The following is a 230,686-nucleotide window of genomic DNA, read 5'->3' on the forward strand; positions in this document are numbered from 1 at the left end:
ACTTCGGGTTACCATGTCGGTATGTCGTTTTGTCTTCATCGGGGTCTCCTCCTTCTCTTCATCTATTTTACTACGGATTACTGATGTTTAGGTCGCCAACAATATAAGAAATGACAAATTTTGCTTTATGTTCACTGGATTCATATCCAGGCGTTCTCCATACTAATTTGTTCATCATGCCGCTATCTTGTTCTCCAAGAAGATTAATCCGGCCGAAAAGAACCGATGCTTCAATCTCCACACCATAATCTTCTGGTAGTGTAAGGCGAACATTACCCATAACTCCTTGCAGCAGCACAATTGTTTGTTTCTCCTCCGGAATCGAAAGAGATAGATCCGTGTTAACCTCACCTATGGCATGCCACAGACTCATACTACGTAACGTCCAGGATGATTGATCCCAGTAGTACCGAGCCATGAAATTCTGTTTCTTCATAACGCCTTCGTCCAGATGAATCTTTTTGTTTTTTGAATAAAAGTAAGCTAAAGAAGCAAGTACAATCAAAAATACAATCATTAAATTATCCAGCAATAACAGTGCCGCACCAATGCCAAGATACCGATGACCTTTGCGGGTATCCCCATTGCGGACTTGAAGCATTCCAACCGTTAACAGAATCAGTGCGGCAGCGGTCAGGAAGTTAATATTGTCATTCAATAACATCATTGTGCCAATAATCATAATGACAACTGCAAGCCATTTACTCTTTTGATTCATCCCGCCGCACCTCCTCTGTAAGTTAATCTCTCTTTATTCAACGGAAAAGCCATATCAGGCAATGAAGTCCTGTATGGCTTAACTTTTGTTCTACCAACCGTACATTATACACGATTTATAGAATATCATATTGTCCACTAAGCGAACAGTTATTCTTTTGAAGTTCCGTTCGCTTCATTCTTGGAACCATTGCCCATTTTATTTTTGAGGGCTTGTAATTGCTGATCCACTTTGAATTGTTTTTCCACATCTACAGGATTCGTATACGTGGATGATGTGTTGCGATAAGGTGCACGAGCTACGTCAGCTTCAGCTTCCAGCTGCATAATTTTCTCTTCCATGCGGTGGAATCCAAGTGATGCGCCGCCACTTTCGATCGAATGCAAGCTGTTGATAGAAGACATTTGTTTTTTGGCTTTTGCCATTTGTGCACGGGATACAAGTTCATTACGTTTGTTACGCATTTTGTAGAACTCATCTTTCATATCATGCAACTGTTGCAACAGATCTTTTGCTTGTGCTTCGGACTGTGCATGCAGTTCGCTGTACTCCGTAATTTTTTGATCAAAGTAGATTTTCTCTTCCAACAATTTGCGTGCCACTTCTTCCTGACCGTTAGACAGAGCAGCTTCTGCTTGGGACTCACGTTGTACCGAAGTACGCTCCGCTTCATCCAAACGTTGTTTCATGCGGCGCTCATTTGCCATTTGTTTAGCAACAGTTACCTCTGCCTCATGAATCTCAGCCTCCATATCACGCAAGTACTGGTTCAACATTACAATCGGGTCCTCTACTTTATCCAACATATCATTTACCGATGCTTTCGTCATATCCTTAATCCGTTTAAATACTCCCATTTTACTTTTCTCCCTTCTCGTAACGAGATAATTTTTGGCGAAGCTCTTCAACTTCTTTTTTCAGTGCTTTTTTCTCGATATCTTTCATCATGGAATCAAGTTCACTTTCTTGCGGTGCTCCTGCTCCGTAGGCGTTGTTGTCATAAGAACGGGGACCAGATTGAGGTCTGCCGTTGAATCCAGGGCCGGGACCGAAGTTACCAGGACCTTGTTGGTTGTGATTATTTTGAAAAGGACCTCTTGGTGGCTGATGATCATAGTTGTCGTATCCTCTGCCAGGACCAGGGCCTTGGCCCGGACCGTAGCCATATGGATCATAAGGCGGATACGGTTCTTTTGGTACCACCAGTGCTGCAATAAAGTATATTAACAACGACGTGCCGCCAGTTACGAAGATACTGATAACAAAGATGATACGCAGCAGGGTGGAATCCATTCCGATGGTTTCGGAAATTCCGCCGCACAAGCCGGTTAACATCCGGTCACGCGTTGAGCGGTATAATTTGCTCATGTGCTTGCTCCTTTCGTTTACTTGTATCCTCTTACGTTGGAATCATAAGCATATGGATCAACGTGATTGGATTCCTTTGGTACCACCAACGCAGCGATGAAGTAGATCAACAATGATGTACCTCCCGTAGCGAAAATACTGATGAAGAAAATGATACGTAGCAGCGTGGTACTCAATCCGAGATTTTCAGAAATGCCACCGATCAAACCTGTTAGCATTCGATTACGCGCCGAGCGGTATAATTTACTCATTGTGACTACTCCTTTCTGTCATTGTTCAATTTTTGTCTTAAGCGTTCCAGTTCCTTATCCAACGTAGAGGATGACATGCTGCCAGTCACTCCTGAACCATCTTGATTCATCCGCCGGATATCGCGGAGACTTTGTGCTTCATATTCGAGATCAGAGACTTGATCATCCAGTCGGTTAAACATACGGGGTACATTCTGACCGTTGTGATTGCCTCTCTGGTTCATACGTTGTTGTAACTGAATCGTCTGCATACGAGCGTAGTAATATTGGCGTTTGCTGTATACATTCTGATATTCAACCTTCAGCTGATCGATCTGTTCATCCAGCTCCTGTAATGCCGCATAACTTTGTGCATACAATTCATTGTACTGTTCCATTTTTTCCTCGTGGAGGATTTTCTCCTGCAAGGCCAGCTTAGCAAGATGTTCTTCCCCTGCTTTCAGAGCCATGGATGCCTGTTCTTCCCGTTTGTTCACCATACCTGCTGCCTGATCGGCTTGTTGTTTCATTTGTCTGGTATGGCTTGCATATTGATGACGAAGTTTCTCGGCTTCACCGATGTCTTGGCGGGTCGAGACCAGGAACTGATCAATCAGTTTGACTGGATCCTGACTTTGCTCCAAATGTTCGTTCAGATTGGCTACGGTAATATCCCGCATTCGACGAAATACACTCATTATGTTCTGTCCCTCCTTTTCATAATCGTGAAAGCTTAGTACCGACCACGACGACTGCGGTTATTGCTTAGCATTGAGATACCAAAGATGATTAACCCGATCGCGATGATCGGTCCGATCAACCATGCCAGTTTACCCATCAGTGAGATGATACCGATGATGAGAACAATCCAGCCAAGCATCACATTCCCTCGTTTAACTCCGTAGTATCCCAGTGCAATCATCAGGACCGGAATCAGATAACCCATTAAGTGTCCAAGAAGTGGAGTTAACTTTCCGAAGAGGAGTAGTGCACCCAGCGCAATCAATACAATCGCCCAGCCATTTCCCTTATTCAATCTCATAATTGTTGTTCACCGCCCTTCCATTCGTTCCTTTTAATGTGTTGAGTCATTTGTTCGTTTGTTCGTTTGTTTCTTGTTTCTGTGTTTCTTGTTTAACCTTATGTCCTTATTCTAGGGGATTCCGCGACTTTTCAAAACAGACCGTGGACGGTTTTTCATCCTAGACTCAGGTCGGGGATCTAGTTGGACCTTTGACTGTCCCTATATAAGACCAACGTTCCACCTAAGCTGAATAGCACTCCAGATACCTTCTATTACCCGTATTCAGGCTACACTTTAGCCGATATCGACCTGTAGAGAGAATGATGTCCATGTCTCTATTTACGTTCACACTGCAATTTCGTTTCTCATGATTCCGTATTGGATAGTCATTCCAAGCCGTTTCTCTAACCTTTTCTGCAAAATCATCTATCAGCAATCCCTTATCTCTACTTCTATACTCTCTTGTAAAATTACTTATTTATCCAAATAAACAAAATTTAGATTGTTCTATATGTAAGCGTTTACTAAAATAGAAAGTGTTACTATTTCTAATGTCAGGGGTGGAACTGAAACTGTGCGACCAATCAGCTATCTCCATAAAATGATCATCTTCGGAATCCTGTTAAGCACCCTGCCCATTTTGTTAACGGGAATTGCCGCATTTATCTATTCATCAAACCAAACAGAGCTGCATCGTATGCAGGCCAACAGACAGTTGCTGGAACAAATGCAATCCAACGTAGAGCACAAACTTGCTACAGTCAGTTATATGCTTGATCAGGCCGTTCGCTCTCCGGTAACCCTCCGTTCCCTGTCTGCTTCTTCTTCAATAGAAGGGAATGGACCATTACTTGCCGACAAACTACAGAGCGAATTTCAGAATATGAGGTCATGGGAACCTTTGCTGGATATCACGTTGGTGAACCAATCTCAGAATTGGCTTATTGACCATGCCGGATTATACCGTAATACGGATTTCCCACTGGCTCTTCCCATGAAGGAATTGATATCGGATACGCTAACCTCTGGATGGCAACTCTCCCCTTCATCGGTGTTCAGTAATGATGAGCGTTCACCAGGTACAGGCTGTATCTATCATATTGCCCTTGCGAGATCTATTCCGAATCTGAATACATCTTCCGATGCTGCCCTGATTGCCGGAATCCCTGCATGCTCTTTGCAAAATACACTAGGAGAAGCCTCCTTAGGCAATGCTACCTCAGGACTGATCATTTTGAATCGGGAACAACGTATCTTGGTCCATCCCGATCCTGTATACATTGGACAACCGTTGTCTGCCATTGGATTACAGGATCGGGATACGGAAGCCAACATAACCAAACTATCACCCATCACATTTTCAACAGGCTTTGAAAAACGGGAAGTTAAGATCGCCGATACACATTATTCCCTGACGTATAGCCCTTCTACCTTAAAGGGATGGACTTATGTGCTAATCTCACCTACCAATATTCTGACACAAGAATATATCGATATCGGATTACACACCTTGTATATCAGTATCTGCTTACTTTTACTTTCATTATTACTCGCCTGGCTCGGCTCCAAGCGAATGCATGTCCCGATTCGTAAACTTTTAACCCAACTTGGTGACAACCACCTGTCCAAAGAAGGAAACACGGTAGCTCAGCAATCACCACCATTTTCTGATGAGTTCGAACAGATCAGAGCAGGGGTCTCACAATTATCTGCCTCTCACTCCCAATTAGAGAACACACTTAATGTGCATCTATTGCAGATTCGCAATCATTTTATGATGAATCTGTTCCAGGGTAAGATCCCTGTTCATACTCTTCATGACGCCCTGAATGAATATGGCTACACGCATCAGGTTCGGGAATGGCAACAAATTGCTGTTATTACACTACAGGCCGATCTCGTTAATCATACAAAATATAGAGCTAGTGATCGTGATCTCTTATTATTCGCTATTCAAAATATATTGGAGGAAACGGTTGTGCATAACCAACAATTGCTTCCCATTGTGCTGGAACATACGGTAGTCACGGTGATTGGGACCGTTGAACAGGATCAGTTTATTTTTTCACAGCAGCTATATGTATTAACAGACCAGTTACAACAACAGATGGATAAGATTCTGGCTCTTCAAGTCAGTATAGGGTTCAGCCAGTCGCACAGCTCTCTACATCACATCCCTCAAGCTTACACAGAAGCCTTGGAAGCACTGAGGCATCGGATGAAGCTGGGAACAGGCATTATTTTTCAATATGAGAACATAGATCATCACACTCCCACTTGGTCCATGACCTACCCGGAATCATTGGAATATTCGTTGATCCAAGCTATTCAAAGTGCGGACGAAGTCCAGGCCTCTGCTCTTCTGAAACAACTGCTGGAAGTGATCTTTGGTATGGAGGTTACACCGGAGGAGTATGAGGTGGCTCTTACGAGGCTACTCACGCATATTTTGCAAATGACTCAGGAATCCGGCATACGACTCGGACAGATCTCCCAAGGTCGTGGTTCGATGTTTCATGAACTTCATAGTTTGCAGTACGCTGCTGAAGTTGAGGATTGGTTTAAATATCAAGTCATCTTGCCCGTCATTCAGGTTTTTAAAGCGAGACAATATGCCCAGTATCAGCATATATCTGAGAAAATGATTGCCATGATTCATCAAGATTATGATAAGGATCTGACGCTTGAGGAATGTGCCTTGAAGCTTCACTACAATGCCAACTACTTAAGTAGTGTTTTCCGCAAAGAGACAGGCTGTGCATTTAGTGAATATCTGACCAAGTACCGATTTAACATCGCTAAAAAATGGCTGGACGAAAGTGATCTAACCGTTAAAGATATCGCAGCACGACTTCGGTACAACAATCCGCAAAACTTTATCCGGTCATTCCGTAAATGGGAAGGAATCACCCCCGGCCAGTATCGGGAGCGTAAGCAGAAAGCAGAAGTATCGAACATCTCTAAATAAACGAGGGTTTGGTTCAAAGCGGTCGATGAATTAGTGGCTTCAAAAAAGAGGGAGCACATAAACTGCTCCCTTCACTTACACCTTCACTTCTGCAATCTTAACTTCATATGTTTCAACCGTTCATCTTTTGGCACAGCGTTGTGATGCTTCCTAGTGTTATCTTAGACGTTAGACTACATTGTCTCAGTCTCAATTCCTGATTATCAGTACACGTGCCACGCTTATGCGATTTATCGCTTATCCTTAGTGCGAACTGTTTTCATATTGGGCTGTTCAAGTTGAATTAGAATCTTACCAAATCTTCCTCCACGTGAGAAGGTCACCGTACTATCCTTGTACGTATCCAGAATGTACTCTTCAGCCAGTCTGAGAGAATCTTCATCCGATGGTAACTCATACGTATTAAGCCATTCTGGCAGCTTCTCGATAGTCTCTTCCACCGGTACTTCAAATGAGTTAACTTCTCTCGTAATGATCATCGTATAAGAATAGCCCTTCAAATACAGCAACTGTTGGATATACCCCATATCACCGACCTGGTGTGAAGAAGTTACACCCAGTACATCCTTAAGTTCATCCATTAGTGTGTGTTCCTTATGTCCCGCCATAGTACTTATATACACATACTTCCGGGCACAATTGATCGCCTGCTCAATCGTTTCCCAATCCGACATCGCCGGACACATGGATGCAAATGCAAAGTCATATTTCTTCTCCCAGCCTTTATCCTTAATGGAGATTTCTTCATATCGTTCGTTTACGATTTCGATTTTGGATTCCAGAGCTGGAGGTATCGTCTCTTTCATAAGGGAGACAAGCAACTCAGAAGGCTCAACTGCGGTCACACTTGCCCCCTTTTCCGCAAAAGGAATGGTAAATATGCCTGAGGCTGCTCCAATGTCCAAAATGGATAACCCTGCGAATTCCACACCCTGGTTTTCAATCCAGCCCATAATGCGTTCAGAACGCTGCTTTCCTTCTTCAGTGAACGACTGTGCATGATAATCCCTGGCCCATCGCTCAAAAGCTTCTTCTATATTAGAGGGGACGCTTTTCTTCTTATATTTTGAACTTCTCGGACGATTCTTCCATGCCTCTTCCCATACAGAAAGATCAAATAACAGATCGGTATCCGATACATTTTTTCCATTAGTCACTCTACTTCACTCCTCCATATTAAAGACTTTACTTATCTACAATATACTCAATATAATCATACGTCAATCTTTATTAACGTCCATCTTCTCTTACTCTAGATTTTCTTACTGCACATAAATCGTTTCATATAAAATAAAAATAGCCCTACACATTGCATAAGCAACATGTAGGGCTATTCAATATACCGGCGAGAGGACTCGAACCTCCACGGTTTCCCACTCGATTTTGAGTCGAGCGCGTCTGCCATTCCGCCACGCCGGCATATGCTGGAGGCGCCACCCAGATTCGAACTGGGGATAAAGCTTTTGCAGAGCTGTGCCTTACCACTTGGCTATGGCGCCATATTTTGGAGCGGACGACGGGAATCGAACCCGCGACCCTCGCCTTGGCAAGGCGATGCTCTACCGCTGAGCCACGTCCGCATAATGGCTGGGGATATAGGATTTGAACCTATGCATGACGGAGTCAAAGTCCGTTGCCTTACCGCTTGGCTAATCCCCAATAAAAAATGAAAAAACAAAGGGGCGATCGAGGGGAATTGAACCCCCGAATGCCGGATCCACAAACCGGTGCGTTAACCACTTCGCCACGACCGCCATAAAAGGTTAATTTCTAAAAAGTTAATTGGCAGGGGCAGCAGGAATTGAACCCACACCAACGGTTTTGGAGACCGTTGTTCTACCTTTAAACTATGCCCCTAAAAACTGGTGGAGGATGATGGATTCGAACCACCGAACCCGTACGGGAGCAGATTTACAGTCTGATGCGTTTGGCCACTTCGCTAATCCTCCAGGATTACATGGTGCCGGCGAGAGGACTTGAACCCCCAACCTACTGATTACAAGTCAGTTGCTCTACCAGTTGAGCTACACCGGCATATTAAATTATTTTAAAAATGGTGGCTCGGGACGGAATCGAACCGCCGACACGAGGATTTTCAGTCCTCTGCTCTACCGACTGAGCTACCGAGCCATAATAAAGTCTAATCTTAATTCCTTACACTTTATATAGGGCATCAGTGCCATACAGCAGATGTAGTGAACAGTTTGCCTCATGTAAAGATTAAATGGCGGAACCGACGGGATTCGAACCCGCGATCTCCTGCGTGACAGGCAGGCATGTTAGGCCAACTACACCACGGTTCCAGATCACTTTCTCAAAGGAAAGTATAATTGCGGGGGCAGGATTTGAACCTGCGGCCTTCGGGTTATGAGCCCGACGAGCTACCGGGCTGCTCCACCCCGCGTCATTATAAAGTTTATATGGTGGAGGCTGAGGGGATCGAACCCCCGACCCTCTGCTTGTAAGGCAGATGCTCTCCCAGCTGAGCTAAGCCTCCGAACAACACATTTATGATCATACCATAATCTTGTTGTAAAAATCAACTTCTTTTTTTGAAGTTATTATGACCCGTAGGGGATTCGAACCCCTGTTACCTCCGTGAAAGGGAGGTGTCTTAACCCCTTGACCAACGGGCCTTAATATTATGGCGGAGAGAGAGGGATTCGAACCCTCGAGACGCTTGTGACGCCTACACGATTTCCAATCGTGCTCCTTCGGCCAGCTCGGACACCTCTCCATATGGCTCCCCGAACAGGGCTCGAACCTGTGACAACTCGATTAACAGTCGAGTGCTCTACCAACTGAGCTATCAGGGAATATGCTTCAGAGATCGTTCTCTGAAAACTAGATTCGAAACGAAACACGCGAATTACAACTTGCTATTGGATAAGCCCTCGACCGATTAGTACTGGTCAGCTCCATGCATTGCTGCACTTCCACCCCCAGCCTATCTACCTCGTCGTCTTCAAGGGGTCTTACATACTGGGAAATCTCATCTTGAGGGGGGCTTCACGCTTAGATGCTTTCAGCGTTTATCCCGTCCGTACATAGCTACCCAGCGGTGCTCCTGGCGGAACAACTGGTACACCAGCGGTACGTCCATCCCGGTCCTCTCGTACTAAGGACAGCTCCTCTCAAATTTCCTACGCCCACGACAGATAGGGACCGAACTGTCTCACGACGTTCTGAACCCAGCTCGCGTACCGCTTTAATGGGCGAACAGCCCAACCCTTGGGACCTACTTCAGCCCCAGGATGCGATGAGCCGACATCGAGGTGCCAAACCTCCCCGTCGATGTGGACTCTTGGGGGAGATAAGCCTGTTATCCCCAGGGTAGCTTTTATCCGTTGAGCGATGGCCCTTCCATGCGGTACCACCGGATCACTAAGCCCGACTTTCGTCCCTGCTCGACTTGTAGGTCTCGCAGTCAAGCTCCCTTATGCCTTTGCACTCTTCGAATGATTTCCAACCATTCTGAGGGAACCTTTGGGCGCCTCCGTTACTCTTTAGGAGGCGACCGCCCCAGTCAAACTGCCCACCTGACACTGTCCCCGCACCGGATTACGGTACCAGGTTAGAACCTAGATACGATCAGGGTGGTATCCCAACGTTGCCTCCATGCAAGCTGGCGCTCACACTTCAAAGGCTCCCACCTATCCTGTACAGATCGTACCCAAATTCAATATCAAGCTGCAGTAAAGCTCCATGGGGTCTTTCCGTCTTGTCGCGGGTAACCTGCATCTTCACAGGTATTAAAATTTCACCGGATCTCTCGTTGAGACAGCGCCCAAGTCGTTACGCCATTCGTGCGGGTCAGAATTTACCTGACAAGGAATTTCGCTACCTTAGGACCGTTATAGTTACGGCCGCCGTTTACTGGGGCTTCGGTTCACAGCTTCGGGATTGCTCCCTAACCACTCCCCTTAACCTTCCAGCACCGGGCAGGCGTCAGCCCGTATACTTCGCCTTACGGCTTCGCACAGACCTGTGTTTTTGCTAAACAGTCGCTTGGGCCTTTTCACTGCGGCCCCCTCGTGCTATTCACACTACCGGGGCACCCCTTCTCCCGAAGTTACGGGGTCATTTTGCCGAGTTCCTTAACGAGAGTTCTTCCGCGCGCCTTAGAATACTCTTCTCGCCTACCTGTGTCGGTTTGCGGTACGGGCACCATCACCTGGCTAGAGGCTTTTCTTGGCAGTGTGAGATCATGACCTTCGCTACTATAATTTTCGCTCCCCATCACAGCTCAGCCTTAATGATGTGCGGATTTGCCTACACATCAGCCTCACTGCTTAGACGGACATCCATCAGTCCGCGTCACTACCCTACTGCGTCCCCCCATTGCTCATAACGGCTTACGGTGGTACAGGAATTTCGACCTGTTGTCCTTCGACTACGCCTTTCGGCCTCGCCTTAGGTCCCGACTTACCCTGAGCGGACGAGCCTTCCTCAGGAACCCTTAGGCTTTCGGCGGATCAGATTCTCACTGATCTTTTCGTTACTCATACCGGCATTCTCACTTGTATAATGTCCAGCGCTCCTTACGGTACACCTTCAACCCTTATACAACGCTCCCCTACCCCTGATGCAAAGCATCAAGCCATAGCTTCGGTGGTGTGTTTAGCCCCGTTACATTTTCGGCGCAGAGTCACTCGACCAGTGAGCTATTACGCACTCTTTCAATGATGGCTGCTTCTAAGCCAACATCCTGGTTGTCTGTGCAACTCCACATCCTTTCCCACTTAACACACACTTGGGGACCTTAGCTGATGGTCTGGGCTGTTTCCCTTTTGACAATGGATCTTAGCACTCACTGTCTGACTCCCGGAAGTAAGTCTATGGCATTCGGAGTTTGACTGAGCTTGGTAACCCTTGCGGGCCCCGCACCCAATCAGTGCTCTACCTCCACGACTCTGTTTTCCGAGGCTAGCCCTAAAGCTATTTCGGGGAGAACCAGCTATCTCCGAGTTCGATTGGAATTTCTCCGCTACCCCCACCTCATCCCCGCATTTTTCAACATGCGTGGGTTCGGGCCTCCAGTGCGTGTTACCGCACCTTCACCCTGGACAGGGGTAGATCACCCGGTTTCGGGTCTACGTCCACGTACTCAGTCGCCCTATTCAGACTCGCTTTCGCTGCGGCTCCGGCTCTTCACCTTAACCTTGCACGGGAACGTAACTCGCCGGTTCATTCTACAAAAGGCACGCCATCACCCCTAAAACGGGCTCTGACTTTTTGTAAGCACACGGTTTCAGGTTCTATTTCACTCCCCTTCCGGGGTGCTTTTCACCTTTCCCTCACGGTACTGCTTCACTATCGGTCGCTAGGAAGTATTTAGCCTTGGCAGATGGTCCTGCCGGATTCATACGGGGTTTCACGTGCCCCGCACTACTCGGGATCCGTCTCGGAGGGAACAGACTTTCAACTACAGGGCTTTTACCTTCTTTGGCGGGCCTTTCCAGACCTCTTCGCTTAACCGGTTCCTTTGTAACTCCATGTGAGACGTCCCACAACCCCAAAGAGCAAGCTCTTTGGTTTGGGCTTCTCCGCGTTCGCTCGCCGCTACTGACGGAATCACTATTGTTTTCTCTTCCTCAGGGTACTTAGATGTTTCAGTTCCCCTGGTATGCCTCTGCATAACCTATGTATTCAGTTATGAGTAACTGGAAATTACCCCAGCTGGGTTTCCCCATTCGGACACCCCCGGATCAAAGCTTGCTTACAGCTCCCCGAGGCAGTTTCGTTGTTCGCCACGTCCTTCATCGGCTCCTAGCGCCTAGGCATCCTCCGTGTGCTCTTAGTAGCTTAACCATTTTGTTCCGGTTTCGGTCGCTCGCTTCCCTTGTTTTGCTTGCGCAAAGCCAAAAGTCGCTCTCACCCGATACCCTCACAAAAGCAATTTAACTACCTTTATACACTTGACTTGTTTGCACAAGTTCAGCTTAAAGGAATGTTCTAATTCGCGTTTGTTTCGTTTCGATATCTAGTTTTCAAAGAACAAGCTCCATGCAAAAGCAAGCTGTTTGAGAGTTTGAGCTCTCAAAACCGAACAACGAGTGAGTGTTTTGTAGCTAAGCTGCATATTTGAATGTTTCCGTTGCAGGAAACGATTCTCCATAGAAAGGAGGTGATCCAGCCGCACCTTCCGATACGGCTACCTTGTTACGACTTCACCCCAATCATCTATCCCACCTTCGGCGGCTGGCTCCTTGCGGTTACCCCACCGACTTCGGGTGTTATAAACTCTCGTGGTGTGACGGGCGGTGTGTACAAGACCCGGGAACGTATTCACCGCGGCATGCTGATCCGCGATTACTAGCAATTCCGACTTCATGCAGGCGAGTTGCAGCCTGCAATCCGAACTGAGACCGGCTTTGTTGGGATTGGCTCCATCTCGCGATTTCGCAGCCCGTTGTACCGGCCATTGTAGTACGTGTGTAGCCCAGGTCATAAGGGGCATGATGATTTGACGTCATCCCCACCTTCCTCCGGTTTGTCACCGGCAGTCTATCTAGAGTGCCCACCCGAAGTGCTGGCAACTAAATATAAGGGTTGCGCTCGTTGCGGGACTTAACCCAACATCTCACGACACGAGCTGACGACAACCATGCACCACCTGTCTCCTCTGTCCCGAAGGAAAGATACATCTCTGCATCGATCAGAGGGATGTCAAGACCTGGTAAGGTTCTTCGCGTTGCTTCGAATTAAACCACATACTCCACTGCTTGTGCGGGTCCCCGTCAATTCCTTTGAGTTTCAGTCTTGCGACCGTACTCCCCAGGCGGAGTGCTTAATGTGTTAACTTCGGCACCAAGGGTATCGAAACCCCTAACACCTAGCACTCATCGTTTACGGCGTGGACTACCAGGGTATCTAATCCTGTTTGCTCCCCACGCTTTCGCGCCTCAGCGTCAGTTACAGCCCAGAGAGTCGCCTTCGCCACTGGTGTTCCTCCACATATCTACGCATTTCACCGCTACACGTGGAATTCCACTCTCCTCTTCTGCACTCAAGTCACCCAGTTTCCAGTGCGATCCGGGGTTGAGCCCCGGGATTAAACACCAGACTTAAATGACCGCCTGCGCGCGCTTTACGCCCAATAATTCCGGACAACGCTTGCCCCCTACGTATTACCGCGGCTGCTGGCACGTAGTTAGCCGGGGCTTTCTTCTCAGGTACCGTCACCTTGAGAGCAGTTACTCTCCCAAGCGTTCTTCCCTGGCAACAGAGCTTTACGATCCGAAAACCTTCATCACTCACGCGGCATTGCTCCGTCAGGCTTTCGCCCATTGCGGAAGATTCCCTACTGCTGCCTCCCGTAGGAGTCTGGGCCGTGTCTCAGTCCCAGTGTGGCCGATCACCCTCTCAGGTCGGCTACGCATCGTCGCCTTGGTGAGCCGTTACCTCACCAACTAGCTAATGCGCCGCAGGCCCATCCCCAAGTGACAGATTGCTCCGTCTTTCCAGTTCTCTTCAGGCGAAGAAAACAATTATTCGGTATTAGCTACCGTTTCCGGTAGTTGTCCCAAACTTGAGGGCAGGTTGCCTACGTGTTACTCACCCGTCCGCCGCTAACCATCAGAGAAGCAAGCTTCTCTTCAAGTCCGCTCGACTTGCATGTATTAGGCATGCCGCCAGCGTTCGTCCTGAGCCAGGATCAAACTCTCCAATAAAGTATTGAAAAGAGCGATAAGCTCATTTTGAATCTGACGAGATTAAAAATCTCATTTGTGCTCCAGCCGATTCAAGCCAAGGCTTGTCTCAAACTTTCGCGTTCATTCTGCAAGCAGAATGTTTACTCACTCGTTGTTCAGTTTTCAAAGATCAAACACGATTTGTTTTACTTTTTTTCGTCTCAACCAAGTTTCGGCGGCGACTTAAATAATGTAACACATTTCGTTTGTTTTCGTCAAGAACTTTTTTTAATTTCTTTTTTGAAGCTTTAGTTCTTCACTTTTCCTCTGAAGAATTTATCGTTTGTTGGCGATAATCTCGTTTGAGGAACGAAATATAATGTATCATATATCGTGAATGAGAGTCAACATCTTTTTATAAATTATTAGACAAACAAAAAAGGAAGGTTTCCCCTCCCTTATGTGATCAATATAATGTCAGGCCTCTGGAGAAGGTTATGCCTCAATCCAATACCGAATTTCCCGACCCTCTCCTCCGATTGATGGCCATCCTGCCGATTCTTTTACAATAGAACGAAAGACCAGCTTACGTATTACCAAAGGCAGATCTTCTCGAACAAATCTTAACTGTGGATGATGAACAAGTTCATTCATGCTCCACGGCTCCTTGCGACTTCTTAACACACGCAACAGCAGTTCTGAGCATTCACTCATTTTGGACATTACTGAAAACTCACAGGCAAGCAGGACAAGCTCTACTCGCTGCTCCAGCGTCTCCGAGCTTACGGTAAGCTCTTGATAAAGTTTCCATAAAGCGCGATCCAGATTCTGCACATGTGTCCAGACGGCATGATCCGGGTATATCCCCTGTTCAATCAATACAATTCTTGCCCAGTTCCCCAGAGCCTCTAATACATTGTAGTAGGCGTCTACAACATGACCTTCCTGAATATGACGTTTGGCCTCCACATACATTCTCAAGAAACTGGTGAATTCATGAAGCAGCTTCTGCTCACGCAATTCTGCCCCAAAGGTAGACAGTTCTTCTCGCAAATCACTTAAGGCGCTGTCCGCTTCCCAGATAATCTCACCTTCAATCAGACACTGGGTGAGATTATTATGATTCCCGGTTACTACACTACTCTTTAATTCATGACGGCTCGCATAGATCATCTGATAACGAAGATCACCATATCTGTAATGTCCGACCGTCGACTTCAATTGATCATCATTATGAACAACAAGTACTAATAATTCGAAATCTTGAATTAGGGAGCCGTGGAATCGCTCTCCCGGGTGGGAATAAGCGATAGCCCCAACTGCCCCTGTCTCTTCCGACTGTTCGGACAAAAAAGCAAGGTTCTTTAATTCCACGATTCCCTCCATACATTTCATGGCAGATAAGCGCCAAGTCAGTTATAATGTAATTCTACATCCAGACTGAAGTTTCCTTCTTTTCCAGGTCCAATACTACTCATACGATAGGAGCATTTTTCATGATTTTTAAATCAGCAAAAATTAATGCTTTTCGCACTTGGGGATTACTACTGACCATGCTAGGTATGGGCCTAATGATACTGGGAACAGCCGGGATTGTTTTTTGGGGACATGCAGGCAAGGTCTTCGCAGCTGTAGGACTCGTCATCGGCCTGATTGCCATGATGGCCAGTCTAGCCATTTATTTCTGGGCGGGTATGCTCTCCACCAGTGCAGTACAAGTCGACTGTCCGGAATGCGGGAAGTTAACCAAAATGCTTGGCAAAACGGATCGTTGTATGTTCTGTCATACCATCCTCACCCTGGACCCTAATAAAGCCAACATGACCAGTCAACAACTGAAAGCGCCTTCTACACAAGCTCCCCCCACCGATGGTTAGCACAAAATGGTCTCCAACCGTTAAATGTCTTTTACCTTAATTTCATTGAAGAACAAAAAAAAGGTCCGGTATGTTTACCGGACCTTTTTGGACTTGGCTTATAAGTGAGCCCTTATTGCTGTTATCGATAGCTAAAATATGAAGTTAAGTTATAAGTTCTACGACCAATAAAACGCTAGACTGTACGTATGATGGTATCCAATGAGAAAATTTGAACTTAGTGAAAATAAATTGGAGCAAGCAGACACTCTGAGTTCGAGTAAATTATTTCTGGTATCCGGCCTGCTTCAATGCCTCCCATGCAGAAGCATTAGCAAAACTTCGATTCCATGCTGCTACTCCGCCCAGCTTCAGCGAAGCAACCAAATCCACACGCGCCTGAAGGGACACGGCATCTTCGATCCATATTTTCTTGGTAGCTCCGTCTTCCTTATATTCCACATAGTTCTGTCCACTTGCCTGATCCAGTTCAGGTTTGAGTTTCTTCTCTTGAATCAGCTCCACAATGGCATTCATGCCCACCGCTTTGGAAGACACTTTAACCTCACCCTGATCATTCGTCTCTTCCGTCCATATCCGGGTATAGAGCGGAACCGCCATGATCAACTTGTTAGAAGGGACTTCATCCTCCTCAAGTATGCGTCTCATGGAAGCCTCGGTCCAAGGCAGAGATGCTACCGAACCTGCCTTGGGACTGGCCGCCCAATGTTCATCATAAGCCATCACAATAACATAGTCTGCAAAAGAACCTAATGCACGGCGATCCAGAAAGGCAGACCACATCTCACTGTTTGATTTTGGTGTTACATCAATTGATAACATCAATCCATGTATACGAGCCATCGCCTTGATCTCGCGCACAAACTGCGTAATATTCGGCCCGTCATCGGTATACACGTTCTCAAAATCGATGTTGATACCATCCAGTTGATACGTCTGTGCATACTCTAACATCTGCTCAATAATATGAGTGCGTGTCTCGTAAGAAGCTACAGCTTCTTTTGTAACGTCCGGATCAAAGCTGTTATCCATGAGTCCCCATACTTCCATACCCGAACGGTGAGCCCAGTTCACATAAGCTTGGTTTCCCTTGCTTTTCACAGTGCCCTGTCCATCCGTAATATGAAACCATGTGGGGCTGACCACATTCACACCTGGCATTTTACCGATAGAGCCCACATCAGGCTGACGATTGTACACGGCTTCCCAAACCAGATTTACCGGTTTATTCTGCCACTTCTTCTCTGCTGCAGTCAGCGTATACTTGGGCAAGTCCACCTTCTTTTTCTCGGTGAGGACAATATAATCATTATCTACATATCCGGCATATCCATTATCGAGTTGAACAAAACTCTGTTTATCACCCGTCTGCCATACACGTACCCGTGCATCCTTTTCCATGTCGGCAATGATTGGTGAGGATTCTCCACCACGTTTATATAACGGCACCGTTTTGTCGGCTTTGGATGATAACGTATCGATCTCTGCATACTGTATCATGTCTCCACCACGCATCAGCAGCACAGCACCTGTTACTGAATCTTCCTGTACGGTTATGCCATATACTTCTTTCAAAGGTTTGAGCGGAATATAGGCTTCTCCGCCCTTAACCTCAGGCTTAACTGTCATAGGATAATCTTTGTGATTAAGTTCTGCTTGTGTGCTTCCATCTTTCATATGAAGGACTCGCTGAGGAGAGGCAATAATGATATCTCCCGATTCTGATTCATAACGTATGCCTGCATCAATCGCTTCTTGCAGCACATCTACAGGCAACTTAAGTTGATCTCCTGTACCCAGAGCGTCTCCATCCATCAGTTGCCCATCTACAAAAATAGGCTGGCTTCTTCCTACCCAGTCGGGGTCTTCATGGGTCTGGTTCAACCATACATTTGTTATAAGCCAGTAAGCCCCCCCGGCGATCAGACAAGCCCCGAGAAAACCGGGCCAAAATGAACGTCGCTTCTGACGTGTATATCTGCTTTTTCTACCCAAACGTCTACCTCCGTTAATTATGCTGATCATAAGGATGTGCGCATAAGTTGTTATAAAGATGAGCATTTTGCATAAATGCTAAAAAAAAACGTGAAGAATCCATACTGAATTCTGCACGTTAATATTGTAATTCAACTCTCTTAATCCCTGCAACTTTTGCAAACGCCATATACTTCCAATCGGTGACCGTGTACTTCGAATCCTGTACTAGACTCCGCCTGAAGCTCTACACTTTTGAGTGAAGGATAGCTGAAGTCTTCAATCTTGCCGCATTGATCACAGATAACATGATAATGATCCGTCACATTGGCATCGAAGCGACTTGAATTATCTCCGTATGTCAATTCCCGGACCATGCCAGCTTCCAGAAACATCTTCAAATTATTATATACCGTTGCCACGCTCATACTGGGAAATTGGGGTTCAAGGGCTCGGTAAATTTCATCGGCTGTCGGATGCCCCATGGATTCCATCAGATAGTTCAATATGGCATGACGCTGGGGTGTAATACGGACACCGGTCGTTTTCAGATGCTCCAACGCATGTTGGACACGTGTTGCCATAAAACCCACCGCCTTACCTTTCATTCTCTGGTGAAGAGTAAGTTACCGTCTCCTCGCTCAGAGTTGATTCCCGGCCATTAAGAACGACAATCCATCTTTCATGCCGTGTAATCTTGCCAGTGTACATTTATTGTACGGCGATTACAAGTTTATTGTCAACGCGGCAGTCAAGGAATCTCTGTAGAATCCTCCTGGGAATTTGCTCCGTCTTCGGTTGTCTGTTCCAGATTCTCAGCCGTATCTTCAGAATCAGGTGTAACTGTTTCAGGCGTAGATACAGCCGGGTTACTCTGAATGGTGAGATCACTGTTGCCTTCAATTTTCACCCTGTACTCGCCCTCACCGAGCTGGCCTTCTATGGTTTTATTCTGTACTTTGAACGGCAGATCCGTACTTAGATCTCCATAACTGCTGGAACCCGCAAGACTGTAGTCTCCACGATCAGGAAGTAATACGTTAATGGCTCCCACCGCACTGTACACATCCCAGTCCCCTCCGACTTTGGTAGATACGATGTTAATACTGCCATTAAGCGATTGGGCTTTGATTCCCAGATTGGCTCCATCCAGCGTAATATTGCCGTTGCGTGTCTCTGCGATGAATTCACCAACGGAGTCCGCAATACTGATACTTCCCACTTGTGTAGCAAGATCTACATCGCCGGAAATACCGCGAGCCTTCATATCTCCACGGTTACTGTCCAGATCGACATTACCTATGGCGTTGGCTACAATGACATCTCCGTTCAACGTTTTCCCGGAGATATCTCCAACAGCATTGGTAATCCGGATACGTCCGTTACCCGTTTCGGCCAGTATGGTACTAATGGCTTCCGGACGATTTAATAATATGGCTCCATTGGAAGTTCGAATATCCAGATTAAAACGACGATCATCCGGGATCGTTATGGTAAGATTCATACGCGGCTGCGTTTTTTCATTGTCTCCATACGTCTTGCCTGTAGCTTTGATATAAATTACTTTTGTACCATCGGCCTCTACAAAAGAGGCTGCTGCAACGGCCTTTGCCTGTACTTCCGTCGTCTGATCTACCCAGATCACCGTCCGTACTTCAATCTCATCCGTATCTCCGCGTTGTACCGAGATATCTCCGTTGACACCTTCAACCACTAGGTCTGACGTATCCATGCGAACAGGTACACGAATCGTGCCCTTATCCTCCATATATCCTGCCGCTTGACTGTAGTCCATGGATGCCGCTCCGAGATTTAGACTCACTCTATTCCATAAGTGCATGTAATGATCCTGCTCGGTGACGATAAATACGGAAGCTGCCAAAATCAGTGAGGTTAGAATGCCTTTGGCATCGGGTCTAAAACGTACTTTGATTTGCTCATCAGGATTGCTCGGGTTATCCGATTGCACCTTGTTTCTTCTGCGTGTCCACAGGAACAGCACAATATATTCAACACCCAAAACAACGAGCAAAAATGGCCACCAGTCCACCATCTCATATACATAGTCCGTTCCCCACCGTTTATCCAAAATCAACAGCACACCGACCGCTATGATTAAGGCGGCAGCCGTATAGCGGCCAACCCGGACTTTACGGTTCATCACGTTCCCTCCTTGTATTGTTTCCACTACATTTTTTTCTTGTTCAACATCACCCAGAACTCACGACCAAACAGAAGCAAACCGCCTACGATCATGAGAACCGCAAATGAATATCCGCCGTACATGGCGAGAAGCTCTTGAAACCAACGTGGTTTGCGGAAAAAAAGTACCATCAAAGATCCGCCCACAATCAGAAGTAATCCAAACGATATGCCTCTCTCCCAGACCATCATTGCATCTCGTGTAGAACGTTCATTGGTTATCGGCTTGTCCGAAGTTGCCTGGGTTACTGCTCTACGTCTGCGCATCATGACCCAATCTGCAGATTGCAACACATCATATACATTGTAAAAGTAAATAACCGGAATACACAAAGCCAGCAAGATGAGCAATGGCACATTGATCTGTATACCAATAGATGAGAAGTACAACACTGCTGACAGATCAAGCAAAACAAGCAGCATAAAGGTCAAACCCCTCATGTACAATCTCAGATAAATATGACCCAGACCAGGAATAATGGCACTCAGTAATCCCGCAATAAACTTGTGAGTCCTATTTCTGACCGGTTTGGTCTGAACTGTACGAGTCTTTTGGTTCAATTGACGTCTCCGTTTCATAACATACTCCTCTCTTCTGATCTGACCTTCCGCTCTTCATGCATTTGGTTAGATAGTACCCTAAAGAGCAAGGAGAGTAACTGGAAGAAATATGGATATGACCAAAAACCCTCCGGCACTACTGGCCTGGGGAGGGTTGTAATTCATTATTCGATCGACACCTTGGTAACGTGTTCCCATTGTCTTAACTTGGATACCAAGCCTACCGTTTGGAAATCATGCGGTACCTGGACATGTAACACAATCTCAATTTTACGTTCAACCGACACCATCTCTGCGTAGGCCAAGTCTTGTTCATTCACGGTAATTTTACGAATTTTGATCTTCTCCTGCTCCATACATGAAGACAGTTGTTCGAGAAAACCGGGTTCTGACAAGGTATGAAGTGTAACAACATGCAGTTTGTTCCCTCGTAGATACCTTAGCTCTAATTTGTTAAATACCCAGAGATTAAGCAATACCAGAACGGTGGATACGATAGAGGCAAAAAAGAATCCCGCACCTGCTGCGAGCCCAATGGCTGCAACAACCCAGATTGAAGCAGCTGTAGTCAGTCCGGTAATGGATTTTCCCGTGAAGAGAATTGTCCCTGCTCCCAGGAATCCGACACCAGTAATTACAGCAGTAGCCAAACGCGCTGGATCAATCCTTACATTTAATTCATTAGCAAAATCTTTAAAGCCATAAACAGATAACATCATGATCAGTGCAGAGCCAAGACATACCAGGATATGGGTACGCAAACCGGCAGCATGATTGGACCGTTCCCGCTCCAGGCCTACGAGCCCTCCAAGCAGCATAGCCAGCAATAATCGTAATAAAATGTGCCACTCATCAATGAACCAGGGATCGCCCAAAGTCGGTATTCCTCCTCAAGTTGTTAATATTATTAAAGTTTATTCTTGTGAAAAGTCGTTAATTCCACTCCAGGTGCAATCTGTGTGACTTCCACAGGCGTAAAACCAAATTTGGTGTACAGATTCACTGCGGGTTGATTCAGCGTTCCTGTGGAGACGATATAACGCGGAAGATCCGCATGCTGTTCCAACACATACGTCATCAAAGATGCCGCAATTCCCTTGCGAAAGTGATCCGGGTGCACCATCATTCGTGTAATGGTCAGTGTGTTCTCCTCTTCCTCCGCTACAGCGACAGCCCCGATAAGATCTCCGTCATCATGGATACAACCATAAAAACTCTCTCCACAATCCCGAAGTGTCTCCATCGTATCCATCAAAGGAGGAATCTCCTGAAATCCGATGATTTCAGCTTCCAATCGATAAGCTACATGTTGTAGTCTCCATAACTGTCCCAACGTCTCCAGATCACTCAGTGACAATGGTTGAATGTTCATATCCGTTCCCCCGTCCGAAATACATTTGTATCTATCAATACCAAAAAGAGGCTGTCACAGGGACGAGCCTCTTTCTGTCCGGCCTCACCGGAAGGATTAGCGGTTCAGTACATCTGCAAGCAGTTGGTTGGCTAGAGCGGGATTCGCCTTGCCTTTACTTTCTTTCATAACCTGACCAACAAGGAAGCCAATGGCTTTTTGTTTACCAGCTTTATAGTCTTCCACGGATTGAGGATTATTCGCTACAACCTGCTCAACGATGGCAAGAATGGCGCCTTCATCACTAATCTGCACAAGACCCTTCTCTTCAACGATCTGCTGTGGAAGCTTGCCGCTCTCCAGCATTTCCTTGAATACCGTTTTGGCGATTTTGCTGTTAATAGTGCCCTTTTCCAGCAGTCCGATCATTTCACCCAAACCTTGACCTGTCAGTGGAACTTGAGTCACTTCAAGGTTGCTCGTATTCAAGTAACCCAGCAAGTCGCCCATGATCCAGTTGGATACGGACTTCGCATCCTGAGTGAATTTCAAGCTATCTTCGAAAAGATCAGCTATAGCCTTGGATGAAGTAATAACCTCTGCATCATAACTAGGTAATCCGTAATCAGCCGTGTAACGAGCCTTACGCTCGTCTGGAAGCTCAGGTATGGTAGCTCTGATCCGCTCTTTCCAGGCTTCATCGATATGCAGCTTCACCAGATCCGGGTCCGGGAAATAACGATAGTCATGCGCCTGTTCCTTACCACGCATCGACAGTGTTTTCCCTTGAGCTTCGTCCCAGCGACGCGTCTCCTGAACCACTTCACCGCCATCATCCAGAATCTCAGCCTGACGGTATTGTTCATATTCCAGACCACGCTGAACACCACGGAAGGAGTTCATGTTCTTCAGCTCGGCTCTTGTTCCCAGCTTCTCCTGTCCATGTGGACGCAAACTGATGTTGGCGTCACAACGCAGTGATCCTTCTTCCATCTTCACGTCCGACACATCACAGTACTGCATGATTGCACGCATTTTTTCAAGATACGCACGTGCCTCTTCCGGAGAAGAAATCTCAGGTTCGGATACAATCTCCACAAGTGGAGTACCGACACGGTTAAAGTCCACCAAAGAAGCGTATCCGCCATCAATATGTGTAAGCTTCCCTGCATCTTCCTCCAAGTGAAGACGCGTGATGCCGATTCGTTTCGTTTCACCATTTACTTCAATATCAATCCAGCCGTTCTCACCAATCGGTTGATCGAATTGCGAGATCTGGTAGGCCTTTGGTGAATCGGGGTAAAAGTAGTTTTTACGGTCAAACTTGCTGACATCAGCAATCGTACAATTCAGGGCCATCGCTGCCTTCATGGCGTAGTCTACCGCCTGACGATTCAATACAGGCAGTACACCCGGATGTCCGAGACAGACCGGGCAGGTATGCGTATTCGGCGGAGCTCCAAAAGCTGTGGAGCAGCCACAGAAAATTTTGGAGTTGGTATGCAACTCCACGTGGACTTCAAGTCCAACGACCGTTTCATATTTAGATGCGGACATTTCTATATTCCTCCGTTCCGGGCAGTCTACAGCTGCGGACGCTGCTTGTGGAATTCTGTATTTTGTTCAAACGCATGCGCTACACGCAATACGGTTGTTTCATCAAAGGCTTTACCGATAATCTGCAGGCCAACAGGCAATCCATCCGAGAATCCACATGGAATGCTAACAGCAGGTACACCAGCAAGGTTAACCGGAATAGTCAAAATATCGTTCAGATACATCGTAAGTGGATCATCCACCTGTGAACCCAGTTTGAACGCCGTAGTTGGCGCAGTTGGTCCGATAATCACATCATATTTGGCAAATACATTGTCGAAATCCTGTTTGATCAATGTACGTACCTTCTGTGCTTTCAGATAATAGGCATCATAGTAACCCGAGCTGAGTGCATACGTTCCGAGCATGATACGTCGTTTCACTTCCGGACCAAAACCTTGACTGCGGGACTGATGGTACAGATCCAGCAAGTTATCCGGATTGTCAGCACGCACGCCATAACGTACACCATCAAATCGAGCCAAGTTGGAAGAAGCCTCTGAAGATGCCAGCAGGTAATACGTAGCCACCGCATATTCGGTATGCGGAAGGGATACTTCTTCCCATGTTGCCCCGAGCCCTTCAAGAACTTTCAATGCAGACAAAACTGTCTCTTTCACTTGTGGATCTACGCCTTCACCGATGTATTCCTTCGGAACGGCAATGCGAAGCCCTTTGACATCACCTGTCAGTCCGCTCAAATAATCCGGGATTTCTACTTTTGCAGATGTCGAATCTTTGGCGTCATAACCAGCAATGGCTTGCAATACATAAGCAGAATCTTCAACATTTTTCGTCAAAGGACCAATCTGATCCAGGGATGATGCAAATGCAACCAATCCAAAGCGGGAAACAAGTCCGTACGTCGGCTTCAATCCAACAACACCGCAATACGAAGCAGGCTGTCTGATGGAGCCACCTGTATCTGATCCAAGTGTGAAGTACGCTTCTCCCGCAGCCACAGCTGCTGCAGAACCACCGCTGGAACCTCCTGGAACACGATCAAGTGCCCATGGATTACGTACAGGGGAGAAACTTGAATTCTCATTGGAGCCGCCCATGGCAAATTCGTCCATGTTGAGTTTACCAATAGTTACGGTGTCCGCAGCTTTCAATTTCTCGACAACTGTCGCGTCATACACCGGGTCGAAATTACGAAGGAATTGGCTACCACACGTCGTGCGCAGTCCGTTCGTAACGATGTTATCCTTAATGCCTACAGGCAGACCAAAAAGCAAACCTTTCTCCTCGCCACTAACCAGACGGTCATCCAGTTGACGTGCACGAGCGCGTGCTTGTTCTTCATCCAGTGCCAAATATGCCTTAACTTTATCGTCATGCGCGCCAATGTTCTGATACGCCTGATCCACCAAATCACTGACCGACAGCTCTTTGGCATGCAGCTTGTTATGTAACTCAGGCAACGATTGTTCAAATAAACTCACAGTTTTTGTCCTCCTTCCGGTTATCCGTTATTCCATTACTGCAGGCACTTTAAACTGCCCGTCTTCTTCTTCCGGTGCATTGCGCATCACCTGTTCAATCGACAGGCTTTCTTTGGTCTCATCTTCACGCATAACATTGCTTACGTGCAGAACGTGAGTGGTGGGCTCGATGTCTTCCGTATCCAGCTCATTCAGCTTTTCTGCATATTTTAAAATCGCGTTCAGCTGACCTGTCAGGGTCTGTTCTTCTTCAGCAGTCAAGTTGAGCCGGGCCAGCTTGGCCACATGCTGAACGTCATTATTCGAAATACTCATTAGCGGATGCCTCCTTCATTCGTTCTGATTCCCGAAACGATCTGAAACGAATCGCTCGTTTAACGGGCTAAAGTCTCAAGATAACTTTTTTCATTATAGGTGAGATAGTTCGACAATTCAATGCAAATGACCTGACAGGCTTCCGGGAAGCTAAAATCAAACTTATAAAATAAAAAAGAGCCGGCATCAGCCGACTCTTAAAATTCTAAATCCATGCACGCAGATTAACCTGCTTTATAAAATCCGCCTGTGACATAACATCGTTCGCGGTTTCCTCTTCCTCTTCCACAGCTTGAAAATCTCCGTTCATCAGATGATGAAACAGCTTCTCATTGTGTGTCGCAAGGGCGTAATCTATCAACGCTTCTCGCTCGACCCGCTCAGCTTCCTGCTTCAGCAGAACCTCTTCCAGATCGACGTCGCCGGATGGAACAAAAAAGTTCCGGTTTACCTGCGGCACTCGAAGCACGTAATCGAACGCATTGTCCGGATTCCGGTCATAAGCGATGATGAAACCATATTCCCCCACAGGAAGATTCTGCTCAAACGCATCCGCGACGATGACAACCTTCTCTCCTAATCGCAGCATCGTCTAACCTCCTGGTAGTCTATCATTAATATTTATTTGTATAGTCTACTAGAAAAGAATAACGATGTCTAGGAATACTAGAATTAAACAACATATTTGTGCAAAATCTTTTTTCCATTTTTAAAATGATGTTATTTCCGATTACGTGCACCTGGCTTGCGCTGTGATCGAATCACGACAAACCAATATATTATGAGCGGCGTGGGAAATCCTGTGATGCCCCATAATCCCCATAACCAAGGGAAACGTCCACGTCTGCGTGCGTCCTGAAAGATCCATGTGCCCTGAACCAGAAGGAAAATGCCAAGCAATGCCAGCCACAGTGGAGAAATCTCATCCAATGAATAATGTATTTTATTCATGATGAACCTCCTTCCGGCGCCGTCCGGCCCAAATCACAGCCAAAATCACCGCAACAGCTGTACCAAGAGCCTGGATTCCCAGATAAAGAGCTGGAGCAGATACAAAAAATAATGCCCCAAAGGTTATGGCAAGCAATCCAACCAACCAGAAACATATCATCTCGATCCAATTGGCTCGACGTCTAATCTGTCTCCGTTCCCTGACTTGGGCTTCAAGTGCACCCAAAGAAGGAATACTTGTCGGCTCAAATGCATCATCGAGCACTTTCATGTGTTGCTGCAATCGTTCTACAACTTCTTGTTCTTGTGCATCATCTGATCTGCTCATCCTTATTCCAGCTCCTTTCTTAACTGACGGAGACCATAAGCTGTGCGTGACTTCACCGTTCCCGCAGGAATACCCAGCATTTCCCCGATCTCGTCATATCCGTATCCATAATAATGCTTCAGTAACACTGCAACACGATGTTCGGGTGTCAGTCTTGTCATCGCATCCATGACATCTGTCCATTCTTCATTCCGAGTCTCAAGCTGCCAGCGGAATCGACGTACAGCCTGATCCCGAATGAGAGCAAGCCAGTTCTGTTCTCTCTTCTTACGTCTTGTCTTATCGATATAGATGCGGGTCGCAATGGTGATCATCCATGATGAAAAGGCAGACGTGCCATCATATCGATGGATATTTTCCATACAACGAATCATCGTATCTTGCACCGTCTCTTCTGCGAGGTTAGCGTCCATTGTCACTTTCACAAGATACTTATACACAAACGTGTAGTGACGTTGCAACAACGCTGCGAGTGCGCTATCGTCTCCCGATACTGCTCTGCGTACCTCTTCAAGCTCAGCTACCTTTATCATGAAATCACCTGCTTCCCGTTCAATCTGGAGTTAATACGACAGGCTCTGCAAAAACGTTCAATGAAATCAAAAAAAAATTTAAACCCGACAATTTCCCGGGCAATCAGACTTGATTCCGGTAATCTTGCAGCTTGTCGAACCACGGTTGGTTGCGGGCTCCGTTTCTTAAAACACGGCTTGCCCATATATTCTGCTGAGACTTAACCACTTCATTGGTCACGCTAGGGTTATGTATTAAAGCTCGCTCAGTACCTGTTTCTCTTTTCCCACTTTCCAATATGCGACGGTTTTCTTCAATGATCGGATACTCGACACGCTGATTCAACGGAATAACTCTTGTTTTCTCCACTTTGATATTCCCCACTCTCATGATCTATATAAGTTGAACTAAAGATTATTTACACTGACACTACGATGACGGAATAACCTTCCAATCGCTGTTATCCCCAGATTTTTTGATTCCCTTTTCTTAAAGGGGAAATCCGGTGATAGCTTATGCTTTCGAAGTTGCTTTCTTGCAGAAAGCTTGTAGCTTCGCTTTTACAGGTTTTTTCTGCCCTCTCCGTTATTGTGTAAATGATTAGTTCAACTTATATACTATTTTTCTTAAACTCATCATTTCTAAATCAATCTGTACTTGCTATTGGTCTAAAACTGGCTTGTGATGAAGCGCATCTTGCATCTCTATGTAGCGTAAAAAAGGCTAATTCTGTGATAAAAAGGGGCTGAAAACAAAAAAAGAACGCAAACCGGGTATAGACCACAGTCTGCGTGCTTCGCGAGGTTGGGTGTTTCTTGGTAATGCTTCAGTTAGATGATGCCTTAACGCTTGTAACAACTAATTGCTATTCTAATGAAAAAGTTGTCACTTGTCCAGACTTTCTTCACATATCATGTCGGATTATCTTGCGGACACGTAAGGATTGTTCTGTTTCTCATAACCAATGGTCGTTTTGGGACCATGACCTGGATATACTTTCACTTCATCAGCAAAGGTGTAAAGCTTGTTCTGGATTGAATCAATCAGATCCCGTTCACGCCCTCCTGTCAGGTCCGTTCTGCCCACACCCATGCGGAACAGCACATCACCGGCAAACAGGTCGTTATCACAAAGCAAACTTACACTGCCTGGTGAATGTCCAGGTGTATGGAACACTTTAAACGTATGACCAATCAGATTCAGCTTCTGCCCTTCGTCCATGGCATATTCAGCAGGATCTGTCGAAAGCGGTGGTGTCGCCTGTGGCCAATTCAAAGATCCATTTAATTTCGGGGTGGTCAGCCAGTCACTCTCCAAGTCATGAAGATAAACGGGACATCCCTTCAATTTACGGATCTCATCTACCCCACCCATATGATCAAAGTGAGCATGAGTGAGGAGAATGGCTTCGATCTCCAAGTCTTGGATCGCCTTAAGCAGCGGCCCTGGATTCATGCCTGGATCGATAATGACGGCTTTGCCCGGATCATCTCCTTGTAAAAGATACGCGTTGGTCTGAAGCGGGCCTAGTGTAAACGTACGAATGTTAAGCATATCGGCTTAGTAACCCGAAATCAGTTCACGCAGCTCACGGATAATGGCCGCATGTGACTCCGTTCCTTCCCCATAACGTTTACCAATCTCTTGACGCGCTACAGCCAAATTTTCTTGATAATCTGCTGCTTCACGATCCGGATTAAGGCGTTTGAATTCAATCATGACTTCCTGTACATGCTGCGGACGAGGTCCCCACTGACCTAACACATGACCACCTGTATCTGCAAAAATAACGACTGGCACGGAACGGCCACCCATCGTCAGGAACTCATCCATCACTTCCGGATGGTTCTCCATAATCAGAACTTCTGTTGGAATTCCTGAGATTTCAAGCGCCTGGAACACAACCGGAATATTACGGACAACATCCCCGCACCAGTCAGCAGCCAAAATTAACACACGCAGATCATCGCGATGGTTCAGGCTCTCAAAGAACTCACGATCCTCTTCGTTCGACCAAGTAAAGCTATCATAGTTGGCCTGGAATTCACTTTGGTTCTTGGTCATACTCTCGATAAAATCTTTCGGTGGAAGACCTTTACCGAATTTGTGAGACAAGTTGGGTTTACCCATGACTAGACACTTCCTTTCTTTTTACGAACATTCATCCATTTAATAAGTACATAAACGATCATAAGGGCGAGAGCGACAAGCAAAATAGGCATAACATATGGTGCCGCTTTCTCATCAATATGCTTCCATTGATCTCCAAGAATCATCCCTAAATATATAAACAATGCAGTCCAAGGTATAACAGCGAGTGTAGTAAGCAAGATGAATTTGCCTGTGTGCATTTTCGTGATGCCAGCCGGGATGGAGATTGCATGTCTTACCACCGGAACAAAACGCGCTGTGAAAATGACACCTGTACCATACTTGCGGAACCACTCCTCGGAATGGTCGATGTGTTTTTTCTGGATGAGTATGTATTTACCGTAGCGTTCAAGTACAGGTCTGCCGCCATAACGGCCAATCCAGTAAATAAATAACTGGGCAATCACACCGCCCACAGTACCAAAAATCATAGCACCGAAGAAGTTGATATTACCTTGTGAAACGAGAAAACCTCCATACGCCAGCACAATTTCGCTTGGGATAACTTCCAACATTAATCCAAGCATGATTCCAAAGTACCCAAGACTTTGAATCCAATCGAACAATTGGCCAACAAGGTTATGAATAAAGTCCATCTCAACCCTCTTTCTCCATCCTGATTGGCGGTGCCCCTCCGCACCATGGATGTTCGTCCCTATTTTATCACAGGGCTGTGGACGTTGCTACATCACGAGGTTAGGATAGTGTCCCGTTCGTAACAGTCCGCATATGGTATGGGGAGAGGAGCGTGAGAAGATGTCACACAAGTCAATACCCGGTTCTCCGCCGGTCAAACATAAGCAATCTGGTCAAAACCTTCCTTCCGCCAGAGGAATTCGCAGAGCATGCAGCAAGGAATTGTACCGGACAGCCAAAAGGCTAAAAGTATATGTCTCTCCCGAACGAATGAAACAGGCGGAAGAATATTATTACGGTAAGGTGATTACAAATCTGCTCTGGATTGGGGAGAATCGCGACAACCGCAAGAAATTATGTGAGTGGTGGAACACAGATGTCAGTGCAGAGATCGCCACGATGTGGGAAGTAGACGTTGAACCATTAAAAGATGCGTTTCAGCACGCATTTGGCGGTTATCGTCTGTAGATTATGGAGGAATGAGGCAGATAGCTGTGTCTTCAAACCTACTGAAAAACGGAGCAATGGTTGAAGCGAATCTGAACATGTTAGGAACATGTTAGGAATGGGTAAGGGCACGGGCACTGTGTCCTTAACGTGTGATGTTAATGCCTTCTTCACGTACGAGCAAGCGAATGAGACAACATAAATGGGAATTGCTCATTTATGATGTAAAGCTTCGCTCCAGGTGGAATGCAGGGCGTCCTCTGGCTTGCGGATCGAGCAGAGCATGAAGCCGACCACCATGGGGAGTATGAACATAAGCTGAGAGTATATTTTCATGCTCATGCTCATGCTCATAACTCATAACTCATACTCATACTCATACTCATACTCATACTCATACTCATACTCATGAGCGGTAACGAATCTGAGGCGTCTTATTCAAGGATTTGAAGCACTCTTAGAAATCTAAGGAATCTGAGACACGTTATATCGGAATTTTTGGCCTTTTATAGGGTTTTGTTAGGGAATTTCCGGAAATAACGTGTCTGATGTTCCTTACAATTTAAAAGGAGGAGCTAAAGGCCAAATAAGACGTCCTGTGTTCCTTAGAAAATCGCATACCCATCCGCGAGGAGCAACCGGCTTGGACTCCCAGAATTTTTAGACGTTGACATCCATCATCATATAGCTTGGGTAAACGTCAAGATCCAGCAGTGATTCAAGGGCTCCGCTTGGTCAACTCTGGAGTAAACGGATGAGAAAAAGCTGAAGCAAGCCTGCGCAGGTTCTCTCCATAGCCTGGAGCATGTTCTTCCAGTACAAAACGACGATCATTGCGAACGTTTCCTGCTTCCACTTCCTCAGCCAGCAGTTGATACCGTTCATACATCTGAACACCAGCGGCGGCAGTCTGTTGGGCTCGATCCGTGAATCCTGCCTTCCATTCCCGCCTCGCTACCTGCTCCATCCAATACAAAGCCGAGGATTGGCCAATGCCATCATACCGATTCAATGCGATCGCTTGTTCAAAATATTCTCCAGCCTGCTGTCCTTCGCCGAATTGGGCTACCAATCGTCCCAGTTCGATGTAAATCTGAGGGTGCATCGGGGAATGGGACAAGCTGTTTAAAAGGAGTGATTCTGCTTCTCGTCCCGGAAGAGATCGTGCAAGGGATATCACGATATCCGGTCGATTCGGGTTAGACTGAAGGGCAGCCACAAGATGCACCTTCTGTGCTGGAGTGCCATCCGGTTCAGACATCGCCTGACGGTACTGCACTTCTGCTACGGCATATCGAGAGGTCAGCCAGACTGTTCCACCAATCCAGAAAAGGATGATCATCACTGTGGATCCCCTTATTAGCCGAGCAGTTACTCGCTGAAAAATATGAAAGAAGGAACGCATCGCGACAGCTGATGGGTGGGATTGGGTTGATAAATATCGCAAGAAAAGAGATCTGGATTTAGATCTCAATTTAGATCCCGATTTGGATCTGACAGGAGTGTATTTCACAGTTACGCCGGATCGCTGGACCCCCTCTGTTTCCGTCTTCAATGCGACTGCCCAAGCACCGAGCCAGATGAAGAGCATCCAAAATAATGTAAAGCTCCAGTCAAAGTCCATCGCCCCATGCAGGCCAAAAATAAGCACGGAAGGCATGAGCTGCGGTGCAAAATGAAAGATGCTTCGCAGGGTGAGTAGAAACCACCCTGTGACAAGCAGGATGCCGATCATGCCCGTGTCCAGGGCGAGATCGAGCAGGCCGTTGTGAACCTCGCCTCCAACATAAGGCGAGGATTGAATGGCGCGGAATATGTTGCGCCATGTATCCCCACCGTGGCCGAGCCATGCGGCCTCGGTCCACAGCTGGAGGGCGTCCCGCCACATCTGTAGGCGGGACACCCCAGTGCCGACACCCGCCGCGAGGCGATCGGCGGTGGAGGCCACGGCCATCAGTTCGGCGGCGGCTCCCGCCAGCACAATGGCCGTCAGGGCAGCGGTGCGTGGAGCCTTGGCGGCGCCGCTGTGCCATAGACGGCACAGCAGCAGCGTGCCGAGCAGCGCAGCTGCCCATGCCCCGGCCAGTGCCAGCAGGCCGGGCACGGGTGCAGGCGCCAGCTGGGCAGCAGCCAGCTGGCGGTACAGCCAGGCCGCGCACGCCAGTGGCGCGGCCATGGCCAGCAGCAGCGGCAGGCGGGCACCGCGCCGCTGCAAAGCAAAGGCGGCGACCGCGGCGCAGCCGGTCGCCAGCCAAGCGCCGCGCGACTCGCTCAGCAGGAGCGCGGCTTGCGCGGGCATGAGCGGCAGCACTGCCGCGATGAGTCGCCCGGCCGGCACAGGCCGGGCTATGACTCGTGCGGCGGCTGTCAGCCGCTCCAATGCGTACATGCCAACAACGGCACCGTACGCATTCGGGTACTGCAATAGTCCGCCGAGCCTTGCTCCGGCGGAGCTGATCTCGGGGTCAGCAGTTCGCATCACCCCGAAGGGCAGCGGCAATATCCCGCATACGGCAAGGATGCCGCTTAGCACAAGCAAGCCTCCTGCCATCTGCCAACCGCAAGCTAACCAACGCGCACCATCCATGCGCACAGCCAGTATTGCGGTGAGCAGAGTAAACATCGCAAGCAAGCTCCACCGCAGCATCTCATCCATGCTGCCCTGTTTACTCACCGAGCCTACCCATGCATGTAGCCCAAAACATGTCATCATCCCCAGCGGCCATAATACCCGCCACATTCCTGGAAATCGAAAAATTTTCTCAACGATTCGTTCGAGTCTCCCCCGACCCTGTCCCAATGATATGGGTATTCGTTCACTCGCCTTCTGTGGACGAATACCTACAAGGAAAAGCAAAAACATAATCAATATGCTTCCTCCTGCGATCAAAAGGACAGGGTACAGATCCGCTGAATAGTACAGCCCTCGACTCAGACATCCTGCAAGCAGCAAGAGAATGGAGAGTATGCCTACCCCAACAGTCCAACCCCATCCTGAATAACGTTTACACCTCAAACTTTGAGAAAAACTCCCTGATGCATCGGTCTGAATAGCTCCATTTGGATTATTTTTATCATCTTTTTTATACGTATCATCTTTGTTGTATGTATCTTCCCTATTATATGTACTATCTTTACTACCCTTATTGTCCCCATTACATAAGTCCCTGTTATCTACAGATTCTGTACCTTTTGCATGGTGAGACCCTTCAAACGCCTGTTCCATCACTTCCTCATTCGCCGCATACCCTCGTCTATACCTTACAACTCCCTTATGCATTGTCCTATTCTTCATCCTTATACACCCTCCTTCCTTCCAGCACTCCATATGCATAACAAAAAGACAGAAGATCCCGATAACGGGTCCTTCTGCCTGATATACATCTGAAAGTTATAATGTTGATTGCTACGAAGTATGTGCATAGAATATCATTTTACATTCAGGGACCCTAATTGCAGTATGTCCCTGGATTGTCATTGGCACACTCAGCAAAGGTCGCAATTTGCGGAATCCTGAACGGTTTCTTTGCTCGAATTTGATTTCCCGTTGGCCTGCTTGCCATCGCCAGGAAGCAAATCGGCACAAGCCCGCTCCAAATATGGATCGGCATGAATGAAATCACGGAAAGCTGTGTATTCATTCCACATCTCCGTCACTTCGCCGGCCTGACCGCGAACAGCACGAATCAATATGTTTTTAGGCGTATTCTCCATATCGATGAATTCAAGCAATTGTGTCTTGTATCCCATCAGATCAAGCAACTTGGCACGAATCCCATCCGTAGCCAGTGCGGAAAAACGTTCCTTGAGGATGCCATGGGACAACAACGGATTCATCACGAAAGCCTCTACTTGGTCAAACAGTTCATGCTGACAGCAAGGAACAGACAGAATAACAGAAGCCCCCCAACGAACTGCCTTCTCCAAAGCAGCATCGGTAGCTGTATCACAGGCATGCAGTGTGACAACCATATCCACTTCATTTAATTCATCGTAATCCGCGATGTCTCCAACCAGAAACTTCAGATCGCCATAATGCAATCGATTAGCCAGATCATTACAGTGTTCAATTACATCTGCCTTCAAGTCCAACCCAATAATCTTGAGTGAACGCCGTTGTTGTACAGACAGATAATGATATAACGCAAATGTCAGATAAGACTTGCCGCAACCAAAATCAACGATGGTCAGTGGACGTCCTTCCGGCAGATGTGGAATGACATCCTGCACCATTTCGAGGAAACGGTTGATCTGTCTGAACTTGTCATACTTGCGGGCCAGCACACGACCTTCTTCGTTCATAATACCAAGTTCAACGAGGAACGATACAGGTACGCCTTCTTCTAATACATATTGTTTCTTGCGATTATGCGACAGATCCACCGCAGTTTTGGAAGCAGATTTGGTCAGAATGGATACTTTATATTTTTTGCTGATCAAAATTTGATAGTCTGCCTCGGTCGTACAGAGCAGCCCTTGACGAAACGTCTCTTCGCATAACAAAGTCATGCGCTCAGCCGCTTCAGCCGGAGTCAAATTCTCGTGCAGCACTTTGTTGTTATAATGAAATGCAAATTGATAATGCAGCTGATTCTTCAGTGTCACCGGCTTGACTTGCACTTTGGTATACGAGACATTGTCCCGTCTGCGCAGCTGGCTCCAGGTCGCTGTAATCAGCGAATTCTGTTCAAAGATGTCTTGTATAAGCTTTCGCAATGAATCCACGGGGTACATCTCACTTTCGATTTGGTTTGGTCAACCGTTACCATACCACAATTCCGTTCCCTCTCCAAGTAAAGGCATGTAACAGGCCTTGATCCAATCCATATTTTATGAGTTCATCTCTTGACGACTTAGTTCAGCTAGTCCCTCTTCAACTTCGTTCCGTGGCAGACCGCCCTGCTCCAGTTGTTCATCTGTGAGTGGGCTCAACCTTTCATAGAACGCCTGTACATCATCTCGGTAGCTCACCGGGAATTCAGCACCAAGCTGTAGCAGCCTGTACCAACTGTTCTCTGCCTGGTCATAACGTCCTTGTTGTTCACGATACAGGGCAAGCTGTCTTTCGGTTCGAGCAGGAAGTTCATATTCTTTCGTAAGCCCTAATACACCCTCCACCCGTTCCAGTGCGTCCAATAACTTAGGATTAGCGCCATGATTCAATGCATACAGGTAAAAATGAAGTGATCTCATCAATCGAATGACAGCCTCATCCTCTGCGTCCATTCTCTCCTGATCATCGATGCCTTCCACTTTGGCCTTCTCTTGATAGATGTAAGCCTCTTCTTCAATCAGCCTCGCGGCTTGCTGCAGATTGTCTACCTCAATCATTCCGCGAAAACGGAACATTTCAATAACATCCTCTGCTGGCAATGAGTTCAGTAGAGATAAGTTCAACCCAAACTGCCTGCGCATCAACTCATCCAGTTCAGACAATGCCTCGGTGTGCTTACGCTGCTGTTTGAGCGTGAACACTTTGCCTATTGCTTCAGTCATTTCCTCCATCATGCGGAGCAGATAATCTTTTCTGAACATGCTGTATGCCCCCTCATCATTCGACCCTATACATTCAATCGTTCTCATATCGTTCCTTTATATTTATTTTAATTCATGCCATGACAAAAAGCCAAAAACAAGACACACGTGTCTTTGCTCTGGCCATGAACACACTAAACCCCTGCCTATCCCAAAGGGACGTGGCAGGGGCTCGGTTGAAATGGAACTGGTTACTCCTCCTCCACAAGAGGTTGAATCATCCAGAAACCAAACTATATTCTAAAGATATCAACATTAATCACTTCATCAATTACTTCGATAATCCAGCCATAAATTGTTTAATGACCTGAATTAACTCTTCAGGAGCTTCATACATGCTCATATGACCTGCACCCGCAATCACGGCTTGCACGATATGTGGCTTGTCACTTGTAAATGTACGTTCTGGCGGGATAACAGCATCCTTCTCTCCTGCAACCAGCAATACAGGTAAAGGTGTAGCCGATAACACATCGCGGCGATCCGGGCGTTCTCGCATAGCAAGTGCAGCACCAACAGCACCTTGAGGAGCAGTCTGGTATCCAATTTCCTTCACACGTGTTACATGCTTAGATAACGATTCCACATGTTCCGGTGCAAACAGTCCGGGAACCAGTCCATCTACAAAATTCACGATACCTTCGGTCTGAATGGTGGATACAGCACGAAGGCGTTTTTCCTTGGCTTCTTCACTGTCCGGATAGGCTGTCGAATGAATCAGACCAAATGCATTCAAACGCTCCGGGTGACGTTGTGCAATCGAGAGCGCAATGTATCCCCCCATCGAGTGTCCCAGAAGGACCGCTTTTTCCACATTCAACTCATCCATCAACTGTAATACATCGTTGCCCATCTGTTCGATGGTATAACTTCCTACAGGTGCATCTGTTTTTCCGTGTCCACGCAGATCAGGTACGATACAGCGATAGCTGCGTGCCAGTTCAGGTACGACCTCATCCCAATACGATGAACTGCCACAGTATCCGTGGAGCAAAATGAGTGCTTCTCCCTTACCTTGTTCGGCATAACAAATCGTCGTTCCATCACACATCACTTTTTCCATATGAATCCCTCTCTCTGCGCGAATTAAATAATTCAGGTTGTATATTATTAAGCCTACATATCATGAATGAAACGTTTGTCTCCATTTCCATGCTTCAATTGCGGCATCTGCAATCGTTCGGGACATCCCCATAACCAAGTGAAGCGAGGTCATCTGCAAAATGGAATAGGGCCTTGGTCCATTCGCATTAACCACAGCTGCTACACTGTATTGTCCAACAGGGGGTAGCTTGCCTCCGACCGATTGGGCCGGAATGAGTGGGTTATTCGAGAGATAGTATGTACCTACCGCCTGCTTTGGACCCAGACATGCATCAATCGCTATGATGGCATGGTGTGCAGGAATAAGTGCCAATTTCTTTTCCAGCGTATCTGCATCACAAGGGGAAGACAGCGTGCCAATCACGTTCTCCATTCCGCTCTCTTGCAGTAAACTTCCTGTCATTGGACCCAGAGCATCCCCGGTGGAACGATCAGTACCGATGCAGACAAACGTGATTTCAGCTGGAGAATGAAGTTGAACGATGTTTTTGAAAAATAAAACCAGATTCTCTGCAGGCACGCCTTTGCGGACTTCCCTTCCTTGATGGCGAACCATTTCTCGCTTATACGCTGCCAAACTGTATTCCCTCCAGTACACTCAGGTTTCCGTTAAATCCTGTTGTTGTATCCATCATTGTAACCGATGCTTGGTTTCCTCGCAAAAGCATTAGCCTGAGCGCTTCCAATCATGATACAATAACAAGAGTTTCCGATACGGAAGGGATGAACTTAACGATGGATTTATCACAAGCAACAGCAGCCAATATGGAATATATGATTGAAGCGATCAAAACCAAACTTCGTATGGCAAGCGGTGCCGCCATGCAAGCTTCTTCATTCCCACTTGAGAAATATGAAGATCTGTTTGACCTGTATGAAATGATTTTGAGCAAGGAACATCTCAGTATCTCTGAAGTGGAAGCTGTCGCTTCGGAACTGGGTAATCTTCGTAAATCTTAAGCCAAAAAAGGACCTGTTTTCCACATCACCGTGGGAACAGGTCCTTTTTCACATATTTATATTTCCAGACTATCTTTTAAGGAATACATCCCATCCTTAAGGCAGGTCAACCAAAACAAATTCAGCAGGTTCACTGTCTGTGCTCGTGATTTGCAGATCACAGCTTTTGCGAATTCGTGCGGCATCACCCGGCTTGAGGTTGAAGTTGCCATCCGAACAATGAATCTCTACATGTCCACTGATCAGGAAAAGATGTGTCCGTCGATCTTCGTGTTGCGGGTACATCAACTTCTTTCCGGACTCCAAATGGGACAGGTAACAGGTTACATCCTGGGAAATAGGCAATGCGCCTTCGCTTCCCTCGCCCCCTTGCCCGGATACAATCGGACATAGACGATTCAAATGCTCCTGCGGCTCTATTCTCCGATTCGTATAGGAAGGTTTCAGCATACGCTCCGATGGCAAAAACCACATCTGGAGGAAACGTACCGGTTCATCCGCTGACGGATTGGTCTCGGAGTGTTCCACTCCCGTACCCGCACTCATCACCTGGACCGTTCCCGGTTCAAGCAATTGTTCTGTTCCCATACTATCCGTATGTTTGAGTGTACCTGATATGACATAACTGACAAGTTCAAGATCATGATGTGGATGTTTCTTAAAGCCTTCTTGCGGCATCAGCGTGTTTTCATTATGAGCCAACAGACAGCCAAAATGGGCGTTGCTTGGATCATCATAATCCGCAAAGGAAAAGCTGAATTCACTGTGTATCCAACCTCGATCCGACGTGTGCCTTTCTTCCGATGTCACCACTTTAATCATGTTCATCCACCTCCAAGGGTTTAGAGCTGCCACATTACCGCGGCAGTCCATGCGTGTATATGAATTGTATAGATGAATACCAGTTGGTATGTCATCTTTACCCGGGGTCCGGCAACTCTAATCACGCCCCTTCTTAAGGTTATACGCTATCTTCAAGTGAGTGGAGAATGAACTCACTATCTGCATGACCTACAAGGGTACCCGCATCATTTCGGATGTCAGAAGGGAACACTTCAGCCAATCGTGCAATGGTTCTCTCATTGGAATAACCAATCTGTTTCAGGATGGATTGGGTAATGAAGGCCCACTCTTCCTCGGAACCATCAAGCACCTTGAAGGTGATTCCCAGTCTTTCTTTTTTCAGACCAAAACCGAATACCCCCTTGAATCCACCCTTCGCTACAATGTTATCGTCTTCCAGCAGCACTGAATCTACACGCTCCGTGCCACCAACCATCAACGGATGTTCATTCATAGCTGATGTTATGGTCTCTACAGCTGTTCTTGTGGAAGGATCAGCGATAAGATCTGGACAAGCGAGCTTCAGATAGGCGTTCGACAATGCCGACAACGGCAAAGAAAATACCGGAAAGCCGCAGCCATCCGTCCCAAGCTTAATCTCTTTTTCCTCAATACCTGCCAGGTCGGCAAAGGTTTCAAGAATTTCTCGTTGTACCGGATGATCCGGTTCAGCGTAACTGCCCAGATCAACCTGCTTCATCTGACTGTACCCCAGAATTCCCAGATGTTTTCCGGAGCAGTTGTGCAAGATGCGCCGTTTCTCTCCTTGTCCACGTAACCATTGATTACGGCTTTCTTCATTAAGCGGATAACTTGGTGCACAGATCAGGCATTCTTCTCCCAATCCGATCTTACCGGATAACTGCTCCAGCACCCGAATGTGTTCCGGTTCCGAACGATGCGAAGAGGACATAATGGCAATCTCCTGTGCTGATAGGCCATAGTGACTGGCAATTCCTGCCCGAATACCTGGAATGGCTTGAAAAGGTTTGGCAGATGAACGAGTGAACGCTCTAAAATGAGGGTCACCAGCCGAGTATACGATTCGTCCATACTCATCCGTAATACTTATGTGTCCGTAATGGGCGCATTCCATAACGCCTGCACGGTATTCTTTAATTAACAAGGCACTCTCCATGCGAGTTCTCTCCTTTGTGCTCCCGATTTCATCTCTGCTTTGCGTCATGACGCCGCATGGGATATCTTAAATAGTATAGTACAAAAGCGACGTTTTTACAGTTTTTTCGACAGGCATTTCGGGTATAGCTTTATCATCTATGTTCATCTACTACAATAACTGAAGGAGAAACTCATTATGCCGCGCAAAACGTATTCACCAGCCTCATTCAGTCCAAATTCCGGTACGTTATTACGTCCACTCCTCAACTGGGGTATGGCTGGTCTGGCCCTCAGCGCATCGGTCGTATTTATCCTGGCAGGTCTCGGTGCCTGGTTGGGTGCTGATGTTATTATTCGTCTGGATGATCAAATTCAGCAATTATTTTATCTGAATTCAGATTCACGTCTTCATCTATTCCCTTACACTGCATTCATAACCGCACTGGGTTCATTCAAAATCTCTGCTGTGGCTGCAGGAGGGTTTGCTCTTCTTTTCTTCATTCAACGCAGTCCAAGGTTTGTTGTATATGGATATGCGCTCACGGGAAGTTTTGCCATGATGTGGATTCTGAACACGTTATTGAAGGAATTTTTCAGACGAAGCAGACCTGAACTGGATCATCTGCTGGTCGTTCACGGGTACAGCTTTCCCAGCGGACATGCCATGATCTCCATGGGCTTCTACGGCATGCTCTTTGTAATCTGGGCCATTGAACGGCAGCGACATAACACTTCCGGTGTGTGGCTTCCTGTTCTATGTGGTATCAGTTTTATTTTATTGATTGGCCTCAGCCGGATCATGTTGGGCGTTCATTATCCTACGGATGTATTTACTGGATTTGCCGCTGGTTTGGCATGGATCTTCTGCATGGTTAAAGGCATTAAACAAAGCCGCTAAAGAATGAATTCCTCTAATTTCCAGTTCATTCATCCTCATCTTTATTGTTTCACAGGGTTGCACGGGGTTTATATACGAAGTAAGCAAACGCGAACAGACAACATCCTACATCAAGTTTAAAGGAGGCGGTTGTTATGTGGGGCATCATTATCAGCATTGTGATGGCTGTCATCATCGGTTTGATCGGAGATGCACTTGCCGGTCACAACATGCCTGGAGGCATAATCGGTGCGATGATTGCCGGATTTGCCGGAGCCTGGCTGGGAGCACTTTTGCTTGGTAACTGGGGACCAGTTATCGGTAACTTTGCCATTATCCCTGCCATCATTGGTACAGCGCTCTTTGTTTTCTTGCTGGGGCTTGTGTCCAGACTGCTAAGACAGGCTGCCTGATTCGGGCAACAAGGTGTTCGTTGTTTCGTATTTGTTTCTTAAATTGAAGAAGGAGTGATTAGACATGAATAAAGCAGAAGAGCAATATCCTGTACAGACGGGTTCAACTTTCGCAAAAGGTATTTTCATCGGGGGTTTGCTGGGAGCTGCAGCAGCACTACTCTTTGCGCCTAAACCGGGACGTGAATTGCGTGGTGACCTTTCCGAGAAAGTGGGCATCGTTACTGACCGCACCAAAGAAGTGGCAACTGTTGTAAGTGACAAAGCCACTGAACTGGCTAAAACGGTCTCTTCCAAAACTTCCGATATTGCAAAAACGGTAAATCAAGGCCGCAATGATGTAATGGACTCTGTGAGAAAAGCGTCCGCTGATGTGGCTAACGAAGCATCCCGTGCATCTGATGAAGTGGCTGCCGCTTCCGTTGAAGCGAAGGAAGATGCACGTAAAGAACTTAACTCGACTAGCCTGTAAGGCGATACAGATCGAGTGACCAATAGCCAGCTGCACTCCAGCTGGCTATTTTTTATCCAATGAGAGTTGAGGAGGACAAATAATATGAGTAAAGTTACAATCAACGGTAATACTCCAATTACAGGAGGAACACCGGCCCAGCAGTATGATACAAGCGAGCATCCTTTTGAATTACGTCATGAGGTAAAGCGATTGAACACCCGTCTGGACCAGATTGCGGACAGCCTGGAGAGAGCACAGATCAAGGATATTATTGAGAATTACAGCAGTCCCAAAAAGCGGATTATTACCAATTTTACAGCGGGCATGGCACGAGGTCTTGGTCTGACTGTGGGTACCTTTGTTGTTCTCGGTTTGCTGGCATTCATTCTCAGCCAATTCGTGAATATGCCGATTGTGGGCCAATATATCGCTGACTTGCTTGGTTATATTGAAGATTACAAAAACTAAGAAACTAAGAGGACTAACCACCAGTAGGCTATCCCTTACGTTTTTCCATAGCTCCTTTTTTCTCTGTCTCTTCAGCTGAAGGCTGTGAAGATTTCACTTTGAGCAGATCTCCTGTCCAGCCTTTCATCATCAGCCATACATACATGCTGATCATGCTTAAGATAATGACAACAAGGACCAGTACAACTCCCCATGATTTGTCGATAAAGGGCAGGTTCTCAAAGTTCATCCCCCAGATCGCGCCAGCTGCCGTGGCAGGTATGAACACAGCAGTGACAATGGTCAGCGTCTTCATGATCTCATTGCCACGTACACCGGAGATCGCATTATCAATGGAGATTAACGTATCGATCTCTTTCTCGTAGTGACTAAACAAACGTTCCATTCGCTCTACCCGATGTTGGAGTTGCTGGAAATATCGATTTTCATTTATTTCATCAAGGTAAGCCTCATGTGAAGCAGCCATCAGTTCCGAGTAAGGGATGAACAGATTACTCCAATACAATAATTCAAATCGAGCGGCGAGAATCTGGTCCATCAAGGTGCGGGCATTGCGGGATTCCATCTTCCGTTCCAGATCACGCAGGTTCATCTCAAAATGATCCATCCCCACATGGTAGTAATGCAGTATAGCTCGAAAAAGTACAAACATCCCGTCCCTGGCTTCACTACATTGCTGTAACATATGGGCACGTTCATCCGTCTTCATAATACCTCGTGTATTGTCATCCATATTCAAGGTAACCAGGTTATTGCGATCGACATAGAAAAACATCTGATTATCTTGACGTTTGTCATCTCTCTCATTCTTGACAGCATACAACAATGAACCAAATATGACTGGTTCTTTACCATTCACGAAACGTACGGACAAATAATTCGATTCCACTTCCGGAATCTTATGAAGCCAATACCGCATATCCGGAAACGCCTCTGTCAGCTCCTCCAACGCATCGTTCATGCTATCGGTGTCAGGTGCAACCCAATCCCACCATTGCCAATGGTCCGAGCAAGATAACTTGTCACGGCGAGCTTCCAACTTGATTTGGTTCATAATCACTTTATCCACTCCTGCACTCATGTTCTTCATTGCATGCCCATCTTTTTGATCCCAAAAAGGACACGTATGCATTTCAGCGCATTGACGTGTCCTTCTTTATGCCGTACTCAACAACATTAGGGTTCCATTTGTCATAACATTGAAGCATTAGACATGATCTGTTTCAGTTTCTCTGTAGCTCGCTTCTGAATCCGAGATACACTCATCTGTGAAACACCAAGCTTCTGGGCAATTGCCCGCTGAGATTGGCCATCCTGGAATGCTAGAATAAGTACCTGCTGTTCTTGTTCCTTCAATTGTCCCAATGCCTGTTGCAAGTCCATCCGTTTTTCGACCGAATCATAGTCATTAACATCTGCACTGATCAGTTCTCCCAATGTTGCTGCACTGTCATCCTGAGATAAAGGAGAATCCAGTGATACATAGTGGTAACATTCCCGACCAGCCAGAACTTCAATTGTCTCTTCTGCAGTCAGATCAAGGTATTCAGCAATTTCGTTCACACCGGGTGAGCGCTCCAGCTTAACGGTTAACTCATCAATGGCATGTTGCACAAGGGCTCCCTTTTCCTTAATCCTCCGGGGCACCTGAATATACCAGGATTTATCACGCAAGTAGTTCTTCATATGACCGATCATGCTCTTCATGGCATAAGGTTCAAACGGAATACCCAGGTTGATATCGTATTGCTTAAGCAAACGAATCAAAGCCATCTGCCCGGTCTGATACAAGTCTTCGTATAGATCGGGGCGATTCCGAGCGATTTTACCTGCTGCCATCTTGACCATTGGTTCATATTTACGGATGAGAACTGTTGCAATTTCATTATCTAGGGTCTGCTGGTATTCCCAGATCAAACCTATAGCTTCAGACATGGACTCTGGGGGAGTCACTTTTTCATTCATACTTTCTCCTCACTTCTTGCAAGACGTTTTACGAGTACTACTTTCGTACCTTTGCCCGTCTCACTTTCCACACTGACATCATCCATCAAGGCTTGCATCAGGTAGAACCCAAGTCCGCCAATCTGTGCTTCCGTCAGTTCTTTGTCGTGTAGACCGGCACGTGACACAGCAGGGTTCATGTTCTCGAAGCTGGCACCTTCGTCCTTGACAATAATGGACAATGTTTCGCCATCCACTTCGAATACAACTTCAACCATGCCGCCTTCGTGTGAGTAGGCATACAATACAGAGTTGTTACAGGCCTCGGATACAGCAACTTTCATATCCTCAATGTCTTCGTAGGAAAATCCCATTTTGGATGCTACTCCATAGAGATTGAGTCTTACAATATCAACGTAATCAGCTGTCGCAGGTAAATTAAGGGTGACTCTTTGAACTTCTGCATTCATTCCTTTTTCGATCCTTTCCTATTGGGAATTCTTCTGTGTGACAAAGAATTTGGCGATGCCCGTCATGTCAAAAAGTTTCTGAATCTGCGCAGGAACTTCCTGTACTTCAAAGCGAGCTTCCATTCCATGTCTGGCCTTCAGAACAGATAACAGGATACCAATCCCTGTACTATCGATATACTTCAATTCTTTCATGTTAATCACAAGATCCTGTTCCTTGTTATCCACGAGCGGCTCCATCACCAAGCGGAAGTCAGGAGCAACCGACAAATCCAGTTCGCCAGTCAGATACACCGTGCACACGCCGTCCTGAGTTTCAGTTCTTGCATTGAATTTTTCATTTTTATTTGTATTCATTAGACATCTCTCTCCTGATCAATGGTTTCCTTACCTAATAACCCAACTTCAGCATGAGTGAATCAGAAAGAAGTTTGGAAAATGTTTCAATTGGCCTGATTCATGGCTGAAGGGCCTGGTTCTAACATTTGTCGTTGTTTCTGAAACTGGGCTATTTTCTGTTTTACATTGCCCATTTTCACCGGTTTACTAATATAATCATCCATGCCGGCAGCAATACAGCGCTGCTGAATACCTTCCATTACGTTAGCAGTCATGGCTATAATGATTGGCTGATTAGACTGGGACAGACTCTCTCGAATCCGCCGTGTACATTCCAAACCGTCCATCACAGGCATCTGCAGATCCATAAACACATAGTCATAGGGATAACGGCTGCCGTTTACCATATCGAGTGCGCTCTGTCCATCTTCAGCAATGTCTGAGAGCAACCCCAGCTTACCAAGCATAATCGCCATCAACTTCTGGTTGATCGGATGATCATCCACAATTAATACCGTAGGATATTTATTCTCATTTTTCACATCCGTTGGTTTCTCTTCCCCGTTCCCCTGGACCAGTTCAGTTTCTACATAACGTTTCGCCTGAATTGTAAATACAAACGTTGCTCCCCGTTGCTCTGTTGTATCCAGATAGATCTGTCCACCCATCATTTCAACCAGAGTCTTGCATATTGCCAGTCCTAAGCCAGTTCCACCGTATTTACGTGTCATGGATGTATCCAGCTGGGAAAACGGCTGGAACAGGCGATCAACTTTGTCTGAAGCGATACCTATCCCGGTGTCTTTAACGGCAAACTCCAATGCCATTTCTCCATCCTCTTCTTCCTTAACTGACACGATCAGATAAACTCCACCCTGATCGGTAAATTTGATCGCATTGGCAATAAGATTCAAGAGAACCTGACGGAGCCTTGCCATATCTCCATAGATTAATTCAGGTACAGAATCTTCCAGGAAATAATCCAGTTCCAGATTCTTTTTGCCTGCTTCTGCAGCAAACAATCCCAACACTTCCCGAATACAGGAGACAATTTCAAAAGGATGCTCTTCCAGTTCCATTTTGCCGGATTCCATCTTGGTAAAATCAAGAATGTCGTTGATGACCGTGACAAGTGCATCTGCGCTGCGACGAACGATGTCTGCATATTCCTTCTGATCTTCCCTCAGTTCCGTTTCCATCAGCAGATCAACCATACCGATAACTCCGTTCATCGGTGTACGAATCTCATGACTCATCATTGCCAGGAACTCAGTCTTTGCATTGGCTGCAATTTCTGCTTCTTCCTTGGCCTGAATGAGTTGTTGGTTCATCTTCTCCAGTTCCTGTGTCTTCTGGTGAAGAAGCATGGTCTGTGTCTTCAAACGTTTATTGGTGATAAACATCTCCACAAAGCCCTCGATTTTGGATTTCAAAATCTGAGGAATAAATGGCTTAACCATGTAATCAATGGCCCCGGCTGAATATCCGGCAAACAAGTGCTCCGCTTCTCTGCTATTGGCAGAGATGAATATAATCGGCACATCCTTGGACTTGTCCCGTGCCTTAATTAACTTTGCTGTCTCAATTCCGTCCATTCCAGGCATCTGCACATCGAGAACGATAACCGCAAATTCGTCTTTTAGCAGACAGCGGAGTGCCTCTTCTCCGGAAGTTGCCTTAACGAGTTTATATTGTTCCGATTCCAGAACTGCTTCAAGAGCAAGCAAGTTCTCAGGGCGGTCATCTACCAATAATATGTGGATTGGTTCATTGAGCCCCATGGCTAACCCTAACCCCCTATTTGATCTTCCGGTATATTTTTTCGGTCCGGTCTAACGGCTCATAGGTATCACTGAACTCTGTAAAATGTATCGATTCTTTCGACCCCAGAACCAGAATACCAAAGTGGCTCAAGCTCTCATGAAACAGCCCATGCACATGGTTCCGCAGTTCATCATTAAAATAAATCATGACATTACGGCAAAAGATAACATTAAACTCGTTAAATGACCGGTCTGTTGCCAGGTTGTGCTCGGCGAAAATGATGTTCTTCCTTAGAAAAGGATGAAATATCACCGAATTGTATTTCGCTGTATAGTACTCGGAGAAGGCTCTGGTACCCCCTGCCTCCAAATAATTTGTAGTAAATAGTTTCATTTTCTCAATACCATATACGCCTTCTTTGGCCTGTTGCAAAGAGCGATCATTCATATCCGTTGCGTAGATTCTTGCCTTGTCATACAGTCCTTCCTCATGCAACATGATGGCCATGGAATAAACTTCCTCTCCTGTAGAACATCCCGCATGCCATATTCGGATATACGGGTAGGTTCTCAGGATAGGAATAATCTGTTCCCGAAACATTCGGAAAAGCGAAGGATCTCGAAACATTTCCGTTACAGGGATGGATAAGTTCTGTACAAAACGTTCAAACGCGGAACGGTCATGAAGAACACGCTCCTGCAAGCCGGATATGCTCTTAACACCTTCAGCATGTGCATGATGCCAGATTCTTCGTTTCAGGGATGGCAGTGCATAGTTTCTAAAATCATATCCATATAAACGGTGCATGCCTTCCAACAGCAACTCAATCTCGATCAGCTCGCGTTCTTCATCTTGCGGCATACGGACCAAATCTGCCCCCGTCTCGGTAGGTTCCCACGGTGTCATAAGTTCTCTCCACTTCTTCATTTGTTACTTGCGTATTCGTCGTATTGTCTTTCATTACCCAAACAATGAACATACGAATAATGAACTTACGAATACAGCCATACGCGCATTAAGGATAACAATTGATCTGTCTGGATCGGTTTTTTCACATAATCAGATGCTCCAGCCTCAATACATTTGCCGCGATCCTCTTTCATGGCTTTGGCCGTAAGCGCAATAATCGGCAACTTTTCAAACTGCGGGATCTGTCTGATTCGTGTCATCGCTTCATAACCGTCCATCTCTGGCATCATCATATCCATCAGTACCAGATCAAATTCCGGATTTTTGTCCAAAATCTCCAAAGCCTCTCGGCCGTTCTCAGCAAACGTCACATCCATCCTATAGCCTTCAAGAACACTTGAAAGGGCAAATACGTTACGAATATCGTCATCTACAAGCAATATTTTCTTGCCTTCAAACAACGTTTCTTTGTTGTGTAGTTTCTGTAAGATTCGACGCTTGTCTTCCGGCAAATTGGCTTCTACCCGATGCAGGAACAAAGTGGTCTCATCCAGCAGACGTTCCGGTGACTTCACATCTTTGATAATGATGGATTCCGCATATTTGCGCAGCTTCATTTCTTCCTTGGAATCCAGTTCTTTGCCTGTATAAATTATAATCGGCAGATCGTTCAGATATTCATCATCGCGAATCTGGTCGAGCAACTCAAACCCGGTCATATCCGTTAACATCAGATCCAGTACCATGCAGTCATAACGCTGGCTGTGTAATTCATTCAATGCCTCACTACCTGTCGATACAGCGGTGATTGCAACATCATCATGACCAATCAATTCAATAATGGCTTTACGCTGAATTTCGTCATCTTCGACGATCAACAGTCGTTTTAATTGATTCTCAGTATATGATTTGATATGCGAGAATGCTTTATCCAGTGAATCCTTGCTCGAAGGTTTTTTCAGATAGGCAATGGCGCCCATCATCAGACCTTGCTTCATATCATCAATGACTGAAATCACATGAACCGGAATGTGGCGTGTTGCCGAACTGCTCTTCAGCTCGCCCAGAATGGTCCAACCATCCATCACCGGCAATTGAATATCCAGGATAATGGCATCCGGCAAATATTGACGTGCCATTTCAAGTCCTTTATCACCTTGAAGGGCAACAAGTGCTTTGAATCCTCTTCCTCTCGCCATATCCATCAAAATATGTGCAAAGTTCACGTCATCCTCAATGATGAGGAGGATTTTGTCACCTTCCATCAGATTCTCCCGATCATCTTCGATCTGCGTGACATCTGGAGTATGGGAAGGAGAAAGATCTGTACCCACGCTACGCTCCGGATCAGGAGAGAGAATGGACTGATGACTTGAAAGCATGGTCCGTGCTTCGATGGACTTTTCATAAAGATCCTCTGAGGAAACAGCCGCTTCTCTTGAAGCACCTTCCTCCGCCAAGGCTTCCTCTTCATGATTATCCGGCAGGTATAAGGTAAAGCAGCTACCTTCTCCCTCGGATGATTCCACCTGTATTGCACCACCAAGCAAACGTGCCAGTTCCCTGCTAATGGACAATCCCAGACCAGTTCCACCGTATTTCCGACTTGTGGTCCCGTCTACTTGCTGGAACGCTTCAAAGATCAGATCCGTCTTGTCCGATGGAATACCAATGCCGGTGTCTTTTACACTGAATCCGAGATATTCCTGATTGGTGTTCATATAACCCGGCAGTTCTTCCGGTTTCATCCGTCGTCCAATTAGACTAACCGAACCTCGATTGGTGAACTTAAATGCGTTCGACAACAAATTCCGTAAAATCTGTTTGACGCGATGGCTGTCGGTGTACACCCATTCCGGTAGATCGCTGTCGAAATCAATATTCAAGTTCAGTTCCTTTTTGTTCGCCATCGGTCCAAAGTTCTGCTGAACAAAGCTGGTCAGCTCTTCCATTCGTACGGTCTCATAATTGATATCCATCTTACCTGCGTCCACCTTGGACAGATCCAGAATCTCATCAATCATCTTCAGCAGATCCGCGCCTGACATGTAGATGGTTTGCGCATATTCCTGCTGTTTGTCAGTCAGATTTCCACCTTTGTTCTCCGACAATAATTGGGACAAAATGAGCAGACTGTTCAATGGTGTACGGAGTTCATGTGACATATTCGCTAAAAATTCGGACTTGTACTTACTTGTCATCGACAGCTGTGTAGCTTGCTGTTCCAACTGTGTCTTCGTTTTCTCAATTTCGTCATTTTTCTCTTCAACTTCACGCACCTGCTCTTCAAGCGCCCGCGTCTTGGCAATGAGCTCCGTATTGAAATGCTCCAATTCTTCCTGCTGACGCTGCAGCAATTCCTCGGAACGTTTAAGTGCCTCTGTCTGCTCCTCCAAATTCTCATTGGAACGACGAAGCTCTTCTTGCTGTGTCTGCAATTCTTCCGATTGAACCTGCAGTTCCTCAGTCAGTGCCTGGGATTCACGCAGCAGCTCCTCCACACGCAAACGACGTCGAACGTTGTTCAAAATTACGCCCAGGTTCATAATCAGTTGTGTGAATAACTGCTTGTGCAGTTCATTGAAACCTTCAAAGGAAGCCACTTCAACTACACCAATCAGTTCATCTTCAAACACGACAGGATAGATCATGATACCCGCAGCACGTGTTGAGCCTGAAGCTGAACCAATATGCACGTAATCTTCGGGCGTATTTTCCAGAATAATCGGTGTCATATCCAGCGCGGCTTGACCAATCAGGCCTTCCCCGATGCGATACATTTCCTTACCAACATCTTCGTTCTCTTCAAATGCGTATGCACCGTAACGTCTCAGTTCGTCGGGATGTTTCTCCTCATCGATCAGATAGACGACACCCAACTGAGCACCAAGCACAGGTGTGAACTCACTGATAAACATCTGTGAAATTTGGCGAATGGAGCCAATCCCCCGAAGCAGCTCCGGGACTCTTGCGATGTTCGAACTCATCCAGTTTTGATCCTGCTGAGCCTGCACATAAGCCCTCTCGATCTCCAGTTTTTCTTCCAGATCACTGGATACATCCTTGAACACACTGGCAATCTGACCAATCTCGTCCGTGGACTTGACCTGTATGCGTCTAATTGTGCGGTAACGCCCTTTACCAAAGCTGGTAATCATCATAGATACAGTGTTCAGACCCCGTGTAATACTCGGCAGCACCCACAGAATGACACCCAATGCAAGCAACAACCCGGCAATCATGATACTTATCGTGATCTGTACTGCTCTCGTATACGCTTCGTTAGCGTTCTTGATCTCAGCATCAATCTCTTGGTCCTGATAACGTGAAAGAGCATTCAAACTATCCACAGTTTCTTTTTGCACCGCGAGTCCTGTTGAATTGCGGTAGTTATTCGCATCTTCTACCCGGTTTTGGGACATCAGGTTGATCTGTCTCGTTGCATAAGATGTATAAGCGGTCCACGCCGTATTCACACGATCCACCAGTTGATGTTCAGGTGCACTGTCTGCCCGGTTTCTCACTTCTGCGAGGTAACCATCCCCCCGATCCTTCATCTCCTTCAGATCACCCTCAGCAGCATTAATCGAATTGTTCGGATTCAATAACAAGTTAGCCAGCACTTTGGCTATATCATTGACCTCTCCACGTGCAGCAGAAGTGAACCTTACTTTGAGATAACGTTCCTGATACATCTGATCAATCTGTTGATTACTGCTGTTTAACCGTTCATAACTCACAAACGTGAGCACGATCAAAATGGCCATCAGAGCGGTAAAACCAATCAGCAGTTTATTCCTGATCTTCATTCATCCCCCGCCCCTTTATTCAAAGTAATCCAGACCAGACATTTATCATCATCCCGCTCTTGGGGAATTTCGTCGTCAAAAAACATGGCCTGCATAGCAGCTTCATTCCACTGATGTGAGCCGGTCAGTTTTTCGATCAGGAATTCATGTTGTTCTTCCTGCCCGCCCTGAACAGCTTCCAATAATCCATCCGTATAGAGTGCAATATGCCCGTCACCCTCATAATGGATCGTTTGTGGTTCAATATCCATCTTGTCAAATAAACCAACAGGACAGCAGACGCTGTCAAATGTGGTGACACTGCCGTCGTTTCGGAAAAATAAAGCAGGTGGATGCCCTGCATTAACATAATCAATACGTTTCATCCGTGTATCAACGACCAGATAAATTGCCGTGAAATAATACTGCACCAATTGTTTTTCCAGATGGAGCTGGTTAAAACGACGGTTCAACTCTTGAATGACCTTCTCTGGATCCACATAAGTGGTAACCGTATCTTTCAACACAGAAGCGATAAACATGGTAAACAGGGATGAAGATATCCCGTGTCCCATCATGTCGAGCAGCAGTACTCCGTAACGGCCTTCCCCAAGGGGGTACCAAGAATACAGATCACCCGCAAGCTCAAAGGATGGTTTATAGATGGCATGCACTTGGAACAACGGGTCCCTAATTGCCGGACTTAATACAGCATTTTGGACCATCGCTGCCAACTTGAGCTCATCCTGAATACGTTGATCACGCTCTTTATGCCAATCCTTCTCCTGTTTCAAACGAAGTGCGAGTCGAATTCTGGCCATCAGTTCGACTTTATTAATCGGCTTGGTCACATAATCAGATGCACCAGCATCCAATGCTTCGGCAAGTTTCTTGGAGTCTCCGATGGCAGTCACCATAATAATCGGTATATCCTTCAGATTCTCAAATTTCTGCACAATACTGCAGGCTTCGATACCGTCCATCTCAGGCATCATCATATCTAGCAAAATCAGGTCAATATCCGACGGTCTTGGACGAAGTTCGTTGCTTTCCTCCCCAATTCCTAACACTTCAAACATTTCCATGGCGGAACTCGCCGTTACAATGTCACGATAGTTTTCTTTTTTCAGAATTTCTCGAATGATAATGACATTCGTCGGATTGTCGTCAACAATAAGTATTCTCATTGATATCTCCTTATCTGTGGCGTCCGGGTTTGTCGATTCTTATTAGGTTAAAACAAACGTTGATTATACAAATTTTGCATACAAAACGGCAGTAGACATAATAATTCCTAGTATAACTATAATCGTAAAAACAAAAAACTTCTATCAGTAAATGGCACCATCGTAGGGGAATATCCCCGCGACTCACCCTGTTTTTGCAGCGTCCTGATCCCGCTTCCAAACTTGCAAAAACATAGATAAGGAATGGGGTTTTCCCCATTCCTTATCTATGTTTTTGATTAAGCATTTTACATAAATGATTCAGAAGCTTGTCCATGTTCAGCAAACTTCAACTTATCGAGTTAATCTTTCTTTTTAGCAATAACGAGTACTTTACCTTTGTCGAGTTCACTCTCGTAGAAATCCGCTTCGGCTTCGGTAAAGCCCATCGAAACAATTTTGGCCCGGAGTTCATCACCACGTGAGCGGAACAGATTCGCCAAGGAATCAAATACGCCCTCTTCCTTTATGCCAATTTCTTTGGCATCTGCTGTATCGGCAATTCGATCTGTACGATCCTTCTCATGGGCGAGAACAAAGATTTGATCAGCAAGGTATCCGGTAATCTGCAATTCTTTCACCGCTTCTACCGCCTGGACTCCGTTTTCTACCACTTTTGCATAAGCTTGCTCATTGGTTGAATTCATCGTTTCCACTCTCCTCTGATTTAATCTTCTGTATCGAGCTACTTAGTATATAACCATACTATATGGGTTTGAAACGATTTGGTAATAACCAATCCTAGGAAACTGTGTCATCAAAAAGATCAATGCCTTCAATCTGATGAGAGCCTGACTTCATATATACCTTCAGAGCCTGGTCTCCACGGAGAAACACTTCTCCGTCCTCTGCCACATAATAAGGTTTCCCTAGAGCATGATGGATCGCTTCAATATTCATCTCAATTCTCTTTCCGTTTAACATGATGTGATTCTCAGATGCATCGATATGCACATATTGAATGACATCCGTATCTTCACACAAGCCAACCTTCACATCATGAAAGTGATATTCAGGACACCCCAGATAAGGATCTTCCTGCTTATACCCCGGCTGGCCCTTCTTGGCCAACAAATCATCCATGGTGTCATCCAGAGAAATGCCATTCAGAGTCCGAAAATGCTGGAAAGTCTCGGATCGATCAACAGCCAGAGTTACCTCTGACGCCTTCTCTTCCATTGCCGTCCATTGCATATCGTGAGCAGCGGGTACCGCTGCCGGTTGAACGGAAAAGGGAGAAATTACGCTAAACATCACAAGCAGTAGTTTCATCATGATTCTCACCCTTTCATCAGGTTCATCACCGCTCTGAAGGCTTCTTCATGGGTTACAAAGCGGTCATGTTACTTGCGCATCCGTTGCCATACATTCGCTGCAACATCAATATACTTCATCCAGTTTTTCCCGCCCTTAGCTTCACCATTATATGTAGCTTCATAGGCTTGCAGGGTACGATCCGTTGATGTAGCAGGCGGTGCAGTTACATGAACCGCTTCAGCATGCTTGGTCTGTTCAGCGTTGTTACGTTTGGTCTGAAATTTCGCCATCAGCGTTGTGGAGACTTGTTTGGCTGCTGCCGTCACTTCATTCAACACTTCTCCCAGATTCTCAACAGATTCCATAACAGGATCAATTTTTTTCATTTTGTGTTGTACATCCACCGTAATATCATTGGCATGTCTTACCGTCTGCTTCACTTCATAACTTAGTTCGTCAATGGTTTTCTGTACCTCCTGCAATGTCTGTGAGACATTGTCCAAAGAACCCTGAGCGGATTTCAAGGTACGAATTAAAAAGAATACCAGTACTGCAAATGCCACTGCAATCAGGGCCACGCTAATTTGATAGATCATAGAAGAACCTCTCTTTCCATATGTGCATCAGTTTGTTATTGCTATAGTTACCCGGCGATTTCCCGGACGAAACAATATTATATATCCCTTCATATATGCCTTCGCTTGGAAAAAAAACCAATGTTTCAAGCGGTTAGCACTCGGTTAAAGTTAGACTACACAAGGCGGTGAGGTGAACACAACTCACTCCACAATCAATTATACGAAAGGATGAATACTTATGTTGAAATGGTCTGTATTATTTCTAATTATTGCACTGGTAGCAGGTATTTTTGGATTCTTCGGTATTGTTGAAGCAGCTGCTTCAATCGCGAAAGTACTCTTCTTCATCTTTGTTGTACTGTTCGTAATCTCCCTGATTACGGGACGTAGCCGAATGCGATAACCTCAGGCTCTGATATGACTGAGTGTTTACTAAACGAAATACATACAAAAGCCGATCGTGCTCCCAAGCCGATTGGCTTTTGTGCGTTCAGGCATAGGTCAACTTTTCTATATTATGTATTGCACTCCCTTCTGCTTTATTCCAATCCGCTCTCGTATGAATCCCAAAAAAAACAGGACCTTCTTGAGATAGCCAACCCGGTTTTATCCCACTGAAGTATGATATTTACAGGCTTGCTATATACCCACATATGAGCCAGTTGACACTGGAGAATGCAAGAAAATATTGTTATAATTTGTGATTCATAAGGGTGCTTGCTTGGTTACTTGTAATCAGGACAACATTTTACATACCTACCGAGGAGGAAAAACAAAATGAAAAAAATCGTAAGTTTTGCCGCTGCTTTAACGTTGATGGGTTCGATGGCTGCCGCTGCGGGTGCTGAGGAAGCGGTTACTGGAACGGTAAATCCGGAAACAGGAACTGAGGCTACAACAAAGACAACGACCACAACAACTCCAGCTGTTGAAGTGAACAAACCTGCTGTAGAAACAGTAGAAGGTACTGCTGAGACTGTAACAGGTACAACAGTAGACACTACAGGTGCAGAAGGTACTTCAACTACAACTGAAACGCCAGCTACGACTACAGATGAGAAAATGTTTGAAGAGCCACTCGTAAAACCAGGTGATGAAGTACTGGCACCAACGATGTTGCTGAACCTTCTGGAGCGCACTTGGTTCTATGATGCACCTAACGGTAAACCAATCGGTGCATTAGGTTCCCAAGTCATCGATACAACAGGTGAAGTGGTTGATGGATTCGATGGCGGCGAGTGGGTACAAGTATACACTTGGAAAGGCAAAGCGTGGATCCACGTTGCCATTCAATAACATCGTATAATCGTTCTAATGATAAGTAAAGAGGACAGCACGCACAATTGCGGCTGTCCTCTTTTCATTTTCCAAGATGTTCACTCCCTGTTCAAGGGTTCCTTGTGACTTCTTCCGTCTTTGGTTCCACATGTACATGTACATGCATGATGTTATGCGATCGCTTCAACCGCTCTTCAACACGGTCACAGATCTGATGGCCTTCAATCAAGCTTAGGCCTCCGTCCACTTCAATGACTACATCCACAAGTACATGACTGCCGTGCACACGTGCCTTCACGTCCTTGATCATCTCAACACCGGGAACGCGTGCTACGGAGGATCTGAGATCCGTCAGTTCCTTCTGGTCAAATCCATCGGTAAGACGATGTGTAGAATCCCGAAAAATCTCCCAAGCCGTTTTGCAGATCAACAGACCTACAGCAATGGCAGCTACTTTATCCAGCCATGGAAGTCCAAACTGCGCACCTATAATTCCAATTGCAGCGCCTATGCTGACCCAGGCATCGGAACGATTATCTTTCGCCGCAGCCATCAGAGCCTGACTATTAATTTGTTTTGCCAGACGGTGATTGTAACGGTACACGCCTAACATCACCACAGCACAGACTACAGCCACCGCTGCCGCCCACAGGTTTGGAGCAACAAAGGCTCCTTCATACCAGGAGCGAACGGCTTCAACCAATACTTGCAGCCCAACCATAGCCATAATAAATGAAGCTACCAAAGCAGCAACCGTCTCCGCTCTAAAATGACCATAGGCATGATCCGAATCAGGTGGTTTCTGGGAGATCCGAAGCCCAATCAGTACAGCAATGGATGCTACAATATCTGTAAGGTTATTAAAACCATCGGCCAGCAAGGCGCTGGAAGCAAATAAATATCCACAGATCAGCTTAAAAGCGGACAAGACGAGATAGGCTACGATACTAACCCAAGCCCCTCGCTCCCCTTTTCGAATTTCTTCATAAGCGTTCAAACCGGGCGACACCCCTTTAACGTTTCGTATTACGGTTTTTCCATGTTACCAAATGCGGAGCGTGTGGGTCTACAGAAACAGTGTTGCCAGGTTGCATTGCTGTAGGCAAGCCGAAACAAAGTTGCCAGACGGCAGGGCTGTAGTTATTGAGAAAAAATGTTGGCCTGGGTAAAACCAAAGGTTTTGAGCATTTTATCAGGTTGCCCTTGTGGGGCTTTTATAAAACGTATAAAATAGGTACATCCCGTCCAATCTGGACGGCTCACTGTAAGACCGGGAGGGAAATAACGATGAGCGAAAATAACGAACCGAAAAAGGTCAGTTTGCAGGATGCTATACGCCAAAAACTGGCGCAAAAGAAAGAACAAGCAAATTCTGGTAACCAATCCAGCGCCTACTTTGAAGGCGGACCTAAAGCGATGAAGAGTCAAAACAACAAAAAGCCTAACAACCAACGTCGCCGTACTGGTGGATCTTAGGTCTTAAAGCCGCCGAGAAACCATTGAATTACAAAAAGAACCGCAAGCCCTCTTCAAAGAGGCTTGCGGTTCTTTGGTGTTCCTATAATCATGTGCCGCAGATGATGCTTAGATTAAGCTTCTACCGGATACATTTTATTGCGCAGTTCTTTGATTTCATCACTTTCCAGATATTCGTCATAGCTCATTTGGCGATCGATAATGCCTGTTGGCGTAATTTCGATAATCCGGTTAGCAATCGTTTGGATGAACTGATGGTCATGGGATGTAAACAGCATTGTGCCGTCAAAGTCAATCATACCGTTATTCAGTGCTGTGATGGATTCAAGATCCAAGTGGTTCGTTGGCTCATCCAGAATCAGTGCGTTTGCACCTGTCTGCATCATTTTTGCCAGCATACAACGAACCTTCTCCCCCCCGGAGAGTACGCTAGCCTTCTTCTGGGACTCCTCACCGGAGAACAGCATACGGCCCAAGAATCCACGCAGATACGTTTCATCCTGATCTTTCGAATACTGACGGAGCCAATCCACGAGAGTCATGTCTACACCGTCAAAATACTGAGAGTTGTCTTTCGGGAAATAAGCCTGAGTCGTCGTTATACCCCAAGTATATTCGCCGCTATCTGCTTCGGTTTCACCCATGAGAATATCAAATAACAGTGATTTGGCATTTCCGTTCGGGCCAACAAATGCAATTTTGTCACCTTTGTTCACCACAAAGCTCACATCATTCAACATTTTCACACCATCGATGGATTTGTCAATACGATCTACCGTCAGCAATTGTTTACCTGCTTCACGTTCAGGCTTGAAGTTGATAAACGGGTATTTACGGTTGGATGGACGAAGGTCATCCAATGTGATTTTGTCGAGTGTTTTCTTCCGGGAAGTCGCCTGTTTGGACTTCGAAGCGTTCGCAGAGAAACGTTGAATAAAGGCTTGTAGCTCTTTAATCTTCTCTTCTTTTTTCTTGTTGGCATCCCGCTGCAGAGCAAGTGCCAATTGGCTGGACTCATACCAGAAGTCATAGTTACCTACGTACATCTGGATTTTACCGAAGTCAATATCTGCGATATGCGTACATACCTTGTTCAGGAAGTGACGGTCATGGGATACCACAATAACGGTACCTTCATAATCCATCAGGAAGTTCTCCAGCCATTGAATGGATTCGAGATCCAAGTGGTTGGTAGGCTCATCGAGCAACAGGTTGTTTGGACGGCCAAACAACGCTTGTGCCAGCAATACACGGACTTTTTCGTTTCCGCTCAGCTCTATCATTTTTTTGTCATGCATGTCACGAACAATGCCAAGACCGATCAGGAGCGCCGCTGCATCTGGTTCAGCATCCCAGCCGTTTTGCTCAGCGAATTCCCCTTCAAGCTCACCTGCACGCAAACCGTCTTCTTCTGTGAAGTCTGCCTTCGCATACAAAGCATCCTTCTCTTTCATGATGGAATACAGACGACTATGACCCATAATTACCGTTTCGAGAACCGGATACTCATCATATTCAAAGTGGTTTTGCTTCAAAACGGCCATACGTTCGCCCGGGGTGATGTGCACCTCTCCCGAGTTGGCTTCAATCTCACCAGACAAAATTTTCAAGAATGTTGATTTGCCGGCTCCGTTGGCGCCGATCAGGCCGTAACAGTTCCCTGGCGTGAATTTGATATTTACATCTTCAAAAAGTGCACGTTTTCCGTAGCGGAGCGTGATGCCGCTTGTACTGATCATTAAGCATACCATCCTTTATTGGTTAATCTGCATACTGCATGAATAGCAAGTTGCGTAAATCATGGATTCAATATCCCGATGCCTATTCTGGCACCATATTATAACACAAAAAAGCGGCAAATTCGAAAATTGGCCGCTTTTTACTTATTAAAGATTTGGTAAATGTACTGTTCATGCAGGCATACCCCTACATTAACATATTTGGCTCACTTTTGTTAGCCCTGTTTACCTTCCTCGTGGTGAATGCGGAGTGTTTCGCCATGACCAAGCACCCGAATCCGCTCTTTACCAATGCCTAAACGTTCACGTTCAACTTCCAGCCGATCCAGCGCTTCCTTGGGCGTATCATCCGCCAGCTTGAATGTGCCGTAATGCATTGGCACCATGAGCTGTGAGCCGGATTCAACGAACCCCTGCAGCGCTTCTTCGGGTGTCACATGCTGAGAAGTCATGAACCATTCCGGATCGTAGGCACCGATGGGCATCAGGGTAACACCAATGTCAAAGCGTTCTCCAATCGTTTTGAAACCCTGGAAGTAACCTGTATCACCCACAAAATACAACACAGGCGGGCCGCCGGATGTATCGTTCTTCCCTGATTCCGTGGATGACTCATCCTGATTGCTCGTTGTTGCAACACTTTCCGCTGCTGAAGTCGTTGCCGAATGATTCGATTCCAATTCCAATACATAACCGCCCCAATGGGACGTATTGGTGTCAAACAACGTTCGGCGCGTCCAGTGCTGTGCAGGAACAAAAGTTATTTTGACTCCGCCAAGTGTCATATGATCCCACCATTTCATCTCCTGGCATCGATGGAATCCTTTGCGAATCATCTTGCGTTTCAGACCATCGGGTACGATCAGCAACGTCTTGGCTGTAATCAGCTTACGCAAGGAAGCCAGATGCAGATGATCATAGTGGGAATGGGATATCAGAATCACATCCAACGGTGGAATATCCTGAATCGGAATGCCGGGGGCACCGAGCCTTCGTTGAAATCCCATTTTTTCGGCCCACACCGGGTCAGTCACGATGTTCAATCCATAATATTGAATGAAAAACGTGGAGTGTCCAATCCAGGTAATACTTGTGTCATCCCGGTTGGCATGCAGATAATCCAGTTCAGGCGGGTGTTTGGGCACGGTGTAGGTGTAGTCCTTCACTTTGCTCCGCCGTTGCTCCCTCCATTGTTTGAATTCCTTCAGCGTTTTGTCCGTACTTACATTATCGATATTGTTATAACGGATTTTCGGCATGAAAGGGCCCTCCTCCCTTCCTCATTTCTTAACAACAGATTACCCCAAACGGGAATGGACGTACCAACCAATCAATCCTTTGGGTTCTTATATACGGCCAGATATATAAACAGAAAGACAATAGCAGCCGCAATGATCAGTGGAGGGGCGTACATAATGGTGAATGTTTCAAAAAAGCTCAATCCGGTTATACCGGGTATCCCCGTGACTCCCTCAGTAGATAGTGGATCCAGCAAGGGAGTCATGAGTAAGAACATGTTTGGGTGCATGAACAGACTCATCCTTTCTTTTTACCAGAATTACCGCGCACATAATTGGCATCAAACAGGAACAGCTTCATAATCAGCACAAGCGAAGGAATGAGCACGAGTAGCCCCAGACTAAACGCTGTAATGAGCGCAATCCCCATCGTGCGATTCGTAAAGCCGTCGTAAATATTGATGTAAGGATACAATATGTACGGAAGGTGAGATCGCCCGTAACCATACCAGGCAAAGGCAAACTGAAGCATGACAGCAACAAAACACCAACCCAGATATTTACTTTTCCACACCAGCGACACAGCAATGACAAAACAAATAAACGAAGCGATGAACATCCACGAAATATTTACCATCTGCTCAAAGTGTTCGGGATTCTGTTTGTTAATCTGCAGAAAAGCCAGAAAGCTTGCAAAAATGGTAGGCAAACTCCAGAGCAGCGCGTACTCTCGAAGCACCTCATATGCCGGCTCATCCCCCGCCCGTTTTGCATAATAAGATAGAAACATCGCCGAGATGTACAGCACACTAACCAGTGCAAGCAAAACAACCGACCATGTATAGGGATTCGTCAAAAATTCACGCCAGCGAAAAAACACCTGATCGCCCACCTCTTCAATGATCCCGCCTTCGGATATCGCCAAAATGGTGGAAAATACCGCCGGAATCAGCAATCCCGTCGCCCCGTACAATGCCATATAGATCCGGCTGTTCTGCCCATGATTGCCATAGGTATTGTAGGCGTAATACACGCCCCGGATCGCAAGCAGTACAATGGCCAGGGAACCCGGCACCAGCAAGGCCGTCCCGTAATAAAAGGCGCTGTCCGGATAAAACCCGACCAGTCCGACCACAAAAAAGATCAAAAACACATTCGTCACTTCCCACACGGGAGACAGGTAGCGCTGAATGATGTTATGAATTTTGTTCTCATGCCCGGTCAAAATGCTATAAAAGCTGAAGAACCCGGCGCCAAAATCAATCGAAGCAACGATCAGGTAACCGAACAAAAACGTCCACAATATTGCGATGCCTGCAATTTCGAAACTCAATGCACGATCCCTCCTTCAAGCCCCAGAGACTCTAGTTCCTTCTCTGCTTCCTTGTTACGGAACAGCTTGCTGAGTACCCGAATGCACGAGAAACACAGGATCAGATACAGCAATATGAACAACACTAACATCCATCCTACCGAAGTTGACGTCGTGGCCGCTTCCGCCACCTTCATATATCCGCGTAAGATCCAAGGTTGCCTGCCAACTTCAGCGAACATCCACCCCAACTCGATCGCAATCATGGCCAGTGGCCCCAGCAAGACAATGCCAAGCAGCAGCCACTTGGGATAGGGCTTGCGCCCTGGCAACCAGCGCCGCAGTACATATAACACAGGAATCATCAGGATGATCACTCCGGTGGTGACCTTCAGGTCGAACATATAATGTATGGATAGTGGTGGTCTCAGATCCGCCGGAAATTCTTCGAGACCTTTCACTTCCGTATCTGGACGATTACCCGCCAAAATGCTAAGCGCATAGGGAATCTCAATCGCGTATTTCACTTCATTATTCTCATCCAAAATACCGCCATAAACGAGCGGTGCCTCTTTCATCGTCTTGAAATGCCATTCTGCGGCAGCCAGCTTCTCCGGCTGATATTTCGCCAGGAATTTACCGGAGGAATCGCCGATCATGACGGTACTAATGGCAAATACGAGCGCAGATACCGTCGTGAGTTTCAGTGCTTTTTTGTAATACACATGATCCCGTCCCCGAAGCAAACTGAAGGCGGCGATCCCCGCCAGAATACCTGCACTCAAGGTGTAGGATGAGGCGAGCACATGGGACACTTTGGTTGGCGTTGCCGGATTCAACATGGCAGCAATCGGATGAATGTCCTTCATGATGCCATTAATCAGGGTGAATCCCTGAGGCTGGTTCATGAAGGAGTTCACCGTTGTAATGAAGATCGCAGATGCAGATGAGCCGAGAGCTACCGGAATTAACAGCAGCATATGCGTATATTTCTTTTTGAAACGATCCCACGTATAGAGGTAAATCCCAAGAAAGATAGCCTCTATAAAAAAGGCAAACGTCTCCATGAACAGCGGCAGGGCGATTGCCTGACCCGCTACCCGCATAAACATCGGCCACAGCAGACTGAGCTGTAATCCGATCGAGGTGCCTGTAACGACGCCAACAGCAACGGTGATGACAAAACCTCGCGCCCACCGGCGTGCCAGCAAGGTGTAATGCATATCATTGGTTCGGAGTCCTCGCCACTCGGCCAAGGCAATCATAAGTGGAACACCTACACCAATAGAGGCAAAAATAATGTGTACAAACAGGGTAAGGCCGGTTAGTATCCGGCTGAGCAAAACAGGGTCCAGGGATGACATGGTTACACTCCTCTTTCACATAATCGTTATGTACGACAGCAGTTACTCTGCTTGAACGTGTATCTCAATAACTCATGATTCGGATGATGCTCTTCACAACGGCATACAGCACAACCACAGCTGCAACCAGACAGACGATAATGAGTGTTTTCTCTTGTTTACGGAACATATACCTGCCGTCCTCCTTTTGCATGGGATGCAAATTATGGCTCTATAGACAGTTTGCAAAAGAAGTTGTTTTTTTATCCGGGGAAATTGAAAAACAAAAAAGCCTTTCCCCTTATCACGCTCACGCGCTGAAGGGCAAAGGCTCTATCCGTAGGTCTCGTACATAAACATTATTCATAAAAAAAGTGGAATACATTTCTTCATTCTTCATTAAATTCAGACCAATACGTCCTGCTTGGGCAGTCGTACCTTGAACGTACTTCCTTTGTCCGGTGCAGATATAAAGGTCAGCGTACCCTTGTGATCCTCTACAATTTTACGGGAAATGTACAACCCAATTCCTGTTCCACCAATCTGCCGGTGATCCGAATTATCGACCCGATAGAATTTGTTAAACAGCATGTCCTTCTCTTGCTCCGCAATACCTATTCCGTAATCACGCACATCAAGACATAACCATTCCTCTTCTTCCCATAACGTAATATCAATACGATCGGCTCCCGGAGAATACTTAACTGCATTGCCCACCAGATTATGCAGAACCTGAACCATCCTGTTCTGGTCCGCATAAGCAAAGAAGTCTCCATTAAACGTATGCACGTAGATACGTTGGGCAGACTTCATATTCCACTGTTCAGCAACCCCTTCTACCAACTCCACCAGCGGTACATACGTCATGTGGTAAGTCATACCTTCGTTGTCGAGGCGCTGAATATCCAGTACATCATCGAGCAAACTGCTCAGCCGCTTGCCCTCCGAAGAGATGGTCTGCATGAATTCACGCTGTTGAGCTGCAGGAAGGTCATACATCATCATAAGTTCCACATATCCCATAATGGTGGCTACAGGCGTTCGAAGCTCATGAGATACCACACTGATGAGCTCATTTTTCATCCGATCCAGCCGTTCTTCTCCTGTCCGGTCACGGAACACCAGCAGAAACCCATGGTTTTTACCCGGGACATCCATCTGCTTCATGTACAAGGAAAATACACTTTTATCCACATTATTGAATATAAATTCGGTCTCGATAAACGCCGTTTCTCCATTCAGGAATGCTCTCGTCTGTTCCATCAGATTGAAGTTGTCCGTTAATACCATCGTATCAATCGCCTGCGCCAAATCCTCAATGGATCTTCCCATAAAATCACCCAAACCAAACATCTCTTCTATCCTTCGGTTGACGATGGTTATGGTCCCTGATCGATCAGACATCACGAGCCCTTCTCGTACGGATTCAATAAATTGCTCACTGATATCTCGCTGTTCCTGGATCGCAATCTTCTCATTGAACAACTCCGAGTTCAGCTTCTCCAGCGCAAGGGCATGACGTACACGATCTTCTTCTGCTCTGGTCCGCTCCGTAATATCCTTAATAAACAGGTTATATAATGTCTCATTTTTGCCCAACTGGATCTCAACAATTTTGTACTCAATCGGAAATACGGAACCATCCCGCCGGATACCTGAAATTTCTTCAACGATGGTGTATCTTTTACCTTCGACATATTCAAATCGCTCCAGCAAATTCTTGATCTCCTTGCAGCTGGCCCCTTGAAAAAGAGATGGTGCTTCCTTGTGCAGGAGCACTTCTTCCCGACGCAATCCAAACATTCTTTCAGCCTCTGGATTAAACTCAACGATCAGCCCATTGGAGTCCACAGCGATAATCGCATCAATAGAGGATTCAATAATGGCACGTTTGACCTCTTCACTATTCTTGAGTTCCTTGGTACGCTCAATAACCCTGTCCTCCAGCGTTAACTTGTCGTGACGAATCTGTTCGAATTGTTCCAGCAGCACATCGGCCATTTTGCGCAAATTACCAATCAGGATCTGTACTTCGGTTACATGGCTGGTTGGCCACTCCATCTTCCCATTTCGAAACAGCAGTCTCGGAAGAGAGCCTGTCATTCGGGTCAGTCTTAACAGCGGGCTAACAACCTTACTGCTGAGAGGAGCCGCTACGATCATGGAAGCCACGATGATGATGAACAGGGATTGCAGCGTGGTCAGATAAATGGATTCGATGCGGGGGTAATACTCGGACGAGTCGGCCACAATGAATACCCGATAAGGTGTTAACCTTGTCATTTCTGCTTCATAGATAAAAGAGGCTTGTTTCCAGTGATTCAATACATCGCTGTAATGGATATTTGCGGAACTTAACAGAATGAGGTTATCCCTCGACTTCAGAAGACGGAATCTGTCCATGTCCAGATACTCGCCCACCTGTAGTGTATTCAAACCAGAAGCGACGACTGTATCATTGCGATCCAGCAGAATCACATTCACACCCAGTAGATGATGATAACGCGCCATATTCTGATCCATATTCTCGGAGGTAACATACTCTTCATCAATATCCTGAACAACCGCAGTTGCTGCATATTTCATATCACGTAATATGGCATCATTCATTTGACCCAATTGTCTGCGGCTATCTGCGGATAACAGTACGAGAGAAACAAATACCACAAAGGCGACTACGTATTTAAACGCAATTCTTGTTAATGGAATGGTTCCCATGCGTTTTGACTTGTGTTCACCCGTGGTGATCCAAAAATCAACTACAATTCCCGCAATCAGCGCATTCACCATACCAATCACAGCAATATACATATACTCATACTTCAAATCGTCTATATTTAAACCCAACATAAAATGCCCGGCATAGATAACAGGAAGTAACATGACTACCCAAAAGACAGCATTAGCCTTGATTAAGCTGCCATTCTTCCAGCGGATCTGCCAAACGAGCATCCAGATTAATTCCATGAAGTGGGCAAGCATGACAGTTAAATTGTGCGGCACAAAGCCGACAAAGACGGTATTCAGGAGATGGATAACTGTAAGGGTGACAAATCCATAGATGGCCCCATGCAAACGAAGAGCAATGAGTGCTGCGGCGCTACCAATCATAAACTGTACACCATAGAATAAAGTAAACGGAAAAATAGTGCTTAGTGAGCCCAGAATGATCAGAATGCTGGTCCCAATCCAGGGTATTCTCAGTTTCAACACGACCCAATCCAGCATTTGTCTTGCCTTTATACGATCCATAGGCAATTGCCCTCATGGATCATTTTTTCTTCTGTTTTCAACAACAACGTTGGTTCCCCCTATAAACTTAAGCGGATACAATATTACTTTTTTCCCCTTAACTTGTTCTGATCCATTATACTGTAATTAATACTTGGTGTAGCTTTGGGAAATTCTGATTGATCGGCAACCAAACTGCATTCATGCTAGAATATTGAAGTTCATTCAAAAAGCGTATTCTTTCTCTACATATACATCCTATATTTTGGGATAGAAACATTAAAAAATTTGCGGCATTTATTCGCAATTCACCTTGTTTTTTTAGCATTTTCTTAACATATTATTTTCACCAGGAGTGTGACCCTATGACTATCAAAGTACTTCTTATAGAAGATGAGAAAAATCTAGCCGACATGATTGCTTTCTTTCTTGAGGAGGAAGGATACATCACTGAACGGGTTCATCATGCCCGCGAGGCACTTCAATTGTTTCCACAATTCCAGCCGGATATTGTTGTAACGGATCTCATGCTTCCTGAAATGGATGGAAATGATCTAGTAGAAGCCTTTCGCCAGCACTCCACTGTGCCCATTCTGATGATCTCAGCAAGCACCATGCTGAATGATCGACTTCGCGCATTGCATAATGGTGCGGATGACTTTCTGTGCAAACCATTTAGTTTGAAAGAGTTGGATGCCCGGATTAAAGCACTGCTGCGAAGATCAATCATTTCCTATCAGGATAAACCGGTAAAAGAAGACAAGCAGGCAGAGGTTACTGGACATGTGAATGTGAATGAGTACAGAAGAACCCTGTTTGTGGATGGCGTTGAAATCGAGGTCACTCATATTGAGTTTGAGATTATGAAGGAATTGTACCGCAATCCGGGTAAAGTGTTCACCCGCAATGAACTGATGGATCGGATCAAAGGCTCCGAACGCGCCTATCTGGATCGTACCATTGATGTTCATATCTCAAGTCTACGTAAAAAAATTGAGCCTGACCCCAAGAACCCACGTTATATTAAAACGGTTTGGGGAACAGGCTATAAATATGTGATCTAATACGATCGTAACGCTTGAAAGTTAAACACCTTTGGCCATATCCCTCTTTTATCTCATGGATAAGATGGGTGGTATGGCTATTTCTGATTTATGGACAGACGACGAATGCAACCAATTTTCCATATCCTTGATTAGTTGATTCGGGTCTTGCTCGTTCCAGAGAATCATCTTCATCTCACCTGTACCTGTAATTTCTTGCAGGTGACGCTTCCGAATAAGGGATTGGAAATCCGTAATGACCAGTAACGGAAGTTGTGGCATAAAAGCCCGAATGGCATTTGCTGCTGACACCGCTTCTTCGGCAATCTGATAATCAACAATACAATAACGGGCATTTTCCCAACTTCCCCGATGTGTTTCTATCGCAGAACCAGATGTTGAGTCCTCAATCCAGTTCCTGAACAATTGAATAATATTCTCATATGCAATACGACGTTTTCCATCCGAGAGCACGGTAATGGGTTCCATAGGTATACCTCCAGTTGATTCTTATCTTTATTGTGCCAATTTTCGTTTAAAAATGTTTGTGCGTGAACATGAAAGAAGTGTTAACAAATTTCGTACTTCTTCACATTAAGTGTTAGACACGTCCACTTCACTTCTGGATGATTTCGCAGATTCCACACATTGATGTAAAATAGAGAAATACCCGTGTGATTTAATTTACGGGAAGTTAAAGATGAATCTGGTACTATAGGAGGTTACATTGATGAATATTGTTTCCATTGAACCAACACCGAGTCCAAATACGATGATGTTACATCTCGATGAACGTCTGGAGGACGGAATTCGCAAAACATATACACTGGACAACGAACGATCTGCTCCGGCGTTCATTCGCCAGATGCTTCATATTCCCGGTGTAAAGAGTGTGTTCCACACAACAGACTTTGTCGCACTTGATCGTAAAGGGAATGCCGACTGGTCCGTTATCTTGGGCGAAGTCCAAAATCGCCTTGGACAGCACGGCATCGATCTGGACTGGATTGAATCCGAAGATGGTTCAGGCGAGCACTTCGGAGAAGCACAGGTATTTGTACAATTCTTCCGAGGTGTACCGATGCAAATTAGGGTCAAGGCCGGGGTCAAGGAAGAACGAATTTCGTTGTCAGACCGCTTTGTCAAAGCCGTAACAGAAGTCGCCAGTGCAACGATGATCAAGGAACGTAAACTGAGTGATTACGGGGTTCGATATGGTGAATTGCCTGATATTGCACGTGAAGTCGAGCAGGAATTGGAAGCCGCTTACCCGCCGGAACGGCTGGAGCAAGTCATTAAACAGGCCATTGAACATGGTACCAAATCCGAAGAGTTCGTCGAGCGCCGCCGTGAATTGGATGGAGCCGAACTTGAAGAGGCTCTGCGAAACGAAGACTGGAATGTTCGCTATGCGGCATTTGACAGCATGGAGCCTACGGCAGAAAGACTGCCTCTCGTAGCCCATGCCTTGCATGACAACAAAATGCAGATACGTCGCTTGGCTGTCGTATACCTGGGTGACATTCGTACACCTGAAGCGATGGAACTGCTGTATGAAGCACTTCAGGACAGTTCTCCTGCGGTACGCCGGACTGCCGGGGATACCTTGTCGGATATCGGTGATCCTGCCGCCACTCCAGCCATGACAGCTACGTTATCCGATAAAAGTAAACTTGTACGCTGGCGTGCAGCACGTTTTCTCTATGAGGTCGGAACTGAAGAAGCAGAGCAAGCGTTGCGCGTTGCAGCCGATGATCCTGAATTTGAAGTCAGCCTGCAGGCCAAGATGGCTCTGGAGCGGATCGAATCGGGCGAACAGGCTGCTGGAACGGTATGGCAGCAGATGGCTGGCCGTAATAAAAAAGAGGAATAGTCGTCTCTCAGACCTCACATCCAACAATTGTTATTGCACTGGAAAACCATGCGCGTTATACTGATTGTCTGTTTACTAAACAGGACACACGGTGTTAAGTTGTGTTGTTCATAATTTCATAGACAATAGATACACCTCATCCATTGATGGTGAGGTAGAGGTCGCGGGTGCGATCAGTACGCTGATGGAGGCGCTAAGGAGCCGCTTATGAGATCAGCCGAAAGGTGTACCCGCCGAAGCTCGCTGGACGTTCCTTATACGGTCCAGTGAGCTGGGGCTGCTGTCGAAAGGCGCAGAACTGTCACGGAAGTACATTTCCTTTATATAAAGGTATGAATTCTTCTGTGTTGAGCTATCTTAATCATCTGGGACATGGTGCGGACATTGAAATATTAAAGACCGCAGGCTGATGCCTGTGGTCTTTTGTTTATGAATTCAAGTATCGCAAACATCAGTATACCGAATGAAGGAGTGTTTCCATGCAAGACCGCAGTAACCCAACAACAACAACTGGACCTTCCCTGAAAAAAGGATTACGCGCACGCCATATGACGATGATCGCCCTCGGTGGCTCAATTGGTACCGGGCTGTTTCTCGCAAGTGGTACCGCCATCTCAACCGCAGGCCCTGGTGGAGCATTAATTGCCTATGTGGCCGTTGGCATCATGGTTTATTTCCTAATGACCAGCCTTGGTGAGCTTGCTACCTTTATGCCGGACTCCGGTTCATTTAATACGTATGCCGCACGTTTTGTCGATCCTGCTCTCGGGTTCGCCATGGGCTGGAACTTTTGGTACAACTGGGCGGTAACCATTGCAGCAGAGCTTGCTGCCGCTACTGTACTCATTAAATACTGGTTCCCCGACAGTTCATCCATGTTATGGAGCTTATTGTTCCTCGTGCTGATCTTTTCCTTGAACGTGTTGTCCGTTAAAGGTTATGGAGAGTCCGAGTACTGGTTCGCCATTATCAAAGTCGCTACTGTTATCATCTTCCTGGCCGTTGGTGTGCTCATGATCTTTGGTATTATGGGCGGAGAAGCCGTTGGTTTCAGCAACTTCACCATCGGTGATGCGCCCATCCATGGCGGATTCTTCGCTGTACTTGGTGTGTTCATGGCTGCTGGATTCTCATTTCAAGGTACCGAGCTTATCGGAGTAGCTGCCGGTGAAAGTGAAAACCCTCGCGAGAATGTCCCTCGTGCAATTCGTCAGGTATTTTGGCGCATTCTGATTTTTTACATTTTGGCGATTACCGTGATCAGTCTGATCATCCCGTATACTCATCCGAATCTGCTCAAAGGTGACCTGGAAAATATCGGTGTCAGCCCGTTCACACTGGTGTTTGAGAAAGCTGGCCTCGCCATTGCGGCTTCCGTCATGAATGCCGTTATTCTGACTTCTGTACTCTCTGCCGGTAACTCAGGCATGTATGCTTCAAGCCGGGTTCTCTATGCTCTTGCCCGTGACGGTAAAGCCCCTCGTTTCTTGGGCAAGTTGAACAAAAAGGGTATTCCAATGAATGCACTTTTGCTTACAACAGCCGTTGGTATGTTGGCATTCCTTGCCTCGCTGTTCGGTGATGGGATTGTGTACACCTGGTTGCTGAATGCATCCGGGATGTGCGGATTTATCACTTGGCTGGGTATCGCTATCAGTCATTATCGCTTCCGTCGTGCATACGTTGCACAAGGCAGGGATCTGAGCGATCTGCCTTACCGTGCACGCTGGTTCCCGTTTGGGCCCATCTTCGCTTTTGTCCTGTGTATCGTTGTGATCATTGGACAGAACTACCAGGCATTCACGGGTGATCAGATCGACTGGAGTGGAGCCATCGTTGCCTACTTGAGCGTACCCCTGTTCCTGGTGTTGTGGCTCGGTTACAAATGGATCAAAAAGACCAAAGTGGTGCCGTTGCAGGAATGTGACTTCACACCTACGGATTCACCAGCTGATAAATAGTGGCTATTTAATAAAACCTCCCCGTGGCGTTGCAGTTTTCCTACTGTAGCGAAACGGGGAGGTTTTGTTTTGGATCGGCCTCCCCCTTCGAACATTTCTGTACATCCTTTCGTCCCTGTCCATATTTTGTATAGGTCGGTAAGTAAAATAGAGAAAGGTATACTATTTTTCTTGGACAACGGGAGTTGGTGTATAATGAAAAAATTCTCTATTCTGCTCGTTCTATTGGGCATCCTGATCATCAGCTTTCCTTTCCTGCGGGAAACGTATTATGACTGGCAGCAAACCCGTGTCATGAACGATCTGGAGCAATTGCAAAACGGCTTGTCTAAGCTTAATCACTCCTTCGAACAAGGCATACAGGATGCAGTTTCTGCCGAGCCGACTACTGACAATACAGGTACAGTGCAAGAGGTCTCATCGGATACGTTGGGGGTGTTATCGATTGACAAGATTGATGTCCGCTTACCGATTCTGGAGGGTGCAACGGAAGCCAACATGAAGGTAGCTGCAACCCATCTTGTTGAAACCACCAGTATCGGGAACAAAGGTAATGCTGCGATAGCCGCTCATCGCGCCCACAAAAAAGGACGACTGTTCAATCGTCTGGGAGAACTCCAGATTGGTGATTCAATGGAAGTCACCCTGGCAGATCGAACGATTATCCAATATAAGGTAGATCAGATATCCGTTGTGGAGCCAACTGACTTATCTGTGCTGGAGGATCCTGGGCTTGGACAGGTCCTTACCTTGATTACCTGTGATCCACTCGTCAATCCAACACATCGCCTAATTGTAAGAGCTATTGCAGTGAAACCAAATGTTACGGGGACCTGATCCTCCCTAAATATCACCAAAAAATACCCTCTAGCATATTCACACGTCGACGCTAAGTCTTCGTAGTGATTGCTAGAGGGTATTTCTATCTCACACGATGAATTTTAGATACTGCGTGTTTCGATCTAGCGATGAAGCTGTTGTCTGCGGCGGAAGTACATGAATCCCGCGCTACCTAGCGCCATCAGCATCATGCCCACAGCAGTGTAAGCCATTGTGCTCTCTTCACCTGTTTGTGGCAGCATTCCCTGAGATCCAGAATTTCCGTTTGGCTGTGATGCGGAATTTCCATTGCCCTGTGATCCATCTGTATCCGTTCCAGCAGGAGGTGCAAGTGCACCATCCCCATCAGGTGCATCTGTATCCCCAACTGGAGGTGCAGTATCGTCACCGTTGGAATCGCCTGGTGTCGGTGTCACTACCCCGGAATCTTCATCTGTCGGACTTTCGCTTCCTCCCCCAGACTCTGTAGGTTCAGTTACAACCGTGCCTGGAACCGACGGATTTGGTTTTCCTGGTTCCGGAGTTACTGGTTTCTCTGGATCTGGTGTTACACCCGTAGTAGGTGTTCCCGGATTATAAGGTCCACTAGACCCACCACCCGATACCGGGATAGCCTGATTCGTTTTTTCCACAACTACAGCTTCGGTTTGTATGTTCGTAATTTCGAATGGTACTGGTGTTGTTTCCAACATGTACCCGTTAGGCGCTTTTATTTCAACCAACTGATATTTATTGATATCCAAGCCTTCAAGTACAATTTCACCTTGTTGATTGGTTGTCAGTGAAGCTTCATCTAGACCTGTTACCTTGTGGAATTCCCAATTCCCATTTGCATCCATCAATGCAGTTTGAGCTCGTAATTCAAATACAGCTCCTTGAAGGTGCTGAGTTCGGCCCGCATTGGTTTTAATCAATTTAACAGAACGATCATTTTTTTTATTTTCAATGGTTATTTGAGTTTCTGGTTTGATAATAGATACAAGGGTCTCCGGCTGTTCAATAACAAAGCCTTCTGCCTTGGTCTCTACCAATGTATATGAACCATAATCCAAACCATCGAATTCAATGACCCCATTTAGGTCGGTTACTTTTGTATCGATGACAATGTTGGAACGATCACGCAATTCGAATTCGATTCCGCTTAATACAGACTTATCCTTGGCATTTACTTTGGTAACGACAAGTTTACCACCTGCACCCATTGCATTAGACTTCGTCAAGGTAATACTCTCCGTCTGATTCTCTACAATGGTAAACGGAATTGGTGTAGCATCCAATTGATAAAACTCAGGTGCCACGACTTCTACCAGCTCATAATCCCCTGGCGACAGTCCACCTTTGGCGATCTTCCCATCTTCCCCTGTCGTTAACTCATCGATTTTCTCTCGCGTTGCGCCGTCCTTGGAGTACAATTCGAAAGTTGCACCCTTAAGTGTCTTGGAGGAGTCCACCGCATCTACCTTGGTTAATTCAAACCCTTGGCGAATCTTTTTATTTTCAATTTCAAAAGCAATATCCGCATCCTTAAATTCAATCGTTTGACCTGAGGCAGAGCCATATTCAGGATCAACCAAATATCCTGCCGGTGCAGATAATTCTTTTAACTTATAAGGTACACCGTTGGTTAGATTGTTTAATCGATAGTTTCTGGAGCTTTCAACCACACCATTCTCGTCCGTTGGTTTCAATGTTTCCAGAAGCGTAGTTCCAGACGCATTATAGATTGCAAATATTGCACCCTCCAGCGGAACTCCTGTATCACTGACTTTGTGAATTCTGATTTTGCCCAGACCTGTAGAGGCTCCTCCACCAGCTCCAGCCAAGGAAACTTTGATTCCCGACTGATTACCTTCTCCGATTACCGAGGAAGATTGGCCTGCAAATTCAACCTTATTCTCAATTCGGGCGCCATGATCGGCATTAATATAAGACTGATATTCCAAAATGAATGCAGTATGGATATCTTTCTTGAAGGTGAAGGTAAATGTATTGCCCTCCACGTCCAATTCATAATCAGCCGGATCAACAAGTCCAGCTTTGGTGGATACATTGCCTGAATTGTTGGCAGGTAAATTGGTTGCATATAATTTCAATGAATCAGCCAATAAAATCTGGTTCTCTGACAAGGTATCTGTTAATTGGTTACCCGCAGGAATGAAAGATTGACTTGGATTGATATTTACCGTCCATGATGCTTTATCCGTTGTACCTTCTTGCTTCCCTGTTTTGCGCACGTATACACCACCGTTGGCAGGTGTAACACTGGCTGATCTATTAAATCGTATTGCACCACCCTCACCATCCGTCAGAACAGCCTGGTTGGCATATGCGCCTGCGACAGAATATGGTCCATCCAGACTTGTTTGGTACTGAATGCGATAAGCCATTTTGCCCATGTTACCCAGATCCAACGCAAAACCTTTACCGTCCGGGTTCAACTGGAATTGACCAGGTGTGAGCAGAACCTCGCTACCCACAGCAGTAACATTATTGGCTCCCTGCAACTCTAACTCATGAACTTTCAATGAGCCGTCTACGAAAGATTGGTCTCCAGTGTAAGCATCCTTAAGGATTGCGTCCTGAATATCAAACAAATTGTAGTTTACATCGATTGTCCAGGTGATCTTTTTATCTTTGGCGCTATATTCACCCTTTTTGTTACCATTTTGAATCGTGTAGTCTTGCGGTTCGACCGCAGCAGTTTTGGTAATCGCAGTCTGTTTTACATCAGACTCTTCCCAATCGATCTTGGCTGAGTTGCGATATTCATCATTCGTTGGCATACCCGCTGTGGGATCAAAGCTTGTCTTATAAGTAATAACATGCTCCGTACTGAGCGTTACGCCGTCCTTCAAGCGAAGTGAGAATCCTTTTTCATACGTTGGATCAGCCGGGTCTGGAGTCAGTTCAAAGTCCTCATTGTTAACACCACTCACTTGAAGACTACCCGGAATCAGTTTCATATGTCTGCCTTCGTAATTGTCGGTGATGACGATATCCGTCATGTCCTGCAAATCACGGTTCAAAACAATCTGCCATTCGATTTCTTTTGTGTTGAAGTTTTCACTTTTTACACTCTTTGCAAAAATGACTTCCTGAATGTCTCTTCGGCCTGTTTTGGAAGTACCATCATACATGTTCACTGTGTTCGTAATGGTGTCGTTTGTATAAACACGATGAATGGATTGAGTATCATATTCGATCTCATAGGCCTTTGTAATATCATTCTTAAAATGTAATTTTAATCCATCATCGAACCCTGTACCCATCGCTTCGAGTGTGTATTCATTCGGATTGATCAGTGTTCTGTTGGAAGCCGCTCCACTTGCATTAATGTCCACTTGATACACTTTGACGGAATTGTTGATCAGTTGCTGTTTTGCCGTATCAAAGCGGTCTTCAATCCATGCATTCGTTTGCATAATTTCTTGCTGATTGTAGTTATATTGTACTTTCCATGTGATCGTCTGTGTCACCGGATCATACGCACTATCTTGCCCTGATTTGTTCAAAGGCTCATTAAAACTCATACGAACTCGGCCAATATCTGTTTCGTTGTGCTCGCTCTGATCCGTTGTAAGCGCAACCTGGTTTTGATACTCCACGTTGGTGAACGGAGCAGTGGTTGGTGCTTTAACACTTGTTGTATAGGTTACACGATAGGCCTTATCTGTATCTCCCAATTGAATTGGAAACTGTGGTTCCGTTTGAACTACTGGGCCTTCTTTAACAGATCCATTCAATTGCACTTCCAATTCGCGAATTTCGATATTGCCCTTGAGCTCAAGCTCTGCTGGGAACGTGTCTGCAAGAACAGCATTTTTCATAGCCTTCTCGCCTTGGTTAAAATCTACAGTCCATTTAATTTCATCCGAGTTGAAGTTCTCTTTGTTTGCGCTTCCCGATTTCTTCAACTTATCTACGGCTGTGTTGGCAAAATGTACATCAATGATGCCCTGCCCCACGGAACTAAAGTCTATCTGTTGTTTCAAGCCATCTTCCATCTTGCTTTCATCGAACTTAATCCACACGTAGAAGTTGCCTTCCAGCTTCGCATGCTCGATCAGTTCATTAAAGGTAAAGATGATTGTGTCATCTGGATTCACCACATACTCCCCAACACCGCCATCCAGATTACCCTTAAGCTGCGATCCGATGATGAATTTATCGGGCAAGTTAAAGGTGAACGTAGAGCCATCACTGTAGTTGTGGTTGTCATCTGCAAGTCCCCATGTAAAGACTACAGCCACCTCATCCTGGATTCGTGGTCGAATATCCTCGATTTTATCTCCTTTGACTTCAATCGTGCCATTCCCGTTGTCATCTGGTGCCTGATTGTACATCTGCACACTGGTAATCAATTGATCTGTAATTACCGGGCCTGCAGCTGCGATTGCTAAACTGCTCTGGTTGAGGTTTCCCTCCCCCTCTTCTTCCGGAGTGGCAGCAACGTCAACGTTGTTGACCTCTTCCGAACCTGCCAAACCTTCTTCTGATGCTGTATCGCTGATTGCACTGGCTGGCAAATTAGTTAATTCATCCTGAGCATGCATTGTTGGTGTAAATATCCAACCCTGCATCATTTGCGTGACCAGTAACAGAGCAATGATCACTATGCTCACTTTTTTCCTCATTGTTTGCATATCCTCCTCGTACGTAGTGTTGGCATACGCCGAAGATTAGAATAGCAAAGCGACATATACAAAAAATAGACAACACTAAAATCCTCGTTTTTGAACACAAAATTGAACACAAAAAAGGATACTCCTCAAGCGGAGCATCCTGTTCAAACGGTTGTTATAGTGTCCAGTTAATTTTGACGCGCAGATCCGTAGTACCTTCCATTTTGGACACATAATAAGATATCGATTTCATGCCAAGTTGGTACAAATCCTGCAAATCTTCAATCAGTCCAGCCTCCGTACCCTTGTACCTGAATGTCAGCGAGGTTCCGCCTTCCTTCAGCTTACTCTGAACTTTGGTCTTCAGCGCAGCATGGCCTTTAACCGCATCCTGTTCATCATACAGGGAATAGTCCAGAGCGTGGTACAGCTTCTGATAAGCGGCTTTTTTGCTATCTCCGGCCTTCACCAGCTTTAATAAAGCTTCTCGATATGGGGCAGGCGCAGCGGGGTACTTGCTTTTGCCTGTCCAGATATGGTCACGTGCCATCTCATCATCACTCAGCAAATAGTAGCTGTGGCTAACCTTACCTTTGCGGTCAGGGGTAGGATCATCCCAGGTGGTGTCCATGTGATACCACTTGCCGTCCAGGTTCACGATATTCCAGGCATGAAGCTGCCCGCCCGCTGTACCTTCCACAATCCGGTTATCGATACCTACTCGCTCCAGCATCCGATATGCCAACAGTGAATATCCCTGACAGACGGTACTGCCTGTAACAAGCCCGTCGTAGGCCGTATATTTCTTCAGAGAGGTATCGTAGGAAAGGTTAAGCACAATCCAGTCGTGGATGACCTTGACCTTCTCATGATCCGTCATGCTTGGTTTGATGATTTCTTTCAACACGTTTGTGACTTTACGATTCACATAATCGGTCTGCTCCTTGGTCTCCCGATAGGAGAGAGTCACATGCACCTCGGCCGACACATTGGAGCCTTTATAATTAAATGCATAACTTTTAACGGTGTATTGGATATAGGGGTCACTCTTCATTGCCTCATCGATGGAGGTTTGTAATTGTTTTTTGAGGCCTTTCACATTGCCTTTGTATGTAAAAACAAGTTCCTCCGTTCGCTGTGACATTGCGGTAAGCAAGGTCTGGCGCAAATCTGTTGCCGTGGATATATCTGATGTTCCTGATGCAGCATACAGTTGATCCAGATCAACCGTACGTGGTAACGCTACAGCAATCAGACAGCCTGCCAGCAGTATGGTGATAATTCGTTTCCCGTTCTTACCCATGAAAGGAACCCACCCTTCTTTGCAAAGTTCTCACGCCCTATTGTATCACAAAAGGCTCTGTCGTCATTCTTCTAGTTTTGTAAAAATTAAATCAAAAGAGACCTTCTATGGAAGGTCCCTTTGATCTTTAGTTCATTGAATCACGATTACCCGTTATCTTCATCCTATGTTTCGTTTGGTCACGATATGAGTGATTCCTCGTCTAATACAGGCGATTACCACTCATAAACGTATCTGTTTTACCTTGAAGCTTCGCCAGCCGTTCCAATACCTGTGACGCTTCAGCTACCGTCACTTTACGTGCAGGCATGAATCGTCCTTCAATCGAAGGAAGCAATCCCAGCTTCAGACTCAGGGAGACCGCTCCCTTACTCGTAATGGCACTGGCATCCGCAATGTTGGGAAGATCCGATGGCAACGTATAGAATCCGGCCAGCTTCTCATAGCGTAAAATACGTACAAGTAGCACTGCCAATTCTTCACGTGTCATCTCTTCCTGCGGATTCAAATTCTGTTCAGGGTCCGCTCCGGCAAGCCAGCGCTGATCAATTAATGCCCGAACTGCCTTATAATACGGGCTGTCAGGTGTCACATCAGCGTATAACTTGTCATCTCCGTCCCCACTGTAGTACAGATCCATATTTGGATTAATCGCTCTTGCCAGATAGTTAAACCAATCTCCTCGGGTGATCACACGATCCGGGAATACGCGTCCCTGTTCATCAGCAAGCAATACGCCATGCTGTGTCATATTGCGTAGAGCTGCTTCGGCCACATGACCCAAGATATCCGTAGGTTCAGCCTTGGTTGCAGAGCTTGTGTCCCCGTATAAAAGCTTCCACTCCCCTGTGTTCGCATCCAGCGCTTCATAGTTGCCATAGATCGAATTCTCATCACGTGTAGGCATATAAGCAAGGTTCACCCCCGCTGGGATGACTTGACCACCGTTCATACCATATCCGCCATAACGGGAATATGCGAGGATCAGCTTGAATTCCTCCAGATAGAGTGCCTTGGCCTCTTCATAACTGATGGCTGGCTTAACATCTGCCGGCAGTTGTTCAGTCGTTGCCGCAATACGTGTATAGAACTCGTTAATCGTCCCGTTGTTCAACACCTGTACTTGTGCCGTATCTTCCTTAACCGGAATTCCGTTCAGATAACGCTGGAACAAAAATGTGCGAGCATCATCCACCTCAATCACGTTAGCCAGTCGGAACTGCTCCGTTGCGTCTGGAACTAGCGCAATCACCGTGTCCATCGCCAGTTTCTCAGCCTGCTTCCGGGTTACCAATTTGCCTGCCTTCTCCTCAGCCGGCTTCTCCTGTTCCATCTCCGGTCCCATTCGTTGCATCATCGTATAACTGTAGATCTGCCCGGTAACTGCATCTACCTGTGCTGAGATGTCCCGCATGAACATATAGGACATATTGGCACTTCGATCGCTCCAGCTCAGACTCCACACCTGATTGTTCGGACTTGAGTAATATCCCTTGCCCAACTGGTTATGCTCCAGCTTATATCCCTTGGGAATATCAAAGTTTGTTGCGACCCGATTGGCGGCCTGCTGCACATTTAACCTCGTACCATTGGCCGGGACAAAAGGCGTTACATCACCTTTTAACTTCGTATCCTGCTGCAAAGAATCTTCATCTACAGCTTTACCTGTTAATGTATTAATCCGTTCCAACGTATTGGCTTCAATCGGAATGATACTGATATTTTTTGGTGTATATGCAAGGTAATACTGCTGACCCTGTTTGGAAGATAGACGATCTTTGGCGATATAAGCCAGCTCCACATCGAACTGTTCTTCAAACTGCTGTCTGGCCTTCTCTTCTGAAGCTGCCGGTTTCGATGAGGGATACTTGGCTTCAATAGTACCCCGTGAGTAACCTGTCACCAAACCACTTTCATCCACATTAATGTAGACTGTCTCTGCGTCAGATAACAATCCATCATGTTTTAACTGGTACCCGTATCGATACTCTGTTCTGCCAAACAATGACTCTTGTTCGATGGAAGAATACAGATCTCCAAGCGGAGCATATTCATTGTCCTTAAGACCCGGAATCGCTTGGTACAACAGTGTCACGGCCTTTTCTTCAGCTTGAGCTTTGGTTAACTTCACATCTGATTCCGAGACATGTTTATCCAGGATATCCGACGGCAAATGTACACTTAACACTTCCCCTGTGCCTGCATGTACAGTTCCACTGAATCCCGACGTATGATTACCTTGTGTAATCTGGAACCCGATCTCCCACGCCTTGTAGTCTGGCGGTGGATAGGAATTAGGTGAATCGAATCGTGCAGATGAGATCGTTGCTTTTTTTAATAATGGAAATAATTTCAGTATATTTTCACTGGCTTGCCTGGATGAGATTTTCGCTCCCTCAGGCACGTCATTGCTCGTTGCGTCTAGTTGTTCATTTTCCCCCGTTGTCGCTGCGGTCAACTGCTCTGCTTGCGCGGCTGATGCACTGCCTGCAAAACCTGGTGTTTGCGAAGCAAGCAGCAGTGTTGCCATCGCTGCGGTTGTTGCTTTGGTTGCGAACATTTTCAAACGTAGATTAAACTTCCAATTCAAACTCAAATCTGGACCTCTCCCTTCAATTTCATACAAAGAAGCATAACAAATAACCTCGCATGAATATTGCCAGTCTATTCTATGATACCATAAGCTTCCTTTTTAATCGTCGTTTTCCGGGCAATTTTACAAATGTGAATTTCTGCATATTGCTAGTAACAGCAAAAAAAACGCCAATTACGTTGGCGTTTTATCTGTTAGCCTGCACTCTTATGTAGGCTGAATCTACCTTGTCAACTACTCGCTTTAGACGAATCGTTCAACTTCGCCTGACCTTGGACATGGGTTTTCAAAAATGGAATAACGGTGTCCCAGAAGGTGGGATCTTCCTCAGAACAACTGTGTCCTCCGCTGTTGACCCATAGATGTTCAACAGGCGGATCGGCTTTGGACATAAAATATTCAAGCTCACTCGGGGGAATGAAATTATCTCCCTTGGAGTGCACCATAAGCATCGGCAGTTGCATCCCCCTGCGCCGTTCATTCAGCATCATCACCGGATCACGCTGACGATAAGATTTCAGAGATTCACCCAGTCGCCAGAACCAGATTCTCGGAATTAACTGGGCCAGTGGAAACAAGGGCAGACGCCGGCGTCTCAGCTCTGCACTGACGATTACTTCAAATTGCGATGGCATCGAGTCCGTAATCACTGCTGATACAGGAATTCCCTCCGTCACTGCAAGAATCGTACCCAATCCCCCCAAAGAATGACCAAGCACTCCGATGGCATCCGCATCAATCTCTGGTCGTGCAGTCGTATACTGCAACGCCGCGAGCAGATCATCCCGGAACAAGTAGGCAGATGCAGCACGAACCGGATCACTAGCCCCATGACTACGCACATCATACATAAATAAGGCATATCCAGCTTCCCAGATCGGACGTGCGTAACGAAGAACACGGGAGCGATTGGAGCCCCAGCCATGTGCAATAATAACGAGCGGCCATGGTTTCGGAATGTCGGCTCTGGCCGGGATGAACCAGCCATGCACCCGACCTCCCCCACTGTCAAAGGTCACATCCTCAAATGGCATTGGGGGTGTGAGTGTGATTGGAATCTTCTTGGGGGTTTGGCTCTTTACCGCTGCCTTCCATAATCCACCTGCCGTTACTGCGGCCACGGCGAGCATGCCGCCTATCATTGTTTTAGCTTTCACAGGGCATCTCTCCTCTCCGAATTCCGGCATACATCCATCATAAAACAATAGAATGAACGGCACGTTAAGCGACATGGGTTTTTATGATAAAGATTAATCCAACAACTAATTTAAAGGAACCATCATATATATACCCAAATATACATATTCCTCATCTGATGCTGGAATCCTAGGCTTCAGCTGCTTCCACAAATCTCCGTGCACATGCTGCAATCTGCTCATGATCTCCTGCCACAAGAGCTTCTCGTGGTAAAAGTGCACTTCCCAGACCCACTGCAGCAGCGCCTGCTGCGTAATAATCAGCAATATTCTCCAGTGTGGCACCACCTGTTGCCAGCAGTGGAATATGATTCAGTGGAGCTTTGATCTCCCGCAGATACGGTATACCCAGACTCGCCATCGGAAACAACTTCACAACTCGTGCTCCCGCTTCATGGGCAGCGACAATCTCCGTAGGTGTCATGGCTCCAGGCCAGATCTCGACACCATGTTCTACAGCATATTCAATGACAGACAGATCGACATTGGGAGATACCAGAAATTGTGCTCCTGCAGCGACGGCTTCCTTCGCCATCTGCACATTCAGTACCGTACCCGCTCCAACATAAGCCTTTCCTTCATGCCGCTCACGCCAGTCTGCAATAATATCATGTGCTCCAGGTGTGTTCAGTGTGACTTCCATTAGTCGGATGCCGCCACCTGTCATACCTTGTCCAGCTGTTACTGCCGCTTCGCGGCTTATACCGCGCACAATCGCAACTAGCCTTGACTCCAATAGTACTTCCGTCAAATTCATATCCAGTTCCCCTTGCTTCATCAATTCGGCAGCCGAAGACAGGCAATCATGGTCACCGCTTTTCCGTTATTCATTATTGTAAGGCATATCCTCTCCTGGATGAAATCATTTGATCCAATATTCACTTCTTCCTTTTAAAAAGACATTGAATTCAACTTGGTTTTGTAGTCAACCTGAAGGAAACAAGGGCAATCGCCAAAGCCAACAGCAGGACCATACCACCAATCCACCCCAAATTTTGAACGGAATTGTATTTCACAACTACACCTCCCAATCCGGCACCGAAAGTCATACCTATGTTCATTACTGCCGTATTGTAACTCAGGACTGTTTCAGAAGACTGTGGTCTCAATGTTATCAAATAGAACTGATTCGCGGGCGTTGTTATCCAGGCAGCTGTGCCCCAAATCATGATGGTCAGAAGAATACCTATTGTGGAACCTGCTGTGATGGGCAAAATAAAGAGGGCACCAGCATGAATAATCAAACTGATTGGAATCGTGCGAACAGGTCCCCATCGATCTACCGCATAGCCACCAAGACGGGAACCTATGAATGCAAATACACCCAATACAAGTAACGCCGTACTAATCATTTCTATTGAAAAATCGGCTACTGAACTTAAAAGTGGAGCGATATAAGCAAATACCATGGTGTAGCCCAGAATCCAGAAAACAGTCGTTAATAATCCGGTGATAACCTTTTTATCTTTGATAATCAATAATTGTTGCTTCAGGGAGAGAGACGGGTTACCCTCCATTCGAGGAATAAATCTGTACAACAGCATGAAATTAATAAATGCGATAATTGCAATCATGATATAAACGTAGTGCCAATCCATGTAGGCAGCAATGAAGGTACCAATCGGCACTCCTAATACCAATGAAACGGTGAATCCTGTGATGACAGTTGCAATGGCACTACCCTGTTTGCCAGAAGGAGCTAGTCTTGCAGCATAGTTCGTGGCTAGGACAAAATATAGACCACCACTCATGGCCAATACGATGCGTGAGAACATAAGCATGCCAAAGTTCAAACTGAAGAATGCAATGATATTTCCCAAGATAAAAATAAGCATGGAATACAGAAGTACTTTTTTACGTTGTAACTTGGAAGTCAGCATGACCAGAGCCCAGGCTCCCAATGCATGAGATAGTGCATATACGGTGACCAATTGTCCCGCTAATGAGATCGAAACCTGTAAATCGCGGGCAATGATATCTAAAACACCAGATACGACAAATTCGGCTGTTCCCACAACAAAGGCTCCTAAAGCCAATAAATAGATAATAAATGAATTCATTTCAGTCTCCTTTATTCAAAAGAATAGTGTGTGAAATCTTCTGGATATATTCGTTTGTTGAGTTTTTTTTAATAGATATAAAAGACAAATTATATCTATTAAAAAAACAAAAAAATACTTAATGCATCATTGATATTTTACCGGCAATCGAAGATAATTTTCGATTTTTAAACACTTCTTCCATCTGTCCTTCGGCAGTGATCATGGTTTCTTGAATTAAGCATCCCTGTTTATGATGACAACAATCAAACAGAGAGGTTGTACCCTCAATGGCCTGGATGATGTCCAAAAACGTAAGATCCTCCCACTTCTCCTGAAGTGTATACCCGCCATGGGCACCAGATGAAGAATGAATCATCCCCTCTTTCGTCAATTTGGTTAAAATCTTGGACAGATATGTGGGTGAAACATTCTGCCACTTTGAAAGTTGCTGCACACCCACAGGTTTATCTGAATTGGATGCCGCAAGAAAAAGCATCGTGTGCAGGGCGTAATTGGTAGCTTTGGAATACTTCATCATCTCATTCCTCCCTAATAAAAGACTTAATATATCTACAATAACTCCTTTAATACAATTACGTCAATAACCCCCTCTCATAAAAGTGGCACATTGCGTCCACTCTTTTATCAGAGGAGGCTCTTGTTACAAACAACTGTTCCAGCAATATCTATACCTACAGTTCCAATCTATATGCATGCTTTAGGCATTTTCCAATACGTTATCCTTCTCCAAATCTTTAAAGTATCGATCGTTATATAACATGCTTGGATGTGTTGGATGATAGGCGAGTGCGATATCATTATGTTCCCGGGCCTTGGCACGGTTACCCATCCGGTCATAACACACACATAGTTGCAGATGCGGCATCCAGGTCCAAGCTGCTTCATTCAGCACTACCATAGGGTCATCAGGACGTACAGCACGAGTCGCCTGTTCGTACCAGAACAGGGCCTTGCGATAATCTTCACGGTCGGCAAAATAACCACCCAATCGACAGCAAATCTCGGCTCTTGGCAAATCATAGGCAAATGATCGGAACAACGCCGTGACTTCCTGTTCCGGATGTTCAAGTGCAGCTTCACAATCCGCAATTTTCTGGCAAGCAGCGATCTGATCTTCCACCCAGCCCAATCCGGTATCCAGAAACTTCTCATAGTACTTCACCGCATCCTCATGCTGTCCATGGTCCTTCAGCTCATTACCGAAATAGTACAAGTCACGCGGCCCGAATTCCTCTCCGGCCTGTTCCCTTTTGCGATAGATCCGCAGATTACGATCGGTATACACCTTATCTTTCTTGTGGGTAACCGCTATATCACTATGCAGCAGATTGCCCGCTACAGCCAGATATTCATGGACCGCGCCAATCCAGCGAAATTGCCGATCCCGACGCACCAGACGATTCCGGCGCAGGCTGTAGGCTACCTTGCCATCTGCTGTGAATGACAGATTATAATCCATTGTAACACTATCAACATCCGGGTCCAGCGAACGTTTCAAGGCGATCAGTTTCGCCCGATCTTCCGGTTCGAACACATCGTCTGCATCCAGCCACAGAATATATTCACTCTTTGCCTGATCGAAGGCATAGTTGCGTGCTGCTGCAAAGTCATCCACCCATTCAAAATCAACGATACGATCCGTATATCTGGAAGCAATCTGACGGGTACGATCCGTTGATCCGGTATCCACGATTACAATCTCATCGGCGATACCGTTGACCGAGTCCAGACATCTCGCAAGGGAAGCTTCTTCATTTTTCACAATCATACACAGGGTAATACTGATCGTCTCCTCCCCTCGTCTCGCCCTGCGGTTAAAGGCGGAAACCCCCGGAAGTTCGGACAATCGATAGATGTGGTATGCGGGGAGATGAGTATCAACGAACAAACGAAAACCCAGTGCTTGAGCACGGATGCAGAAATGACGATCTTCGCCCCAGAAGGATACATTGGGAATCTGGTCATATGAAGCTCCTGCTGCCAGAACATTTTTGCGAATAAGAGTACATGCCCCTAGCCCTCCAACTTCATAACAACCCGGGATCCGTAGCTGATTTAGAAAAGCAGTCGTTTGCGTGCCCTCGTCCTCCGTCTCGGTTCCGTCTACTGTTTTGCCACCGCGGCGAAACAAAGCATACTCATCTTGCAGCCATACCTGCGGCATTTCCCTGGCATCCGGCTGCCAGCGGGTCCAAAAAATATTGGATACAATGTCTTTGCCACTCGATACAAGTTGCTCCAGCGTCCGTGGATGCAGCACCAAGTCAGAATCAATCAGGAACACCGCATCGTAGTGATTGTCGCGTGCATATTGCAATATGCGATTTTTCAAACCGGCTACACGCCAAATCTGCTCATCCTGCCAATAGTGTCCTCCCTCATCCTTGCTGTACACCCCTTTGTTGTCAGGACTACCGCTACCATGTTCATCTGCTTGAATAACCGTCCCTTCATGCTGAAGCACAAATTCATGCAATATATTCGATGCGGCTTCTTCCACGTTATCGTCAACAAACAGATAATCCGTCTTCACTGTTGTTCGTTCCAGTGCATGCAGAGAATCCAGAAATTCACGGAGCACCGGAGTTGTCTGGCGAACCGGGCTGGCGATCAGTATTCTTTCCTGGCCAGGCGCTTCAAGCGTTTCCGATTGGCGGGTTTCCAGCGATTTATCAGAAAGTCTGGGCGGTCGATGATTACTCTGGCTCTCTTTCTGGCTCTCATGTTGCTTCTCTTTTTGATTCTCTTTCTCATGTGTATTCAACTCTATTTGAGGTTGGGATTCTTCTTCCGATTTGCGTAAAGGGTCTTTCTTCAATGTGCTCACTCCCCCTCTCCTTATTCGAACCATGCCAACAGTCGTGGCTCCTGATCCAATATCGATTCGTACTGTTCCTTCCAACCGTATCTTGCTTCAGGGTCCAGTGCTTGATAGCGTTCATATTTGCGGATACGGTCTTCTTCCCGCGCCCAACCATAGTGCTTCACCCGGGGAGCATGACATCCATAGGACCAATGTTGGATCGTTAACGGAAAACGACCACAATGCTGGGGTGTCTCCTTCCATTCATAGTTCATCCCCGGGTGATAACGAATCAGAAATGGCCGATAATAGGCATGCGCCTGCCAGAACTCATCTTCCCGGTAATGCGTCTCACTCCACATATCAAACAATCTGAAATAGATCGCATCTTCATTGCCACTGAGCAACAGATCCCGTACCAACCCAAAGTCACTGGTTAGAATCTCATCCGCATCCAGATTCAAAATCCACTCCGGATTGGTCGCCACCGTCTCTTCCCATTGTTGTTTTCTCAGGCTTACCTCGTCTGCAAAACGTGAAGCAGCGTTCTCCACTAATACGAGTGGAATACCGTCCAGAAGTTCCCTGCACAGCCCGACCGTTCCATCCGTGCTTCCGTCATCAATGATTACTGCGCGATCAATCCAGGGACGATGTCTCTCCAGTGCCTGCCTGAGATAACGATTCTCTTCATTACGAACGATCATCGACAAGGTAATATGTGGTCTTCCATGTTCCTCATGTCCATCCAAAGCTTCACCCCCTTGCTCAAACTTCTACCTATTAAAATTTCGGGCACACGATGCCTGGACGAATCACAATCCTCTATTTCCAATCTATGCAGAGCCTGAATGCGGATATGCAGGCCGAGTAAACCTTTCATGGGGTTAATCTTGATGAACGACAAAAAAGCACCCGCCTTCGCGGATGCTTTTAAATGTAATCATAAGATTAATGTAGTGAAATAAATGAATTAACGGTATTCAGCCAAACGATCATTGAGACTACGCGTCTGTCCATAGACTTCCTGATACAGTGCGAACAGTCCATCATAGACGGCAACCGTTTCCGGGTTCGGCTCATAGGACTTCGCTGGACGAATAAACGCTGTTGCACATTCTTGCAAAGACGGGAACCAGCCACAGCCATAGGCAGCCAGCATCGCTGCACCCATCGCTGGACCCTGTTCGCTCTCCAGCTTCACAATCGTGGCGTTAAAGACATCAGCCTGCATTTGCAACCAAGCTTCGTTCTTGGCGCCGCCACCAATGGAGATGACTTCATTGACGGTTTTGCCTGCACCACGCAGAATATCAATGGACTCGCGTAGCGAGAAGGTAATACCCTCCATCACCGCACGTCCAAAGTGCTCCAGCTTGTGCCCTGCATCCATACCGATGAAACTGCCACGGATATTCGCATCCGGATGAGGTGTACGCTCCCCAACGATATATGGTGTGAACAACAATCCGTTGCTGCCCGCCGGAATCTGATCAATGCCCTGCAAGAGCACATCAAATGATTTATCCGCTGCAAACGTATCCTTGAACCAGGACAGGCTATATCCCGCGGCAAGCGTTACACCCATAATATAGAAGGCATCTTTCTCCCCGTGATTGAAAAAGTGTACTTTGCCTTCGAAGTCGAGATCTTTACGCTCTTCGTAGGAAAGCACAACCCCGGACGTTCCGATGCTGCACATCGTCTGTCCTTCACTCAGAATGCCTGCGCCAATGGCACCACACGCATTATCCGCACCACCTGCGTATACTTTTGTTGCAGCCGCTAGACCCGTTTGATCCGCAATCTCAGGCAGCAACGTGCCCACTTCCTCAAACGATTCCACAAGACGTGGACAAAGAGAGATTGGCAGCTCGAAAGCTTCTGCAATCTCGTCGCTCCACTGTTTGCCTGCAACGTCCAGTAGCAAAGTTCCCGCTGCATCAGAATAATCCATAGCGTAATCCCCGGTCAGGCGATAACGCACATAGTCTTTAGGCAACAGGAACAAGGATGCTTGCTGTAACAATTCAGGCTCGTTCTCCTGAACCCACAGAATTTTTGGCAAGGTAAAGCCTTCCAGTGCACGGTTCCGGGCAATACTTAACAGCTTGCCATCCAGCACTTTTTCGATGCGACGGCACTGAGCCGTTGTGCGTGTATCGTTCCACAGGATTGCGTTACGCAGCGGTTTACCTTCTGCATCCACCAAGACCAGTCCATGCATCTGGCCCGAGAAGCTCAATCCTTCGATTTCCGAAGGCTGCACGCCAGACACTTCAAGCAATTTACGCAAGGAAACAATCGTCTGCTCTACCCAATCTTCGGGATTTTGTTCACTGTATCCAGCCTTAGGCTGGTACAACGGGTATGCCTCGGATGCTTCAAATGCCACTTTTCCTTCGCGATTGACCAACACGGTTTTGACCGCGCTGGTTCCAAGATCGACGCCAATTACGTAACTCATAGGTTAACTCCTCTCGTTTGTAACAGGACTGTATAAATGAAACCCTTGATGCTCATATGGTCACTTCATGATCAGAAAACCCTTGGATCGCCGTTACCCCCGGATTTCCTTTAATCCCTTTGACAAGGGAGAAATCCGGGGATAAATGCGCACGCTCCGCTTCCTCGGGTCCTTTCTGCTCACTCCGTTTTGCATGCACCATCTTAGACAACCATTTATATCAAAACAGTAAAAACATACTCGTTTTTGTAGCAGAAGATTGATCCAATAACCTTGATTCGTCATTGGTTATAAATGAAACCTTGATGCTCATGTGGTCACTCCGTGATCAGAAAACCCTCGGATCGCCGTTACCCCCGGATTTCCTTTAATCCCTTTGACAAGGGAGAAATCCGGGGATAAATGCGACCGCTTTGCTTCCTCGGGTTCTTTCTGCTCACTCCGTTTTGCATGCACCATCTTAAAGATACATTTATATCAAAAATCTTAAAAACCATGTTATTTGTTTAACCAAAAAACCGCCCCCGTCTTCCCAAGGGAAAGTCGGGGACGGTCCGAATGTCATGCTTGTTCAGGCGTTCCATGGTACAAGCTAATCTTGTGCATAGGCAAGCTTGGATACTAATGTCCAACACATATAAGTTGAGTAACCATCGGTGGTCGACGTGCACCAACCCTGCCTAATGCGCTATTAGTCAGCCAAGATGTACTGGTTGAGTTGTGCTCTCAGCAATTCCTGACGTCCGGATTGGTTTTTGCGTGGGCTTTCGTTGTTGAGTGCATACTCAGCAAGGGAAGCCAGTGTTGCTTTACCTGCAACTACATCTGCACCGATACCTTCGCTGAAGCTGCTGTAACGTTTTTCGATGAAGTCATCGAATACGCGATCTTCAATCAACTTCGCTGCTACTTTCAGACCTTTTGCATACGTGTCCATACCTGCGATGTGTGCCAAGAACAGATCATCAGCTTCGAAGGAACCACGACGTACTTTCGCGTCAAAGTTCACACCACCACGGCCGATACCGCCGTTTTTCAATACTTCATACATTGTCAACGTAGCATCGTACATATCAACCGGGAACTCATCCGTATCCCAACCGATCAACATGTCGCCTTGGTTTGCATCGAGGGAACCGAGCATGCCGTTTGTACGAGCAACGCGGATTTCGTGATCAAATGTGTGACCAGCCAGTGTAGCGTGGTTTGCTTCCAGGTTGAGTTTGAAGTGTTTGTCCAAACCGTATTTTTGCAAGAAAGCAATGGAAGTTGCTGCATCATAATCATATTGGTGTTTCGTTGGCTCTTTTGGTTTAGGCTCGATCAGGAATTGTGCATCAAAGCCAATTTCCTTCGCGTAGTCTACAGCCATGTGGAACATGCGAGCAATGTTGTCTTGCTCCAGTTGCATGTCTGTGTTCAACAATGTGTCGTAACCTTCACGACCGCCCCAGAATACATAGTTTTCAGCGCCCAGACGTTTACCAACTTCCAGACCTTTCTTGATCTGCGCTGCAGCGTGAGCGTACACGTCTGCGTTGCAAGTAGAAGCCGCACCAAACATGAAGCGTGGGTTCGAGAACATGTTCGCCGTGTTCCAGAGCAGTTTTTTGCCGCTGGATTTCATATGATCTTCAATCAGATCAACAATCGTATCAATGTTGCTGTAGAACTCACGCAGGTTGTTGCCTTCTGGTGCAATGTCCACATCGTGGAAACAGAAGAACGGGAGATTCATTTTTTCCAAAAATTCAAATGCCGCTTCCACGCGTACTTTCGCGAGGTCCAGACCCGAGTATTTATCCCACGAACGAACAGCTGTCTCCGCACCGAACGGGTCACTGCCGCCCGCAGTTAATGTATGCCAGTAAGCCATGCCAAAACGGAAATGTTCTTCCATCGATTTGCCGGCTACCACTTCTTCCGGATTATAATGTTTAAAAGCAAAAGGATTCTTGGAATCTTTACCTTCGAATGCAATTTTATTAACGGATTCAAAATAGGCCATGTGTAAAATGCCTCCTCAATAGTTTTAAGAAATCGTTTACACCGTTATCCTATCACATCGAATTTACTTTGTCTATTGGTTAAACAAAGTAAAAATAAAAATGTTTTTTACACGGTTGTTTACGCTATAATAGTCGAATAACTTGTTTCGGATGTGGGTCAGAACCCTTTTATCAGAAGAATAGGAGTGCCTTAACCATATGAAAATTACCGGAGACCAGATGCTGGTCAAAAAAATAAACAAGTCGATCGTTCTCGATACGATCCGGCGTCATGCCCCTCTTTCTCGCGCACGAGTGTCCGAGGTTACGGGGCTGAACAAAGCAACGGTATCCAACCTGGTTGCTGATCTGATCAGTGATGACCTGGTGCAGGAGATTGGCCCTGGGGAATCCAGCGGCGGACGTAAACCACTCATGCTGCTGTTTCGAGGGACATCAGGCTATGCAGTCGGTCTGGAACTCAGTGTGACCCACTTGAAAGGCGTGCTTACAGATCTGGAAGGACACATCATTACAGAGTACGCAGTGACCTTGGAACATCATGACGTGTCCTCTGTACTGGAGCAATTGAAATTGGCAGCAAAGCAACTCATTGAAGCAGCTCCTGCTTCCCCTCATGGAGTCATTGGTATTGGCATCGGCGTGCCCGGCATGGTGGATGAGGCAGGAACGGTCCTGTTTGCACCCAACCTGGGGTGGGAGAAGGTAACTCTGCGCTCCATGCTTGAAGAAGAATTTCAACTGCCTGTAACGATTGATAATGAAGCCAATGCTGGTGCCCATGGAGAGTTGAATTTTGGGGCAGGTATCGGTGTACGTCACATGATCTACATCAGTGCAGGCATGGGGATTGGTTCAGGCATCATGGTAGATGGTGAATTATACAAAGGCGCGTGGGGCTACGCAGGAGAAACAGGCCATATGTCCATTGAAGCGGAAGGTCTGCCCTGCTCCTGTGGTAATCGTGGTTGCTGGGAGTTGTACGCATCGGAAAAAGCCTACGAGCACCCGGATCACCAGCTAAAATTACCTGCTCATACCACACGAGAGCTTATTCATCATGCGGAGCAAGGCCACGATGCTGTTCAAGAATTATACAACACGATTGGACGCAAACTGGGGATTGGCATTACCAATATCGTTAACAGTTTCAACCCGGAACGTATTATCATTGGCGGTCCGCTCTCTGAAGCAGGTCCCTGGATTGAAACAGCGTTAAAACAAGTTGTCGAGGAACGTACATTACCTTATCACCGCCGCAGTTTGCAGATTGAATGGGCAGCTCTGGGCAGCCGTTCCACCCGCGTTGGTGCCGCTTACTCTGCGATATCCCAGTTTTTAGGTAAAATTAGGGTGTCTGTCTAATAACAGATGAAAATTGACATCATTTCGCCCCATTTCCTCCCTTTTTGTTAAAGAAATCCAGATGTATAATGGGGTTATGTGATTTTTGTCATGGCTGTGTGAATCAAGCTGTGTTAATTCCGATAACGAAACGGAGTGAAAAAAAGCGTGACCTACGTGGATACTTCAGATATCTCGGCGCAAATGTTTGTCACCGTCCTCCTGTTCCTGATTGTGCTTGCGCCCCTGTTCAGCCTTGGCATACTCCGATTGTTCCAGAGCAAAAAGAAGGCTGGTTTCATGTACATGCTGTCAGGATTGCTGGTGTATGTTGTATTTCAGACTTTCATGAGTATTTTTTTCTAGATGTAATTATTTGTTTTCATGCAAAATCCCCTTTCGCAGTAATTCATGGGTACACGTTATCATGTACTCTGAATTACAGACGCAAGGGGATTTTTCTGCATATTTTTGCCCATTCTTAACATCGATGCTGAATTATGGACAATTCGAACTTTCTTTAAATCGTTCTTCAATCATATAAACGATATTCTGGATTGAGTACCTATATATTTAATACGTTTACGTTGTTTTGAGATCTGACCTCTGCAGAAGATAAGCAATGGAGTTTTTTGACTTACTCTTTAATCCTAGTTAACGGAACAAAAGTAGTCAAACCAGTATGTTTTTTTTACTTTTTCAATGTAAAATGATTGTTGGTTGGAAATTAATATTGGATTTACCACTAGATTAGAGAGGAGCTTTAATATGCTTAAAAAGACATCTGGTTTCCTGTTTGATTTTATACTTTGTTCTATTCTTTATTTTATTGGTATAACCCTACTATGGGGTATAGAACTGCAAGTTTATCCTATGATGAGTGTTAATCCAAAAGATTATATTTTGATATTCTTTGTAATTAATTCTTTGATAACTTTTCTTATTCATTCTAGATTTTATAATTTTGGAAATTGGTATACCTCACGAAAACTAATGATCAAATCCCGAACTAATAAAAAAGTAATGTCAGTTATTATTATAATGGCCTTAATTCCAGTTGTTTTAACTAGTATGTGAGCATGGATATCTCGTATATTCGCCTGCTCCCAGAAGCGAAAATGCTCCTCCTGATCTATAATCATGCTGCTTGTTCACCTCAATTATGCTCTGCGACTTAAGAAAATGATATCGCACTTCTGTACATCGGACAATTGCGAATGATGTTTGTGACCAGATACCAATCTATCCGATTCACTCATAGAAAACGCACAAAAAACCGCACCCTTCCAGGTACGGTTCTTTCTATATCCTAACGGCTCGCGAAAACCGGAATTGCATATGAATCGAAAATTTCTTTCAACACATGATGATTCAGATAATCAGCCTGATTTAAGCGTCCAATGCTTTGGCAAATTGGGTTTTGTTCATACCCAGAATGCGGTGTTCACCAATTACAGTCAATGGCACGGCACGTACACCCATGTCCCATACTTGTTGTGCAAATTCATCGCTAGTTTCGATGTTGCGCTCTTCATAAGAGATACCTTTGTCAGCCAGGAACGTTTTTACGGATTTGCAGTTAGGGCAGTTCGTTGATGTATATACAATTACGTTTTCCATGTTTAATTCACCTCATATGGTTTTATATTAATCTATAGTTTGGTTGGAATCAGCTCATTCTATTACAGAACAACTGCGCTGTGCTCCAAGCTCTCAATGTATTTCTCTGTGTCCATGGCAGCCATACATCCGCTACCTGCAGCTGTAATCGCTTGTTTGTAACGTGTATCCTGTACGTCACCACATGCAAATACACCTGGGATGTTTGTCTCGGATGTACCTGGTGTAGTCAGGATATAACCGTGTTCGTCCGTAGTGATCTGTCCGCCAAGGAAACCAGTGTTTGGTGTGTGACCGATAGCTACGAATACGCCGCTTGCCGAAATCACTTCTTCTTCACCTGTTTCGTTGTTCAACACTTTCAGTCCGGTTACGCCGTTGTCGCCAGCGAGTACTTCGAGTGGTGTACGGTTCAAAGCCATTTCTACTTTTTCGTTGCTACGTGCACGATCCTGCATGATTTTGGAGCCACGCAGTTCTTCACGACGGTGTACCAACGTTACTTTGGAACCGAAACGGGACAGGAAGCTTGCTTCCTCAAGAGCAGAGTCGCCACCGCCGATGACGATGATTTCTTTGTTACGGAAGAAGAATCCATCACATGTTGCACATGTGCTGACACCACGGCCTACATTTGTTTCTTCGCCAGGAATACCGAGGTATTTAGCAGATGCGCCTGTAGACAGGATCAATGTTTCCGATACGAGTTCACCCATACCTTCAACTTGAATCTTGAATGGACGCTCGCTCATGTCGATGTTGTTAACCCAGCCTGTACGGAATTCAGCACCGAAGCGCTCAGCTTGTTTACGCATGTTATCCATCAGTTCAGGACCCATAATTCCATCAGGGAAACCTGGGAAGTTCTCCACTTCAGTCGTTGTTGTCAGTTGGCCACCAGGTTGTGGTCCTTCAATAACGAGTGGGTTCAAGTTGGCACGTGCCAGATAGATTGCTGCTGTCAGCCCTGCAGGGCCTGTTCCAATAATAATTGATTTATACATGTATAGTTCCTCCCCCGGGTTCTGCAAAAAGGTTAGACCCTCCGGCATCAAAAGCTTAGGCTTTTGCATACACTAGAACGAAAAGCCCACATCATGTCCACAAGACCTGCCTGTGATATGACAATGGCCCTATGCAGAAACGGAATTCTAATTTATAATCATTCTAATCTGTTGTTCATTATGATCTCTTTTATGTACGGTGTCAATGCTCGGCAGCGATTATGAAGAAGTCTTCATCAGGAGGGAAAATGGAAGCATGAACGATGCACTCATTGGCAGTTTTATATCAGCCATGTCTACCGGCCTAGGGGCCGTACCGATTCTATTTATGCGCAAAATATCGCACCGTCTGCGTGATATCTTGCTGGCATACGCCGCAGGTATTATGACCTCGGCCTCGGTGTATAATCTCATTCCGGAAGCACTTGGCCAATCGAATCTCTTTGTACTTGCATTTGGTATTATGCTTGGTAGCCTGGTTCTACTGGTGCTGGAGATGAAGATTCCACACGTCGATCTGGAGAATCCCGAGAAAATGCCTTTTAAAATTGAAACCAAAGCCTTCATGATTATTGCAGCCATCACCATGCATAATCTGCCGGAAGGGTTATCCGTTGGCGTCAGCTATGCAAGCTCGGATGAGAACCTGGGCAATCTCATTGCCTTTTCCATTGGATTGCAGAATGCGCCGGAAGGATTTCTGGTGGCCCTTTTCCTAGTAAACCAGAACATTGGCCGCTTCAAAGCGCTGGGTATTGCCACCCTGACCGGAGCGGTAGAGATTATTACAGCTATGATTGGTTACACCTTGAGCAGTCTCGTAGCTGGTCTTGTGCCTTATGGTCTGGCCTTTGCAGCCGGTGCGATGATGTTCATTGTTTATAAGGAACTTATTCCCGAGAGTCACGGCGATGGCAATGCACGTGTGGCGACGATGTCCTTTTTACTCGGGCTCATCACGATGATTGGTCTGACCGAACTGTTTTAATTGAAGACTAAAGAACCCGGCGAACAGTCCAAGACTGTCAACCGGGTTCTTTGTTTAGCCACAAATGAAGATTCCATGAAATTACTGGGATCGTCTGTCAGAGGTATTAGGCCCTCTCCTGATCAGGATTGGATGAAACGAATCAATTCCGAATTGAATTTTTCCAATTCATCATAGAATGCACCATGACCACTCTCTTCAAAAGCAATCAGCTGAGACGAAGCGATGCCTTGGTGCATCTGCTCGGCGAACTCAAACGGACAGATCTCATCTTTTTTCCCGTGTAAAATGGCTGTTGGCACCTGAATGGAACTCAGGTCACCTCGCAAGTCCTCATCCCGCAACGCAATTGCACTGCGAATGGTACCATAAGATGAAGCTTCCATGCCGAGGGCGTGGAACCAATCCATGAATGGCTGACTGTGTTTCTTCGCGAAGAACATGCCGCCAAACGTCTCCAGTAACTTCGGACGATCTGCAAAGATTGGCTCAATGATCTGCTCGTTCAGCTGCTCTGGAGTCAATCCATACGGATAACCTTCACGCTGTGTGAACACAGGTGCTGCCGCAGATAACAAGGCCAGCTTGGAGACGCCATGTCCCTTATGGCGAGCCATGTAATGTACTGCGATCGCTCCACCCATAGAGAATCCTGCGAGTACCGCGTCTTTCAGCTCCAGATCATCAATAACGGCACGAACATCGTCTGCCATGCGATCATAATCATATCCTGTGGAAGGCTTATCCGATAAGCCATATCCTCTAAAATCTATCGCAATGGCACGAATGCCATGGTTCGGCAGTACGTTCAATTGATATTCAAACATTTTATAATTAACAGGCCAGCCGTGCAAAAAGACAACCGGGGTTCCTTCGCCAATATCTTCAACATATACTTTTACATTTGGTTCCACTTGTACATAACGTCCCATATTTCACAGCTCCCTTAGTATCGAATCGTCTCTTCGAATCATTACCCGCTGACCCAAGGTTCAAACGTAAGCTGTTCAACCAGCCGCATACTACTAGCGAGACCAATTAGCCATTTTCCTCTTCTAATCTGATTACCGTAGCAGTCTAAGCCCATTCAGAATAACCAGAATTGTACTGCCTTCATGACCTACCACACCCAGAGGCAATGCAACGTCTTGGAGGAAGTTACCAACAATCAAAGCCAGAATAACGGTAATGGCAAAAAACATATTCTGTTTCACCGTGCGCTGTGCTCGACGAGCCTGCCCAATCACCCAAGCGATCTCTTCAATGTTATCGTTCATCAGTACCGCATCAGCGACCTCCAGTGCAGTCCCGCTGCCGGACAATCCCATCCCCATACCCACAGTAGCTGCTGCAAGTGCCGGTGCATCATTGACACCATCCCCTACCATCAGCACAGGACCATACTGTTTGCGGAGTGCTTGTACCTGCTTCACCTTATCTCCAGGCAACAAGTCTGCATAGACCATGTTTACTCCAGTTTCACGCGCAATTACAGAAGCTGATCTGGCTCGATCTCCTGTTAACATGGCAACTTTTACACCCATCGCTTCAAGCTTTTTCACTGCAGCTGCTGCCTGTGGCCGTACCATATCCCGCATCGCGATCAGCCCGACTAATTCACCATCAGCCATAACAGCGGATACGGTTTTTCCCTCCCCTTCAAGACGAGAGCATACATCGCCCCACTCAGAAGATACCTTCACAGGGTTAACATCATGTTCATCTGGATCAACGTTGCTGCCTGTCATCTTCTCTGACTGCATAGATCTCAGTACATCTGTTTTGCCAATGCTCCAGACCACATCGTTCACAGTTCCTTCGATGCCCCAGCCTGTTAGAGCCTGTACGTGCTCCGCTTCCTGAAGTGTAATGTTCTCCTTGTTCGCCTGATCTACGATGGCACGAGCCAAAGGGTGCATGGACAGGTTCTCAATCGCCGCTACTGCAGCTAACAGCTGGGCACGATCTACATGTTCAGCCGTAATAATATCGGTCACTTGCGGGGTGCCCATGGTCAATGTACCTGTTTTGTCAAAAGCCACGACCCGCGTGCGAGCCATATTCTCCATATGGGCACCTCCCTTAAAGAGAATGCCTCGGCGGGCGCTGCTGGACATCGCGGACAGCATAACAGGCATGATGGAAGACACCAATGCACAAGGTGAAGCAACCACCAGAAACACCATCGCTTTATAAAATGCCTCATTCCATGTCCAGCCAAGCAGTAGTGGAGTTCCTGCAATCACAAGTAAAGTCACCCCTACAACAATACGTGCGTAAATTCCTTCAAACCGCTCCATGAAACGCTGGGAATCCGGCACTTCGGACTGCGCTTCTTCCACCATTTTAATGATTTTGCCAAACAGTGACCCTTCAGCCGATTTTTTAACCTCTACGTATAATGCACCCTCCCCGTTTACCGTACCTGCATAGACTTCATCCCCCGCAACTTTGTCCACAGGCAGGGATTCTCCGGTGATGGATGACTGATTGATAAAAGAACTCCCACGGTACACCACGCCATCTGCTGGGATGAGTTCTCCCGGTTTGACCAACAGCAGATCACCCGGCTCCAGATCATCAATAGCCACGAGGTTCATCTGTCCATCCTCAATACGCAGTGCAGTCTCTGGCTTGAGCGCCAGTAAAGATGAGATATCCTTATGACTGCGCTCTGTCGCGTAACTTTCCAATGCACCACTGAGTGCAAAAATAAAGATCAGCATCGCACCTTCATTCCAGTAATCGATGGCTGCTGCCCCAAGGGATGCGGCAATCATCAGCAGGTTTACATCCAGATCACGTTCCTTCACCAGTGTCTCGATGCCTTCCTTCGCTTTGGTCCAACCGCCAACGGCATACGCCACAATGTAGAGCATGATGGATAAGGTACCAAAATAAGGTGCAGTTCCCCAGGCAATCAGCATCAACAGCCCGCTGCCCAATGCAGATTGCATCTCTTTATTCTGCACCATGGCTCGAAACTCAGGCTTACGTCCCCGGTTTGGGCCTGGTGTTTGGGATAAGCGCTGTTCCGCTTGTTTCTGTCTGTGTAGTGGTTGATGTATCGCTTGCATATGAATCACGTTCCTTTCGAATGGTAGGTTTGCGGATGAAGAGTCTGCTAAATTCCGCTCCCAAAAATGAAGTTGTATTGAGAATGAGAGCCATTGTTAATGCCCTAAAAATGACACATGCTGCTACGGGAATCCCGCAGCAGCATGGTTTTGTGAATGATTTTGACATAATCTCGAATGAGAATGATAATCATTTTTGCACTTATGCAATTGTGTTTACTCAATACAACTTTTAATCAGTATATGCCTGCGATCCACATTTGTAAATGGGCTTTTTTCGATGGATAGTCATACATGCGTGTTCAAAAAGACAAAAAGCCGCTGTCCCGGAGGACAACGGCTTTAACCATCTATTGATACTCATATGACCTGTTTATGGCATATCACTTAAGTGATTGTTTACACATCCACCCAAATGCCATTTACGCGCCTACACTTGCTCCCTGACTTGCTTTGATGGCTTGCTCCAGATCATAGATAATGTCTTGAATGTTCTCCGTACCCACAGACAGACGAATCAACTCCGGATTAACCCCTGCTGCGGTTTGTTCATCTTCGGTCAACTGCGCGTGAGTTGTACTTGCCGGGTGAATAATCAGTGACTTGGAATCGCCCACGTTTGCAAGGTGAGAGAACAGTTTGACACTTTCAATCAATTTGCGGCCTGCATCCGCACCACCTTTGATTCCAAAGGTTAGAATCGCACCCTGCCCTCTTGGCAGATACTTCTGTGCAAGCTCATAAGAACCGTGGCTCGGTAGACCTGCATAACTTACCCAAGACACATCCTCATGTTTCTCAAGGAATTCTGCAACCGCAAGGGCGTTGCTACTATGACGCTCTACGCGCAGATGTAATGTCTCGAGTCCTTGCAGCAACAACCAGGAGTTGAATGGAGAGATCGTTGCACCCAAGTCACGCAGAAGTTGTACACGAGCTTTGATAATATAAGCAATCGGTCCAACCGCTTCCGTATATACCACACCGTTATAACTGGAGTCCGGCTCCGTCAACCCAGGGAACTTGCCACTTGCTTTCCAGTCAAATTTCCCGCTGTCCACTATAACGCCACCAATGGATGTACCATGACCGCCAATAAATTTCGTTGCAGAGTGAACGACAATATCTGCGCCATGTTCGATTGGACGAAGCAGGTACGGACTTGGGAATGTGTTATCCACGATCAAAGGAATTCCATGTTCATGAGCGATGGCTGCCACCGCTTCAATATCCAGTACATTCCCCTTTGGATTACCGATCGTTTCGGCATACAATGCTTTCGTTTTCTCCGTAATCGCTGCCCGGAAATTCTCAGGATCACTGGAATCCACAAATTTTACGTCCAGACCCAGTTTCGGCAAAGTCGTCGAGAACAGATTGTATGTACCTCCATACAAACTCGCCGAAGATACGATCTCATCACCTGCACCAGCAATATTCAGAAGTGAAAACGTAATGGCTGCCTGACCAGAAGCTGTAGCCAGCGCTCCAGCTCCGCCTTCCAACGCCGCAATTCGTTGCTCAAACACGTCGGTTGTTGGATTCATCAGACGGGTATAAATGTTGCCAAACTCTTTCAAACCAAACAAGTTAGCTGCATGCTCGGTGTCCTTGAATCCATAGGATGTTGTCTGATACAAGGGCACAGCTCGTGCGTTGGTGGTTGGATCAATCTCCTGGCCTGCATGAATTGCCAATGTTTCAAATGAAAGCTCACGTTCGTTTGACATAAATCTGAATCCTCCCTCAATATATACGTTCTTTAAGTTCCTGATGTCTTTGCATGGTGGCGTATGTTTTCCATATTCTCTCACAAGATGTCGCATTTGAAAAGACTTATTTCCGATTGTTCCGATAAGAAATATTAAATATGTACATTATCGATTTCTGTACCAAAAAAAACCTTTGCACTCGCAAAGGTTTTTCAGCTACTTTGGCTTCGGTATGCAATACCTCATCCTGGGTTTGGTTAGACCCGAACTGCACTCCATACTTCACGCAAATGTTTGGCCGCAGGTACAGCTTCCTCCGCAGTTACGCCTTCAAGTGAAATATCGATATGTGGCTTATACGTTTTTAACAATTCAAAAAATAACGGGTAATCCAGTATTCCTGCCCCAGGTACCGGATTAAACTTCTCTCCCTGTGCATCAAAGGCTACATCTTTGGCATGGATCACAATCATGCGCTGATACAGCGATTCCATCACCTCGCGCAAGAAAGCCCCTTGATCTGCTACATGTGGTTGCTTGATCAGATTACACGGGTCGAACAGCATCCCCAGATTTGATGAAGGAATCTCTTCAAACAAACGTGTCATATGTTCATGGGTATGAAGAGTATGTGTCGACACAGGCTCAATCGCCGCATGCACGCCCCATTTCTCCGCTTCCTCAGCCAACTCCTCAACCGTTTCTTTCAGCACACTCCACGCCTTCTCTTCATATCCATCCGGATGTGTATCCTGATAGGTGTCCAAGCCGCCGGTCTCCGTTGCTACCATGCTGCAACCAAAATCCCGGGCATAACGCAGATGCTCCTTGAATCGATCAATGTCCGCACGTCGTCTTACCGGATCAGGGTCAATCGGATTAATATAACAGCCCAGTACCGCAATCTTCACCCCGCGCTGTGCAAATTGATCTCCGATCTCATTCGCTAGCCCTGGGCTCAGCTTGCCATTCGATGAGTCCACATCTGATAATGCTTTGGCCAGCGCCAGCTGTACGGAATTAAATCCGTTATCCGCAATCGTCTGCGCAAGCTGTGCTGTAGGCTGTTTGCCAAATGTATGCGCCAGAATACCAAGTTTCATCTCACTGCCTCCTTATGCTAATCCGATTATCAAGTGATTAACGTGCCATCCAGCCGCCATCGACATTCAGCACATGACCATTCAGATAATCCGAAGCGGCAGATGCCAGAAAGACAACCGGGCCTTTCAGATCTTCAGGTGTTCCCCAACGCCCAGCAGGAATACGGGCTGTAATATCCCGGTAACGATTCTCGTCCGCACGGATCTGGGTAGTATTATCGGTTTCCATATAACCAGGTGCGATACCGTTAATCTGGATTCCTTTACCTGCCCATTCATTGGCGAGTGCTTTGGTTAATCCGGCAACGCCATGTTTACTGGCTGTATACCCTGGCACATTGATCCCACCTTGATAGGACAACATGGATGCAATATTAATGATTTTGCCACTTCCACGTTCAATCATATGTCTGCCTGCCAATTGGCTTAGGAAAAATACAGTGTTCAGGTTCAGACCAATTACATCATGCCAGTCCTGAACTGCATGATCAGCCGCAGGTGTGCGACGAATGATTCCGGCATTGTTGACGAGAATGTCAATTCTGCCCTGGAACGCAAGCGCCTGTTCGAACACAGCCGACAACTCATCTTCACGACTTAAATCCGCTTCAATCACATAAGCTTTGCGTCCGAGTGCTTCAATGGCACTTGCCGTTGCCGCAGGCTTGGAATAAGAGACCAGCACCACATCAGCACCTGCTTCTGCCAAACCAATGGCCATCCCTTGTCCAAGTCCTCCCGAGGTACCTGTCACCAGTGCAACTTGTCCGCTTAAATCAAATGGGTTCATGAATGATTCCTCCGCATGGTTTTGATATGCAATTCTTAGATCCGTCCGTTCTTTAATCCCATGAATGATGAATGAGGTTAACTTTGATAATCCACTGTGACACCGCTCTGCTCGTATAAGGCAACCGTCTCTTCATCCAAACGACTATCGCTGATAATGTAGTCCAGTTCCGAACACTGGGCGAAAGTTCGCAGTGCAAATTGTCCGAATTTATAATGATCCACAACGCCGTATACTTGCTGCGAGGCAGATATCATTGCTTTTTTCAAAGGAACCAGATCTCCCGTGTATATGGATAATCCAAATTCCGGATGAAGGGCTGTGGTGGATATAAAGGCTTTATGAATGTTAAGACTGGATATAAACGTAGCCGTATCATCCCCAACCAGCATATTCCGTACACGCGCCCCGCCAGGCACAACCAGTCGCACTTGCTCCTTTTTGGTCAACTCCGCAATAATGAACAGGTCATTGGTCACCACCGTCAGAGGTTGATTATCGAGACGTTTGGCCATCTCCAGCGTAGTGCTGCCACCATCGAGAGCAACGATATCTCCAGGTCGAATGTAAGCAAGGGCACGTTCAGCAATCTCCGTCTTCTCCGAATGATGCTTCTCGGTAACTCCGCGGCTATTCAAGATGCCATACTGGTCATTCTGAGCCAGCATAGCACCACCATGGACACGTACGAGCAGTCCCATACTCTCCAACTTGTCGAGATCCTCTCGCACAGTCTTCCCCGTCACCTGCAACAACTCACTCAGATCACTGACGGTTACTTCCTGGCGTTCCAGCAGAGCCTCCATAATTTTTTCATGTCTTTTCAATGGATTCATCATAATCAACTTCCTATATTACCTGAGTTAAATGGTAGTTTCGCACTTACACTTCGGGTACAGAAAACCTTCCGATCACTCTTATCCCCATATTTCCTTTGATCCCTTATTTAAAGGGAGAAATCTGGTGATAAAGGCGCACGCTTCGCTTCTTCTGGTCCTTTCTGTACCCTCCGTTCTAGTGTCTACCCTGTCAATTTAACTCAGACATCTGTAATTTATTATTTCAGGTCTTTCATCGCTACGCCGTCCATATCTTCGAACGTCTGGTTCTCACCAGCCATCGCCCAACAGAAGGTGTAATTGCTTGTACCCACACCACTGTGAATGGACCAGCTTGGGGAAATGATCGCCTGGCGATCACGTACAACCAGATGGCGTGTTTCGTTTGGCTCACCCATCATATGGAATACAACACCGTCTTCAGGCAAGTTCCAGTACAAGTATACTTCGGAACGGCGGTTATGGGTATGTGCAGGCATCGTGTTCCACATGTTACCCTTGTTGAGTTCGGTAATGCCCATCACCAACTGACAACTCTGAATTCCGCCTTCTCCTTGGTGAATGTAACGATAGATCGTACGCTCATTGGAAGTTTCGATGCTGCCCAGATGATTTGGCTGAGCTTGTTCTTGTGTTGCTTTTACTGTTGGATAGGTGTGATGAGCCGGTGTGGATACAAAATAGAATTGGGCAGGTTGAGCCTTGTCACTGCTTGTGAACACAACTTCCTTCACACCTCTACCGATGTAGAGACATTCCTTCGCTCCAATCTCATAACCTTGTCCGTCCGCTGTCACTGTTCCGTGACCACCGACATTAATGATACCGATTTCACGACGCTCCAGGAAAAAGTTCGTTCCGATATCTTTCAGGTTCACTTCAAGGGTAATGTCCTTGCTCTCAGGTACAGCCGTTCCCACAATATAACGATCCACATGAGAATACACCGTTACCAATTCATCGGTTGCAAACAGTTGCTCCATCAAAAATTCCTCACGCAGGCGAGATGTATCATACGTTTTCACTTCATTGGGATGTGCAGCATAACGATTTTCCATTATTAATCCATTCCTTTCGTCATTTAAATTAGTTGGGATTGAGTTTGATAATGTTCATATAAGTTCATTTTAGTTCATTATGTATCTTTTGTGTACCTTTATTTTTGAAAAAGTAATTTATGTGATAATGAGCTTAAGACTTTTTTCCAAGTCTTATGTACTACTGTATTAAGAGAACCTTCCCCTCGATACCCGATTCAGCCGCTGTAATAGCCTGTTGTACATTCGTTAGTTCATACGTCGCCCCAATGTTTGCCATGACAAGTCTCCCTGCTCTGACCAGCTCCATCACCTCATGAAATACCTGTTCCCAGCGTTCTTGCGAACAGCGTTCCACCCAATGTTTTAACCAGAAAAGTTTCACATGAACTTGTGTTCCCCGGGTTACTTCATGCCATAACGGTGTGATCCCCGAAAGCAGTCCTACACTGATGACCGTCCCATTTGGTTTAAGGCAACTCACCAATTGTTCCCCGTCTGTCCCTCCAATACAATCCACGGCTGCATCAGCACCGTATCCCTCTGTTAATTCCGTAATTCTAGACTGTAGCAACTCTTTCGTCGTATTGATAACAGAAACTGCTCCAAGACGATACAGTTCAGCAGTATGACGATCATCTCTCGTAAGCGCAATCAATTTAAATCCATAAATTTTTGAGATCTGTGCAAAGATTCGCCCGATTGCAGATCCCCCTGCATTCACAATCAGGGTATCATCATACGTAAGCTTAAGCACCTCTGTACAGATCAACCAAGCCGTAACCGGATTAATATAGAGCTGGCTGGCTGAGTGATCATCGATATCATTCGGCACAATAATTGTATGTCGCTCCAAAGTCTTCACGACGTCCTGCCAAGTATTCTCACCTTTTAGTGGCAAGACGCGGCGCCCCAACATTTGATTGGATACTCCCAATCCTACTGCTTCTACTATCCCCATACCCTCAAACCCGGGAACAGCTGGTAATCGGGTACGATGCGGGTAAGCTCCTCGAACAGGAATAATATCGGAGGGATTAATAGGCCGAGCATACATCCTCACTGCTAATTCACCGGGTCCAGGGGGTATCACATCTTTTTCTTCCATACATAACACTTCACTTGGTTCGCCAAAACGATAATAACGGATTACCCTTGCTTTCATTGGTACATCTCCTAAAATAATTTTTCTAAAATTTCTCTAACTAAAATATTGAATATATTTCCAGAGTGTATGACAATAGTATCACTGGTAAATTATTTCATAAACGACTTATTAAGATATAATACAACTTTTTCATTAAAATATGCGATAACTTCTGATTCGAAAAAAAGAGCCCCACAACCTTGAATTCCAAGGTCGTGAAGCTCTTCATCATGTGAATTAATGTGCAACAGCGTTGTTAAGCATGATCCAGATCGAACCAATCACGATAGTCATCATAATCAGTAATCCGAAAATAAGTGCCATCACATTCCAGCGTGGTTTCCCTGTTTCACGGATATGCATGAAGAAGAAGAGTTGAACCACAAACTGAAGTGCTGCTGTACCAAGAATCACAACGAGTGTTCCTGTTTTGCCCATCATGTCGTTCAAAACCACCACAAGTGGAATGATTGTCAGTACGACGGACAGAATGAAGCCGATGACATAAGACTTCAGTGAGCCATGTTGTTCATGGCCGTGGGAATCATGTGAGTTGTGCTCTGCCATCTACATCACCCCCATGAGATAGACGATCGACAGGAGGAAAATCCATACGACGTCCAAGAAGTGCCAGTACAAACTGATGACGTTGATTTTACCGCGAGTAACATCAGTAATACCACGTTTTTTCAGTTGTAACATAAGTCCAATCATCCAGATCAGACCAAGCGATACGTGAAGTCCGTGAGTTCCCACAAGGGTGAAGAATGCGCCAGAAGCAGCACTCGTTGTAAAGCTGAACCCTTCGTGAATCAACTCAATAAACTCATATACTTCCAGTGCGATAAAGCTTGCACCCAGAACGGCTGTAACTGCCAGCCAACTGATTAATTGTTTTACTTTGCCTTGATTCATCGCCAGTACGGCTAGTCCGCTCGTGAATGAACTTGTGAGCAAGATAAACGTTTCGGCAATAACACCAGGCATTTTGATCAATTCAGACAAAATCGGTCCGCCCGCCGTATTGTCACGCAACACAATGAAGGTTGCGAACAATACGGAGAACAGGATAACGTCGGAAATCAGGAAGAACCAGAAACCGAGAATTTTCATTTCCTGTGGATCATGATGTCCATGGTCGTGACCATGTGCATGATTCTCACCGTGCTTAGCGGCTGCTTGAGCCATCTATACCGACCCCCTTAACGACGCTTCGGTACGTTTAATTTCGTCGACCGGAATGTAATAATCCGTATCATATGAGAATGAACGGGCGATCATACAGATCCCTACGCCAGCGAGTCCGAGAATTGCCATCCACAACCATCCGAATACAAAGCCGAAACCGGCGATGAACCAGAAGACAGACATGATGAACGGAATTCCAGAGTTCTTCGGCATATGAATCGGCTCAAGCGGTTGCTCTGCCGGATAGATGCCTTTGGCACGACGTTCTTTCTCTTCCCACCACTCATCAATATCATCTCCGCGCGGTGTAACGGCGAAGTTGTATTCAGGAGCTGGTGAAGGAATTGACCACTCCAGCGTACGGCCATCCCATGGATCGGCGGAAGCTTTAAGTGTTTTGTATTTGCGAATACCGTCTGCGATTTGTGCAACTTGGAACAGGAATCCGACACCCATCAGGAATGCCCCGATTGTGGATACGAAGTTCAGTTCCCACCAGCCAGTATCCCAGCCGTATGTGCTCAGACGACGTGTCATACCCATTAGACCGACAGCGTACTGCGGCATGAAGCAGACATAGAAACCAATATTCCAAGTCCAGAATGCCCATTTGCCCAGTTTCTCTTCGAGTTGGAAACCGAACATTTTAGGCCACCAGTAGTACAGACCTGCGAAGTATCCGAAGACAACGCCACCGATCAATACTTGGTGGAAGTGGGCAATCAGGAAGTAACTGTTGTGGAACTGGAAGTCAGCAGGAGCAACGGATAACAGAACGCCTGTCATACCCCCGACAATAAAGCACGGGATAAAGGCAAGTGTCCACATCATCGGAGTCGCCATGCGAATCCTTCCTCGATACATGGTAAACAGCCAGTTGAATATCTTAACCCCTGTTGGAATAGCAATCAACATCGTAGTTACGGCGAAGAATGCATTCACGTCTGCTCCGGAACCCATCGTGAAGAAGTGATGCGCCCATGTGAAGAAGGACAGGAAGCTGATGATCAACATCGCGAATACCATCGATTTGTAGCCAAACAGTTTTTTCCGAGAGAAGGTACTTACAATCTCGGAGAACACACCGAATGCCGGCAAGACGACAATGTATACCTCAGGGTGACCCCACATCCAGATCAAGTTGATATACATCATTGGGTTACCGCCCAGATCAAGTGTGAAGAAATGCGCCCCGGCAAACCTGTCGAGGAATAACAATGCAAGTGTCACAGTCAAGATCGGGAAAGCAAACAAGATAATGATACAAGTGGAGAATACCGACCATGTGAACATCGGCATTTTCATCCATCTCATGCCTGGCGCACGCATTTTAATGATGGTAACCAGGAAGTTGATACCGGTAGCCAAGGAACCGATACCCGATATCTGTATACCCCATATATAGAAGTTCTGTCCTACCCCCGGACTGTGTGACAGCTCCGATAGAGGCGGATAACTCAGCCATCCTGCATCCGGTGAACCACCGATAACAAATGACAGGTTAAACAGCATTGCTCCCAGGAAGAATAACCAGAAGCTCAGTGCATTCAGGAACGGGAACGCAACGTCCCTTGCTCCGATCTGTAATGGCACGATAACGTTAAATAGACCAAACATAAATGGCATCGCCATGAACAAGATCATGATCGTACCGTGAGTTGTAAAGACCTGATTATAATGCTCAGGATTCAGAAATTCATTGTTAGGCATAGCTAGCTGAAGGCGCATCATTAGCGCATCCACACCACCACGGAACAACATGATAATGGAAGCAATGATATACATGATACCGATCTTTTTGTGATCGACAGTCGTTAACCAGTTACGCCAGAGCCAGCCCCATTTTTTGAAATAAGTTAGCACCGCTACAATAGTAATCATGGTAATTCCGATAGCTACCATCGCACCATAAATGAGCGGATCACCGGTTACGAAAAACTCCGATGCAAACTCTTTAAGTCCCTCTAACATTGGGGGCCTCCTTTCGAATCTTTAGTTAGCACTCTCGTCCTCGTCTTGATTGGACGTATCAGTTGCATTTTGAATGGCTCCAGAAGCTTCTTTTGAAGTTCCATGCTTACTGTGAGCACTTTGACCATCTACTACATACTTGGTCACAATATTTTGGAACAATCCTTCTGGGAAGGCAGAATAATAAGCAACGTTGCTTGTGCCTGGCTCAGCCAGTGCTTTGTAACCTTCTGTAGTCAACGCCTGAGAACTCTGTTTCACTTCAGCTACCCAATTGTCAAAATCTTCGTCCGATGTAGCATTCACATCAAAACGCATTTCTCCAAAATGCTCACCTGTGAAGTTAGCGCCTGAACCCCAGTACTTGCCTTCATGATCTGCCTGCAGATACAAGGTCATCGCCATACCCGACATCGTATAAATCTGTCCTCCAAGTTGCGGAATCCAGAATGAGTTCATCGGTGAATCCGCAGTGAGTTCAAATTTCACGGGCCGGTCTGCCGGAATATTCAACGTATTAACCGTTGCAATTCCTTGTTCTGGATACATAAACAGCCATTTCCAGTCCAGTGAAGACACTTGGATGGTAATTGGTGCTTTCTCGTGAGCCAACGGCTTCGAAGGTTCCAAAACATACGTGTAACGAATCGTTACAATTGCAAGTATTCCAATAATAATAATTGGAATGGTCCACCATACAACCTCCGCTTTGGTGCTATGAGCCCAGTTAGGTTCATATGCTGCTTTGTTGTCCGGTTTCTCACGGTAACGCCATACGATTACGGCAGCCAAAATGAGTACTGGCACAATAATGACAGCACACAAAATTGTCGAGATGACAATCAAATCTCTCTGCGAAGCGCCAATTGGCCCCTTCGGATCCAGAACAACGTACTGTCCGCCTGCCAGCATTGGCCAGACAATCAATGCAATTGTAACCAACGTCAGGACAACCGGAATGATAATCCGGATTAGCGACCTAGGTTTCTTGTTCATTTTGATCCCCTCTCCTTAAATTCGCTCATACTGAAAAATCAGTATACTACTCTCTTCCTACTAAAGATATCAGAAATGAACAACTTTTTTGTTCTTGTTAACAAATTTGTCGATTTTACACCTTAAATGTGTGAATTTTTTCTCACAAATCGCTTGCATGCTTGATATTTGTACTTCGTAATCTTTACACATCAAGTCACAAAATAAAACCCTTTGCAGTCCCGTTGAACAGTGTCAACGAATCCGCAAAGGGCTTTATTGACTGGATTCCGGGAACTCATCCAGTCTTATTATGAACGAATTAACGCAGGATTATAATCAATCAGCGCCTTCGTCTTCCCGGCGTGTATGAACAAGGCCAATCGCTTTGGCAATAACGTAAATAAACACACTACCTACAAGGAATCCAATACCAACCATCAAGCCAAGATTACGATCATTAAATTCGTTCAGATTGATCAGACACATGATCACTCCCGTAATGAGTGCGACCCATGCCAGAACTGTCATCGTCAAGACGGCGCGCCGCATATTTTTGTCTTTGCGCTCCAATTGGCTAACCATTGCTGTCTTCGATGCCATAGTAAACACTTCCTTTTCCCTTTTTGTAAGTGCTTTCCTTATACCAATATACCACATCAGTATGATTTTTAGTCAACAAATGTTCAAATTTTATTCGCAATTTGGACACTTTATTTTCATTTCGACCATTGACAAAACATTATTAAATTCTTTCATACTTCTTATAACCCAAAAAACGTCTCTTCATAACAGGAACTGCACTTGACCTTATGAAACCTTTATGAACTACTCCTTTCCAACGGTAAAAACACAAAAAAAGACGGCACATTGGAATACTCCAATGTTACCGTCGTTCTCAGCTTTAATAAGGGAACCATATATAATGAGGACCTGCTTTACCCTTGAAACCTGCCACCCAAACTATTGGGGATTATGTTCGTTCCGTGTCTCCAACCAATTATTCTTGATAACGTTCTGATACCAGTAATAACTCTCCTTCGGTGTTCTCACGAGTGAACGATAGTCCATATGAACAAGACCAAAACGCATACGGTAGCCTTCTGCCCACTCGAAATTATCCATCAGTGACCATGCCATGTACCCTTTCAGGTTAATGCCGTCATTAATGATGCGGTGAATTTGAGCCAAATGCTGCTCATAATATGAAATCCGGCGATCATCGTTAATTTTTCCGTTTTCCAGGTCATCATTGATGCAGGCACCATTCTCTGTGATATATACATCCACATTGCCGTACTTTTGCAAGTAATGCATAAATTCATACAAACCACGTGATTCTACGGGCCAGCCAATATCAGTTTTGGTGAGGCCCATATCAACTTCTTCCGATTGCAGAGCACCTGCCTCCGGATTGAAGCGATTGATCCCCATCGTGTAATAGTTAATGCCGAGCAGATCGATCGGTTGCGAGATAATCTCCATATCGCCTTCCTGAATTGGCACAGTAGCCCCCGCTTCTGCAAACCAATCCACCATAAACTGCGGATATGAACCTTTGTAGATTGGATCAAGGAACCAATCGGTATTAAGCGCAATTGATCGGTCACACGCAGCTTGGTCCTCGGGAGATTTGCTGTACGGCTCAGCCCAGCACACGTTCGGAGCAATACCAATCTGACCGGTTGTTCCCAAGCGACGGAAAGATTGAACGGCTTTACCATGAGCAACCAGTAATCCATGTGCCACATTAATAGAAGTTTGCAGGTCTTTGTTTCCTGGCGCATGAATCCCCAGAAGGTTCGACAGGAACGCGATACACCATGGTTCGTTGAATGTCAGCCAGAAGTTGATTTTGCCCGAGAATTCTTTGAAAATCACTTCCGCATATTTCACAAAAGCATCCACAGTTCTGCGGTTGCCCCAGCCTCCGTCATCCTCCAGCGTTTGCGGAAGATCCCAGTGATACAGTGTGAGGAACGGTTCAATTCCAGCTGCGATTAATGCATCCACGAAGCGGTGGTAGAAGTCCAGACCTTCCCGATTGATCTCACCATCTCCGTCAGGAATAATACGCGGCCACGCAATGGAGAACCGGTACGTATTAATCCCGAGTTTCTTCATTAGTTCGATGTCTTCCTCGTAACGGTGGTAACTGTCACATGCGACATCCCCATTGTCTCCGTTATATACCTTGCCAGGTGTGCGCGCAAACGTATCCCAGATGGATACCCCGCGTCCACCTTCCTGTGCAGCTCCTTCTATTTGATAGGAAGCTGTTGCTGTTCCCCAGCGAAAATCTTGCGGAAATTTAAAAATCGTCATGGTTGGCTCCTCCGTCTCATAATGACACGCGGATCGTCTGTCCTGCGGTCATGGTTAAAATAATTACATAATCGCCCTGAGGCGTAAGCTCTGCCTTGGCTTGTTCGTTTCCTTCCACACGCAGCGGATAAGCACTGCGAACGGTCAGCGTGTCACTTCGTTCTGCTTTGATGACTGCTGACGCAAGCTTGTTGTCCGCCCATGTTATTCCCACTGTATAACTACCTCTTGCACGAAGCCCTTCAACTCGACCTTGAGTCCAGAGTTCAGGCAGTGCCGGCAGTAAATGTAACTCGTTCAAGTGACTCTGCAACAACATCTCGGCTATTCCAGCCGTGCCTCCAAAGTTACCATCGATCTGGAACGGCGGATGATCGTCAAACAGATTCGGATGTGTGGATCGGGCCAGCAAGGTGCGCACAAACTGATGTGCCTGGCTGCCATCCAGCAGTCGTGCATACAGATTGATCAACCATGCACAGCTCCATCCTGTATGCCCACCACCTTGTGAGATACGACGTTCAAGCGATACCCTTGCAGCTTCCACAAGTTCTGGTGTGTGCACTCGATTGATCTGCTCTCCCGGATACAGTCCATACAGATGGGAGACGTGACGATGCCCTGGCTCGGATTCGGCAAAATCCTTAAACCACTCCAGCAATTGTCCTTCGCTTCCAATTCGGAATGGATAGAGTTTCTCCAGAGCCTCACTCCACTCGCTTGCCAACGACTCATCTATATTTAGTTGCTTCGAGGCCTCAATACAGCGGCTGAACAGTTCACGAATTAACGTCATATCCATCGTTGAAGCCATGGATATACTGCGTGCCTCCCCAGCATCTGTGAGAAACTTATTCTCTGGTGAAGTGGATGGAATCGTAACCAGATAACCATCGGGCCCTTCCACCAGCCAATCGAGACAGAACAGCGCCGCCTCTTTCATGATGGGATACGCACGTTCCTCAAGAAAACGCTGATCCCCGGTAAATTGGTAATGCTCCCATAGATGCGAGGTCAGCCACACGCCACCCATCGGCCAAAAAGCCCAGCTTGCATCTCCACCTGTCGGTGTAGAGGTTCTCCAGATATCCACGTTATGATGGGCAGTCCATCCACGGGCTCCATACAGAATCCGCGCCGTTCTTCGTCCTGTATCACTGAGATCGGTCAGCATATCAAACAGTGGCTCATGACATTCACTGAGATTACAGACTTCCGCTGGCCAGTAATTCATCTCCGTGTTGATGTTGATCGTGTAGTCACTGTGCCATGGCGGCTCTACCTGATGATTCCAGATTCCCTGCAGATTGGCAGGCTGGCTGCCCGGACGCGAACTAGCCATTAACAGATATCTTCCATATTGAAAATAAAGTGCCTCCAGTCCAGGGTCTTGTTGCCCTGCCTGATAAGCCTGCAGCCGCTCATCTGTAGGTAATTCGCCGTTAGCCGATACCCCTAAATCAATAGAGACTCTGTTAAACAACGCGCTATGATCCTGAATATGTCGGTCACGAAGCGCTTCCGCGCCATGTGTGGTCGCTTTGGAGATCATCTCCTTGCATTCCTCTTCCAATACAAGATGATCCTTCACAGGTAACACATCGTAACTCTCAAAGGAGGTAGCCGCTGCCAGATAAAACACAACCTGATCAGCACCCAGAATATGTAACTTGCCTTCCAGATTGGAGACCTTCACCTGGTCACCAGATGCCGTAAATGCTAGACGGACAGCATAAGCCGTTCCCCGATCCTCTTCATAGAGAACGGATTCCGGGTGATCTCCGAAGTAATTGGACTCCACATGACTTGGGCACCGACTGAACATGGTTAGAGCATCTCCCGAAGTCTCAACGCGATAAGGATGGGGACTGTCTAGCGTAACACTTACACTCACAGCGCCCTTCTGATCAGCAGTTAATGTGCAGACCATCAGATCATCCGAAGCACTTGAATACACTTCACGTACGTATTGAGTTCCTTCCAATGAGTAGGTTGTGGTTGCAATACCCGATTCCAGATCAAGCTCCCGTTCAAATGCATCATATGAAAGATCTTCCAGACCCTCATGGTGCAATAGAAAATGACCCATCGGCTGGTAAGCCTCCACATCACGACCAAGCATTTCACGGTTCAACAAATCCTCAGCTTCACCATACTGCCCAGACATGATCAACTCTCGCGTCTGCTTCAAATACCGCTGACTGCTGTATTGAATCGTATCCCGTGGAAACCCTGACCATAATGTATCTTCATTGAGCTGAATTCGTTCATCTGCTGCGCCACCGTACACCATGCCTCCAAGACGGCCGTTTCCGATGGGCAATGCTTCTTCCCAGCGTTTTGCCGGTTGTTGATACCATAGACGATTGATTTTAGGTTGGTTATTGTGTTGGGACATGATTAGCTCCTGTTCCTGAATAAGCTGTATATTTCTTATGTTATAAAACGTTTTCGGTAAGTGCTTACAATAATAAAATTATATGTGATTTCAAAATTTGCGTCAATGCAAATCATCACATCATTCCACAAAAAAAAGGCCCCGTATAGGGCCCTTTCCTTGTGTAACCATGGATCACAGACAATCCATATTATTTTACGTCTTTTCCTGTCCACAGAGAGACACGTTCCTTAACCCAAACCGTAAATTGTTTCTCCATTTCAACTGCACCCGCTTTGTCCAAATCAGCCAGTAAAGCATCATAGGTTGCATCAAAGTTTGCTGGTGTAGTCAGAACGGCTTCCGGAATCCGTTTACGGATGATATCCTGCGTTTTCTGGAACGTTACCTCATAGTCTGTACCGGAAGGTACGGACATGTTATACGCTGCGCCCCAATCCTTAACTGGCAGATCTTCTTCAGCCGGATAGAACTCTTTCCAAGTCGTGATACCGTAAGCTTTCAGCGTTTCTTTCTCTGCAGCCGTGTAACCAGCTACAATCTGCTCAGGGAAGTTTGTTGTGTAATAGTTATCCGTAGAATCTTTTACACCATCACCGTATCTTGCGCTAAATATGTTATACATCCCAATTCCTGTTTCCTTGCTGAAATTGGAGTTGTCATTCGTTTTGCGGTCCTGTACGTCATCTGGAATCACGCGTTTACCATCTTCTACGTTGTAATGTTCACCTTCGATACCCCAGTTTCTCAGAACTTGTCCTTCATCGGAAGCAAGCCAATCCATGAATTTGATGATACGCACTGGATCTTTGGCCGAAGTTGTAATCCCGATGCCATAACCGTCAAATCCGGCTGGTTGGAACGTGTGATCCACAATCTCATCGTTAAGTGATACAGAGAAGTGAGCGTATGTGGCATCATCCTTACCAGATGATTTAAGCGCGTTCTCCGCTTCTTGATAGTTCCACTCTTGGTCAATCAGACCGAGGACACGGCCACTGGCAATTTTGGACTTGTATTGGTCATCCTTTTGAACAAAGGCATCTTTGTCCAGTAGGCCTTCATTGTACATTTTATTCAACCAGCGGAAATATTCTCTTTCCTCTGGACGTTTATAGTGCAATTTGGCTTCATACGTTTCAGGGTCAATGTAATATTCACCATCATCCGGTGCACCTGTTGCCTGGAAAGCCGGGTTCGTTACCGTGATCATGATTTTCCAATCATCTGCATTCAATGTTAATGGAATGGTTGGTTGACCATCAATGGTTGGATGTTTTTCATAATAAGCTCTGAGTACATTCTCGTAATCCTCAAGTGTCTTCACTTCAGGGTATCCGAGCTCTTTCAATACTCTTTGCTGAATTTCAAATCCACCTGTAGCGTCAAACGTAACATTATCAACACCCATATTGGTTGGAATGGTATAGATCGCTTGATCTTCCAAACTGTATTTCAAACGGTTCATCTGTTCCCCATAGATTTTTTTCAGATTGGGAGCATGCTCCTCAATCAGATCCGTGAGATCCAGCATCGCGCCTGCATCCACAAGCTTAGATAAGTTACCTTTAGGGTAGATCATATCAGGAAAGTCACCACTGGCAGCCATCAGTGCAATCTTCTGGTTACCACCATCGTTTACATCATATTCAGCTTCAATTGTCACGCCTGTTTGCTCCGTAATCTTTTTACCAACAGCATCTTGCATCTTGTTCCAGGTCGGACTAGCATCCCCCCCGAAGAACGTAACTGTAATTGGTTCGGTACCGCTGGACTCTGTAGTCTCTTTGGTTCCCGAATTCCCACAACCAGCTGTAACCAACATTGCACTTGCGAGCATCAACATTGCAAACGTCTTGGGTGTATTGCCTTTCATTTTGCCTCTCATTGTCTAGTTCCCCCTATTATTTATGAAGGTTTTATCTGTATAACAGGCTTTATGCCTGAGGATACCACTTTTTTTGAATGCGCTTTCGGTATCGTCTATTCCGACGTGTTCACTAAAGCTGACGTTTCGATTCTGCAAAAAGAAAGATTCTTCTTCTAACAAACGTAAAACGTTTTCGGAAATTAGATAAACCGCTTACTGAAAGTGCTTACATGATAGATTATAGGCTATCCATCACCTCACGTCAACAATAAAAAAAGCCCTTGAGAAAGGGCTTTTTTTGCTATGAAAATCCTTAACTTTAATGCTTGGTTTTCAAGCTTATTTCACATCTTTTCCAGTCCAGAGAGCTACACGTTCTTTGATCCAAACCGTGTATTGTTTCTCCATCTCCACTGCACCCGCTTTATCGAGTTCAGCCAGAAGACTATCATATACGCTGTCGAAGTTCTCAGGTTTGGCAAGGATCGCTTCTGGAATACGTTTACGTACGATATCCTGTGTTTTCTGGAACGTTACGTTGTAATCCGTGTCAGATGGTACAGGCATGTTGTATGCTGCGCCCCAATCTTTCAGCTTCAGATCATCTTCGGAAGGATAGAAATCTTTCCATGTTGTAATACCGTATGCTTTCAACGTTTCCTTCTCAGCGGCAGTGTAACCTGCTTGAATCTGTTCAGGGAAATTCGTTGTGTAATAGTTATCTGTGGCATCTTTCACACCATCACCGTATCTGGCGCTAAATACGTTATACATGCCTACGCCTGATTCTTTGGTAAAAGCAGAGTTATCATTGGTTTTGCGATCTTGTACGTCATCCGGAATGATGCGTTTACCATTCTCTACTTGGTAATGTTGGCCTTCAACACCCCAGTTTCTCAGGACCTGACCTTCCTCGGAAGCAAGCCAATCCATGAATTTGATGATACGTACCGGATCTTTGGCCGAAGTTGTGATTCCGATACCATAACCGTCAAATCCTGTCGGTTGGAACGTATGATCCACAATATCCTTGTTCAGGGATACGGAGAAGTGGGCATATGTTTTGTCGCCACCGCTAGATGATTTCAAAGCATTTTCCGCCTCACCATAGTTCCACTCTTGGTCAATTAGACCAAGTACACGGCCACTGGCAATTTTGGATTTGTATTGGTCATCCTTTTGAACAAATGTATCTTTATCAAGCAGACCCTCATTGTACATTTTGTTCAACCAACGGAAATATTCTTTTTCTTCAGGACGTTTGTAGTGTAGAACGGCTTCATACGTCTCAGGGTTGATATAATACTCACCGTCATCCGGTCCACCCGTAGCTTGGAATGCAGGGTTCGTTACCGTAATCATAATTTTCCAGTCATCTGCATTCAATGTTAACGGAATCGTCGGTTGACCATCAATCGTTGGATGTTTTTCATAATACGTTCTCAGTACGTTCTCGTAGTCCTCAAGCGTTTTTACTTCAGGGTAGCCAAGCTCTTTCAATACTCTTTGTTGAATTTCGAATCCGCCCGTAGCGTCAAATGAAACGTTATCTACACCCATGTTGGTCGGGATCGTGTAAATGGCTTGATCTTCCAAACTGTATTTCAGACGGTTCATCTGATCACCATAGATTTTTTTCAAGTTGGGAGCATGCTCCTCAATTAGATCGGTCAGGTCCAGCATCGCGCCTGCATCCACAAGCTTAGACAAGTTGCCTTTAGGATAGATAATATCAGGGTAATCACCACTGGCAGCCATCAAAGGAATCTTTTGGTCACCGCCATTATTCACATCATACTCAGCTTCAATTGTAACTCCCGTTGCCTTAGTAATTTCTTGACCGACAGCATCCTTCATGTTATTCCAGTTCGGACTCGCGTCTGCACCAAAGAATGTAAAGGTCACTGGACTGGTTGTATCTCCGGAATCAACCGGTTTCTCTGAAGCGTTAGTTCCTCCTCCACTGCCGCTGCATCCTGCTGTAATTGCAAGAGCACTGGCTAACAGAAGCATTGCGAATGTTTTTGGTGTTTTGCCCTTCATGTGTAATCCCCCTTATGGATATTAATGAAGCTGTATATTTGTATAACAGGCTGACCTGCACATACCGTGACCAGATGAAACAAATGTAATTTTCTTGTTTTTATAACATTAGAAGCGTTTTCTTAAAAAATAAAAAAATGTTCTTCTTTCCTTATTTCCTCTTCATTCTGCAAATGTTTACTTTGAGATTCAGGTGTATGCCACGTGTTGTACAAGCAAATGTAAGTGCTTTCATACTTGAATAATAATCGCTCCTATATCCCTTGTCAATAGTGAATTTATAAAATTGAAAACGTTTTTTAGAAAACGTTTTAGATAAAAAAAGAACCCAAATATTCTGGGTTCTTTTTCGTTTTAGATCTGAATTGCTAATCGTTTATTTAGCCTCTTCACCGCTCCACAATTGAACACGGTTTTGAACGAGTTCTGTATATTGTTTCTCCATATCCTCTGCTCCTGCTTGGTTCACTTCTGCAATCATGCCGTCATAGATCGCATCGAACTGTTCAGGAGTACTCAGAATGGCTTCCGGGATACGTTTCCGAATGATATCCTGTGTTTTCTTGAAGATGACGTTGTAGTTGGAGTCACCTGGTGTTGGCAGATTGTATGCTGCTCCCCATGGTTTGATTGGGAATTCATCTTCACTCGGGAACAGATCTTTCCACGTCGTAGCACCGTAAGCTTTGAGTGTTTCTTTCTCTGCATCGGAATATGCTGCCACGATCTGTTCAGGGAAATTCGTAGTGTAGTAGTTATCCGTTGAATCCTTCACACCGTCTCCATAGTGACCGGACATATTGGTGTACAGTCCAATACCCGTTTCTTTCTGGAATACGGCTGCATTATTGGTTTTCTGATCCAGAATGTCGGCAGGAATGACACGTTTGCCGTCCTGCACTTCATACTGTTTGCCCTCAATTCCCCAGTTCATCAGCACTTGCCCTTCTTCAGAAGCCAGGTAATCGAAGAATTTGATCGTACGAACCGGGTCAGGATTCGATGTTGTAATCCCTACACCCCAACCGGATACAAAACCAGGGTCTTGGTAGGCATGATCCTTGATATCCTCGGACAGGGTTACTGGAAAGTGTGAATACGTTGCTTCAGTCTTACCAGCGGATTTCAATGCATTTTCTGCATCGGAATATCCCCAATCCTGGTCAATGACACCCAGAACACGTCCACTTGCAATTTTGGATTTGTATTGGTCTGTTTTCTGGATAAAGCTGTCCTGATCCAGCAATCCAGTGTTGTACATATGGTTCAACCAGCGGAAGTATTCTTTTTCCTCTGGACGTTTGTAATGCAGACTTGCTTCATACGTCTCTGGATCGATGTAGTATTCACCATCATCCGGAGCTCCTGTTGCCTGGAAGGCTGGGTTCGTTACGGTAATCATGATTCTCCAATCATCCGCGTCCAGTGTTAACGGGATGGTTGGCTGACCATCAATTGTTGGGTGTTTTTCTTTGTACGCCTTCAATACATTCTCGTAATCCTGAAGTGTACGTACTTCCGGATATCCGAGTTCTTTCAGTACACGGTGCTGAATGCCAAATCCACCACCTGCATCAAAATACTTTTGGTCTACCGCATAATACGTTGGCAGCACATAAATAGCCTGATCTTCATTACTGTATTTCAACCGGTCCATGTAATTACCATACAGCTTCTTCAGATTGGGAGCATATTGGTCGATCAGATCTGTCAGATCGAGCATTGCTCCGGCATCCACCAGTTTGCTGAGTTCTCCTTTGGGGGAGACAATATCCGGATAGTCTCCGCTCGCCGCCATTAAGGATATTTTATCTTGACCACCACTAACGGCAAATTCACCGTTAAGGGTTATCCCTGTTTTTTCCGTAAGGACTTTACCTACTTCATCCTTCATGCCATTCCAGTTCGGACTGGGGTCAACGCTGAAGAAATCAAAAGTAAGTGGAGTTGTCTCTGCGCTTGTATCCTTGAACGACGTATCACTGCCGCTTCCTCCACCGCAACCTGCGAGTAAAGACATTGCAAGCACTGGTGCCAGTGCAATCTTCATTTTGGAACTTGCCATAATGGTAATCCTCCCTGTTTCATATGTCTGTTTGTCCGGGACTTTTTTGTCCCTGTCTATAGCTTCATGAATACCACACCGCAGCCCTATACGGTGAAGCGCAGACCAAATGGCTGCGCTTCGGGTATCCTGATGCTTCATTTGTAGATGTACGGCCGCTCTATGTGGCAGCCTGTACCCTATTGTTTAACCTTTTACTGCGCCCAGTGTCATACCACCAACAAAGTACTTCTGAAGGAATGGATATACAATGAGGATTGGAACCGTCACAACGATCGTAATCGCCATTTTGATCGATTCCGGTGAAATCTGTGTCATTTGCTGCGCCATATCATTGGCATTTCGTCCAGCACCTGAGCCCTGCTGTGTACTTTGCAATACTTTCATCAGCTCATATTGGAGCGTGGTCAGATGTGCCTTTGAACCATTATACAGGTACGTATCAAACCACGCATTCCATTGACCTACAGCCAGGAACAATGCGATGGTAGCAAGCACTGGTTTACACAGTGGCAAGATGATTCTGTAATAGATTGTAAAGTCATTCGCTCCATCCAGCTTCGCGGATTCCTGCAATGAGTATGGCAGGCCATCAATGAATGAACGGATGATAAACACGTTAAATGCACTGATCATGCCAGGCAATACATATACCCAGAATGTACCGATCAGGTCCAAGTCACGCATCAGGATGTATACCGGAATCAGACCACCGGAGAAATACATCGTGAGTGCGAGTGTTGTGGATACAAATTTTCTAAGTCCAAAGTCAGGTCTGCTCAGTGTAAAGGCGATCATAGATGAACTGATCAATCCGAGCACGGTACCTACAAGTGTACGCAGAATGGATATCTGCAAACCTTGTAACAATCCATCATATTGGAAAATCGTTTTGTAGTTCTGTAATGTGAATTCGCGAGGCCACAAGTAAATTCCGCCACGTACTGTATCTGTCGAGTTATTGAGTGAGATGGCTAGTACGTTAAGGAATGGATAAAGTGTTACAACCAGCACCATGGTCATCGCGAGGATGTTGAATATATCGAACAGTTTATCGCCTCGAGTAGCATTGAATGCTTTGTTCGCCATAATGTCGTCCCCTCCCTACATGATGCTTTCTTTTGTGAATTTTTTGAACAAGCCGTTCGCAGTAAACAGAAGGATGATACTGACAACGGAGTTGAATATACCTATGGCTGTACCATATGAGAATCGTCCCATATTCAAACCATAATTGAGCGCGTATAGATCAAGTACTTCCGAGTAGTCTGTGACCAGACTGTTTTGCAGCAAAAATTGCTTCTCGAAACCGATACTTATCAGATGTCCAATTGACATGATGAAAAGTACGGAAATCGTGGTCCGTATGCCAGGCAGCGTAATATGCCACATCTGTCTCCAGCGGTTGGCTCCATCTACACGGGAAGCTTCATACAGCTCATTGTCGATACCTGTAATCGCCGCCAGATAGATGATGGCATTCCAACCGGTTTCCTTCCACATATCTGAAGCGGTTACAATGTACCAGAACAAGTTCCCCTTGGCCATGAATTGGATCGGCTGATCGATAATGTTCAGTCCTACCAATAGATCATTGATAATCCCTCCATCGGTGGAGAGCATCTTTGTAATGATCCCGGCTACAACAACCCAGGATACAAAGTGAGGCAGATATGATACCGTTTGCACGGCACGTTTGAAGAACATGCCTCTCATTTCATTCAGGAGAATAGCGAAGAATATCGGTACGATAAAACCGACAACCAGTCCCATCAAACTCATTGCAAGTGTATTTCGAAGTACCAGATAGAAACGATCATCACTGAACAGCTCTACAAAGTGTTTAAAACCAACCCACTCTTGATCACCAAACGATCTGGCAGGTTTATAATTTTGGAAAGCCATCGTCCATCCCCATAGTGGCAGATAGTTAAATACGAAAACCCAAGCTACGAATGGCAATGACATGAGATAGAGATATTTCTGCTGTTTCATTCTGTCCCAAATTCCGTTCCGCCGATTCTTTAAAGGCGGTTTGGGGTCACTGCTTCTGTTCGCGGAAGCGGATTTTTTTGTTAGCGTTTCCATCTCCGTTCCCCCTCCTCTGTTTTATAAAATAATCATACTCGATAGAGCGTTTTCAAAATACCATCTGGATTTTAGAGAAAATCATATAAAAATTAGATATAGACATATATAATCAGACATTAATTCGTTAAAATCAGTGATAAATTCTACTTTCAAATGATATAAAAGTAATATTAAGGTAAAATACTATCTAAAGTGGTAAATATCGAAAACGTTTTATAGTAATCGTTTACTTCAATTACATGGCATACAAAAAGGACCCTTTCGGGTCCCTCTGATTACAATGTAAATTGAATGGTTTGCAGTTTAACGATGCCGAGTAATTGCGCTACGGATATGGAGGTTGCTGGACGGAATTGATCTCCATTCAGATACGCAAGCATCTCCTGAAATAAGTAGGCGGCTTCCGGACGCTTCATTACAGCCAGATTGGCAAACGGAAGTGAGGATATCAAAATCTTGCCCTTCCCTACTTTTGCCTCAAAGGCATAAGCGAGTCGTTTGGCCCGATGGAAATGGTCCACCACTTCGATCAGCGGTTCCACCCCGGGCAACGTATCCAAACATATCGCTGGTGTACCGTTCACCAAGTGATACCAATGCCAGTCCGAAGCCCCATCATGCGGGAAGGAGCCTAGTAGTGCTGGCCGATCTCTCAAATACATACCCATCGTTGCACCAGGCTGTGTAGCAAACATCAGGTAATTCCAGAATACAGGCAGATACTTGGTCTCCACTGAATCATATAACCCTTCTGCGGTTGGCTGTAGCCAAACACTCCCCCCGTTGACCACATAATCAACGACATTGGGTGTTAACGACTGAACGATAACCAAGTCAATCTCCCGATTTTTCAACAACTGGAATCCATCGATGCGATCTACGCAATCATCATGCGCTTCACCCAATAATGGCTTCAACTCTGCCACGGTATTCCAGAACCGATTTGAACTCGGATGAGACTGATAAAAAGGAAACGACCAGCCATGCCATACATTCGCTACAGTTCTTTCCGAATCGCCTGATATCAGCTCCGCTTCGATCCGAAAAGCTGCTGCCCCTTCATGAGGAGCGGTAGCGACGATGCTTCCCAGTGACATGACAGACCCACATTGGATATCTCCGGTCTTCCATGCCCCTTCAGTAAGTATCACATCATCGCTTATTAACCTCCACTGAGTGACCGCGTCCTCAAGCGGCTCCTTACCGTAGTGAGAGATGCGTACATCGACATGAATGGGTTCTCCGGCGTAAAATGTACGCTCCTTGCAGCTTAACAACAGCACCACATCTGCGTTGAAACACATGAATTCTTCTGGTGTTGTAATGCCTTTGTCATCCCAAAATACATCCAGAATGCCCGTCGTAGCATGTCCCTGCCCTGGAAAATCACGAATGTCCAGAAGCTGTACGCCCGCAGCGTCCGGTGTTCGCCGAATTCGCTCCATAGCTTCTTTTAAGGAACGTACCAGATGGGTACCACTGACCTGTTGAAAATGCTCCAGGTCCTCGATCATACCTTTGTTTGTTAACGATTCTTCGATCGGTCGTAACCAGCTAGGACGCAATACGCCAGTATACTTCGCTCGCTCTTGGGGCCGCACATACATGGTGTACTGTGCATGTTCGTGCCCAATGACGGGATGCTCCGCGAGCCGAGTGACTGCATGATAGTCCAGCGTGGTATCCGGCACAGCAGAATATGCGGATTCCAACGGGGGATGCCAGTTCAACGACTGAATATAATAATCACCTTCCCGCCCTTGCGTCGGAAGCTGTCCAAAACCTGTATTGTCCGTATATAACCGGGTCGGGTCCATATCCCTTGCCCTCGATACTAATGCATTGAGTTCAGGGTGGCCGTTCGGACCAATGAGTTCATTCCCCATGGAGAACATGACGAATGAAGGATGCCTATGCAGCGACTGAAGCAACCCGTCCAGTTCTTGTGTCAGATAGGACAATACTTCAGCTGGCGCAGACTGATCCGATTGCTCAAAGAAACGAGACCAATGGGGAAGTTCTGCCTGCACCAGCATGCCTGCTTCATCAGCAGCATCCCAGAAAGGCTCCGGCGCGCTCCACCCATGCAGTCGGACATGATTGAAGCCATACGATCTGGCGATTCGAAATTGCTGAAGATAATGCTCCTTGTCCCAGACGGGATAACCCGTCAGTGGAAAGATACAGCAATCGACGTATCCACGCAAATATACTGGTGTCCCATTCAACTCAAGCTGCTTCCCGTTTGTTGCAAAGGAGCGTACACCAAATGATTGCTCCAGCCGATCCAGTTCCCGTTCACCGTCATGCAGACGGATCACTGCCTTGTATAATTCAGGGGATTCATCTGACCATCTTGCGACAGACTTTCCTGTCCCAAGTTCCAATCGCCACTGATCTATTAAAGCGTTGCTTTCATTTACACCTACTGAGCTTATATCCACATGCGCTGGAACACTCATATCCACATGACAACTATATCGATCAAGCCATGTGCCGTCCGGTTGCTGGATATCCACATGTAATTGCATCGATCTAGCGGAATCATCTGCGGGAGCGCTTACAGTACAATCAACCAGAATGGTTCCGTTCTCAGCATCTGTTTGAATACGTAACGTCTGTAATCGGCATGGGGGCAGACTGTCCAGATAAACACCACCCGTGATTCCACCCCAGGCTGTGGCCGTATGCAATGAATGAATATGGCTACCCGCCAGCGGAAGTTTCATCGTATTATCCACGCGCATCTCCACACGATTCACTTCTCCCTGCTTCACCAGAGAGGTAACATCCCACTTCTGTTGATTCACCAGACTATCCTGCTGCCCGGCATACTGTCCATTGATCCAGAGATGCGTTGTCCATCGGACACCTTCCAATCTGAATACATAGTGGCATCCGGGATCGTCTGATGGAACATGAACATCCTGAGCATACCAGGCTGAGCCTTCAAATTCGCGTACCTTGGTCCAAGTATCGAGCCTTTCGTATTCAGGCTCATCTCCGTATCCTTGCTCTTCCCATGAACCGGGAATCTGAATGGTCTCCCATGATGTATTTTCACACTGTGATGGCGGTAATATCTCTTGTTCAACGAGTATATCGGACTCCAGATCCAAACAAAACTGCCATGTTCCATTTAAGTTCAATGTATGACGCACAGCGCCTATATCAGACAAATTCATATCGTATAGCCATCCCTTCATCTGGATACTTGTAAATCCAGTCTAAAATGTGAAGCATTCGGTGACCATTGCTTATCATGGGAAGTGCATGGACAATATGATGAATATGGAAATTTCTCAGGAATACCGAAAACGTTTTACACAATAGGTAGGGGCAAAGCCCAGCACTCCGTACTTATTCCTCGTTTATATCCGTAGCCGTTCCTTTAATTGATGATTGGGTTCTGGCCTGTTTGTAAGCGGATGGGGATTCCCCTACATATTTCTTGAACTTACCGTGGAAGTAGTCCACATTAGCATATCCCACTCTCGCCGCGACCTGATGGACCTTCAGTCCTTCGTCCAGCAATTCCTTGGCCTTTTCCATACGAACCTTGTCCAGAAATGCATTGAAATATTCTCCAGTATGATTCTTGAACAACTTACCCAAGTAACTGCTGTTATAGTTAAACACTTCTGCCAGCACTTCGAGTTTGAGATTTTCGCCAGGGTTACGCTGGATAAATTCAATCATCTGTTTCAATACAGTATCCTTGCTTCCCCCACCCATACGTTGAATAAGTCGATTCAAATGTTCCGATGCCATGACTTTGAGATCAGACATCGTAAATTGATGATAGACTTCATTAATCAGAACCGAATGTTCCTGCATAATGGAGTGCATATGTTGATTCGTCGCTGCAAGTTTGTTGAACGCCAGGGAAAATACCTGTGAGAACGCCGTCTTAATCGCTTGCTCTGTTCGGTGATATGGAACCAGGCGCTCTTCCATCTCACCCAGCACCCGCATAACGGACTCACTACTGCGGATGTCTAACGCATAATACAGCTTGTCCGCGAGTTCGTCCTCAACTGGCTCATGTGCTCCGTCCACAGCTTCAACTTCTGGTTTAACAACGCTTTGGCCTTCGCTGCCTTCAGTCCACAGAATGATGCGTTGCTCCGTGAACAAGAAGCGTTCCCCGAGTAAACGATTTGCCTGCGTGTATGACTGCGCAATTTCAGAAGTGGAATGTACGGGTTCTCCTGCAGCACCATACATGTGAACCTTCCATTCTCCCAGCAGTCCTTCCAGCTCATCATACAGATTTCTTGCAGATGACTCGGATGTGATTATTTCCTTACTTAACAGTCCCAGACCAGAATGGAACGAGAATACAATGCCTCGGTCTTTATGGTCAAATGCTTCAATCAGTTTGCGTTTCATAACACTTCCCCGTTGCAGGTCAGGGGTTACATGCATCTCAAGCAGCACAATCTGATAGTGAGGCCAATGCAGCCCCAGACTATCTTCTTCCATGTTGCCCGCACCCTCCAGACTGTCAAAGAGCAAAGCCTCGATCTGATGCTCCCGAAAGACGATATCTTCACCAGCATGACGTGCCATTGTCTCCCGTTCACGGGTCAGGATTGTAGCAATACGCTCCAGTTCACCAATAATCTCTTCTTCATCCACCGGTTTGAGCAGATAACCATCCACACCAAAACTGATGGCTTTTTTGGCATAATCAAAATCCGCGTAACCACTCAATATCAAAAAGTGCGAATCCGGATGATTCCGGCGCACTTCTTCAATCACATCCAGCCCGGTCATACCGGGCATGCGAATATCAATAATCGTCAGATCAGGCTCCAATTCCTCAAACCGGGAGATGGCCTCACGCCCGCTGGCAGCTGTAGCGATAACCTGGAATCCGTATTTTTCCCACTCGATAATGGTTGTCAGTCCCTCACGTATGCTCGGTTCGTCATCCACCAAAAACACTTTATACATGTTGGTCCCCTCCTGCTGGCAAAGTGAAAGAAACCTCTGTTCCTTCCCCATATACACTCGTAATCTGTAACCCATATGGCTCCCCGTACGTCAAGGTTAAGCGTTGATGTACATTACGCATGCCGATCCGACTCTTCTCCTGTTCCTCCGGTCCACAGATAAACTGCATCACCTCAGCCAGTCGTTCTGGCGTTATGCCTGCACCATTGTCATCCACACGGATCTGCACAATGTTCTCTACTAAACGAATACTTATATGAACACGGACTGTGCCCTCTTTGTTCTCCAGACCATGGACAATCGCATTCTCAACCAAAGGTTGAATAATTAGAGGCGGAATGTACATCTTCTCCACCTCAGGATCGATATGGATCTGGAATGCAAGGCGGTCGCCGTAACGAAATTTCTGAATTTCCAAATAGGAACGTACCATTTCAAGTTCAGCCCGGAAGGTTGTTTTTCCACTGCCAATCTCCAGACTCTTGCGCATTAGCTTGCCCAACAGCCTGACGATGTTGGCAATCTCTGCTTCTCCCTTGATATGCGCTTTCATCCGAATGGACTCCAGTGCATTAAACAAGAAATGGGGATTGATCTGGCTCGCCATCATTTTCAATTTAATCTCTTTTTGGGCGATTTCCAATTGATTGTTCTGTTCTGTCGCTTCTACCACCTGCGTCATGAGTTCATTGATACTTTTCACCATATAGTTGAACTGTCGTGACAGTTGTCCAATCTCATCGTTTCCATCAATCCGTGAAGTCACGTTCAGGTCTCCTAATGCAAGCTTGTTGAGGTGTTTACTCAGCCGGAGCAATCGGTTCGAAGTGAGGAACGAGATGATATATACGAATAATAGGGCGATCACCAGCACAAGGATAATAAAAATCATGCCAATCAAGCTGACGGTGTTGGCGTCTTTGACGATATTTTTGGTGGCAAAAACCGAAATCACCTTCAGGCTGTTCATACTCGATCCAGGGCCCAGCTCATCAATAACAATATTAGATGGTTCCCCTCGGAAATCCCCCTCTATGGTGCCTTTCGCCTGATTCTGCAGATCAACGCCAAAATCAAGCTCATCCAGCGTTTTACCCACCAGCTCGGTATTCTTGGCCGCAACCACATACCCCTGCTCGTCCGTAATCATCGTCTCAAACTGTTCCTGACGCAACAATCCATTCAGCTCATCCTGATTGATCACAATCATCAACACGCCCTCGGTCCGATACTCGGCAAAAGGTACTTTGCGCACCAGGCTGAGCTTGTGTACAGGATTATCTTCCTTGTCCGGAATGTAGAACCACCCGATGCTGGTTGTTTTCAGTGCCTGTTGGTACCAGTAGCTCTCTTCCGTCTGCTTGTCTACCGGGATGAATTCGAGGTTGTTGATCAATGTTGGGTTAGTTGAGTAAAAACGAATGCCTGCTATCTCACGGTACAAACGCCTGTACTCCTGAAAGTCTTTGTATGCAAGATACGCTGAGGTTAGCTCTACAACGCTCTTGTACCGTTTATTCACGATCTCCTTGAGATCCGCATTAAACATTAATAGATTGGATATATCGGTTGGTACACGAAGCATGGTCGCCGTCTGGCTCTTGATTTTGTCCACATTGATGATCGTCTGTCCTATCGCATTGTCCAGGGCTTGCTGGCGAAAATAACTGGTCACAGCAAGACCAACAATCAGGACCGGAATCATGACAACCAGTACATAGGAAATGAGCAATTTATGCTTTAATTTGAGATTATTAGTGGTTCGTATCAACCTTTTCAACATGTCTGCACCTTCCGTCATCTGTATAAGCGCTTACATATAAACAGCAGGATCAGGATGTTCTGTCCTCAGAATTAATCATACCACATAACCGTCAGAATTCGGATTGTCATTGCAATGGGTACTATATTGCCAGGCTGCAAGCTAGGCTACATCTAGTAGAAGAGGCCGCCATTAACATGGCGACCGGGCTTACCGAATTTTTTTCTACTGACAGAAGTTTAGTGACTCCTAGATGGGCGAAATCCATATCCTTTGGCACACCATGCAACAATCAAAGCCACCAATGTTAAAGCCAAGATGGCCCAGTTAAATGATGCAGCTCCCCATTGATTCAGAAGAACACCTCCCGCCATTCCCCCAAGGGCAATAGCCAGATTCCAAACGGTTGTATTAATCGGCATGACGAGGTCCACACCTTGTTCCCCAGTAGCTTGAGCAAGTGCAGTCTGTAACAGGGTAGCCGCACCACCAAATGTCAGACCCCACAGCGCAACAGAACCGAAGACCACAACAACGTGCTCACTCCAAAGACCTAATACAAGGGAAATCAAAGCAAAGCCCGCAAGGCTCATGAGAACCAGCATACGCAACCACCGATCAATGAAAATACCTGTAATCCAGATGCCCACCAATGCCATCAGACCAAATACAAGTAAAATGAGTCCAACCTTGGATTCCAAACCGGCATCGGCGAGAAAAGGAGTAATATACGTGTATAAAATATTATGAGCCAACATCCAGGCCAAGACGACAGTCAAAATGGGAATGATACCGGGGGTGAACAGTACTTGCTTGACGGAGATCCGCTTATCCGCTGACTGCCCCGGATAATCGGGTACTTTCCAGAGCACCCAGAAAATCAGTACAAACGCCAGCAACGACATCAGCCAGAATACCGAGCGCCAGCCCATAAATGAACCCAGTAATGTACCTGCCGGAACACCGAATGATAGGGCAATCGGCGTTCCAATCATAGCCACAGCCATGCCTCTTCCCTTGAGATGATCAGGTACCATGCGTAATGCATAACCGCCAATCAGGCCCCAGGAGATCCCCGCTGCAACACCGGCCAAGAAACGAGCGAAAAGTGTCAGCACATAGTTTGAAGAGAGGGCAGTAATGGTATTGAAGACAAGAAAACCAATAATAGACAGAAGTAAAAGCGGACGCCGCCGCCAGCCCTTTGTCAGCACGGCCACAGGTATGGCAGCAACCAGCGATCCAACAGCATAAAAGGTGACAAGCTGCCCCGCCCCTGCCTCAGAGATCTGCAGCCCTTCTTTTATTTGCGGCAGTAACCCCGCAGGAAGTGTTTCGGTCATAATAGCTATGAAACCCGCCATAGCCAGGGCCAGTAACCCCAGCCACGGAAAACGATGAGAAGATATATCCGACATCTGTGCAGCTCCTTTTAATATAGTGAAAACAAGTAATCAAATTATGGATCGATCATTCCTTATATTATTCAGACTGTATCACCTTGTCAATGACTTTTGGATCGATTAGTATATAATTAAGAAAAAAGAGGGGGGAACTCTTATGGCAAGAACGGGACGTCCGCGCATTTTCGATCGGGATGAAGCTTTATTACAAGCGATGATGCTCTTTTGGGAGCAAGGTTTCGAGGCCACTTCATTACTTCAGCTTCGAGCAGCTATGGGGGATATTTCAGCAGCCAGCTTCTATGCAGCCTTTGAATCCAAAGAAGCGCTGTATAAAGAAGCAGTAGAACGATATATGGATACGTTTGGACGTGTCACGGAAAGTTTCTCGGATCTTACGCTGTCACCAAGAGATGCGATCGAAACAACATTAAGAAGCACAGCAAAAATGCAAACAGACAGTGCACATCCATCCGGCTGTTTAATTGTGCTGTCAGCCAGCACATGTTCTTCCAAAAACAATCATATCCGTGACATTACCGCTGATAAAAGAAAGCTGACTCGCAACCGCCTGCAGGATTGCATCCAGCGTGCTGTGGATGTCGGTGAAATTCCTGCTTCCACGAATGTAGCCATGCTAACCACCGTATTTGATACCTTTATGCAAGGCATCTCTACACAAGCCCGCGACGGTGTTCCTCATGCAACGATCGATCAGGCTATCACGGAATTCATGGGCATCTGGAACCTTGCTCAACATTCAGCCTGACTTAAACCTACGAACTGTTGAAGTGTTAGAACGGTAAAAAAAGGCACTCCCACGATTGGAAGTGCCAGCTTAGTATAGAATCTGTTCGTTTGTTATTAAGGACGAGGTGTACTTACCCCATTGAGGATCAGTTTAGGATGAATATCGGCGCTCAGCGAAGCGGAAACTGCACAATATTTTTCCTCAGCCATCTGGATGGCTTTCCAGATGCGATAATCCGGGATATCGCCATCGACTTTGAAGATCAGATCAATGGATGTGAAGCCTTTGGGCATCTCTTCACTGCGTGTGCCTTGCGCTTCAATCTCAATCGACTCAATTTTGTCCAGGAAAGCGTCCAGAATCATCGTAATATCGATTCCCATACAGCCCCCGAGACCCGCCAGTAACAATTCCATCGGGGTCGCACCCTTGCTGTCACCACCATAAGCAGCAGTGGCATCCATGCCAACCGCGTAGCCAGAGGGTCCTTCGGAAGTAAACGCACGTTTGCCTTTCCATACGGTTGTTACATTCATGATGTTATCCTTCTTTCTTACAATAGTTTAAGTTCAAGCGAAAAAGGTTTGCACTTGCCACTCCGATGACAGAATAACCTTCCGATCGCTGTTATCCCCAGATTTTTTTGATTCCCTTCTTCAAGGGGAAAATCAGGGGATAAAGGCGCACGCTCCGCTTCTTCAGGTTTCTTCCGTCCTCTCCATTCTTGTGCAAAAAGTTTAGTTGAACTGATATCGTTCATGACCTTAAATACCCGCTCGGAGTACGTTCGTTCTTCCGATCGCTGTTATCTTCATCAAAATTCAGTAATCTGTTGCAAGAAACGACGGGTGCGTTCTTGCGTTGGATGTTCAAAAAAGGCTTGTGGACTTGCTTCTTCCACAATTGACCCGTCCGCCATAAAGACGATTTTGTTTGCCACATTACGGGCAAACTTCAATTCATGTGTCACAACCAGCATCGTCATGCCTTCCTCTGCCAGTTCCTTCATGACGGAAAGTACCTCTCCGACCAGTTCAGGATCAAGAGCTGAAGTTGGCTCATCAAACAGCATCACTTCCGGCTCCATCGCGAGTGCACGCGCAATGGCGACCCGCTGCTGTTGTCCACCGGACAATCGGGATGGATACGCATCCTGCTTGTCCGACAAGCCGACCCGATCCAGAAGAATCCGGCCGCGTTCAGCCGCCTCGTCCCTTTTGATTTTTTTCACCGTAACAAGACCTTCTATCACATTACCCAGCACTGTCTTGTGCGGATACAGATTAAATTGCTGGAATACCATGCCGGTCTGGCGACGAATCTCCAGTACCCGGGCACGTTGGACTCGCAGCGGATCTGCGCTGTTAACCACAATGCCGTTCACTTCGATCTGTCCTCCGGACAACTCTTCGAGTCCATTCAGACAGCGCAGCAAGGTACTCTTGCCTGAACCACTTGGGCCGAGCAATACAACAATATCTTTGGCATCGACATGAAGATCGATGTTCGTAAGTACTTCATTTTGCTGAAAACGTTTGGTAAGTCCAGTTGTTGTAATCATCGGTTCTCTCCTCCCATCAGTAAGCCCGGGCCAACCGGCGCTCCACTTGTTCCAGAATGGCCGAGAAGCCGATACTCATAATCCAGTAGATCACACCAATAGCCAGATAAAAAGGCATATTCAATGCATATTGCGATACCAGCAGTTGTGCTGAACGCAACAACTCGGTAACACCAATCGCCGCCACAAGTGATGTTTCCTTCAACATGCCAATAAACGTGTTCCCCATCGGCGGGATGGCAATGCGCACAGCCTGCGGGAAGATAATGCGTCTCATCGCTTGAGCCGGTGTCATTCCCGTTGCATATGCAGCTTCTGTCTGTCCTTTAGGCACAGCCTGAATGGCTCCACGGAACGTCTCCGACAGAAATGCACCTGCATTCAGACTCAATCCCAGACATGCAGCCGTGAGTGATCCCAAGGTCACTCCATAATCGACCAATCCGTAATAAATAACGAATAATTGCACCAGCAGCGGGGTCCCCCGCATGATGGATACATAAAACCTTGCGATCAACCTAAGCCACATCGGTCCCTTCAGACGAGCAATCGCAACAAGCACCCCGATGATGAACGCAAAAAACATGGAGATCACAGTTACATACAGCGTATAATAAGCCCCCTTCAGAAAGAAGGGGATATTCTCAAATACCAGTTCCATGGGTCAAATCTTCCCTTCGCCTTGCAGGTTCATTATTGCGCAGGCTCTTCACCAAACCATTTTTTGAAAATGGTATTGTACGTGCCATCATCTTTCATGCCTTTGAGAGCATCATTCAGTGCTGCTACGAGTTCCGGATTGTCTTTGCGAACAGCAATACCTGCCTGGTCACTCTTAATAGCTTCACCTACAGCTTTGATATTCAATCCGTTGGCATCCACAATCGGTTTCAGAGCGTACATATTGTTGATTGTTGCATCAATCCGCCCAGCATTCAGATCTTTGAGTGAAGAGATGACATCGTCATAGGTTTTGATCGTGAAGTCTCCCACTTTTGGCAACACTTCATTACGCAGATATGATTCATCATTTGTACCCAGACCTACGCCAATCGTTTTACCTTTGAAGTCTTCCAGTTTGGTAATATCGTTATTGTCTTCTTTTACAATAATTTTAACTTGGTTCGTAATATACGGATCACTGAAATCCAGTACTTTCTTACGATCATCGGTAATCGTCATTTGGCTGATAATGGCATCAAGCTTCTTCGCTTGCAGACTTGGTGTCAAACCGGAGAACTCTTGGGATACAAATTCAACCTCAACCCCAAGACGCTTCGCAACTTCACGTGCGATATCGGCATCGTAGCCGTCCATTTCTTTCTTATCGTTCAGGAAGTTGTACGGTGCGTATGTGCCCATCATGCCCACTTTGATAACGCCAGCCGACTTGATCTGTTCCAGTTCATTACTTGCCTGTGCACCATTTGTGCTTCCACCATCTGTTGCCTTACTTCCACAAGCACTAAGTACCAGCACGGTCATCAGCAGAATTGCTGTCAAAGACCAGCCTTTACGAGTTTTCGATCCATATGTGTTGTTCATTACGTTAACTTCCTCTCAGTCGTGTATTAATCTGGATGTACATTGGGTTACTTTATTGTGACTAAACCGCAGTTGTACCCATTATTCCCTGCTATTTGTTTAATCATGTGAATCTTATGTGCCCAATAGTCCGTAAAACTCAAAGCTTGCTGCTTCAGTTGCCAGCGATGAAGCTGTCATGGCTGAAAATTTGCTGTGTAACTCATCGGAACCGAACAACCAGCGTGATATCATGCCTTCAATCATGCTTACCAATAGGGCTGCTCGAAGTGGAACATCCATGCCCTTAGGCAACATGCCAAGTTCGATGGCACGTTCCATATTGTGACGAAACGCAGTTTCCACAGCATTACGTGTCTCCTCAACCAGGCGTTGTACGGACTCTTCCGTCACGATGCCTTTGAGCAACAGTTCCATAAAATAACGATTCTGCGCGGCAAACAAAAACAAGTCAGTGAACAGCCTTTCCGATGCTTTCACCATATCCTCTACTGATCCGGCATCCTTGCGGTACCCTTGTCCAATCGACTCAAGTAACTCCTCCTTGCCCGTTAAGACAATCTCCGAAGCAATGGCTTCTTTACTCTTGAAGTGCCAGTAGAATGTCCCTTGCGCCACACCGGCCTCGCGGACGATATCGGAAATTTTCGTCTGATGGTAACCTTGGGTTGCAAAACGCTCCATCGCTATGCGTATTATTTGGTCCCGGCGTTCTTCACCGGGTTCCAAACCGTTAATTTTGGTCATTCATGTAACCCTCCCGATTGATCAGTCAGTCAGTTAAGTTATATCCTATGGGATAACTAGGTTTTTGTCAATATAGTTTTAAACAAATGGTTACAAGCATAAGTTGAAGTTGAGTGCATTTGTGATCATAATAGGTGATAGCCTTGTTCAAATGAACAGGCATGGTCAAGCAGGACAGCCTGTGCTGTCACCTGCATTTCAAGGAGGAAGAGAATTGGACATTATATCATCCATTATTATGGGCATCATCGAAGGTTTGACTGAGTTTTTGCCCGTGTCCTCTACTGGACACATGATTCTGACTGCCCACTTGCTGGGTTTATCGGAGGACAACGAGTCAGTCAAAACGTTTGAGGTGGTTGTTCAACTCGGAGCTGTACTTGCTGTTGTTGTACTGTACTGGAACAAATTCATTGATATGTTCCGCTTCACCGGAGGGAGCAGACCTTACTCCCGCCGCCTCAATCTGGGACATATCTTCCTGGCGATGGTTCCTGCCGTAGTCATCGGACTTGTATTCCGCGACTGGATCAAAGCACATTTGTTTGGTCCGGAAACAGTGCTGTACAGCCTCGTTATAGGTGGTATATTGATGATCGTAGCCGAACGTTGGAGCCGGAAGAGTGGGCGGATTACTACCCATGATGTCGATGATATTTCCTACAAACAGGCATTCGCGGTGGGTATATTTCAGATCTTGGCGTTGTGGCCAGGCTTCTCCCGTTCCGGGTCAACGATCTCAGGCGGTCTCTTTGCAGGGGTAAGCCGTGTAGCCGCTGCGGAGTTCACATTCCTCGTGTCTGTGCCAATTATGATTGGTGCTACGGGATATGACCTGTACAAAAGTATCGATCACCTGAACGGCAGTGATTTCCCAATCTTTGCGATTGGATTCATCGCTGCTTTCATCGTCGCCATTCTTGCGATCAAGACGTTCCTGTCCATTTTGAAAAAATTGAGCCTGACCGTCTTTGCTGTGTATCGCTTTGTCTTGGCAGCCGTGTTCTTTATTATTTTGATGTAAGTATTACAATTCAAGTAATTAGACAGGCAAAATCAATGGCGGCCTCACATTCCCTTGGGAAGCGAGGCCGCCATATTTTATATTGCTATACTTCCGTTACTTCATGTTTCTGTTGCTTCACGATTCTGTTACTGCTTCAGAGACAGCAATACCCGTAATTAGAAGAAGTCTGATTCTTCATTACTTCCTTCTTTGCTGGGTTGGTTCACTTGTGATGCCGACTAGGTTTACTTTTTACTATGTATCATGGACAACCATATTTATGTTCACTTCTGAAAAGCAGCCTGTCTAATACCACTCTTTTACTTGAAAGTTCCGGTGTTTCTTTCGACTCTTCAATCTCTCACGCAGATTATATCTATTCTCCTTTTGTTCCTGCAGCAATTGCTTCACCCCGATCATCAACAATCGGTATCTTCGGTCATCATTGTGACTTAATTGGTGCATTTCTTCAAAAATTTCATTCTTCATACGGATCTTGTTCACTCCAAATATTCAGTTTGTTCTCACAGTATACATGGGAGCACTGAACAAATTCTAAACAAGCGTTGTTTCTCAACTTCAGTTATTCAAATGCACATTTGAATGCACATCATGCGGGCTGGAATAAAACAGAAAAACCCCTTCCTGTCGCAGGACAAGAAGAGGTCTCCTTAGCTAAATTAATTAGACAAGCTGCTGAGTCTCGTACACTTAAACTTTGGATTCAAGCGTCTCCAGATACTCGGAGATTTGAGCAGGTGTTTTAGCCCATTTGCTATGCAGATGTGCGATTTTCTTGCCGTTCTGGAAGACGAGCAGGCTTGGAATGCCGCGTACACCATTCTCTTCGGCAAACGGCTGGAACTTTTCTGCATCCAGGGCATAGAAGGTTTTGTCCGTATGTTGGTCGATAACATCCCCGATAAAACGATCCAGGTTTTTGCAATCCGGACACCAGGTTGTATCAAATTTAATGACGGTAAAACCATCAGAGTTAATTGTATCCAAATATTGCTGTTCACTTTGAATTCTTTCCATATGTCTTCTCTCCCTTATATGTTCCTTTTTTGGCTGATCTTCATTGTACCTCGTATAGTTACAATTGAAAATAGGCTTAATGGAGTTAACGATGCTGCTTGTACAGATTAGCGGGACTGAGTTCTCGTATTTCCTGAATTTCCGCAGGGGTGAGTTCAGGCGAATTCGAAGCAGCAATATTGTGCAGCAACTGTTCTCTTGAACTGGCACCAGGGACAACAGCTGCTACGGCAGGATGGGATAACGCGTAGCGAATAGCCGTCTGAGCCATACTGCGTTGGTCTGTAACAAGACGACTTAGCCCTTGCCGAATGGTATATAGTTGCTCTGGCGTATAGTCCAGATAACCTTTGTCTGCCTTGGCAGATCCGGAATCGGCAAGCACACCGCTAGCTACTGGTCCACGGGCAATTACGCTGATCCCCTTTTGTTCCAATAAAGGCAGCACTTCTTCTTCCGCTCTGCGGTCAGCAATGCTGTACTGGTTCATCACACTGACGATGGATGCCCTCTTTACATACTCCCGAATCACATTGGGACGAATGGAGGAAATTCCGTAATATCGGATAAGTCCTTCCTTCTTCAGTTCCTCAAACGCTTCGATCGTCTCTTCGATGGGGTCGTCCAAGGTCCCGCCATGCAGCTGATACAGATCGATGTAATCGGTCTGCAACCGCTTCAGACTTTCATGTACAGCCTGCTTAATGTAGGCTTTGGACGGGTCCCATGACCAGCCCTCTTTGCCGGGGATACGCCGATTACCTACTTTGGTTGCCACAATGACTTGGTCCCGACGCCCTTTAATAGCTTGTCCTACAATCTCTTCATTACGCCCTTCGTCGTACAGATCGGCTGTATCCAGCAGATTGACCCCATGATCCAGAGCCTCATGAACTAGGCCCACAGCGTGCTCCATTTCAGTTCCAAGTGACATACATCCCAGCCCAATCTCAGACACCATCAGTTCGGATGTACCCAGACGATTTTTCTTCATATGTGCATCTCCCTCCATACGTTCTGCAAGTATCCATTGTATCATTCTTGCTGGCAAAAATCGCATGCCTCACCGAAACATAAGGTAGTTTTCAACTGCACAAAAAAAACCTGGAACGACTTCATCTCCAGGTTTCTCGTGATCATCATTTAAATTCAATCGATAAACGAACTATCGCAATCTATTTCACTTCCACACGTGGTCTGGTTTTACTTGTTCCATTGGACGAATTGGAGTTTTTCATCATACCCGAGACAGTGCTAAACAGCTTATCTCTTGCTTGTTTGTTCCTCATCAGATAAGTCACACCTGCGCCGATAGCCGTCATGAGTATTCCTCTTCTTTTAGACATGTGCTTCTCCTCCTTCAGGATAAATGTACATCGTGTCTTGTTTGACAATTACCCTGTGGGAACAAAACGAAACGAAGTACAGGCTTGATCGCAGAAAAAAGATGACCTCCGAATTCAATTCAGCGGTCATCTTCCAATCGTCCTGTTGAAACATCAACCGAACGAGATAACTCATACAAGCTTTCGTACAATCAAGACAAACGTCCATGTCCAATTAATCAGATGGCGTTGCCACATGGGTCATTTCTTCATGTTTGTAGGTCGAACCATCGGCGGTCAGATAAAAGTGTCCGATGGGATGCAGATCTTCATCCAATTCGTAGACAAGCGGAATGCCTGTCGGGATATTGAGCGCCATCACGTCTGCTTCGGACAATTGGTCCAGATGCATGACGAGTGAACGGAGCGTGTTCCCATGCGCAGAGATCAGCACTCTTTTGCCAGCAGACACCATCGGTTTAATCTCCGTATTCCAGTACTCCAGTACACGCTTCGAGGTATCCATCAGGTTCTCCGTAAAAGGGATGGTGCATCCGAGTCGCTTATACTTGTCCAGATCCTGCACATATCGGTCATCGGTTTCGTCCAGTGCCGGGGGAGATACGTTCACGGATCGTCTCCATTCCTTTACTTGGTCTTCCCCATACTTCAGAGCAGTCTGCTGTTTATTCAGTCCTTGCAGCGCACCATAATGGCGTTCATTCAGCTTCCAAGTCTTCGTAATGGGAATCCACATGAGGTCCATTTCATCCAGCGCAATATCGAGTGTTCGGATAGAACGTTTCAGCACGGATGCATAGGCGTAATCAAAATCAAATCCCTGTTCCTTCATGATCTTCCCTGCTTTACGTGCTTCTGCGTAACCATCCGTCGTCAGATCCACATCAGTCCATCCGGTAAAACGATTCTCTACATTCCACATGCTCTGTCCATGGCGAATCAAAACAACTCTGTACATAAACGTGAACCCTCCTTCCATGGAAACATTACCCACAAGTCAAACTAATTAGCACAGTGAAACGTTCATCACATTAATAATATGGTGCCATCATCAGGTATACTACGACACCTGTAGAACTGACGTACAGCCAGATTGGCATAGTCCAACGTGCAATTTTGCGGTGTTTCTTCAATTGATTCGTCCAACCCCACACAAGTGTGAACAACGCCAATGGAACAATCAGGGCTGCCAGTATACTATGGGTAATCAGAATGAAGAAATAGATCGAACGAATGATGCCCTCGCCGCCGTATTTGGACGTCTCTGGTGAGAGGTAATGAAACGTCAGATAGGTCACGAGGAATAACAGTGTTGTTGAGAATGCAGCAAGAATAAATCGTTTGTGCAGCTTCACATTCCGCTTGATAATCGCAATAAGCGCTGCGAGCAGGAATATGAAGGTAAAGCTGTTAAACACGGCATTAAAACGCGGCAACACCGTAATATCAAAGGTTACATCACCTTTGTAACCAATTGACGGTGCGAAGAACAATAATAAAATAATGACATTAGCGAGAATGGAAATCGTGATAATGATGCCTGCGAAATTTTTATTACTCGTCGGGGATGGAATGTTCGGCTCCCCTTTGTTATTTTTGCCCAATGCAAAATCCTCCTCATATCCTAACTTCTATGTTCTATATCATTATATCTCGCCAATTCCGGGCTGTTAAGTGACAACACTCTGAACAAAAGCCGCTGCACTTCCCTATAAAATGCCCCTTTGCGGCCATTTTCACTCAAATCCAATCCGACTCCCATTTACCGAATCCTTCATTTGTGGTATAATTAACGCAATTAATCACATACGCGTTGAAACTGGAGGAGCCTGTCACCAAGGGCCCCTCTTTGTCTTTTTCAGGCACAGAACGGCACTTTCCTAATGCCTTTCTGTGCCTTTTTGTCTGTTTGAAGCGGAGGATGGATCGCCCTTGGGTTGGTTAACCTATAGACGCTACTACTGGAGGGGAGCACAGATATGGAATTTATTTTGGTTCTTGCACTTATTTTAATCTTTACCAAACTCGCTGGTGATCTATCCGTAAGATTGGGTCAACCATCGGTTCTGGGGAAACTGATTGTCGGTGTCGTCCTCGGGCCTGCAATTCTCGGTTGGGTTCAGCAAAGTGATTTCGTGCATTATATGGCTGAGATCGGGGTCTTGCTGTTAATGTTCATTGCCGGACTGGAAACCGATCTGGAGCAGTTGAAGAAGAACTGGAAGGCGGCCTTTGCCGTAGCAGTCGGCGGTATTATTTTGCCTTTTATCGGAGGATACGGTTCGGCCGTAGCCTTTGGTATGTCACAGACACATGCGCTGTTCTTTGGACTTTTATTCTGTGCCACTTCCGTCAGCATATCGGTTCAGACACTGAAAGATATGGATCAACTCAGCTCGCGTGAGGGTACAACAATCCTTGGGGCAGCTGTCGTAGATGATGTCCTGGTCGTTGTCATTCTTGCCGTTATGATGAGCTTGCTGGGTACTGGTGGAGGAGACACTTCGATTTCTCTGCTTATTGGTAAAAAGCTGTTATTCTTTGTGATCATCATCGCTGCCAGCTGGTTCCTTGTTCCACGCATCATGAAGTGGATGGCACCACTGAAAGTAACCGAGACCGTCATTACTGCGGGATTGATTATTTGTTTTGGCTTCTCGTACTTTGCAGAGTGGATGGGTGTTGCTGGAATCATCGGTGCATTTGCCGCTGGTATCGCCATCTCCCAAACTAACTTCAAATATGAAGTCGAAACCAAACTGGAACCAATCGCCTACGGAATTTTTGTTCCAGTTTTCTTTGTCAGTATCGGCTTAAATGTCACCTTTGATGGTGTCGGTTCACAAATCTGGTTTATTGTCGTTATCAGTCTTATCGCCATTGTTACCAAACTTATCGGTGGTGGAGCTGGTGCACGACTGACCGGATTTAATATGTCATCTTCATTAGCCATTGGCTCAGGAATGATATCAAGAGGTGAAGTTGCGCTCATTATCGCTTCAACGGGACTTGCTTCCGGATTGCTTGATTCGGAGTATTTTACCAGCGTTGTGATCATGGTCATTGTAACTACACTAGTCACTCCACCACTCCTCAAAATCACCTTTGCACGCAAGAAAGGGGAAAAGCAAGTTGAAAGAGGAATTGAAGAATCTCATTTGAACGGGTGAGATATGTCTCAGTTCAAAACTTAACAATAAAGATTCCATTGTGGCACTCTGAACTCTAGACTTCAGTTGTGTCCCTAGAATTACTATGAGTGTCTTGCGACTCAGGTAAGCTGTGTCTTGATGATATGCTGCACTTTTAGCTTTTCGCATTTGGCACACCCAAGGCATCCAGTCGTCACACATACTAACACGGTCTTGAAGCATCAACGGGCGTAAAATTCCTGAAATGTAGGCCGGCTGCGCCTTAAGAATAACCCTTCATTTTTTCTAAGGAACCCAGTACGTCTTATTTGGTCCTCTGGCTCTCTTTTTCAATTGTAAGAAACATCAGACACCTTATTTCCCAAATTTTCATAACAAAACGCTGAAAATGGCTGTACATTCCGAAATAACGTTTCTCAGGTTCCTTACATTTCTGCGAGTGCTTCAACTCCCTGAATAAGACGTCTCAGATTCCTTAGCTCTTATTGCCCGCTCTACGCTTCTTTCCAAGCATGAGCAAGAGAAGACGCATACCCGCGGTACGAAGAACTTAATTTAAATGTAAACAGCCTTGAAGGCGAGAATAATCTACTTTTACAGCGTCTATATCGCTTACTCGCACATTAAGGGACGCGTTCTCGCACATTTAAAGTGTAGCACCTACTAGCTCGGAATACGTCCAGTCTCGTTCTGGCATTCAGACCTTGGCTTGAGATATCCTCTATTGGAAAAGGTATTGAAATCATTCCATATTTAAAGCTATACTTGATCTAGAAATGTAACATATTGGTCGTGAAGCACACGCCGCTTTGATCCATTCTCCCCTTCAACGCGAAGGTTGGAAATGGTCAGAGCGGCTTTTTGTATTTTGACATGACGACCTGAAGCCTGTTCACGTTCGTTTATTTTATTTTTAGAGGAGATGAAGACGATGAGCATTGATTTTGAGGAGGCTTACGAAGTTTGGATGCACTCCCTTCTGGAGAAGGAAACGAACCCCAGAGTGCTGTCCAGACTAGAAAATGGACTTGAACATGGCACGTTGGAATTTTTGCGTACAGTCTGGTTTCCGGTGATGAAAAACTTTAACCATTTGCAACCCGAATGGGAAGTTCGAGACTTTCATAACGGCTATCGGTATCTGGATCTGGCTTATCTGCCAGGTAACGGCGTTAAAGGAGGTATTGAGATTCAGGGATACGGGCCACATGCCCGTGATCTGGATGTACGGCGCTTTAAAGATTTATGCTGGCGGCATTGTCTGCTAACGCTTGATGATTGGATTTTTCTGCCGATCGCTTATCTCTCCATTAAAGACGAACCGAAACGGTGCCAACAGCTTGTGCTCTCTTTTATGGGAAAATTCATTGCTACGGATTTCCGACATCCTTAAATTGGCTTGAAGCCGAGACTCTTCGTTATGCCAGACGCATCATTCGTCCATTTGCCCCCTCGGAACTAGCAACACACCTGCGAATCACGGATCAGCATGCTCGAAGAGTTCTTCACAGCCTGATTGATCAACAAGTATTACATGTCGCTAGTGGCGCTCAACGATATCGAACGTATATCTTACGAACATGAGACACTCTATTTCGCCGATATCGTACATATCCATTTTTTAACGAACTCAGGACATCTTATTGTGATGATATGAAGTAGATCAGGGCACTTTTTCGGGCCTTTTCGTGAAATAAGTTTGCTGGGATTCGTTAGAATTCCAACATGCCTCTTATCTCGATAATAAGCTCAACTGAGTTCGTTAGAATTTTAGAAATGACTCCGAAACTTTTGGAGTTATTATTATAACTTTTGGAGTTACTACTATTAAACCTAATTGCGAACCACTTTAGATACTGGAGTGTCAGATACTTTCATCAATATCGAGTTTACATGGAGATTTACACGGAGGAATAGCTCTGAGCTAGAATTTACTTGAAATAGCTTGCGGGGGAGCCTACAGTTCCAGGGGTAAGTAACTTGTAGTCGATTAAATCACTTAAAATGAGGTCTCCGACCATATATAGAAAAACAAAAAAAGACCACCTTACACTCAAGAGGTCTTCCATCCTTGCCTGTTGTTACAACAGGCTGTCCTATTTTAAGTTAACACGCCAACATAAAAACCAATCGAGATAAAGACAACACACCAGACGAATGCACCAATGCCCGATACAACTACGTACCTGCCGATGGCCATCTTGCTAATTCCGGAGAAACAACACATCAGATGACGAATGCCTGGAATGAAGTAACCCAGGATGATGGACCAATACCCATATTTGAGGAACCACGACTCCACCCTGCTGAATCGTTTGGCATTAACGCCGACCCACTTGCCGTATTTTTCAACCAGCGGCCTGCCCGCTTTTTTGCCAATCATGTAGCTAAGCAGCCCTCCGGTAAATGCGCCACCGAAACTGACGGCGATGGATACGGAGTAATTCAATACCGAGATGGAGGCGAGATAACCGACAAAAGTCATCATCACCTCATCCGGAATCGGCATGCCAATAACGCCAAGAGCCAGTAGTCCGTATATTGCGAAATAACCATATTGACCAATAAATTCTTTTGCAAATTCCATACTGACTCGCTCCTTATTTCGGTTCCACAATATCCTTCTCATGTGAGGCTAACACTTGTTTTAGAGACGGGAATCGGATTTGGCTCACCATGAGACCGGATAATACAATAATGACAAGATAGGCTACACCATGTGTGAAATAAGGACTCCAGAGTGCGAAAAAGGACATCAGACCTCCCGCAAATGTAATCGGCATTCCGACAAAACCACTGCTTGCTGTCTTCTGACAGTTATAACGGGCCAGACGCAAAGCACCGCAAATCGGAAACAATGCAGTCAGTGCCATCCCCAGCACACTCACTTCAATCATGGAATTCAGGTACAGAATCAGCACGGGTGCTGTTCCGAATGAAACTACATCCGCAAGCGAGTCCAAGGACTTGCCGAACTCACCCTCACAATGCAATTTACGAGCCGCATACCCGTCAAACAGATCAAAGAACATCGCTACCCATATCATCATCACAGCCAGGGCAAATTCACCATGAATAGCCATAATGACTGCCAGCATGCCTGAACTTAGATTCCCCAAGGTTAAAATCGATGGTAAAGACTTCATAATATTTGACTCCCTTTCGTACTAGGCTTTAGGAAAAATAATATAAAAACGGACTCCATCCGGTGTATTCTCCACTCCATAACTGCACCCATGCAGATCAAGAATCTGCTTCGCAATGGCCAGACCAAGCCCGGTCCCCCCCATTTTACGATTACGTGAGCGCTCTACCCGATAGAACCTCTCCCATATATACTGCCGCTCAGCTTCAGCAATGTGCTCACCCTTGTTTTCAATGGAAATATGGACAAAACCTTCACGCCTGCTAATCTCAATAGTTATATCGGTATGTGGTATCGCATGACGTATAGCATTCATCATGATATTAAAAATAACTTGCTCCAGCTTGCTTCGGTCACCCTCAACCGTCTGTTCTGTTGTGGATACAAGCACCACATCCAATCCTTTGTCCTTTAGTTGCGGACCCAGACGGCCAGCGATATCTTCAATCATGTCAGCCAGTGCAACAGCATCCGTATTCAATTGAACCGCTGAGGATTCCAGTCGCACCAGATCCAGCATCTCTTCAACCATCGTTTCCATTTTGATCGTCTCATCGGCAATGATCTCAATGTAACGCTCCCGTTTGCTCTCACTGACGCCATCCTTCAACCCTTCAGAATATCCCTTAATAATGCTGATTGGTGTCTTAAGTTCATGTGATGCATCGGCAAAAAACTTGCGCTGACGCTGTTCAATCTCCTGCTTCATTTCCATATCTGTACGCATCTGCGTGTTGGCCTGCCTCAGCTCTTCCAGTGTCTGACCCAAGGTTCCCGATAAGGCATTGAGGCTGTTAGACAGACTCCCGATCTCATCATTACGCCGGATGGGTGATTTCACCGTGAAATCCAGCGTAGACATTTTCTTGGCGACATGGTTCAAGGCCAAAAGCGGCTTCGTTATAATTCGGGACAGGAGCAACGCCAGCAACAGAATCAATATAAATGCCCCTATGCCAAAATACGCATAGAACAAACGTGTTGCCTCATTCGCTTCCCTCATCTCCTGTAGAGAGGTGAGCGAAAAGATCAGTTGTTGCTCGGGTCCGGAACGATGCACTGGAGCAATGGTGATGACATTGCGAACACCGCTCCAGCTATCCATCCATTCTTCATTGAGCATTTTGCCATTCGCCAACGTAAGTTGGTCTTCGGTGGACAACGGGAACCGGCTATCCAGTGCTTGCACCAGCAGTCCCTGCCTTTGACTCCACGTTGCCAGATTGGGAAGAACGACCTCGGTCAATACGCCTGACCATTCCTTTACCGGTTCAATCGATTCCTGAAAACTTTCTGTTCCCCATGCGGCAGAAGTGGCATCCTGGATTTTGAATGGATAGACCATGGATTCGCTGGCCGGACCTTTCACCGTCAATTCTTGCCCATATTTCAGATGGGATGTGATCCAGCCAGCATTCTCACTATTGATAAACAAGGACAAGGACACTTTCATGTGACTTCCATCCTCTTGAAGCAACGTAATGTGGAACGGGTCATTAACCAATCTTCCGGTATTCGTCAAAATGACCAGATGTGATTGATTCTGACGCATGAACTTCCCGGTCTCCTTGGCTAGCTGTAAATCACTCCAATGTCCATTGGAATATTGCTGTTCGAACTTGGACAGCTTTTTCTTCATACTGCTGACCTTTTGATGCTGATAGAAGTCGGGGAACCAGAACAACTGGGCAAAAACCGTCGTCCCATATAGAAGAACCAGACATCCTGCCATGACCAGGAAAAGCTTCATCGTTACGCCATTTCTTCTCATGCTTCTGCCTCGAAACGATATCCAGTGCCAATCACCGTCCGGATACTCTTGGCTTCATCACCCAGTTTGCTGCGCAACTTCTTGATGTGGGTATCCACAACACGTGAGTCCCCTTCAAAATCAAATCCCCAGATCCGATTCAAAATGGCATCCCGGGACAACACAATGCCTGCATTACGCACCAAATAAAGCAACAGATCATATTCCTTTGGTGCAAGTTCCACTTCAATTCCGTCCTTCTCCAGGCGTCTGGCCCATGGATCAAGGGTTACCTGTCCGAAGCGAATCACACCCTGCTCTCGTCCAAATGCACCTTCAACACGCTTCATTAATGTCTCTGCACGTGCAACCAGCACACGTGGACTAAACGGCTTGGTAACGTAATCGTCTACGCCCAGCTGAAATCCATGAATTTTATCGTCATCCTCGGACCGTGCAGTCAGCATGATAATAGGTACGGTGGATTGGGATCGAATATGCCCACATAACGTCCATCCATCCATTTCAGGCATCAAAACATCCAGAATAACCAGATCTACCTCATGCAGAGCCAACAGTTCCAGTGCCTGTACTCCATGTTCTGCTTCTATGACGTTCCATTGTTCTTTTATGAAATAATCGGCCACAATCTCACGAATGCGGCTTTCATCTTCCACCAGAAGCACTGTTCTGATCATGGCCGACTCTCCTTTTAGATTTCTGATGATAACATACCTATTCCATGTGTCGTTCATGTGTCCACACATGTTTTGGAATGCTCCCATGATATATACGACTAATATAAGCCAAAAGTTACTAATTTTTATAAAAATTCGCATAAAAAAGAAGCCATCAACGAGCAAGCTCCTGCTCATTGACAGCTACTTGAATGAAATCGAAGTGTGTTATCCAGAATTGATGCGCTACTGCGCGCTCCCTGGCAACACTTAACGTTGTTGCTCCAGACGGTGTGCCACATGCAGTGTCGGGCCAACAAAACGGTTTAGCGGGAATCCGCCGGCAATCGCTTTGGTCACGAAGGCTTTACCTTCACGAACAGCCTCTTTCACTGAAAGACCACGAGCCAATCCTGCGGTAATCGCCGCAGACGTCGTGCAGCCCGCACCATGCGTATATCCGGAGCCGACAACATCGGCTTCAAACCATTCGTAGTTCGTTCCATCATAGAGTAGATCCATTGCTTTACCCGGGCTAATGACACCTCTGTCCTTGATCAGGACATGTTTCGAGCCATGGGCATGAATTGCTGCTGCCGCTGCTTCCATCTGTTCCTTGGAGCGAATCGGTCCACTCTTCGCCAGTTGGGATGCTTCGAACAGATTAGGTGTAACCAGATCGGCACCTGGCAACAGGAATTCGATCATCGCTTCCGTATTTTCCGGTTGCAGAACTTCGTCTGTACCTTTGCATACCATTACCGGATCGATAACGATCTGTGGCAGACCGCTGCGGCGAATATGTTTTGCTACCAATTCAATAATATCTACAGAACCGAGCATACCTGTCTTCATTGCATCAAAACCGATGCCGTCCAGAACAGTGCGAAGCTGCGCTTCAACTACATTTAATTCAACAGGAAAGACCTGGTGATCCCATGTTTCGGGCTCCATTGCCACAACCGTAGTCAGTACGGTCATGCCATACACACCCAGCTCCTGAAAAGTTTTCAAATCAGCTTGAATCCCTGCACCGCCGCTCGTGTCCGAACCAGCTATTGTTAATGTTTTTGGAATCGTCATGGTAGTTGCATTCTCCTTCGTGTCTCAGTTGACATTATCCTATCCCTTGTACGAGCGGATGTCAATGGCATCTGAAGCCATACAGAGCATGGTTTTCCGAATGATTCAGTTCACATCTTTTGTCTCCAGACGAACCATGGACATCGAAGCAATCCATATCCCTATTGCTCCAAGGGTCAGAGGGATAATAATAAGCGAATGAATGGACACTTCCGACCCGTTGAATCCGGAGCAGACAATCAAAACCAACAAAATGGACGAGACCATTGTAGTTGTAACAGAATGCTTACGCATACCGAAGAATAGGGGAATGAGTGCCATACACGCAGCCGATAAAGAACTCATACTGTACTTCGCCAGAAGTCCCAATATATCCTGATTTGTCAATGATCCAGGAATGAAGGAGTAGAAATGATTAACAATCAACAGCAGTGAACCCATCAACAGATCGGTAACCATAATCATCACAAATGTAAAACCAAACACGATAATCAATTTGGCAGCAATGATTTTATGACGCTGGATGGGATAGGTGAACATGACGTTCATCGTTTTATTTCTATACTCACTGATCACCAGCTTGGATAATAAAGCTCCTGCAAATATGATAAAGGTCGCTCTCACAAACGTATCAATAATCATAAAGGCGGTCTGGTAATCGGCATAGGCATAATCTTCTGCTCCCACATCCACGAATCCAATCATGATCAGGAAAAGAAGAATGGCTATACTGGCAATACCTGCCCCTGCAAAATTACGTGCAAAACGGTGCTTCCGCATCTCAAGTCTGATTAGTTTAAGCAACGTCTTCATCCCCTTTCACAAGCTTCATGAAGTGTTCTTCCAGGGAATGAGCCCGTTTGGATATCGATTCGATCTCAATGCCGTGTTGGATCAGCTTGGTGTTCAGTTCCGATGGAATGATTCCCGGATCATAGATGCGTAACGTTTGGTCATCAACCAGTTTATAATTACTCAAACCAAGCTGGTGTTCAATGACATAGGTCGCTTTGCGGATATCCACCGCCTGTAACTCGATGTACTCATTTTGACTTCCACGAATGCTCTCCATCGATACTTCCTCCACCAAACGACCGCCGCGAATGACACCAACTGTGTCCGCAATCTGCTCTATCTCGCCAAGAATGTGACTGGAGACTAACAGGGTAATGCGATACTCATTGCTAAGGCGCTTAAACAAATCTCGCATCTCCCGGATCCCTACAGGGTCCAATCCGTTGATCGGTTCATCCAGAATGAGCAGTTCAGGTGTGGTTATAAGTGCACGAGCCAGCCCCAGCCTCTGCTTCATGCCCAAGGAGAAGTCTTTGACCGGTTTCTTGCCCGTATCCTTCAGCCCTACCATTTCCATCGTGTTGTCGATGATCTTTTTGTTGTGAAACCCCATGTATTCACAGTGAAGCTCCAGATTCTCGCGAGCAGACAGCCTATCGTAGAAAAAAGGATATTCAATAATGCTGCCCATTCGCTTCAGCACTTCATAAGAGGTCGGCGTAAGCTTCTCCCCAAACAGTTCTATCTCCCCTGTGGTTGGTTTGACGAGATTGGTGAGCATCTTCATGATGGTTGTTTTACCAGCACCATTTGGACCGAGGAATCCATAGATCTCACCTTGCTTAATATTCATATTGACGTTGGATACAACCTCCACCCCTTCATATACTTTAGTCACATCTATTGTTCGTGCGATATAATTCATCGTCCTTGTTCTCCTTTACGTCCCCTGTCCGGGTTCCTATATCTATATTGTAAAGAGAAAAGTCTTCTTTTTTATTAATCAAATCTTACAAAAACCTTAAGTCTGACCGGACACGCCAACGCAGGGTTTACCAAGACTTTAAGGTAACCGAGAATACAGTCCGTTGATGTGGCACACTATGCAAGTGAATACTTCCACCCATCCGCTCAACTAGCCGTTTCGTAATGGTCAGACCCAGGCCGCTTCCTTGATAGAGTCGATTGCGGGAATCCTCCAGTGTATACATGCGTTCAAACACACGACTATGCTCGCTCTCAGGAATCCCTTTTCCTTGGTCCCAGATCTGTAGCGTCACAGGTCCACCTATCGAATGATCAAGTGAAAGTCCCAGTACCTTACCCTCTGCTCCATATTTCATTCCATTGGTAATGAGATTATCCAGTACACGGTCCAATGCTTCTTCATTCGCTTGCACGAAGAGATCACCCGCAGGTATCTCTAGCTCCACATGCAATCCCAGATTCGTCAACATCTCATAAAAGGAAAGCATCTTTAACCGGCATAATTCACTTAAATTCACCCGACTAAGTACTAGCTCCGTGTCTCCAGATTCCAGCTTTGCCAGATCAAAAAAGGAATGGATCAAACGCAGCACTTCCTGCGCCTTATCTTGTATTTTCTCCGTCATCATCTTCCGTTCCTGATCGGTCAATGATGGGCTGTGCAGTAAGGTCTCACTATAACCCAGCACAACGGTGAGTGGCGTTTTCAGATCATGCGAAATGTTGGAGAGCATATTACGCATCTCCTTCTCCTGGTTAGCATAACCGGCCTTAGCATGGTGCGCATGATCCAGCAGCTGGTTCATGTCTTTCAAAAGCTGACTGACTTGGTCGTCACTATTGAATACAAGTAAACGCTCAAAGGTGCCTTGATCCAGAATAGCGGATATTTTCTGATGAATATAAGACAGGTGTTGGGTGCGTTTCCGCAAGCTTATCCACAATCCAATGACGGCAATGGCCAAAATAGCTGTTGTAGTGGCAAAAATCAGTGTCATCCCTGCTCCGCCTCCAGCTTATACCCGATGCCCCAGAGTGTCTTGATATACTGGGGAGCCGAAGGGTCTGCCTCCAGTTTCTCACGCAGACGACGCATATGTACGTTAATGATATTTTCGTCTCCATAATAATGATCGTTCCAGACGGAAGCGTAGATCTGAGCCTTGGTGAACACTTTGCCAGGATGGGTAACCAACAGCTTCAGAATTCCAAATTCCTTGGATGTCAGCTTGACGGGTGTACCTTCACGTTCCACCTCGTACGTCTCCATGTCAACTACGAGTCCTCCAATGTGAATACGTTGATCTTTAGCCACTTCAGCCACAGGCTGAGTAGTATAATTGGCGCGGCGAATCGCAGCTTTGATGCGGGCAGTCAGTTCTATTAACGAGAAAGGTTTGCTCAAGTAATCATCTGCACCGAACCCCAGACCTAATGCTTTGTCCACCTCCCCATCCTTCGCAGACAGAATGAGCACAGGTACCAGACTGACTGCCCGAATGGTTTGCAGCACATCCATCCCACTTTTGCGGGGCAGCATCAGATCCAGAATAACCAGATCATACCCGGGTTGTGACTGGCTGAACTGACGTTCTGCCTCTAAGCCGTCATATGCATAAGTGACGTCGTAGCCCTCTTTTTCCAAGTACGGCCCGACCATCTCACTAATTGAACGATCATCTTCAACAAGCAACAAGCGGTGACTTAACACATGCTTCCCTCCAACATGAACAGTTTTCTTTATTACCTCACAGTTTGTTTGAATTGGCAATGACATACGAAAAAACCTGACAGGAGCACCACTTTGGTATAAGTGTGTTTCCTGCCAGGTCTATGAGTGCCTGTAGATCAATGCTGGTGCTTCTAGTCTCTATATCCGTTCTCGCTGTGTATCCAGCACAGTCCAATGGTTCCTGCACCTGCATGAATACTCACCACAGGGATAAACGGCATGATTTCGGTCTTTAATTTAGGGAGCAGATTGGCAATCTGCTTCTTGATCGTGACGGCTTCTTCCTGATTGTTCGCATGCATAATGCACACATGCTTTACTTTCTCCACATCCAGCTTGAGCATATCCAGCATGCGCTCTTTTGTCCGCTTGAACGTGCGAATCTTCTCATTCACAACCACTTTGCCCTCTTCAAATCGAAGCAGCAGATGGATCTTGAGCAGTTGACTGATGATCAGCTGTGTGCCCGACACCCGGCCACTGCGGTGAAGATGCTGAAGACTGGCCGGAATGAGGTAAAAGGACATGTTATCAATCATCTGTTCAATGTTTACTTTGATCTCGGCAGCTGAACATCCCTGCTTCTGCCATTCCAGTCCTTGCATAATCATCTCACGGTGAGGATAGGCACCTGCCTTCGAATCAATTGCGGTCACCGTCACTCCTGCAATCTCTGCAGCCTGCATGGACGTATGCAGCGTTCCGCTAAGCTCTGTAGAGCAATGAATCGTAATAATCTCATCGTACTTGTCTTTGAGCGACTCATACAGTTCAATGAATTCGCCAATGGGTGGCTGCGAACTGCTCGCACGTGAAGCCTCCGCAAGTTTCTCATAGAACATTTCAGATGTAATGTCATCGGTTTCCCGGTAACATTCCTCTCCAAATACGATGCGCAGCGGTACGATGTAGATATGATTTTGCTCCGCAAAAACGGGATCCAGTGTACTGGTACTATCGGTGACCCATGCAATTTTCTTCATGACATCCTTCTCTCTTGCCGGATTGTTCGTTCTGTATCCTCAATCGTCAAGCACAAGCCCGGCGGTTTATTTAAAATTTGAATATTTCACATTGTAAACGTTTGCGATACTACCTCTCAATTATAAATGAACGGACAGACCGTTGTCTTGTGGCGCAATCATGAACACCCCTGTTAATACCATTATTAGCTAAAAAAATGTCTTGCCTGTGAAGGAATAAATTGGTATGCTGTTGTCCTTCTCTCTTTTTCGCCTTGACTGAAGTGAACGGAAACGCCGTTCAATCCACTTATCGGAGGTGTCACATGCTTTATTTCACTCTGGCTTCCAAAGCCTACTCCCGGAATCTGCAATACCGCGGGGCACACATGGTACATAACTTGGCAAGCGCCATGTTTGGTTACATGTATGCCTGCCTCTGGATCGGCATCGGGGCCGACCATACTCTCGGAGAATATGGGACACAGGGAATGATCAGTTACATTGCGTTCACGCAATCCTCTCTCTGGATCTCGGGTTTTCTCACGAACGGATTGGGTATTCCCTTATCCGTCAGGACAGGGCAGATCGCACTGGATCTGATGAGGCCTGTTCATCTGTTCACCCACCTGATGGCACGCGAATGGGGGCAGATTGCCTACCAGTTCGTGTACAAAAGTATTCCGATCTACCTGCTCTTCTCCATTGTCTTTTCCCTGCATTGGCCCTCAGACGTTTCAACACTATTCTATGCCGCACTTGGTCTTGCCGGCGCCGCATACTTATCCATCTGTATGAACTACATCATTGGTGCTACGTCGATGTGGACCACGGAGTCCTCTTGGCTTCACTGGGGCAATCACGCGATGATGAATCTGCTGGCTGGTTTTTTCATTCCGCTGGAATGGCTACCGAACTGGCTTGAACAACTTGCCTGGATATCACCCTACCCTTTCCTGCTCTATGTACCTACCCGAATCTATCTTGGTTTCGAAGATGGCTCCTTGTTATGGGGAACCTTGCTTTGGTGTGTCTTTATGACGTTGATCTGTCTTGCCATCACCCAAGTGTTACGTCGTAAAGTGGAGGTACAAGGCGGATGAAGCGAACTTCCTGGTTCAATTTATATAAAATGCTCATTCGAACAAGCATCCGCAGTCGGATGCAATACAAGTTCAATTTCATCATGGCGTCCGTACTGGCCGCTTTAATTCAGATCTCCGAGTTTCTGATGGTTGCGCTCGTGCTGCACAAATTCGGAGCAATTAAAGGCTGGACCCTCCATGAGATCGGTTATCTCTTTGCCATCATGACGTTATCCAAAACACTGTATCGAACGTTCGGAAACGAAGTTCACCATCTGGAAAAATATCTGGTTAATGGTGAGCTTGATCAACTGTTAACACGTCCCATGCCCGTATTGCTGGCACTGCTGCCGCAAAACTTCCGCATCATGGCTGGGGAAGTCCTGCAAGGCGGGTTCATTCTCTGCTGGTCATTGGCAGGCATGATGCATAGCGGACAGATTGGCTGGATAGCCATTCCCTCCTCCCTGTTCATTATCCTGACCGGTGCAGTCATTCTCTTTTCCATCGGACTTGCTACCGCCACACTGGGATTCTGGACCACACGTATCGAGGAATTACAGACGATCACTGAAGATGCCGCTCGAACGGCTGCCCAATATCCGCTAACGTTATATCCCAAATGGATGTCTGGCATTCTGTTAACGGTGATTCCGGTAGGATTCGTCAACTACATTCCGTCACTTTACCTGTTACGGGGTGAAGGAGGAGCGTGGATTCTTGTTGCTGTTGCGGCGGTTGCCGTACTGAGTTTGGCTACAAGTCTGCGTTTCTGGCAATTCGGCATGACCAAATATCAAAGTACAGGTAGCTAAGGAGGCGTAACGAATCATGAACATGATCACAGCACGGCATCTGCAAAAGGAATTCAAAACTCCTGTTATTCGCGAAGGACGTTTCTCCGGTCTACGTACGTTATTTTCACGTGAGTATGTGTCCAAGGAAGCGGTACGCGATATCAGTTTTGATATCGGCCCAGGGGAATTTGTGGGTTACATCGGTCCGAACGGGGCTGGCAAGTCTACCACGATTAAAATGCTGACAGGTATTCTGCACCCAACCTCGGGTGAGGTAAGGCTTGACGGTATGAACCCTCATCAGGACAGGCGCAGGACCGTTGGTCGACTGGGCGTTGTGTTTGGACAGCGCAGTCAGCTCTGGTGGGATCTGCCCGTGAAAGATTCATATGATATTCTGGCCGAGATGTACGGTGTCCGTGCCGAGGATAAAAAGAAACGGCTGTCCCAGTTCGCCGAGCTGCTGGACCTTGAATCGTTCTGGGCCACGCCTGTCCGCAAGCTCTCGCTTGGGCAACGCATGCGTGCCGATCTCGCAGCTTCCATGCTGCATGATCCCGAACTGCTTTTTCTCGATGAACCAACGATTGGACTGGATGTGAACGCAAAGCGGAACATTCGTCAATTTCTACGTACACTAAATGAAACGTTTGGCAAAACGATTCTGTTGACCACACATGATATGGACGACATTGAGCAGTTATGCAGCCGGGTCATGGTGATTAACCATGGTCAACTGACATATGACGGCACGATCTCGTCACTTCGCGAAACCATCGGACTACCTACGCTGATTCGGGTAACGTTCCGAGGAGCGTTTCACATCCCGGATGTTGTGTCGTCCGCGATACATATTACAGGAGTGGAAGGGCAAATTGTCACCGTGGAAGTGAACCGGAAGGAATGGAGCACAATGGACATTCTGAAACAGTTGGAGCACTGGGGTGAGATTGAAGATGTTGAGATGAAAGAACCCGATTTTGAAGATATCATTCATCGGGTGTATTAGTAGGCCCTTCTTGTGAGGAAATAGGATAAAGACCTGTTCTTACGCCGTTACATGAAAGAGGGACATGGCGTACTGTAATAACGGAGGTGAAGCGTCATGCTTGTAACCAAACATGTCCTTCTAGCATCCACCGTACACGCTACTCCCTACTTCATTGTACGTGGCATGATGCCGGGACCCGTGATGTTCATTACATCCGGGGTTCACGGGAATGAAACGGCGAGTAAGGCCGCTGCGCAAAAACTCGCAGATGATATTGCGACAGGTCGTCACGCCATTCAGCGAGGGCTGTTAATTATCGTGCCACGCGTGAACCAGCAAGCCTACGCAAAGAAAATCAGAGGCAAGCCAGATCTGAATCGTACGTTTCCACGCCGTAAGTCAGGCAAGGCCAAGCATCCGCTCGCTGCGGCAGTTTTTCAACTGGCGCGTGAACATCGGGCCGACTGGTGGCTTGATCTGCATGAAGCTAACGGTCTGTCTCAACTGAGTTCACGAGTGCTTGGACAGACGTTGATCACCAATCCCGGCAGTCGGACGATTCCAGCTTGCAGAAGAGTTATCGAACGGATGAATCGGTCGATTGCCATTCATGATCGTCATTTTAACCTCAAGCAGCATGAATTGCCGGGATCTGCCCGTACAGCGGCTTCAAGACTATTACAAGCCCGTTCCGTCACAGTGGAGACCTGTTGGAGTCTGAAACGCTCGACCCGTATCAAGTATCAGACGAAGATTGTGCACCATTTTCTGCGTGAAGCGGGTATGTCATGAGCAAGACCATTAAGATAGAACGAAAAGAACCCCGAACAAAGACCGCCCGAAGTACATCCTCAGGTGCTCTCTGTTCGAGGTGTTTTTTTATCTCTGCATCATGGCTTCCAGTATTTTATTACCCACGGGATCCAGCGGCATGAGTGGATAAAGGTCTTTTTTAGTTATAAACTTGAATATCGCATCCAGATACTCATCCACAATGGAGGCTGATCCAAAACAATAATTGGACAATAATACAACACCTATACTCTGTTCCTTATTTATAGCCAAATAACTGCTAAAACCAAATGTCCCCCCGTTATGCCAGAGAATATTCTGATCTAAGAACTTATCCTTATGCCATCCTAAATATAAGTCCGAATCTCCAATCATTATAGGAACATGACTTTTTTGTATTGCAGAGGCTATCGGATGATCATCATTAAGGTTGGCTTGAACAAATAAACTCATATCGTGAACAGATGACTTGATCGCCCCAGCCCCTGCATGTACACTAAGATCCCAGTGAGGCATCTTTTTCCCCGTTGACGTATGTCCATCTACAAATCTGCCATTCTGTTCTGCATTCAGCATAGCTGCTGTCTCCGTCATGTTTAATGGACCTGTGATATATTTTTTCAGCAGATCGTCATATGTACTGCCTGATACTTTACATAGGATATAGCCCAGTAAGCCCACGCCGGTATTGGAATACTCAAATGAACCCATCTGATCCGCAAAGTCAGCATCCGATAAAAAAGTAAGTAAATCATCTTCGGTATAATCTGAATACGGATTCAATCGGTTTTTCGTGGGGTTCAGATTTGTGGCAAGTCTAGGTAATCCAGAGGTATGCGTAGCAAGACTTTTTAAGGTAACCTTATTCAAATAATCGTTTTTACCGTTGTGTATGTACTTGCCAACCGTGTCATCCGCGGAAAGCTGCTGTTCACGTTCCAATTCTAACAGTAGGATCGATGTAAAAAGTTTGGTTACAGAGCCGATTTCGAACAATCTGTGTTCGGGAGCAGCCACGCTCTTCTTTTGGGGATTGCCTAATGAATGATATTCGATATCTTCCTTCGTAATAACGCCAATCTCAAGGTGCAGATGTTTCTTTCCTTTGATGTAATCGGATACAAAACCTTGTAATTCTATCATAGAAAATGTTACTCCTTTTATGGTGTGAATTTCATTATTGGAATGTTGAAATCACGTTAACCACCATTATGTATTGGCAAACTACACTATGTATTCTTTCTAAATCTCCGATTCCCTGCTCAATAGTCCACGCCTGTTTTCTCCTAAACAGGAAAAGAGCCGCGATTACGGCTCTTTCTTCTGCACCCTGAACGATTGAATATAATTATCGATATCGTCCTCCGGTGTATGCAACAGTCGTGCCAGATGAATCTGCATCTGTTCCAGATGGTCAATATGTGTCTGAATGTCAGCGATGCGTTCGCGTACAAGGGTTTTTAACGTATCCTTTTCCATGTCTTCCTGACTGAGTAACTGTAACGTATCCTGTATTTCCTTTAGAGAGTAACCCAGCGACTGGGCATCCTTAATGAACTTAATTTTGACCAGATAATCCTCGGTATACACCCGATATCCGTTGGAGGAACGACGGGGAGCAGGCAGAATTCCACTATCTTCGTAATAACGGAGGGTTGCCATACTTACACCGGTACGCTTGGCCAACATTCCTCTTGTCATGGTTTCCATGCCTACGCCTCCATCCTTCTGCAGATTTATTGTGTTTGTTCGTTGCGTATCTTAGTATATGTGGCATCATAGGTGGCCTCGTGAAATTGTGCTGAAGATCCTTGCAGCAATGGCTGCTCTTTCCCTTTCAGATAACGGTCAAAGAATGCCAGCGCATAGGATCTGGTTATATCCACATTATGTTCTGGCGTCATGCCTCTGGCAAATAGTTTCGGTGAAATCAACGATATATCCGTAAAGCTTTGATGGAAGAAATTCTCCACCGTCAGATAATAGGTATCATTAAGACTGTTTGACATCACCCGATCCAAATCAGGCTCAAACTCGGGATAAAATACTTTATCCTTGGCAGTGGCCTCCGGGTCCAGACTTTTGGCTGTCCCACCCGACATGATATACATAAACGGCTGTTTCAAGGCTGTTGTGGATACTTTACCCCAGAAACCGCCTTCCAAACTAAGTCCTGCTTTGAAACGGTCATCCTGAGCCAGCGCTTCCGCCGTGGTTGCACCGCCGTAGGAGTGACCCAAGATACCGACAGAATCCAGATCAAGCTTGCCTTCGAGCAATTGATTCGGATCATGTGAATTCCACTGTGTGAGAGTGTCCAGTACAAAGCTTGCATCCTCTGCACGAATACCTATACCTTTTATATTATATTGATATAGTTCTCCTGACGTTGCAAATTCAGGGTCAGCCTGATAGGAGACTGCACGTCCATCGGGGAATGTCACTTGTGCTGACGTATAAGGGTGATCTATCCCCACCACAATGTAACCGTGGCTAACCAGCTCCTCAATCATCGTCATGCTCTGAAAACGGGCTGAGCGGATACCCGGCGAGAATAGCAAAACCGGATACTTGCTTTGGACGGCGGACATCTCAGCTCCTTGCACCACATGTGTTGGAATGGTATCCAGATAACTGAACACCTGAGACGGAATGCCAAACACCAGACTGATCGCTTCTCCCAGTTCACTAGGGTAATGCTCCTGCGGCAGCCCTTGGGCGGTTTTCTGATCCACCGGATACCACACATTAATCATAAGTTCCCGCTTATCTCCTGCCTCGGGTGTTTTGGTCTCTTCGCGAGATTCATCCACCAGGTGCTCAGAGAACGTGCCAATGGCATATGTGCCGGTTGGTTCAGGCATCGTAAAAGCAGGTAAGAGCCAGGTCAGTATGATTGAACCTGCACTGAAGGCCAGAAGCAGAATCAATATCAGCGTCATCTTTATTCTTGAAAGACGGTTGGGTCTCCGCACGCTCTGAACATAACGATCACCGCGGTATGATTTCATTAGTTGAATGATTAACGTAATGAATAATACAAGTGTAACGATATAGGTTGGTATCACCTGCACGCGAAATGAATTGATCAAGCCATGCAGAAGTACTGACAGAACCAGAGCTGTGAGTATGCCCACTGTTATTGCCCGGCGCTTCGGAAACACTAGCATGAGTACCGTAGCAGCTACGGTTACCAATACCAAAATCCATTCTAAAATTCTCATTATTCAGCCTCCAATATTTCTTGATAAAAAAAGAATAAACCTTGAAGTATACTTCAAGGTCAAGGCTGTATTTTAGAAAAGATTTTATCGAGGAATTCGTAAATCCCATTTGCGAAGTTCGGTCAACGTACACGTTCCGGACGAGAAAGCCTTGATACCTGTTGAGTTCGGCCCAGGATAGATCCGTCCTGTCATCACTTGCTCCCCCTGCTGAATGAACACCTCAATGGAGCTGACATCTATAAAGATATGAAGTTCCAGTTTCCCGTCAAGCAGTTCCACTGTTACAGCTCGTTCTCCGCCCGGCCCTTGTCCGGCCTGCTCGCGATTCAAGCATAAACGACGCTGCTCTACATCATAGGAAATCACGGTTTCTTCATCCTCACCCGTGCGCAACTTTAACCCAAAGTGTTGTGCCTGTTCCGCTTCGAATACAGCATACAGTTCGTAACGGTCTCCACTGATTCCTAGATCTAAATCATGTTCATCACCATTTAAATGTATACCATACTGCTCGGTGCCTTCCGACCTGTACTGTATAAGTTCGGAAAGAGGCTGGAATATCAATCGTTCTCCCCTACGAATCAATTGTCTTGGCAACGTCATCGCTCCAGCCCAGGCATGGGACTGTTGTGTCGGGATTTCCGTTTCCCACGTATCCATCCAGGCCACCATGATTCGTCGTCCCTGTGCATCCTCCATCGTCTGAGGTGCGTAAAAGTCGAAGCCACAGTCCAGCGGAACGTACTGCTCGTACTTCAACACACCCTGGTCTTCATCCAGCGTTCCCATCATATAAACGGTCGAATGCAAGTTGCGATAGTTATCTCCCTGAGCAGGCATGCGTTGCGGAGACATGATCAGAATATCTCGGCCATCCAGTGTGAACAGATCGGGACATTCCCAATTGTCGCCAAGCGTCCCGTCACTCTGGGCCATAATGTTGACATAACTCCAATCCAGCAAGTCCGTTGAGCGGTATAACAGAATGACACCTTTACCCGCAGCATCATTTGATCCAAGGACGCAATAGTACACACTGTTTCGTTCAAACACTTTCGGATCACGGAAGTCCTTCGTACTCGTATGCTCCGGAATCTGATCCAGCCGAATGACCGGATTCATCGTGCTTTTGACAAAATCAATCCCATTGTCCGAGACAGCGATATTCTGTGTCTGCAAGTAATCGTTATCCTTGTCAGGTCCAGTCACGACATGTCCCGTGTACATCAGCACCAACTTGCCATCCTGCACGATTGCACTTCCGGAGAAACAGCCTCCACTGTCGTAGCTCTGATCAGGCGCCAGTGCAACAGGCAGGTAAGACCACGTAACCAAATCACGGCTCACCGCATGGCCCCAGTGCATCGGCCCCCATACCGGTTCATAGGGATAATGCTGATAGAACAAATGATACATCCCACCGAAGTATATGAAGCCGTTGGGATCATTCATCCAGCCCACCTCTGGCATCAAATGATAGGCCATTCGATAGGTTGGATCAACCTGATGTCGATGCTCCTTGATATATGCGTTGGCCCGGGCGAGTGTATACCTCTCCTTTGTTTGAGCCGAAGAACTCGTCAGTCCAAGGTCTGTCTCTTGCCTTGTGTCTATTTCCTGCTTCTCGTGTCGTTCCTGGTTCATATGTCCTTCACTCCTGTCTCTCTCTATATCACCCGACTGAACTTATTTGATTGCCCCTTGCATGACCCCCTGAATAATGTACTTCTGCGCAAACAGATAAACGATCAGGACAGGTAGCAGGGTCAACACCAGACCAGCCATCAATGGACCGTAATCCACTGTATATGTCCCATAAAAATAAAACGTGGACAACGGTAGCGTACGCTGCTCGGATGAAGTCAGTACCAGAGAAGGCAGCAAAAAATCATTCCATATCCACAATACATTCAGCACGCTAATCGTTACGGTTGTTGGCAGTAACACTGGCAGTACGATACGGAAAAAGGTCTGCACTCTGCCGCAGCCATCCATTAGAGCCGCTTCTTCAAGCTCCAGGGGAATACTTTTGATAAAGCCATGGTAGATAAATACGGCGAGCGGACTGCCAAAGCCAATATACATGTAGATCAGCGACCACTTGTTATCCAGCAGGCTGAGCGAGCCGTATATTTTAACCAATGGAATCATAATTGCCTGAAACGGAATAATCATCGCAGCTACCATCAGGAAAAAGAGATACTGATTCACCTTGCTTTTGTGACGAACAAAGTAATGGGCTGTCATCGCCGCAAAAAGAGCAATCAGTAATACACCTGCAATGGTAATGAGCAACGAATTGCTGAATGCGGATACATATCCCATTTTGTCAAACGCATTGACGTAATTATCGAATTGAAAGGAGCTTGGCAAGCCCAGCGGATCGGAGGTAATTGCCTGGTTAGCCTTGAACGAATTGACGATTAGAAGCACAAACGGAAATACAAACAAAATCATCACAATGATTAATGCAATAAACTTCATCCAGTTGAGAATGCGCGATTGTCCAGCCATCATGCCTCGACCTCCAGTTTTTTGCTGAAATAGACCTGGAGCAATGTAATGGAGGCTACAAGGATAAACAGAACAAAGGCTTCTGCCTGACCCAATCCGTAGTCACGAGCAAGAAAGGCCTGCTCATAAACATGCATGGATACCATCTCTGTGCTCTTGAAGGGCCCGCCACTGGTCAAAGAGACGTTCAGATCATACACCATGAATCCCCGTTGCAGTGACAAAAAGATGCATACAATAAACGAAGGAACCATCAGTGGCAATACAATGCGCGCCAGCATTTTGCGATTACTTGCCCCATCAATGCTGGCTGCCTCCATAACATCCTTCGGCACATTCATCAGTCCTGCAATGTAGATAACCATCATATAACCGGCATACTGCCAAACGGTCACCACAACAAGAGCCCAGAACGCTTTATCCGGATCAGCCAACCAAGAGGTGGAGAACAGCGTGAGATTCATTTTTTGTCCTGCAAAGACGAGTACCTGATTAAAAATAAACTGCCAGATGAAACCAAGCACGATTCCGCCCACCAGATTTGGCAGGAAAAATCCAGCCCGAAACCAGCCCTGTGCCTTCATTCCCCGAGTTACAACGTAAGCGAGCAGGAAGGCAACCGCATTGGTCAGCACAACGGTAATAAATACGTACTCCAGCGTCATCCCAAATGATTTCCAGAACACGGTGTCCTTGAACACACCGATGTAATTATCCCAGCCAACAAAGTTTTGATCGATGGCAATGCCATCCCAGTTCGTAAACGTCAAATAAATACCATACAAAAATGGAATAATCATCACCGTAGCAAACGCAAATAATGTCGGGCCAGTAAAGATCAGGCGGGTGCGCAGACGTGTCCATAATCCTTTTTCGGTCAGCATTGTCAACCTCCACTCTATCCAAATGATTAGCCTGGCGGTTATACCGGAAACAAGTCGAACAGACCTCGTGTGGAAGCTGTATGTTCACCATCTCCGGCGTACCGCAAGTCTCTCTCTATGTGCTGCACAGGGCTATGATTAATTCCTTTATTTCACGTTGCTCCAGTATGCCTGAATTTCACTGGCAAGTCCGGCACGGTCAATGACGTCAGCCAAATATTTCTGCATGGATGCACCCAGTTTGGACCAGTGATCCGCAGGAAGTGTGCTCATTGATTCCTCGATTTTGCCTGCCTTGATGTATTCACTAATGGATTTGCCAAGTGGATCGGTTGGCTCCAATGTAATGTTGCTGAATGCCGGAATAATACTGGCTTGATTCACCAGGAAATCCTGACCTTTTTCGTTATAAACGATCCAGTCCAAAAATTTCTTCGCTGCTTCCTGCTGCGCTGGTGTGCTCTTTTCCTTATCCAGCAATATTCGTTTGGATACGGCAGCAGAGATTTGCGTATTACCGAAATCATCTGGATTATTACTCACAGGTACCGGGAGGAAGCCATATTTTCCATCTGCTGTATCAAAGCTTGAAATTTGTGGCCATGCCCAGTTGCCCTGGAACCAGATACCTACCTCACCCTTGCCAAGCACTTCAGGTCCACGCTCATAGGTTCCGGACAGTGGAGAAGCCTTGTCAATATTGTAGGTTTTCATCAGATCAAATGTATCTAACAAGCCATTAAACACGGCATTGGAAGCAAGGTCCACTTGACCTGCCTTCAGATCAGTAATGAATTGATCCACCTTCGCACGGTCTGAAGACTGCCCACCATATGCAAGCCCCAGATAATGCGCACCAAGCGACCAATCCATCGGAGATACAATCAAAGGTGATTTTCCAGTAGCAGCGATCTTTTGGAACAACTCATCAAGCTGTGCAGTGGTCTGTACAGACTTTGGATCGAATGTCCAACCTACCGCCTGATCCAAGACATTCTGGTTATAGATGAATCCATATCCTTCAATAGAGAACGGGAAGGCATAATTTTTGCCATCAAACGTTGTAGCCGCTGTACTGTTCTCCACAGCATCCTTCATCCAAGACTCGGATGTGAGATCCAAAACACGATCCTTGAATTTCTCGACATCTCCTGTATCCAGCATCATCATCGTTGTAGGGCTGCCGGAGGCATACAGAGCAGACGCTTTTTCAAACGGAGACTGTCCACTGCCTACAGGTACAATTTCGAGTGTTATATTTGGATTTTCGGCATGGAAGTCTTTAGCTGCTTGTTCCAACTGACTGTTAATTTCCGACTTGGAATTAAGCAAGGTGATTTTGACACTCTCACTGCTGCTACCCTCTGAGGAGGAGTTGGACTCCGTCGCTGCTTTACTTCCACATGCCGACAATACAAGCATCATAATCAATGACAATACCGATAATTTCATCCATCTCTGTTCTCTTTTCATCTTGTTATGGCCCCCGATCAATAGTTTAAAAGGAAACGCTTACAAATCGAATTATAATGTCAAAGGTTTGACATGTCAATCGTTTGACATACCATTCAAAAAAATTTTTTCTCGACTTCATTTCTTCGTGGTAAAAGGAGGAATAGGAAAAAACGACCTGTATCAGGTCGTCTCTCTCTCCACGATGTTAACTGGCAAAATATGCTCCATTCCGATCTTCTCTTGTGCGAGCTGGCGCCGAATCAGATCAATCGCCAGCTTAGCCATGGCCTCCACAGGCTGCCTGATCGTTGTAATGCCAGGCACCGTATACGCTGCCGCACGACTGTCATCATAACCTATAATAGCAATATCGTCGGGTACCTTGCGCCCACCTAACACGATCTGCTTCAGCGCATGCACCGCCATCAGATCACTCGTTACAAAGAGCCCATCCACCTCGGGGTGTTGTGCAAGCAGCTTATCCACCAATTCCGTATACTGATGCTGATCAAACACATTCAGATCGGTTTCATGAATCATGACCGGTTTGACTCCATGAGCCTGCAATGTATCAACGAAACCTGTCGTCCGGCGATTGGACAGCATTTGCAATTCCAAATTACCGCAGATATGTGCCAAATGTCGTCTGTTCTTCGAGAGCAACAATTCAGCAGCCATAACCCCTCCCTGATAGTTATCAGATGAGATAAACGGGATGTCTTCACCGATCTTACGATCAAAGGTCACGATTGGGGAATGCAGATTCATATACTCATCAACTTCCAGTGTATGACTTCCCATAATAATGCCATCCACGCGATTACCCTTGAGCATTTCCACATATTCACGCTCTTTGGAAGGGTCCATGTGGGAATTGCATAACATAATTTTAAATCCATTCTGGTAAGCATGATACTCAACATAGCTAGCCAGTTCTCCAAAAAACGGATGGGATACATCGGGAATAATCAAGCCTATCACATTGGATTGCTTACGCAGAAGAGAACGGGCAATTTCGTTGGGTCGATAGTTCAGTTCGTCCATGGTTTGATACACTTTGTCCCGAGTCTTCTGACTGATATATCCCCGGTTGTTTAATACACGCGAGACGGTAGTTACAGAAACTCCTGCCCTGAGTGCAACATCATGAATAGTTGCCATAACAGCCTCTTTTCCTACAACATTCTTCATACCCTTAACATTATAAACCTATTGCTAAACCTGAACCAAAGCCTTGGTACCCGCCTGCTACTTCATTCCGCTACAATTCTCGCTCTCGGCATGCTATGCATAGCTCCGTGCGTAACATGGACCTGTACCACATACGTACCTGGTTCTTCAAAGGTATGCTGGATTTCATACTGCCCTTCCTCTGCCTCCTTGGCAGTTATAGCCCCCTGATTCTCCAGTTCGTCCGCTGTCATCATACCTTGTTCCGGAGATACAGAAGGCGGATCATCAAGCTCATTCCAGATCTGGAATTGCACATGGTCAGCATGACTTAACGGTGCATCTCCCTGTGTAAGCTTCACCTGCAACCGTGTTGGTTCATGAAGAGAAGCTTTCTCTGGAACGTCAAGTTTCACTTTGATCATCTCCGGCATCTCGCCCGATTGTGACTGTTCTTCATAAGAGCATCCCACCGTCAGGAGGAGCAGAATAACGAAGGGCATGAACCAACGAGCTTGTCCGCTCATCACCATCTATCCTTTCTTATTAAGAAGATTTTGGTGTTTTGCCGATACCCCACAGCATCACGATGATGATAATAAAGGCGATCAGTGCCAGTAATGGAATCGTGATGAAACCAAACCAGTTCAAATAGTCGGTATAACATGGAACCTTACCACATGCGACGGCATTACCTGTAGCCGAAAAAATACGCTGGATCGTTACATGATATAACGAAATGCCGCCACCGACGAAACTCAGTGGGAGTACGTATTTGGTGATGCCCACGTCATCCTTAAAGTAGGCAATGCCCAGCAAAATCGTTAGTGGATACATGAATATGCGCTGGTACCAGCACAGATCACATGGAAGAAAGCCCTTGATCTCACTGAAATAGAGACTCCCCCCTGTTGCGATAACGGAAACGGCCCAAGCGACAAATAACCGGGTATCCACATTTCTCGCTGGACGCTCCGATTTTGATGATGTACTCATTCCTCTGTCCCCCTCTTCATTTTGCTTATACCAAATTATCATACATCATTCTAGACTCCATCGGCTATTCAAGCTGTTATGTAGGTCATTACTCGATGATTATACCAAATATTTGAACTTTTGGGTGAATACAAAAAAGCTGCCGTATGGGGCAGCTCTTTTTGTTTTAATCTTGTTTCACTCTACTATTACATCGATTTCGTCAGCGTAATGGAGCCATCTTTTTGTGCCCATTTCACGTCCCAGTTCAGAAGTTCAGCAATGAAGCGCAGAGGCACTTGCGTACGTCCATCTTTATTTACAAATACCGTTGCACCCACGTTTTTCTTCACACCGTTCACTTCCATAACGTTGTTGTTCACCCAGAATTCAAGGGTATCATCGCCAGCCATTACCGTTACTTGTTGTGCTTTTTTGTCCCATTTCACCGTTGCACCGATACCTTCACTCAGGAAACGCAATGGAATGTATGTTGTGTTTTTCCAAAGCACTGGTGTGGTATCCATGTTGGTTGTTTTATCGTTAATTTTCAGCATTTTGCTGTTCAGTTGCATCCACACCGTTGTCATTTCTGGCGCTGGTGCAGGTGTTGCTGGCTCTTGGAATTTGTCGTTGAATTGAGTCACAATTGCGTTACCCAAGGCTTGACCTACACCAAACATCACTTTGAAGCCTTCACGATTCGTTGTGTACGAAGCATCATAGTTACCTGCTGCATATTGATTCAATACGTTTTGTACTTGATTTTCATGTGTTGTCAGTGCTTGTTGTCCTGCTGCTTTTGGCAGATTACCAGCTGTTGCAGAATCCAGGAATGTAGCGAACTCTGTTGTGAATCCAGCAATACGTTTCTCTACTGCTGCACGAGCAGTAGCATCGTTGTTTTTAACGGCTTTTACATAGTCGCTTTGTGCGTTAACGTGGTTCGTTACCCAAATTTTCTCGAAAGCATTGGCACCATCGTTACCGAAAACGGAAGCAATTGCCGCTTTGAAGTCAGCTGTGTTTCCAGCTTCAGTTGTAATCAGTGCGTTGGAAGCGGCTGTACGTCCATCAAATTGCTCTTGCATTTGCAGAGCCGAAAGCGCAAAGTGTTCAGAAGCCAAGTGGTTGAGTGCAGATCTCAGATCAGCTGCTTTTGTATCCGCTTTGGTATTTTCGAATTTCTCAGGCATTTGTGTCGTAATTGCCGTGGAGAGTGCCTTACTTACGTCGAACATTTCTTTGAAACCTTCACGGTAAGCCTTGTATGCATCAGCGTAATCTCCAGCTACATACTCATCAAATACTTTTTGCACGAGATCTTCATGTACTTTCAGCGCCTGTTTGGCTGCTGCTTTTGGCAATTTGCCTTCGGTTGCTGTGCTCAGGAATGTGGAGAACTCATCCACGAAACCGTTGATGTTTGCCTGTGCTTGTTTGATTCCAGCCTGGTTGCCCATTTTGGTTGCTTTCACCAGATCATCTGTGTATTTGTTATGAGCGCGGAAGATGCGTTCGAATTCTTTGGCACCTGCGTCACCGTATAGGGAAGCGATTGCTGGTTGCATATCCAGTGCATTCTGGTCAAGTGCTTTGTAGGCTGCATCTGCATCTTTTGCTCCGTCATATGCTTTGGCCATTGCCGTTACTGCGAGTGCAAAGTGCTCGGACAACAGGTGGTCCAGGTTTGCTCTCAGGTCAGCCGCAGGTGTGTTCACGGATGCTTTCATCATGGTCATTGGTGTCTGTGGTGCGGCAGCTGCTCCAGCGATCCCCGGCATCAACAGTGTCAAGCTAAGTACAGGTGCGATAAACTTCTTCATCTTCATTTTCATTACGTGTTCACTCCTCGATTATGTTGTGTGTATAATTTCTTTCCTTGTCGTCGTCTTCATAGGGTGTAACGCAGGGTTCTCTATTCTGGATCACTCTGTGGGCAAAAAAAATTCACAGCCTTCAGTGAAGAAAGCTGCGAACGCCTGTTGTATCAAGGTTTTTTTGAATTAAAAAAATATAAAATTGTAGTGATCTTTCCGATCCAAGACCACATACATACTGTAATATAGATACTTCATTTTCCTTTATTTCTCAACTAAAGCTTACATCAAAGGTTATCCTGAAGTACAATAAAGACATATCATATTATTCGCGAAGGAGGTCCTTTCATGACCTGGTTGCCTTATGTTTTAATTGTGGGTATCGCCTTGTTTGGAGGTATTGCTACCATGATCATCGGAAATTCCAAAGCCAATCAGACCAGCAATCCCGAATATGATCGCCGCACAAAGCAAAACCTTAGCAAACTTTCCTATGTATACGTTGGTGCGATTGTCCTTGGTTTTGGCGGACTAATCCTCTATCTTTTTAACTAAAATGTTTCGATTCGGCAAAGAATACGTTCAAACACGCCAAGCAGCTTCAGTTTTTGTTCTACATTCTCCGTATATATACACATGTTTACAAGTTGGAGATAATTCAGAATTATTCTGGATATGTTCGGGGTTTAATATAAAGCCATAAGGGACAGCGAGCCCATTAAACAAAACTAACCCCCAACTTGAAGGAGAGATATATGATGAAAAAAAACATGAAGAAATCCGTAGCAACGATGATGGTACTGGGCATGACATTAACAGGAGCAACGGGTGTATTTGCCGGAACGCAACTGGAGAAAATCTCTGCATACCTTAACCATGGAATCAGCTTTAATGTCGATGGCGCGGCTTACTCACCAACGGATGGCAATGGCAACAAACTTGCGCCAATTACTTATAACAACTCTACTTATCTGCCCGTACGAGCGCTTGCCGATGCACTGCATGTGCCTGTATCCTATGACGGCAAAAAAGGACAGGTCATTATCGGCCAAGCAACAAGCAATCCATCAGCTTTGACAAATGTAACGTATAGCGCAGCACAAAAAGAGGCGATCCAAAAAGCTTTTGCACAATTCGATGGGTTCGAGACCGCTTATGCACCTCAGCAGATGATCGCAGGTGACACGTTCAAAAGCGTAGGTGCGGGTGGCGACGGCGTCAGTTTTGTTTTCAACCATATGAAAGTGGATGTGTCTCCAAGAGATTATTCGGACGGTTATACGAGCAAAGACGTGAAACTGTCCAATGGTGTTATTGCCAAATGGTACACACCAGATCAAACGGGCATGCTCACATTCCAACTGGATGATCGCTACGTTACCCTTAGCTCCCCGGATCATAAGCTGAGCCAAGCTCAGTTGCAACAAGTCGCTGTCTCTGTTCAAAAAGCCAACAGTAACAATGATCAAGGGATCACTGCATTCGCAGATGTGAACTATAGCAAACAACAATTGGATAACATTCGCAAAGCATTTGCGAAGTTTGACGGGTTCACAACAGCCTATGCCCCACAACATATGGTTGCTGGAGATACGTTCAAAAGCGTAGGTGCGGGTGGTGATGGTGTAAACTTAGTTTTTAATCGTATGAATGTAACGGTATCCCCTAAAGATTACTCGTTCAGCTATGATGGCAAAACGGTAAAACTGCCTAATGGCGTATCAGCCAAATGGTATACACCAGACCAAACGGATATGCTCACATTCAAGCTGGATGATCGTTATGTAACCATCAGCTCGCCGAATAACCAATTGACTCACACTCAACTGGAGCAAATGGCGGTATCCGTACAAAAAGTGAAATAAACAAAAAAAGAAACACACATCATTTCGGTCCCGCTCTATGAGCTGGGGCTGATTTGATGTGTGTTTTGTCCTATGTAAGACACGCTACACTGATCTGAAAACAAGGCTTTTGTCCAGCTTCATTTTGAAAAAGATGGGGTTATAATGGAATATACATTATCTTATGCAAGAAGAGAAACGGAGTGGACCTCATGAACCAGCGTATTGATCTGTCCCCAGAAGAACTGCAACAACTTGCGGGTGAGTTCAATAAGGCATCCCAGAACGGACATGATATTCTTACCCAACTCAAAACGATGATTGATCAGTCTGAGGGACAGTGGGAAGGGGAACGCCAGCGAGAGTTTCTCGGGCGTATGAATGACAGCATGACAAACATCGGTCATTATTTGCGCGGGTTACAGGAAACCAGCACCAGTCTTCAACAGACAGCGACGCGTTTCCGCGAAACGGATCAGTCACGTTAGGACTGATCCGTTTTTTTTCATTTCCTCATATGTAGAACCGACCTTTACAACTCGGGCTACTTACGCTCCAGTTCCGCCGCAAATGTCTCTTCCTCCTGATCCACATACCCTCTGAAAATGATCTCTTCGATATCTTCATGATTGAATACATACGTATAATCCGGATTAATGTAACCCTCAGGGTATAGACAGCCAATATAATCAAATTGACGGGGTGGTTCTGTCATTAACATCTGCTTGCGTCCATAGATGACAAGCTTCTTGGTGCCTTCTTTTAAACGAATAACAGACCCATTCGGCAGAAACGAAGCTATATTTTTTTCCAAAATGATCGCCCTCCTTAATTATGTCTCTATCCTGCAATTACCCCTCTGATTTGTTCATAACCTGGCGAAGCCAGTAATACCGATGCAAGTCCATAATGAAGTGAAACACGACAAAGGCCAGCATAATGTATACACACATCAGCACAACAGCCACAGTCTGCTGCGTAACAAAGGCCAGTGAAATATTGGCCAGAAGATATGCTCCGCCCGTAATCATCGTTAATGTGGCAACAGGCATACCCGGGCTTTTATCCCCTTTTTTCCGCTGAGGGGGCTGCCGTAGCTTACGCAAACGAAACTTCACGTATTGAAACAAGGCAAAACCATATACTGCAAATGATCCAATGGCGTACCAAGGTGTCGTCAGAGCAAGTGTCCCGTAGGCAAATTTCTGTATAATCACCATAAATCCCACAGAACAAACGATGCCAAATACCCCTCGGAACAATACATAATTCAGTTGGAGTCTGCGTGGGGCAGCAATAAGGGCAATCGCCCATATATTCATAAAGACTAGCGGTGGCACGAGAATATACGCATACATAGATTGGAACGGGACACTGAACACGGGAATGAGCAGAAATACGTTAAGAAAAAACAGAACCAGCGTACCTACACTCAGTCGAATACCATCTGCCGCATAGATGACCAGATAGTTCTCAAATGTTTCCCTTGGGTAAAGAGTGCCTTCATACATTGTAGAAACAACGACGTCACGGGCCGAGGGTTTTGAACGTTTTTTGTTCGCCATTTATTTAAACCACCCCGCCACTGTGGACCAGGCTTTCTTCGCACCATGCTTAACAACATCCTTCACCGAATCATCCTTCCCGTCACCGTCCAAATCCATATTCATCGTAACCCCTTCAGCTAGGTAAGTCAGACCTACGGAAACTCCCAACCCCACTGCACCTACTGCAAGCACAGGTGCCGCCGCAGGCAAGATGGCCGCAGTCAACAGCGTTGCACCTACCGTTGTTGCACCGCCTACGACAACATTCCCAATGATATCACCAGCAATTTTGTCACTGCCCGCGTTCTGATTGATGTTCTCTTGGGTATCTGTAAACACGTCTATTCCCACACTTGCCCAGCCCAGCTTGTCTGTCAAGGCCGATTTTACGGCATAACCAGGCTTGATCATAGAAGCTACTTCTTTAATCTGAGGAGTAGCCGTTCCATTGGCAATTTTGGCTTCGATATCACGCACATAATGGATTTTGTAATCCCTTGGTCTGCCGTTCGCAACCTTATTGTCTTTAACTGAATCATAGCTCTCACGGACCAGAACGCGAGGAGAATTCCGATCCAATTGAGCCTTGATCATATAACCGTTCTTCACGCGATAACCCAATCTGGCAACTGCCGCTGCTCCTGTCAATGTTCCTACCGTGCTCCCAGGGCCATCAAAAGGAGCGAGTGGATTAATACCCGTAAGCCCAAATGTCCCCCCTGACTGATCCTCCTGTTCCATCTTCTCACGGGTTGTCTTTACATATGCAGCCAGCTGCTGCATGCTCTGTCCAGCCGTCTGAAACCGATGCTGATGTGTCTGGTACAGACCAATAATAGTCTGTCGATTCCCCGACTGCCAGGCAGCTCCCTGAATGGCATGTTGGAGAACACTGTCCACCTGTTGCAGTTGTGCCGTCACCTGTTCAATCTGCTGTGCGAGTGAATTCAGATAGTCTGACTTCATGACAATTTTGGTCAACTGGATTCCCCCTTAGTTTACATATATGTATGACTCATATCGGACTTAAACTCCGGACAGTACGGATAATGAACGCGTCGTTAGCAGAAACAGGCTTTGCACCAGTTCTTCTTCCGTTATCTTGAAAGCTGTAAATAGACCCTTCTCTTCCCCCTCAAGGAACAACCAATTACCGTGGATACTACCTATAAAATAAATGGTTTGCGGCTGTCCTTCCTGTCCTCGGGTGTACACTTCATACTGCCCCCACTTCTCCAGCGTGGCAAAGCCTTTAGCCAATGTCTGCATCAAAGTCTGATCCAGATGCCGGTCCTCTTGCAAAATAGATTCGATCATCTCCAGCGCTGAATCGACCGCCAACGCAGACAGACGCTGCAACGTTTCTACCTGCATGGGTGTACGAATTGTATCCTGTGATTGAGGGTTCACATTGGAAGCTAATGGATCAGGTAGTTCAATCCGATTCCCAATGACCTGAAACATTTTTTCGAATTCGTCAAAAGAAGTGAGTAGCGCCTGATCTTGTGCAGGTTCCCAGACCCACTCAACCATCTGCATGCCTGACAAAAATCCATAGGTCACCGATGATTTCCCATCTGTTGCACGCAAATCTAGTCTGGTTATTGCACTACTGAGCTTACAGCCTGTAAGCAGGTTGTATATTTGCGGGTCTATGGTGATCTGTTGATTGTCCAATTCAATAATACCTTCTTCAACAAGACCTGTGAGAATTTGTTCATAGCTATGCTTGGCCTGTTCACCCTGTAATGGAGGGTCTTTCAGATCCATGAGAAGCTGATCCGCTTCCGGAATATTCATCAGTTGGAACAGCAACAAGGCCTCCCGGCCGCAACACTGAAACGATGTATATGAAGGCAAAGTCATTCCCCTTTTCCATGCTGTCAATTTAAAGAGGTCGGCGAAAGATTCTATTCTTTTATTGTAAAAGGAACCTTGGCTGGGCTCAATGCGCCCCCACTCCTGATCTTAAGCCATTAGGCCTGATTATATTTACCCAAAAAAATGAAAAAGGCACAGCAAAAATGATGCTGTACCGGAACTGCTTATTTTCTTTAGAATTTATTTTTATCAAATGGTTCTGGAAGCTTCAAGGAGTACACCATCGTTGATTTTCCTTCTTTCACGGGAACAATCACGTTAAGCACACCATCTTGTAACATGTTTTCTGGAATCTTGGCTGTGCTAAATCCCCACTTCCTCTCAGGTATGTCCGTTAAAGATACTTTCCCGAGCACCGAAGTGTAGTCTGGATTGATGAACAGCAACTCTGTAATTGAATCTTTAGAGGAGGAAATGGTCAATGTTCGATCAAAATTCAGCACCACACCATCAATTCGGTCTGGCACAGCTGATTCCATCGGCCTTGTATTTACCGGATCTAATTGGTAACTGTCCCCTACCCGATCCATCCATCGTGCTCTTGCATGAAAAGGAAGAATTTTGGAATCCATGGCTAGATCAGTTCCCTTTTCTTCATCGCTCATGCTTAATTGTTTGTTGTAACCAGTTGCTTTTGTTTCCGACACTTTGAGCCCCAAGTCCTTACTCCACTGACCTAAAGGAATAAATGTCTGATTGTATAGCGTCAACAATTGTTTTGAAGGTTGATTCACACTGGAAGAACGCTGACCACGAGTGAAGGTGAGCCGATCCTTCCCGAGATTATATTGAATATGAAATGCTTGAGTGAATTCTTCTAAAGGAACATAATGCTGACCTTCCATATAGAAGGTGGGTTGCCCTTTATACTCCAATACACCCTGATCAGACTTAATAGCTACAGGTTCCATCGGGAAAAACACATTAAAGAACTGAAAAGAATTCCAATATTTTTTCCAGTCACTGTATGTACTATAATTCAATTTAAGATGTTTATTTTCTGAAATAACATATAAGGATGGCGGATAAGAGCCCGGGTTGGAAAAGTACTGTTCAATAATATACTCATCCTCAGTAATCCACTGGATACTTTCGGTACGAGCGCGATAAGGAGAATCATAGGAACGAATCCGTTTAAGGGTCTTCAAATCATAGACTTGTACCTTGGACGACTCCATTTTACTATCCAGACCGTTCTCTGTGACCAGAACCAATGTTTTTCTTTCGGGTGAGATAAATGATTGCACATAGCCCACTCGCTCTTTAATCAGTGTAGTTTTTTTGCCATTTTTGGTTACAACCACAGTCCAGTCTGATTTCCGATCCCTCGTGTTGCCTTGAGAAACATTTAGATGAACATCTGCACTTACCTGAAAAGCTTTAGTAGACAAGCCCGTCTTCTGGTCGGGCTTCATCCACAAGTCGCTTACTTTGGCCTTCTTCCCCTTTATACCGCCATATTCAAGGTAGTGACAATCTAAAGTATCTGTGCAATAAACCCCAAAATTACGGGTTTGTGGAATCGGTGATATCACATATTTGGTATCTGTAAAATCCCTTTCCAGCAAAAGCTTTCCGCGAGTGTATACTTTTTTTCCTGTGACCATGGAATAGTAGTTGGATTTAGGTGCGTTTTTCTCATAGATCGTATAATATATTCCGATTTGAGGTTCCAAGTGGATACGGTTTTCGCCCTCATGGACCTTGCGAAGTGTGTTCGAGCTATAGTCATACTCGTACAAAACGTAATAATGCTGCTTATCATCCGTGGCATAATAAGTTATGTAGCCTTTTAACCCTGCTGGTGTGTCACTAACAATAGGATCATAATGATGGGAAGTTGTCGTCAGACCAGTATGTATCCGAGGAAGAATAGCTGGATCGGTAAAATGGTGCTCATTTTCTTTGATTTCACCAGTATCAAAACTTGTTCGAAGCGTAGTCACGGCCACCTCCGTTCCTCTGACTGCAAAACGAATGTTGTGTTGCACACGATCTTTGGATGAAATGGATCGCTCTGCGTTCTGTGTGGTTTGAACTATTGAAGTGGACGCTGAGACTGTGAATTGCGACATGCTGAGTATAAAAATTGAAACTAAACTGACGATGAGCCATTTGGATATTCTGGACATACTTAACTCCTTCTCTGTGTAATGGATTTGGTTGAGACTCGTTAAGTATAGAACTTTTGATCTAGATATTCATTACTTTTTCTTCCATCTTCTGGCCCTAATGGAACATTCCAAAGGACAGCGACAGATCTATTCATTTATCTGTCAACTGCCCTTTAGAATTCACTAAATCTCTTTCTACGTATGGGATGCTACCGCTTAATAGCTGTTTCGGTTAACCCATCAAACCTTTAGTTCAGCCAAACGAATAACCCTGCGATACATCATCGCATCCATCAAATCCTCCCAGTCAAGTTCACTTGCATTAACGTCTCGATAATAGACCGCAGCAGCAGGCAAGAAACCAACCAGCGGCCCTGTTCCACCACATATCAGGCTCCCGCCGTCTCCGCCTTTGGGCATCACATCCCCAGACGAATCGAGCGTAAGCTCATACTTGTAGGGATCACCAGCAAATTGCACCCCGAAGAAATTTGGCATTTCCAGATCATAAGGACAATCATCCTTTTCTTCAACCCGTGAAGAGGCCGTCTCTGCCGATCCATCCACAATCTCATCCACGCCTTCCAGACTTCCAAAGTGCTTCAATCTCATCGTATAGTCGAAGCTGTCACCCCAGGGAAATAACGTGCGACAACCGCCGCCATAGATATACTCCCATTCGTCTTCGGTCAGCAAACCAAAGCCCGCCGCGGCTTCCTCCCTCACAACGTCTTCCAACTCTATTCCTTCGTTGAACCACAGGATTCGGACTTCATTCTCACTTTGGCGAATCAGACGAAACTGTTGATGCAATTCATATTCACGGATCTCCGACTGCTTAAACTGCTCCAATGCTGCGGGGAAATCAGGATTTTCCTGTGCCAATGCTTCCTCATTGGACACTTCAATCCAGCCAAGTGAGATCATTTCGCATTCAACAAGCATCGGCGCAATGTTGACCATTCTTACAGGTGACATCTGACTCGCCAGAAACGAATCCACGTCCTCCACACCATACTCACTGACCGTTTCATGCAGGTCGGTTGATGTCTCTTCGTTCATACCATGCTGCCAACGATCCCAGCCGAGCGTTACCCGATCCCCAGGCACAAACACAAATCTTAGCCCATCCTCCGTAAATACACCTGTCTCCATCCGCTGACCAAATCGTTCAAAAGTCTCGATACCCTCATATACCATATCATCTGGTAACTGACGGACAAGCTTACGCATCCATGCCTCTTTGTCCTGAGCATTCAACGCCTGCCACATTTCTCGACTCAACGCTTCCATAACTCTCCCCACCTTTCCTTATGCACTTTCACTTCTCTGAAATGCTTTACTTACACAGCAATCTCACTTGTCTTGTTTACATTTTTATTTCCCTGCGGCCTGCAACAGTTCCAGTAATAATTCCTTCCGTCTTCCCTCCGCTTTGCGAGCAAGCGTTGAGAGCTTCTCCACCTTGCCAAAGATCGGATAGAGTACACGTTCCGCTTCATAATACTCAAGTTTTTGAATCTGCCTAACCAACAGTTCGAGTATTTCATCATTCTCCAGCTCGGGCTGAATCTTCAACTTCAGACTATCGGTCGAACGACGCAAGCTGGCGACTAACGTAGGTATGGATTGAGCCGTTACACCCTGTTGTTCTACAAATGCCGCAATGAACTTATCCTGAATCAACTGATGCTCATCATCCACTTCGCCCATGTAATATTCAACCAGCGGGAAATACCGCTCATCCACGAGCCCCAGCCCAAAAGTTGCATAACTGCCCGGCATACAGCTTTTCTCTCCCTCGGTATCCTCATAAAACTCAAACTCCTGGATAGCCTCACGCGCATACTCTTCCAGAAGCGGATGCAGCTCCGGGTACTCCAGTGCATTGGCAAAGAATCGGTAGGTATCCGACTTCGCGAGTCCCTTGATCGGCAAATACTGCTTTACGCTGGACTTGAGCTTGATCTTATAACTTTTCGGAAAGCCCTGTTTCAATAAACGAGTGATAAAGGTAAGTGCCTGTTGATAGGCACCAGCCTCTTCCTTACGAATGTGAATGGTCATCAAAGCAAATACATCATTTGCTTTGCATTCCACTTCTTCCGTTCTCACATGAATATCGTCCTTCGCATACGTTCCGCTACCTTCTGTCATCATACGTGCAGCACGTTTGCTACCGAGTTGCTTCGCGAGCTCCAAGAAAGTCAGACCTTTGGATTTGCTATAACTGGGTTCAAAACGTAGAATCATGACCGCCGCATATAATAGCAGATCGATTGATTGAGTTTCGGATGTTTGCTCCTTCCCAGGCTCGTTCAAATGTTGGCCTGCCTGTGTCTCAATGTTCGACTCCAGCGTTGCTCCAGGTTTTAGTGAATATTCATTGGTACGATAAGGCGAAGACTGAACATCATAATACTGTGGCAAAAACTGATTCTCCGCCCATGCCGTCACCGCACGAGTTATCTCACCACGATGTTCTGCAAGTGCCTCCTGACGCCCCTGATTCAACTCTTGTATCCGGTCATACTGCCCGATGGTCCATGCTACATCCAACTCCGGGAACAGCTTTGGATCGAGCAGATGGCTCGTCAAAAAGAAGGATTCCAATGGCTTCGTTGGATATGTACCGTGTTCCAGCTTCTTGTCTACATAGGTATGAATACGCTCAAGGAGTAGCTGTCTTTTCTCTTCGTTTATCCATTCCAATAAAGTCAGTTGCAGCTTGCCTTCAGTTGTTGGGAATTTCCCTCGCAAGGTGAAGCGGTAGTCAACCAACGGAGTATCTGCCAGCTTGTCCAATCTTTCCTGAACAACCTCTGCAAGCTTAGGCCCGATCTCGTTCCGTACCTGTTCCTCGGTAAAGGCTCCTGCCTGCTTTAATTTTACATCATCATCATCCAAACCCAGATCCAGGCTGTCTACCGTGGTCCGTCCAGGTCTGTAATCCAGTACAATATCATTAAAAATACCCATTTGCAGTGTAGTTCGCTTCACAACACTTTCCAAGTCATCCCGCTTTTCCTGTTCATCAAACCATTCATGGATCGTCGTCATCATCTCTTCCATCGCCTGATCATAAAGTGTACTCATCTGATCTCCTGCCTTCCCATGCATCTTATGATGTTCATCAACCACACTTGAACCTCTATGAATCCCGGATTAATCCGGGGCATCTATGTTATAAATACGTATTGATGTTCGTATATTACCTATTATTTTACTCTCTCAAGTACACCCGGAACAATAAGGCTTATGCACGGTTGTTTGCTGGTCAAAGAGATCTACGGATTCCTTTTTTTTCATAACTATGTACGCTCTCGGTATGCCCTCGCTATCATCATCCCCACGTTGTATAATCATTGTATTCCTTTTCAGGAGGTCTGACTAAATGAGCTACAGCAAATACTTCCCCTTGGAAAACTATTTGAATCAAGTTTCAATCACCCTTACATATGCAGAGCTTGAGGAGATTCTTGGATTTACGTTACCCCCTACAGCGTATAATCGCGAACAATGGTGGGTGAATAATTCCAATAATCATACACAGGCACTATCCTGGTTAAATGCCGGATGGAAGGTTGAGAATGTGATTCTAGGAAAACAAGTAACTTTTGTCCGCTGCGAGTCATAATCGATCTGTACGATATAGATTAATAGTTATAACTCCAAAGGTTCTATTTTTCCATAAATGTTATTCGAGACAAAAAAAGCAGGGTAGACTGATGAATTCATCAGTTCTCCCCTGCTTTTTAAATTAATTGACTGTCTTATACCACTCGTTCACTTCGGCGGTAATATCATCCCCGCCCATGGATTTCCACTTTGTCACAAACGCATCAAATTCCTCAATGCCTACCTGACCATAGATGATCTTGCTGAACGTATCTTTCTCCAACTTGTCGATTGCGTCCTTCTTCATTTTCATCGTTTCGGTTGGTGCCCCGGTGAACTTGTTCTTGATCGCGTTATCTTTATTCGCAACGACCACCTCAGCGGCTACAAATACTTCCGGTTTGTTGGCAATCTTCGTATTTTTCTCAAAAGGAGTCTCCGGTTCCTTGCCCTTCGCAAGTTCCGCCAGCGTATCCATCATGAGATTCGGAATCCGTGCACCATCATACGTAATCGTATATTTGAGTGGTGATACGCCGTCCTTCACTTCAGCTTCACCAACGACTTTGCCATCCACGATGTCATAATCATATCCTTGTGCGAAGCCATGTTCGAACTCGCTGCCCACTTCCGGATTAGCAAAGTTGTCGAACAGATAATTTTGGTACGTGAAGAAAATCTCCGGGTTCGCCATGTCTTTGTTAATCAGTACAACGCCGTTACTTGCACCAGAACCATGCTGGTGGCTCTCACCTGTTGGTCCTGTAGGTAAAGCAATGGCCTTGTACGTGGCACCGTCCACATTTTTCTTCACATCATCAATCGGCCAGTTTGGCATCCAGTGTGGTCCCACGATAATGCCAGCTTTGCCTGCGGTGAACAGTTCTGCTGCCTTGATCTCGTCATAGACACCCGCTTCTTTGGGCAGGTAACCTTTGGACAACCAATCTTTCATCGTTGCTAGACCTTCCTTCACCCCTGGCTGGATGGAGCCATATTGCAGTGTGCCGTCTCCAGCATCATTCCACTGTCCAGGCATCGTGTTGTACATGCCGAAGATCCAGCCGGATTCCGTCATCCAGGTATTGAGCGCATTTTTCATGCCCACGGTCAGACCATACGTATCTTTCTTGCCGTTCCCATCCGGGTCTTGATTTGTAAAAGCATCCATGACCGTAACCAGCTCATCCATGGTTTTTGGTTCTTCCAGTCCCAGCTTCTTCAGCCAGTCTTCCCGAATGAACATGACCGAATCGCCGTTGTACGCATAATCGAAGATCGGAATACCGTAACGCTCGCCCTCATACATGTATGGATACCATTCCTCGGGTGCCGATTCAGATGCCTGTTTCCATGTGTCCGAAGCATACTTGTCAAACAACTCGCCTGCATTGGCAAATTTGCCGGACTCAATTAATTCCCGGACCAGATTGTAGTCTCCCCGAATGGAGACAATATCCGGCAGTTCTTCGTTAGCGGACAGGGACAAGCGCAATTTCGTGTAAAATGCATCATTTGTCACCGATACAGCCCATGGCGTAGTCAGATCGATGCCAAGCCGTTCCTTGGCCCATTTGGTATGCACATTGTTCTGGGCTGTTTCCCCGTTCTTGAATTTCGTATCATCATTCCAGGCCCGCAAATAACTCATCTGTACCGCCGGTTCATACTTCCCATCTTGCAGAGCAAGTGGTGCAGCGGCTTCCTTCGCCGGTTCTTCCTTGGCCCCCGAACTACATGCCGTTACAGCAACCATCGTGATTGCGAGCAATGCCGTCATCATTTTTCTATACATGAACTAACCCCTCCTCAGGTAACTTGGATACCCTTATGTGCCAAATGCACCTTACATGAAAAGGATAGTGCAGCCGGGGAGGCAAACATATATCACAATTTCAATGTTCATATCGATTTGTCAACCGTTCCGAAAATCCTGCGGGGTCAGTCCATAATGTTTGCGGAACACCTGAATGAAATAAGGTGTATTATTGTACCCCACTTCCTGACCGACTTCATAGATCTTCATCGCCGTATGCTTCAGCAAATGAACCGCACGTTCCATTCTGGAACGGATAATATAATCACTAATGCCTTCACCTGTGGATTGTTTGTACATTTTCGACAGATATACGGGGTGCAGATGCACCTCTCCTGCAATGACTTGTAACGATAAATCCTCGCCAAGATGATGGTCAATCCATTGCTGTACCTGCCGAATCAGCGTTGATCCGGCATCCTGTCCCGCATCGCTTGTGCTCTCTGCCCACTGCTGCATTACAGACCGAGTCCACGTTTCCAGACTACGCAGCGAGATGCCATAACCATCCTTGAGCAGCTGCTGGTATTGCTCGCCAAGCACTTCGGCTAACTGTCTTCCTTCCCGATGAGCCATATAGGAGAATGCTGCCGCCAGATAATGAAATGCCACATACACATGCTCCGGGAACACACTGTTCGACAGTTCGGCAAAGATCTGATCAATCTTGCGGTGTGCATCCTCCATGCGCCCGGCTTCCAGTAATGTCGTCAGACCCGGTGGTTCATACAGCGCTGCAAGAGACTTCAACGTGGCCCCATTGGTTCCTGCCGCCGCATTCAGATGTAATCCTTTGCCCGCCTCGGCCTGCTTGCGAAGTGCACTCACAGCTTGATGATATAGCTGCGGCACCTGATCTGGGAAACGCCCAATACGACTAACGGACAGGGAAATGGTCGCGTTCAGATACTGCCTCACACTGTGGATCAACCGCTCTCCAAGTCGGCCCATTAACATTTCTGGTTCGGCCTGAGTTTGTTTGGGACTGGCCATGAAGACCAGATCATCATAGGCATCATCCGTATGGCAGAGATGATAGGTACTGCCGCAGATCTCTTCCACTACATTCGAGATGGCATACTTCATCAGTCGAAACGCTTTATGTGTAGGTTGATGGTCATCATACCGGATGAGCAACAGTTGCATTTTATCCTGTGGACGGAACCCGATCTCCAATTGCTCCAGCTTGCCTTCGAGTTCAGCATCCGCAAATTTATGCCCTAACAATACATCCTTCATCAGCTCCGCTCGCTTCTCAGGCAAATGTTCCCTTACCGAATACATGGCCCGCTGATGCAGCAATTGTTTCTCACCCTCCAGGCGAATCTGCACTACAGCCTGTTGCACGGATTCGATCAGTTCCTCGTCCCGGACCGGCTTGAGCAGATAACTGACTGTCCCATGTTTGAGTGCCTGCTTCGCATAATCGAAGGAAGCATGCCCCGATAAAATAATACATTTTGTCTGTTCCCACTTTTGGCGGATGTGCCTGACCAGATCCAGACCGGACATACCCGGCATACGGATATCCGTGATAATAATATGGACCTGATGTGATGCCATATGTTCCAAGGCTTCTTTGACAGAATAGGCTTTGAATACCTGACCAATCCCGTGTTCTCTCCACGGTATCGAGACAGCGATCGACTCTACTGCTGAATGTTCATCATCCACGACCATCAGATTCATCATGCGGTTGTTCCTCCTCAAACCATCGAATTTCTACACTAAGTCCACCATAGGGAATCGCTCCAAAATGAAGCCCCGACGACAGCCCATATCGCGTAACGAGACGCTGGTGCACATTCCACGTGCCTGTTCCAATCTCCTCACCCATCGGTTCATTGATCTCCCGTTCCAATTCCGCAATCTCTTCCGCTGTCAGCGTGACACCGTCATTGTCTACAAACAGGCTATATCTTGTATATTTCCGACCCTCAATATGTTCGGGTACCGCCATCCCCGTTACGACGACATGCCCACTGCCCTCCATCGGCTCAATGCCATGGATCACCGCATTCTCTACGATGGGTTGAATGAGCAGTCGCGGAATGTGAAGCAACATCAGTTGCTGCGGTACGGCAATCTCGTAGGTCAGCCGGTTGGTCCGCATCTGTTGAATGGACAAATAATGGTCCAGCAGCCGGATTTCTTCCTCTACTGTCGTCATATCATTCTCGCCCCGCGTAATGTAGCGATAGTAGTCTCCCAGACTTAGCGACATGGCAATAACGGCTTCACGGTTGCCGAGCTGGGTCATATTTTTGATATAAAACAGGCAGTTGTACAGGAAATGCGGATTGATCTGTGATTGCAGATGTTTCAATGTGGCTTCCCTTGAACGGATACGTTCCTCGTATACCTTCTCGATCAGTTCCTGAATCTGCTCTGCCATATGGTTGAAACTCTGGGTCAGGTACGCGAATTCATCCCGAGAGTGATCGACAGGAATCCGCGTGGACAGCTGCCCTTTGCGAATCTGTTGCAACCCTCTCATCAAACGATGGATGGGCACCTGAACTTTTCGATACAAAAGCAGTGCAGCCCCAATACTTAGCACGAGCAGTAACAGAATGGAGGTAATAAACATATTTCGGCTCTTGTCCATCGGGGTTAGCAAATCATCCAATACCACAGGGTTCACGTATACCGCTTGCAGTTGTTTGGAGTGCACGTAACTGACCAGATATTGTTTACCGCCCACTTCCAATTGATGATTGCCTTCCCTCTCCGGCCCGTTAAAAGGCATATCACGCATGATCGCTTCGACCAGTTCGGGGTCCGCCGTACGGTTCAGCAACGGATCGTTACCTGGTACCAGCAAGAAGGGATCTCCTCCCTGTGTCTCTTTGAAATCATCCAACATGGCAACCACGTTCATCGGGTCAAAATTAATCTCCATCACCGTTCGCACGCCTGTATTCATCGGTTTTTCATTCCACTCGTAGTTATCCGTGAAAAAGTAGGTGAAACTCCCCTTCTCCAGCTGCCATTGGCCAGGTTGCGGGAACGTCAACATCTTCTCATCGTAGACTGTCCGGCTGGACATGGTGGATAACACAAGTTCCGCTTGTGGCAGGACAATGGTAATATCGTTCTTCCAGCGGCTGGTGGACTGGTACAACGATAATTTGTCGAGAATATCCAGATAGATACTGTTCTTCTCATATTGGCTGGTGGAGTCCGTCATGTAACGGTAATGCAGGATACTCGGATCTCGCAGCAATGTCAGGCCATACAGCGAGAGCTGCTCGATATTTTTATCCACCTGCGAACTGAAATAATTGAACTGGTTCAGACTCGACTGTTGTTTCTCTTCAACGACCATGTCCACATTTGCCTGGTTCGCGTATGTATACAGCAGCAGAATGGGTACGAGCAGGCAGATTAAGAGAATGACCGTCTTCGTAAATACTGTGAATTTCATCGTTTCACCCTGTCCCTAAATTTGGAGTCGTTCTACACCGAAGTCCTATTTTATATTGAAAGCCCTTACAATTCTATATGATTTTTTGTTCTCCCGTTTTCCTGTGACTTGAAGACCTCTGTTTCCTCAACAAGTTAATATTTCAACATCCGCATTGAAATGTTGTTCTATAGTCGACCTTTCTCCGTTGCTATAATTCAGTTGCTCCACTCTGTACAGAGGCTTATTCGCCTCACTTTCAGGGCTGGACGAGATAAAGGAGGGACCCTGATGGCTATGGAACAACCGTTAACAACCAATACGCCGGTGCGAAAAATGTCACCCCATCCACGCAAACGTACCCGCTGGAATTTCAAACGCACATGGCCGCTGCATCTAATGCTGTTGCCTGCTGTACTGCTCACTTTACTGTTCGCCTATGTGCCCATGGGCGGCATTATTATTGCTTTTCAAGACTTCAAACCGTGGCTGGGATTCACTGGATCCAAATGGGTGGGCTGGGACAACTTCCGGTTCATGTTCGAATATCCCGATAGCGTTCAGGTCATCTGGAACACGGTGTTAATTGCTTCGATGAAAATTGTGGCCGGACTTGTGGCCCCCGTGGTGTTTGCCATTTTGCTAAACGAGGTTCGGAACTCTACGTTCAAACGTTTCTCACAGACCTTGGTGTATCTGCCCCATTTCCTGTCCTGGGTTGTCCTGGGCGGCATTCTGCTCGATATGTTATCACCGGAAGGTGGGCTGGTAAACCAGGTTTTAGCCGCGGCTGGTGTTGAACCGATCTTTTTTCTGGGAGATGGCGACTGGTTCCGTGTAACGGTGGTTGTCAGTGATGTGTGGAAGGAGTTTGGATTCGGAACGATTGTATTTCTGGCAGCACTGGCGGGTATTAACCCGGCATTGTATGAGGCTTCGGAGGTGGATGGGGCAACACGGCTTAGACAGACATTACATATTACCCTGCCTGCGCTCGTGCCGATGATTATCGTGGTAGGTACGTTATCGCTGGGCAACATCCTGAATGCAGGTTTTGACCAGATCTTTAACCTGTACAATCCACTGGTATATGAGAAAGGCGATATTATCGATACCTTTGTTTACCGGATGGGAATTCTGAATGGCAAAATGAGCTTTGCGACCGCTGTTGGACTATTCAAATCATTTGTCGCGATGTTCCTGGTCATCTCTGCGTACCGGATGGCGTACAAAATCGCCAATTACCGTATTTTTTAAGGAGGAATCAAGGTGTATCACAAAACAACCGGGTACCGTATATTCAATGGTTTCAACCTGATATTCATCGCGGCCGTCTCGATCCTGTGCATCCTGCCGCTGGTCCATATTCTGGCGGTTTCCTTCAGTGGTAAAGCGGCAGCATCCGCCAATCTGGTAACACTGTGGCCGATTGATTTTACGGTGGACGCCTATACCAAAACATTTGGTAACAGTAACTTTATCAGCGCACTCTGGATTTCAGTCCAACGTACCGTTCTTGGCACACTGCTCAGTATGACACTTGTTTTCCTGACGGCTTATCCGTTATCCAAGGAGAGTCTGCACTTTAAAGGACGTTCGTTATATGCGTGGTTTTTCATCTTCACGATGCTGTTCAGCGGGGGATTGATTCCGTCCTATATTTTGATCCAGAAGCTTGGATTGATGAATACGATGTGGGCTCTCATTTTGCCGGGAGCGGTGGCTGTCTGGAACCTGATTCTCATGATGAACTTTTTCCGCAACGTGCCAAAAGAGCTGGAAGAAGCCGCATTTATCGATGGAGCCAACCATATCACAACCCTGTTCAAAATCTATCTGCCTGTTTCCATGCCCGCCATTGCCACGATCTCCTTATTCACCATGGTAGGTCAATGGAATTCCTGGTTTGACGGTTTGATCTATATGAATGATGCTTCCAAATATCCACTCGCCACGTTAATGCAGACCATAATTGTACAGCAAGATTTCTCCAACATGAACGTGGATGCAACGCAGCTCCAGAACATGTCTCAACGTACGGTGAACGCGGCTCAGATCTTTATTGGGGCTCTGCCGATTCTGCTCGTATATCCGTTCTTGCAGCGTTTCTTCGTAAAGGGGATTGTGCTCGGGGCGGTAAAAGAGTAAGGCAAACACACGGAATCCCTTCTTGGAATTCTTTGTTCAGAAAGATCATGATTTCAGTTGATTCGAGATCGTTCTCCCGCGAGTTGCATTGTTATATTCATTAATTAACTCATCCAGCACCATGGATTGGCGAATAACCTCCGGATGCCATAGTTCCGGGTATTGAGCTGCAATCTGGTAGAGCCTTTGCCGTGCATGTTCGATACATTCCTGAATGGTTTCCGGATTATGTACCATACTCCCGCCCCCTGTTGTCCTTGAATATCATCATCCAAAAAAGACCATCTAATATAATATTCGGAACAAGAGGTGATTTGGATTACCCCAAAATTAAAATTTTGGTTATTTTTTCTTGTAAAAGTTATGATTAGCGTGGATCACATGAGTTGATGTGCATATATGTTCAATACAAATAAACCGGATCGGCTGCGCCTGTCCGGTTTTATTCCTGCTGAGTTTTTCAATTTTCTCTATCATGCTCCATTCATCTTAATCCAACATCCTTAAAACGATTGCCTATCGTCTCTGGAAAGGCACGTTTAATCGCATCAATGGCACGTTGTTCCGTAGCCCCTGCCTTCCGGATAAGCTCAATTACTCTTTGCACACATTCCGGTTCTCTCGAATCCCAAGAGATGGAGTTGTCTATTTCCTCAATGATCATTGTGTACAGGTTTGCGAGTAGCTCATACTCGTCTATGACCTGGTCCATTTGAATGGACAGATGCTTAAGTCCTGCAACATAAGAGGCAATATCCAATCTTGATTTGGCATAATAGCGAAGTACAGTTGCCGCTTGTTCTGCGTCATATGTTCCTGACTGCAAAGCAGCAGCAATAGCGGCATACGCAGCCGCTCCACAGGCGTAATCTTGGGGCGGAAGCATATAGTCATGGGTTTCCCATTTGTACACGGCCTGGATTAACGATTCCTTGCAGACTTCCCATAAATCGATAGGTGCATAGGCTTCCAGAACCTGATAATACCAGTAGGGTGTACTGTTCCTCCCAAACGAATCATAGGGCAGACGAATGATTTCATCACCTTGACTTTCACAGATGAATAAGACCCGTTCCACATCATCATATCCAGTAACAATGACAAATTGATCGTGCCAGAGAATCGCACCTACGCCACGGTCAATGGAAGCTTTGATATCCAGCAGAGCCTGCTTCTGATAGAGCGGAAAAGTCGGTTCAAATGAAAATCCACCATGTTGTCCCGTTGTCACACCAATGAAGTCTGCTGCGACAAAGTTCTCTGCCATCCAATTGTATGCGGAGATTGACTCTGACGTCAGACGCCGATCCACCACTAATCGGAATGCACTTGCTGTCATGCCTGCAATCATGTGGTGTGGGAAAACCGTCCACTGTTTATGTAATAAAATGCGAAACAACGCATCTGTATATGCGCTCACACCGCTCCATGATCTATCTTCATCAGCAAAATTCACAGCTTGCGGGGATTGAATCCAGTCCTGCAGTACTACTTTTGTCGCCATCATCCTTCACTCCCTTCCTCTCTCATCCTATCGTGCGGAATGCGCTCCCCACCGTGGTATAGTGGACCTTTTACGGTCAGGATACTTCCTGGATATTACTCGAAAATAATCAATGGCCTGCTCTTCCAGTGCTTTCGCCTTCACGAGTACTTGTGCTAAATCTTCTGTGGTGTCTGGTCGCAAGACACGTCTATTCTCCTGCTGAACCATATATCCTTTCATTTGGTCAATTAACGTCCCAAGTTGTTCATAACATGCACAAGCCTGGTCCAGTTCGTTCCATATCCCTCGAACACCCTGCAAATACATCCTTATTTCGGTTCGCGAATGGCAGAAGGATTCCAAAATATAACCTGCACCGGTTTCATCGAAATCCCCACTCCGCAGGGCCTCCACCCACACATCATATGCCTTTCTACCTGAAGTAATATTCTGATCTGGTAACAGACGATAGGGAATATCCCAATCCTCAATCGCCAGTCGCAGGGATTCCAGCAGCATCTGCTGTTCAGGGATGCGGATCTGATCACCAAACACCTGACAATACCAAAATCCGGTAAAGTTTAAGCCAAAATTGTCATACAACAAAATCTGCGGTTCCTTGCTCCATCCGTCTTGCACATAAAAGATGCGGTCACTGTCATCATATCCATGAATAACACCAAACTCAGGAATCCAGTAAATCACACCAGTGCCTTCATCAATACTCCGTCTCACCCAATTCACTGCATCCTGCTGATAATAACCGAACGTGGAATGACGTGTACGTCCCCCATCCCAGATCGTGAATATCCCCAGGTTATCGACTCCGGGACGATGTGCTTCCCCCCATTGTCCATACGCTGTAACCGACATGGGAAGTAGTCTGCGATGTACCGACAGCTTGAAAGCCATGCCCGTATATCCGGCAAGTACAACCTTGGAACCTTGAAACTGGCCTGTATGGGTTAGTATCGCATGCAGACTATCCACGTACGATTTGGACTCCCGCTTCATGATGAGGTTATCTAGAATGTTCTCAGCCAAGGATGGATCTTCTCCTCTCTACACTGGTTTATTCCACGTTTTGTTTACCTTGTATCGCGAGCCTGTCAATTAATCTTTCTGCGCTTTGCTGAAGCTTGCGTCTAAGCCACCCAGGAGACAAAAGTTCCTCCCATTCACTAACAAACAAATGCTGCAAGAAAGCGTCCGTGTCATAAAATTCAATTGAATAAATCTGATCTTGCCTAGCCCGAATACGATACCCTTCCCATAGGTCCATTTGCTGCAATTCCTTCAAGCGAATCTCAGCTACAAACGGTTTACGCACAGGCAGTGTTTCTTCCCATCCACTTAGAAGAGCATCTGACTTGTACTCAAATCTCTCATTCAAGATCGATACATGAACAATGCCCTCCAAGCGAATGGCCACTTGCTGTACAGGGTCTGCTTCATAACCCACCACGTAATCGGCGTTAAACTGGGATATCATCTTTAATGGACACAAGGAAAACTGCCGTTCTCCATCGTGATCCCTGTAATGAATATGTACTCTGCGCAAGTCAGTTATGGCGTGGGACAACAATTCAAAGAATTGCAGTTGCTTCGGTTGCGCCGAAAATACTGGGAGTTCACTACTTCCCATCTGTTGTTCCTCCAACGTAAAACGCTCCAGCAAATGCGCTACACGTTTCACCGCGTCCGATTGATCATAATCGTAATGCCGGTAACGATGCGCCAGATATTTCAGCACACGCTGCTCTTCTTCGGTCATATACAAATGGGGCAATCGAAAAGTCTGATCCTCATAACAATAGCCCCGATATTTTGCCATATACACCAAAGGGGCTCGCAAGGAACTTGCCATATATTCAATATCACGCTGAGCCTGACGACGGGAGATTTCAAATTCACGGGCAAGCCAGCTGCTATTCGGAAAACGTCCACCCCGAATCTGTTCGTCAAACCAGTGAATCCGATGCATGTTACTCATCTTCCCGCCCCCATCTCATCCATTCCTAATATATTCGATTATATCAAAAGACATGGCCCGTTCCGAAGAACAGGCCAGTTATGTTATACATGTGCCTTATCCACTCTGGATTGCACGGCTTTGGAGCATTTCTTGCATACTTTCAGACTTGTACCGTCTGTTTTTGTTTGCGTATACAACAATTTAATTCGGGTACTGCTACACACCGGGCATGTTCCCCGGCCCCTGGAAGGAAGACTCCACAAAACGCGTCCTCTTTTAGTTTTTGCCAATGGTTGTGAACCTCTTTTCGATATGGTTTGTGTGTTCACCGTTATTATATAGGGCATGGTACGACACAGAATGTCGCAGCAGTATTAGAGGTATTTCAGAAAATAAAAATGTCCCCTCTTCAACCTGAAGAAAGGACAACATTTAGGAAAGACCTGTGCTCGACTGAGCTGCGGCCTGCAATAACGGTTGCAGGAGTCCTGGAAAGCGCATTTCCAAATCATCGGATCGCAGGGTGAGAAAATGCTGTGTGCCCTGCACTCTGACCCGAATAACTCCGGCTTCCCGCAGAGTGCGAATGTGATGCGACATCGTTGACTTCACAACAGGTGCATGAAAATGACTGCACGGTTGCTCCCCGCTTCTCGCTGCTTCGGCAACAATCCCAAGACGGGTCGGGTCGCTTAATGCGTACAATACGGAGGAAAGTTCAATATCTGATACTTGTGGATGATGTAAAATCTTCATATTGTAGTCTCCTTTTTTCAGACTATCCATTGTATTTTAACACAGATCCATGATATATTTCTAATGTTCGACACCAATCGAACTTTAATGATTTCGTTATGTAACCCCTGCTGTTAGGCACGGGATTGACATCATACTACATTTTGCAAATGTTACACACCGTTTCTGAAATGTTGCGAAATACACATCACTCTAGGAGGTTTTTATGAACAACACCGCAACCGCATCATCAGGGGAACGGACCGGAATACAGGAAGGATTAATTGTAAGCTTGCTTGGCTTCACCGTTGTACTCGTTGTTATGAATACAATGATGTTTAATCTGGCCCTACCCAAAATTGCAGCCGAATTTATGCTTACATCCGTCGCTTCCTCATGGATTGTTACAGGGTATTCCATTGTATTTGCCATTTCCTCGATTACGTTCTCACGTCTATCGGATTTCATACCTATTCGTACATTATTCACGACCGGGCTTACGTTACTTGGGGCGGCATCCGTTCTCGGGTTCTTCAGTAATCATTTCATCATTTTGCTCATTGCACGTCTGATCCAGGCTGCGGGTGCTGCATCAGTTCCGGGGCTTGCCATTGTGCTGATTACCCGGTACATTCCACATGATCGCCGGGGTAAATCGATGGCTGTCATCATGTCCGCGAGTTCACTGGGGCTTGGACTTGGTCCCGTCATCGGCGGAAGTATTACTCAGTTTCTGGGATGGCATGATCTGTTTATCGTTACGGGATTAACGTTATTCTTGATTCCTGTATTCTTCAAACTGCTTCCGCGGGAAACACCGCAAAAAGGTTCATTTGACCTGCTGGGTGCCGTGCTTCTTGCCATCGGTACTACCGGTGTGCTGTTATTCCTGACTTCCCGTCAGTGGTACACGCTTGTTATCGGTGCTGCGGCACTGCTTCTGTTCTGGCTCCGAATTCGGCGCGCGGCAGATCCATTTGTTCAACCTGCTTTGTTCAAAGACAAAAAATATATGATGCTCAGCTCGCTGGGAATTGTATCGTACATTAATAACTTCTCAACGTTGTTCCTGTTACCTCAAATTTTGGCGCATCTATATGGACTGACACCTGCTCAATCGGGACTCGTCATCTTCCCGGGTGCAGTCGTGTCCATGCTGCTGTCCAACCGGATCGGCCGCATGATTGACCGACATGGCAATACGTTGCTGCTGAAGTTTGCACCATGGCTACTACTGGCAGCTGCCGGACTATTCGCCTTATTTGCAGACAATAACATCTACGCCATCATGGCCGTGTATGTCCTGCTCAGCGTTGGTTTCTCATCCCTGACCACCAGCGTATCCAATGAATTGTCTGGCAATCTGACCATGGATCAGGTGGGCGCAGGTATGGGGCTGTTCCAACTTAGTCAGTTCTTCAGCGGTGCTTTCAGTGTTGCTGTTACCGGCGTAGCATTAACGGCGATGCAAAACATGCCACTATCCTCAGCGTACACCAATATTTTCTGGGGCATGACTGTGGTCGCACTGGCATCCGTTATTTTCTCTCAGGTGTATCTGAGAATGCAGTCACGGAAAGTCACGAAAACAAGTCATCAGATCTAGAATTTCATCCTAACCTGTTATATCGCTATCAAACACAAGAAACCAGGTAAGGGCCACGACGGTCCAGACCTGGTTTTTCAATGTATATCAAAAAGGATCGTCAGCATTTCTGCAACGATCCGTATTGTCACTCCTCTAGTTGACAACAGCTCTGCTAATCAATCTGACCGGCTTCCTTCTTGTCTTTTATTGAACTAGTACTCAATACGTCGCTTTTGGAGCAAACTGACCTTGATTCTTTAGAGCATAGTCAAAAAAACGAAGGATGAGTTCATTTTGAGTTTCAATCGCGTAATATTTATCTATATTTGCTTTTCTGCCTTCATGCAACAGGTCTGCCAATATAGGCGAGAATAAAGGTAGATCGGTTAAACTTAAATGTTTTGCGCCTTTAAAATGAACGTTGTATGCATCTTTAAAATTTTCATTCGAAATACGATTCGCGATATACGGAGGACTGCTGTAGAGCTGTATCCACACATCATCCGAATAAACGTTTAGAAGCGGGATGGTGAAAGCTTCGGATTTTGCATTTATTTCGTTCGTAACTTTATCATACACAAGCTCGCTAAAGAACGGAGCATCTATATTTACTACGGCGTTAATGTCATCGCGTTCTCTGCTCAGTGCCACGCTTGCTGCACCCCCCATAGAATGACCGAAGACACCTATTTTCTGTGTATCGATGCGTCCATATACAGAATCTTTCTTTTGCTCGGCTTGTTCCAGAATCGTATCCATGACAAAACTCATATCATCCGTTCTCAATTTCATCCATTTTTGAGTAAGCTCGTAAAACTCACCAAGTGAATAAACCCCATCTTTATTTGCATTGTTGACTTCTTGCATGTATTCGGGATTAATCGTCACGACTTTTCCATCCTCGGAAACGGTATAAAATGAATGATAGGGATGGTCAATCGAAACGACGAAATAACCATGGCTCGCAAGTTCTGTAAAGGTAGAAGTGTTGCTTGCTTTAATACCGAATGCTCCATGGGAGAACACAAGCAAAGGATAGGTTACGTCTGCCTGTTCAGGATACCAAAATTCCACGTTAACAGACCGCTTGTCTTTCTGATCCGTAAATTCTTCGATTCGATTCTTGTCCATATAGCTGTATGTGGCAGTAGTCACTACATACGGACCTGTCACTCGCGGCAACCTAAACTGTGGAAAAAGTAAAACAGGAACAAGGGTAACAACTACGGTCAGTGTTAACAGAAGGGACTTCCATATCGTAGAGAACGCTTTGTAACGTGCTGGGTTTGTTTGTTTGCGCAGAAGTGCAACTATTTCCTTGAACGCTAATATAAAGAGCAAGCATGCAAACAGCCCCCAAGTGTACTCCCATACGACAACCTTCCCCAGGCTTAGCATCATGAATCCTATAAACATTGCGATTCTCGTCCAACTCTTTATCTTGCTGCGGCTTTGCTTGGTTGCAATGGAATAAACCGCAATTGCCAGCTCAGAGACCAAAGTAACGACAAGTATTAAAATCTCCATAAGGCTTCTCTACTCCTCCTCCAACTTTTTATGAGTTCATCATAATAAATGGCAGAGCAGGTGTATACGCATAAACGATAAGCTGTAGCTGAGAGCCAATAAGTTGTAAAAACAACGCAATGAAGTGTACTTACGCTGCAAATACGACTTTATTTAGGAGCAGTTTGTGTATATCTTCTAAACCTTATTTTTAAATGTTTGTAGTCTTTCATTGATCTTTTCAGCTTCCTTTTTGTCATTCTTATACGTTAGTAGGCGAAGGATAGCGTATACTGTGGCAATTTGCAAAGCCAATAATAGTATACTGAAAGTACCGTTTACAAGATTCAATATGACAGCCAGAGAAATTAATAGGGCTTCCAGAAAAAAGAAATGTAAAATCACTCGGAGGCGCATTTTATTCTCGCTAATCGCATGCGGCGTATATAAAATAATTCCGGTCAAAGTTCCCAGAAAAGAGAAAGCCATAATTGTAAAAATAGTCTGTAATTCGAAACTTGCATCAGGAGCATAGATTTGCCGTAAAATAGCGATGATTATCATTATAGAAGCGAATATAATTAAGAAATCTCTAATCATTTCTTTTATGAGCTCGGAATACTTCATATAGGTCCCCTTTTATAATCCAAGTATGTGTTTAAGCGTTGGCACATACTGCCGTGATATGACTACCTTCTCCCCATTATCCAATATTGCTTGAAAACGGCCACTGATGGACGGATGAACACTGGAAATCTTAGCTATATTTAGAATGGTGGATTTGGAGGCCCGAAAACAATGTTTCTCTTGGCAAAGTTCCTCCAGTTCATAAAGCTTTTGTTTGACCTCATGAACGGTGTTCTTACAATACGCAAACACTTTTCCGTCAACAGCTTCAAAATAATAAATATCACTAATTTTGATGCGGCTAATCTTATCTTCATGATAGCCAAGTATCATGAGCGTTTCGGTTTTTACTTTATTAACGAGCTCATGTATTTTTTCGTCTACTTGGTGACACCTGATGCGGATCTCCTCTTCTTCTGTGTGGTCTATTACTTCAATGAAAATTTTTATAAATATCACCCTCGAAAATTCGAATTAAAACTTGTTAACATTTATAACGTGAATCATATAACGAAAAAGCGTAAGCTTCCACTTAAATAACTTAATTCCATACATAGGACATTTCCCAGTGGAAGATGACGAACTACGAAGCCCAATTGGTCGAGAGCCCGTCTGGGAGCGTGCCTTCTAGGGCTCGTCGCCCTTTGTATTCATTCCACTGACCTTTCACACAGAAGCAAAATACAAAACAACCCCAAGGACGCATCATCGTGCTCCTTAGGGCTTCTATTAGTAATAATTTTTTCTTCTCTAATAATTTATCTACTATTCAAACAGGTCCAAACGAAGACGTTTCAGACTTGTATGTTTGATGTACCACTGGCCGTCGATTTTGACAAAAGTTTCGTGGTAGTGCCCAAATCCGTGGAAGGATTTGTTCTCATTGCCCTCCGGGAACGTAACCCAATCTTCCATTGGGGAGATGACCTTTGCTTCGTTCTCAGATACAAATTCAACTTCGGCGCTATGAACATGATGCACGGTTACGGCAACATCCACCAGATCACGGAATACTTGTACGATCGTATCACGGCCTGTTAATACCGGAATTGGATTGCCTTCCGTGCTGAAATCGGCCACTGCATCCGGAGCAAACACATCACCCAAGGTATCCCACTGCTTCGTATCAATATAGCGGCAATAACGTGCCTTGGTATTCCGAATATTTTCCAGCGCGAGCAATTGTTCCAGTCCTGTAATCGTTGATTGGCTCATGTGTTGTCCCTCCAGAGATGTAAAATGTGATGTAAGATTAGGATCATGTATGTATGCATACTATACCTTCCTTATTGTACCATTCGCCTTCTATTAGGTACAACGATACAAAAAAATCTTTCCTTACCTCTCACGAGGTTGGGGAAAGATCACTTCTAATGCAAGTTACAGGGAATGTGCACCCTTCATCTGGGAAGCCAGTTCCGACATTTTCTTATTGTTCAAAAAACTCTCCATCTCTTCTTCCGCCTGCACCATCACCTGCTGGATCAAACAGCCTGCGTTATGATTCTGGGAACATTCGAACAGGGACGCCTGACCTTCAATCGCATGAATGATCTCCAGGAAAGAAGGATCAGGATTTTTACGACTAAGCCGGTAGCCACCATTGGCGCCAGAAGTCGATTCGATCATGCCCGCCTTAACCAATTTGGTCAAAATTTTGGACAGATATGTTGGTGATACCTTCTGCAATTCTGCAAGTTGGTGTACACTAACAAGCTGCTCAGGGGCAGTACTTACAAGATGAAGCATCGTATGCAAAGCATAATTTGTCGCTTTTGAATATTTCATGAGGGCACCTCATTATATACGGATTTAATTTATCCATAATAGACTTGATTGAGCTCTGTGTCAAACCACTATACCTCAAGCGCTGGCAACATCGAAAGGATACGGGTTAATTGTGATACAATCCGCGGTAATCCGTAGGTGTCATCCCCTCATGAGCCATGAACTGGCGGTTAAAATAACTGGCATTGGGATACCCCGCTTCCTCCGCGATTTGTCCAATGTTGGCCGTAGGCCGTTCGAGTAACCATTGCTTCGCCATCTGTAGTCGTGAACGAGTGATAAATTCCATAGGCGTCATCTCCACAGCACTCTTGAACATTTTGCAAAAGTAATACGAACTCACACCTGCGAGATCCGCCCAATCCTGTAACAGGAAAGGTTGACAGGCCTCTTGCTGCATCTGTGGAAGAAGTGCAAGAACCCGACTCTCCGCCTTACTTGTGGTACGTGTGCTCTTTAAAGGTACTGCATGCTGCACGAACTCGGCAAGTACGGCATAGGTCAGTGTGGATAGCTGAGCTGGACGCAGCATGGTGTTCTGTTCCGCTTCAGTGAGCAAGGCCAGATGAGCCTCTTCCCAAGAGCTGCGTTGCCGCAGTGTCCACAATAGATTGCGATGTAACCCCCGCTCGATCATATAATCATGCAGACGTTCACCGTAAAAATGAACCCATCGTACATCCCATGGATCATCTTCACTACTATAATAATGCTGCCGCTGTTGCGGAAAATAGAGAAACGCCTGACCTGCGCGAAGCTCATGCACCACCCCGTCCACTTCCACATATCCCTTGCCCGAAGCGACGTAGTGAATATTAAAATTGTTCAGTGCGCCGGCCTCACGCAACACGGCATGCTGGACGTGGTCCATATAATGTCCAACGGACTCGGGATAACAAAAATATGGAATATCCTGCAGGGTAAGCAATACGGTTTGTCTCATCATAGCCGGTTCTCCTTGATCAACAATATTGTGTTAACTAACTTCAATATATTATCATTTTAATTCATTGATCTATTCTTTATAATCACAATATACATTCATAAACGGGAGGATACAATACATGAATTCAGTTCAAAAATTGCGTTGGGGCATTCTTGGTAGCGCTAGCATTGCTGTGGAATCCGTCATTCCAGGCCTGCAGCAATCCGAGTTAAATGAAGTAACCGCGATTGCCAGTCGAGACGAAGATAAAGCCAAACAGACGGCCGAACAACTTGGGATCGACAAGGCTTATGGCAGTTATGAAGCTTTGCTCGCTGATGATTCCATTGATGCCGTATATATCCCACTGCCGAATCATCTTCATCGGGAATGGACGATCCGGGCTGCTGAAGCAGGCAAACATATTTTGTGCGAAAAACCACTGGCTCTGACAGAACAGGAAGCTCAGGAGATGGTTCAAGCTTGTGCAGATGCAGGTGTGCATCTGGCTGAAGCATTCATGTACCGCCATCATCCAAGATATGAGCAGATCCGAGATATCATTGCCAGCGGTGAGATTGGTGAGATTCGTGGTATGCACAGCACATTTTCATTTAATAACTCCAATGCATCCGGCAATGTCCGCTTTCGGCGGGATTGGGGCGGAGGTGCACTGTATGATATCGGATGTTATTCCATCAGTGTAGCACGTCTGCTACTTGGTCAAGAACCAAGTGCAGCCACTGTTATTGGCATGTTCTCCCCACAGCATGATCAAGTCGATATGATGGCTTCCGGACTGCTGGAATTCGATAATCACGTTGGTGTGACCTTTGACAGCAGCATGTGGGCAGCCTTCCGCAACACATTGGAGGTATTGGGATCCAACGGTATTATTGAAGTCCCTTCGGCATTTATCAGCGGACAGGACCGCAGTTCCAACTTCTATGTAACGGCTGGTGGTGAACGCAGAGAGATTGAAGTCCCGCAAGTGAACCACTACTCTCTACAGGGAGATGATATGGCACGTGCTGTACTTCAGGGCAAGGATCTGCGCTTCGCCCCTTCCGATGCGGTAGCTAATATGAAAGTACTGGAAGCTTGCCTTCGTTCAGCGGAAGAACGTACACGAATTACACTATAATTGAGAGGATGAACTGACTTATGGAATATATCGAAATTGCTGGTGCAGGTAAACGTGTCTCCCGATTGATTAAAGGAACCGATTATTTCGTGCATAATGCCTACGATAAAGCAGCTACGAACATGGATGCTTTTCTGTCGATTGGCGGTAACACTGTAGATACAGCACATATTTATTGTGGTGGACAGAGTGAAGAAGTCCTTGGTCGTTACATGAAGGAACGTGGTAACCGCGACCAGATCGTCATTCTCACTAAAGGCGCGCATCATGACCAGAATGGGCCACGTGTGAACGCTGATGCCATCCGCAGTGACTTGATGGAAAGTCTGGAGCGTCTTCAGACAGATCACGTAGAGATGTATGCCTTGCACCGCGATGATCCCAATACCCCTGTCAGTGTTATTCTTGAAGCACTGAACGAACATATTGAATCCGGCAAAATCGGCGCAATTGGCGCCTCCAACTGGACCTGGCAGCGGCTCGAGGAAGCCAATGCATACGCTGCGGCAAATGGACTGAAGGGCTTCACATTCAGCAGCCCAAATCTCAGTCTCGCCAAAGCAAACGAACCTTTCTGGGAAGGCTGTGTGTCAGCAGATGCAGAGACGCTGGCATGGCATGAGCAAACCAAACTACCATTGCTATCCTGGTCCTCCCAAGCGCGTGGTTTCTTCACTGGAAGATTCACACCTGAAGTTCGGGATAACGAAGATCTGGTGCGTGTATTCTACAGTGATGATAACTGGGAACGCTTGCGTCGGGCTGAACAATTGGCTAATTCGAAGAAAACATCACCCATTCAGATTGCACTCGCTTATGTATTGAATCAGACGTTCCCAACCTGTGCGCTGATCGGTGCCCAGAATCAGGCGGAGCTGCTGTCCTGTGACGAGGGGGCCCGCATCACGCTGACTCCTGCTGAAATCGCATGGTTGGATCTGGGCAGTAATGTGCCAGCTGGCATCTAAAGAGAGTTAAACATTCTATCATTCAATTTAATGACTCCAAGAGGCTGATATTCCGCGATAGCGCATAATATCAGCCTTTTCTGTTATGCAAAAGCGATCCACTATTGTAAACCCTATTGCACACTTACCGTATCCCTGTTCACTTTCCCCCCACTTGTCTGGGAACAAATAAAGAAGGACTTACCCCAGAACACTTCTCTGAAGATAAGTCCCTTATATCATAGATTAAGCCATTTAGAATGTTAGAAATTACACTGTCATTCGGTTGGATTACAGTTTAACGATCTGACCTGTTTTCTCGGATTCGAATGCTGCCAAGATCACTTGCAGAGAACGCAAGCCCTCTTCCCCTGAAATCGCTGGAGGTGTTTGAGTGACAATCGACTCTACAAATGCGTCAATTACACCACTCGGCACTTGTTTCTCGTTGGTAGCCATGGCACCAACTTTGTACGTCTCAACTGTACCATTGGTCAGCTCAACGATAACTTCATCGCCTTCCACTGTTCCGATCTTCATAACACCATTCTCACACCACAGCACTGTACTGTTGTCTCCAGCTCTATATTGTGTCCAGCTCGCTACGAGCGTTCCGATCGCTCCGCTCTTCATACGCAGCAAACAAGTTGCGTTATCGTCAACTTTAGTGCCTTCCTTGTGCAGTGTGCTGATGAAACCAGCCACTTCAGATACTTCATCATTCAGCAGATAACGGATGAAGTCGGATTTGTGCACGCCCAGATCGCCCATTGCGCCCATAATCGCTTCTTCTTTACGGAAGAACCAGCTTTCAGCTCCGTCCACACTCCATCCTTCCGGACCCGGGTGACCAAATGATGTACGGAAATTCAGGACTTTACCGAGTTTGCCGGATTCGAGAATTTCTTTTGCTTTTACGTGAGGAGGCATCAAACGTTGGTTGTGTCCAACCATCAAATACACGCCATTTTTCTTGGCAGCTTCGATCATTTGCTCGCCTTCTTCAGTGGATACTGCCATTGGTTTCTCAACCAATACATGCTTGCCTGCATTTGCAGCAGCAATCGCCATTGGCGCATGCAGATAGTTTGGTGTACACACACTAACGGCATCCACTGTTTCGTTTGCAAGCAATTCTTCGTAACTGGAATACGCTTTACCGCCGTAAGTCTCGGCCATCTTCTCCGCACGCTCCACAACCGGATCGGCAAAAGCGACAAGTTCTACGTTCTCATTGGCAGCGTACTCTGGAATATGTCTGCGCTCGGCAATGGCTCCACAGCCGAATACAGCAACTTTAATTTTACTCATGTACATAAGTCTCCTTTGACAAATAGATTAGCATTTTTCATGGTTCGATGGTCCATTAGAATTGATTCAAGTAGTTTTCTTTCAACCAGTTGTAGCTATTGGATACGCTCTCAAGCGGAGGATTCTGACATACGTCTTGTTCCACGATCAGCCATTCCACGCCTGCATTCGTAGCGCCTTCAATAACAGCTGGCAGGTCAACCGAACCTTGTCCCAATTCCAGTGTTTTCATCTGGCCCTGTTCGTCTTTGCTGAAGTCCTTCAGATGAAGCAGCGGCAAGCGACCCGCATATTTATTAATATACTCGATCGGATTTTGTCCCGCAAATTGTACCCAACATACGTCCATTTCCACTTTTACCGCTTCCGGTGATGTTTGAGCGAACATGGCATCAAAGGCATTGGCATCGCCAACCTGGCCATGGAATTCAAAGTCATGGTTATGGTATCCGAAGATCAATCCTTGTTTCGCTGCTTCAGCTCCATATTGTTGTAACTCAGCGAATAGCTTGGTCCAACCTTCTGCATTCTCAGGACGATCTTCTGGCATCAGGTAAGGGCAAATGATATATTGTGCACCAATTGTTTTTAGGTAATCGATTTGTTTTTGCAAGTCTTCGCGCATTGCATGTAGTGAAACGTGGCTGCTGAATCCTTTCAGTCCAAGTTCATCTAGTAGCGCTTTCATTTCCTCAGCTGGAATATCGCCATATCCGGCAAACTCCACACCTTCATATCCAAGGGCCGCTACTTTACGCAACGTACCACGAAAATCTGCTGCAGTTTCATCACGGAGTGTAAACAATTGCAAACCAATATTAAGTTTTTTCATGTAGGATACACCTCTGTTCTCAAATTTTCTTTCATTGCTCTATCTGGTATCATCCTAACGCAAAACAGGCTAGAATGAACATATACAATATAGTCAGAACATGAACTATCTGATCAAATTTTATTTCCATCATTTTGCATCAATTGAATGTAGCCCATTTGAATGCATGCAGGATGTACATATTGGGGGATTTTATCTTTGGATACGTTAGAGACATCTGTACTGATCTGTGACTACTCATACCACTATAAGGCGTTTACTCATAATATGAAGGGCGAGCTGCAAACTTATCTGTTCCGCCTGCAGACCGAAGGCTCGTGCAAAGTGTATGTACAGGATGAAGAATTCAGGATGACTAGCGGGGACTTGCTGCTCTTAAAGCCTGGCGACGACTATCATCTCGTGGTCGATGAACCACATAAGGAAGGACGCTTGTCTAGCGGAGATTATTATCTGTTCTGCGAGGGCACCTGGATCGAGAACTGGTGGAAACGGCAGCACCGATCTACCGTGAGCCGGATTGGACTTGATGACAAGCTCATCAGCCTGTGGAGAAATATGTTACTTGAGAAACGTCGCGGACCTCTTGAGGAAAATGCGGAGCTAAAGGATGCGTTACTACGCGGATTATGTCTTTATATCGACAGGGCAATTAAAGAGAATATTCAGACCGATCGGGCAGTTTCCTCTGCGCTGAAGTTAAAACGTTTTATTGAGGAGCATGCCACGGTTACGTTCAAGCTTGATGAAGCGGCTCGTTATGCGGGCCTCAGCCTGTCACGTGCAGTCCGTTTATTTAAGGAGCACTACAATCAGACCATGATTCAATATGCGATTGAGATCCGTTTGAATGCGGCGCTGGAACGAATGAAATACAGTGAAATGACACTGGAGCATATTGCCGAATCCTGCGGTTTTGCAAGTTACTCCTATTTCCACCGGGTATTCCGGGCGCACTTCGGTGTGTCTCCGGCGGAGTATCTCAAATCCAGACAGCATGAGCCTATCGATGATCTGGAGCATGTATGATGTTCAGTATCAGAAACCCATGACCTTAAAGAGGTTCATGGGTTATTTTGATACATTGAACTGTAATCGATTTTCAGTACGACTGGAAGTCAGAACGTTTTTTATAAGAATGAAGTTCACTTCAATATTTTTTCATGTGACTCCCACAGAACAAGACTGTACAATTATAGAGACAGTTTTTTTACAAATTCATACATATCCATTAAATCCATATCTATCATACTGGAGCGATACATATGCTAACCCACCAGCGCAAAGTCCTCATCATCGAGGATGAATCAGATATTTCGCGCATTCTGCGAGATTATTTAACCAAAAATCAATATGAAACCGCCGTGGCAGCCACTGGACAAGATGGACTTCAGGTTATGGAGCTTATTCAACCAGACTATATCATTCTGGACATTATGCTTCCGGACATGGACGGGATCGAGGTCTGTCGAGAGATCAGAAGGCGCAACAATATCCCCATCCTCATTCTAAGTGCCAGAGGCAGTGATACCGATAAGGTACTTGGTCTTGGCTTTGGAGCAGACGACTATATGACCAAGCCCTTCTCGCTGAGCGAACTGTTAGCACGAATTAATGCCCACTTCAGGCGTTATGACAGTATGACATCCGTTGGAGACAGAACAGATCTGTTGCATCTTGGAAACCTGGTGATTGATAAAAAAGCCTATAAAGTTACATTAAACGGATTGGAAGTTTCTCTGTCTGCCAAGGAATTCGAATTACTTCATTACTTGGCAAGCCATAAGAATCAGGTATTCTCCAAAGCCCAGTTGCTCGACGCCATCTGGGGATATGCAACCTACGGTGATGAAAATACCGTAACCGTATACATTCGCAGACTGCGTGAAAAAATCGAGGCAGATGCCTCGCATCCGACCGTTCTGAAGACGGTATGGGGTGTCGGTTACAAATTCAATTACGAATAAGTGAGATTGGAGGCTCCCACATGTCATTGAACAGCTGGTCCAAACGCTGGTTGTTAACAACACTTGGGCTTCTCATTATTATCGTTTTAAGTATCCTTGCACTGTCGATGATGTTGTTACAAGATCGAAATTCAGGCGAATCCAATCTATCCTTGAATCAGGTTCGACTCAAGGTCAATCCGATCTTACTCGCTTTGGAGCAAAATCATCAGCATCTTAATGAACAAAATATTCGTGGAGTCATACGTTCCACCGCCAGAGAGACCGGGGTTCTGCTTACCTATCTAAACTTGGATGGAAAAGTCATTCTGTCCTCCGACCCCACCTCTGAAGGGACGCAAGTTAATCTGCGTTCAGCTCTCCATTATGATCTGCATCATGCCACGCAGGCCGCGGATGGTAACGATTTGCTTGATATGGCGTTTCCTGTGATGGACGGACCCACGGGAAGTCAGATCGGCAATGCCATCTTTTCCATCCCCCAAGCCATGGTTACGGTTCAGCAATCGATGACTTTTCCGGTTATATTGATTAGCGCACTCATGCTCCTGTCACTGATTCTGAGCTTATTTCTATTCTGGATGAAACGAAAACTGGACAAACACCTGCTCTCTCCCATCCATCAATTGAAGCAACATGCGGAATCCATGCTTAAAGGCAATTATGAAGAAAAAATCCAGTACAACCGGAACGATGAATTGCTCGAAGTATATGCTATGTTTGATCTCATGCGCACAGAGATTAAACATATGAGCGAGCAGCGTATTCAGCAGGAACAAGCACAAAAAGAACTCATCACCAATATATCTCATGACATTAAAACACCAATTACCACGATAAAAGCATACATAGAAGCTATTGAGGAAGGACTATGCAACGATCAGGAGACGCTGATGGAATATATGGGAGTGATGCGAACCCATACGGATAAAACAGCCCGCCTTGTGGAGGATCTGCTAGTTCATGCACTTCAGGAATTGGGGCAAATTTCGGTGGAAACCCGTGAGTTGTACAGTGGGCCTATACTGGAGACGATGTTGAAACCTATTGAACATGTTGCTCTAACAAAGGGGCTTATCTATAAAGGACCCAACTACATCCCCAATGTGTTAATCGCTATTGACCCCATTCGAATTGAACAGGTGATCTCCAATCTTGCCGCCAATGCCCTCAAGCATACAGCTCCAGGAGACACGATACGTATAGATATGGAACTGGAATCTGAGCATTTGAATGTGACGATTGCCGATTCGGGTCAGGGAATACGTGTACAGGACATGCCGTTTGTTTTTCAGCGTTACTTCAGAGGCCAGGCGAGTCATGCAGAACAACGTGTTCAGGAAGGTACAGGGCTGGGCCTTTCTATCTGCCAAAGCATTATTGAAGCACATGGAGGCCATATTTCCTTTACTAGTAAAGAAGGACAAGGTACAACCTTCCGGTTCTATCTGCCGATCTGCTGAGCCCACACTCAACAGCTGTAATACTTTATTCATAATTTGATAAGGCTTCCTCAACATCCCTCCTCTAGAATGAATCCTATATTGCACTCGGGAGTGATTCGACTTGTCCAAAAAGGTGATTATCCGTGCACAGAATCTGTGCAAAACGTACAACAGCGGAAGTGAACAACATCATGCCATCCGTAATGTTGATCTTGACATCTATGAAGGGGAATTCACGGTCATCATGGGTAACTCTGGCTCTGGCAAATCAACCCTCTTATATCTGCTAAGCGGACTGGATCAGATTACAGCAGGTGAGGTCTATTTTCGCGACCAGCGGATTGACGCTTACAGTGAACGCCAAATGTCCGACTTCCGCACCCGCCGGATCGGTTATATCTATCAAAGTATCAATCTGGTCCCAGACCTTTCCATCAAAGAGAACATTGCTTTACCGGGATATATTGCAGGAAACAAAAAGAAGGACATCCTATCCCGCGCTGCTGAGCTGATGAATGCCATGGATATTGATGGACAGCGTAACCGCCTCCCATCCCAAACTTCCGGAGGACAGCAGCAACGAGCTGCGATTGCACGGGCTTTGATCAATTTGCCGGATATCATTTTTGCCGATGAACCGACCGGAAGCTTGAATATGGAACACGGCACAGCTGTTCTTGATATCCTTACAGACCTCCACCGGAAAGGACAGTCCGTTGTTATGGTGACGCATGATATCAAGGCCGCCTGTCGGGCAGATCGCCTGATCTACATTTTGGACGGCAAGATTGGCGGAATCCTTGAGTTTGACACCTATGACGAACATCAAATTCAGGATCGTGAAGCGATTATCTTCGCTTTGGTTACGGGGAAGGAATAACGATGGCTGTCATATTTAAACTTAGCTTGTCGTATCTGAGTAGGAACAAAATACAAAATGCGTTGATTGCGCTGCTCCTGCTTCTCTCGACACTTCTTGTATCTACAGCTACTGTCATTCTGGCGAACACCGGCAATCAGTTTTATGAAATGCATACCCGAACCCATGGATCTCATCAGATCCTGACGTTTGAAAAAGGACTGAATGACCCTGACGCTGTGCACAACTGGTGGGCTTCTCAGGATGGAGTTCAGGTGTCCCCTTTGCTAACGTATCGTACATTTTCAGGCATCATTTTGAATGAAACTCACATCCCTAACATCTACCTGTACATGTTTAATACGCCTCCACCGCCATGGGGTGTGGATGAACTGATTTTCTCAAGCGGGACGCCCCACACAGTTCCCGAACAAGGCTCCGTCTGGATTCCAACGTCCATGGCGAATGCTTATCATATCTCGGTAGGTGATACCATTGGCTTCAAAACCGGCTCAAGCACACTTGAATTGAATGTATCGGGCATTGTCATCGATGTACCATACGGGGCACCCTTCTCCAATACAGCACGGGTCTGGATGAATCCTACCGATTATCAACATGATCTCGCTACACTTGCTGGCAACGAGAATCGTATGATGGGCATCCATTTTAACGATTACAGCATGAATTCGGTGTATTGGGAACGGTACAATCGTGAGACAGGTATTCCGTTTCTGGAATCCAAAATGGAGTTCGAGGCCATTGCCTCTTTTTATCTGATCATCAATCAGGTTATTGGATTCATCATGATATTCATGGGTGTTGTCATGCTCTCTATCGCCCTGATGACCATCGGATTTACGATTGCGGATGCCATCCTGGCCAATTACAGAACGATAGGAATCCTCAAATCACTAGGTCTGACTTCCCGAAAAACGATAGGCACCTATGTTATTCAATATGCATTGATATCCATCGTAGCCATTATCCCAGGATTTGCACTCAGTATATGGATATCCAAATGGATCATTAATATTTCTGTATCCTCTCTTCGAGTGGGGAATCAGAACATTCCAGTCCAAGGATTGGATGCGGCCATACTGGCCGGCGTACTACTATTTACTCTAGTGATTCTGTTCACTGTGTTATATGCCAAAAAGGCACGCAGCATACAGCCCGTGCAGGCTATTCGTTATGGTATGTCGGAGACAGATCACAGCCGGATGGCTGGCAAAATGAATTCGCCATTGGCGCACTGGATCGGGTTCACACGACTGCCTGTGACCGCCGTGCTTGGATTCCGACATGTGTTCAAAAACACCAAAAGCTCTGTTCTAACAATCCTGCTGACTACCATGGCTTCCTCCGTACTAGTTTTGGGGTATGTTCTGCTGACCAGTATAAACGGAATTGAACAGACCGCAGCTAAATGGGGGTATGACAATGCCAATATCGCAGCAGTCGTAGTGAACAAAAGTAACTTCCCCAAGGCTGAACTAAAGCACGTGTTAGCGCAGGATTCGAGGATCAGCAATGTAGGCTGGCAAGGGAACACAACGGGTGTAATTAGCCCGGAGTCTTTGGCAGCAGTAGAGGGCCAATCCATCAGTCTCAACTTGAGTGTACTGGACGGGAGTTATCAGGAACTTGGATTCGAAACGTTAAAAGGGGTTAACCCACAACATGCGAATGAAATTGCCATTGGTGTAAGTGTAGCCAAAACATCAAATAAAGATCTCGGTGATCTTATCGATATCTATATTGAAGGAGAAAAGCGTACATTCCTCATCACAGGCATCTATCAGGCGTTCGCCAACATGTCTGTTTCAGGCAGAATCACCATTGATGCCATGAGAAGTGTGAACCCGGATTATAGTGAATTTGATGTTATCTTCATCAATGTGAACGATATGGCACAAGCGGGTAAGGTTGCCTCTGAATTAAATGAGCAATTTAAAGATTTTGCTTCGGTATTCACTCAGAAGACTTTGCTTGATTCGGTTTACGCGGAAGCCGCTAACATCCTGATCTATCCGATGAGCCTGATCGGATTTCTGTTTATCATTGTGACGTTCATCATTATTTTCAGTACCTGTAGAATCAATATCCGTAAAGAAAGCAGAACGTACGGGATATACAAATCGCTGGGAATGACATCTCGCCAAATCCGGTTGTCGCTCACCATGGGAATGTTCATACTGTCCTCCGTGGGAGCCATACTGGGTATTTTCGTCGGCGTATACCTGCTGCCTCTTCTACTCGAAATGGTCCTTTCCGGTTATGGTATCGTACAGCTTCCACTGATCCTGCATTGGGGTGGAATGGTACTGTTCACCTGTCTAAGCATCATTGCAGCCAGTCTTGGCTCGTGGTTCTCTTCGAGAATCATTCGGGAAGCATCGCCACGTATACTGGTTATCGAATAATGTAATCAGAATGCCTTAACACAATAAAACAAGCCCTTCCATACCTCTACAGGATGTGGAAGGGCTTGTTATCATGATATGAACTAATTCCGCCATTTCTTCGCAAGTGCACCAATCTGATGTGGCGTAGTACGGCAGCAGCCGCCAATAATTTGCGCGCCCGTAGCAACCCACTGCTCCGAAGCATCACTCATGCTGCCACAAGTACCCTGTCCGCTCCACGTCTTCGTCACTGCATCATACGTCTCACCTGAGTTCGGATACACAATAACAGGTTTGTCGCTAGCACTGCTGAGAATACCCACTGCTTCCGTCACCACTTCCATCGGAGCACAGTTCAGGCCAATCGCCGCAACCTGCGGCTCGGAGCCAAACTTCTGTGCACATACCTCAAGCGGTGTGCCCTCGCTGATGCTTGTCCCGTCTTTTAAAGAAAAAGATAACCAAGCATACGCATGAGGGAACTCCTTCAGTACATCAACCAGCACCTGTGCTTCCTGCAAGGAAGGAATCGTCTCAAACGCCAGAATATCAGCACCCGCTTCAAGCAGCGCCGCCATACGCGGACGGTGAAATGCGGCCAGCGTCTCATCCGACACGCCGTAATGTCCCACATACTCTGAACCATCCGCCAGATAGGCGCCGTACGGACCAACGGACCCGGCAATAATTGGACGTGGACGAAAACTGTCTCCTTCGCGATCTACTGTACGATCTGTTATATGCTCCTCATTCTCCTCAGTTTCGGAACGTACTGAAGGAGCTTCTACAAGCTGACCTGTCGAGCTTTCTCTCCCTACTAAACTACTCTGCACTTCTGCCCACACGTCATCTCTCGCCTGTACAGCCAGTTCCACCGTCTTCCGGATCAGCTCCAGTGCTGACTGTTCATCGATCCCTCTCTTGCGGAAACCATCCACCGTCGCCTGATAACTGGATGTAATCGCACAGTCGGCTCCTGCTCGAAAATAATCTGCATGGACCTGAACAATAACATCCGGATTCTCAAGCAACACACGAGCAGACCATAGTGGATCATCGAGATCACATCCATGCTGTTCGAGTTCCGTTGCCAACGCTCCATCCAGAATCATGACCGGATGTTCACGAAGGATCTGTTCTATGGGGTTATTCTGTTGTGCTTGCGTCATGTACTTGTCCTCTTTTCTTATTCACACGTTCTGTCAGATAATAAGCAGCGTAACATACTGCGATAAACGGAACCCCACAATACAGCGCAATCCGCTGTGTCGGGTCAAAGGCAATACCTATACATGAAGCCAGGCATAATATAAATGAAACAATTGGTACCACCGGATACAGTGGTGTGCGGTAGACCAGATCTTTGACCGCATGTCCTTCCCGGATATATTGTCTGCGGAACATGTATTGGGAGGCACTGATACTCATCCATACTGCAACGACAGCCAGACCTGAAATGGAAACCAGCGTAATATACACCGTACCTGGCGCAATAATACTGGACAGCAATGCCAACGCACCACCCACCATACTAATCAGAAGTGCATTCAGCGGTACTCCGCTTTTGGTCAATTTGGCAAACCACGGAGAGATCGTTCTTTTGTCAGCCAGAGACCAGAGCATACGTGAAGATGCATATAGGCCTGAATTGGCAGCAGAGAGAATCGCCGTCAGAATAACAAAGTTCATAATGTCTGCTGCATAGGGTACACCCACCCGCTCCATTACCGCTACAAACGGACTTTCCAGTACACTGGCATCCGACATGGGCAGCAAGGCCGACAAGATAATAATCGTTCCGATGAAGAAAATAACCAAACGCCACAGCGTTGTATGAATAGCCTTTGGTATCGTCTTTTCCGGGTTCTCCGTCTCACCGGCGGCAATGCCGATTAACTCGGTGCCTGAGAAGGCAAAGTTTACAGCAAGCATGGTCATCAATATCGCTGTAGCCCCATGAGGGAACCACCCGGATGCGGTAATATTCGATAGAAATGGAGCCGGTTCAGAATCCGCCATGGGAATGATACCAAACATGGCTGCACCACCGATAATAATGAAGATTACGATAGTCACTACTTTTACAGATGAGAACCAGAACTCGGATTCCGCAAAAAATTTCACCGTTAGAGCGTTAAACAGAAAGATCATCAGTGCAAAAACCGCGCTCCATATCCATACGTTTACCGATGGGAACCAGCGCTGCATAAGCAATCCGGCGGCTGTGAATTCGGAGCCAAGCGCAACAGTCCAGGTTAACCAGTATAACCAAGCCACCGTGTAACCTGTTGCCGGTCCGATATATTTGGCTGCATAACTATGAAATGCTCCCGTCTCTGGCATATGAACAGACAGTTCACCAAGACAGAGCATCACCAGATACACAACGATGGCTCCAATCAGATAGGACAGAATGGTTCCCAGTGGTCCCGCCTGCTGAATGGTGTAACCTGAGCTGAGGAATAATCCCGTTCCAATGACTCCTCCGAGAGAGAGCATGACCACATGCCGTGCCTGCATTTTCCGCTGAAAATGCCCTTTGTCGTTGTTGTTCTCCATACCTGCTGCTCCCCTACTTCTTCATCCAGAAAAAACAAAAAAGACCCACTCTGCCTAAAGAGTGCGCCGTTACTGACAAATAAAAACAAACGCTCCTATCTATCAGGCTTTCACCCGCTGGAATTAGCACAGTATCCTTCAGATCTGTTGCTGAGGTTTCTAAGGGCCAGTCCCTCCACCTCTCTGGATAAGAAAATGATTTTTTACTAATATAGCGATCTATCATGAATGTGTCAACAATTAAATAATATATGGCACACCTCGCTATTCGGTGGAAGACCCCGGATTCGTGATGGTGGTCTTTACCTCATAGGTGATCGGCACGGTGCTAAAAATTTTATCCCAATCGTCTTTGACTTTTTTCCATGTTTTAGGTTCTTTAATACGCAAGCTATCCCGAAAATCCGCAACATCTACTTTATAGGTATGCTGCAGTTTGTATAACAACTGTCGAATCTGTTGTTTGGCAAGTTCAGCAAATTCTTTTTCCAATTCACTGAGATACGCACCTTTTTCCTCTTCCTCGGGAGCACGCCAATCCTCCATCAACCAGCCTTCGGATTCAGTTTTCACATGGAATGAAATATCATCGCCAACCACTTTTGGAATTATTGTTGTTTTTTTCTTCTTCATTTCATATACAACAGTGAACCCCTCTTTATTGTATGTCTTCAAGATACCTCCTTTTTCTTTAGGTCTAAGCCAAGATAGCCCTTCTAGATCCGTTTGGCTGAGTTCCCCGATGAATTTGGTTGTTTTCCCATCAAAGATACTGGCACCGGAGAACTTGTCCTCTCCATTGAAGTTCAGTACATTCTGGAGCAAAAAGCTGGAACCGGATTGCATTTGTGCATCTAATTTGGAGAGTAGAACGGGGTCCAGGATTTTATTGGACAAGTATGAATTACCGGTAATACCTGTAAGATAAAATGCTGGAATCCGGGAAGGATCATCTGAAGTCAGTACATCAACAGCGCGATGATGGCTAATCAACACTAGACAGTTAGGACGAATATCGTTATCCCGAAGTACAAAATCCAGCAGCTGGTCCAGACCATACTTTTTGGCGATATCCTTGGACACAACGATAACCTTCAGATGATGTCCGATGAGCGGATGATCTCGTCTCAGTGCAAACTGACGAAAGATTTGCAGCAAGGAATCTCCGGTAAGCTGTTCATTGGAATAGGACGTTTTACCAGAAGCAGGCGAACCGGATTGTTGGCTCTTCTGACTGCTGGAATTACCGGGAGCAATCTGTACCGTGGCTGTCACATTGTTCTGCTTGGAATACCCTCCTCCCTGATTGGCGATGTTCTCCTCAAATTCCGTCTCTTTGCCGATATCGATCCCAAGACCAACGTAGACACTTAGATCCTCTATCTCTCGACTGCTCCAACATCCGGATATCGTTAAGAGAATGCATAATACAGTGGCTAAGCGTAACAACATGCGGAATGTAATCATGCATGCTTGCCTCCTTTTTTGCGAATCAGACTTAACAACAGTAGTACCAGAGGTAAAATGCCAAACAAAAATACGGACACATTGCCTAGCATATCTCCTAGTACGAAGGTATCATCCACTGTTTTGGGTATCATTGCTGTCAGATAAATGAACGGCAGCAGGCCGTACATGATGCCTTTGATTTTTTGGGAACGAAACAAATCACGAATACCCACCGAAGCGCAGTAATGTGTAATTGCTGTAGTCGAAAAGATTTGCATAATCCAGATGACCAGCAATAAGGATTCAAAACGCTCGAATATCAGACCCTGGATTTCGAAGCTTCTTACCAAATCCAGCGTTGGCCAGGTTCGAGTTTTGATGCCATCGAGCGATAAACTGCCTATAACCATCACCACCGTGATCAAGTAGATAATAGTGGATATGAGTATCCCCCAGGTCATCGCTTTATTGCTCTTCTTCGGATTTTTCATATAGGCAGTCATGATTAACATCACCTCATAGCCCGTATAAGATAATAGTGAAGGCTTCAACCCTTGGAAAACGGGCATAATCCCATCACCGAGGACGGGTCTCAGATTGCCAATCTCGAATAGCTGATTACTAAGCAAAATTTCAATCACAAATATAATAATCGTAATCGGAAGGATGATCTCAAACACACGTACGATAACGCCAAGCCCGCCTGAAATCATATATACACCGATCCACATGAAGACCATCACAATCGCCCAGGTGGGGGTGCGTTCGAGCAGATACATCCCAGTCACTTCAGCCATAACTCTGATTTCGAATGCGGCAATAACTATGAAATACATAATCATAGACAATCCCAGTATGTAAGCAATCCAGCTGCCCGTAATCTCACGGGTGAACTGGAAGACGGTTTTCTCCGGAAATCTGCGACACAGGGTAACCAGAATTATTCCCACACCTATGATAATGAATCCAGATAGGATAATGGAAATCCAGACATCCGGTGTTCCGACAGCTTTGCTGGTCGTTCGAGGTAGTGTCAATATCCCGGCACCAAGCATGTAATTGACAATAATTACAACGGCCTGTGTCGTGGTTAGCTTTCCTTGGGAGCCATTCACTTAGTTCACCTCCAGACCTTCAGTAGATGGAATTCCATTTATTTTTTCCGATCATCATCGATCGGATTAGTCATTTTGGGACGCATTCTCATCATATTTAGCGGTGCACGGATAACAAAATCCTTCCATTCATTCATGTGATAGGGAACGGCTGGTGCAACATAAGGTACGCCAAAGCTTGAGAGTCGTGCCAGATGTGTACACACAAGCAGAAAGAACATAACCACGCCAAACAATCCGAGTACGGCTGCGCTGAACATAGCGGCAAATCGTAGAATCCTTAGCGTTAATCCCGCACTATAGACCGGAATCGTAAAGGAAGAGATGGCTGTTACCGCAACGACAATGACCAGAAATTGGCTTATTATTCCCGCTTGCACGGCTGCTTGGCCAATAATCAGACCTCCTACGATACCCATCGCTGGCGCAATCGGTTTGGGCAAGCGTATCCCGGCCTCCCTCAAGATTTCAATTGAAAGCTCCATGATGAGTACCTCAATAATTGAGGGGAATGGCACTCCAGTACGCGTTTCAATAATCGTCAATACTAGCTTGGTTGGAATAAGACCCGGATGAAACGAGATAAACGAGATATAGAGCGCAGGAGCAAGCAATGCCAGCATCGCGGCCATAAAACGCAGCACTCGCAAAAATGTTCCGGGAATCCAGCGTTCATAATAGTCCTCTGGAGACTGAAGCAACATGCTAAAGGTCACCGGTACAATTAATACAAATGGCGTTCCATCCAACAAAATTGCCACTCGGCCTTCCAGAAGGGCACCCATCACCCGGTCAGGTCTTTCAGTATTCAGTACCTGCTGAAAAGGACTCAGCGTATTATCTTCGATGAGTTGTTCCACATAACCTGATTCGAGCATTGAATCCATATCCATCTCTTCGATTCGCTTGCATACTTCTGCAACGAGATTTGGATCGGCAATATCCTGAATATAGGCTATCGCCAAATCTTTTTTGATCCGTGAACCCACTTCATACTTCTTAATAAACAGGCTCTGATCACTTCCATAACGACGTAAAATGCCTGTATTATCGCTTAATTGCTCTGTAAAACCAATACGAGGCCCACGAAGCAGTCCCTCTGACAAGGGTTCATTCATACCTCTTGTTTTGATCTTATGAGCTCCAATTAATAAAGCACCTGGCAAACCATCAACCAGCAGTGCATTTTTCCCAAACAACACACCAACTGCGAGTTCTTGGAGGGACTTCGTCTCCTCAACCAGACTGACAGGAAGTAATTGATCTTGCAGATATGCCGACAGTAAGTGTGCGTTGTCTGGATGAAGGAAACCCTCCTGCTTAAGTAGGGGAACACCTTCGAACATCAACGGTGTAATCAAGTGATCATCAACTAAGTCTTGATCTACCAGGCCTTCGGTATAAATGACCGCAGCCCGTGTATTCGTTCCCCTAATAATAAATTCCCGAATATGCACGTCTGCATTGAGTCCAAAGCTTTCTTTCACACTCGTCAGATTTATGCTGTACTTTTCCGTTAATTTAATATTGGCATAGTGACCAGTTTCGGTCCCTTCACCCTGCCCTTTGGCTGCTGGCGAGATATCCTTCGAGGATATGGACGATGGCTTCGAACGAGAGAAGCTTCCGCGCTTAATGGCAGCATTGATCCAGCGCATGCTCAATGTAATACCAATTGGAATGATGAAGACCAAGAATGCCTGAATCCATATGGACCAATCCGGCACGTAGGATACAATTGTTGACCACATGTTCCCACCCCAACATTTCTCTGCATGACATAGCTGCAGGTATTCCCAAGTATTGTGTCCCCGTTTGATCACAATAATTCCCGTTTTTTTGAGTACTGAACGACAAAAAAACGGTTCCTGTGCAAGGAACCGCTATTACTATATATTGTTATACGATTCTGGTCACATGCTCCGCTTTGGCATCCAACAAGTGAGCTGAAGCAGCAATTGCTGTAAAATCATTCAATGCAATCTCAATCTGCTTCTGGCTCTGCTCCACATATTCTTCTACTTTTTTGGTACCACCTGTGATATTACCAATCTCCTTTGTTATTCCGGTCACGCTATCACGAATCTCATTAATCGAACTCTCCACCATTGCGGATAGTTTCTTAACTTCCTTGGCCACGATATCGAATCCTCGTCCGTATTCTCCTGCATGTGCAGCCTCAATGGCAGCATTCAACGCGAGCAGTTGCGTCTGAGACGAAATCTCGCGTATCGTTCGTACCACGCCCTGAATCGATCCGGCCTGTTCCTGCAAATGAGTCAACGTTGCACGGTTAGAAGTTGACACCTCTGAGATATAGGAGATACTGGACATTAATTCCTGGCTCCGTTCAATGCCTACATCTGCCTGCCCATTCAGTTCATGGGACATCGTTTTCAGCTCATTCACTACGACCGAAATGTTGTTCTGACGGTTGGTAATGTTGGTGGCGATTTTGGAGACACCCAGTATCTTCTGATTCGTCTCATCGTACACCGGCATATATGTCGCTTCAAGCCATACAGAATTCCCCCTTGCATCCTTGCGTTCAACCTTGTCCTGGAAGCTGACACCATTAAATATGCTATTCCAAAAAGCATCATATTCCGGAGTATTTGCAAATTGACCGAAGCACAGTTGCTGATGCTTCATGCCGTACATCTCATCTACCGTATATCCCATCGTCTGGGCAAAGACTTCATTCACGTAGGTTACCCGGCGATCCAGATCGAATCGAATGATAGCAAGACTTTTCTCCATCGCCTTGATGACCATTGCATCGGTGACAACATCTTTCTTTTCCATATCTAATATAGACACTTGATAACCCCCACAGTTCATTCCATAATAGACAGCCTTTAACTAGCAAAAAACAATCATAACAACATATGTATCCATCAGGTTCTAGATGGCTCTACTATGGATACCCGATTTGCAGCATTTTGGATCACCTGTTGTTATTTATTTTTATTGCAACCCTGTGAAGTCAAAATATATAGTTGTTCCTTTGTTTCAATGCTTCTTCAATATTCTGGATAAAAGGGTTCCATCAACATACTTTCGGAGCATATTCATCGTCCAGAAAAGAGACGTTATAACTTATCTTATCCGTAAAATATCTCTGTATCTACTAGTACGTATCGTAACATAAGGCAAAGAGGTATACACTTCTGTATTTGTAACGTATTTGTAACATAATTTCTGTTTTTTAATAACCGTTTAACCCCTATATACAAGAAAAACAGAACGATTTGTCATGCGTCGTTCTGTTTCTTATCCAGTCTCATCTTTATTATTTTTTTCGTGGTGTCCAGCGCTTTGTTTCACTGTGATTTGGATACTGAATGCCCGCAGGATAGGAGATCAGCTCGATCAGCATCCCCCAAGGTGCTCTTCCATACACAAACTGATTGCCTTCTCCACCTTCAATATGACCGGTCAATGCCCCAGGCTCTGTTAGCAACACCCCGCCCGCTTCCTTGAAGTGTCGTGCAGCTTCTTGCATATCGTCCACATACAACGCCATATGCTGCAATCCGTAATCTGATGCCCTAACTGGCTCCGATTGCGCTGTATTCGCGTACTGAAATAACTCTATACTAGCGCTCTCCCCGAGCGATAACATCCGAATATGAATAACCTTTGCTCCTGAACGCAGTCCTAATTTAAGCTCTGCCTCGGGTCCTTCCTGTGGGGGATCATCCGGCGTTATATGGTCATAGGCAAGTTGAGCTCCAAACGCCTGTTGTAGAAATAGTGTCGCCTGCTCCATGTCCGGTACAGTTATTCCAATATGGTCAATTCCTCTCGTAATCATGTTATCCCTTCTTTCCTTTATCCATTGAACTTGCTTGTACACAGCGACATCCGTACCTATATGATTTACACGAAAAGGGGTCCGCTATAACCATCGGTTGCTCGAACAACCTTGTATAGAAACCGAAGAAAGAAGAGCGCATGATATCCATGGCTCTTCTTTTTTTGATGTTTTTAAGTTAGTTACAGGTTTACATACCGAGTGCTTAACCGAGGGCCTGAACTCATTTTAAAAATCATGCACAGTGACACACAGCTGAATCGCAATGCCAAATGGGTCCCGTACAATACCGTATCCTGGGCTGAATTCATTTTGTTCATACGGTACTAGTACCTTCACACCCTCATGTTGCATCAGAGAATGATACAGTTGATCGATTGTATCTTTATCTTTGGACTGAATACATAGTGACGTGCTGTTCCCCAGCTGCCACGCTCTCTCCGTGTCCATTGCTTCTTCCGCAATCATGACTTTGTTAACCCCAATCTCCAGCACCGAATGTGTAATATACTCATCTTGACCGGCAGGGTACTCGAAACCTGGGTTCATTTCCTTCATCTCTTTATAACTTTTCTTGAATATCACCTTGGCGCCCAGAAACTCTTCATAAAAAGCAATGGCTTCCGCCGCATCCCCGTTCATCGACAAAAATGGTATCACTTCAAAATTCATTATATTGCCTCCTTGTTCCTATTGGATTACACTTATCACTATAACAACGAAAGGTGCCAATCTATGGCACCATTAAGAGGGTTTGATATGAAAAAATCAGAACGTATGAACCAGATGCTGCGCTTTATTAACCAAAAACAACAGTTCACCCTGCAAGATCTCATGCAGGAGTTCCAGATATCCAAACGAACCGCGTTAAGAGATATCGCTTCATTGGAAGAGTTAGGTGCGCCCATCTATGTCGAATATGGACGCTACGGCGGATATCGACTGCTGCAACAGATGCAGCTGCCTCCCATTTCGTTTAATACGGGTGAGCTTCATGCCCTTTATTTTGCGATGCAGGCTCTCCGTAGCTTCTCCAGCTTACCCTTTCAAGTCTCTTTCCGGACCATTCATGAGAAATTTATGAGCGCGTTATCCGACAAGCAACGACAGGATATTGAGAACATCCAACACCGGGTTTACTTCCAACATACGGAGCAGATCCGCGATAGTGCACATTTGGAATTTCTGTTGATGGCTGCTGTTCAGAGTATAGTGATCCAGATTACGTACGCTAATCAGCGTAGATCCTCTGATCAAAGGTCATCTTCTGCAAACACCATCCGCACCATTCAACCCATCGCGCTCTATGCCAGGAAAGGCTATTGGTATTGTCAGGCCTATGATCTGCAAAAACAAGCTTATCGTGTATTCCGCTGCGACCGCATCATTTCAGCCGAAACAACGGAGATTGAACCTTTAACTCATGTAAAGGAACTCTATTCACAGGATGCCCAATCCCTATGGAAACCATCGGAACAAGCAATTCCATTCAAATGCCTGATTGACGAAGCCGGGATGGAGCTATTCCAGCAAGAACATTTCCCATCTATGCAGATCATCGAGAAGATGGGACACATGTATCTTGTCGGTTCGTACGAACCTCACGAGCTTGATTTCATAGTGAGATATCTTGCAGGCTATGGTAAATCGATTAAGATTATGGAGCCCATCATCTTACAGAAAGCATTAAGGCAGTACTATCTGGACTTGTTGGATCATGTATAAAGATCATAATTCTATAGCCATTTTACTTTACATGCCTTTTAGCTCTGCTCCTGGCTAACTTTTAAACTTTTTTTATTGCCAATAGCAACTTGAACGATAATCTGCAACACGATGATGATAGCCAAACCATAAAATGCTTGCACAAAGCTGCCTGTTAGATCGCGGAGCCAACCAATCGCCAGCGGCCCAAGTGCTCCAAGAATGTAACCCCCAGATTGAGTCATAGCGGACCAGCTACTCGCTTCCTGAGCATTGTTTGTCTCATCAATCGGCAACATGAGTGCAATTGGGAACAGTCCACCTGCACCAATACCGAGCGGGATCGCCGCGAGCCACGGACTGACAGAGAGATTCAGCATCAGGACACCTGTTAACTCCAACATCGCACATCCAACAAGCCAGAAGACACGCCTTTGGTATCGGTGTACAAGCATGGGAATGAATAACGTTGAGGGCAGTGATATCAATGTAAATAACGTTTGGATGTTGCCAGCAGTCTCTTGGCTATATCCATGGCTCTGAATGGCTGGCGCAAGCCAGGCGGTTAATGAATAGAAGATCGCGGCCATCAGTCCGAAGAACAGTGTCAGCACCCATGCACGCCTGTTCTTCACCGGAAGTGGTGCATGAATGACAGCCGAAGTTTGTCCGGATTGTCTCTCTGTACGCGCAGACCAAGCTAATTTTAACCAGATCGGCAATGCAATGGCTGCGAGTAATGCCCATGTAGCCAAAGAACCTCTCCAAGATCCACCCAACGTCTGCTGAAGCGGAACCGATAATCCCACACTAATGCTTGCCCCCATCACCATTGCTGTAGAGTAGATGCCGACCATGGCTGCCACTCGGTTAGGAAAATACTGCTTTATGAAGCTTGACAACAGTGGCCCTGCCAATGCAATCCCTACACCTGACAGAAAAGAAGTGAACATCATCAACGGAGTTGCGCCTACGAACAATCGTAAACCCGTACCTATCCCGATGAGGATTAAAGCCAGCACAATGGCTCCTTCATTCCCCCACCTTCTACTTAGTCTTACAGAGAATGGAGCGAATATGCCCATACATAATACCGGTAGTGTAGTTAACAGACTGGCGGTCATGCCGCTCAAACCCAGATCATTCTGTATGGTACTCATCAGAGGAGAAATGGAAGTAATCGGCGGTCTTAAGTTCAGTGAAGCCAGAATAAGCGCCAATACAATATAAAAAAGTTTCATTATGAATCACCTCATGGGAGTAGTCTCGTTGCCTTCACCAAAGATCCTATTCTTTAATGACAAGATCTTCGAGTGGTGCACGAATTAAGTATAGGATCATTATAATGATTGAACAATACTATTGTTTCTATTAAAATGATTAATAAAACCAATGATTAGAGGTGAATTCATGGAGATTCGTCAAATGGAAAACTTTATTACAGTGTGTGAGGAGCTTCATTTTACACGGGCAGCTGAGAAACTTGGCATATCTCAACCTACGTTGAGTCAACAAATACGTGGGTTGGAAGATGAACTTGGTGTTCCTTTGTTTGACCGCGTCGGCAAAAAGATTGTGATGACCCAGGCAGGTACTCTGTTTCTGGAGCACTGTGTACAGATGATCCGGCATTTACAGAATACCCAGGATGCGCTAGCTGAATTTCGGAATGATCAGCGGGGACGATTGGTTATTGGTGTTCTTCCGTCGGATTTGGATTACCGTATCACTCCGTTACTCGTTGATTTTCATGCCCGATTCCCCAAGGTGCAATTGAAGGTTATCTCTTCGATCTATGTCGTAAATCAAGTGTTGGAAAATGAAGTCGACATCGGCATCGAGATCACGTCTGCCCCTGATAGGCGGCTTGTACGCATTCCTTTGTGCAGTGAAGAATATGTACTGGTCGTATCCGAGAATCATGATTGGGCTGAACGAAGCACAATTGAAATTCAGGAGTTGCGTGATATCCAAACGGTGATGTTCCCCGAAGGATTTACAGGCAGAGAATTGGTCGATGGCTATTGCCGTAAATATGGATTCACCCTAAATACCATCATGGAGACCAGTTCGGCAACCTCCATCATTAGCCTGGTCAAAGCCAACGTTGGAGGAACACTGCTGCCTTATCCTCTGATCAAAGCCATGAATGAGCCCACGCTACGTTGCATCCGAATTACAGACGATCCGCCATACCGGCACTTTGAGATCATCCATCGGTCCGACCGTTACCTGACGCAATCGGCCAAGGCATTTATTGAGAAAACAATTGAGTATTTCAATCAAAGGTGAGATTAAAGGAGGATAATGAAATGATAATAAGAGAAGTTGGTTTGTTGACACATCAGGTCGAGGCCATAAAAGAGTTTTACGGTACACTACTGGAACTGAATCTTGTGGAGGATAATGCAACATGCGTTTCATTCCGTGCGGGGAACTCGGTCCTATCTTTCAAGAAGGCACCAGAACAAGAAAAGCCCTACTATCATGTAGCATTTACGATTCCAACGAATAAACTTGCTGATGCAAAAAGATGGGCTCAAGACCGTAACATTTCATTGCTATCCAAAGATGGACAAGATGAATTTTATTTCCCCTACTGGGATGCAACAGCCTTCTATTTTTATGATCCAAGCGGCAACTTGATGGAATTTATCGCTCACCATTCACTCGATAATGCAGTTGATGAAGCTTTCGAAGCGAAGCATCTGTTATGTATTAGTGAAATCGGTCTGCCTGTCGATGATGTTCCTGAGATGATGAACACATTGAATGAGCATTATCAACTTGAACCATTTGCCGGAGACGGAAAACAATTCTCCCCCACGGGTGATGCAGAAGGCATGTTTATTGTCATTGATAAACAGAAGCCCTGGTTCCCAGACGGACGCATGCCTGGTGTATTTGCTACGGAGTTGAAGGTGGAAACTGGGCAGCCCGGTAATCTGCGTATACAGGACGATATGTACTCGATTGAATCGATATGATGTAAGAACGTACTGAATGAAAACCTTAAGAGGGACTTCCGGCTTAATACTTACCAAAACCATCCTCACACGTGATATCCGATTTAAGAATTTCGTACAGATTTTGTTTGGAATTCTCTAATTGTTTTTGTGTTTCTTCAATTTCTGATATTTTCGCTTGGATAATGCTTGCTTGATCATTACTTGAAAACCCATGTTTAGAGATCATAGATTGGATCTCATGGATCGTAAAACCAACAGCTAAACATTGTTTGACCACGTCCAGATGCTGAATAATGCTCTGCGCATATATTCGATAGTTATTATGATCTCTCAGCATATGTTCATCCGGGATAATACCTATTTTCTCGTAGTAACGAATCGTGGATATCGGAAGGTTTACATGGTTCGCTACTTCACTAATCTTCATATGGATTTCCCCCGTTTCTTCTTCTTGCTATAAAGTATACTTCATAGTTTACAATCCTCATAGTGAGACAGATGGAGATATAATTTATACCCTACTCTCACCAATATAGATATGAGGAGAGATTTCAATATGAACACAATTACCGGTCAATTCAACAAAACAAATGATTTTGATAACATCGTCTTGGAGCGCCATTCCGTTAAAGTCTACGACCCTGAAGTGAAAATCAGTCGCGAGGAGATGACCGAAATACTGGCGAAAGCTTCCCGTGCCCCTTCGGCCATTAACATGCAACCTTGGCGTTTTCTTGTTATCGACAGTGCTGAAGGCAAAGAGAAGCTTGCACCACTGGCCTCTTTTAACCAGACACAGGCACTAACGTCTTCCGCTGTCATTGCCGTGTTTTACGATGCCTACAACGTTGAATACATGGAAGAGATTTTCAGCAAATCAGTGGAACTTGGATACATGCCACAAGACATCATGGATATGCAGATGCAGCAGGTACAACCTTATTATGCGAACATAAACGCATCCGAATTGCGTGACATGAACCTCATTGACTCAGGCCTCATATCCATGCAACTCATGCTCGTTGCCCGTGCTCATGGCTATGATACGAACCCTATGGCTGGTTATGACAAAGGTCAGATCGCCGAAGCATTCGGCCTGGATAAAGAACGGTTCCAGCCCGTGATGTTGATCTCCATAGGTAAAGCAGTCAAAGATGGCTATCCTTCCTATCGTCTCCCGGTTGAAACGATTACAACTTGGGCATAATCAACAGCTACTCTCAATGAAGTAATATCTCTTGTATTGAATAGTTAAGTGAATATAACAACTATAAGTAAATACTAAGTCTGAAAAATAGATAAAATTACTGTGCATTCCATAATACCAGAGTACTCATCCTATATCAGTTAAAGGCTTTCATTATAATAACCTCATACTGATTTGGACATAGGAACATTAATTATACGTTCATAAACAAAGGGTCCTGATGACAACTGTCATCAGGACCCTTTGTTACATAACTTAAATACTTTTGTCAGGTAATAAAAAAGTCGTGAAACCACCACAAATTTTCATTACCACTTCCTCAATATACTGAATGTCGCATATAACGTGCTTAAATGATCCATTTTCACACAAGCCGGGTAAAGGATTAGAAAATAATATCAATAGCCTCTAGCTCATCTTGCTCCTGTTCGGATTGCCCGTTCAGGGAAATATCCTTGAGCAGCACCGAAGGCTGTTCGCCAATTTGGGTGATGATCACGAGCAGGTCCTGAGCGAAATTGTCGATCAGATTGCGCGTAAACAACTTCGTTGCATATTCAAACTGCCCGTTCATTCCCTCATCCAGCAACGAAATGACCAAGGTAAGGTCAAATTGGGAAACCGCATGCGTTTCCGGATAAGATTCGATCTGGATATCCCCGAAGTTTTGAACGTTATCTTCCTTCGTTTCCAGCGCAAACATGACATCAAATACAGGATTGCGGCTTTGATCTCGCGGCACCTGCAGCTTTTTCACAAGCTCTTCAAACGGATAATCCTGGTGGTCGTAGGCCCCCAGCATCGTTTCTTTGACTTCGTTCAAGTAAACAAGGAACGTCTTCTCCCCGGATGGATAATGACGAATCGCCAACGTGTTGACAAACATTCCGATGAGCGGCTCCAGGTCGGCATGTGTGCGGCCCGAAACCGGTGTGCCTACAATGAAATCTTCTTGTCCCGAGTACTTGCTGAGCAGGATTGAATAGGCCGCCGATAACACCATATATAGGGTAGCACCGTTCTCATCGGCAATGCGCTGCAAGCTGTCGGTCATCTTCTTGTCGATACTGAAAGGCAGCACATCTCCCTCAAAGCTACGAGCGGCAGGTCTGACAAAGTCCGTAGGCAGCTCAAGCGTTGGCAGTTCACCTTCCAACATGTCCAGCCAGTAGGCTTCCTGGCGTTTCAGCCGTCCTTTTACAGGTTCGGACTGCTGCCAAGCGGCGAATTCCTTATATTGAATCCGAAGCGGTTCCAACGTCTCACCGTTATACAGGCGCAGCAGCTCTTCGATGAAGATACCCATGGACATGCCATCCGTGACGATATGATGAATGTCCAGCATAAGCAGATGACGTTCCGCTTCCCATTCAACTAAGCCCACACGCAGCAGCGGCGGCCGCTCCAAATCAAAGACACGTACAAAGGCATCTGCAATGCTTTTCGTTTCACTTTCCGTCGCCTTTGTATACTCGACGGCAAACTCCAAGTCCGAATAAATCCGTTGTACCGGTTCGCCGTCGACCATTTCGAAGCCAGTTCGTAAAACTTCGTGACGAGCGATTAATCCTTGGATCGCCGCCTCGAATTGATTCTGATCCAAGCGCCCGACAAGAACCGTCATGCCGGACATGTTGTAGCTAAGCTCGGCCCCTTCCATCTGCTGCTGGATGTACAGCCGCTTTTGCACAGAGGAAAGCGGATAATACTCCCTTTTATCCAGAACCGGAATGGAAAGGAATTCCTGCTGCTCCAGTCGGCTAATCACTTCAGCCATCGCTTCAATAGTCGAGTACCGGAATACATCGCGCAGTGGCAGGTCCACGTGCAGCTCCTTGTGCACCTTGCTGACCAGCGTCGTCGCCCGCAGCGAGTGACCGCCGAGGTCGAAGAAGTTGTCCGTCACACCAATCGTAACTGACCCAAGCACGTCCTGCCAGATGGAGACCAGTTTCGTCTCCAGATCGGTGCGCGGCGCCACGTATTCACGCCCTGCACTTGCTCCCTCTTCCGGCGTCGGTAGCGCTTTCCGGTCGATTTTCCCGTTTGGTGTCAAAGGTAAATGCTCCAGCTCCACAAAGTACGACGGGATCATATAACCTGGCAGCTCGCTGGAGATCGCTCGTTTCAGGTCGGCCGCCGTCAGTTCGATATCCGTTGTGTAGTAGGCGCACAGCGCCTTTTGACCGTTCGCATCACTTCGAACCAGCACCACCGCTTCGCGTATACCTACCACCCGCAGCAGCTGCGACTCAATCTCACCCGTTTCGATCCGGTAGCCCCGGATTTTGGCTTGATTGTCGATCCGGCCGATGAAATCCACGTTTCCGTCCTCCATCCACTTCGCCAAATCTCCCGTGCGATATAACCGCTCACCCGCGGTGAAAGGGCTGTCTACAAACTTCTCTTCCGTCAGCTCTGGACGGTTCAAGTACCCACGTGCTACGCCAACGCCGCCGATGACCAGCTCGCCCAGCACACCGACGGGTACGGGATTCAGATGTGCATCCACGATGTAAAACTTCGCATTCAACCACGCTTTGCCAATCGGCACATGGCCTGTCTGCGGCAGTTTCGCCAATTCTTCGTCATAGAAACTGGAGTCGATTGCCGCTTCCGTCACACCATAGGCGTTAATGATGCGGAACGACGAGCCAAACCGCTCCTGCAAGGTACGGTAATCCGCTACACTGCAGCTGTCCGAGCTTGTGATCAACAGCTCCATACCGCTTAACTTTAGCCCCTGCTCATGCACGTATTCCATAAACGGCACGATCAGTGCTGGTGTTGATTCAAAGATCGTCACTTGCTCCTGCTCTATCCAGTGGTGCAGACGAGACGGATCAATCCGGTCGTCCTTCGGTACAATGACCATGGTGCCTCCGTTATACAACGTGCGTGCGATATCGCCCACGAAAACATCAAATGAGAAGCTTGCGAGTTGCAGCAGTCGCACCGGGAACTGATCCAACCGGTATTCCCGTCGGTAGCCCGCTGCCGTGTTCACTAGGCTGCGATGCTCGATCATCACGCCTTTTGGCTTGCCCGTCGTTCCCGACGTGTAGATGACGTACGCCAGATCCTCCGGACGGGCTTCATGGAAGCTGTCCATACCGACAACATCAACATCATTTGGATGACTCTCGCCACCACCGTTCACAGCCCCCGTTAGCTTGCCGTTGACTCGATCGGGAGCACTGTTGGAGCCTTGGCCAAAGTCCATTGGCACATTCGCTCGATCTTCGCTGTATGACGTTTCGTCATCGAGATACAGCACCGTCGCCAGTGCCAGTTCCTCTTCACCGAGCCAGGCTTCGGCACGCTCTCGCAGCGGCGTTTGCGTCAGCAGCACCTTCGCTCCGCTGTCTTCGAGCATGAACCGCACACGGTCTGCCGGATAATCCGGGTCGAGGGGTACATACGCCCCGCCTGCTTTCCAGACGGCCAGCACGGCCACCAACAGGTCCACCGAACGCTCGGCGAGAATGCCAACAATCTCCTCACGGCCGATTCCACTTGCACGTAGCGTGGTCGACAGGCGGTTCGCCCGCTCGTTCAGCTCCACATACGTCAGCCGATCGTTTTCGTAAACGACAGCTTCAGCTTCCGGCGTGTGTTCCACCTGTTCCTCGAACAGTCGATGGAACGCTGCCATAGGAGCCTGTTCCGGTTGCGCAGGGTTAAACGCGCCGACAATCTGCTCTTTTTCCTCTGCCGTTAACAAGTTCAGCTCGGCAATAGTCGCCGACGGGTTGCAGAGAATGGATTCAAGCAGCTGCAAGTAGTGAACAGCCAATTTCTCCACCGTTTCGGTTTTGTATAGAGCTGTGGCGTATTCAAACAGATATTCCAAGCCGTCCTCAATCTCGGTGACGTCCAAGCTGAGATCGAATTTGGAAACAATTTCTTCGCTGGCATACGTCGACAGATGCAGTCCCGGAAGCTGAATTTCCACATTTTCTGTATTCTGCAAAGCAAACATCGTATCAAACAGTGGATGACGGCGTAGATCACGAGTCACGTTTACCTTATCCACCAGTTCCTCAAACGGATAATTCTGATGTTCAAAAGCACCAAGCGTTGTCTCCTTGATTTCCTTCAAGTAGTCAAGGAACGTTTTACCGGCAGCCGGGTAACTGCGGATGGCCAATGTATTAACGAACATCCCGATCAGCGGTTGAACGTCGCTGTGATTTCTGCCCGCAATCGGCGTACCAACCACCACGTCTTCCTGACCTGAATATTTATGCAGAAGCACGTTATACGCCGCAAGCAGAACCATGTAAAGCGTTGCGCCGTTTTCAGCTGCAAGCCGTTTCAGACCTTCGCTTTTCTCAATATTCATAAACAATTGCAGCGTACGGCCCTCGTAGCTCTGCATAGCCGGGCGCGGATAGTCCGTTGGCATTTCCAGAACTGGCAGTTCTCCGCTGAACATGTCAATCCAGTAGGCTTCCTGCTTGGCAAGCTGCGTTTTCTGCTCGTCCGATTGCTGCCATACTGCATAATCTTTGTACTGAATGCGGAGTGGCTTGAGCGGCTCCCCGCTGTACAAGTGCACAAACTCTTCGATCAGTACGTCCATTGAAACGCCGTCCGATACGATATGATGTGTATCGAACATCAGGATGTGCCGGTCCGGCGCCAGTTCGGCAATGCCCACCCGCAGAAGTGGTGGCTTGGCTAGATCAAACGCACGAACGAATTGGCGCACCGTTTCTTCCGCCTGCTCCCCGCTGATCTGCACATATTCCACCTGGAAGGTGACTTCTTCGTAAATCCGCTGAACCGCTTCGCCTTCAACCATCTCAAAGCTGGTACGCAGCGTTTCATGACGAGCTACAAGCTCGCGGAACGCTTCTTCAAACCGCTGCCGGTTGAGTTGCCCTTCGAGCAGCATAGCTCCCGGTATATTGTAGCTCAGCTCGCCTCCTTCCAGCTGGTTCAAGATATAGAGACGTTTCTGCGCAGAAGAGAGCGGATAATACTCGCTAGGTTCCGCAGCCGGAATAGCCATAAACGAGCCGATCTCCAAATGCTCCATAGCCACAGCCATTTCCTCAACTGTCGAGTAGCGGAATACGTCGCGAAGCGGGAATTGGGCGCCCAGCTCCTTATGCATTTTGCTGACAAGTGTTGTCGCCCGCAGGGAGTGTCCTCCGAGGTCGAAGAAGTTGTCCGTTACGCCTACCGCCTTATCCCGAACTAGTACCTCCTGCCAAATGGCGGCCAGCTTCGCCTCCATTTCGGTGCGCGGCGCCACGTATTCGCGGCCTCCGCCTGCTCCCCCTTCCGGCGCTGGCAGCGCCTTCCGGTCAATTTTCCCATTTGGCGTTAGAGGCAATTGCTCCAGTTCGACGAAATACGACGGAATCATGTATCCCGGTAGCTCGCTGGAGATCGCCCGTTTCAAATCTGCCGCCGTCAAGCCTTCTTCCACTGTATAATAAGCGCACAACGCTTTCTGCCCTTCTTGATCTTCCCTGACAACAACGACCGCTTCCTTCACGCCACCTACACTCAGCAGCTTTGCTTCGACTTCGCCCGTCTCGATCCGGTAACCCCGGATTTTTGCCTGGTTATCGATCCGGCCGATGAAGTCCACGTTGCCGTCCTCCATCCACCGCGCCAAATCTCCCGTGCGATACAACCGCTCACCCGCGGTGAAAGGGCTGTCTACAAACTTCTCTTCCGTCAGCTCTGGGCGGTTCAAGTACCCGCGCGCCACACCGACTCCGCCGATAACCAATTCGCCCAGCACGCCGACTGGCACCGGGTTCAGATGTGCATCCACGATGTAAAACTTCGCATTCAACCACGCTTTGCCAATCGGCACATGGCCTGTCTGCGGCAGCTTCGCCAACTCCTCGTCATAGAAACTGGAGTCAATTGCCGCTTCCGTCACGCCGTAGGCGTTGATGATGCGGAACGACGAACCAAACCGTTCCTGCAAGGTCCGGTAATCTGCCACACTGCAGCTGTCCGAGCTTGTAATCAACAGCTCCATGCTGCTTAACTCTAGTCCATGCTCATGCACGTATTCCATGAACGGCACGATCAGTGCCGGCGTTGATTCAAAGATCGTCACTTGCTCCCGCTCTAACCAGTAGTGCAGACGAGACGGATCAATCCGATCGTCCTTCGGTACAATGACCATCGTGCCGCCGTTGTACAACGTCCGCGCGATATCGCCCACGAATACGTCAAACGAGAAGCTGGCGAGCTGCAACAGCCTTACCGGGAACTGATCCAACCGGTATTCCCGCCGGTAACCCGCTGCCGTGTTCACCAGGCTGCGGTGCTCGATCATCACGCCTTTTGGTTTGCCCGTCGTTCCCGACGTGTAGATGACATACGCCAAGTCCTCCGGACGGGCTTCATGGAAGCTGTCCATGCCCACAACTTTTGGATGGCTCTCATTACGGTCGTTCACAGCACCCGTCAGCTCGCTGGAGATCAGACCTGAAACCATGCTGGAGCCTTGGTCGAAGTCCATTGGTGCATTCGCTCGATCTTCGCTGTATGACGTTTCGTCATCGAGATACAGCACCTTCTCCAGTGCTAGTTCCTCTTCGCCGAGCCAGGATTCGGCACGCTCTCGCAGCAGCATTTGTGTCAGCAGTACCTTCGCTCCGCTGTCTTCCAGCATGAACCGCACGCGGTCCGCCGGATAATCCGGGTCAAGCGGTACATACGCCCCTCCCGCTTTCCAGACGGCCATCACGGCCACCAGCAAATCGACCGAACGCTCGGCGAGAATGCCAACGATGGTCTCCCGGCCTATTCCGCTTGCACGTAGCGTGGTCGACAGGCGGTTCGCCCGCTCGTTCAGCTCCGCATACGTCAGCCGATCGTTCTCGTATACGATGGCCTCCGCTTCCGGCGTGCGTTCCGCCTGTTCCTCGAACAGTCGATGGAACGCTGCCACAGGAGCCACTTCCGGCTGCACCGGATTAAACACGCCGACAATTTCTTCTTTTTCCGCCGCCGTTAAAAGCTCTAACTCATGTACACGAACATTCGGATTAGCCGCAACCTGCTCCAATGCACGGGCAAAATGACCGTGGATCTGCCTGATGTCTTGCTCTCTGAATGTCAGTGTATTGTACGTAAACCGCAGCAAAATATGCTCTTCCGGAATGACGGTAATGTCCAGATCGTAGTTCGTTTGTTCCGGCGATTGGATATTAGCGATTTTCAGCGCTTCTTGTCCTCCGCCGACAACCTGCTCAATCTGTTCTTCCATCGGATAATTTTCAAAGACCATAATATGGTTGATCAAGTCGCTCTTTTGCTCGCTCAGCGACTGAATTTCGAACAGCGGGAACGTTTCGTAAGCTCCCGATGTCAGCGCTTGATCCTGGGTTTTTCTCAAAATATCGGCTACCGTCTCCTCGGCTTTGCCTTGAATACGGACGGGGATCGTATTAATAAACAGACCGATCATGCTTTCGATACCCGGAATCTCTGCTGGACGCCCGGATACGACGGAGCCAAATACAACATCTTCGCTGTTGTTGTATA

General features: G+C 46.2%; 198 protein-coding genes, 15 tRNA genes, 2 rRNA genes, 1 pseudogene and 2 riboswitches (2 of these 218 running past the window's edge). Of the genes and pseudogenes, 44 read left to right on the plus strand and 172 right to left on the minus strand.

The genetic code is table 11. The annotated features are described in order from the left end of the window. From MKY01_RS26830 to MKY01_RS26860, 7 genes are all read right to left on the minus strand, one after another. A protein-coding gene (locus MKY01_RS26830) for a sensor histidine kinase (RefSeq protein ID WP_036605687.1) crosses the window boundary here: on the minus strand, nucleotides 1–39 show its start. Its footprint begins 1,077 nt before the window's first position; only the first 39 of its 1,116 coding nucleotides appear in the window; it begins with the start codon at nucleotides 37–39; its stop codon lies off the left edge, out of view. A 31-nt stretch (nucleotides 40–70) separates the two neighbouring features. After that, nucleotides 71–718: a cell wall-active antibiotics response protein LiaF gene (gene liaF / locus MKY01_RS26835; protein WP_282320233.1), complete on the minus strand. Its 648-nt coding sequence runs from the start codon at nucleotides 716–718 to the stop codon at nucleotides 71–73. Nucleotides 719–867: 149 nt separating this feature from the next. Then, a complete protein-coding gene (locus MKY01_RS26840; RefSeq protein WP_017692315.1) occupies nucleotides 868–1,575 on the minus strand; it encodes a PspA/IM30 family protein in 708 nt (235 codons plus the stop codon). A gap of 1 nt (nucleotide 1,576) precedes the next feature. After that, nucleotides 1,577–2,086: a PspC domain-containing protein gene (locus MKY01_RS26845; protein WP_017692314.1), complete on the minus strand. Its 510-nt coding sequence runs from the start codon at nucleotides 2,084–2,086 to the stop codon at nucleotides 1,577–1,579. 17 nt (nucleotides 2,087–2,103) lie between these two features. Continuing rightward, nucleotides 2,104–2,337 (minus strand): PspC domain-containing protein, encoded by a 234-nt coding sequence (locus MKY01_RS26850; protein WP_017692313.1) that lies wholly within the window; start codon nucleotides 2,335–2,337, stop codon nucleotides 2,104–2,106. 5 nt (nucleotides 2,338–2,342) lie between these two features. Next, on the minus strand, nucleotides 2,343–3,014 hold the full coding sequence (locus tag MKY01_RS26855) for a PspA/IM30 family protein (RefSeq protein WP_017692312.1): 672 nt from the start codon (nucleotides 3,012–3,014) through the stop codon (nucleotides 2,343–2,345). Between the two features lie 35 nt (nucleotides 3,015–3,049). Next, entirely contained in the window at nucleotides 3,050–3,358 is a 309-nt protein-coding gene (locus tag MKY01_RS26860) for a hypothetical protein (protein ID WP_017692311.1), read from the minus strand. Between the two features lie 556 nt (nucleotides 3,359–3,914). Here MKY01_RS26860 and MKY01_RS26865 point away from each other — a divergent pair. Continuing rightward, on the plus strand, nucleotides 3,915–6,308 hold the full coding sequence (locus MKY01_RS26865; protein ID WP_339284270.1) for a helix-turn-helix domain-containing protein: 2,394 nt from the start codon (nucleotides 3,915–3,917) through the stop codon (nucleotides 6,306–6,308). 230 nt (nucleotides 6,309–6,538) lie between these two features. Here the strand turns inward: MKY01_RS26865 and MKY01_RS26870 are convergent, their stop codons facing one another. From MKY01_RS26870 to MKY01_RS26960, 19 genes are all read right to left on the minus strand, one after another. Next, complete coding sequence (locus tag MKY01_RS26870; protein ID WP_127548115.1) at nucleotides 6,539–7,465, minus strand: class I SAM-dependent methyltransferase; 927 nt, start codon at nucleotides 7,463–7,465, stop codon at nucleotides 6,539–6,541. A gap of 183 nt (nucleotides 7,466–7,648) precedes the next feature. Then, a tRNA-Leu gene (locus MKY01_RS26875) sits at nucleotides 7,649–7,727 on the minus strand. A gap of 6 nt (nucleotides 7,728–7,733) precedes the next feature. Continuing rightward, nucleotides 7,734–7,807 (minus strand) — tRNA-Cys (locus tag MKY01_RS26880). Nucleotides 7,808–7,813: 6 nt separating this feature from the next. Next, a tRNA-Gly gene (locus MKY01_RS26885) sits at nucleotides 7,814–7,888 on the minus strand. 4 nt (nucleotides 7,889–7,892) lie between these two features. Continuing rightward, nucleotides 7,893–7,967 (minus strand) — tRNA-Gln (locus tag MKY01_RS26890). Nucleotides 7,968–7,989: 22 nt separating this feature from the next. After that, nucleotides 7,990–8,062, minus strand: a tRNA-His gene (locus tag MKY01_RS26895). A 29-nt stretch (nucleotides 8,063–8,091) separates the two neighbouring features. Continuing rightward, nucleotides 8,092–8,165, minus strand: a tRNA-Trp gene (locus MKY01_RS26900). Between the two features lie 6 nt (nucleotides 8,166–8,171). Continuing rightward, nucleotides 8,172–8,257, minus strand: a tRNA-Tyr gene (locus tag MKY01_RS26905). A gap of 9 nt (nucleotides 8,258–8,266) precedes the next feature. Next, nucleotides 8,267–8,342: transfer RNA gene (locus tag MKY01_RS26910), tRNA-Thr, on the minus strand. A gap of 20 nt (nucleotides 8,343–8,362) precedes the next feature. Further along, nucleotides 8,363–8,438 (minus strand) — tRNA-Phe (locus MKY01_RS26915). Nucleotides 8,439–8,533: 95 nt separating this feature from the next. Next, a tRNA-Asp gene (locus MKY01_RS26920) sits at nucleotides 8,534–8,611 on the minus strand. 27 nt (nucleotides 8,612–8,638) lie between these two features. Further along, a tRNA-Met gene (locus MKY01_RS26925) sits at nucleotides 8,639–8,712 on the minus strand. A 17-nt stretch (nucleotides 8,713–8,729) separates the two neighbouring features. Then, a tRNA-Val gene (locus tag MKY01_RS26930) sits at nucleotides 8,730–8,805 on the minus strand. A 67-nt stretch (nucleotides 8,806–8,872) separates the two neighbouring features. Continuing rightward, nucleotides 8,873–8,944: transfer RNA gene (locus MKY01_RS26935), tRNA-Glu, on the minus strand. Nucleotides 8,945–8,953: 9 nt separating this feature from the next. Beyond that, nucleotides 8,954–9,045, minus strand: a tRNA-Ser gene (locus tag MKY01_RS26940). 3 nt (nucleotides 9,046–9,048) lie between these two features. After that, nucleotides 9,049–9,124, minus strand: a tRNA-Asn gene (locus MKY01_RS26945). 66 nt (nucleotides 9,125–9,190) lie between these two features. Further along, nucleotides 9,191–12,119, minus strand: a 23S ribosomal RNA gene (locus MKY01_RS26950). Nucleotides 12,120–12,428: 309 nt separating this feature from the next. After that, nucleotides 12,429–13,981, minus strand: a 16S ribosomal RNA gene (locus tag MKY01_RS26955). Together the 16S and 23S rRNA genes with 15 tRNA genes alongside form the textbook arrangement of a ribosomal RNA operon. A gap of 456 nt (nucleotides 13,982–14,437) precedes the next feature. Next, complete coding sequence (locus MKY01_RS26960; RefSeq protein ID WP_036667991.1) at nucleotides 14,438–15,316, minus strand: nucleotidyltransferase-like protein; 879 nt, start codon at nucleotides 15,314–15,316, stop codon at nucleotides 14,438–14,440. 122 nt (nucleotides 15,317–15,438) lie between these two features. On the opposite strand from MKY01_RS26960, the gene MKY01_RS26965 reads away from it, so the two are divergent. Then, complete coding sequence (locus tag MKY01_RS26965; RefSeq protein WP_017692307.1) at nucleotides 15,439–15,819, plus strand: DUF2614 family zinc ribbon-containing protein; 381 nt, start codon at nucleotides 15,439–15,441, stop codon at nucleotides 15,817–15,819. A 264-nt stretch (nucleotides 15,820–16,083) separates the two neighbouring features. On the opposite strand, the gene MKY01_RS26970 is transcribed toward MKY01_RS26965, so the two are convergent. The 17 genes from MKY01_RS26970 to MKY01_RS27050 all read right to left on the minus strand — a co-directional run bounded on the left by MKY01_RS26970 (nucleotide 16,084) and on the right by MKY01_RS27050 (nucleotide 29,802). Continuing rightward, entirely contained in the window at nucleotides 16,084–17,814 is a 1,731-nt protein-coding gene (locus MKY01_RS26970; RefSeq protein ID WP_339284272.1) for a glycosyl hydrolase family 18 protein, read from the minus strand. A 140-nt stretch (nucleotides 17,815–17,954) separates the two neighbouring features. Then, a complete protein-coding gene (perR, locus tag MKY01_RS26975; protein WP_026081471.1) occupies nucleotides 17,955–18,377 on the minus strand; it encodes a peroxide-responsive transcriptional repressor PerR in 423 nt (140 codons plus the stop codon). Nucleotides 18,378–18,544: 167 nt separating this feature from the next. After that, nucleotides 18,545–19,954: a DUF4097 family beta strand repeat-containing protein gene (locus MKY01_RS26980; protein WP_282320230.1), complete on the minus strand. Its 1,410-nt coding sequence runs from the start codon at nucleotides 19,952–19,954 to the stop codon at nucleotides 18,545–18,547. Between the two features lie 26 nt (nucleotides 19,955–19,980). Next, entirely contained in the window at nucleotides 19,981–20,574 is a 594-nt protein-coding gene (locus MKY01_RS26985; protein ID WP_036667995.1) for a hypothetical protein, read from the minus strand. A 146-nt stretch (nucleotides 20,575–20,720) separates the two neighbouring features. Beyond that, complete coding sequence (locus tag MKY01_RS26990; RefSeq protein WP_017692302.1) at nucleotides 20,721–21,431, minus strand: MgtC/SapB family protein; 711 nt, start codon at nucleotides 21,429–21,431, stop codon at nucleotides 20,721–20,723. A gap of 32 nt (nucleotides 21,432–21,463) precedes the next feature. After that, nucleotides 21,464–21,928 carry a GNAT family N-acetyltransferase gene (locus tag MKY01_RS26995; RefSeq protein WP_074096432.1) on the minus strand — a complete coding sequence of 155 codons (465 nt, stop codon included), beginning with the start codon at nucleotides 21,926–21,928 and terminating at the stop codon, nucleotides 21,464–21,466. 96 nt (nucleotides 21,929–22,024) lie between these two features. Beyond that, the gene (gene gatB, locus MKY01_RS27000; protein ID WP_017692300.1) at nucleotides 22,025–23,464 is read right to left on the minus strand and encodes an Asp-tRNA(Asn)/Glu-tRNA(Gln) amidotransferase subunit GatB; all 1,440 of its coding nucleotides are present in this window, start codon (nucleotides 23,462–23,464) and stop codon (nucleotides 22,025–22,027) included. Nucleotides 23,465–23,490: 26 nt separating this feature from the next. After that, entirely contained in the window at nucleotides 23,491–24,948 is a 1,458-nt protein-coding gene (gatA, locus tag MKY01_RS27005; protein WP_036667997.1) for an Asp-tRNA(Asn)/Glu-tRNA(Gln) amidotransferase subunit GatA, read from the minus strand. 27 nt (nucleotides 24,949–24,975) lie between these two features. After that, complete coding sequence (gene gatC, locus MKY01_RS27010) at nucleotides 24,976–25,263, minus strand: Asp-tRNA(Asn)/Glu-tRNA(Gln) amidotransferase subunit GatC (RefSeq protein WP_036607033.1); 288 nt, start codon at nucleotides 25,261–25,263, stop codon at nucleotides 24,976–24,978. 205 nt (nucleotides 25,264–25,468) lie between these two features. Then, nucleotides 25,469–25,852, minus strand: coding sequence for a hypothetical protein (locus MKY01_RS27015; RefSeq protein ID WP_024631336.1), 384 nt, complete (start codon nucleotides 25,850–25,852; stop codon nucleotides 25,469–25,471). Between the two features lie 131 nt (nucleotides 25,853–25,983). Continuing rightward, nucleotides 25,984–26,214, minus strand: a complete 231-nt coding sequence (locus MKY01_RS27020; RefSeq protein ID WP_282320228.1) for a sigmaY antisigma factor component — start codon at nucleotides 26,212–26,214, stop codon at nucleotides 25,984–25,986. Beyond that, entirely contained in the window at nucleotides 26,207–26,542 is a 336-nt protein-coding gene (locus MKY01_RS27025; RefSeq protein ID WP_076328915.1) for a YxlC family protein, read from the minus strand. The genes MKY01_RS27020 and MKY01_RS27025 overlap by 8 nt, the downstream gene beginning before the upstream one ends. 2 nt (nucleotides 26,543–26,544) lie before the next feature. Then, complete coding sequence (sigY, locus tag MKY01_RS27030; RefSeq protein WP_076328914.1) at nucleotides 26,545–27,075, minus strand: RNA polymerase sigma factor SigY; 531 nt, start codon at nucleotides 27,073–27,075, stop codon at nucleotides 26,545–26,547. 103 nt (nucleotides 27,076–27,178) lie between these two features. Further along, nucleotides 27,179–27,424 (minus strand): hypothetical protein, encoded by a 246-nt coding sequence (locus MKY01_RS27035; protein WP_127551797.1) that lies wholly within the window; start codon nucleotides 27,422–27,424, stop codon nucleotides 27,179–27,181. Between the two features lie 552 nt (nucleotides 27,425–27,976). Beyond that, nucleotides 27,977–28,609, minus strand: coding sequence for an MBL fold metallo-hydrolase (locus MKY01_RS27040; RefSeq protein WP_036607016.1), 633 nt, complete (start codon nucleotides 28,607–28,609; stop codon nucleotides 27,977–27,979). 6 nt (nucleotides 28,610–28,615) lie between these two features. Next, nucleotides 28,616–29,185: a thioredoxin family protein gene (locus MKY01_RS27045; protein ID WP_017692292.1), complete on the minus strand. Its 570-nt coding sequence runs from the start codon at nucleotides 29,183–29,185 to the stop codon at nucleotides 28,616–28,618. A gap of 2 nt (nucleotides 29,186–29,187) precedes the next feature. Then, nucleotides 29,188–29,802, minus strand: coding sequence for a DedA family protein (locus MKY01_RS27050; RefSeq protein WP_036607012.1), 615 nt, complete (start codon nucleotides 29,800–29,802; stop codon nucleotides 29,188–29,190). A gap of 160 nt (nucleotides 29,803–29,962) precedes the next feature. Between MKY01_RS27050 and MKY01_RS27055 the strand changes: the two genes are divergently transcribed. After that, nucleotides 29,963–30,310 (plus strand): dehydrogenase, encoded by a 348-nt coding sequence (locus tag MKY01_RS27055; protein WP_076328912.1) that lies wholly within the window; start codon nucleotides 29,963–29,965, stop codon nucleotides 30,308–30,310. 697 nt (nucleotides 30,311–31,007) lie between these two features. Here the strand turns inward: MKY01_RS27055 and MKY01_RS27060 are convergent. The 5 genes from MKY01_RS27060 to yyaC all read right to left on the minus strand — a co-directional run bounded on the left by MKY01_RS27060 (nucleotide 31,008) and on the right by yyaC (nucleotide 37,505). Beyond that, nucleotides 31,008–33,584: an O-antigen ligase family protein gene (locus MKY01_RS27060; protein ID WP_339284274.1), complete on the minus strand. Its 2,577-nt coding sequence runs from the start codon at nucleotides 33,582–33,584 to the stop codon at nucleotides 31,008–31,010. A gap of 191 nt (nucleotides 33,585–33,775) precedes the next feature. After that, nucleotides 33,776–35,023: an SAM-dependent methyltransferase gene (locus MKY01_RS27065; protein WP_339284276.1), complete on the minus strand. Its 1,248-nt coding sequence runs from the start codon at nucleotides 35,021–35,023 to the stop codon at nucleotides 33,776–33,778. A gap of 96 nt (nucleotides 35,024–35,119) precedes the next feature. Then, complete coding sequence (locus MKY01_RS27070) at nucleotides 35,120–35,824, minus strand: DUF6483 family protein (protein ID WP_339284278.1); 705 nt, start codon at nucleotides 35,822–35,824, stop codon at nucleotides 35,120–35,122. 271 nt (nucleotides 35,825–36,095) lie between these two features. Further along, nucleotides 36,096–36,887: an alpha/beta hydrolase gene (locus tag MKY01_RS27075; RefSeq protein WP_036607004.1), complete on the minus strand. Its 792-nt coding sequence runs from the start codon at nucleotides 36,885–36,887 to the stop codon at nucleotides 36,096–36,098. Between the two features lie 60 nt (nucleotides 36,888–36,947). Beyond that, nucleotides 36,948–37,505, minus strand: coding sequence for a spore protease YyaC (gene yyaC, locus MKY01_RS27080; RefSeq protein ID WP_127546558.1), 558 nt, complete (start codon nucleotides 37,503–37,505; stop codon nucleotides 36,948–36,950). Nucleotides 37,506–37,663: 158 nt separating this feature from the next. Between yyaC and MKY01_RS27085 the strand changes: the two genes are divergently transcribed. Continuing rightward, nucleotides 37,664–37,888, plus strand: coding sequence for a DUF1128 domain-containing protein (locus MKY01_RS27085; RefSeq protein ID WP_036607002.1), 225 nt, complete (start codon nucleotides 37,664–37,666; stop codon nucleotides 37,886–37,888). 96 nt (nucleotides 37,889–37,984) lie between these two features. Here MKY01_RS27085 and MKY01_RS27090 read toward each other — a convergent pair whose 3' ends face one another. Beyond that, a complete protein-coding gene (locus tag MKY01_RS27090) occupies nucleotides 37,985–38,710 on the minus strand; it encodes a pirin family protein (RefSeq protein WP_036607001.1) in 726 nt (241 codons plus the stop codon). A 139-nt stretch (nucleotides 38,711–38,849) separates the two neighbouring features. Further along, the gene (locus MKY01_RS27095) at nucleotides 38,850–39,869 is read right to left on the minus strand and encodes an asparaginase (RefSeq protein WP_339284281.1); all 1,020 of its coding nucleotides are present in this window, start codon (nucleotides 39,867–39,869) and stop codon (nucleotides 38,850–38,852) included. Between the two features lie 177 nt (nucleotides 39,870–40,046). Between MKY01_RS27095 and MKY01_RS27100 the strand changes: the two genes are divergently transcribed. From MKY01_RS27100 to MKY01_RS27115, 4 genes are all read left to right on the plus strand, one after another. Next, on the plus strand, nucleotides 40,047–40,748 hold the full coding sequence (locus tag MKY01_RS27100; RefSeq protein WP_339284283.1) for a phosphatase PAP2 family protein: 702 nt from the start codon (nucleotides 40,047–40,049) through the stop codon (nucleotides 40,746–40,748). Between the two features lie 134 nt (nucleotides 40,749–40,882). Continuing rightward, nucleotides 40,883–41,140 carry a GlsB/YeaQ/YmgE family stress response membrane protein gene (locus MKY01_RS27105; RefSeq protein WP_017692278.1) on the plus strand — a complete coding sequence of 86 codons (258 nt, stop codon included), beginning with the start codon at nucleotides 40,883–40,885 and terminating at the stop codon, nucleotides 41,138–41,140. Between the two features lie 64 nt (nucleotides 41,141–41,204). Then, a complete protein-coding gene (locus MKY01_RS27110; protein ID WP_076212649.1) occupies nucleotides 41,205–41,612 on the plus strand; it encodes a YtxH domain-containing protein in 408 nt (135 codons plus the stop codon). 84 nt (nucleotides 41,613–41,696) lie between these two features. After that, the gene (locus MKY01_RS27115) at nucleotides 41,697–42,062 is read left to right on the plus strand and encodes a DUF5665 domain-containing protein (RefSeq protein WP_017692276.1); all 366 of its coding nucleotides are present in this window, start codon (nucleotides 41,697–41,699) and stop codon (nucleotides 42,060–42,062) included. Nucleotides 42,063–42,090: 28 nt separating this feature from the next. Here MKY01_RS27115 and MKY01_RS27120 read toward each other — a convergent pair whose 3' ends face one another. The 11 genes from MKY01_RS27120 to MKY01_RS27170 all read right to left on the minus strand — a co-directional run bounded on the left by MKY01_RS27120 (nucleotide 42,091) and on the right by MKY01_RS27170 (nucleotide 54,355). Next, complete coding sequence (locus MKY01_RS27120) at nucleotides 42,091–43,143, minus strand: magnesium transporter CorA family protein (protein WP_321163433.1); 1,053 nt, start codon at nucleotides 43,141–43,143, stop codon at nucleotides 42,091–42,093. 110 nt (nucleotides 43,144–43,253) lie between these two features. Next, the gene (locus tag MKY01_RS27125) at nucleotides 43,254–44,027 is read right to left on the minus strand and encodes a sigma-70 family RNA polymerase sigma factor (RefSeq protein WP_036606995.1); all 774 of its coding nucleotides are present in this window, start codon (nucleotides 44,025–44,027) and stop codon (nucleotides 43,254–43,256) included. Beyond that, a complete protein-coding gene (rsbW, locus tag MKY01_RS27130; protein ID WP_036606993.1) occupies nucleotides 44,024–44,476 on the minus strand; it encodes an anti-sigma B factor RsbW in 453 nt (150 codons plus the stop codon). Before rsbW ends, MKY01_RS27125 begins: the two co-directional genes overlap by 4 nt. A gap of 18 nt (nucleotides 44,477–44,494) precedes the next feature. Further along, nucleotides 44,495–44,833, minus strand: coding sequence for an STAS domain-containing protein (locus MKY01_RS27135; RefSeq protein ID WP_036606989.1), 339 nt, complete (start codon nucleotides 44,831–44,833; stop codon nucleotides 44,495–44,497). A gap of 86 nt (nucleotides 44,834–44,919) precedes the next feature. After that, nucleotides 44,920–46,596: a response regulator gene (locus MKY01_RS27140; protein ID WP_127546566.1), complete on the minus strand. Its 1,677-nt coding sequence runs from the start codon at nucleotides 46,594–46,596 to the stop codon at nucleotides 44,920–44,922. Nucleotides 46,597–46,612: 16 nt separating this feature from the next. Then, a complete protein-coding gene (locus tag MKY01_RS27145) occupies nucleotides 46,613–47,485 on the minus strand; it encodes a protein-glutamate O-methyltransferase CheR (RefSeq protein ID WP_036606984.1) in 873 nt (290 codons plus the stop codon). Between the two features lie 86 nt (nucleotides 47,486–47,571). Beyond that, the gene (locus MKY01_RS27150) at nucleotides 47,572–51,297 is read right to left on the minus strand and encodes a response regulator (RefSeq protein WP_076253594.1); all 3,726 of its coding nucleotides are present in this window, start codon (nucleotides 51,295–51,297) and stop codon (nucleotides 47,572–47,574) included. After that, nucleotides 51,294–52,463, minus strand: coding sequence for a fused response regulator/phosphatase (locus MKY01_RS27155; RefSeq protein ID WP_036606980.1), 1,170 nt, complete (start codon nucleotides 52,461–52,463; stop codon nucleotides 51,294–51,296). The genes MKY01_RS27150 and MKY01_RS27155 overlap by 4 nt, the downstream gene beginning before the upstream one ends. 341 nt (nucleotides 52,464–52,804) lie before the next feature. Continuing rightward, nucleotides 52,805–53,149 (minus strand): general stress protein, encoded by a 345-nt coding sequence (locus tag MKY01_RS27160; RefSeq protein WP_017692267.1) that lies wholly within the window; start codon nucleotides 53,147–53,149, stop codon nucleotides 52,805–52,807. A 94-nt stretch (nucleotides 53,150–53,243) separates the two neighbouring features. Next, nucleotides 53,244–53,777 (minus strand): hypothetical protein, encoded by a 534-nt coding sequence (locus MKY01_RS27165; protein ID WP_036668006.1) that lies wholly within the window; start codon nucleotides 53,775–53,777, stop codon nucleotides 53,244–53,246. Between the two features lie 68 nt (nucleotides 53,778–53,845). Next, on the minus strand, nucleotides 53,846–54,355 hold the full coding sequence (locus MKY01_RS27170; protein WP_339284285.1) for a DUF948 domain-containing protein: 510 nt from the start codon (nucleotides 54,353–54,355) through the stop codon (nucleotides 53,846–53,848). A 220-nt stretch (nucleotides 54,356–54,575) separates the two neighbouring features. Between MKY01_RS27170 and MKY01_RS27175 the strand changes: the two genes are divergently transcribed. Continuing rightward, nucleotides 54,576–54,740: a DUF1328 domain-containing protein gene (locus MKY01_RS27175; RefSeq protein ID WP_017692264.1), complete on the plus strand. Its 165-nt coding sequence runs from the start codon at nucleotides 54,576–54,578 to the stop codon at nucleotides 54,738–54,740. A gap of 374 nt (nucleotides 54,741–55,114) precedes the next feature. Then, a complete protein-coding gene (locus tag MKY01_RS27180; RefSeq protein ID WP_339284287.1) occupies nucleotides 55,115–55,633 on the plus strand; it encodes a hypothetical protein in 519 nt (172 codons plus the stop codon). Nucleotides 55,634–55,724: 91 nt separating this feature from the next. Here the strand turns inward: MKY01_RS27180 and MKY01_RS27185 are convergent, their stop codons facing one another. After that, a complete protein-coding gene (locus MKY01_RS27185) occupies nucleotides 55,725–56,612 on the minus strand; it encodes a cation diffusion facilitator family transporter (RefSeq protein ID WP_036606974.1) in 888 nt (295 codons plus the stop codon). A 290-nt stretch (nucleotides 56,613–56,902) separates the two neighbouring features. Between MKY01_RS27185 and MKY01_RS27190 the strand changes: the two genes are divergently transcribed. After that, complete coding sequence (locus MKY01_RS27190) at nucleotides 56,903–57,091, plus strand: hypothetical protein (protein ID WP_017692261.1); 189 nt, start codon at nucleotides 56,903–56,905, stop codon at nucleotides 57,089–57,091. A 113-nt stretch (nucleotides 57,092–57,204) separates the two neighbouring features. Here the strand turns inward: MKY01_RS27190 and MKY01_RS27195 are convergent, their stop codons facing one another. The 5 genes from MKY01_RS27195 to MKY01_RS27215 form a co-directional block, all read right to left on the minus strand. Beyond that, on the minus strand, nucleotides 57,205–58,830 hold the full coding sequence (locus MKY01_RS27195) for an ATP-binding cassette domain-containing protein (RefSeq protein WP_036606972.1): 1,626 nt from the start codon (nucleotides 58,828–58,830) through the stop codon (nucleotides 57,205–57,207). Between the two features lie 215 nt (nucleotides 58,831–59,045). Further along, the gene (locus MKY01_RS27200; RefSeq protein ID WP_339284289.1) at nucleotides 59,046–60,089 is read right to left on the minus strand and encodes an MBL fold metallo-hydrolase; all 1,044 of its coding nucleotides are present in this window, start codon (nucleotides 60,087–60,089) and stop codon (nucleotides 59,046–59,048) included. Nucleotides 60,090–60,366: 277 nt separating this feature from the next. Then, the gene (locus MKY01_RS27205; RefSeq protein WP_036668011.1) at nucleotides 60,367–61,401 is read right to left on the minus strand and encodes a cytochrome d ubiquinol oxidase subunit II; all 1,035 of its coding nucleotides are present in this window, start codon (nucleotides 61,399–61,401) and stop codon (nucleotides 60,367–60,369) included. Beyond that, nucleotides 61,398–62,744: a cytochrome ubiquinol oxidase subunit I gene (locus tag MKY01_RS27210; protein ID WP_036606964.1), complete on the minus strand. Its 1,347-nt coding sequence runs from the start codon at nucleotides 62,742–62,744 to the stop codon at nucleotides 61,398–61,400. Before MKY01_RS27210 ends, MKY01_RS27205 begins: the two co-directional genes overlap by 4 nt. A gap of 384 nt (nucleotides 62,745–63,128) precedes the next feature. Continuing rightward, the gene (locus tag MKY01_RS27215; protein WP_282320222.1) at nucleotides 63,129–65,975 is read right to left on the minus strand and encodes an ATP-binding protein; all 2,847 of its coding nucleotides are present in this window, start codon (nucleotides 65,973–65,975) and stop codon (nucleotides 63,129–63,131) included. Between the two features lie 344 nt (nucleotides 65,976–66,319). On the opposite strand from MKY01_RS27215, the gene MKY01_RS27220 reads away from it, so the two are divergent. Further along, complete coding sequence (locus tag MKY01_RS27220; RefSeq protein ID WP_017692253.1) at nucleotides 66,320–67,018, plus strand: response regulator transcription factor; 699 nt, start codon at nucleotides 66,320–66,322, stop codon at nucleotides 67,016–67,018. Nucleotides 67,019–67,066: 48 nt separating this feature from the next. Here the strand turns inward: MKY01_RS27220 and MKY01_RS27225 are convergent, their stop codons facing one another. Continuing rightward, nucleotides 67,067–67,486, minus strand: coding sequence for a hypothetical protein (locus tag MKY01_RS27225; RefSeq protein ID WP_282320221.1), 420 nt, complete (start codon nucleotides 67,484–67,486; stop codon nucleotides 67,067–67,069). 241 nt (nucleotides 67,487–67,727) lie between these two features. On the opposite strand from MKY01_RS27225, the gene MKY01_RS27230 reads away from it, so the two are divergent. From MKY01_RS27230 to MKY01_RS27240, 3 genes are all read left to right on the plus strand, one after another. Continuing rightward, a complete protein-coding gene (locus MKY01_RS27230; protein WP_127546582.1) occupies nucleotides 67,728–68,870 on the plus strand; it encodes a virulence factor in 1,143 nt (380 codons plus the stop codon). Between the two features lie 147 nt (nucleotides 68,871–69,017). Beyond that, nucleotides 69,018–69,233, plus strand: a riboswitch (Lysine riboswitch). Between the two features lie 116 nt (nucleotides 69,234–69,349). Continuing rightward, the gene (locus MKY01_RS27235; RefSeq protein ID WP_127546584.1) at nucleotides 69,350–70,831 is read left to right on the plus strand and encodes an amino acid permease; all 1,482 of its coding nucleotides are present in this window, start codon (nucleotides 69,350–69,352) and stop codon (nucleotides 70,829–70,831) included. A gap of 195 nt (nucleotides 70,832–71,026) precedes the next feature. Beyond that, the gene (locus tag MKY01_RS27240; protein ID WP_036606954.1) at nucleotides 71,027–71,668 is read left to right on the plus strand and encodes a class D sortase; all 642 of its coding nucleotides are present in this window, start codon (nucleotides 71,027–71,029) and stop codon (nucleotides 71,666–71,668) included. A 125-nt stretch (nucleotides 71,669–71,793) separates the two neighbouring features. Here MKY01_RS27240 and MKY01_RS27245 read toward each other — a convergent pair whose 3' ends face one another. The 11 genes from MKY01_RS27245 to xylA form a co-directional block, all read right to left on the minus strand. Beyond that, a complete protein-coding gene (locus MKY01_RS27245) occupies nucleotides 71,794–76,305 on the minus strand; it encodes a collagen binding domain-containing protein (RefSeq protein ID WP_339284294.1) in 4,512 nt (1,503 codons plus the stop codon). Nucleotides 76,306–76,468: 163 nt separating this feature from the next. Beyond that, on the minus strand, nucleotides 76,469–77,596 hold the full coding sequence (locus MKY01_RS27250) for a transglutaminase domain-containing protein (RefSeq protein ID WP_253503292.1): 1,128 nt from the start codon (nucleotides 77,594–77,596) through the stop codon (nucleotides 76,469–76,471). A gap of 202 nt (nucleotides 77,597–77,798) precedes the next feature. After that, the gene (locus MKY01_RS27255) at nucleotides 77,799–80,192 is read right to left on the minus strand and encodes an S-layer homology domain-containing protein (protein ID WP_282320217.1); all 2,394 of its coding nucleotides are present in this window, start codon (nucleotides 80,190–80,192) and stop codon (nucleotides 77,799–77,801) included. A 227-nt stretch (nucleotides 80,193–80,419) separates the two neighbouring features. After that, complete coding sequence (locus MKY01_RS27260) at nucleotides 80,420–81,346, minus strand: alpha/beta hydrolase (protein ID WP_282320216.1); 927 nt, start codon at nucleotides 81,344–81,346, stop codon at nucleotides 80,420–80,422. Between the two features lie 169 nt (nucleotides 81,347–81,515). After that, nucleotides 81,516–82,142 (minus strand): bifunctional 4-hydroxy-2-oxoglutarate aldolase/2-dehydro-3-deoxy-phosphogluconate aldolase, encoded by a 627-nt coding sequence (locus MKY01_RS27265; protein ID WP_047841586.1) that lies wholly within the window; start codon nucleotides 82,140–82,142, stop codon nucleotides 81,516–81,518. A 151-nt stretch (nucleotides 82,143–82,293) separates the two neighbouring features. Beyond that, the gene (locus tag MKY01_RS27270) at nucleotides 82,294–83,445 is read right to left on the minus strand and encodes an MFS transporter (RefSeq protein WP_036606945.1); all 1,152 of its coding nucleotides are present in this window, start codon (nucleotides 83,443–83,445) and stop codon (nucleotides 82,294–82,296) included. Between the two features lie 118 nt (nucleotides 83,446–83,563). Next, nucleotides 83,564–83,962 carry an Rrf2 family transcriptional regulator gene (locus MKY01_RS27275; protein ID WP_127546709.1) on the minus strand — a complete coding sequence of 133 codons (399 nt, stop codon included), beginning with the start codon at nucleotides 83,960–83,962 and terminating at the stop codon, nucleotides 83,564–83,566. A 183-nt stretch (nucleotides 83,963–84,145) separates the two neighbouring features. Beyond that, nucleotides 84,146–86,275 (minus strand): glycosyltransferase, encoded by a 2,130-nt coding sequence (locus tag MKY01_RS27280; RefSeq protein WP_282320215.1) that lies wholly within the window; start codon nucleotides 86,273–86,275, stop codon nucleotides 84,146–84,148. A gap of 11 nt (nucleotides 86,276–86,286) precedes the next feature. After that, nucleotides 86,287–87,003 (minus strand): glycosyltransferase family 2 protein, encoded by a 717-nt coding sequence (locus MKY01_RS27285; RefSeq protein WP_256720160.1) that lies wholly within the window; start codon nucleotides 87,001–87,003, stop codon nucleotides 86,287–86,289. A 221-nt stretch (nucleotides 87,004–87,224) separates the two neighbouring features. Beyond that, on the minus strand, nucleotides 87,225–88,718 hold the full coding sequence (gene xylB, locus MKY01_RS27290) for a xylulokinase (protein WP_076253582.1): 1,494 nt from the start codon (nucleotides 88,716–88,718) through the stop codon (nucleotides 87,225–87,227). A gap of 691 nt (nucleotides 88,719–89,409) precedes the next feature. Continuing rightward, nucleotides 89,410–90,726 (minus strand): xylose isomerase, encoded by a 1,317-nt coding sequence (gene xylA, locus MKY01_RS27295; RefSeq protein ID WP_036606941.1) that lies wholly within the window; start codon nucleotides 90,724–90,726, stop codon nucleotides 89,410–89,412. A gap of 199 nt (nucleotides 90,727–90,925) precedes the next feature. Here xylA and MKY01_RS27300 point away from each other — a divergent pair, with 199 nt between their 5' ends. Together MKY01_RS27300 and MKY01_RS27305 are read left to right on the plus strand one after the other, a co-directional pair. Continuing rightward, nucleotides 90,926–92,092, plus strand: coding sequence for an ROK family protein (locus MKY01_RS27300; protein WP_076328894.1), 1,167 nt, complete (start codon nucleotides 90,926–90,928; stop codon nucleotides 92,090–92,092). 147 nt (nucleotides 92,093–92,239) lie between these two features. Beyond that, a complete protein-coding gene (locus MKY01_RS27305) occupies nucleotides 92,240–92,437 on the plus strand; it encodes a hypothetical protein (protein ID WP_017692236.1) in 198 nt (65 codons plus the stop codon). A gap of 1,023 nt (nucleotides 92,438–93,460) precedes the next feature. On the opposite strand, the gene MKY01_RS27310 is transcribed toward MKY01_RS27305, so the two are convergent. Both MKY01_RS27310 and trxB read right to left on the minus strand, forming a co-directional pair. Continuing rightward, nucleotides 93,461–93,691 carry a glutaredoxin family protein gene (locus MKY01_RS27310; protein WP_036668031.1) on the minus strand — a complete coding sequence of 77 codons (231 nt, stop codon included), beginning with the start codon at nucleotides 93,689–93,691 and terminating at the stop codon, nucleotides 93,461–93,463. 62 nt (nucleotides 93,692–93,753) lie between these two features. Then, nucleotides 93,754–94,695, minus strand: a complete 942-nt coding sequence (gene trxB, locus MKY01_RS27315; RefSeq protein ID WP_282320213.1) for a thioredoxin-disulfide reductase — start codon at nucleotides 94,693–94,695, stop codon at nucleotides 93,754–93,756. 256 nt (nucleotides 94,696–94,951) lie between these two features. On the opposite strand from trxB, the gene MKY01_RS27320 reads away from it, so the two are divergent. After that, a complete protein-coding gene (locus tag MKY01_RS27320; RefSeq protein WP_036606933.1) occupies nucleotides 94,952–95,683 on the plus strand; it encodes a ZIP family metal transporter in 732 nt (243 codons plus the stop codon). 122 nt (nucleotides 95,684–95,805) lie between these two features. Here the strand turns inward: MKY01_RS27320 and MKY01_RS27325 are convergent, their stop codons facing one another. The 24 genes from MKY01_RS27325 to MKY01_RS27440 form a co-directional block, all read right to left on the minus strand. After that, nucleotides 95,806–96,615: an alpha/beta hydrolase gene (locus MKY01_RS27325; protein ID WP_127546588.1), complete on the minus strand. Its 810-nt coding sequence runs from the start codon at nucleotides 96,613–96,615 to the stop codon at nucleotides 95,806–95,808. Between the two features lie 132 nt (nucleotides 96,616–96,747). Beyond that, a complete protein-coding gene (locus MKY01_RS27330; protein WP_282320211.1) occupies nucleotides 96,748–98,760 on the minus strand; it encodes a heavy metal translocating P-type ATPase in 2,013 nt (670 codons plus the stop codon). 422 nt (nucleotides 98,761–99,182) lie between these two features. Further along, nucleotides 99,183–100,490 (minus strand): homocysteine synthase, encoded by a 1,308-nt coding sequence (locus MKY01_RS27335; protein ID WP_036606925.1) that lies wholly within the window; start codon nucleotides 100,488–100,490, stop codon nucleotides 99,183–99,185. Nucleotides 100,491–100,729: 239 nt separating this feature from the next. Continuing rightward, nucleotides 100,730–101,575 carry a sugar phosphate isomerase/epimerase gene (locus MKY01_RS27340; RefSeq protein ID WP_339284300.1) on the minus strand — a complete coding sequence of 282 codons (846 nt, stop codon included), beginning with the start codon at nucleotides 101,573–101,575 and terminating at the stop codon, nucleotides 100,730–100,732. A gap of 37 nt (nucleotides 101,576–101,612) precedes the next feature. After that, entirely contained in the window at nucleotides 101,613–102,365 is a 753-nt protein-coding gene (kduD, locus tag MKY01_RS27345) for a 2-dehydro-3-deoxy-D-gluconate 5-dehydrogenase KduD (protein ID WP_036606921.1), read from the minus strand. A gap of 77 nt (nucleotides 102,366–102,442) precedes the next feature. Further along, nucleotides 102,443–103,201, minus strand: a complete 759-nt coding sequence (locus MKY01_RS27350; protein ID WP_339287277.1) for a DeoR/GlpR family DNA-binding transcription regulator — start codon at nucleotides 103,199–103,201, stop codon at nucleotides 102,443–102,445. 221 nt (nucleotides 103,202–103,422) lie between these two features. Next, entirely contained in the window at nucleotides 103,423–104,262 is an 840-nt protein-coding gene (kduI, locus tag MKY01_RS27355; protein ID WP_036668043.1) for a 5-dehydro-4-deoxy-D-glucuronate isomerase, read from the minus strand. Nucleotides 104,263–104,422: 160 nt separating this feature from the next. Further along, entirely contained in the window at nucleotides 104,423–105,406 is a 984-nt protein-coding gene (locus MKY01_RS27360) for a zinc-dependent alcohol dehydrogenase family protein (RefSeq protein ID WP_339284302.1), read from the minus strand. Between the two features lie 219 nt (nucleotides 105,407–105,625). Then, nucleotides 105,626–105,955, minus strand: a complete 330-nt coding sequence (gene cyoD / locus MKY01_RS27365; protein ID WP_017692224.1) for a cytochrome o ubiquinol oxidase subunit IV — start codon at nucleotides 105,953–105,955, stop codon at nucleotides 105,626–105,628. Then, complete coding sequence (cyoC, locus tag MKY01_RS27370; RefSeq protein ID WP_036606911.1) at nucleotides 105,956–106,576, minus strand: cytochrome o ubiquinol oxidase subunit III; 621 nt, start codon at nucleotides 106,574–106,576, stop codon at nucleotides 105,956–105,958. It abuts the gene before it with no gap. Beyond that, nucleotides 106,577–108,547: a cbb3-type cytochrome c oxidase subunit I gene (locus tag MKY01_RS27375; RefSeq protein ID WP_127546595.1), complete on the minus strand. Its 1,971-nt coding sequence runs from the start codon at nucleotides 108,545–108,547 to the stop codon at nucleotides 106,577–106,579. It abuts the gene before it with no gap. A gap of 21 nt (nucleotides 108,548–108,568) precedes the next feature. After that, complete coding sequence (cyoA, locus tag MKY01_RS27380) at nucleotides 108,569–109,543, minus strand: ubiquinol oxidase subunit II (RefSeq protein WP_076253565.1); 975 nt, start codon at nucleotides 109,541–109,543, stop codon at nucleotides 108,569–108,571. A 318-nt stretch (nucleotides 109,544–109,861) separates the two neighbouring features. Further along, entirely contained in the window at nucleotides 109,862–110,125 is a 264-nt protein-coding gene (locus tag MKY01_RS27385) for a hypothetical protein (protein WP_036606904.1), read from the minus strand. A 360-nt stretch (nucleotides 110,126–110,485) separates the two neighbouring features. Further along, entirely contained in the window at nucleotides 110,486–111,847 is a 1,362-nt protein-coding gene (locus MKY01_RS27390; protein WP_127546597.1) for a GH1 family beta-glucosidase, read from the minus strand. Between the two features lie 16 nt (nucleotides 111,848–111,863). Then, on the minus strand, nucleotides 111,864–114,245 hold the full coding sequence (locus tag MKY01_RS27395) for a glycoside hydrolase family 95 protein (RefSeq protein WP_127546599.1): 2,382 nt from the start codon (nucleotides 114,243–114,245) through the stop codon (nucleotides 111,864–111,866). A gap of 190 nt (nucleotides 114,246–114,435) precedes the next feature. After that, nucleotides 114,436–116,121 carry an ABC transporter substrate-binding protein gene (locus tag MKY01_RS27400; protein ID WP_127546713.1) on the minus strand — a complete coding sequence of 562 codons (1,686 nt, stop codon included), beginning with the start codon at nucleotides 116,119–116,121 and terminating at the stop codon, nucleotides 114,436–114,438. Between the two features lie 333 nt (nucleotides 116,122–116,454). Further along, a complete protein-coding gene (locus MKY01_RS27405; RefSeq protein ID WP_339284304.1) occupies nucleotides 116,455–118,158 on the minus strand; it encodes an ABC transporter substrate-binding protein in 1,704 nt (567 codons plus the stop codon). Nucleotides 118,159–118,534: 376 nt separating this feature from the next. Next, nucleotides 118,535–120,223, minus strand: a complete 1,689-nt coding sequence (locus tag MKY01_RS27410; RefSeq protein ID WP_282320204.1) for an ABC transporter substrate-binding protein — start codon at nucleotides 120,221–120,223, stop codon at nucleotides 118,535–118,537. Nucleotides 120,224–120,409: 186 nt separating this feature from the next. Beyond that, complete coding sequence (locus MKY01_RS27415; protein ID WP_127546605.1) at nucleotides 120,410–121,312, minus strand: carbohydrate ABC transporter permease; 903 nt, start codon at nucleotides 121,310–121,312, stop codon at nucleotides 120,410–120,412. A 15-nt stretch (nucleotides 121,313–121,327) separates the two neighbouring features. Further along, nucleotides 121,328–122,311: a sugar ABC transporter permease gene (locus MKY01_RS27420; RefSeq protein ID WP_127546607.1), complete on the minus strand. Its 984-nt coding sequence runs from the start codon at nucleotides 122,309–122,311 to the stop codon at nucleotides 121,328–121,330. A gap of 278 nt (nucleotides 122,312–122,589) precedes the next feature. Next, entirely contained in the window at nucleotides 122,590–125,499 is a 2,910-nt protein-coding gene (locus MKY01_RS27425; RefSeq protein WP_339284307.1) for a sugar-binding domain-containing protein, read from the minus strand. Between the two features lie 175 nt (nucleotides 125,500–125,674). Then, nucleotides 125,675–127,273 carry a response regulator transcription factor gene (locus tag MKY01_RS27430; RefSeq protein ID WP_339284309.1) on the minus strand — a complete coding sequence of 533 codons (1,599 nt, stop codon included), beginning with the start codon at nucleotides 127,271–127,273 and terminating at the stop codon, nucleotides 125,675–125,677. Further along, on the minus strand, nucleotides 127,266–129,056 hold the full coding sequence (locus MKY01_RS27435; RefSeq protein WP_127546612.1) for a histidine kinase: 1,791 nt from the start codon (nucleotides 129,054–129,056) through the stop codon (nucleotides 127,266–127,268). Before MKY01_RS27435 ends, MKY01_RS27430 begins: the two co-directional genes overlap by 8 nt. Before the next feature lie 218 nt (nucleotides 129,057–129,274). After that, a complete protein-coding gene (locus MKY01_RS27440; RefSeq protein ID WP_339284311.1) occupies nucleotides 129,275–130,453 on the minus strand; it encodes an MFS transporter in 1,179 nt (392 codons plus the stop codon). Nucleotides 130,454–130,595: 142 nt separating this feature from the next. On the opposite strand from MKY01_RS27440, the gene MKY01_RS27445 reads away from it, so the two are divergent. Continuing rightward, nucleotides 130,596–131,207 carry a TetR/AcrR family transcriptional regulator gene (locus MKY01_RS27445; RefSeq protein ID WP_315372891.1) on the plus strand — a complete coding sequence of 204 codons (612 nt, stop codon included), beginning with the start codon at nucleotides 130,596–130,598 and terminating at the stop codon, nucleotides 131,205–131,207. Between the two features lie 95 nt (nucleotides 131,208–131,302). Here the strand turns inward: MKY01_RS27445 and MKY01_RS27450 are convergent, their stop codons facing one another. The 5 genes from MKY01_RS27450 to MKY01_RS27470 form a co-directional block, all read right to left on the minus strand. After that, nucleotides 131,303–131,725, minus strand: coding sequence for an OsmC family protein (locus MKY01_RS27450; protein WP_036606882.1), 423 nt, complete (start codon nucleotides 131,723–131,725; stop codon nucleotides 131,303–131,305). 278 nt (nucleotides 131,726–132,003) lie between these two features. Further along, on the minus strand, nucleotides 132,004–132,750 hold the full coding sequence (locus MKY01_RS27455) for an amino acid ABC transporter ATP-binding protein (protein ID WP_127546614.1): 747 nt from the start codon (nucleotides 132,748–132,750) through the stop codon (nucleotides 132,004–132,006). A gap of 16 nt (nucleotides 132,751–132,766) precedes the next feature. Continuing rightward, on the minus strand, nucleotides 132,767–133,411 hold the full coding sequence (locus tag MKY01_RS27460; RefSeq protein WP_017692207.1) for an amino acid ABC transporter permease: 645 nt from the start codon (nucleotides 133,409–133,411) through the stop codon (nucleotides 132,767–132,769). A gap of 32 nt (nucleotides 133,412–133,443) precedes the next feature. Next, complete coding sequence (locus MKY01_RS27465; RefSeq protein WP_076253558.1) at nucleotides 133,444–134,295, minus strand: transporter substrate-binding domain-containing protein; 852 nt, start codon at nucleotides 134,293–134,295, stop codon at nucleotides 133,444–133,446. A gap of 114 nt (nucleotides 134,296–134,409) precedes the next feature. Beyond that, complete coding sequence (locus tag MKY01_RS27470) at nucleotides 134,410–135,042, minus strand: TetR/AcrR family transcriptional regulator (RefSeq protein WP_076253557.1); 633 nt, start codon at nucleotides 135,040–135,042, stop codon at nucleotides 134,410–134,412. A 238-nt stretch (nucleotides 135,043–135,280) separates the two neighbouring features. Here MKY01_RS27470 and MKY01_RS27475 point away from each other — a divergent pair, with 238 nt between their 5' ends. Beyond that, complete coding sequence (locus tag MKY01_RS27475) at nucleotides 135,281–136,066, plus strand: undecaprenyl-diphosphate phosphatase (RefSeq protein ID WP_339287279.1); 786 nt, start codon at nucleotides 135,281–135,283, stop codon at nucleotides 136,064–136,066. Between the two features lie 288 nt (nucleotides 136,067–136,354). Here MKY01_RS27475 and MKY01_RS27480 read toward each other — a convergent pair whose 3' ends face one another. The 6 genes from MKY01_RS27480 to MKY01_RS27505 form a co-directional block, all read right to left on the minus strand. After that, on the minus strand, nucleotides 136,355–136,537 hold the full coding sequence (locus tag MKY01_RS27480) for a hypothetical protein (protein WP_036606873.1): 183 nt from the start codon (nucleotides 136,535–136,537) through the stop codon (nucleotides 136,355–136,357). A gap of 222 nt (nucleotides 136,538–136,759) precedes the next feature. Next, nucleotides 136,760–137,086 carry a thioredoxin family protein gene (locus MKY01_RS27485; RefSeq protein WP_017692202.1) on the minus strand — a complete coding sequence of 109 codons (327 nt, stop codon included), beginning with the start codon at nucleotides 137,084–137,086 and terminating at the stop codon, nucleotides 136,760–136,762. Between the two features lie 85 nt (nucleotides 137,087–137,171). Next, nucleotides 137,172–138,080 carry an aldo/keto reductase gene (locus MKY01_RS27490; protein ID WP_339284314.1) on the minus strand — a complete coding sequence of 303 codons (909 nt, stop codon included), beginning with the start codon at nucleotides 138,078–138,080 and terminating at the stop codon, nucleotides 137,172–137,174. Between the two features lie 181 nt (nucleotides 138,081–138,261). Next, nucleotides 138,262–138,432, minus strand: a complete 171-nt coding sequence (locus tag MKY01_RS27495; RefSeq protein WP_167350917.1) for a hypothetical protein — start codon at nucleotides 138,430–138,432, stop codon at nucleotides 138,262–138,264. 214 nt (nucleotides 138,433–138,646) lie between these two features. Next, nucleotides 138,647–139,390, minus strand: coding sequence for a 2,3-diphosphoglycerate-dependent phosphoglycerate mutase (gene gpmA, locus MKY01_RS27500; protein ID WP_339284316.1), 744 nt, complete (start codon nucleotides 139,388–139,390; stop codon nucleotides 138,647–138,649). A gap of 73 nt (nucleotides 139,391–139,463) precedes the next feature. Beyond that, nucleotides 139,464–140,036 carry a DUF420 domain-containing protein gene (locus MKY01_RS27505; protein WP_017692198.1) on the minus strand — a complete coding sequence of 191 codons (573 nt, stop codon included), beginning with the start codon at nucleotides 140,034–140,036 and terminating at the stop codon, nucleotides 139,464–139,466. Between the two features lie 375 nt (nucleotides 140,037–140,411). Between MKY01_RS27505 and MKY01_RS27510 the strand changes: the two genes are divergently transcribed. Continuing rightward, a complete protein-coding gene (locus tag MKY01_RS27510; RefSeq protein WP_315370940.1) occupies nucleotides 140,412–141,602 on the plus strand; it encodes a cation:proton antiporter in 1,191 nt (396 codons plus the stop codon). Nucleotides 141,603–142,515: 913 nt separating this feature from the next. Continuing rightward, a pseudogene (locus tag MKY01_RS27515) lies at nucleotides 142,516–143,168 on the plus strand (transcriptional regulator). A 517-nt stretch (nucleotides 143,169–143,685) separates the two neighbouring features. On the opposite strand, the gene MKY01_RS27520 reads toward MKY01_RS27515, so the two are convergent. The 10 genes from MKY01_RS27520 to MKY01_RS27565 form a co-directional block, all read right to left on the minus strand. Next, nucleotides 143,686–144,171 (minus strand): DedA family protein, encoded by a 486-nt coding sequence (locus tag MKY01_RS27520; protein ID WP_036606861.1) that lies wholly within the window; start codon nucleotides 144,169–144,171, stop codon nucleotides 143,686–143,688. A gap of 13 nt (nucleotides 144,172–144,184) precedes the next feature. Continuing rightward, nucleotides 144,185–144,730, minus strand: a complete 546-nt coding sequence (pssA, locus tag MKY01_RS27525) for a CDP-diacylglycerol--serine O-phosphatidyltransferase (protein ID WP_036606859.1) — start codon at nucleotides 144,728–144,730, stop codon at nucleotides 144,185–144,187. A gap of 21 nt (nucleotides 144,731–144,751) precedes the next feature. After that, nucleotides 144,752–146,500, minus strand: a complete 1,749-nt coding sequence (locus tag MKY01_RS27530) for a HAMP domain-containing sensor histidine kinase (protein WP_339284318.1) — start codon at nucleotides 146,498–146,500, stop codon at nucleotides 144,752–144,754. After that, the gene (locus MKY01_RS27535) at nucleotides 146,497–147,177 is read right to left on the minus strand and encodes a response regulator transcription factor (RefSeq protein ID WP_339284319.1); all 681 of its coding nucleotides are present in this window, start codon (nucleotides 147,175–147,177) and stop codon (nucleotides 146,497–146,499) included. Before MKY01_RS27535 ends, MKY01_RS27530 begins: the two co-directional genes overlap by 4 nt. Nucleotides 147,178–147,426: 249 nt before the next feature. After that, nucleotides 147,427–148,239 (minus strand): bifunctional hydroxymethylpyrimidine kinase/phosphomethylpyrimidine kinase, encoded by an 813-nt coding sequence (gene thiD, locus MKY01_RS27540; protein ID WP_017692191.1) that lies wholly within the window; start codon nucleotides 148,237–148,239, stop codon nucleotides 147,427–147,429. 105 nt (nucleotides 148,240–148,344) lie between these two features. After that, the gene (locus tag MKY01_RS27545) at nucleotides 148,345–149,043 is read right to left on the minus strand and encodes an ABC transporter permease (protein ID WP_339284321.1); all 699 of its coding nucleotides are present in this window, start codon (nucleotides 149,041–149,043) and stop codon (nucleotides 148,345–148,347) included. Next, nucleotides 149,036–149,959, minus strand: a complete 924-nt coding sequence (locus tag MKY01_RS27550; RefSeq protein ID WP_100529857.1) for an ABC transporter ATP-binding protein — start codon at nucleotides 149,957–149,959, stop codon at nucleotides 149,036–149,038. Before MKY01_RS27550 ends, MKY01_RS27545 begins: the two co-directional genes overlap by 8 nt. 127 nt (nucleotides 149,960–150,086) lie before the next feature. Continuing rightward, entirely contained in the window at nucleotides 150,087–151,019 is a 933-nt protein-coding gene (locus tag MKY01_RS27555) for a sensor histidine kinase (RefSeq protein WP_339284323.1), read from the minus strand. After that, the gene (locus MKY01_RS27560) at nucleotides 151,016–151,732 is read right to left on the minus strand and encodes a response regulator transcription factor (protein WP_076253548.1); all 717 of its coding nucleotides are present in this window, start codon (nucleotides 151,730–151,732) and stop codon (nucleotides 151,016–151,018) included. The genes MKY01_RS27555 and MKY01_RS27560 overlap by 4 nt, the downstream gene beginning before the upstream one ends. A gap of 152 nt (nucleotides 151,733–151,884) precedes the next feature. Beyond that, complete coding sequence (locus tag MKY01_RS27565; protein ID WP_036606840.1) at nucleotides 151,885–152,736, minus strand: DegV family protein; 852 nt, start codon at nucleotides 152,734–152,736, stop codon at nucleotides 151,885–151,887. A gap of 305 nt (nucleotides 152,737–153,041) precedes the next feature. On the opposite strand from MKY01_RS27565, the gene MKY01_RS27570 reads away from it, so the two are divergent. The 4 genes from MKY01_RS27570 to MKY01_RS27585 all read left to right on the plus strand — a co-directional run bounded on the left by MKY01_RS27570 (nucleotide 153,042) and on the right by MKY01_RS27585 (nucleotide 156,380). Next, on the plus strand, nucleotides 153,042–153,818 hold the full coding sequence (locus MKY01_RS27570) for an ABC-2 family transporter protein (RefSeq protein ID WP_036606839.1): 777 nt from the start codon (nucleotides 153,042–153,044) through the stop codon (nucleotides 153,816–153,818). Beyond that, a complete protein-coding gene (locus tag MKY01_RS27575) occupies nucleotides 153,815–154,615 on the plus strand; it encodes an ABC-2 family transporter protein (RefSeq protein ID WP_127546631.1) in 801 nt (266 codons plus the stop codon). Before MKY01_RS27570 ends, MKY01_RS27575 begins: the two co-directional genes overlap by 4 nt. A 22-nt stretch (nucleotides 154,616–154,637) precedes the next feature. After that, nucleotides 154,638–155,606 carry an ATP-binding cassette domain-containing protein gene (locus MKY01_RS27580; protein ID WP_100529915.1) on the plus strand — a complete coding sequence of 323 codons (969 nt, stop codon included), beginning with the start codon at nucleotides 154,638–154,640 and terminating at the stop codon, nucleotides 155,604–155,606. A 96-nt stretch (nucleotides 155,607–155,702) separates the two neighbouring features. Then, nucleotides 155,703–156,380 carry a succinylglutamate desuccinylase/aspartoacylase family protein gene (locus MKY01_RS27585; protein WP_339284327.1) on the plus strand — a complete coding sequence of 226 codons (678 nt, stop codon included), beginning with the start codon at nucleotides 155,703–155,705 and terminating at the stop codon, nucleotides 156,378–156,380. Between the two features lie 87 nt (nucleotides 156,381–156,467). Here the strand turns inward: MKY01_RS27585 and MKY01_RS27590 are convergent, their stop codons facing one another. The 11 genes from MKY01_RS27590 to MKY01_RS27640 form a co-directional block, all read right to left on the minus strand. Then, nucleotides 156,468–157,523 (minus strand): serine hydrolase, encoded by a 1,056-nt coding sequence (locus MKY01_RS27590; RefSeq protein WP_339284328.1) that lies wholly within the window; start codon nucleotides 157,521–157,523, stop codon nucleotides 156,468–156,470. A gap of 165 nt (nucleotides 157,524–157,688) precedes the next feature. Then, nucleotides 157,689–158,090 carry a MerR family transcriptional regulator gene (locus tag MKY01_RS27595; RefSeq protein ID WP_339284330.1) on the minus strand — a complete coding sequence of 134 codons (402 nt, stop codon included), beginning with the start codon at nucleotides 158,088–158,090 and terminating at the stop codon, nucleotides 157,689–157,691. Nucleotides 158,091–158,116: 26 nt separating this feature from the next. Further along, nucleotides 158,117–159,604: a lipase gene (locus tag MKY01_RS27600; RefSeq protein WP_339284332.1), complete on the minus strand. Its 1,488-nt coding sequence runs from the start codon at nucleotides 159,602–159,604 to the stop codon at nucleotides 158,117–158,119. An 84-nt stretch (nucleotides 159,605–159,688) separates the two neighbouring features. Continuing rightward, nucleotides 159,689–161,251 (minus strand): glycoside hydrolase family 32 protein, encoded by a 1,563-nt coding sequence (locus MKY01_RS27605; RefSeq protein WP_339284334.1) that lies wholly within the window; start codon nucleotides 161,249–161,251, stop codon nucleotides 159,689–159,691. A gap of 42 nt (nucleotides 161,252–161,293) precedes the next feature. Beyond that, the gene (locus tag MKY01_RS27610) at nucleotides 161,294–162,121 is read right to left on the minus strand and encodes a carbohydrate ABC transporter permease (protein ID WP_036607075.1); all 828 of its coding nucleotides are present in this window, start codon (nucleotides 162,119–162,121) and stop codon (nucleotides 161,294–161,296) included. Further along, nucleotides 162,121–163,005, minus strand: a complete 885-nt coding sequence (locus MKY01_RS27615; protein ID WP_339284336.1) for a sugar ABC transporter permease — start codon at nucleotides 163,003–163,005, stop codon at nucleotides 162,121–162,123. Before MKY01_RS27615 ends, MKY01_RS27610 begins: the two co-directional genes overlap by 1 nt. A gap of 147 nt (nucleotides 163,006–163,152) precedes the next feature. Then, a complete protein-coding gene (locus MKY01_RS27620) occupies nucleotides 163,153–164,478 on the minus strand; it encodes an ABC transporter substrate-binding protein (RefSeq protein ID WP_339284338.1) in 1,326 nt (441 codons plus the stop codon). Between the two features lie 162 nt (nucleotides 164,479–164,640). Continuing rightward, nucleotides 164,641–165,621 (minus strand): LacI family DNA-binding transcriptional regulator, encoded by a 981-nt coding sequence (locus tag MKY01_RS27625; protein WP_339284340.1) that lies wholly within the window; start codon nucleotides 165,619–165,621, stop codon nucleotides 164,641–164,643. A 92-nt stretch (nucleotides 165,622–165,713) separates the two neighbouring features. Next, nucleotides 165,714–166,157, minus strand: a complete 444-nt coding sequence (locus MKY01_RS27630; RefSeq protein ID WP_076253541.1) for a FixH family protein — start codon at nucleotides 166,155–166,157, stop codon at nucleotides 165,714–165,716. A gap of 19 nt (nucleotides 166,158–166,176) precedes the next feature. Beyond that, nucleotides 166,177–166,626 (minus strand): disulfide oxidoreductase, encoded by a 450-nt coding sequence (locus tag MKY01_RS27635; protein WP_047841622.1) that lies wholly within the window; start codon nucleotides 166,624–166,626, stop codon nucleotides 166,177–166,179. A gap of 188 nt (nucleotides 166,627–166,814) precedes the next feature. Next, the gene (locus MKY01_RS27640) at nucleotides 166,815–168,443 is read right to left on the minus strand and encodes a copper amine oxidase N-terminal domain-containing protein (RefSeq protein ID WP_339284342.1); all 1,629 of its coding nucleotides are present in this window, start codon (nucleotides 168,441–168,443) and stop codon (nucleotides 166,815–166,817) included. 330 nt (nucleotides 168,444–168,773) lie between these two features. On the opposite strand from MKY01_RS27640, the gene MKY01_RS27645 reads away from it, so the two are divergent. From MKY01_RS27645 to MKY01_RS27655, 3 genes are all read left to right on the plus strand, one after another. After that, nucleotides 168,774–168,980: a hypothetical protein gene (locus MKY01_RS27645; RefSeq protein WP_017692174.1), complete on the plus strand. Its 207-nt coding sequence runs from the start codon at nucleotides 168,774–168,776 to the stop codon at nucleotides 168,978–168,980. Between the two features lie 200 nt (nucleotides 168,981–169,180). Further along, a complete protein-coding gene (locus tag MKY01_RS27650; protein ID WP_282320185.1) occupies nucleotides 169,181–170,290 on the plus strand; it encodes a stalk domain-containing protein in 1,110 nt (369 codons plus the stop codon). 191 nt (nucleotides 170,291–170,481) lie between these two features. Further along, nucleotides 170,482–170,757 carry a WXG100 family type VII secretion target gene (locus tag MKY01_RS27655; RefSeq protein WP_076212874.1) on the plus strand — a complete coding sequence of 92 codons (276 nt, stop codon included), beginning with the start codon at nucleotides 170,482–170,484 and terminating at the stop codon, nucleotides 170,755–170,757. Nucleotides 170,758–170,813: 56 nt separating this feature from the next. On the opposite strand, the gene MKY01_RS27660 is transcribed toward MKY01_RS27655, so the two are convergent. The 7 genes from MKY01_RS27660 to MKY01_RS27690 form a co-directional block, all read right to left on the minus strand. Continuing rightward, nucleotides 170,814–171,083, minus strand: coding sequence for a DUF4176 domain-containing protein (locus MKY01_RS27660; protein WP_076212877.1), 270 nt, complete (start codon nucleotides 171,081–171,083; stop codon nucleotides 170,814–170,816). A gap of 37 nt (nucleotides 171,084–171,120) precedes the next feature. After that, complete coding sequence (locus MKY01_RS27665) at nucleotides 171,121–171,780, minus strand: hypothetical protein (protein WP_282322270.1); 660 nt, start codon at nucleotides 171,778–171,780, stop codon at nucleotides 171,121–171,123. A gap of 54 nt (nucleotides 171,781–171,834) precedes the next feature. Then, nucleotides 171,835–172,797, minus strand: coding sequence for a hypothetical protein (locus MKY01_RS27670; protein ID WP_282320184.1), 963 nt, complete (start codon nucleotides 172,795–172,797; stop codon nucleotides 171,835–171,837). 45 nt (nucleotides 172,798–172,842) lie between these two features. Continuing rightward, nucleotides 172,843–173,631, minus strand: coding sequence for a hypothetical protein (locus MKY01_RS27675; protein ID WP_282320183.1), 789 nt, complete (start codon nucleotides 173,629–173,631; stop codon nucleotides 172,843–172,845). Between the two features lie 239 nt (nucleotides 173,632–173,870). Next, nucleotides 173,871–175,829, minus strand: coding sequence for a hypothetical protein (locus tag MKY01_RS27680; RefSeq protein WP_282320182.1), 1,959 nt, complete (start codon nucleotides 175,827–175,829; stop codon nucleotides 173,871–173,873). A gap of 222 nt (nucleotides 175,830–176,051) precedes the next feature. Beyond that, on the minus strand, nucleotides 176,052–177,104 hold the full coding sequence (locus MKY01_RS27685) for a hypothetical protein (protein WP_282320181.1): 1,053 nt from the start codon (nucleotides 177,102–177,104) through the stop codon (nucleotides 176,052–176,054). Between the two features lie 84 nt (nucleotides 177,105–177,188). After that, entirely contained in the window at nucleotides 177,189–178,907 is a 1,719-nt protein-coding gene (locus MKY01_RS27690) for a DUF6138 family protein (protein ID WP_282320180.1), read from the minus strand. 298 nt (nucleotides 178,908–179,205) lie between these two features. Between MKY01_RS27690 and MKY01_RS27695 the strand changes: the two genes are divergently transcribed. Then, nucleotides 179,206–179,448 carry a hypothetical protein gene (locus tag MKY01_RS27695; RefSeq protein ID WP_036606815.1) on the plus strand — a complete coding sequence of 81 codons (243 nt, stop codon included), beginning with the start codon at nucleotides 179,206–179,208 and terminating at the stop codon, nucleotides 179,446–179,448. A gap of 123 nt (nucleotides 179,449–179,571) precedes the next feature. Here MKY01_RS27695 and MKY01_RS27700 read toward each other — a convergent pair whose 3' ends face one another. The 3 genes from MKY01_RS27700 to MKY01_RS27710 all read right to left on the minus strand — a co-directional run bounded on the left by MKY01_RS27700 (nucleotide 179,572) and on the right by MKY01_RS27710 (nucleotide 184,672). Then, a complete protein-coding gene (locus tag MKY01_RS27700; RefSeq protein ID WP_036668098.1) occupies nucleotides 179,572–181,224 on the minus strand; it encodes an extracellular solute-binding protein in 1,653 nt (550 codons plus the stop codon). Nucleotides 181,225–181,344: 120 nt separating this feature from the next. Then, the gene (locus MKY01_RS27705) at nucleotides 181,345–182,937 is read right to left on the minus strand and encodes a response regulator (protein WP_282320179.1); all 1,593 of its coding nucleotides are present in this window, start codon (nucleotides 182,935–182,937) and stop codon (nucleotides 181,345–181,347) included. Next, nucleotides 182,912–184,672 carry a histidine kinase gene (locus tag MKY01_RS27710; RefSeq protein WP_339284346.1) on the minus strand — a complete coding sequence of 587 codons (1,761 nt, stop codon included), beginning with the start codon at nucleotides 184,670–184,672 and terminating at the stop codon, nucleotides 182,912–182,914. Before MKY01_RS27710 ends, MKY01_RS27705 begins: the two co-directional genes overlap by 26 nt. A 315-nt stretch (nucleotides 184,673–184,987) precedes the next feature. Between MKY01_RS27710 and MKY01_RS27715 the strand changes: the two genes are divergently transcribed. Continuing rightward, nucleotides 184,988–185,908, plus strand: a complete 921-nt coding sequence (locus MKY01_RS27715) for an ABC transporter permease subunit (protein WP_036607062.1) — start codon at nucleotides 184,988–184,990, stop codon at nucleotides 185,906–185,908. A 12-nt stretch (nucleotides 185,909–185,920) separates the two neighbouring features. Further along, complete coding sequence (locus MKY01_RS27720; RefSeq protein ID WP_036606808.1) at nucleotides 185,921–186,799, plus strand: carbohydrate ABC transporter permease; 879 nt, start codon at nucleotides 185,921–185,923, stop codon at nucleotides 186,797–186,799. 45 nt (nucleotides 186,800–186,844) lie between these two features. Here the strand turns inward: MKY01_RS27720 and MKY01_RS27725 are convergent, their stop codons facing one another. The 6 genes from MKY01_RS27725 to MKY01_RS27750 all read right to left on the minus strand — a co-directional run bounded on the left by MKY01_RS27725 (nucleotide 186,845) and on the right by MKY01_RS27750 (nucleotide 191,016). Beyond that, nucleotides 186,845–187,036, minus strand: coding sequence for an aspartyl-phosphate phosphatase Spo0E family protein (locus MKY01_RS27725; RefSeq protein ID WP_036606805.1), 192 nt, complete (start codon nucleotides 187,034–187,036; stop codon nucleotides 186,845–186,847). 247 nt (nucleotides 187,037–187,283) lie between these two features. Further along, the gene (locus MKY01_RS27730; protein WP_339284348.1) at nucleotides 187,284–188,306 is read right to left on the minus strand and encodes a hypothetical protein; all 1,023 of its coding nucleotides are present in this window, start codon (nucleotides 188,304–188,306) and stop codon (nucleotides 187,284–187,286) included. A gap of 24 nt (nucleotides 188,307–188,330) precedes the next feature. Further along, nucleotides 188,331–189,329, minus strand: a complete 999-nt coding sequence (locus MKY01_RS27735) for a hypothetical protein (RefSeq protein WP_339284350.1) — start codon at nucleotides 189,327–189,329, stop codon at nucleotides 188,331–188,333. Nucleotides 189,330–189,357: 28 nt separating this feature from the next. Then, complete coding sequence (locus MKY01_RS27740) at nucleotides 189,358–190,278, minus strand: WYL domain-containing protein (RefSeq protein ID WP_339284352.1); 921 nt, start codon at nucleotides 190,276–190,278, stop codon at nucleotides 189,358–189,360. A gap of 83 nt (nucleotides 190,279–190,361) precedes the next feature. Then, entirely contained in the window at nucleotides 190,362–190,550 is a 189-nt protein-coding gene (locus tag MKY01_RS27745) for a hypothetical protein (protein ID WP_076253532.1), read from the minus strand. Nucleotides 190,551–190,692: 142 nt separating this feature from the next. Beyond that, complete coding sequence (locus MKY01_RS27750) at nucleotides 190,693–191,016, minus strand: helix-turn-helix transcriptional regulator (protein ID WP_282320173.1); 324 nt, start codon at nucleotides 191,014–191,016, stop codon at nucleotides 190,693–190,695. Nucleotides 191,017–191,221: 205 nt separating this feature from the next. Between MKY01_RS27750 and MKY01_RS27755 the strand changes: the two genes are divergently transcribed. Further along, complete coding sequence (locus tag MKY01_RS27755) at nucleotides 191,222–192,601, plus strand: MFS transporter (protein WP_047841635.1); 1,380 nt, start codon at nucleotides 191,222–191,224, stop codon at nucleotides 192,599–192,601. A gap of 201 nt (nucleotides 192,602–192,802) precedes the next feature. Here the strand turns inward: MKY01_RS27755 and MKY01_RS27760 are convergent, their stop codons facing one another. The 6 genes from MKY01_RS27760 to MKY01_RS27785 all read right to left on the minus strand — a co-directional run bounded on the left by MKY01_RS27760 (nucleotide 192,803) and on the right by MKY01_RS27785 (nucleotide 197,450). Continuing rightward, nucleotides 192,803–194,110, minus strand: a complete 1,308-nt coding sequence (locus MKY01_RS27760; RefSeq protein WP_315373173.1) for an alpha/beta hydrolase — start codon at nucleotides 194,108–194,110, stop codon at nucleotides 192,803–192,805. 177 nt (nucleotides 194,111–194,287) lie between these two features. Continuing rightward, nucleotides 194,288–194,716, minus strand: coding sequence for a DUF3021 family protein (locus MKY01_RS27765; protein ID WP_100529880.1), 429 nt, complete (start codon nucleotides 194,714–194,716; stop codon nucleotides 194,288–194,290). Between the two features lie 12 nt (nucleotides 194,717–194,728). Beyond that, complete coding sequence (locus MKY01_RS27770; protein ID WP_207765612.1) at nucleotides 194,729–195,175, minus strand: LytTR family DNA-binding domain-containing protein; 447 nt, start codon at nucleotides 195,173–195,175, stop codon at nucleotides 194,729–194,731. Between the two features lie 306 nt (nucleotides 195,176–195,481). After that, a complete protein-coding gene (locus MKY01_RS27775) occupies nucleotides 195,482–195,931 on the minus strand; it encodes a nuclear transport factor 2 family protein (protein WP_074096526.1) in 450 nt (149 codons plus the stop codon). Between the two features lie 165 nt (nucleotides 195,932–196,096). Continuing rightward, a complete protein-coding gene (locus MKY01_RS27780; RefSeq protein WP_017692155.1) occupies nucleotides 196,097–196,504 on the minus strand; it encodes an Rrf2 family transcriptional regulator in 408 nt (135 codons plus the stop codon). Nucleotides 196,505–196,610: 106 nt separating this feature from the next. Continuing rightward, nucleotides 196,611–197,450 (minus strand): helix-turn-helix domain-containing protein, encoded by an 840-nt coding sequence (locus MKY01_RS27785; RefSeq protein WP_339195655.1) that lies wholly within the window; start codon nucleotides 197,448–197,450, stop codon nucleotides 196,611–196,613. Nucleotides 197,451–197,568: 118 nt separating this feature from the next. Between MKY01_RS27785 and MKY01_RS27790 the strand changes: the two genes are divergently transcribed. Beyond that, entirely contained in the window at nucleotides 197,569–198,573 is a 1,005-nt protein-coding gene (locus MKY01_RS27790; protein ID WP_339284357.1) for a Gfo/Idh/MocA family oxidoreductase, read from the plus strand. A gap of 20 nt (nucleotides 198,574–198,593) precedes the next feature. Next, the gene (locus MKY01_RS27795) at nucleotides 198,594–199,541 is read left to right on the plus strand and encodes an aldo/keto reductase (RefSeq protein ID WP_339284360.1); all 948 of its coding nucleotides are present in this window, start codon (nucleotides 198,594–198,596) and stop codon (nucleotides 199,539–199,541) included. A 270-nt stretch (nucleotides 199,542–199,811) separates the two neighbouring features. On the opposite strand, the gene MKY01_RS27800 is transcribed toward MKY01_RS27795, so the two are convergent. After that, nucleotides 199,812–200,831, minus strand: coding sequence for a Gfo/Idh/MocA family oxidoreductase (locus MKY01_RS27800; protein WP_036668128.1), 1,020 nt, complete (start codon nucleotides 200,829–200,831; stop codon nucleotides 199,812–199,814). A 55-nt stretch (nucleotides 200,832–200,886) separates the two neighbouring features. Beyond that, nucleotides 200,887–201,663 carry a sugar phosphate isomerase/epimerase gene (locus MKY01_RS27805; RefSeq protein WP_036606781.1) on the minus strand — a complete coding sequence of 259 codons (777 nt, stop codon included), beginning with the start codon at nucleotides 201,661–201,663 and terminating at the stop codon, nucleotides 200,887–200,889. Between the two features lie 198 nt (nucleotides 201,664–201,861). Between MKY01_RS27805 and MKY01_RS27810 the strand changes: the two genes are divergently transcribed. The 5 genes from MKY01_RS27810 to MKY01_RS27830 all read left to right on the plus strand — a co-directional run bounded on the left by MKY01_RS27810 (nucleotide 201,862) and on the right by MKY01_RS27830 (nucleotide 208,360). Further along, a complete protein-coding gene (locus MKY01_RS27810) occupies nucleotides 201,862–202,692 on the plus strand; it encodes an AraC family transcriptional regulator (protein ID WP_339284361.1) in 831 nt (276 codons plus the stop codon). Nucleotides 202,693–202,928: 236 nt separating this feature from the next. Further along, nucleotides 202,929–203,630: a response regulator transcription factor gene (locus MKY01_RS27815; protein WP_339284363.1), complete on the plus strand. Its 702-nt coding sequence runs from the start codon at nucleotides 202,929–202,931 to the stop codon at nucleotides 203,628–203,630. A 20-nt stretch (nucleotides 203,631–203,650) separates the two neighbouring features. Then, a complete protein-coding gene (locus MKY01_RS27820) occupies nucleotides 203,651–205,093 on the plus strand; it encodes an ATP-binding protein (protein ID WP_339284365.1) in 1,443 nt (480 codons plus the stop codon). A 103-nt stretch (nucleotides 205,094–205,196) separates the two neighbouring features. Continuing rightward, a complete protein-coding gene (locus MKY01_RS27825; RefSeq protein ID WP_282320166.1) occupies nucleotides 205,197–205,955 on the plus strand; it encodes an ABC transporter ATP-binding protein in 759 nt (252 codons plus the stop codon). Between the two features lie 2 nt (nucleotides 205,956–205,957). Further along, a complete protein-coding gene (locus MKY01_RS27830; RefSeq protein WP_282320165.1) occupies nucleotides 205,958–208,360 on the plus strand; it encodes an ABC transporter permease in 2,403 nt (800 codons plus the stop codon). Nucleotides 208,361–208,443: 83 nt separating this feature from the next. Here MKY01_RS27830 and mmuM read toward each other — a convergent pair whose 3' ends face one another. The 8 genes from mmuM to MKY01_RS27870 form a co-directional block, all read right to left on the minus strand. Further along, nucleotides 208,444–209,511, minus strand: a complete 1,068-nt coding sequence (gene mmuM / locus MKY01_RS27835; RefSeq protein WP_282320164.1) for a homocysteine S-methyltransferase — start codon at nucleotides 209,509–209,511, stop codon at nucleotides 208,444–208,446. After that, a complete protein-coding gene (mmuP, locus tag MKY01_RS27840) occupies nucleotides 209,489–210,901 on the minus strand; it encodes an S-methylmethionine permease (protein WP_282320163.1) in 1,413 nt (470 codons plus the stop codon). The genes mmuM and mmuP overlap by 23 nt, the downstream gene beginning before the upstream one ends. 92 nt (nucleotides 210,902–210,993) lie before the next feature. Continuing rightward, nucleotides 210,994–211,095: riboswitch (SAM riboswitch) on the minus strand. Nucleotides 211,096–211,165: 70 nt separating this feature from the next. Next, entirely contained in the window at nucleotides 211,166–212,368 is a 1,203-nt protein-coding gene (locus MKY01_RS27845; RefSeq protein ID WP_076253520.1) for a Ger(x)C family spore germination protein, read from the minus strand. Continuing rightward, nucleotides 212,365–213,465, minus strand: a complete 1,101-nt coding sequence (locus MKY01_RS27850; protein ID WP_282320161.1) for a spore germination protein — start codon at nucleotides 213,463–213,465, stop codon at nucleotides 212,365–212,367. Before MKY01_RS27850 ends, MKY01_RS27845 begins: the two co-directional genes overlap by 4 nt. 38 nt (nucleotides 213,466–213,503) lie before the next feature. After that, nucleotides 213,504–215,216 (minus strand): spore germination protein, encoded by a 1,713-nt coding sequence (locus tag MKY01_RS27855; RefSeq protein ID WP_036668138.1) that lies wholly within the window; start codon nucleotides 215,214–215,216, stop codon nucleotides 213,504–213,506. A gap of 148 nt (nucleotides 215,217–215,364) precedes the next feature. Beyond that, nucleotides 215,365–216,285, minus strand: a complete 921-nt coding sequence (locus tag MKY01_RS27860; RefSeq protein WP_339284368.1) for a PAS domain-containing methyl-accepting chemotaxis protein — start codon at nucleotides 216,283–216,285, stop codon at nucleotides 215,365–215,367. 472 nt (nucleotides 216,286–216,757) lie between these two features. Beyond that, the gene (locus MKY01_RS27865; RefSeq protein WP_218640805.1) at nucleotides 216,758–217,282 is read right to left on the minus strand and encodes a VOC family protein; all 525 of its coding nucleotides are present in this window, start codon (nucleotides 217,280–217,282) and stop codon (nucleotides 216,758–216,760) included. Nucleotides 217,283–217,510: 228 nt separating this feature from the next. Further along, nucleotides 217,511–217,954, minus strand: coding sequence for a VOC family protein (locus MKY01_RS27870; RefSeq protein WP_339284370.1), 444 nt, complete (start codon nucleotides 217,952–217,954; stop codon nucleotides 217,511–217,513). 87 nt (nucleotides 217,955–218,041) lie between these two features. On the opposite strand from MKY01_RS27870, the gene MKY01_RS27875 reads away from it, so the two are divergent. Continuing rightward, nucleotides 218,042–219,007, plus strand: a complete 966-nt coding sequence (locus MKY01_RS27875; protein WP_315370517.1) for a YafY family protein — start codon at nucleotides 218,042–218,044, stop codon at nucleotides 219,005–219,007. Nucleotides 219,008–219,045: 38 nt separating this feature from the next. On the opposite strand, the gene MKY01_RS27880 is transcribed toward MKY01_RS27875, so the two are convergent. Beyond that, complete coding sequence (locus MKY01_RS27880; RefSeq protein WP_339195686.1) at nucleotides 219,046–220,227, minus strand: MFS transporter; 1,182 nt, start codon at nucleotides 220,225–220,227, stop codon at nucleotides 219,046–219,048. 169 nt (nucleotides 220,228–220,396) lie between these two features. Between MKY01_RS27880 and MKY01_RS27885 the strand changes: the two genes are divergently transcribed. Together MKY01_RS27885 and MKY01_RS27890 are read left to right on the plus strand one after the other, a co-directional pair. Continuing rightward, on the plus strand, nucleotides 220,397–221,278 hold the full coding sequence (locus MKY01_RS27885) for a LysR family transcriptional regulator (RefSeq protein ID WP_083684888.1): 882 nt from the start codon (nucleotides 220,397–220,399) through the stop codon (nucleotides 221,276–221,278). A gap of 20 nt (nucleotides 221,279–221,298) precedes the next feature. Beyond that, entirely contained in the window at nucleotides 221,299–221,973 is a 675-nt protein-coding gene (locus MKY01_RS27890; RefSeq protein WP_339284372.1) for a VOC family protein, read from the plus strand. Between the two features lie 43 nt (nucleotides 221,974–222,016). Here the strand turns inward: MKY01_RS27890 and MKY01_RS27895 are convergent, their stop codons facing one another. Next, on the minus strand, nucleotides 222,017–222,382 hold the full coding sequence (locus MKY01_RS27895; protein WP_339284373.1) for a MerR family transcriptional regulator: 366 nt from the start codon (nucleotides 222,380–222,382) through the stop codon (nucleotides 222,017–222,019). Between the two features lie 129 nt (nucleotides 222,383–222,511). On the opposite strand from MKY01_RS27895, the gene MKY01_RS27900 reads away from it, so the two are divergent. Further along, complete coding sequence (locus MKY01_RS27900; protein ID WP_339284375.1) at nucleotides 222,512–223,162, plus strand: nitroreductase family protein; 651 nt, start codon at nucleotides 222,512–222,514, stop codon at nucleotides 223,160–223,162. Nucleotides 223,163–223,547: 385 nt separating this feature from the next. On the opposite strand, the gene MKY01_RS27905 is transcribed toward MKY01_RS27900, so the two are convergent. Next, nucleotides 223,548–230,686 carry the end of a non-ribosomal peptide synthase/polyketide synthase gene (locus tag MKY01_RS27905; RefSeq protein ID WP_339284377.1) on the minus strand. 11,746 nt of this gene lie beyond the right edge of the window, so the window shows 7,139 of its 18,885 coding nt (coding positions 11,747–18,885); the start codon falls outside the window, past its right edge — the gene reads right to left on this strand; the stop codon is at nucleotides 223,548–223,550.

This window comes from Paenibacillus sp. FSL R5-0486, from assembly GCF_037975155.1.
Classification (GTDB): domain Bacteria; phylum Bacillota; class Bacilli; order Paenibacillales; family Paenibacillaceae; genus Paenibacillus; species Paenibacillus amylolyticus.

Bases quoted from the DNA above. Each gene is read 5' to 3' on its own strand.
- MKY01_RS27065 (WP_339284276.1), bottom strand. From the start codon at position 35,023: ATGTACCCCGTGGATTCATTGCGAAAGCTTATACAAGACATCTTTGAA.
- MKY01_RS27465 (WP_076253558.1), bottom strand. From the start codon at position 134,295: ATGAACAACACATATGGATCGAAAACTCGTAAAGGCTGGTCTTTGACA.
- MKY01_RS27480 (WP_036606873.1), bottom strand. From the start codon at position 136,537: ATGAAGAATGAAATTTTTGAAGAAATGCACCAATTAAGTCACAATGAT.
- MKY01_RS27550 (WP_100529857.1), bottom strand. From the start codon at position 149,959: ATGAATTATATCGCACGAACAATAGATGTGACTAAAGTATATGAAGGG.
- MKY01_RS27680 (WP_282320182.1), bottom strand. From the start codon at position 175,829: ATGTCCAGAATATCCAAATGGCTCATCGTCAGTTTAGTTTCAATTTTT.
- MKY01_RS27865 (WP_218640805.1), bottom strand. From the start codon at position 217,282: ATGATTACGAGAGGAATTGACCATATTGGAATAACTGTACCGGACATG.
- MKY01_RS27340 (WP_339284300.1), bottom strand. From the start codon at position 101,575: ATGAAACTTGGTATTCTGGCGCATACATTTGGCAAACAGCCTACAGCA.
- MKY01_RS27020 (WP_282320228.1), bottom strand. From the start codon at position 26,214: ATGAATAAAATACATTATTCATTGGATGAGATTTCTCCACTGTGGCTG.
- MKY01_RS27575 (WP_127546631.1), top strand. From the start codon at position 153,815: ATGAAGCGAACTTCCTGGTTCAATTTATATAAAATGCTCATTCGAACA.
- MKY01_RS27105 (WP_017692278.1), top strand. From the start codon at position 40,883: ATGTGGGGCATCATTATCAGCATTGTGATGGCTGTCATCATCGGTTTG.
- MKY01_RS27470 (WP_076253557.1), bottom strand. From the start codon at position 135,042: ATGACCAAAATTAACGGTTTGGAACCCGGTGAAGAACGCCGGGACCAA.
- MKY01_RS27060 (WP_339284274.1), bottom strand. From the start codon at position 33,584: ATGAAGAATAGGACAATGCATAAGGGAGTTGTAAGGTATAGACGAGGG.
- MKY01_RS27815 (WP_339284363.1), top strand. From the start codon at position 202,929: ATGCTAACCCACCAGCGCAAAGTCCTCATCATCGAGGATGAATCAGAT.
- MKY01_RS26965 (WP_017692307.1), top strand. From the start codon at position 15,439: ATGATTTTTAAATCAGCAAAAATTAATGCTTTTCGCACTTGGGGATTA.
- MKY01_RS27780 (WP_017692155.1), bottom strand. From the start codon at position 196,504: ATGAAATATTCAAAAGCGACAAATTATGCTTTGCATACGATGCTTCAT.
- MKY01_RS27595 (WP_339284330.1), bottom strand. From the start codon at position 158,090: ATGGAAACCATGACAAGAGGAATGTTGGCCAAGCGTACCGGTGTAAGT.
- cyoA (WP_076253565.1), bottom strand. From the start codon at position 109,543: ATGAACAAGAAACCTAGGTCGCTAATCCGGATTATCATTCCGGTTGTC.
- MKY01_RS27490 (WP_339284314.1), bottom strand. From the start codon at position 138,080: ATGAAGAAAAATCGTCTGGGTACATCCGAACTGATGGTGTCTGAGATT.
- cyoC (WP_036606911.1), bottom strand. From the start codon at position 106,576: ATGGCTCAAGCAGCCGCTAAGCACGGTGAGAATCATGCACATGGTCAC.
- MKY01_RS27805 (WP_036606781.1), bottom strand. From the start codon at position 201,663: ATGAAAAAACTTAATATTGGTTTGCAATTGTTTACACTCCGTGATGAA.
- MKY01_RS26855 (WP_017692312.1), bottom strand. From the start codon at position 3,014: ATGAGTGTATTTCGTCGAATGCGGGATATTACCGTAGCCAATCTGAAC.
- MKY01_RS27855 (WP_036668138.1), bottom strand. From the start codon at position 215,216: ATGTGGTCAACAATTGTATCCTACGTGCCGGATTGGTCCATATGGATT.
- MKY01_RS27320 (WP_036606933.1), top strand. From the start codon at position 94,952: ATGAACGATGCACTCATTGGCAGTTTTATATCAGCCATGTCTACCGGC.
- MKY01_RS27535 (WP_339284319.1), bottom strand. From the start codon at position 147,177: ATGATCAGAACAGTGCTTCTGGTGGAAGATGAAAGCCGCATTCGTGAG.
- MKY01_RS27160 (WP_017692267.1), bottom strand. From the start codon at position 53,149: ATGAATTCAACCAATGAGCAAGCTTATGCAAAAGTGGTAGAAAACGGA.
- MKY01_RS27895 (WP_339284373.1), bottom strand. From the start codon at position 222,382: ATGAAGATTAGTGAAGTAGCGAACCATGTAAACCTTCCGATATCCACG.
- MKY01_RS27820 (WP_339284365.1), top strand. From the start codon at position 203,651: ATGTCATTGAACAGCTGGTCCAAACGCTGGTTGTTAACAACACTTGGG.
- MKY01_RS27310 (WP_036668031.1), bottom strand. From the start codon at position 93,691: ATGGAAAACGTAATTGTATATACATCAACGAACTGCCCTAACTGCAAA.
- MKY01_RS27115 (WP_017692276.1), top strand. From the start codon at position 41,697: ATGAGTAAAGTTACAATCAACGGTAATACTCCAATTACAGGAGGAACA.
- MKY01_RS27150 (WP_076253594.1), bottom strand. From the start codon at position 51,297: ATGAAGATCAGGAATAAACTGCTGATTGGTTTTACCGCTCTGATGGCC.
- MKY01_RS26850 (WP_017692313.1), bottom strand. From the start codon at position 2,337: ATGAGTAAATTATACCGCTCGGCGCGTAATCGAATGCTAACAGGTTTG.
- MKY01_RS27755 (WP_047841635.1), top strand. From the start codon at position 191,222: ATGAACAACACCGCAACCGCATCATCAGGGGAACGGACCGGAATACAG.
- MKY01_RS27775 (WP_074096526.1), bottom strand. From the start codon at position 195,931: ATGAGCCAATCAACGATTACAGGACTGGAACAATTGCTCGCGCTGGAA.
- MKY01_RS27530 (WP_339284318.1), bottom strand. From the start codon at position 146,500: ATGAGAAGAAATGGCGTAACGATGAAGCTTTTCCTGGTCATGGCAGGA.
- MKY01_RS27730 (WP_339284348.1), bottom strand. From the start codon at position 188,306: ATGATGGCGACAAAAGTAGTACTGCAGGACTGGATTCAATCCCCGCAA.
- MKY01_RS27585 (WP_339284327.1), top strand. From the start codon at position 155,703: ATGCTTGTAACCAAACATGTCCTTCTAGCATCCACCGTACACGCTACT.
- MKY01_RS26985 (WP_036667995.1), bottom strand. From the start codon at position 20,574: ATGAAACGGAGACGTCAATTGAACCAAAAGACTCGTACAGTTCAGACC.
- MKY01_RS27790 (WP_339284357.1), top strand. From the start codon at position 197,569: ATGAATTCAGTTCAAAAATTGCGTTGGGGCATTCTTGGTAGCGCTAGC.
- MKY01_RS27270 (WP_036606945.1), bottom strand. From the start codon at position 83,445: ATGAATTCATTTATTATCTATTTATTGGCTTTAGGAGCCTTTGTTGTG.
- MKY01_RS27520 (WP_036606861.1), bottom strand. From the start codon at position 144,171: ATGGAATTTGCAAAAGAATTTATTGGTCAATATGGTTATTTCGCAATA.
- MKY01_RS27090 (WP_036607001.1), bottom strand. From the start codon at position 38,710: ATGATTAAAGTGGTGACATCGGAAGAAAGGCACACGTCGGATCGAGGT.
- MKY01_RS27385 (WP_036606904.1), bottom strand. From the start codon at position 110,125: ATGGCATCGAAGACAGCAATGGTTAGCCAATTGGAGCGCAAAGACAAA.
- MKY01_RS27075 (WP_036607004.1), bottom strand. From the start codon at position 36,887: ATGGAAAAAGTGATGTGTGATGGAACGACGATTTGTTATGCCGAACAA.
- rsbW (WP_036606993.1), bottom strand. From the start codon at position 44,476: ATGAATGCAGAAGTTCAAAGAGTCACCCTTAATTTACCTGCGACAGCT.
- MKY01_RS27590 (WP_339284328.1), bottom strand. From the start codon at position 157,523: ATGATAGAATTACAAGGTTTTGTATCCGATTACATCAAAGGAAAGAAA.
- perR (WP_026081471.1), bottom strand. From the start codon at position 18,377: ATGGCAACACGTGTCCAACATGCGTTGGAGCATCTGAAAACGACCGGT.
- MKY01_RS27445 (WP_315372891.1), top strand. From the start codon at position 130,596: ATGGCAAGAACGGGACGTCCGCGCATTTTCGATCGGGATGAAGCTTTA.
- liaF (WP_282320233.1), bottom strand. From the start codon at position 718: ATGAATCAAAAGAGTAAATGGCTTGCAGTTGTCATTATGATTATTGGC.
- MKY01_RS27605 (WP_339284334.1), bottom strand. From the start codon at position 161,251: ATGAACCAGGAACGACACGAGAAGCAGGAAATAGACACAAGGCAAGAG.
- xylB (WP_076253582.1), bottom strand. From the start codon at position 88,718: ATGAGTTACGTAATTGGCGTCGATCTTGGAACCAGCGCGGTCAAAACC.
- MKY01_RS27015 (WP_024631336.1), bottom strand. From the start codon at position 25,852: ATGCTGCGATTAGGAGAGAAGGTTGTCATCGTCGCGGATGCGTTTGAG.
- thiD (WP_017692191.1), bottom strand. From the start codon at position 148,239: ATGACGATTCCAAAAACATTAACAATAGCTGGTTCGGACACGAGCGGC.
- pssA (WP_036606859.1), bottom strand. From the start codon at position 144,730: ATGAAGTCTTTACCATCGATTTTAACCTTGGGGAATCTAAGTTCAGGC.
- MKY01_RS27765 (WP_100529880.1), bottom strand. From the start codon at position 194,716: ATGAAGTATTCCGAGCTCATAAAAGAAATGATTAGAGATTTCTTAATT.
- MKY01_RS26840 (WP_017692315.1), bottom strand. From the start codon at position 1,575: ATGGGAGTATTTAAACGGATTAAGGATATGACGAAAGCATCGGTAAAT.
- MKY01_RS27710 (WP_339284346.1), bottom strand. From the start codon at position 184,672: ATGAAATTCACAGTATTTACGAAGACGGTCATTCTCTTAATCTGCCTG.
- MKY01_RS27400 (WP_127546713.1), bottom strand. From the start codon at position 116,121: ATGAAAGGCAATACACCCAAGACGTTTGCAATGTTGATGCTCGCAAGT.
- MKY01_RS27335 (WP_036606925.1), bottom strand. From the start codon at position 100,490: ATGTCAAACGAACGTGAGCTTTCATTTGAAACATTGGCAATTCATGCA.
- MKY01_RS27705 (WP_282320179.1), bottom strand. From the start codon at position 182,937: ATGATGAATCTGATGGTCGTGGATGATGAACATTCAGCAGTAGAGTCG.
- MKY01_RS27435 (WP_127546612.1), bottom strand. From the start codon at position 129,056: ATGTTGAAAAGGTTGATACGAACCACTAATAATCTCAAATTAAAGCAT.
- MKY01_RS27240 (WP_036606954.1), top strand. From the start codon at position 71,027: ATGAAAAAATTCTCTATTCTGCTCGTTCTATTGGGCATCCTGATCATC.
- MKY01_RS27055 (WP_076328912.1), top strand. From the start codon at position 29,963: ATGTCACACAAGTCAATACCCGGTTCTCCGCCGGTCAAACATAAGCAA.
- MKY01_RS27455 (WP_127546614.1), bottom strand. From the start codon at position 132,750: ATGATTACAACAACTGGACTTACCAAACGTTTTCAGCAAAATGAAGTA.
- MKY01_RS27440 (WP_339284311.1), bottom strand. From the start codon at position 130,453: ATGTCGGATATATCTTCTCATCGTTTTCCGTGGCTGGGGTTACTGGCC.
- MKY01_RS27625 (WP_339284340.1), bottom strand. From the start codon at position 165,621: ATGGCAACTATTCATGATGTTGCACTCAGGGCAGGAGTTTCTGTAACT.
- MKY01_RS27740 (WP_339284352.1), bottom strand. From the start codon at position 190,278: ATGAGTAACATGCATCGGATTCACTGGTTTGACGAACAGATTCGGGGT.
- MKY01_RS27265 (WP_047841586.1), bottom strand. From the start codon at position 82,142: ATGAATTTGACGGAAGTACTATTGGAGTCAAGGCTAGTTGCGATTGTG.
- MKY01_RS27415 (WP_127546605.1), bottom strand. From the start codon at position 121,312: ATGGCGAACAAAGCATTCAATGCTACTCGAGGCGATAAACTGTTCGAT.
- MKY01_RS26845 (WP_017692314.1), bottom strand. From the start codon at position 2,086: ATGAGCAAATTATACCGCTCAACGCGTGACCGGATGTTAACCGGCTTG.
- gatC (WP_036607033.1), bottom strand. From the start codon at position 25,263: ATGAGTATTTCGAATAATGACGTTCAGCATGTGGCCAAGCTGGCCCGG.
- MKY01_RS27110 (WP_076212649.1), top strand. From the start codon at position 41,205: ATGAATAAAGCAGAAGAGCAATATCCTGTACAGACGGGTTCAACTTTC.
- MKY01_RS27175 (WP_017692264.1), top strand. From the start codon at position 54,576: ATGTTGAAATGGTCTGTATTATTTCTAATTATTGCACTGGTAGCAGGT.
- MKY01_RS27245 (WP_339284294.1), bottom strand. From the start codon at position 76,305: ATGAGGAAAAAAGTGAGCATAGTGATCATTGCTCTGTTACTGGTCACG.
- MKY01_RS27890 (WP_339284372.1), top strand. From the start codon at position 221,299: ATGATAATAAGAGAAGTTGGTTTGTTGACACATCAGGTCGAGGCCATA.
- MKY01_RS27580 (WP_100529915.1), top strand. From the start codon at position 154,638: ATGATCACAGCACGGCATCTGCAAAAGGAATTCAAAACTCCTGTTATT.
- MKY01_RS27655 (WP_076212874.1), top strand. From the start codon at position 170,482: ATGAACCAGCGTATTGATCTGTCCCCAGAAGAACTGCAACAACTTGCG.
- MKY01_RS27420 (WP_127546607.1), bottom strand. From the start codon at position 122,311: ATGGAAACGCTAACAAAAAAATCCGCTTCCGCGAACAGAAGCAGTGAC.
- MKY01_RS27120 (WP_321163433.1), bottom strand. From the start codon at position 43,143: ATGAGTGCAGGAGTGGATAAAGTGATTATGAACCAAATCAAGTTGGAA.
- MKY01_RS27880 (WP_339195686.1), bottom strand. From the start codon at position 220,227: ATGAAACTTTTTTATATTGTATTGGCGCTTATTCTGGCTTCACTGAAC.
- MKY01_RS27845 (WP_076253520.1), bottom strand. From the start codon at position 212,368: ATGATTACATTCCGCATGTTGTTACGCTTAGCCACTGTATTATGCATT.
- MKY01_RS27195 (WP_036606972.1), bottom strand. From the start codon at position 58,830: ATGATCAGTACAAGCGGCATCACGCTCCGCTACGGAAAACGTGCACTT.
- MKY01_RS27350 (WP_339287277.1), bottom strand. From the start codon at position 103,201: ATGAATCCATTGAAAAGACATGAAAAAATTATGGAGGCTCTGCTGGAA.
- MKY01_RS27900 (WP_339284375.1), top strand. From the start codon at position 222,512: ATGAACACAATTACCGGTCAATTCAACAAAACAAATGATTTTGATAAC.
- MKY01_RS27610 (WP_036607075.1), bottom strand. From the start codon at position 162,121: ATGGCTGGACAATCGCGCATTCTCAACTGGATGAAGTTTATTGCATTA.
- MKY01_RS27635 (WP_047841622.1), bottom strand. From the start codon at position 166,626: ATGAGTACATCATCAAAATCGGAGCGTCCAGCGAGAAATGTGGATACC.
- gatB (WP_017692300.1), bottom strand. From the start codon at position 23,464: ATGTCCGCATCTAAATATGAAACGGTCGTTGGACTTGAAGTCCACGTG.
- MKY01_RS27085 (WP_036607002.1), top strand. From the start codon at position 37,664: ATGGATTTATCACAAGCAACAGCAGCCAATATGGAATATATGATTGAA.
- MKY01_RS27750 (WP_282320173.1), bottom strand. From the start codon at position 191,016: ATGAAGATTTTACATCATCCACAAGTATCAGATATTGAACTTTCCTCC.
- kduI (WP_036668043.1), bottom strand. From the start codon at position 104,262: ATGGAAAATCGTTATGCTGCACATCCCAATGAAGTGAAAACGTATGAT.
- MKY01_RS27210 (WP_036606964.1), bottom strand. From the start codon at position 62,744: ATGTCATCCCTGGACCCTGTTTTGCTCAGCCGGATACTAACCGGCCTT.
- MKY01_RS27715 (WP_036607062.1), top strand. From the start codon at position 184,988: ATGTCACCCCATCCACGCAAACGTACCCGCTGGAATTTCAAACGCACA.
- MKY01_RS27200 (WP_339284289.1), bottom strand. From the start codon at position 60,089: ATGCCGAAAATCCGTTATAACAATATCGATAATGTAAGTACGGACAAA.
- MKY01_RS27410 (WP_282320204.1), bottom strand. From the start codon at position 120,223: ATGGCAAGTTCCAAAATGAAGATTGCACTGGCACCAGTGCTTGCAATG.
- MKY01_RS27045 (WP_017692292.1), bottom strand. From the start codon at position 29,185: ATGGGTAAACCCAACTTGTCTCACAAATTCGGTAAAGGTCTTCCACCG.
- MKY01_RS27275 (WP_127546709.1), bottom strand. From the start codon at position 83,962: ATGAAGTATTCCAAAGCTACCAATTACGCCCTGCACACGATGCTTTTT.
- MKY01_RS27800 (WP_036668128.1), bottom strand. From the start codon at position 200,831: ATGAGTAAAATTAAAGTTGCTGTATTCGGCTGTGGAGCCATTGCCGAG.
- MKY01_RS27300 (WP_076328894.1), top strand. From the start codon at position 90,926: ATGAAAATTACCGGAGACCAGATGCTGGTCAAAAAAATAAACAAGTCG.
- MKY01_RS27425 (WP_339284307.1), bottom strand. From the start codon at position 125,499: ATGAATTTGTCTGATATAGGCGCTGTGCGTCATACATTGAACTTAAAT.
- kduD (WP_036606921.1), bottom strand. From the start codon at position 102,365: ATGAACCCATTTGATTTAAGCGGACAAGTTGCACTGGTGACAGGTACC.
- MKY01_RS27885 (WP_083684888.1), top strand. From the start codon at position 220,397: ATGGAGATTCGTCAAATGGAAAACTTTATTACAGTGTGTGAGGAGCTT.
- MKY01_RS27430 (WP_339284309.1), bottom strand. From the start codon at position 127,273: ATGTATAAAGTGTTTTTGGTGGATGACGAACCGAGCATACGTGAGGGA.
- MKY01_RS27695 (WP_036606815.1), top strand. From the start codon at position 179,206: ATGAGCTACAGCAAATACTTCCCCTTGGAAAACTATTTGAATCAAGTT.
- MKY01_RS27230 (WP_127546582.1), top strand. From the start codon at position 67,728: ATGAATATTGTTTCCATTGAACCAACACCGAGTCCAAATACGATGATG.
- sigY (WP_076328914.1), bottom strand. From the start codon at position 27,075: ATGATAAAGGTAGCTGAGCTTGAAGAGGTACGCAGAGCAGTATCGGGA.
- MKY01_RS27225 (WP_282320221.1), bottom strand. From the start codon at position 67,486: ATGGAACCCATTACCGTGCTCTCGGATGGAAAACGTCGTATTGCATAT.
- MKY01_RS26980 (WP_282320230.1), bottom strand. From the start codon at position 19,954: ATGAACCGTAAAGTCCGGGTTGGCCGCTATACGGCTGCCGCCTTAATC.
- MKY01_RS27405 (WP_339284304.1), bottom strand. From the start codon at position 118,158: ATGAAGGGCAAAACACCAAAAACATTCGCAATGCTTCTGTTAGCCAGT.
- MKY01_RS27565 (WP_036606840.1), bottom strand. From the start codon at position 152,736: ATGAAGAAAATTGCATGGGTCACCGATAGTACCAGTACACTGGATCCC.
- MKY01_RS27375 (WP_127546595.1), bottom strand. From the start codon at position 108,547: ATGTTAGAGGGACTTAAAGAGTTTGCATCGGAGTTTTTCGTAACCGGT.
- MKY01_RS27665 (WP_282322270.1), bottom strand. From the start codon at position 171,780: ATGTATGAAGGCACTCTTTACCCAAGGGAAACATTTGAGAACTATCTG.
- MKY01_RS27725 (WP_036606805.1), bottom strand. From the start codon at position 187,036: ATGGTACATAATCCGGAAACCATTCAGGAATGTATCGAACATGCACGG.
- cyoD (WP_017692224.1), bottom strand. From the start codon at position 105,955: ATGGCAGAGCACAACTCACATGATTCCCACGGCCATGAACAACATGGC.
- MKY01_RS27450 (WP_036606882.1), bottom strand. From the start codon at position 131,725: ATGAATGTAACAACCGTATGGAAAGGCAAACGTGCGTTTACTTCCGAA.
- MKY01_RS27165 (WP_036668006.1), bottom strand. From the start codon at position 53,777: ATGATGAAACTACTGCTTGTGATGTTTAGCGTAATTTCTCCCTTTTCC.
- MKY01_RS27135 (WP_036606989.1), bottom strand. From the start codon at position 44,833: ATGAATACAAATAAAAATGAAAAATTCAATGCAAGAACTGAAACTCAG.
- MKY01_RS27125 (WP_036606995.1), bottom strand. From the start codon at position 44,027: ATGAATGAAAAAGTGACTCCCCCAGAGTCCATGTCTGAAGCTATAGGT.
- MKY01_RS27870 (WP_339284370.1), bottom strand. From the start codon at position 217,954: ATGAATTTTGAAGTGATACCATTTTTGTCGATGAACGGGGATGCGGCG.
- MKY01_RS27390 (WP_127546597.1), bottom strand. From the start codon at position 111,847: ATGACGATTTTTAAATTTCCGCAAGATTTTCGCTGGGGAACAGCAACA.
- MKY01_RS27360 (WP_339284302.1), bottom strand. From the start codon at position 105,406: ATGAAAGCAAGGGTAATCCGTTATTATCGTTTTGGCGAACCAAGTGAA.
- MKY01_RS27600 (WP_339284332.1), bottom strand. From the start codon at position 159,604: ATGAGAATTTTAGAATGGATTTTGGTATTGGTAACCGTAGCTGCTACG.
- xylA (WP_036606941.1), bottom strand. From the start codon at position 90,726: ATGGCCTATTTTGAATCCGTTAATAAAATTGCATTCGAAGGTAAAGAT.
- MKY01_RS27475 (WP_339287279.1), top strand. From the start codon at position 135,281: ATGGGCATCATCGAAGGTTTGACTGAGTTTTTGCCCGTGTCCTCTACT.
- mmuM (WP_282320164.1), bottom strand. From the start codon at position 209,511: ATGACGCAAGCACAACAGAATAACCCCATAGAACAGATCCTTCGTGAA.
- MKY01_RS27785 (WP_339195655.1), bottom strand. From the start codon at position 197,450: ATGATGAGACAAACCGTATTGCTTACCCTGCAGGATATTCCATATTTT.
- MKY01_RS26860 (WP_017692311.1), bottom strand. From the start codon at position 3,358: ATGAGATTGAATAAGGGAAATGGCTGGGCGATTGTATTGATTGCGCTG.
- trxB (WP_282320213.1), bottom strand. From the start codon at position 94,695: ATGTATAAATCAATTATTATTGGAACAGGCCCTGCAGGGCTGACAGCA.
- MKY01_RS27760 (WP_315373173.1), bottom strand. From the start codon at position 194,110: ATGGAGATTTTAATACTTGTCGTTACTTTGGTCTCTGAGCTGGCAATT.
- MKY01_RS27645 (WP_017692174.1), top strand. From the start codon at position 168,774: ATGACCTGGTTGCCTTATGTTTTAATTGTGGGTATCGCCTTGTTTGGA.
- MKY01_RS27100 (WP_339284283.1), top strand. From the start codon at position 40,047: ATGCCGCGCAAAACGTATTCACCAGCCTCATTCAGTCCAAATTCCGGT.
- MKY01_RS27070 (WP_339284278.1), bottom strand. From the start codon at position 35,824: ATGTTCAGAAAAGATTATCTGCTCCGCATGATGGAGGAAATGACTGAA.
- MKY01_RS27190 (WP_017692261.1), top strand. From the start codon at position 56,903: ATGAGCGAAAATAACGAACCGAAAAAGGTCAGTTTGCAGGATGCTATA.
- MKY01_RS27155 (WP_036606980.1), bottom strand. From the start codon at position 52,463: ATGAGAATACTTATTGTTGACGACAATCCGACGAATGTCATTATCATT.
- MKY01_RS27620 (WP_339284338.1), bottom strand. From the start codon at position 164,478: ATGAAAAGAGAACAGAGATGGATGAAATTATCGGTATTGTCATTGATT.
- MKY01_RS27830 (WP_282320165.1), top strand. From the start codon at position 205,958: ATGGCTGTCATATTTAAACTTAGCTTGTCGTATCTGAGTAGGAACAAA.
- MKY01_RS27510 (WP_315370940.1), top strand. From the start codon at position 140,412: ATGGAATTTATTTTGGTTCTTGCACTTATTTTAATCTTTACCAAACTC.
- MKY01_RS27180 (WP_339284287.1), top strand. From the start codon at position 55,115: ATGAAAAAAATCGTAAGTTTTGCCGCTGCTTTAACGTTGATGGGTTCG.
- MKY01_RS27650 (WP_282320185.1), top strand. From the start codon at position 169,181: ATGATGAAAAAAAACATGAAGAAATCCGTAGCAACGATGATGGTACTG.
- MKY01_RS27485 (WP_017692202.1), bottom strand. From the start codon at position 137,086: ATGGAAAGAATTCAAAGTGAACAGCAATATTTGGATACAATTAACTCT.
- MKY01_RS27570 (WP_036606839.1), top strand. From the start codon at position 153,042: ATGCTTTATTTCACTCTGGCTTCCAAAGCCTACTCCCGGAATCTGCAA.
- MKY01_RS27685 (WP_282320181.1), bottom strand. From the start codon at position 177,104: ATGGAAGCGTTGAGTCGAGAAATGTGGCAGGCGTTGAATGCTCAGGAC.
- MKY01_RS27795 (WP_339284360.1), top strand. From the start codon at position 198,594: ATGGAATATATCGAAATTGCTGGTGCAGGTAAACGTGTCTCCCGATTG.
- MKY01_RS27220 (WP_017692253.1), top strand. From the start codon at position 66,320: ATGACTATCAAAGTACTTCTTATAGAAGATGAGAAAAATCTAGCCGAC.
- MKY01_RS27025 (WP_076328915.1), bottom strand. From the start codon at position 26,542: ATGAGCAGATCAGATGATGCACAAGAACAAGAAGTTGTAGAACGATTG.
- MKY01_RS27640 (WP_339284342.1), bottom strand. From the start codon at position 168,443: ATGAAAATGAAGATGAAGAAGTTTATCGCACCTGTACTTAGCTTGACA.
- MKY01_RS27690 (WP_282320180.1), bottom strand. From the start codon at position 178,907: ATGAGTACACTTTATGATCAGGCGATGGAAGAGATGATGACGACGATC.
- MKY01_RS27140 (WP_127546566.1), bottom strand. From the start codon at position 46,596: ATGGGGCTCAATGAACCAATCCACATATTATTGGTAGATGACCGCCCT.
- MKY01_RS27325 (WP_127546588.1), bottom strand. From the start codon at position 96,615: ATGGGACGTTATGTACAAGTGGAACCAAATGTAAAAGTATATGTTGAA.
- MKY01_RS27170 (WP_339284285.1), bottom strand. From the start codon at position 54,355: ATGATCTATCAAATTAGCGTGGCCCTGATTGCAGTGGCATTTGCAGTA.
- MKY01_RS26995 (WP_074096432.1), bottom strand. From the start codon at position 21,928: ATGAACATTCAACCATTGTCACTGAGTGATCTGGAGACGTTGGGACAG.
- MKY01_RS27630 (WP_076253541.1), bottom strand. From the start codon at position 166,157: ATGAGCGGACAAGCTCGTTGGTTCATGCCCTTCGTTATTCTGCTCCTC.
- MKY01_RS27700 (WP_036668098.1), bottom strand. From the start codon at position 181,224: ATGTATAGAAAAATGATGACGGCATTGCTCGCAATCACGATGGTTGCT.
- MKY01_RS27615 (WP_339284336.1), bottom strand. From the start codon at position 163,005: ATGCTGACCGAAAAAGGATTATGGACACGTCTGCGCACCCGCCTGATC.
- MKY01_RS27395 (WP_127546599.1), bottom strand. From the start codon at position 114,245: ATGTCCCAACACAATAACCAACCTAAAATCAATCGTCTATGGTATCAA.
- MKY01_RS27215 (WP_282320222.1), bottom strand. From the start codon at position 65,975: ATGGATCGTATAAAGGCAAGACAAATGCTGGATTGGGTCGTGTTGAAA.
- MKY01_RS27555 (WP_339284323.1), bottom strand. From the start codon at position 151,019: ATGACACTGATTTTTGCCACTACAACAGCTATTTTGGCCATTGCCGTC.
- MKY01_RS27495 (WP_167350917.1), bottom strand. From the start codon at position 138,432: ATGTCTAAAAGAAGAGGAATACTCATGACGGCTATCGGCGCAGGTGTG.
- MKY01_RS27250 (WP_253503292.1), bottom strand. From the start codon at position 77,596: ATGGGTAAGAACGGGAAACGAATTATCACCATACTGCTGGCAGGCTGT.
- gpmA (WP_339284316.1), bottom strand. From the start codon at position 139,390: ATGTACAGAGTTGTTTTGATTCGCCATGGACAGAGCATGTGGAATGTA.
- MKY01_RS27040 (WP_036607016.1), bottom strand. From the start codon at position 28,609: ATGCTTAACATTCGTACGTTTACACTAGGCCCGCTTCAGACCAACGCG.
- MKY01_RS27235 (WP_127546584.1), top strand. From the start codon at position 69,350: ATGCAAGACCGCAGTAACCCAACAACAACAACTGGACCTTCCCTGAAA.
- MKY01_RS27330 (WP_282320211.1), bottom strand. From the start codon at position 98,760: ATGCAAGCGATACATCAACCACTACACAGACAGAAACAAGCGGAACAG.
- MKY01_RS27460 (WP_017692207.1), bottom strand. From the start codon at position 133,411: ATGGAACTGGTATTTGAGAATATCCCCTTCTTTCTGAAGGGGGCTTAT.
- MKY01_RS27875 (WP_315370517.1), top strand. From the start codon at position 218,042: ATGAAAAAATCAGAACGTATGAACCAGATGCTGCGCTTTATTAACCAA.
- MKY01_RS27145 (WP_036606984.1), bottom strand. From the start codon at position 47,485: ATGACACCGTGGGAACCTACCGAGACGGGGGCAGATTTGGTCCGTATG.
- MKY01_RS27050 (WP_036607012.1), bottom strand. From the start codon at position 29,802: ATGGACTTTATTCATAACCTTGTTGGCCAATTGTTCGATTGGATTCAA.
- MKY01_RS27095 (WP_339284281.1), bottom strand. From the start codon at position 39,869: ATGGAGAGTGCCTTGTTAATTAAAGAATACCGTGCAGGCGTTATGGAA.
- mmuP (WP_282320163.1), bottom strand. From the start codon at position 210,901: ATGGAGAACAACAACGACAAAGGGCATTTTCAGCGGAAAATGCAGGCA.